Genomic DNA, 230,686 nt, shown 5'->3' with positions numbered 1-230,686 from the left:
AGAATCTAAAGACGTGTAAGTAATTAGATTTTTAAAATAAAAAAAGAGGAAGCACTTTAAAGGCTTCCTCTTTTTTTATACCCTATACTATTGGTAATCACTAAAATTTATGTTTGATTAAACGTTCCACAAAATGGTATAATTGAATAGCAATGATCAACTTAAACGATATTTACGCTTTTCGTCTATTATTTTTCAAAATAAAACCACTTCCAAGTACTTTCGTTCACGAGACACACCATACAAAAAATTGACAATGAAAGTTGGACGCACTAAAAACAAAGTCATAGTCCGAGAATACCAAATAGAAACAGGGCGTATTCAAGTATATGATAATTATATAGTAGCAATTTTTGAAAAAGATGCTACACTAACACTAGAAAAAGCATATCAAATTATTGGAATAGCAGAGATTCATTTCAAAGATAAAAGTTTTGGATATATTAGTTACCGCCAAAACTCATATGCTGTAGATCCAACAGTATATGATTATTTCAGGCAAATGGATAATTTAAAAGCATTAGCTATCGTATCCAAAAAAGAAATAGATATGCATAATTTTAAAATAGAAAAGTTATTTTATAAAAAACCGATGAAGTTTTTTATAGCGTATGATAATGCTTTAGCATGGGTTAAAAAAAGAGTTAAAACAGCAAAATGAAACTCCTAACTAACAACAAACCGCTAAGAGGACTACCTTAAAAAGTAGTCCTCTTTTTTTTATCTTATCTTATGCATCTGATTATTGTTGTTCTTGTTGTTGTTCTTGTTGTTGGACTTGTTCTGGCACTTTAAACAAATCTAAAAAAGCAGTCCCAATCCCTTCTATAATTGCAGAAGCTGTTAAAGATTGATATCCATAGGTTTCCAATTGTAAATCTCCTGCTCTACCATGTATATAAACCCCAAACAATGCCGCATGTAAAGGTTTATAATTCTGCGCAATTAAACTTGTTAGGACTCCTGTTAATACATCACCACTACCAGCTGTAGCCATACCAGGATTACCCGTAGTATTCACGTATCCTTTTCCGCCATAAACCGTAATAGTATGTGCACCTTTAATGATTAAAATACAATCATATTTTTTAGAAAATGCTTTTGCCTTTTCAAGTTTATCAAAATCATCTTTCCAAGCACCTATTAAGCGTTCTAACTCTTTAACATGTGGTGTTAAAATTGTTTGCTCAGGTAATTTACTTAAAAGCTTTTTGTCTTCAGATAAGATATTTAAACCATCAGCATCAATAACTAACGGTAATTTATTTTTAGTTAAAAAATCAGCAAATGCTTTTTGGGTGACTTTTGCAGTTCCCATCCCTATACCAATTCCAATAACATTAGGTGTAATTTCATAAGTAATGGATTTAATTTCTTTTTCTTCGTCATCAGTAATAACCATTACCTCTGGTAATGCCGTTTGTATGGGAATATAACCACATTTAGGCACATAAGAAGTAACCAAACCGCTACCCGTTTGCAAGCAACTATCAGATGCTAAATGTACCGCACCAATTTTACCATAACTACCACCAATGATCAATGCATGTCCATAATTGCCTTTATGCGCATATTTTTCTCTGGGTATATATAAAGGTAATACTTCATTTTTACCAATAAGCTCATAAGTAGTTTCTGTGGTCATCATAAATTCTGCATCCAAACCAATATCTAATATTTCCCATTGGTCAACATAAATACCTGTTTCTGGTAAAAAAAAGACCAGTTTAGCTGTCTGAAAACTCAATACATGATTAGCATTTATCACAGCTTCTTTAAGCTCTGGCACACGATCTGTAAACAATCCAGAAGGAATATCAACTGATAAAACAAATGCTTCAGAACTATTAATATGTTGTATTAGTTTTATAACCCAAGGAGATGGATTTCTATTTAAACCTATTCCAAAAATAGCATCAATAAGAATATCTTCTTTTCCTATTTCTGGAAATTCACAATCATCATTTAAAAAATCAGGCCATAATTTACGGTCCTTTAAGCGATCTAAATTCAATAAGAAATCTGGAGAACGTTTTTCACTATAATTCACTACATAAACCCCAATATCATAACCATGCTCTTGTAAGTGCCTTGCTAAAGCAATACCATCACCACCATTATTCCCTATTCCACAAAAAATATGAATTTTAACAGGAGCTCCTTGCAAACGCATATGTAACCAGTTAAAAATCTGAGTTGCCGAGCGTTCCATTAAAGAATCTGTAGTAATTTGTTGTTTTGCTATTGTAAATTCATCAGCTTGATAGACTTGTTCTGCACTAAAAATCTTCATTCAATAATTTTATTTAAGATATATTGCTAATTTGGCAAAAATTTTGGAAATCATTTGATAAGGGAGACAAAAATACTACATTTGGCATGATCTAAAAAGGATATAAAAGCTCTAAAATGGATTCTATTCACATTTTTTCTACATTAAATAGTTGCAACACAACTATTACATTTACTACAATTACCCCTTTGGGGTAAACTACTTATATATTCGTCCGTTTCAATATTTCTTTAGACTCCTATTTCAACATAATTAACTCATAAATGAAAGTTTTAAAATTTGGTGGTACTTCGGTTGCAAACGCTGAAAATATAGCCTTAGTAAAAAATATAATTGCCAACTCCAGTGCAGAAAAAACTATTGTAGTGGTATCTGCCTTAGGTGGTGTTACAGATCTTCTTCTACAAGCTGCTCATTTAGCATCTTCCCAAGATGTATCTTATAAAAACGGTGTAAAAGAAATTGAAAAAAGACATCTAGAAACCATAAAAGAACTTATTCCCGTAAGCAACCAAAGTACCGTATTGAGCAGTGTTAAAAGCGAATTAAATGCCTTAGAAACACTATTAGAAGGGGCTTTTTTAATTGGAGAAATCACAACAAAATTATCAGATAAAATTGTGAGCTATGGAGAGGTACTCTCATCATATATCATTAGTGAATATTTTAGTTTTCAAAAATTAGATGTAACTCATAGCGATAGTAGAAAAATTATTAAAACCAATGCAAATTATGGAAAAGCAGTGGTTGACTTTAAAATAACAGAAAAAAATTGCAACTCTTTAATTTCAACTAAAGAAAGTATTATTGTAATGGGCGGGTTCATTGCTTCTTCTATTAGTGGTGATGCTACTACTTTAGGAAGAGGAGGGTCTGATTATACTGCGGCAATTATTGCTGCGGCAATTAACGCTAAAGCATTAGAGATCTGGACAGATGTTAGTGGTATGTACACTGCCAACCCTAAAATAGTAAAGCAAGCTAAAGCCATTCCTCATATTTCATATGAAGAGGCTATGGAGCTTTCACATTTTGGGGCAAAAGTATTATACCCACCTACCATACAACCTGTACTTTCTAAAGGTATTGCGATACATATTAAAAATACGTTTGAACCCGAAAGCGAGGGCACTCTAATTACATTAAATAAAAAATCGGAAGGAGAAACCGTACGTGGTATTAGCCATGTAGGTGATATTGCATTAATATCTTTAGAAGGGCCTGGTATGGTTGGTGTCCCTGGAGTTTCTAAACGTTTTTTTGAGTCATTATCCTTAGCAGAAATAAGCGTAGTATTAATAACACAGGCATCTTCAGAACATTCAATTTGCATTGGTATAGCTCAGGAAGATGCAGATAAAGCAGAACATATTATTAATACTGCGTTTGAATACGAGATTGCTCAAGGTAAAATAAACCCAACAATAGTAGAAAAAGATTTGGCAATACTCGCTTTAGTGGGTGATAACATGAAAAATCATCAAGGCTTAAGTGGTAAAATGTTCAGCACGTTAGGAAAGAATAATGTAAACATTAGAGCCATAGCGCAAGGTGCATCAGAGCGTAATATTTCTACTGTAATCGGTAATGATGATGTAAAAAAAGCATTAAATACATTACATGAAGTCTTTTTTGAAGAAAACATTAAACAACTCAATCTATTTGTTATGGGGGTTGGTAATGTGGGTAACAAATTTTTAAACCAAATTCTGCAACAGAAAAAATACTTAAAAGAGAACTTAAAACTTAATATTAGAGTTATTGGAATTTCTAACTCTAGAACTATGTTTTTTGATGATAGCGGAATTTCACTTAAAAATTGGGAAACTTTACTAAAGCAAGGAGAAAAGGCAAACAAAGAAAAGTTCTTTGAAACTGTCCAAAAACTAAATTATAGAAATAGCATATTTGTTGACAATACAGCAAGCCAAGAAGTATCAGAAACCTATGCTTCTTATTTAAGAAATAGTATTTCTGTAGTTACCTGTAATAAAATTGCATGTTCTTCTGCATATGAAAACTATAATGAGCTTAAAAATTTAGCCCGTAAATACAATGCTCCTTTCTTATTTGAAACCAATGTTGGTGCAGGTTTACCAATATTAGATACTTTAAAACACCTCATTGCTTCTGGAGATAAAGTTTTAAAAATACAAGCTGTTTTATCTGGCAGTTTAAACTTTGTTTTTAATAATTTTAATGATACTAATACTTTTCATGATGTGGTAAAACAGGCTCAAGAAGAAGGCTATACAGAACCAGATCCAAAAATAGATTTAAGCGGTATCGATGTAATGCGTAAAATATTAATTTTGGCTCGTGAAAGTGGTCATAAAATTGCAATAGAAGAAATTGAAAATAGTTCTTTTTTACCACAAGAAAGCTTAGACACCACCAATAATGATGATTTCTTTGCATCCTTAATAAAGCATGAAACCTCTTTTCAAGAAATGTATAAAAAAGCAGCAGATAAAGATGCTAAACTTAAATATGTTGCGCAATTTGAAAATGGTAGTGCTAGTGTTGGCTTACAAGAAATACCGAAAGGGCACGACTTTTATAATTTAGAAGGGAGTGATAATATTGTACTATTCTATACAGAAAGATATCCAAATCAGCCCATGATTATTAAGGGTGCTGGTGCTGGTGCAGATGTTACTGCCTCTGGTATTTTTGCAGATATTATACGAATTGGTAACTTTTAGTCCCACCCCTATTTCTCTTCTAAAGAAGAGGGGAATTTAAAAAGCTAGAAAATGAATAATAATGAAATAAAAATATTTTGTCCTGCAACCATTGCAAACGTATCTTGTGGGTTTGATGTTTTAGGTTTAGCATTAGATAGTGTTGGGGATGAAATGCTTATTAGGAAGACTACCGAGAAAGGGATAAAAATCACGAAACTAACAGGGCAAAATTTACCAACCGAAACCTTAAAAAATGTTGCTGGTGTTGCTGGTTTAGCATTTTTAGCAGCATGCGAAAATTATGATGGTGGTTTTGAAATAGAAATCTATAAAAAAATAAAAGCCGGGAGCGGTATAGGAAGTAGTGCGGCAAGTTCTACAGGAGCTGTTTGGGCTATGAATGAACTTTTAGGAAAACCTTTTTCTACCTTAGAATTAGTAAAATATGCCATGGAAGGTGAGCGTTTAGCAAGTGGCGTAGCGCATGCAGATAATGTAGCCCCTGCCCTATTTGGTGGTTTTACCTTAGTACGAAGTTATCAACCATTAGATATTATAGAAATACCAACACCTAGTGCATTATACGCTACGGTAATCCATCCGCAAATAGAAGTAAAAACAGCAGACTCCAGACGCATTTTAAAAACAACAATTTCATTAGAAGACGGTATTAAACAATGGGGCAATGTTGGCGGACTTATCGCTGGTCTTTTTAAAGAAGATTATGACCTCATTGGCCGTTCTTTAGAAGATCATATTGTAGAACCTATACGCGCTATATTAATTCCTGGCTTTGATCAAATTAAAGAAAAAGCAATAGAAGCAGGGGCTTTAGGCTGCGGAATTTCTGGTTCGGGTCCATCCATTTTTGCTTTAAGTAAAGGGGAAGAAACAGCACATAAAACAGCATTAGTGATGGCAGACATCTATAAAAAAATAGGCATTGATTATGATGTGCATGTGTCCAAAATAAATTCAAAAGGGATAAAAAAATATAAAAATGAATAAAAAGACACTTCCATTTTTCGTGCTTTTATTTTGCCTGATTTCTAATGCACAAGACATTAAAAAGGAAAGTGTATTTGAAGGAACTTTTAATAATGAAGTCATTCAGATATACATTCAAAGTTTTCAACAAGAATGTACTGGAGATATCTATTATAAAAGTATGGTACGCTATCTAGACCATAAAAGAGATGAAACCATATGGCGAAAGTTCCAAATTTTTGCGAATAACAATAATGGTTATATTTTAATTGATGATGCTTTTCACTCTGGGAGGTACAGTAATTATATATTTATAAATCAGAATAAAGGCAATTTAAAAGGTTTTATAAAAAATGAAACGCTTGGAGAAAAAGCAATCAACCTAGACAGAGTTGCAAAAATTAAGGACTTTTCTATATATCGAAAAGCGATGGATGAGTTAAATGAGATAGATGATTGTTAATCTAAATCAAAAAAAAGCTATTTAAATAGTTTTAAAAATTAAATTTTTTAGTAAAATGAACTTTTACAGTCTAAATAAAAAAGCAGCAAACGTAAGTTTTAAAGATGCAGTAATTAAAGGAATAGCCCCTGATCGAGGTTTATATTTCCCAGAGAGTATAACACCACTACCAAAAGATTTTTTTGATACGATTGAAGATTTTTCAAACCAAGAAGTTGCATTTAAAGCCATTCGACAATTTGTTACTGCTGAAATTCCTGATGCTAAATTAAAAGAAATTTTAGCTGAAGTTCTAGATTTTGATTTTCCAATTACAGAAATCTCCGAAAATATAGCAACTTTAGAGCTGTTCCATGGTCCAACCATGGCTTTTAAAGATGTGGGCGCTCGCTTTATGGCACTTTGTTTGGGGTATTTTTCGGAAGGTGACACTACAGAAGTTACCGTACTTGTTGCTACTTCGGGTGATACTGGCGGTGCTGTTGCCAATGGTTTTTTAGGTGTTAAAGGCGTTAAAGTTGTTATTTTATATCCGAGTGGAAAAGTAAGTGATATTCAAGAAAGGCAATTAACTACCTTAGGGCAAAATATTACTGCTTTAGAAGTAGATGGTACTTTTGATGATTGCCAAACCATGGTAAAAACAGCTTTTTTAGATGAAGAGCTAACCAATGCAATGCAATTAACATCCGCAAATTCTATTAATGTTGCTCGTTGGTTACCGCAATTATTTTATTTCTTATTTGCATACAAGCATGCAAAAAGCAAGCATAAAGAACTCGTTTTTTCTATTCCTAGTGGAAATTTTGGAAATATTTGCGCAGGAATGATTGCACAACAACTAGGAATGCCTGTAAAACATTTTATTGCTGCTACTAATGTAAACGATACGGTACCAAAGTTTATGGAAACCGAAAATTACAACCCAAAACCCTCTATAGCTACCATTTCTAACGCTATGGATGTTGGAGACCCGAGTAATTTTATCAGAATTAGGCATATTTTTAATGATGATTTTAAGTTGTTACACCAAAATTTATCGTCTTATTCTTTTACTGATGAAGAAACTAGAGCTGCTATGTTAGCCATTTATAAAAAATATAATTATGTTGCAGATCCTCATGGTGCTGTAGGATATTTGGGGGTGAAGAAATACCAAGAAAAAAAACCAAATACCTACGGCATTTTCCTTGAAACAGCACACCCAGTTAAATTTTTAGATGTCGTTGAAGAGACAATTGATAAAAAAATTAAAATTCCTGAGCAAATTGTTAAGCTTATGGATTTAGAAAAAAAATCGATTTGTATTAGTTCTTATGAACAGCTGAAAGAATATTTACTTAAAGAATAACTATTTTAAAAACTTAAAAAAACCTGTTAAAAAAACTATTAACAGGTTTTTAATCTCATTAAACTATTGTACTAACTCCTATAGTATTAATGCGTAATTCTTAAGCTTTGTATCGCTACGATACCATTAGAACCCGTATAACTAGCTCCTTTTACAGATTGCAAATAATTCCCTGCTTTAAAATAATTACCTTCAGTAGTAGTATCCATTTTTTGAGAAAATATTTCTGTATTACCATCAAAAAGTTTTACGATACCATTATTATAGGTTATTTTAAAAGTATAAGCCGTATCTAATTTATAAGTGCGATCTAAAGTTACACTACCATTTAATACATCTTCAGTAATATAGCCACTAATTTTAAGCTTTACATTTCCGGTAGATTGATCTGGTTTCCCTATAAACTGTACTCTTATAACATCATCAACCGTTTTTCCAGGCCCATGTATTTGTCCAAAACACAATACACCATTTTTTCCATTTTTACTTCTAGGTAATTGATCAACCCTTACCCGCATGGTCATCGTATTATTACCTCTAGAACCATCCCAATTGGCAAGTTTACCATTATCTAATTCTCTTAACTCTACTCTAGGATTGCTAGAATTAGAAGATCCTCCTAAACCTCTGTAACATTTAAAAAATGTCCATTTACCATCGGTATAAAAATAATTATCGTCAGAATAGGTCTCAAAAGATACTCCTGAATCTAAAATATCATCAAAATATTCTGGTGAAGCACTTGGATTACCTTTAAAACTATTTATTTTCCATGTTTTAGCATTAATACCTAACACAGAAGTTGGAGAACCATTACCGTTATTACCAGTATCTCCTCCATTATCATTATTTAATGTTTTACCCCAAACTTCAAATGCTGTATAGCTATTCCAATTATTACTTGTATTTCCATTACCAACTATTCTAATATAACGCGCTGTAGAATTAGATAAATCAAATATTTCTAATTGGGTACTTCTACCTGAACTCTTTTTAGCATTAATTTTTCTTAAGTTTTGAGTAGAGTTACCTACCAAAACATCAAAAGAAGCGCTACGCTGATCTCCTTTAAAAATAGCCAGTTTAATATAGTCTATGGCAGCTGCATTACCTAAATCATATGTAATAGATGCTCCCTTACCAAATGCAGACCATCTTGTATTAAGCTTATTATCTAATGTATTTGATGCAACATTAGATCCCTGTTGACTACTAGCTGATACACTATTTATCGCTATTTTTTTGGATTTTGAAGACAAGTTAGCTACTATAAACTCTTCATCGTTTACTGACACTTCTTCTTTAGAACAACTAGAAGTAAAGATGCATACACTTGCTAAAATTGAAACAACTTTAGTGATACGAAAAATAAGAGATGTACTCTTATTTGTAATTCCATTTTTTCTCATAATAAATTGGGGTTTTTGTTTATTTTATAATTGGTTATCCAAACTGGTAAACCAATTTTAAACAATAATACAATTATTTTTTACATATATCCTAATTAAATGATCGAAAAATTATATTTTCTTATATTATTAGTTAAATTTTTAATTAATGTGAAAATAATCAGTGCAGGTTATTATTAAAATAATTTAAAAAACATTCAAGTTATATTTTAATAATGCATAATTTATTCTATAAATTTGCTGTCAAATTAAAGAGATATGAAGAATACTGCGTTAACAGAGTTACACCAAAAATTAGGTGCTAAAATGGTTCCATTTGCTGGTTATAACATGCCCGTTTCTTATGAAGGTGTTACTATTGAACATGAAACGGTTCGGAAAGCTGTTGGTGTTTTTGATGTTTCTCATATGGGCGAATTCTTAATTAGCGGTCCTAAAGCATTAGATTTAATACAAGGTGTAACTTCTAATGACGCTAGTAAATTAAGCATTGGTAAAGCACAATATAGCTGCTTACCTAATGAAACAGGTGGTATTGTGGACGATCTAATTGTATATCAAATTAAAGAAGAGCAATATTTATTGGTCGTTAATGCTTCTAATATAGATAAAGATTGGGCGCATATTTCTAAATACAATGCTACTTTTAATGCCGATATGCGTAATATTTCTGAAGGCTATTCGCTTTTAGCCATCCAAGGGCCTAAAGCTATTGAGGCGATGCAATCTTTAACTTCTGTAGATTTAGCCACTATTAAGTTTTATACATTTGAGATTGCAGATTTTGCAGGGATCGAAAATGTTATTATATCCGCTACTGGCTATACAGGTTCTGGTGGTTTTGAAATTTATTGTAAAAACGAAGAAGTAGCGCAGGTTTGGCATAAAGTTTTTGAAGCTGGTGCCTCTTTTGGTATTAAACCAATAGGACTTGCAGCTAGAGACACCCTGCGTTTAGAAATGGGTTATTGCCTTTATGGAAATGATATTAATGATAATACCTCACCTCTAGAGGCTGGCTTAGGTTGGATTACAAAATTTACAAAAGAATTTACGAATAGTGAAAACCTGAAACTAGAAAAAGAAAATGGTATCACTAAAAAATTAATAGGCTTTGAGTTAAATGATAGAGGTATTCCTAGACATGATTATACCATTGTAAATACTTCTGGAGACCCAATAGGAATTGTAACCTCTGGCACCATGTCTCCAAGTCTAGAAAAAGGGATAGGCATGGGTTATGTCCCTGTAGCACTAGCAAAACCAGGAACAGAAATTCTTATTCAAATTCGTAAAAAAACAGTTGCAGCTACGGTGGTTAAACTCCCTTTTTATAAAAACTAAAAACGGTTTTTTTAGCTTAAAGAATAGCATTGATTAATGAGTTAAGTATTGGAAAAGAAAAAGATTCTTATTTTAGGTGCTAGTGGTTTTATTGGAAATTCGCTATACAAAGAACTTTGCAACTATTTTAACACCTACGGTACATACAACAATGCAAGAAGATCTTTTGAAAAAAACCAGCAGTTTTTTAAATATAACATAGAAGAAGATGACGTTTATGAGGTTTTAGAAAAAGTAAGACCAGATTTTATAATTTCAGCACTGAGAGGAGATTTTTCAGCACAGATTACAGCGCATGAGCATATGGTTGGCTATATTCTAAAAAATAATTGCAAACTCTATTTTATATCTTCCGCTAATGTTTTTGATGCTTACAGCAAATATCCATCTTATGAGTATGACAAAACATTATCGCATAGTGTGTATGGAAGGTTAAAAATTAAGATTGAAAATATGCTGCTACGAATTCCGAAGAAAAAGATGGCCATTTTAAGAGTCCCTATGGTTTTTGGAAATACCTCTCCTAGAGTAAAAAAAATGAAAGAAGCAATTCTAAACAATGAGCCTATAGAAGTTTTTCCTAATTTAGTCATAAATGTTACTCATGAAAGTAAGTTAACGCAACAAGTGCATTACCTTATCAATAAAAACAAAACAGGTATTTATCATTTAGGGAGTAAGGACTTGGTGCATCACGAAGATTTCATCCAAGAAATACTAAAACGAGTGGGCCATTTTAATCCCCTATTTAAAAGAGTATACACCACAAATAAAGAACGTTATTTAGCAGTGCTCCCAAAAGAAAACAAACTTCCTAAAAATTACAATACAACGTATCAAGAAATTATTGAAGATCATATAACAATTTAAAAATATAGAAAATGAAAAAAATGACCCAAACACAAATAGAAGAAAAATTGAATGAACTAGAAGGATGGGAATATGTAGATGGTGCCATTGAAACTTCTTTTGAATTTGCAAACTTTAAAGAGGCATTTTCTGTAATGACTAGAATTGCTTTTGAATGTGAATTACAAGGGCATCATCCAGATTGGAGTAATGTATACAACTCCTTACATATTAGACTAAATACACACGATGCAGATGGTGTTACGGAGAAAGATTTTGTACTCGCTAAAAGTATTGAGGATATTATTGAAGTTAGCGCATAATTTATAGTTTGATTATAGTATAAAAGCAAAGTTTATCTTATGCAAAAAGATAAACTTGTTTGGGGATCAAAAATTATTAAATTTGTTTTTTAATTAAAATAGTATTTTAGAAATGGGAAGAGCTTTTGAATTTAGAAAGGCACGAAAAATGAAAAGGTGGTCTGCAATGTCTAAAGCGTTTACACGTATTGGAAAAGACATTGTAATAGCTGTGAAAGAAGGTGGTCCTGATCCAAACTCAAACTCTAGATTAAGAGCCGTAATACAGAATGCTAAGGCGGTAAATATGCCTAAGGATAATGTAGAACGTGCCATAAAAAAAGCTTCTGACAAAAGTTTAGGTGATTTTAAAGAAGTTCTTTTTGAAGGCTATGCGCCCCATGGTATTGCTATTTTAGTAGAAACGGCTACAGACAACAATACCCGTACCGTTGCTAATGTACGTAGCTATTTTAATAAATGTAATGGAAGTTTAGGTACTTCAGGTTCTGTTGTTTTTATGTTTGACCATACCTGTAATTTTAGAATAAATGCTGAAGGTATAGATCCTGAAGAATTGGAATTAGAAATGATCGATTTTGGTGCTGAGGAGGTTTTTACAGACGATGATGGCATCTTAATTTATGCCCCTTTTGAAAATTTTGGCGCTATCCAAAAAGAATTAGAAAGTAGAGAACTAGAAATTTTATCTTCTGGTTTTGAACGTATTCCGCAAGTAACTAAAACCTTAAATGAAGCACAAGTAGCTGATGTAGAAAAACTATTAGAAAAGCTAGAAGAAGATGATGATGTACAAAATGTGTATCATACTATGCAAGAATAAACCCAAAAAATATACAATAACACAACAATAAGCTCCTATTTATATAGGGGCTTATTCTTTATAATTGTTTCTATTTGATAGAATTTCATGCCAATATTAAACTCATGAACTTCAAGTAATTTTCTCATTTGTCAAAAAAAGGGAACGCAGCTGATAGAGTTAAAATTAGAGACTTCTCAAAATGATATTCAACATATTGATTCTAGTATATCTGTAAATAAAAAACAATAGGAAGACAAAAAAGTACCCTTAAAGAATTATTGAATAATGATCTAATATCGCTTCAATTTTTAGTTAAAAAAAGTACTCCTACTTCAAAACATCTTCTAGCCCTTTTTCATTCAGCAGTTCCAAAGCAAAGTTATCTCGATATACATCGGGACATATACCACGCAGAACATATGATACATTTTGCGTGTAATCATTATCTAAAACTGCTTTTAAACCTTAAAAATTATTGCTTTATTGTATTGGAGTGTGGCTGTAGGCTATAAATTGTTTTCATAATCCATACTTTGATTTAGTACACGAACAATTAAAATACCAATATCTGTAGCCAAATAAAAAATAGTGTGAGATTTATATGGAAATCTTTTTAATGAAAAAGTAAATTCAGAAGCATCACGTCCAAGATTAATGTTATCTGATAAAGCTTGAAAGATATCGTGTATTCCAAATAAATAAGTTTGTGCTTGTTTTAATCCAAAACTTTCAATTCCATATTCGTACATTTTGGTAAGGTCACTTTCGGCTTTTCCAGATACCTTATAAACGCCCATCTGCTCGCATACGTTCTTCTACTTCCTTCATAATATCTGGAACAGATTTGTCACTAACACCACTTTCCATTCCTTCAGTTATTGCAGCTTTAAGCACGGAGAATTTTGCATTTTTTTCTTGGTCACGCCTTACCAGATCACGAAGATATTCACTATCATTTGTATATTCTCCAATTGTAATTCGTGATTTTATCCACTTATCTTGTTTTTCTGTAAATGTTATTGTTTTTCTAATTGTAGACATACTTTTTTGTTTAAATAATCATACTATTGATGCAAATTAATCATTTAGACTGAATATTACAAACTTATATATCATGTTGTGAGCTACAAAAGCGAAATACAAACTATTTCAATACATTAAATATTGTAAAAAGAAATAGAATTATGATTAACTTACCCTTTAAAAATTGACCTGAAACAAATAATTTGAAAACACCCCTATTAGTCTTTAATGACAAAGGTATTTATTGCGAAGCCGCAGATGTGTATCTAGACCCATGGAAGCCTGTTCCTAAAGCTATTATTACGCACGGACATGCAGATCATAGCCGTTGGGGACATCAAGAATACATTACCCACCACACCAATGTATCTATCATAAAACACCGCCTTGGAGATATTCAAGTTTCCGGAAAAGAGTATGGGGAAACTTTTACAATTAATAATGTAAAATTCTCTTTACATCCTGCAGGGCATATTATAGGGAGTTCACAAGTAAGAGTAGAACATAAAGGGGAAGTTTGGGTATTTACGGGAGATTATAAAACAGAAAATGATGGCATTTCAACCCCTTATGAACCCATAAAATGCCATACATTCATCACAGAATGTACTTTTGGTTTACCTGCTTTTAAATGGGTACCACAAAAAAAGACCATTAACGCCATCAATCAATGGTGGACAGAAAACCAAGCTGAAGCAAAAACATCGATATTATTTGGGTATTCTTTGGGAAAAGCACAGCGTTTACTAAAATACTTAGATCCTTCAGTAGGTAAAATCTACACACATGCTGCTATAGAAAATATGACAAATGTAGTGAGGCCTTTTGTAGATTTTCCACAAACAACTTTAATTACTAAAGAAACAAAAAAACAGGATCTTTTAGGGAATATGGTTCTAGCACCGCCTAGTACACATGGAAGTCCTTGGATTAGGAAAATGGTTCCTTATGTTACGGCTTCTGCTAGTGGATGGATGGCATTTAGAGGCGCAAGAAGACGAAGAGCTGTAGATAAAGGTTTTGTGATTTCAGATCATTGCGATTGGGAAGGGCTGTTAGCATCAGTGGCGGCCACTGGAGCAGAAAAAGTAATTACAACACATGGCTATACCAATATTTTTTCTAAATATTTACGAGAAAAAGGATATGATGCACGTACCGAAAGTACACAATTTGAAGGAGAAAATATAGATGGAAATTCAGCTGAAACTTTAATCAGTTCAACAGAAAAAGAAGAACTCTTGTGAAATTATTTGCAGCATTAATAGAAACACTAGATAACACCAATAAGACTACTGTAAAGGTTAATGAATTGGCAAACTATTTTAAAGATGCTTCGGATAGTGATAAAGTATGGACCATTGCATTATTATCACATCGTAGACCTTCTAGGCCCGTAAATACTACGTTGCTCAGAACATGGGCTTCTGAATTGGCAAAAATTCCTTTATGGTTGTTTGAAGAGTCTTATCATATTGTTGGAGATTTAGCAGAAACAATTGCCTTAGTTGTTCCAAATTCAGAGCAATCAACTGAAAAATCACTAACTCAGTTTCTTGAGGAAATGATTGCGTTGAAACCAAAAACTGAAGAAGAAAAAAAAGAGTATGTTTTAGAAAATTGGAAAGCCTTAAACTATTATGAGCGGTTTGTGTTTACTAAAATTATTACAGGTGGTTTTAGAATAGGAATTAGTCAAAAATTAATGACCAGAGCACTCTCTAAAGCTACCCAAATTGATGAAGCGTTATTAGCTCATAAATTAATGGGAAACTGGAATCCATCTACTATAAGTTTTCAAGAATTGATTCTTGAAGAAAAAGCTTCCGATTATTTATCCAAGCCCTACCCTTTTTATCTGGCTTACGGCGTAGAAGGCGCTGTAGCAGAACTCGGTAATGTAAATGATTGGAGTATTGAGCATAAATGGGATGGTATTAGAGCGCAAATTATTGTAAGAGATAACGAAGTTTTTGTTTGGAGCCGAGGAGAGGAATTGGTAACCGATAAATTCCCTGAATTTTATGCTTTTACGGAGATAGTTCCTAACGGCACAGTGATTGATGGAGAATTGTTGATTTATAATGAAAATGGAATAGGTACTTTTAATACTTTACAGACTAGAATCGGGAGAAAAAATGTGAGCAAAAAAATGCTAGCTGATGCACCTGTTATTGTAAAAGCGTATGACTTATTAGAATGGGAAGGTCTTGATATCCGCCAAAAACCTTTTTTAGAGAGAAGAGCTTTATTAGAAAAATTAGTATCCTCGCTTTCTAACGCCTCCTTACCCTTACAACTTTCCCAATCATTATCTTTTTCTAGTTGGGAGGCAGTACAACAAGAGCGTAATACTGCGAGAATTAAGCGTAGTGAAGGTTTAATGCTTAAAAAAAAGGATGCATCCTATCAAGTAGGGCGTAAAAAAGGAGATTGGTGGAAATGGAAAGTAGATCCCTTAACCATAGATGCAGTACTTACTTATGCGATGCGAGGGCATGGAAGGCGCACCAATTTATTTACAGATTATACTTTTGCTTTATGGAACGAAAATAATGAGTTGGTCACCTTTGCCAAAGCCTATTCTGGCTTAACAGATGCTGAATTTAAACAAGTAGATGCTTGGATTAAAAAAAACACTTTAGAACGTTTTGGCCCTGTACGTAGTGTTACTCCCGAACTGGTTTTTGAAATTGCTTTTGAAGGCATTGCATTATCAAAGCGTCATAAAAGTGGAGTGGCTACTCGTTTTCCAAGAATACTCCGCTGGCGAAAGGACAAAAAAATGAAAGAGGCTAATACCCTACAAGACTTAAAATCGCTAATTCCTTCTTTAGAAAATGAATAGAAACGAATTAGAAAAAATTGCTGCTGATTGGTTTTCAAGCAGAAACTGGAAACCCTTTCCTTTTCAAAAACAAACTTGGAAAGCTTTTCTACAAGGTAAAAATGGCTTACTCAATGCGCCAACAGGAAGTGGTAAAACCTATGCTTTATGGGTTCCTATAGTTTTGCAATACATCAAAAACAATCCTAACTATCTGCAAAAGCATGAAAAAGGATTAAAAGCAATTTGGATTACGCCCTTACGCGCGTTGTCTATAGAAATTAAACAGGCAACGGAGCGTTTTGCCTCAGAAATAGGAGTTCCTCTAACTGTTGGCATCAGAACTGGAGATACAAGCACTAAAGAGCGGGCAGCTCAAAAACGAAAGATGCCCGATTTGCTGATCACTACTCCAGAAAGTTTACAACTATTATTAGCATCAAAAGACTATGAAAAGACCTTTAAAACGCTAACTGCAGTAGTGATAGATGAATGGCATGAGCTATTAGGTAGTAAACGTGGGGTACAAATGGAGTTAGCTTTATCACGTTTAAAAAGCATATCACCTCAACTCCGTATTTGGGGAATTTCGGCTACTATAGGCAATTTAGAACAGGCAAGAAAAGTACTTTTAGGACCAAATTCAGCCGTATTTCAAAATTCGGTTTTAATAAAAGCTAAACTTCAGAAAAAGATTAAAGTCACATCAATTCTTCCTAAAACTATGGAAACTTTTCCATGGCGAGGGCATTTAGGCTTACATCTTCTTGAAGAAGTTATCCCTATCATTAAAAAGAGTAAAACAACATTACTATTTACCAATACCAGAGCGCAATGCGAAATTTGGTTTCAGAAAATTTTAGAAACGCATCCTGAATTTGCGGGTGAGATAGCAATGCATCATGGAAGTATTGCTAAAGAAACGCGACTTTGGGTAGAGCAAGCCATTAGTAATGAAAGTTTAAAAGCTGTCATCTGTACCTCTAGCTTAGATTTAGGAGTAGATTTTGCTCCAGTAGAAACTATTATTCAAATTGGAGGGCCAAAAGGGGTAACACGGTTTTTACAACGCGCAGGACGTAGTGGCCATGCTCCTGGAAAAGAAAGTGTTATTCACTTTTTACCAACACATGCTATGGAATTGGTAGAAGCCTCAGCATTAAAGCATGCCGTTAAAGACATGATCGTGGAAGACCGGATTCCCTACCTTAATAGCTTTGATGTATTGGTGCAATACTTAACCACTTTAGCAGTTTCTAATGGTTTTTATCCAGAAGAAATTTTTAAAGAAGTGAGTGACACTTTTTGTTTTCAAACCTTAACCAAAGAGCAATTTCAATGGGTATTGAATTTTATCACTTTAGGCAGTCAAAGTCTAAGTGCTTATGACGAATATAAACGGGTGGTCATAGAAGAGGATGGAAAATATGTGATCTGCAGCAAAGGTATTGCTATGCGACACCGGCTACAAATAGGAACTATTGTAAGCGATGCCTTATTAACTGTTAAATATTTAAAAGGTGGGTTTATTGGAACAATTGAAGAGTGGTTTATTTCAAAATTAAAGCCTGGAGATGTCTTTACTTTTGCTGGTAGAAACCTAGAGCTTTTTAGGATTAAGAATATGCAAGTATTGGTAAGAAAGTCAAAACAAAAAACAGCCAAAGTACCTAGTTGGATGGGTGGACGTATGAGTTTTTCTTCAGAAATGAGTGCATTACTTAGAGAAGAACTCTATGCTTTAAATGACCCTGTTATAGGTAAAAAGTCAGCAGAAGGCAAAGCCTTGTCCCATATTTTTCAGCGTCAGAAGTTAGAGAGTATTGTTCCTAATTCAAATCAGTTTTTAATAGAAAGCTTTAAAACTAGAGATGGTTATCATATGCTATGTTACCCGTTTGAGGGTCGTTTTGTACATGAGGCTTTAAGTAGTTTATTAGCCTACCGCATCAGCTTACTTAACCCTATAACATTCTCTATTGCCTTTAATGACTATGGTTTTGAACTATTATCTGATCAAGAGATAGACATTCAGCAAATACTGGATAATGATTTATTCAGTACTGCTTATTTAAAAAGCGATTTACAGAAGAGTTTAAATGCTACTGAAATGGCAAGAAGAAAATTTAGAGATATTGCTGTAATTTCTGGACTGGTCTTTACAGGGTATCCAGATAAAATGTTGAAGAGCAAACACCTGCAATCTAGTTCGCAATTATTATTTGATGTTTTTAGAGAATACGAACCAGATAATTTATTGTTTCAGCAAGCGTTTACAGAAACATTTGAACACCAACTAGAAGAAGGTCGTTTGCAAATAGCATTAGAAAGAATAAATAGGCAAGAGATTATTTGGAAGTCTTGTAAAAAACCAACTCCTTTTTCATTTCCTATTATTACAGATCGATTAAGAGAAAAGCTATCCTCAGAAAAATTAGCGGATCGTATCCGAAGAATGATCAAACAACTAGAAAAATAGTCCTTGCATGAAAACAGTGACTACCAGTATTAAAAAAAATCATTTTACCATGCACCCCAGCGGTGCTATGTATTGGGTAGAACAAAAAGCTTTACTTATTGCTGATGTTCACTTGGGTAAAATTACACACTTTAGAAAACATGGAAGTGCTGTTCCTGAACAAGCCATTGAAAATAATTTTACTAAATTAAATGATGTTATCACTTACTTTAAGCCAGAAGTACTCTATTTTTTAGGAGATTTATTCCATAGCTATTTAAATATAGAATGGGAGTATTTTAAAAATTGGGTAGTACAATGCAATTTTGAAATAATATTAATTGAAGGAAATCATGATATTATTTCCGAGTCGCATTATAAAGCTTTAGGCATTGAAGTATTGAATAAGAAAGAGATAGACGGTTTTCTGTTAACACATCATCCTCAAGAAAATCCTACCTCTAATTTTATTTTTTGTGGACACATTCATCCAAGTGTTACACTTAAAGGAGTAGGAAAACAAAAACTTAAATTACCATGCTTTTTTAAAAGTCATCACCAATTAATTCTTCCTGCTTTTGGAGATTTTACGGGTACTTTTGAATTAAAACATCAGGAAGAAGATCATGAAGTTTATATTATAGCGGATAATGAAGTCGTACTAATTTAACTGTATTTGATAGCTGATCATTTTATAAGTACACAATTTATACCAACAAAAAAGAGACCTAAATTGTGGTCTCTTTCTACTTATATAAATAATAAACAACCCTTAATATAACTATGCTAACTTTGTTTTTCTTGATTTTGTATAAAATGATAATTCTTTCTTAACTCTAGAATTCTTGTACATGTATAAACGTGCTACTTCAGTTTTTGTAGTCGTTTTTAAAACAACTGAGGTCTTTACTGTATCTACTTTCTTTACTTCTTTTTTAGCTTGTGCTTGCGCTGATACAGAAATAAAAAGGATAAAGATAAATGTGATAATTGTTTTCATGACTTCTTCTTTGTTACACTACAAAGGTACTAGCAACAACAAGCTTAAATAGATAAAAGTCGCCCAAAACACCCTGTTTTTCGGTATCTGTGCAATTCTCAGATAAAGCGTTTAGTTTAATCGACAAGGGTAGTTCATCGATCTTTCGCTCACCGAAACTATGTGCATTTTATCTGGATTTTGTGAAATTGATAAGGTTATATTAAATTAAAACGAGTCTTATTTCAGCTACTCTTTGATATAACACAGATTGTTTTCTGAGTGTTTTCCATCCAATTGAGAAATTTTTTTTTACTGATACTGAAAAAATAAATAAACCTCAATAGAAAGCTTATATTTGGCATTAATGAAAATTACTTTGTGTAAGTAGTTTTTTATCAATACTGTTGGACCAAAGCATCATTTTCAATATTCATTGATTTACAATATATATTGATAATCCATTTTGAGTGCTTTGCATATTCTATTTCAATTTCATTACCTATTTGAATTTTATTAAATATATAATCTTTAACATCATAACTTTTAGAATTTTCAAAGAATAGTCTATATTTAGTCTCGTCATGGTTACTACTATCTCCTGAAGATCTCATAACAACTGTTTTTTTGTCTATTATTTTGGTCTTAACTATAATTTTCATTTTTTCGCTTTGGTCTTTTTTCTTTTTTTGACTAAAAAAATATTCCCAAAAACCTAAAAAACCTAAAAAACCAATAATTCCGCATAGAATTTTCACAAATATAATATCTCGTCCCCATAAATAGTATAATAGAAAAAATCCAATGACCATTGATATAATAGACATTCTCAAAGATGATGTATTATTATATTGCAGTTTTTTTAGATCATTATCATTCATTTTCCTTTCTACTTCTCGCATATATTTTGTGCTTTCTAAGAGTATTTATAACATCCGAATTTTCTTTTCCACCTATGTTAATATTTACCTGAACAGCTATATCAACATACGGTCCAAAGGAAAACCTCCACCATTAGTATGAATGAACTCAATATCCGCAACTTCATCAATTAATAATTTTAGGCAATCCAGATTTTATTTTTCAAATATTGAATGAAATGGAGTCAAAAATTCATTTTTTTGTTAAGTCCAAATTTTATTTTTTAAGAGTAACTTCAGCTTATCTAAATTTCCTCCAAAAGCTACTTTACAAATTTTTCCAAGTTATTTTTTATGATCAGAATTACCTATAACAAATTGGATATACTTATTAACAATATTTGCTTGTTAAGAACTAAGATAATAAATTTAAAAAGTCTAAAGAATAATCCTGGTAAAGTAAATAATATCTCTTAGAACATTTACATTTAAAATAGCCCGTAAAAAAAGACCTCATATAGAGGCCTTTCATGCAAGTGTAACATGCATTTTAATCAAGCAAATTTAGATTTATTCTTTTTTAAACCAAATAATAACTCTTTCCAAATCCTACATTTCTTATTTCGATATAAGCGGGTTACGCTATGTATGCTATCAATTGATGTACTCTTTATAACTACCGTTTTTTGAATGGGCTTTACTTTACTTTCTACTTTTTTATTTTGTGCTTGTATGGATACAGAAATAAATAGAATAATACTAAATGTGATTATTGTTTTCATAATTAATTTGCTTGTTACACTCCAAAGGTAGAACTACATCCTAACTTTTTTGAACATCAATCGGTGAATGCAAATTATCTTTCGGTGAAGCTACTTAGCACCTAGATAAAGCATTTTTTTATAAGATAGGACTAAAGCATAGCATTTTATGAAATGAAATTATACTAAAGAAGTTAAAATAAAAAAGACCTCATAAAGAGGTCTTTTAATGGTTGTAAAATCAACTATATATTAGGCTAGTTTAGATTTTCTCTTTTTTGTATAAAATGATAATTCTTTTTTAACTCTAGAATTCTTGTACATGTATAAACGTGCTACTTCAGTTTTAGTAGTCGTTTTTAAAACAACTGAAGTCTTTACCGTAGCTACTTTTACTGCTTCTTTCTTATCTTGTGCTTGCGCAGATAGAGAAATAAAAAGGATAAAGATAAATGTGATAATTGTTTTCATGACTTCTTCTTTGTTACACTACAAAGGTACTAGTTTGTTACACTACAAAGGTACTAGTAACAACAAGCTTAAATAGATAAAAGTCGCCCAAAACACCTCGTTTTTCGGTATCTGCGCAATTCTCAGATAAAGCGTTTGGTTTAATCGGTAACGGTAGTTCATCGATGTTTCGCTTACCGAAACTATGTGCATTTCATCTGAAACCACTATAATAAATAGAAGCAACGTATTTTTATCACCTACTATAATAAATGTATAAACATAGCGAAACAAACATTAATGTCTCATTATTTTGATATGCTCAATAGAATAGAATATCTTTAATGTAATCTAAAAGATAATCTCCCGACTTAATAATAAACCGTTCTACATTATGAAGTATTTAATTATTTTTTCTGTGTTTTTTCTTAGTATTACGAATAGTAATGCACAAGAAATGGATGCAACCAAATTATCAGAATTGATCTACCAAGTTGCAGACACCTTACAAACTACAGGAAATGGCATACAATTTCAGTATAAAAATCATTTATTAATATGTATTCATGATGAAAATGCAAACCGAATGCGTATTATTTCTCCAATTGTAGAAAGAGAAAAAATAGGAGAAGAAGAACTTTTAAATGCTTTGGTTGCAAATTTCCATTCTGCTTTAGATGTAAAATATGCCCTAAGTGACGAAATTATATGGTCTGTTTTTGCGCACCCATTACAAGAGCTAACAGAAAACCAAGTTTTAGATGCTATAAATCAGGTTTATTTGGCAGCAGCAACATTTGGTTCAAGCTATTCTAGCACCAATCTGATTTTTCCAGGAAATACTAAAAAGGAAGAAAAGAAAAAACCAGAAACTATTTTAAGGAAAACCTAATGATTTAAATTAAATACACTAACCTTCAAAACTGTATTCCGGTACCTTACCAATTACTCCTTTAAAAAACGCTTTATACATTTTAAAGTCTGCTTCTATATCATCTGTTGGATATATAGCATCAGAAACTTTAATTTGTTTGTGTCCATAATCAAAAGCAACCATAATTACTGGAATATTTGCTTTTTTTGCTATATAATAAAACCCCGTTTTTAATTTGCTTACTTTTTTCCTGGTTCCTTCTGGAGAAAGCGCTAGACGAAAAACGTCTCGTGATTTAAAAATATTTGCGATTGCAGTGACTGAGTCCTTTTTTTTATTCCTTTCAATTGGCGCGCCACCAACTTTTCTTATAAACCAACCTACACCTGGTGTAAACAAACTTTTCTTAGCAATAAAACCGACTTTTATATTCCAAACACTCCGTATTAACATTCCTAAAAATAGGTCTAACCAACTTGTATGCGAAATTACAATGATAATACACTTATCTACTTTAGGGAAGTTCCCAATAAGCTTCCACTTCATGATTTTAAAGTAAATAAAGGTTGCCAATTTTTGTCTCATGCTATCGCTTGTAAAATCTTTTATATTTTTTTGTAGATCGCCTTTAATTTTTTTGGAGTAATACTATTTTTCCAGTTTTCACCAATAGCATTCTCCCATAATGGTTCTAAACTCAAAGCCACCTTAATCATAAGGTCAAATTTTGTATCAGATAAGTCTTTGCAAATATTTTTTGGAAGTACAATCTGATGCCTTTTTTTCATTTTATTAAATATGGCAACACCTTCTGGATAAAACTCTTCTAAATGTTGAAATACCAAGCAATTTCCTATTCCATGTTTTACACCTAATACAAAAGATAAACCGTAACTTAATGCGTGCGCTACTCCTACTTGACTATATGCTATGCTCATGCCGCCATGCCAAGAAGCCATCATTAATTTAGCTCTAGATGCTGCCTCAGAAATATCATTTAAATATACTTCTTTACATAATTCTAAAGCTTTTTCACCATAACTCTGACTAAAGGCATTTAAATACGTTCCATTTAAAGATTCTATACAATGTATATAACAGTCCATCCCCGTATAAAACCATTGCTCTTTAGGAACTCCTTGTGTAATACTAGGATCTAAAATAACCTGATCAAAAGGGGTATAATCTGAGTTAATTCCTAACTTTTTCTCTGATCCCATTAATACTGTTGTTCTAGAAACTTCTGCTCCAGTACCACTTATCGTTGGTATTCCCACATGATATATTGCCGGTTTTTTTACTAAATCCCAACCTTGATACGCTTCAGTTTTACCAGGGTTTGTTATCATTATGGCAACTGCTTTTGCAAAATCTAAAACAGTACCTCCACCAATACCTATAATACCAGAAGGTACTTCAGAAAAGGTAGTCTTTATCATTTCTACTATAGCATCAACTTGTGTTGTTTTAGGTTCTTCTACAGTAGGAATAAATATTACTTGATCTTTAAATAATAAAGGGAGTTCATTACTTAATTCTTTATTTTCAAAAACGTCGTCTACCAAAAATATAAAAGGGGCTTCTGAATTTTTGCGCTTAGGCAAAAGAATTTCTCCCAACTGCTGAAAACTACCATCACCAAAAACTACTCTTGGTACCATTGGGAAATTCTTAAACTTCATTCTAAATTATTTATATTCATTTAAACTCTGCTGAAATTTTTCAAAAAAAAGTCCAACATGAAAACCGTCTACCAATGCATGGTTAACACTAACGGAGACATTCATTTCTAATCTATTATTATTTTTTAGTGCCTTACCAAATGCTACTTTAGGAACAGACTCTTTATGGCTACTCACTGGCTCTTTATGATTGTTAAAAGCTATCCACGGTAAAGCAGAACAATAAATACAATCGTCAGAATTTGTAGGCGGGAAAAGTTCATTAGAATTATATATCCGTTCTTTTTCTTTTTTCATATTTTCTTCAAAAATAACAATGCTTTCATCAAACGCAATAAAAGAAAAACCAAAAGTTTTATCAGGTCTTAATATGGTAGCTGATGCATGAATGATATCATGAATTATTACACTGTTGTCTTGTATTCTGTATTTAAAGTTTTCTATCGTATTCATTGCCTTTAAACAAGCATGTAGGTATACCGCAAAAAAACTAACACTTTCTTTCTTTGAAAATGCAAATGCATGAGTAACATCTAAAAATGAACTTACAGCAAAATAAGGGTCTGCAAAGGTGTTGAAAAAATTAAAATGCTGCCTCCTATTCCATGTATTTACATCTAGATATTTCATTTACAGTATTTTTAAAATATCTTCTATTTTTTCTAGAGTATCAAACGCTTTCCCATTCGTTTCATTTTTAGAAACTTTCTCGTGCTCCCATGTGGTATGAAATGGGATGTGTATTGCTTTAGCTCCTATATGCACTAAGGGTAAAATATCTGATTTTAAAGAATTACCAACCATTAAAAATTCTTTTACATCTATTTCTAAATGATCAAGTAAATGCCTGTAATTCGATTCTTTTTTATCGCTTAAAACTTCTACATGATGAAAATATCGTGATAAATTAGAACGTTCTATTTTACGTTCCTGATCTAGCAAATCTCCTTTCGTTAAAACTATTAAACGGTATTTTGGGGCTAATTTTTTTAAGGTCTCTTCTACTCCATTTAATAATTCTACCGGACGCCTTATCATATCTTTACCTAACTCTAATATATGTGTAAGCACTTCTGTAGATACATTAGCATTAGATAAGTCTATTGCAGATTCTATCATAGACAACATAAAACCTTTTATTCCATAACCATAAAGCTCAAGGTTTTTCATTTCCATTTTAAAAAGCTCTTGGTCTATCTTGTTTTTAGTTTCGTATTGCTCCAGTAAGCTAGCAAATGCTTCTTCCGTATCTCTAAAATAAGTTTCGTTCACCCAAAGCGTGTCATCAGCATCAAAACCAATAACTTTTACGGTGCTGTAGTCTATTTCCATGCCTTTTTTGCTCTTTCTAAATCTTCAGGAGTATCTATTTCTATCCCAGTTACTGTAGTTTCTACCATTTTTAATTTCTTACCATATTCCAAATAGCGAATAGCTTCTATTTTTTCTGTTGCTTCTAATTGCAACATTGGTAAACGTGGAAAATCTAATAATGCACTTTTTCGAAAAGCATAAATACCCTTGTGTTTATAATAAATGCTTCCTACATTTTTAGCTCTAGGAAATGGAATTGGTGAACGCGAAAAATACAATGCAAAGTTGTTGTGATCTACAATTACTTTTACCGTATTCGGGTTATTTATCTCATCCCAATCCGTAATTTTCACCATTAAAGATGCTAAATCTATTTCTTTTTTTGTGTCTTTTTGAAACACCTCTAAAACACTTGCTAAGCTTTCTTTATCTGTAAAGGGTTCATCTCCTTGAACATTTACAATAATATCTACATCCATATCTGCAACAGCTTCCGCAATTCTATCACTGCCACAGTCGTGTTCTTTTTTACTCATTATTGCATTGCCGCCAGCATTTACAATTGTATTAAAAATTACATTACTATCCGTTACTACATAAACTTCATCAAAAAGTGTTGTAGCTAAAGCAGCTTCGTAGGTTCTCAATATAACAGGTTTGCCTGCCAAGTCTTGCATTAATTTTGCAGGAAAACGAGATGCTGCATAACGTGCGGGAATCATTGCAATTTTTTTCATCTGATAAAAATAAATGTATGATGTACAAACAGTTTGCTAAGTTCGGTTCTTTTTAGGTCTTAACTTTCTATAAATTCTAAAAATTATCACTAAAATGATACAAACTAATATAGCTGCTACAAAAGGAGCAAATATAGAGGCCGTAGTTACTACAACTGCAGTACCTGTTTCTACTGTTGATACTATTGGATTTGCCAAGCCGCCAGTTGTAGCAGTGGAAGCTAATCTGCTTGTTGCTGAGGCTCCTTTTATTACGGTTGCTGTTCCACCACCTGCTATGATGGCTAAAGACCAAGTAAGTAATGGATCTAAATTTGCTACTGTAGATACTACTACCGCAGTACCTGCTATTGCTGCAAGTGGAACTGCAACACTATCAAGGGCATTATCTACCCAAGGGATAAAATAGGCAAATGTTTCTACTAACATTGCTACTCCTAGTGTTATTAATGCTGCTAAGCTTCCTATCCATTGCCAGCTTTCGTTAAGTTCAAATTTACCAAAATAAGCTACTAAGCTTAGTGCAAACAGAGGCAAAAAAACCCTAAACCCTACTGAAGCTGCAAGTCCTATTCCTAAAAAAATACTGATGATGGTTTCTTGTGTCATTTAAAAAAGTTTGTTTATCTAAGTATTCCAAAAACTATTCCAAAATATTTTATAGATTTTCAGTTTTAATCTTATCCATTCTCAAACGAATTTAACTCATTCCTCAACAACAAAAAAATCGTTCTTAAACCCAATTAAATACAACTTATTTTTTGCACGAGTAACTGCTGTATACAACCAACGCAAATACTCCTTATCAATGCCGTTGGGCATATAAGGTTGTTCTACAAAAACAGTATTCCATTGTCCTCCCTGAGATTTATGACAGGTAATTGCATACGAGAATTTTACCTGTAGCGCATTAAAAAACTTATTATTCTTTACCGCTAAAAACTTCTTGTATTTAGAAGTTTCATTTTCATAATCTTTCATCACTTCTTGGTACAATCTATTGCCATCTTCATAGGGCAAAGATGGAGTTTCTGCTTTTATCGTATCAAGCAACAAAACAGTTTCAAAAGGCTCTTGATTTGGATAATCTACCATTTTAACTTTCACTTCTGCAAACTTAAAAGTGTAAAGTTCTTTAATAGCAAATATTTCTAATACTTCAACAATATCTCCATTTGCAATAAAACCTGCTTCAGAATTTGGTTTTAGCCAGAAATAGTTATTCTTTACCACCATCATAAAATCGCCTACAGCAATTTCATTTTCTAAATATAAAATACGTTGTCTTATATTTTCGTTATACAAGTTTGCTCTTTTATTAGATCTAACAATAAAAGCAGTTTCTTCTTTTCCATGTACTGCATAAGAATCTTCTATAGCTTCTAAAATTTCATTGCCTTCTATAAGTCTACTAATATCAGTAAAAGGAGCTACATCAAATTTAAAATCTTCATAAAACTCAGATTGCAATTGCTCTCTTAAATTAGTGGCATTGTATAATATTCCTGAATCTTCTGCTTGCCGTACTACTTCATCTAGTTCTAAAAGGGTAACTTCTTTATTATAATTTAAGGATAATGTATTTGGATTTAATGCCGGACTTAAGTCTAATTTTACGGGTGGCAACTGTGCTGTATCTCCTATTAAAATAAGTTTGCAATTATGCCCACCATATACAAACATGATAAGATCATCTAAAAGAGATCCGTTTTCAAAAAGCTTTGAATCTGCCGGAGTATCTGGTATCATAGAAGCCTCATCTACGATAAAAATAGTATTCCTATGTTTATTTGGTGCCATTACAAATTGTACACCACCTCCGCTTTGCTTTTTTGGAAAATAAATTTTTCTATGAATGGTAAATGCTTTTGTTTTAGAATAATTAGACATTACTTTAGCAGCTCTACCCGTTGGAGCCATAAGAACTGTTTTCATAGTAGTCTGCCACAAATTAGAAACTATGGTACCTATTATGGTTGTTTTTCCTGTTCCTGCAAAGCCTTTTAAAAGAAAAACAGTCTCCTTATCAGCAGATAAAATAAATGCGGCGAGCTCACTTAATGCTGTATTTTGCTTGCTGGTTGGTTGATGCGGAAATTTATCTTGTAAAATGGTAGAAAAAGTAGCAGCTGTTATGGCTTTCATATTCCATCAAAGATAATAATGATTTTTAAGTAGAAATACTTTTGTGATTAAAAAAAAATTGTAGATTTGTGTCAAAGGGTTAATAAAATAACACATTTAAAAATAATGAAGACTGTTTTACAAATTGTACTTTGGATTGCATGCATTGGTTTAGGATATTTAATCTATGATTCTGTTAATGCTCCCATAGAGTTTGACAATACTAAAAAAGAGCGCTACGCAGCTGTAATTAGCAAACTTAAAGATATTAAAAATGCCCAGGAAGCGCATAAAAAAACAAAAGGGGTTTATGCTGGAAACTTTAAGAATCTCATAAATTTTATTGAAACTGGTAATTACGTTATTACACAACAAAGAGATACTTCTTATACACGGTTTAATAAAGATTTTGGTATAGACGAAGTAGTAGAAGAAAGACTTATAGATACATTAGGTTTTGTTCCTGTAAAAGACTCCTTATTTAAAGGAGATAATAGATTTAAAACTTTAATGAATATTCCATTCACTGAAAATAAACAATTTTCTATCAGTGCTGGTACTATTGAAAAAAGTAACTTTAAGGCATCCGTTTTTGAAGTAAAAGCGAGTAAAGATGAAATTCTCTTTGATCAGCCAAAAGACTTATTAAAGAGAGAAAAGTTATTAGAAAGTGTAGATGAAGTAAATGGAGAATTCATTACTTTAGGTTCTATGGAAGAAGTAAGTACCAATGGTAACTGGCCTGCAATTTATGACAGAAGAGGAGATAACTAATACTAAAGAAGATTCTACTTTAGCACATAAAAAATTGTCCATTCAAATTAGTTTGAATGGACTTTCTTTTTGTATCCTAGATACTATTGGAAACAAAATATTAAAATCTAAAAGTATTATTTTTCAAGAAGAGCTTATTCCTTTTAAAGTGCTGAAAAAATTAAAAGAGCTTTTAGAAGAAGAAGGGATACCTAAAATGTCTTTTTCTGATGTTACCGTAATTCACAGAAACATCCTTTTTAGTATCATCCCTAAAGCATTATTTGACGAAAAAGAATTGGTAAACTACCTAAAATTTAATACCAAAATTTTAGCCAATGATCATATCACATATGATGAAATAAATAGTTATGATATTATAAACGCTTACGTACCTTTTGTAAATATTAATAACTACATTTATGAATTATTTGGTGAATTTGAGTTTAAACACAATGGTACTGTTTTAATAGAAACCTTATTAAATAATTTTAATAAAGGAAAAGAGACGGTATGTTATGTACATGTTCTAGAACAGCAACTTGATGTGACGATCATTTCTAATAAAAAACTATTGTTATACAATAGCTATAGCTTTTCTTCTAAAGAAGATTTTATCTATTATATTTTATTTGCATTAGAGCAATTAGAGTTGGATACTGAGACGGTGAAACTACGCTTGTTTGGTGCTATTGAAGAGGGAGACGAACTCTATGAAATATGTTATACTTATATAAAAAATATAGATGTTTATATTCCAAAAAATCTAAATCATTTCTCTAATGATGAAATAGAAAATACTATAGACTTTACTACTTTAAGCGCTCTATAAATGAGAATAATATCTGGAAAACATAAAGGGAAAAGGCTCTCTGCTCCTAAAAAACTTCCCGTAAGACCTACTACAGATATGGCAAAAGAAGGTTTGTTTAATATTTTAAACAATAGTTATTATTTTGCTGATATCAATGTTTTAGATTTATTTTCGGGCACAGGAAATATTGCATATGAGTTTTCTTCTCGTGGTTGCAAACATATCCTTTGTATTGATGCAAATGCAGGTTGCATAAAATTTATCAATCAGACAGCAGAAAGCTTAGAGATGCATATTGATGCTATAAAAACGGATGTATTCAGCTATTTAGAAAAACCAAATCATAAAGCCCATATTGTTTTCGCAGATCCTCCATATGACCTTTCTTTAGATGACTTTACCAAAATAGCAGCATTAACTTTTAAAAATAACTTTTTGCTAGAAGATGGACTGCTTATTATAGAACACTCTAAACATACCGATTTATCTGAAGTACCCCGTTTTGTAAAACAGAGAAGGTATGGCGGTAGTGTTTTTAGTTTTTTTGAATAACATTTTTTTACTAAACCTGTAACAATAGCATAAATCAAAAACACAAGAACATGCAAGATTTAAAATTTCCGATTCGATTTGTATTCAATATTTCATCTTTAGCAAACGACTTTACCGCAACTGATGCATCCGGAAAAACGGTAGCCTACGTGAAGCAAAAAATGTTTAAGCTAAAAGAAGATATTTCTATTTTTTCTGATGAAACTAAAACAAAAGTAAACTTTAAAATTAAAGCGGATCGCTGGATTGATTTCTCCGCTGCGTATAGTATAACGGATAGCGAAGGAGTAGAACTAGGAAAAGTAGCTCGCAAAGGTTGGACCTCTATTTGGAAAGCACATTATGAGTTAATAGACCAACACCAAAAATTACAATTTCACATTAGAGAAGAAAATGCTTGGGTAAAAGTATTAGATGCACTTTTAGGACAAATCCCTATATTAAGCATGTTTACAGGTTATTTATTTAACCCTAGTTATATCGTGACCAATCTAGAAAACAAACCAATGGTTAGGCTTAAAAAAGAAGCTTCTTTCTTTGGAAGAAAATTTGAAGTAAGCAAGCTAGCAGAAATTGATAATGATGATGACCAAAGAGTAATTCTTGGTTTAATGATGATGATTTTATTAGAAAGAAGAAGAGGTTAATTTTATTTTTTAATATTTTACTATTCTATAACCAACCAAACCAATTATGAAATTTAAAATTTATCATTTTTTATTAAGCCTAATCCTAACAATACCCACCTTTTCTTCTGCCCAAGTAAATGTTGAAAAAATCAGCAAAAGAAATTTAGACCGTTTCTACAATAAAGCAACAAAATTTATTCTGCCAGCTACATATACCAAAGAAGAGTACAATAATATTTTAAAAGGTGTCTGGACTGTTACCCCATATGAAATTATACATACTAAAGATTTTGATAAAAATAATGTAAACGTTAATGATGTTATAGTTGAATTTAATTCTACGACCGTAGTACCCGAACAGAGCATTGGTTTAACACTTCTAATTTTTGCATTAGATATAAATATAGTAGACAAATTAAATACCAAGAAAAAAGAAAATGAATTAGATTGGTATTCATCCACAGTAGCTACGGTATATTTTAATCCAAATACAGAGTTGATAACCAAAACTATTTCTAATGCTTTTTCAAAAGCAAAAACATTCAATGTTGAATCAAAAAATAATTATAAGACAATGAGTGCTAGCTTAAATGGTGATTTAGTAAACTTTAGATTAGGATATCTAAAAAATTTCTTACAGCTCATTAATAATTCTATCAAGAATGAAAAAACATATGATTTAAATAAAAAATTTATATCTAAAGAAATTAAAAAATTAAAAAATACAACACTCTATATTGATCGTAATATAGCTAGTAATACTAATTATGCTTTTGGTAAAAAAAATTTGGCAAAACCTAGTGAAGAAAAAGTTTTGGATTTTAAAGAACTAATGAATTTATATTCTTTTGATTACAAAATAGTTGACTATGAGGAAATAGAAGAAAAAATTTTAGATGAAAATTCATCAGATTTTTATTACTTCATGTATTCTCAAATAAATAATAAAAAACTTATTACTTTAATTAATGGAAAAACAGGGAATATAGCGTATCAAACTCATTCAGAAGGTTTATCTACTCGTAAACTTAAAGAAAATGACATCAAGGAACTTAATAAAGTAGTAAAAAAGTCTAAATAAGAATTTTGATTCCAAGAATAGAAATACTTCCTGAAAAAAAATTAATTGGGCAAGCAATACAGATGTCTGTAGCTGAAAACAAAACATTTGAATTGTTTAGCACATTTATGCCGCGTAAAAAAGAGATTCTGAATACGGTTAGCAATGCTGTTTTTGATCTTAGAGTATTTCCAGAAAATTATTACGATAATTTTAATCCGCAGTTAGTATTTACAAAATGGGCATTAGCAGAAGTAACTAATTTTGAAAGTATTCCTGATGGTATGAGTCCGTTTACTTTAAAAAGTGGCAAATATGCTGTTTTTACGCATAAAGGTTTGAGTAATAATCTTCCTTTTGAATATATCTTTAGGGAATGGCTCCCTAAATCTAATTATATATTAGATCATAGACCTCATTTTGAAATTTTAGGAGACAAATACAAACCAAATGATGTTAATTCGGAAGAAGAAATCTGGATACCCGTTCAATGAAAACCATTCTATATCTTATTATTGGACTGATACCCATAGCGCCGCTTTTCTTTTACCTTGTTGATGGCTATTATGAGAAAAATAGTAAATAAAGGAGTACTATATGTCCTCATGTTTTTTATAACTGTAGTTATAATAGGATTCTTATTACAAATTTTTGGCTGGGTATTGATAATGCTTATTCCCTTTTTAATAATTTTTATAATTGCAATTTCTCCTAAAGGATAATAAAACATACTTTGGTTTTACATATATCATATTTTTTCCATCCTATTTTTACACAAATATAAATTGACTCAGCCTAAAATATTATGTAACTTTAGTGCATTAAAACAATTAATAAAACCTAAACATGAGAAAGACTATAATAGCAAGTTTAATTTTAGTAGCCTTCTTTAGCTGTAAAGAAGCCAAAAAAGAAGCAGAAGATACTAAAGAAGAAATGAAAAAAGAGGCAACAGAAATGAAAAAAGAAATGACCGAAGAAGTTATTAAATTTTCATTAGAGCCAAAAAGTGAGAGTAATGTAAAAGGAGATGTTACTTTTACACAAAAAAATGATATGGTTATGATGACAGCTAAACTATCTGGTTTAACAGAAGGTGAGCATGCCATCCACATTCACCAAACTGCAGATTGTAGTTCAACTGATGGAAAATCTGCTGGTGGACATTGGAATCCAACTTTTAAATCTCATGGTAAATGGGGTGCTGCAGAAGGGTATCATAAAGGTGATATTGGTAATTTTAAGGCTGATGCTGACGGAAATGCTACTGTAGAGTTCAGCACTGACGAATGGTGTATAGGTTGTGAAGATGAAACAAAGAATATTTTAGGAAAAGGTGTTATTGTACACCAAGGCTCTGATGATTTCACCTCTCAGCCAAGTGGTGCAGCTGGCAAAAGAGTTAGTTGTGCAGGAATTATCCAATAGCCTTCCCATATATAGAACAAATAAAAGCGCTTACTGTTTGCACAGTAAGCGCTTTTATTTTTAGTTAAAACACCTTTACCATTTTTATTTTTCTACTTCAAATATTCCATAATATTGAAGAATCAAAAAAATTAGCAGGTCAATAAGCCGGATTCTGTTCACTTTAAACACGTTAAAGCGCCTTATCATTTATCTAGACTTTTAGTTACCCAAAAGCTCAAACCGCCTACCCTCCAACACGAGCGTGCTACTCTTAACGCTGGTATACATGGCGTTGCACCGTATAGAGTTTACCTGGTTTCACTACAGCATTACCTGTACATTCTTTCTGTTGCACTAGTCCTACCCTACACAAAGGTCTGGTGACGGGCGTTACCCGCTATACTGCACTATGGTGTCCGGACTTTCCTCATTATAAGCATAAATGCAATACAATGCGATAAGGTGACCTGCTAAGCCGCAAAAGTAAATGAATTTGTTGATAAGTAAAGTGGTTAATTCATTAAAAGACTACATAAAATACCTTTCAATTTTTATATTTGTAATTCCCAGTTTTGGGAATATTTGCTAATTATAAAGCCTCGTATTTGGAACCATTTGTAGTATCGGCAAGGAAATATAGACCTCAAACTTTTAAGGATGTTGTGGGGCAACAAGCTATTACAAATACCTTATTAAATGCCATTGAAAATAATCACCTAGCGCAAGCACTTTTATTTTGTGGTCCTCGTGGCGTTGGGAAAACCAGTTGTGCCCGTATTTTGGCAAAAAAAATAAACGAAGAAAGTTCTCAAAACACCAATGAGGATTATGCTTTTAATATTTTTGAATTAGATGCCGCTTCTAATAACTCTGTAGATGATATTCGGAATTTAACTGACCAAGTTAGGATTCCACCTCAAGTAGGAAAATATAAAGTCTATATTATAGATGAGGTACATATGTTATCGCAATCTGCTTTTAATGCCTTTCTAAAAACTTTAGAAGAGCCTCCAAATCATGCTATTTTTATATTAGCAACTACTGAAAAACATAAAATTATACCAACGATTCTATCACGTTGTCAGATTTTTGATTTCAAAAGAATTACAGTAAAAGACGCTGCCAATTATTTAAAATACATTGCAGAAAATCAAGGAATTGAAGCAGAGGAGGATGCCTTGCATATAATTGCACAAAAGGCAGATGGTGCTATGCGAGATGCCCTTTCTATATTTGATAGAGTCGTAAGTTTTTCTGGTAAAAACCTCACGAGAAAAGCGGTTACTGAAAATTTAAATGTTTTAGATTACGATACTTATTTTAGTGCTACAGATTTAATCCTAGAACATAATATCCCAGGCTTGTTAGTTTTGTTTAACAATACTTTATCTAAAGGTTTTGATGGGCATCACTTTATTACTGGGCTTGCTTCTCATTTTAGAGATTTAATGGTGTGCCAACATCAGTCTACTATTAACCTTCTAGAGGTTGGAGAAGAAACCAAAAAAACCTATGTAGCGCAATCGCAAAAAACAAGCAATCTATTTCTTTTAAAAGCCATAGATATTGCAAATGATTGTGATATTAAATACAAAACCAGTAAAAATCAGCGCTTACTGGTAGAATTATCGCTTATGAAACTAGCCTCTATCAATTTTGATGGAGAAAAAAAAAACCTTGATTCCGTAGCTGAAAATTTTATTGCTCCATCAGATTTTTATCAAAAAAACACTTTTAAAAAACCTGAATTTAAACAAGAAGCAATTGTTGAAACAGTTAATACACAAGATAGTAATGAGGCTCCAAAACCAGAGTTAACTGCCGCTACTGTAGAAAACAGCAAAGAAATAGTTCCTCCAAATAACGAAACGATTGTAGCTACGCCTAGCCTTTTAGATGAAACAATAGCAGTTAATTCTAATGAATTGGTATTCAACAACAGTACACAGGAAACTCCTTTACTAGTAGAAGAACCCATACCAAATTATCATACCAATGCCGAAAAAGAGAAAGAGGGAGCGTTACTTGAAAACACTCTAAATACAGACGATAATAGCATTTCTCCTGAGAAAGATGAAAAGCCTGTAACGAGTACCAAGCCTACAGCAGAAAAACCAGACATATCCGAACAAACAAATGTCAATGCAGAATTAAACGCTACTCCACCGCCAATAAAAATTAATATCAATACCGATCAAAAACGAGTTTCAGGGCTTTCTTTATCTAGTTTAAAGCTTAAAAAAGAACACGAACTTAATAAGAAAGACGATATTATTGATGAGAGTAAACTTCCTAATGCTCCTTTTACAGAAGCAGAAATGCAAAAACATTGGGCAGATTTTGTAGCTATTATTGATAAAGAGGGGCGTAAGATATTAGCTTCTAACTTAAATACTGATATTCCTAAACTAAGGAACGAAACTACTATTTGGATAGAATTACCAAATGGCACTATGAAGAAAGAAATAGAAAGAGATCAGTATGATTTAATGGAATATTTACGTTCAAAACTAAACAATCATTTCATTAAAATACAAATTACCATTAATGAGACGGTAGCCAAAAAGTTTGCTTTTACCCCTGAAGAAAAATATGAAAAACTAAGAGAAAAGAACCCCGCTATAGATCTTCTTAGAAAAGAGTTTGACCTAGATCTTTAATCCCTTATTTACATACTTAATCCTAAAAGCAAATACCAATAAAACAATAGAAATAATGAGCAAGCCAAAAGCTTCTCTACCCTCTTCTATATTTTTAATATCTCCAGTTCCTATTTCAAAACCTTCAAATGTAGTTGGATAGCAATAAATAAACCCTACAAAAGCTAAAATACCCAAAGATAACAGCGCTTTAAATGATATTTTTTGAAAAGAAAAAGCTAAACACACTAATGCGGACCCCCCCCAAATAAGCATCCAAAGAAAAGGATCTGGGTCATTATACTGAAGCCCGGCAGAAATGAAGAATAAAATTGCAAATAGTAGCCCTAAAATTTTAAATAATAAATTCATATCAGTAAACAAGTTTATGGATAGCCCTTAAAATTTTGAGTTGAAAAACAACTTAGATAACAAGGCAAACCTCTAAATATTTAAATCTTGATTATCGAGTAAAATTAATTATAATAATCCAATTTTGTTTGCTCTTCTATAACTTGTATTTTTGATTAGAAAATAAAAAGATGCTAGGATTAAAATTACCTACAGACCCCAGATGGGTGAATATTGTTGAAAAAGATATAGACGAAATTCTTATAGACCATGCGTACTGTGAGCAAAAAGCGGCGTCTACAGCGATATCGCTAATTGTCTCTTTCCCTGAATATACAGAACTGGTTGAAGAAATGATTGCTTTAGTCCGTGAAGAAATGGGTCATTTTAAAATGGTTCATGATCGTATTATTGCACGTGGACAAATTCTGGGTAGAGATCGTAAAGATGAGTATGTCATAGCATTATTAAAGTTTTTCCCTAAAGGTGGTAGCAGAACAACGCAATTGGTACACAGACTACTTTATGCTGGACTTATTGAAGCTAGGAGTTGTGAACGTTTTAGATTACTATCTGAGGAATTAGAAGATAAAGAACTGGCCGAATTCTACCGTAAATTAATGATTAGTGAAGCCGGACATTATACCATGTTTTTAAAGTTTGCAAGGCTTTATGGAGACCGAGAAGAAGTGGATCAAAAATGGGAAGAATTATTGGTTTATGAAGCTAGTATTATGAAAGACTTGAGTGTAGGTGGTAGTGTGCATGGATAAACTAAATTATCATTTTTATTAATCATTAATGACTACTCTTTTTATTCCTCCGAATAATACAAGGTTTTAATAATCCCATCAGAAAGCCCAATTTTTGGAACATGAATTTTTGTAGCTCCAACCCATTTTGCGGCCGATAAAAATATTTTTGTCGCTGGAATGATAACATCTGCCCTATCTGGGTTTAAGCCTAATTCAGAAATACGCTCATCATAACTAAGGCTATCTAAAAATTGATACTGGGCCCTCAGCCAGATATACGATATGGCTTGCCCTTCTTTTCTACCCGAAAGCTTGTGCAATTTATTAATATTTCCACCAGAGCCAATAATAATCACGTCTGACAATTCTTTTTTATAGGTTTTAATCCAATTTTCTAAAACGGACCAAGTATTTTCAGCAACCGTATCATTAAGTAAACGTACCGTACCTAGTTTAAAAGATTTAGATTTTTGCATTTTTCCATTTACAAAAAAAGTAAATTCAGTACTTCCTCCCCCTACATCTATATACAAATACGATTTTTCTTTTTGGATCACATCTTTTAAATCGGTTGATGCAATAATAGCGGCTTCTCGTTTGCCATCTATTAATTCTATCTGCACACCAGATTCTTTTGCTACAAGGGTAATTACTTCTTTGCCATTACTAGCTTCTCTCATAGCGGAGGTAGCACAGGCCATATATTTTTCTACTCCAGACACTTCCATTAATAACTTAAAAGCTTTCATAGATTTTACAATCCTCTGGATATTTCTATCAGAGATTTTGCCCTCAGTAAATGCATCTTCACCCAAACGTACTGGAACACGGACTAAAGCACTTTTTTTAAACTTAGCTTTTTCTCCTTTCTCTTCAATAATATTATGGGTTAAAAGTCTAATGGCATTAGACCCTATATCTATAGCCGCAAATTTTCTTACTTTCAATAGGTACTGTGTTTACGAATTTAACTTTGCCTTATAATAGTCATACAACTCAAATTGTGAGCGCAGTTCTGGTCCCTCAATTTTTTTATAAGCATTATCTTGTTCTGCAGAAAAAACCCTTGCTTTTAAATTATCTTTCCAAGAAATTTCAAAAGTTTCTAAAAGTTCTTTTTTTATATCTTCATCATAAATAGGGCATCCTACCTCTACTCTATAATCTAAATTCCGAGTCATCCAATCCGCAGAAGAAATGTATATTTTAGGATTACCATTATTACCAAATACAAATAATCTTGGATGCTCTAAAAATTTATCTACAACACTTATTGCTTCAATATTTTCGCTCATCCCAGCAACACCAGGAATAAGGCAACAAATTCCTCTAACAATTAATTGAATTTTTACACCTGCATTACTCGCTTCGTATAATTTATCTACCATTTTATAAGACGTAAAACTATTCATCTTAATTTTTATATAGGCTTCTTTACCTGCTTTTGCATTCTCAATCTCTTCATCTATAAGAGCTCTAAATACATTTTTGGTATAGTGTGGAGAAACAATTAAATGTTTGTATTTATTTATCTTATAGGTCGTTTCAAAAAAGTCAAATACTTTATTTAATTCTTTTAAAATAGCATCATTAGCGGTAAAAAGAGTGTAATCTGTATAAATACGTGCAGTAGCTTCATTAAAATTTCCTGTACTTACAAAACCGTATCTTTTAATTCCTTGCTCTTCTTCTCTTTCTATTAAACATATTTTACTGTGTACTTTTAGGCCTGGTACACCAAAAATAAGCTTTACGCCTTCTGCTTGTAATTGTTCTGCATATTCTATATTGGCTTGCTCATCAAAACGCGCTTGTAATTCTATTTGTACTGTTACTTGTTTTCCATTTTTTACTGCGTTTATTAAGGATGAAGCTACTTGAGAATTATTTGCCAAACGATAAACCGTAATTTTTATATTCCGCACTTTTGGGTCTATAGCTGCTTCTCGTAAAAACTTAATAATATAGGAAAACGTATGATATGGGGTGTATTGCAAGTAATCTTTCTTCGCAATTTCTTCAAACAAACTACCATCCATTGGTAATCCTTTTACAGGTAATTCTTGTATTTTTTTATACAATAAATCTTTTCTGCCCAAACTTGGGAATTTCATATAATCCCTTCTATTATGGTAGCGACCACCCGGAATAATACTATCTGTACTATCAATTCCCATTTTAAGCCTTAAAAAACGTAAGGTATCTGCCGCTATATTTTTGTCATATACAAAACGAACCGGATCGCTTACTTTACGGTGTTCTACACTACTCGATATTTTTTCAATAAAACTTTTACTTAAATCATTGTCCATATCTAATTCTGCATCACGTGTAATTTTAATCATGTGTGCCGAAATAGATTCATACTCAAACATATTAAATATAGAACCTAAGTTATATCGTATTAAATCATCTAAGAGAATAATATAACTCTTTCCATTTTCATCAGGGAGTACCACAAAACGTTCAATTCCTTTTGGAATTTCTATAAGAGAGTACCTGTTTTCTGCATATTCTTGCCCATCTTCTTTTTTTAAGAGCATTTTTACAGCCAAATAAGCTGCAGTATCTTTTAAAGTTGGAAACTTTCTTAGATCATTTAAAATAATGGTCATTAAAAGTGGACTTACTTTTCGGTCAAAATAATCTTTTATAAAATTAGCTTGTGTTTCACTAACTTCTGTTTCATTTATAATAAAAATATTTTCAGATTCTAGCTCTTCTTCAATCTGATGGAGTATTCCTAAACTTTCTGTTTGTTGCTTAATGACTACATCTGTAATTTCAGCTAATAGTTCTTTAGCAATTTCTCCACCTAATGCACTTTTACCAGATTTTCCTGCTTCTACAATTCTTTTAACTGTGGCATAGCGCACTTTAAAAAACTCATCTAGGTTGTTTGAGAAAATCCCTAAAAAACGCAAACGTTCTATTAAGGGTACTTTTTTATCTGCACTTTCTTGAAGTACGCGTTCATTAAATTGCAACCAACTAATTTCTCTATTTATATATTGATTTTTATTTTTTATCATTTTCGAAATTGTTTTGGAAACACTGTGTTCTTAGTAATTCCTTTGCTTATATTTTGCCATTTTTCTTCATCAAAAGCTATATGAACTAAACCAGCAGTGGGTAGATTCCCTATAGGTTTATCTCCTAAACTATTTACCAAAGAGGTAAAAGCATTGTTGTGTCCAAATATAAGTACTGTTTGTATATTATCTGTTAATTCTTTTATAAACTGAAAAACCATTTCTCCAGAAAAATCATACAACTGTTCTGTTACTTGTAATTTAGAAAGTGGGATATGTAATGTATTCATAGCAATAATAGCAGTGTGTAAAGCTCTGTTGGCAGAACTAGAAAACACTTGTTCGATTGCTATTTTTTCTTTTTTAAAATATGCCGCTACTGCCTCAGCATCAATAATTCCTCTTTGCATTAAAGACCTATCATGGTCAGAAACGGGTAAGTCCCAAGAAGATTTTCCATGCCGCATTAAGATTAATGTTTTCATATTTTATCTTTTTATTTTCCCTTCGACTCCGCTCAGAGCTAGGGTTTTTACCTTCGGCTACACGCTTAGTACTAGGGCTTTCCCTTCGACTCCGCTCAGGGCGAGAACTTCTGTTTTTCCCCTCGACTATGCCTATGAGGATTGTAATTCTTTTGAGCAAACTACAAACGTGTCAGTCATAAACTAATACACATTTAAACTCATCAACTCATTCAACTAAATTTCTATACCCCTAAAGTCCCCTCAAGGGGACAATACTTATAAACGAATGCGTAATAACATAAACTTTTTAAACTTATAAACTAGCGCGTAGCGCATAAACTCATAAACTTTTTATGGTGCTAAGCGTTCTATTTTCCAATCCGCGCCTTCTAAACTATACCGAATCCTGTCATGCAGACGATTAGGCCTACCTTGCCAAAACTCCATGGAAATTGGTTTTACCAAATAACCACCCCAATGTTCCGGCCTTTTTATTTCTTTTGTTTGATATTCTTTTTCTAGTGTTTTTAGTTCTTCTTCTAAACCTTCTCTTGAAGCAATAACACTGCTCTGCTTAGATACTATAGCACCTAATTTACTACCATCTGGTCTAGACTTAAAATACGCATCAGAAAGGTTTGCTTTTATTTTTTCTGCCCTACCTTTTATAATGATTTGACGCTCCATATTAGGCCAAAAAAACGAAATACATACATTAGGATTATTAGAAATGGCTTTCCCCTTCTCACTATCATAATTGGTATAAAAAATAAAACCTTCTTCGGTATATTTCTTTAATAAGACCACTCTACTCTTAGGAAAACCATCTGTGCCAATAGTAGCTACGGTCATAGCATTTGGCTCTTCTACTCCATCTGATGCCTCTGTTTCTAAAAACCATTTTTGAAAAAGTTTCATCGGCTTATCAGAAATTGCACTTTCTACTAAGGCGCTTTTTTCATAAGATTTTCTATAATTTGCTAAGTCTTTTTGCATAATTTTTTAATATATACAAAGTTCCGAAAAAGACAAGAATAATAGGGTATTATTCCTTAAAATTCAAACACTTTTCCGTCTTCAGCTAAAAGTACATTTGAAAATATCTCATTTGCTTCTTCTTTAAAAAGTGCAATAGACTTATAACGTGTAGAGTAATGCCCTAAAATTAACTGACCTACATTTGCTTCTTTTGCTATAGATGCAGCTTCTTTTGCTGTAGAGTGTTTTGTTTTTGGAGCTAATGCTGCTTGAGACTCTAAAAAAGTGGACTCATGATATAGAGCATCTACATTTTTTATTTGTGGTATGATATCAGGTTTGTATGCCGTATCACTGCAAAACGCATAACTTTTGGGAGCTGGCGGATCAAAAGTTAATGTTGAGTTTGGTATAAGATCACCATTCTCTAAAGTAATATCCTTTCCGTTTTTTATATTCTGATAATAACAAGTTTCTATGTTATATGCTTTGGCCGCTGCTACATTTAAAGTACGTAATGCAGGTTTTTCCTTAAAAAGAAAGCCATTTGTATATACCCTATGTTTTAAAGGTATGGTCTGTACACTAACTTTATCATCCTCAAATATAACTTCAGCTTTTTTTGAGCTAAGCTCATGAAAATACAGCTCGTAGTTTGTATACGAATCTCCAAGTTTTAAAAACAATAAAATAGCTTCTTTAATCCCCTTAGGCCCATAAATATGCATTGCAGATTTTCTCCCTAATAGTCTAAATGTAGATACTAGACCGGGTAAACCAAAAAAATGATCTCCATGCAAATGCGAAATAAAAATATGATTGATTTTAGAAAAGCGAATCTTATGCTTTCTGAGTTGTACTTGGGTGCCTTCTCCACAATCTATTAAAAACATATGATTCTTTATCTCCAATACTTGAGACGTAGGATTCGTCATTGTTCTTGGAGTAGCGGCATAACAACCTAGTATTTGTAGTTTCATGTTAGAAATTTGAACCTTTAAAGTCGGTTATAATTTAAAAGCCTAAATCTCGCTCTATCTCTTCCATTTCTATAACGTCTTTTGCTTCTTGTATGGTAGGTACCACTATTAATTCTTCTGGAACATCATCATAAGAAACAACAGCGGTAACAATTACAAAAGATTTTTTTGTATTCCGATGTTTATTTGATACTTCTAAAAACTCTAAAATATCATTAGGGGTTAATTTAGAAAAAGAAAATAGGTTTACTATTAAATTATCATGTTCTATTTTGGAGTAGTTGGCATTTAAATTCTTAATAAATACCGTTAAATCTGTAGTTTCTTGAGAAATAATGGTGGTTGTTCCAAGGATATCAAAAATCATAGGTTATTTTTTAATTTTAGAAGCTAATAAATAAATAATAGCCATACGGATGGCTACTCCATTTTCTACCTGGTTTAAAATAATAGATTGTTTGGAGTCTGCCACATCACTTGTAATTTCCACGCCTCTATTAATAGGGCCTGGATGCATTATTACAATTTCTTTATCCAAACTATTCAATAATTTTTTATTTACGCCATATTGTTGGGTGTATTCTCTAGTTGTGGGGAAATAGCTAATATCTAATCTTTCGTTTTGTATTCTAAGCATATTTGCTACATCACACCAATTCAATGCTTTTTTTAAATTCGTTTCTACTGTTACGCCTAAAGATTCTATATGTTTGGGTAGTAGTGTTTTAGGACCACATACCTTTACATTTGCCCCCTGCATTTTTAAAGCAAAAATATTAGACAATGCAACTCTAGAATGCAAAATATCTCCTACAATAACTACATTTTTACCAGTTACATCTCCTAATTTCTCGCGTATGGAATACGAATCTAGTAGCGCTTGTGTTGGATGCTCGTGTGCCCCATCTCCAGCATTTATAATGGCTGCATCTACATGTTTTGCTAAAAAAATACTTGCACCAGGATTAGGATGCCGCATTACAACCATATCTACTTTCATAGATAAAATATTGTTTACCGTATCTATCAGCGTTTCTCCTTTTTTTACTGATGACTGCCCAGCAGAAAAATTAATGACATCTGCCGAAAGTCTTTTTTCTGCTAATTCAAAAGACAATTTTGTACGGGTACTATTTTCAAAGAAAACATTGGCAATAGTAATGTCTCGTAAAGAAGGTACTTTCTTAATAGGACGATTAATTACTTCTTTAAAATGATCTGCAGTTTCAAAAATGAGTTGAATATCTTTTTCTTTAAGATATTTTATTCCTAGCAAGTGATTGACACTTAATTCGCTCATCTTTACTTTATTTTTTAGTCTCTGTTAATAAGGTATATAACATCTTCTCCATCATTTTCTTGCCACATTACTTTTACTTTCTCATTATTTATAGCATCTACTTGTCTGCCTCTGTAATTAGGTTGAATTGGTAAATGTCTGCTAAATCTTCTGTCTATTAAAGTCAGTAATTCTATTTCTAAAGGTCTGCCAAAAGACTGTAAAGCGGTAAGCGCAGCTCTTATGCTTCTTCCTGTATACAAAACATCATCTATCAACACTACTTTTTTATCTTCCACCAAAAAATTAATGGCCGTTTTATTTGCTTCTAAGGTTTTATCTCCTCTTCTAAAATCATCTCTATAAAAAGTGATATCTAAAAAACCTAGATCTATGTGTTTTACACCATAGTCTGATTTTAAAATATGGGTTAAACGCTCAGCAAGATATATACCCCTAGGTTGAATGCCTATGAGTACCGTATTTTTAAAATCTAAATGGTTTTCTAATAATTGACAAGCCAAACGATGTAAGATGATATTTATCTCTTTGGATGAAAGCAATACTTTTTGGCTCATGTTAAAAAATTCTAAAAGCAAAAATATCAAAATATCTTATAAAGACAATATTTAATACTACAAGCCCTTAAATTAAATCTATTATTTTTTAGATGATACAAAACAAAGAGACCGTTTAAAATAGTTTTAAACGGTCTCTTTGTTTTAATAGTTAGTAAAATGCATAATTAAAATCTAAAACTATTTTTTAGATTTCATGAGCTTTTGTAGCGATTGGTAGGCCTTAACAACTTTTACAGTCAAAAAAATCATTACAACAAGCCATAATAAAACAAGTAAAAATTCTATCATAAACTTTAATTTAAATTAATCTTATTAAAGACTAGCAAAAACTAAATCTTTAAATTCGGGGGGCATTATTTAAACTTATAGAATTCAAAAATGCAATTGGACTAAAAAAGTAATCATTTTATCGGAATTATTTTACAAAAAAATAAAAAATTCGATGAATTGCTTGCATAAAAACGGATCAAATATTAAGACTCCTAAGCATTTACCTTATTTTTGAAACTAAAATGGTAATAAATGAACCCATCTTCCAATGGTTGGATAACTAAATTTGGATTTTTAGTTAAAGATTATAATGATTTGTATGAAAATTACGACGAGTTATACTTGCATCTAAAAAAAATTGGGTTTATTTATGGGATTAATCTTTATATACCCGAATTTATACCAACTAAGCATTCATTATCCGAAGATGAAAACGCAAAAATAAATCTAATCACAGCTTTATATTTCACTTGTAAACTCCAAAAGTCTAACGTTTCTTTTGACACTTTTTTAGATCTTATATTTGACTTCTATCAAATATTAGGAATGAATAATATTTCATTTCTAAATAAAATCCTTACTGGTAATAATAAAACACAACAATTAGAACATATTTTAGACTCTCGGGTGTATATTGATGATAATGTAATCAGTAAAACTTTTAATAGCTCTATTACAAACTCTCTATTATATATAGATGTTTTAACTTTTAAAGCATATCTAAACAAAAAACAGCATATAAAAAAGCATGCCGAAAATTTAGAATATATTACCATAAACATAGCATTTGATGCTTTAAATTCTAAAGAAAAAAATAAAAAAGATGAAAATTTGGTAAAGCTTTTTGCTTCCTCATTAACTTTTACAGACAATGAAAAAGAAGATTTTGATGGATCTTACAAAGAGAAATTAATACAGCAGTTTTCAGTGTTTGAGAGCAAATACTTTATAGATCTTGCCTGCTTAACAGTATGGGAAGATCAATCTTTAGGAGTTAAAGAATCTGAATTTATTTTTAGCATTTGTAAAGATTTAAAACTACCAAAAACTACAATTACTATTGCTTTAAAAAATGTTAAAGATTTTTTTGAAATTAATGCTGAAAAAATACCTTATTTAAAAGATAAAAATTTAGCCGTACAGTTTTATGATAGCATGGCTAAAATAGTAGATAAGCTTATTTTAAGAAATAGTAAAAGGTTACAAAAAGAACTTTCTGAAAGCAAAGAATTGGTTTCTTTATTATCTAAATCTACTGTAAAAGAGTTAAGTGCTGAAGAGCGCAAAAAAGTACAAAACCAATTATTAGATATTTTTAAAAGCATTCCTTCATTAGCTATTTTTATGCTTCCTGGTGGTGCAGTTCTACTACCAATATTTATAAAATTAATTCCTAAACTACTGCCTTCTGCTTTTGATGACAATAGATTGGATTAGTGCTCTAATTTTTAAATTTAGAATAATCTCTTTTAAAAGGTCTTATGATTAATCTAGCTTCTCTATCAAAACGAATATAATTATATACCCAATTTACAAATACAATCATTCGGTTTCTAAAACCTATTAAAAAGAATAGGTGTACAAACATCCAAACAAACCAAGCAAAAATTCCTTGGAACTTGAAACGCTTCATATCAACCACTGCCTTATTTCTACCAACAGTTGCCATGCTTCCTTTATCTCTATACACAAAAGCTTTTAAAGGTTTTCCTTCTAATAATTGCATAAGATTATGCCCTAAATTTCTCCCTTGTTGAATAGCGGGTTGCGCCATCATAGGGTGCCCGCATGGAAATTTTTCTGTTTCCATACCAGCTACATCTCCTATTGCAAAAATAGTATCATGCCCAATAACCTGATGGTATTCATTAACCTGTATACGGTTTCCTCGCATAAGCAAATCTTTGGCATCTAAGCCTGAAATTGTAGCACCTTTAACACCAGCAGCCCAAACTAAAGTAGCAGACTTAAATGATAAGTCTGTTTCTGTGGTTACTAGCTTACCATCATAGCTTTTTACTCGTGTATTTTTCCAAACTTGTACTCCTAAGCTCTCTAAAAAATCTTCTGCTTTTTTAGAAGCTTTTTCACTCATTTCTTTTAAAATACGATTGCCGGATTGCACTAAATTTATCTGAGCTCTTCTTGTATCTAAATCTGGATAATCCTTTGGAAGAATTCCTTTTTTTATTTCAGCTAATGCTCCTGCTAATTCTACGCCTGTAGGCCCACCACCTACAATAACAAAATTCATTAAAGCATCTCGTTCATGTAAATCATCCGTTAATAAGGCTTGCTCAAAATTTTCGAGAATAAGGCTTCTTAAATTTAAAGATTCTGGGACGGATTTCATCGTCATTCCATGTGTCTCAATAGCTTTATTACCAAAAAAATTGGTTTCTGAACCCGTTGCCAAAACCAAATAATCATAGGTTATAGCTCCTATATTAGTTTCTAAAGTATTTGTATCTGAACTAATTTTTTTAACCTCAGCTAGTCTAAAGAAAAAATTAGGGTAATCTTTTAATATTTTACGAATAGGATAGGCTATTGAGTCGGGCTCTAATCCTCCAGTAGATACTTGATATAATAATGGTTGAAAGGTATGGTAATTATGCTTATCTAAAAGTACCACTTGGACTTCTTTTTTACTCAATTCCTTTGCTAAAGAAATACCTGCAAAACCACCGCCAATTATTACAATTCTTTTAAAACTTGTTCTTGGAATATTCATTGCACTCATTAATATCAAAATTAAGCAATCAAAAACACCTTACATAAAGAAGCATCTATTTTCTTCTATATTTAGACGTTTTTAAATATTTTTTATTTTTTTAGCGTAAAAACTGTAACAACTTGTTATTTTTTTATACTTATAGGCAAACAACCAAACAAAAACGTGAGTAAAGACCTGGAACACAACTTTGTGACATTATTGGAGAGCAATCAAAATATTGTTCATAAAGTGTGTACCTTATATACTAATAATAGAGAAGCGCATAATGATTTGTTTCAGGAAATTACCATACAGTTATGGAAAGCGTATCCTAAATTTAGAGGAGATTCTAAATTTAGTACCTGGATGTATCGCGTAGCTTTAAATACGGCTATTACTTTATACAGAAAGTCTAAGAGAACTATAAAAACGCAAGATTATGATGCAGTTCTGTTTAAAATAAAAGCTGATGAGTATGATGAAACACAGGAACAACAATTAAAATTAATGTATAAGGCCGTAAAGCAGCTTAACGACATAGATAAAGCGCTTGTTTTCTTATACTTAGAAGATAAAAATTACACTCAAATCTCTGAAACCTTAGGTATTTCTGAAGTAAATGCTAGGGTAAAGATGAATCGAGTGAAAACAAAATTAAGAACAATATTAAATCCATAAGCGTATTATGATGGATGAATTAGAATTATTAAAAAAAGATTGGCAAAAAAAAGAGGAGAATCATCCAAAAGTATCTTATAATGATATTAATAATATGCTATGGAAAAAATCATCTTCTTTAGTAAAATGGATTTTTATTATTAGTATTATTGAATTTACACTGCCACACCTATTATACCTCTTGCCTTCTACATGGGAAGGTTTTAAAATGTACCGCACATTAAATATTGGTAATATAATACTTAGTTTAAACATTATACAATATAGTGTTATTATCTATTTTATATACCAATTTTATACCCGTTATAAAGAAATTTCTGTTTTAGAAAATGCTAAAAATTTAATGGCTAAAATTTTAAAAACAAGGAAAACGGTAAAACATTATGTGCTCTTTTCTTTATCCTCAATAATTATAAACTTTACTGTTTTTGCTTTTGGAATTTACTTTAGTTCAGACTTCACTGGCTTTTTAGAGGTAATAGGAGCAGATACTGAGATAGCCACTGAAAACATTAATAAAACTAAACTTATCTTTTCAGCTATTATTATTATTGTTGGCATTTCAATTACTTCTTTAATGGGGCTTGTGTATTTCTTACTTTATGGTATTTTACTCAAAAAACTAAAAAGGAATTACAATGAATTGCAAAAAATAGAAGTTTAGTCTGCACTCCATCGGCGTGATTCGTTTTCTTCTTCTATCTCTTGGATTTGTTGCTTGGTCAATACTTTTAAAAAAGAAGGGTGTTGCTCTATAGCATATTCTAATTTTTCTATAATCTCTTCAAAAGACTCTTCTTCATAATTAATATCTAACGGTTCTTTTATAACCATAGACTGTAAGATTCCTTTTTTCTTAACACGCAATCCTTTTTTATCAAAAGAGCGTCTAAAACCATCTATTACAACTGGTACAACTAGTGGTTTGTATTTTTTGATGATATGTGCCGTTCCTTTTCGAAGCGGTTTCCACGGTGTAGTTGTTCCCTGTGGAAAAGTGATGACCCAACCGTCTTCTAAAGCTTTTCCTATATTAGAAATATCGCTCATTTTTACTTGACGATTTACATCTTTACCTTCGGATCTCCAAGTACGTTCTACACTAACAGAACCTGCATATGCCATTATTTTTGCAAGCAAGCTTTGTTTCATTGTTTCCGCAGCTGCAACATAATACATATTTAATTTAGGCTTCCAGATATAACCAATATTTTTTATGGTATTGTCTCTACCACTTAAACTAGCATTAAAAACATGAAACATGGCCACTACATCTGCGAAATAGGTTTGATGATTACTTACAAAAAGTACATTTTCCTCTGGTAGATTTCTAATAATTTCTGCTCCTTCTATCTCTAAAGTATTAAATCCTTTATAACGTTTATGGGAAATTACAGCCAATATTCTAATTACCCATTTTTTGAGAAATAAAATATGACCGAATGGATTTTCTTTAAATAATTTCATTCATGCTAATTTAACTTGCCAAAAATACAAAAATTATGAGGCTATAGTACTTGTTTTAATAGTTCTTTTACTTCGCTCAACATCATTGCGGTAGCGCCCCAAACTGTATAACCATTTAATTTAAAGATAGGTACTTCCATATTTGTAGCGTAAGAGGTTGTAATTTTTTCATGCAAAACAAATGCATCATTCATAAAATCCAAGATAGAGACTTCAATGATTTCGGCTACTTCATCTTCTTGTTTTTTAAATGGCAAAGGATCAGGATATAAACCAATATATGGTCTTACTTGAAAATTACTTGGAGGAATATAAATATCTGTTAGTGTTTTTACAATTTGTATGGCATCAGATTTAACACCAACTTCTTCATAGGTTTCTCGTAATGCAGTTTCTAATAAATTAGCATCTTGTTTTTCTGGTTTTCCTCCAGGAAATGCCACTTGGTTAGAGTGTACACCTTTGTATGTCTTACGTAAAATAAGAAGTAAATTGGTCTGCCCTGTTTCACTAGGATAAAAGAGTGATAAAACAGCAGCTTTTTTGGGTTTTTTAGTACTAAAATCTATTCCTCTTAACTCTTCTTTTCTAGATAACGGAGCCATTTTATAATGAGAAGCTTCTCCAGGTAGCGGTAGATTTTCTATTTTTGAAATTCGTTTAGTAAAAACATCAAAATTCATGAATACTTTTAAATTATTTTTTGTTGGGATTTTTATTTGTATCCTAAGTACTAGCGCATGTAAAGATACTCCAAGAAAAGAAATTATAGAAACTAGTGATGCTCCTAATATAGAAAACAAAGTAGTTATAGATCCTGTAGAAATTAAAAAAAAAGAAGAACCTTTTAGATTAACAGAAGATAATGCTATTGAATTTTTCTTTGAATATGAAAAAACCCTTACCGAAAACACTGTTAAAATTACAACTAACCACGGAAGCTTTGTTATTAAACTTTTTGATAATGTGCCTTATCATAGAGCAAACTTTATCTACCTTACTAAAAAAGGATATTTTAATGGTACCATGTTTCATAGAGTAGTAAAGAATTTTATTATTCAAGGGGGTAACTCAGATACTCGAGAAACTGGCAAAAAACGAAGAGAAATAGGCAGATATTTATTACCGCCTGATACTAGAAAGGGGCATAAACATCATAGAGGCGTAATTTCTATGCCGAGTGGCGAAATAGACAACCCGCATAAACTTGCATCTCCCTATGAGTTTTTTATTGTAGTGACTAAACCTGGCTCCTATCATTTAGATGGAGATTATACGCCTTTTGGAAAAGTAATTAGGGGTATGGATGTTGTTGATAAGATTAATAATGTTCCTGTAGATCAAGGTGATTGGCCTAAAAGCAATGTTTTTATTCTAAAAGCAGAAGTTATTCGTTAACCCTATAAATATTAGGCAATGCAATTTTAAAATGGACTACTAAAAGCCTAATTGCAATGATGGTAATAATACCACCACTATATGCATATGTATTATCAATAGGTAGTTTTTCTAATAAAAAATAACCTACACTTCCTATTATACAGGCTATAGCATAAATTTCTTTTCTAAAAATTACTGGGATTTCATTACATAATATATCTCTAATTACTCCTCCAAAACTTGCTGTTATAGTTCCAATAAGAATACACATTATTGGACTTAAATCAAGCGCTAATGCCTTTTGCAAACCAACCATGGTATATAAACCTAAACCTATACTATCAAAAAGAAATAAAGACTTGCGTAAATATTTTAGTTTGGCTCTAAAAATAATTGCAAATACTACTGTACAAAATATAGTAACGAAATAGATCGTTTCATTTAACCAAAAAACGGGTGTATTCCCTAATAAAAGATCTCTTAAAGTTCCACCACCAATTGCAGTTACAGATCCTATGATAAAAACACCAAAGAAATCTAATTTTTTATCCATAGCCACCAATACTCCAGATATGGCAAAAGCTATTGTTCCTAAAATATCAATGATAAGATAAAACATAAAGCTTACTGTTGTGTATAATAGCTGTAGTCTTTTAAAACGGTATCTATATATTGTTTGTCATAAAACTCAGATTTCGTCTCTAAAACACTTTCAATTTTATTCCTTAGCACTTTCAACGTTTTAAAATCATTACTTTTTATTGCAATTTCATAAGTATCTTTTATCAAACGAGCATCTTTATCACTAAGTAAAGTGACATTAGTAAATATAGGGCTATAATTTTCTTGCACATCTTCTAATATTGTATGAGAAACTTTAGTTTTATTTTTAGTACTAATAACTACTGTTCCTGCAGCTGAATCGCCTACACGTTGTTTTCTCTCAGAGAATAAGATCGACAATATTCCTATTGATCCTACAAAAATCCATATGTCAACTAATCTAAGCATCCATCTAACCAAGTAATTAGACCAATGTACTGGTGAACCATCAACTCTAACAACACGCATTTTAAGCAACATTTTACCCACAGTACGTCCATTAAATAGGCTTTGAGTCCATAAACTATAGAACATACCAGGGAGAAAAACTAGACCAACTAAACCTCTTTGTGTCCAACGATCCTCGTACACATAACCTATAGCATCTCCAATTAAGTCTACTAATAAAGAATAAATGTATATAATAAATAAGTCTATTAAAAAAGCGAGAATTCTTTCTCCAATACTAACAATAGTATAGTCTAAATTTACATTTTGTGTGGTATTGATTTGAAGGTTGTACATTTTAATCTTATTTTTATGTCTTTATATTTATAATTTTATGCGCGAAGCTGCTTTTGTGAAGCAAAATAAGGAAAAATGGATTGCTTTTGAAAAAGCAATAACTTTTAATTCTAATCTTACTCCAGATGAATTAGCTGATGGCTATATACAATTAACTAATGATTTAGCTTATGCACAAACTTATTACGCAGAAAGTAAAACTTTATTGTATTTAAATTCATTAGCATCGCAAGCGCATCAAAAAATATATAAAAATAAAAAAGAGAATAGTAATAGAGTTATTAATTTTTGGAAAATAGAATTCCCTCTTTTTTTTGTCCAATATCATAAAACATTAGGAATTGCCTTCTTAATTTTTATTGTAGCTACTATTATAGGTTCTTTATCTGCTCTTAATGATTCTTCATTTGTTCGATTAATTCTTGGAGATGCATATGTAAACGAAACTTTAAATAATATTGCAAATGGAGATCCTACTGCTATTTATAAAGGAGGAAGTGAAATAGGTTCCTTTTTAGGAATAACAATAAATAATATTAGAGTAGCATTTATAGCTTTTGCATTTGGAGTTATTGCAAGTATTGGAACAGCTTATGTTTTATTTAGCAATGGTATTATGTTAGGAGCATTTATAACTTTTTTTTACACTAAAGGAGTTTTTTTTGAAGCTAACAAACAAATATGGCTGCATGGCACAATAGAAATATCTGTTATTATTATAGCAGGATGTGCGGGGCTTATTATGGGAAATAGTATTTTATTTCCAAAAACATTTTCAAGAAAAACATCTTTTATGAAAGGAGCAAAAGATGGCCTAAAAGTAGTAGTAAGTACTATTCCATTTTTTATTATCGCAGGTTTTATAGAAGGGTTTATTACTCGCTACTCTAATATGCCAAATTGGTTAGCTTTTTTTATAATCGGTTCTTCTTTACTGTTAATTATATTCTATTACCTATTTTATCCAATTTTATTAAATAAACTAAATGCAACCAAACCAAACTAAAAATTACTTAGAACTTAAAATAAATAGAGATTTCGGTGAAATTATTAGTATTTATTTTGACTTTTTAAAACAAAATATTAAAAAATTTACGAATATATTTTTAAGTTATAACGGTATTTTTCTGATTGGATTACTTATTGTAAGTTATTTATTAGTATCTGGTTTTATAGGTTTAATTACTTATCAAAATAGTCCTATAGGTGATAGGCCTGATGATGATTATATCTATTATTTTATTGGTGGAGGAATATTATTTTTTATCATTTTTATAATTGTTAGTATCTTAAATTATAGTTTAGCAGCCTCCTATTTAATAAAATATGAAGAAGTTAAAGGATCTAATTTTGATAAAAAAGAAGTTTGGAATCTTTGCAAACAAAACTTAGGGAAAATTTTCCTTTTTATACTTTTACTTTTCTTAATTTATTTTGGTTTTGGAATTGTAAGTATCATATTTGCTATAATTCCAATATTAGGCTCAATTGCCCAATACATATTACAGTTTTCTATAAACGCATGGAGTGGCGTTTCTTTTATTTATTTAATACATAAAAAAGCTACTGTGACTGATGCTTTAGGTGAAGGTTGGAATTTAGTTACAAAAAACTATTGGAAATCTGTTGGTGTAAATTTTATTTTAGGGCTATTAAATGGTATTTTATTTATTGTAGTATTAATTATCCCCTCAGTATTAGTTGGTATTTACTCTTATCATGTAGTAGAAAATAGTGTTGATGTTACAACATCTATTATACCAACGATTATCTATACATTAGGCACCTGCATAGTACTTATATTAATGGTATTTATGCAATCATTATCACAATTTGTTAATGGAATTTTATATTATTCACTTTATGAAAAGGAATACAATATAAATACTAGAAGTAAAATAGAAGAAATCGGAAAAAAAGACTAGTGACTAAAATTCAACTTTTGACCATATTCATTTTTGTTTTTTGTATTGGGTTTTCTCAACAAAAAGCAGATTCCTTAGTATTAAAAGAAGATAAAACTACAGTACTTGAAAAACGTTCTTTTAAAGATGATTTTAAAAAGAAGTATACTGGAAATGAATATAACTATGACATTAAAGATGGGGAAGCGCAAAACTTATTAGCTCGCTTTCTAAATTGGATATCTAAAGGTTTAAAAAATACGTTTGGGTGGAGTATAAATCCGGCATTATTAACCATTTTTGAGTATTTTATATATATACTTATGGGTGGTTTAGTGATATATCTTTTAATAAGATTTATCATAAACGAAAATGTATCCTCTATATTCACAAAAAAATCTGCCAATATTATAGATTTTAATTTATCAGAAAATCATATAAAAAATATAGATTTAGATGCATTGATTAATAAAGCATTAGAGGAAAAAGATTTTCGTTTAGCCATTCGGTATCAATATATGAGAGTTTTAAAATCTTTATCTCAAAAAGAAGTTATAGAATGGAATTATGAAAAAACAAATTCTGACTATGAAAGAGAAATTACAATCCCCACCATCAAAAAATTGTTTTCAGAAGTCTCTTATTTATATGATTATATATGGTATGGAGAACAAAATATTAATGAACAAAATTATAAAAGCGTAGAACTAAAATTCATAAATCTCAAAAATAATTTACACTAAGCCTTGGATAAACGTTCTAAAATAATTATCGCCATCTTTTCTATTGTACTAATAGGCATCATTGTTACTGAAATTGTACGCCCTAAGCCCATAAACTGGAAAAACTCTTATACCAATACAGATAAAATACCTTTTGGGTGTTTTATATTATTTAATGAATTACCGACACTATTTTCTGAAAGTAAAATTACTCCAATTAATGAAACACCTTATGAAGCATTAGCTTACAGAGAACAAGATGAAAAATCTAATTATATTTTTATAAATGATGGGGTTTATTTTGATGAACAAGAAACTACAGAACTATTAGATTATGTAAGTGATGGCAATGACACATTTATTGCCTCAAGGCACATTAGCAACTTATTAGCGGATACACTAAACATAGAAACAAAAACAAACTATAATGTAATAGAAGATTCTCTTAGTTTATCATTAACTAACAAAAATTTTCAAAATGATAAATTTTTGTATCAGAAAGGTATTTACAGAAGTTATTTTACAAGTGTAGATACTGCAAATACAGTTATATTAGGACATTTAAAATATACTACAAAAAATAACCTCCTTGAAAACGAAGAAGATGAAGGTACTTTTTCTAAACCTAACTTTATTAAGGTTACATTTGGAAAAGGTACTTTTTACATCAACACAACCCCTGAAGCATTTAGCAATTATTATATTATAAAAAACAATCAAAACTATGTTTCAAATACATTGTCTTATTTAGAAAAAACGCCCTTAATTCATTGGGATAATTATAAAAAATCAGGCCGTATTGTTATAAAATCACCATTGCGATATGCATTAAACCAAATCTCATTAAAATGGGCATATTATCTGTGTATTATTGGTGTATTACTATTCTTTATTTTTAAAGCCAAAAGAGAACAACGTATCATACCTGTAGTAAAACCACTGGAAAACTCATCTATTGAATTTGCTAAAACTGTTGGTAGTTTATACTATCAACACAAGGATTATACAGATATTATTACAAAAAAAATAAATTACTTATTAGCTTTTGTAAGAACGCATTATTATTTAGATACTAGTACTATAAATGAAAAAACAGCTAAAGATTTAGCTGCTAAATCAGGAAAAACATATCAAGAAACAAAAACTTTAGTAGATACTATCATTCAACTGAAAAATAAAAATTATCATACAGAAATTGATGTTATCGAATTAAATAAAAAAATAAACTTATTTAAGCAATAAAATTATATGGAAGAAGAACATAAAGATCAGGAGCATGTCCAAAATCAAGAGCAAAATAATTTAGAATTTAAAAACAGAATAGATTTATCTAAATTACAAGAATCTATCTTGCAAATTAAATCTGAATTGAGTAAAGTTATTATTGGTCAGCATGACATGATAGAACTTCTTATTATATCAATTCTGGCTGATGGACATTCTTTAATAGAAGGTGTTCCTGGTGTTGCAAAAACAGTTACAGCAAAATTATTAGCTAAAACCATAAAAGTAGATTTCAGTAGAATTCAATTCACCCCAGATTTGATGCCAAGTGATATCCTAGGCACTTCTATATTTAATGTAAAAACTTCTGAATTTGAATTTAAAAAAGGACCTATATTTTCTAATGTTATTTTAATTGACGAGATAAACCGAGCTCCAGCAAAAACGCAAGCCGCTTTGTTTGAAGCTATGGCTGAAAAACAAATTACAATAGATGGTGTTGAATATCCTATGAAACCTCCGTTTCTAGTATTTGCTACACAAAATCCGGTAGAGCAAGAAGGAACTTATAGTTTGCCAGAAGCACAATTAGATCGTTTTTTATTCAAAATAAATGTAGATTACCCTACATTAGAAGAAGAAATTCTAATTCTAGAAAATAAACACCGACAAAAAACCAAGAATGTTGAATCTCTTATAACATCTATTTTATCTTCTGAACAGATTGAAGAATACCAAAGTATCATTAAAGATATTATTGTAGAGGATAATCTTATTAAATACATAGCTGCTATAGTAAATAATACAAGAACAAATGCAAATCTTTATTTAGGAGCTTCACCTAGAGCATCTATAGCTATTATGGAAGCATCCAAAGCTTTAGCTGCTATCAATGGACGAGATTTTGTAACTCCAGATGATATAAAAAAGGTTTGTTTTCCAATTTTAGTGCATAGAATTATACTAACACCTGAAAGGGAAATGGAAGGCTTAACAGCTAAAAAGATAGTGACGCAAATTGTAGAAACCATTGAAGTTCCAAGATAAAAATCATATACAAATATTAGAATATGAAAAAACTATTAAAAAATAGTTATCTAGAAAAGCGATTTTTCATCATCTTAACAGGACTAATCATAGCTTTTATATTTTCTTATGTGTATCAAAATCTTTTTGGCGCTATAAAAATCTTATTTTATTTATTTTGCTTATTTGTTCTAGTCGATTTAATACTCATCCATGCCTCAAAAAATAACATCAAGGCTCAACGTATTCTTCCAAAAAAATTATCTAATGGTGATCCAAATAAAATACAAATAATAATACAGAACAATTATTTTTTTACTGCTTCTATAAAAGTTTTAGATGAAATTCCTCATCAATTCCAAAAACGAAATTTTAAAATTGAAACAAAAATTACTAAGGGTAAAGAAAAACAGTTTACATACGATTTACGTCCCGTAGAACGAGGGTTATATTCATTTGGCAACCTAAATATATTTTCTAAATCTCCTTTAGGTTTACTTTCAAAAAAGTATACTTTTAATAACAATATAGAAATCCCTGTATATCCATCATTTTTACAACTTCAAAAATATGATCTCATCGCATTTACAAATAAACTTTTTGAAACTGGTTTAAAAAAAATACGTCGTATTGGAAATACAATGGAATTTGAGCAAATAAAAGATTATATCCAAGGTGATGACATCAGAAATATTAACTGGAAAGCCACTGCCAAAAAAAGTCAACTCATGGTAAACCAGTTCCAAGATGAAAAATCGCAACCCATTTATTCTGTAATTGACAAAGGTAGAGTTATGAAAATGCCTTTTAAGGAATTAAGCCTTTTAGATTATGCCATAAATGCAACTTTAGTAATTAGTAATATCGCTTTAAAAAAACATGATAAAGCTGGTATGTTTGCTTTTAGTAATGCAATAGAAAATAGAATTGTTGCTCAAAGAAGAAGTGCTCAAATGAATCTAATATTAGAAACTCTTTATAACTTAAAAACAGATTTTATAGAAAGTGATTATAGTAGATTATACATAGATATTAAGAGAAATTTAAACCAACGCAGTCTTTTATTATTATATACCAATTTTGAAACTTTAGATGCCTTGCATAGACAGCTCCCTTATTTACAATCTATAGCCAAAAAACACCTTTTAGTTGTTATATTTTTTGAAAATACGGAATTAGAAAAATTCATTAAAAATAAAGCAAAAACTACTTATCAAATTTTTGAACAAACCATAGCAGAAAAATTTATCTATGAGAAAAAACTTATAGTAAACGAACTCCGAAAATACGGCATACAAACCATACTTACAAAACCTGAGGATTTAACCATAAACACCATCAATAAATATTTAGAAATTAAAGCAAGAGGTTTAATTTAATTTGTGAAAAACTAGTAGCATTATTGTAGATAACTTTTAATGAAAATATACAATATTAAAATAAAACTATAGTTTTATGTATGGATTATTACATTTAAAATTATACGTTAGACTCATAAAAATTTCCCCAAAATAATGACTACTTATATTGCTGAATACAAAACAACCCACCGTGTTATACAAATACAAGAATATTCTTGTTTTACCTGGCAACAAGAAGGTGGTGATATCGATTTAGAAATGCTCACCGGAAAAATTAAGCGAGAAAGAGCCATGCATTTTTTTAATCTTATTAGTGGGATTAATTTTAATGCTGCTATTGATGATATTTCTGTAGAAGTTATAAAAACAGAAGTTTTTAAAGGCTAAGCATATTTTTTTTAAAATTAATAGTCTTTATTACCTTATTTTCCTTCCATCCAATAAGTTAATAATTCTTGAACCATAGGCAGCATTTTTTTCGGAATGCGTGACTTGAATAATAGTAACTCCTTCACTATTTAATTTTTGAAAAAGTTCCATAATTTCTTCACTTTGCGCAGAATTTAAATTACCTGTAGGTTCATCGGCTAATATTAGCTTAGGATTGGCAATTAATGCTCTCGCTACTCCTACTAATTGCTGTTGACCACCACTAAGTTGCGCAGGAAAAAGGTCTTTTTTACCTACAATATTAAACCTGTCTAGCATATCAGCTACCATTGCTTTACGTTCTGCACTTTTATATTTTTTATACAACAAAGGCATTTCCAGATTTTCTTGTACTGTAAGTTCATCTAATAAATGATACGACTGAAAAACAAACCCAATATATTCTTTATACAAATTGGCTCTGTGTTTTTCTTTTAAAGTATGTACAGATTCATCCAGAAAATGATACTCTCCTTCATCAAAGGCATCTAACATACCAATAACGTTAAGTAAAGTTGATTTCCCGGAACCGGAAGGTCCCATTATAGAAATAAACTCGCCTTCTTCTACTTCTAGATTAATATCTTTTAATAAGAAGACCCGTTGCCCTCCAGAATTAACCCATTTAAAAATATTTTTTAATTCTAATAACATTGTTAATTATTTTATATGTTAGAGCATGTCTAACATCGATTATATAAATTTTAGTATACTTTTAACCTTGAATACTGTTCCAGATATCCAGATAAATTTTCCAATCAGAACCTACTTTTCGCCAAATGATCACATACTTACCCTTCCAAGGCACTTCTTTACCATCTGCTGTAACCGTAATACCTTCATAATAACCATAATCATAGGCTTCATTTCCAATAATTTTAATTTCTTGTGGCATAACTTTATGATGTGATATACGAACACCTTTTGGAACTACCCAATACGCAGTAACGTCCTTACGCCCTTCTATAATATCTCTTCTATTAGGAAATATTTTACCATCTTTTGTGTAACAGTTTCCTATTGCTTCATAATTTGAGTCCATCACATACGAAGAGAATTTCTTTGTATTAGATAAAATAACTTCAATACCTTTTTCATTGCCAATATAATTTTGAGCTAACCCAATTTGGGTTATAAAACACAGTAATACAAACGCTATAAAATTTCTCATTTCTTATATCTCTTAGTTATTATTCTTCTTTTAGTACATGTATTGGATTTGCCATTGAAACCTTCAATGATTGGAAGCTACTGATACAAAAAGCAATTAAAAATGTAATGAGGCCGCCAAGCAAAATCATCCAAAAAGACAACTCAATTCTATATGTAAAACTCTCTAACCATCTATTTACAAAATAATACCCTGTAGGTGCAGAAATCATAAAAGCTAATACCACCAGTATTGTAAACTCTTTTATAAAAACAGTTAAGTTTTGTATGGACGAAGCACCTAATACTTTCCGAATTCCAATTTCTTTTCTTTTTTTTGTTATTACAAACGACATTAGTCCAAATAAACCCAGACAACTTATACCAATAGCCAATATTGAAAAAATGCGAAATGCTAGAAATACAAAATTCTCTACAAGATATTCTTTTTCAATAGCCTTATCTAAAAAACTATAGTCGTATAGAGAATTGGTAAAAGTATCTTTCCAAACAGTTTCAATAAGCTCTAAATTCTTATAATTATTATCCTTAGATAATTTTATAAAAGCATTATTTTTATAATAATTCCAATTTAAAATAACACAAGGTGTAATCTTGTATTGTAGCGAATTATTATGAAAGTCTTTCACCACACCAACAATAGTAGCTTTTCCTTCATTTATTTGCACTTTTTTACCAATAGCCAATTCTGGTGTCCATCCAAAAGATTTTAAAAAAGTTTCGTTCACTATAAATTCGTCAAAGCTGTCTTTATTAGTATAGAAATTTCGCCCTGCCAAAAGCTTAAGATCATAAAAATTTAAATAATTAGGATCTCCAATTTTCATTTTGGCCTCATAAGCTTCTTTTTTAGATTGTTCTGGCAACCAATAATTGGTACCTAATTGAAAATCATTTACGGCCATTGGAGGACCAGAACCAAAAGTAACTTTAGAGACACCGCTATCCGCTAATAATCTTTCTTTAAAAACTTTAGATTTATCAGTCTGTGGCACATCAACCATTATTATTGCTTCTTTAGAAAACCCTAAATCACCTCGCTTAAAATAATTCATTTGTACATACATTACAATAGCAGCAATTAAGAATAATTGTACAATTACAAATTGAAATGTAACCAAAGGTTTTCTTAGACTAAACCCTTTCTTTGGTGGTGAATACATTTTATTTTTTAGTGCTTGAACTGGTTTAAAGGCCGAAACAACAAATGCAGGATAAACCGCTGCAATAAGTACTGTACATAATCCGATAATAACTGTAATACCATAATGAATCCATTCAAATTTGAGTTTTAGAGAAATCATAGTGAGCGAATTGTTCAAAATATCTAAACTATATTTAATTGCAAAAACAGAAACTATTAAAGCGATTAAAATGATTAAGCTGTTCTCAAAAATAAATTGAAATACCAAATTAATACGACTACTCCCCATTACCTTACGCATCCCTACTTCTTTTGACCTAGCATTAGATTCTGCAGTTAAAAGATTAATAAAATTAACCATAGCCAACAAAAGAATAAAAATTGCAACGGCAATAGAAGTATTCAATATTTTTTTAGGCATCATATAACCTCCAGGACTAGAACCGTATAAAGTACTAGTATGCATTTCTTTTAAAGGTTGTAACTTATAAGAGATACGTTTGTCATCCTCTTTATTCAAGTATTTTTTCTTCCATGAATCAATTTTAGATTCCAAAATATGCTGTTCAGAATTTTTATTTAAAGTCACAAAAGTGGAACCTTGATAGTTTCCTGACCAATTTGCCGTAAAATATGGGTTATTAATTTTAAAGAATTCATACGGAATTAGCATATTATATTGGTGATCCGAATTCCCTAGTGGACGCTCTACCACTCCTGTAACCAACAAAGGATCTTTACTTTGTAAGTATATAGTTTTGCCTAATACACTTTGATAATCACTATGTTTATTAAAAAACTTTTGCACCAATTGTTCTGTTAATACAACAGAATTAGTTTCTTTAAGTGCTGTATTTGCATCTCCTGCCAGCCATTTTACATTAAAGGTCTGTGTATAAAAAGGGTCTACAAATAATACTTTAGGTTCCTCAAAAAGTTTCGTATTTTTTAGATGGTCTTCAACTTTAAAAGTTCGACTTACTGGACCAGAAATTTGAGTTACGTTTTCTATTTCTGGAAAATCATTTCGCAAGGCTTCTGCTAAAGGATATGCTGTAGTATTCCAATATAAAGTTTCATTGGATAAAGATGTATGCTGAACTATTCTATAACTCTGATCAGCGTTATCATGATAACTATCAAAAGAAGATTCGTACTGAACAAATATAAAAATCACCATACTGGCTATTATGCCTAAAGACAAACCAATACTATTAATTATAGAACTTACTTTATTTTTATATAAGCTTCTTATTGCTATTTTTAAGTAGTTTTTATACATAAACTATAATTTTAGATTAATTATTCATCTCTTAATGCTTCTACCGGATTAGTATTTGCTGCTTTTATGGCATGACTAGAAACGGTAAAAATTGCCACCAGAATTGCCAAAATACCTGCCCCAACAAAATTCCAAAACTGTAAAGGAACGTGGTACGCAAAACCAGACAACCAATCATTAGATATTAGATAAGCAAGTGGTAAAGCTATTAGGATTGCCACTAAAACTAACTTTATAAATTCGCCCGAAAGCATCATGGTAACTTGTAAGGCATTTTGCCCTAAAACTTTTCGTATTCCTATTTCTTTTTTTCTTCGCTCTGCGGTAAAGATTGTTAATCCAAAAAGACCTAAGCACGAAATGATGATAGCTAAAACTGCAAAGTATTTTGATAGCGTGACAGCCTGTAATTCGGATTGGTATTGTGCTTGATAATCTGTATCTAAAAACTGGTAATTAAATGTATATCCTTGATTAAACTTTTCATAGACTGCATTAATTTCAGTTAAAGTCTCTCTTTCTTTACCTTTTTGAATACGAACTGCAAATTGTAAATACCTATTTTTTGGGGCAAGTCTAAAAAACATTGGGGTTACAGCTTCTCGCAAAGATTTAAAATGAAAATCTTTTAATACTCCTATAATGTGATATTGCGTAGCACCATAACGAACAGTTTTACCTATTGGGTTTTCTATATTCATTACTTTAATGGCAGTTTCATTAAAAACAATTGCAGTACTATCTGTGGCAAAGGCTTTTGAAAATGCTCTACCCCCCTTCACTTCCATTTGCATGGTTTCAATAAAATCATGACCTATTCGCAATTCATTAAAACGGCTTTTACGATTATCATCATTAGCACTCCATACCAAGCCTCCTGTTGTATTGATATCAGTCCCAATAATATTTTGCGTAGTGGTAGCTGCATTTACTACTCCAGAAATAGTTTTAATTTCTTCTAAAAAAGCTTCAGAATTTTGTTTTAAATTCCCTTCCTGATTAAAATAAATAATATTATCCTTATCCAAGCCTAGGCTTTTGGTTTGCACAAAAGTTATTTGTTGATAGACTACTAAAACAGAAACTATTAAAAGAACACTTAATGCAAATTGAAAAATAACTAAACCTTTACGTATCCATACTTCGCTTAGAGAACCTTTTATATTTCCTCTTAACACTTTTAATGCATTAAAACGAGAAAGGTGTAATGCAGGGTAACTGCCCGCTAAAATACCTGTTCCCAAAACTACTACAATCAAAATTCCAAGGCTAGAAATAGTTATAGCAACATTTTTACCAGTAATTTCATTAAACTTTGGTAAGCATAAACTAACTAATGCTACAGCGATACCAAATGATATAAAAGCCGTTAGGATAGACTCTCCAAAATATTGACTAATCAATGATTTTCTTTTAGAACCCATTACTTTTTTTATACCAATTTCTTTTAATCTTCTGGTTGCATTAGCAGTAGAAAGATTCATAAAATTAATACAGGCAATTACTAAAATAAACAAGGCAATTAAAGAAAAAAGATATACATAATTCATTCTTCCTCTAGCTTGTTTTCCATTTATAAAATTTCCATATAAATAGTTAGAAGAGTATTGCGTCATGATTAAGTCTGCATTTACCTCTTTATCTTGTTGCTTAGAAAAGTCTTTTATTTTCGATGCAAAAGCCTTTGCATCAGTACCATTTTCTAATACCACATAAGTTGCTGGGTTATTCGTAACCCAATCTATTTGACCTCCTGCGTTTAGTATCGCATTTTCCCAATTTTTAAAGGGTAGAATAAAATCAAATTTTGTGGTTCCATTAGCTGGCACATCTTTAAAAACGCCACTTACTTGATGACTTCTTTTGGTATTTAAAATATCCCATTCTACAACCTTACCCATACTATTTTTTGTAGAACCAAAAAGTTGTTTTGCTAAAGACTCGGATATTACAATACTATTTAGGCCAGTCAAAACTTGTTCTTTACTTCCTTCTAATAATATATAGGTGAATATTTTAAAATAATCTTTTTCGGCAAAAATTCCTGAGGCTTTATAGATTTTTTCGTCAACTTTTAGTGGTGTCTCTTTAAACCATTCTGGTAAAGTCTGTGCTGTAGCATATTTTACTTCTGGCAATTGCTCTTGCATTGTTTTTGCTAGCATAGGAGGAGTCCAACTTAATACTCTAATTCCTTCTGGCGTAGTAAAACCATTCCAAACTTGGTATAATTGTGCATCATTCTCATGAAAAGTGTCTACTTTAAGCTCATCAATCACCCAAAGTGTAATTAAAATTACACAGGTTAAACCCGTTGATAATCCTATCAAATTGATTAAAAACGTGCTTTTATACCTTTTAATATTCCTAAAAAACAATTTTAAGTTGTGTTTAAGCATTCATTTATTTTTTTTGATTAATTGATTTTACTCTTCTTTTAAAGCTTCAACGGGGTTTATAGTGGCTGCTCTATAACTTAACCAACTCACAGAAGAAATAGCAATTACTAATGCTATAAAACCTGCTAATGCATATATCCACCAACTTATACTGGTTTTGTAAGCAAAACTTTCTAGCCACTCGTTTAAAGCATACCATGCTATGGGGCAAGCAATAATGTAAGCAATAACTACCCATTTTATAAAATCGCTATTAAGAGTAACAAGTATTTGATTTATTTGAGCGCCGTTTACTTTTCGAATTCCAATTTCTTTCTTCCTTTTCTTTGTATTAAACAATGCTACCCCTAAAAGGCCTAAGCATGATATTAGTAAGGCTAAAAGGGTTGAATAACTTAGTATTTGGCTGAATTTTTGATCCTGTAGATACTGTGCTTCAAATGCTGCATTGGAAAAATTAAAAATAAACTCTTCCTTAGGATATAATTGATTCCATATTGCTGCAATTTGTGACGCTGTATTTGATATATCATTAGTATTTACTTGAAACGAATAATAACCCACAGAGTGATCCCATATAATATTTTGTTGATAAATGGTTGGTCTAACTGGCGTATGCAATGATATGTGATGATAATCTTCTACCACTCCTTTTATTTCATAATTCCGCTCTCCTATTGTAATAGATTTGCCAATAGCGTTATTGGCATTAATCATATTCATTTTTGAAAGTGCGCTTTTATTAATCAGGATTTCATTTGATTTCCAGTCTTCTTGATTTCTCAAATTTTCACCTGCTACCAAAGGAATTGCATAAACATCTACATACCCATCATCAATACTTACCAGGTTAAAAGTAGCAGGGAATGGAATTTCTTCGTCTAAAGCTTTCACTTTATCATTAAGGCGATGGATTGGTTTTCCTGGAATAGAAGAACTTGTAGTGAACGAAGTAACACTTCCTAAAGCAGCTACTTCATTTCTAAAGGTAGTTAGTTTACTAGAAAGTTCTGGATGTTGGTTCATAGTCATAGGTGTATAACTAAATATGGTTTCACGACCATTAAAACCTAAATCCCTGTCCATCATAAACCTCATTTGTTTGTAGATCCCAATTGTAGAGATAATCAGTATAATAGTGATCGAAAATTGTAAAGTCACCATTATTTTTTGGCTAGTCCATTTTTGATGTAATTTTTGACCTCCAGATCTTATCGTAGAAAAAGCCTTATGCTTTACTATAGATAGAAATGGGAGACCACTTGCCATAAAAGAAACAACAACTCCAATACTAGCTACTATTAGCATACTATAGGTTGATATTTTGTGTAGCAAGAGCTGTGATTCTATTAAATAATATGCTAAAAATGTAGCAACGCCTATAGCCACAAGATTAAAGAACAAACTTTCTGTAAACATTAGTCTAAATACTTCTCTATACCGAGCACCATTCAGCACTCTAATAGCATGATTTTTAGCATTTTCTATCGTAGAAATAGTATTTAGATTGATAAAATTGATGATACATACCAGTAATACAACAATAATTATAATAAAAAGAAATACAACCTGTGTAAGATTACCATTCGTAAATGCTTCATGATCTAATTTAGATTTTAAATGGATATCAGTTACAGGCTGAAATATAAAATCCATATCGGCATCTTTAAGCTTTTGCGGTAACGCCACCTTTTCAAGTAAAGTAGGCAGCTGTTTTTGAATACTAGCAATTGATGCTCTTTTTGCTAATTTTATATAACAATAAGAGCGGTACTCTACAGGAGATTGCCATCTGTTAACAGCATATGGTGTAGGTTTCTGATAGGTATAATTAGGATTATCTATTAATAACTGCGTTTTATTATCAAAATTTTGCAAATAGTAGAAGAGGGTTTTGTACGTTCCTACCATATCAATCTTTAAATGGCTATTGTCTGGAATATCCTCAAAAACTGTGTCCACTACATATTTCCACCCTTCATTAACGCTTAATTCTTTTCCTAAAGGATTTTCATTTCCATATAATTTTTTTGCAAAAGATTCTGAAATAGCAACTCCATGTATATTTTCAAGCAAGGAAGTACTTTTTGAGGCTAAAATTTTTCTGTTAAATACTTCAAAAAATGTAGGATCACTCCAAACAAAATTCACGTCTTGTATTTTCTGCTGTGGCCCATTAAAAACCGTAACTACATCTTTTCCAATATTACAATGAGAAATAATACTCTCTAATTCTTCATCTAATAACTCTGACGATCCTCCAAAGTTTTTTGCAGATTTCACTTCTTCGCCATTCTCATAAGTAACATCTAAAGCAACTCTATAGATAGCTCCAGAATTATCCCAAAACTTGTCGTAATTCGTTTCATACTGTATTTTTTCAATCAGGAAAATAAAAACAGTAAAGCCTACTATTAAGCCTAAAATTTTGGTGAAGCTCAAGAATTTCTTTCTACCAATATTTCTAAAAATCACCTTAAACAGTTGTACTATCATAATTTATATATTATTCATCTCTTAACGAATCAACTGGGTTAGCAATTGCTGCTTGAAAACTTTGCCAGCTTACCGTTAACAATGCAATGAAAAGTGCTGAAATACCCGCTAGTGCAAAAATCCACCAACTCAATGTTGTTTTGTATGCAAAACCTTCTAACCATTTATGCATAGCGTACCAAGAAATAGGGGTAGCAATAAGAAATGCCAAACCTATCCATTTTACAAAATCTATATTCAGAAGACCAAGCACTTGTGGTATCGTTGCTCCATTAACCTTTCTTATTCCTATCTCTTTTTTACGTTGTATCACGGTATACGATGTAAGTCCAAACAGTCCTAAAGAAGCAATGAATATTGCCAAAAGCGTAAAAATCTGGAAAGCAGTTCCAAAAGCTTTATCATCTTTGTATTGTGCTTCAAACTTCTGGTCTAAAAAAGTATAGTTAAAGGTACTTCTTGGAAAAACCTTAGTCCATTCAGATTTAATTTGTTGTATAGAAGATTCAAAACCTGTTAGTGATGTTGCTGAAGCATCTAATTTTACCAAAAGATTACTTACATCACTGCGTTCATATCTAATCATCATAGGTAACATAGAACTTTTCAATCCAAAATGATAATAATCTTTAATAATTCCTGTTACTTTCCACTCATTATTACCCCAAAAACGTAATGTTTTATTTAGAATGTCTTCATGAGATGAAATCCCCATATTTTTAAGGAACGTTTCATTAACTACAACCTGTCTTCCTCCTAAATCTGATGACGGCAGAAAGGTACCTCCAGACAAAAATTCGATATCTACTAAATCAAAATAGTCTGGTTGCGCATGATAGGTATAAAATATTTTATCGGTTTCTTGAGTGCCATTAGGCAAAAAGATTCCACGAGTAGAGGAGAGATTATCAAAACTATCGCCAGGGTAGGTCTGTGTTATCGCTACTTGTTGAACAAAAGGTAATTTCTTTAATTCTTCTTGTAAAACTTTGTAATCTCTAGTCAAAAGAGAATCTACTTTAGTACTAACTACTTCTCCTTTTAATGCAACAACTTGATTAATATTAGCCCCTATGGGCTGACTTTCTAAAAAATGAATCTGCTTGGTTACTACAATAGTGCCTATTAATAAAATAATAGTGGCTAAAAATTGAGTAACAATAAGTCCTTTTCTAATTACCAAACCTTGGGTAGAAGCCTGTATTTTACCTTTTAAGGCTTTTACAGGAGAATAGTTACTCAATAGTAATGCTGGGTATAGCCCAGCGAGAATCATACCCAATAATATAAAGAGATAATAAGGTAAAAAAGTAGTGATATTAGTTAAGCCTATACTAAGTGCTTTACCCGTAATGTTATTATAAATAGGTAATAGAATTACAACAAAAACTAAAGAAATTGAAATAGCGATAAAATTTAATAAAATAGATTCTATGAGAGATTGAATAATTAATTGTGATTTTTGCGCTCCGGAAACTTTACGAATACCCGTTTCTTTTGCCCGCTCCATAGACTTTGTTGCTGATAGGTTTATATAGTTTAGCCAAGAAAGTATTAGAATAATAAAAGCAATAGCCATTAAAAATTTAATACGTGTAACACTCCCATTTGCCGAAACTTCATAGGGCTTATTGGAATATAAATGAATGTCTTCAAGAGCTTCAATACCATGTTGTTCTTCTGTATCTTCTTCTATATCACTATCTATTATTTTCTGACGCAATGCTGCAACATTAGCATTTTTATCTAGTTTTAAATAGGTATAATAATTATTCATATTCCAATTGAGTTCATGAATCCTTGGACCATAATCTGTCCATGTTTTTTCGGTTTCATAAGAAATTAAAAACGAATTTCTATAGTGAGCGGTTTTAGGAACATCGGCCATGATACCTGTTACTGTAAGAACTGCTTTTTCACCATCCCTAAATGCAGAAATTGTTTTTTGTATTGGATTTTCATCTCCAAACAATTTTTGCGCAAATGATTCAGAAAGCACAATAGAATAAGGTTGAGAAAGCACCGTTTCTTTTTCTCCTTTTAACAGTGGATAGTTAAAGATGGTAAAGTACGAAGGGTCTGCCAATGAGCCCAAAGGTTGTTCTAATATACGTTCCCCTAATTGAAAGGTTAGTTTTTCAAAAAAATAAAACCGAACATAATCTAGTACTTCGGGGAATTCCTTTTTTAAAGCAGGCCCAGTTAAATTATAGGTTTGTGCATCCCCAGGTACAAAGGCATCTCCTTCCATGTATTCCATGTAAGCTCTATATACCTGCTCTGAGCCTTCAAATTTATCATAGCTACGTTCATAGTTTACATACAGCATAATCAGTACAAAGGAAGCCACGCCAATTGCCATACCAAAAATATTGATAAAAGAATAGAGCTTATTTTTAAGCAAATACCTTGTTGCAATTTTAAAAAATAGTTTATACATGTTGTATTTTTTATTCCGTTCGTAAACTTTTTACTGGGTTTGCTGTAGCAGATTTTAGTGATTTAAAAGCAACAGTTAAAAAAGTGATCATTAAAGCAAAGCCACCTGATAGTGCAAAAACCCACCACTGGATGTCGATATGATAGGTAAAACCTTCTAACCAGCCTTGTAAAAAGTAATAGGCTATTGGTGATGCTATAACTAATGAAACAAGTACTAGCTTTATAAAATCTTGTGTGAGCAATTGTACTACTGAACGTACACTTGCTCCTAATACTTTTCGGATTCCTATTTCTTTTTTCTTTTGCTCTGCTACATAAGAAACCAATCCAAAAAGTCCCAAACAACTAATAAGAATCGCTAAAATTGTAAAAACCATAGAAAGTTGCCCTAAGCGTTTTTCATCATCGTATAGTCGTTCCACTTCACTATCTACAAACCTGTAATCAAAAGGAACATTTTTAACTGTTATTTTCCATTGTTTTTCTAATTTTTCCAAGAGTTGTGCATAGTCTGTAGTATTGGTTTTTAGAAATAACCAATTTGGATCGCTTTCTTTATGTAAAAACAATGGTGCAATTTCGTGCTTTAGAGAAGCATAATGATAATCTTTTACCACACCAATAACCTGCATTTCATAAGTTTCATCCCCAAAACTTTGAATCAGTCTAGAACTTAGAGCTTCTTCTTCTTTAATGTTAAAGGCTTTTAATGTTGCCTGATTCACGATGATCTGATCAAGCGTATCTGCGGGAGTAAAATCTCTTCCTATAATCAAAGGGATGTTCATGGTTTCAAAGTAACCATCACTTACGCCTTGTCTTTTAACTATTGTGGTATTTTCTCTGTTCCCACCAGGAAGATATAAACCGTTATCACTAAGTATCACTTCCGAAGGAGCATAATTACCGCTAGATACACTAAGTACCCCTGGAATGCTCGTAAATGAAGATTTAAGCGATTCAAATTTACTTGATGCTTCATCAGTACCAATTCGTAAAGCTAATAGGTTATTCTTATTGTATCCCAAGTCTTTTTCTTGTGTAAACCGAAACTGTTGTGCTACTATTATTACTGTAGCAACCAAACCAATAGACACCACAAACTGAAAAATGACCAAAGCTTTTCTAAAATTTCCATTACCAGATTGCAATATCGTAGCGCTTTTAAGTGCTTTAATAGGTTTAATAGCTGATAATATGAGTGCAGGATATATCCCAGAGGCTAAACCTGTAAATATTCCTAAGGCAAATAACAATGATCCTATTTCCCAATGCAATAGATCCTGATATACTAGACTTGCTCCAGTAAGTTGATTAACCAAAGGAAGTGCTAAAATTGTTAGTGGAATACTTATAAGCATTGCAAATAAAGACAATAATAAAGATTCTCCTAAAAATTGACGCATTAGCATATTTTTATCAGCACCAACAACTTTACGAACCCCAATTTCTTTAGCCCTTTTACTGGCTCTTGCAGTACTTAGGTTGATAAAGTTAATGCAGGCTACTAACTGAATAAAAAATGCTAATAGTAATAAAAAATAGAGGAATTTAATATTAGAAACCTCATGAATTTGATTGTCTCGTCCTGCTGAATACAAATGAATATCAGGGACTTTCTTTAATAATAGCTTTTTATTGGTCATCCCTGCATCTGATAAGTCTTTTGCCCCTCTCTCTTGGATAAAATTGGGAAGCTTATTTTGTAAACTACTCACATTAGCATTAGGTAACATTTTTACATAACTATACACAAAATTATTGGTAGCAAAACTTTCAAAATTTTGTACAAAAGTTCCCATCCCTGGTGTACTCATACTCACAATATAATTAGGGTTTAAGTGCGATTTTCCATAGGTTTCATCAAATACACCTTTAACGGTTAAGGTTTGTGCATCTACACCACTACCCCATGTTACCGCTTTTCCTAATGCCTTTTTAGTCCCAAACATTTTATGTGCTAAATACGAAGAAAGCACTAATGCATTAGGTTCATCTAAAGCTGTTTCTGGTCTTCCTTCTATAAATTTGTAACTAAACACTTTAAAAAAAGTAGAATCTGCCATATAAACTCTAGGCTCATAATACGCATCATTACTATCAGCAGCAGCAATTAAATTACTATAAAACACATCGGTTAAAACAACACGAGTAGCTTCTTTTACTTCTGGAAAATCTTCTTTTAGCGCAAAAGCAATTGGAGGCGAGGCTGCTGCCGTATTAAAAGTTTCTGCTTCATCTCTTTCTATAATGGTTTCTACTCTGTAAATGGATGCGGCATCTTTATGATGTTCATCATAGCCAATTTGGGCAAACACAAATAGTAAAATGGAAAGGCAACTAACGGTACCTATGGTAAGCCCCATTAAATTAATAATAGTTTGCTGTTTATTTTTTAAAAGATTACGCCAAGCAATTTTAATATATTGTTTTAACATGATTGATGCTTTTTTTAATGCTTCGACTACGCTCAGCACAAATTGATGAATTATTCTGTTTGTAAACTTTTTACCGGTTTAGTAACTGCTGCTTTAATAGATTGAAAACTGATGGTAATAAATGTAGTGACCAATGATCCTAAAATAGCTATTGCAAAAATCCACCAGCTTAATTCTGCTCTATAATTAAATTCTTGAATCCAATTGTTCATATAATAATAACCAATAGGTATTGCTATGATACAAGAGATGATCACTAATAAAAGGAAATCTTTAGAAAGCATTTTCCATATGCTATACACTGATGCTCCTAATACTTTTCGGATGCCAATTTCTTTAAAACGTTGTTCTGCCATAAATGCAGAAAGACCAAAGATTCCAATACAACTGATTAGAATTGCTAATAAGGCAAAGAAGCTTATTAATTTCCCCATGCGCTTTTCTTCAGAAAAATATTGCTGGTACTCATCATCTAAAAATGTATATGAAAAAGGTTGTTCTGGATCGTATTTTTTAAAAACACTTTCCATATGTGCCAAGGCTTCTTTTGGGCTTCTGTTTGGCTTGATTTTAATATTAATATAGTTCAAGAAATTTCCATAATGTAAGGTAAAAATAGTAGGTTTCACAGCCGTAAAAGGAGATCTAGTCACCATATCTTTAACAACACCTACAATCTTAAATTTACCATTATCTCCCCATTTTACATATTCGCCTACTGGATTTTCTAGCCCCATATAACGTACTGCAGTTTCATTTATAACAAAAGCTAAAGAATCGCTTTTAAAATCTCTAGAAAAGCCTCTACCCTCTTTTAACTCCCAATTTATCATTTCACCAAAATCATGTGTAGCCCTCAGCGTATTAAATTCTTCTGCAAAACTTGGATCCTTCCCTTTCCAATCAAAACCACTATTTGTAGTGAACGTACCGGTTACCAACACATCAGAGGCGGCAACATTTTCAATATCTTGTGACTCAAGAATTTCTTTTTGTACCGTTTCAAAACGATTTAGAATATCTTTTTTAGTAATAGGCACATATACAATTCCTTCTCTCTCGTATCCTAAAGGTCTGTTTTCTACATACTTCATTTGCCTATATATAGTAACAGTGCCTATTATTAATGCCGTAGAGATAACAAACTGAAAAACCACTAAAACTTTACGTAAGGGTACGGCGCCATCTTTTCGATTAAAAGTTCCTTTTAAAACTTTTATAGGTTTAAAAGAGGACAAATAAAAAGACGGATAACTACCCGAGATAAGGCTAGTAAGTGCTATAAAACAAATTGAGATAGCCCAAAACTCATATGAATTCCAAGGGATACTTAAAGATTTACGCGTTACCTCATTAAAAGTAGATTGTGCTAAGAGCACTAATATTAATGAAAATACAAAGGCAATGCATACTACTAAAAAAGATTCTATTAGAAATTGAAATATTAATTGATAGCGTATAGACCCTATAGTCTTACGAATCCCTACTTCTTTAGACCTTTTAACAGATTGAGCAGTAGTAAGATTCATAAAATTAATACATGCCAACAATAAAATAATAATTCCAATAATACCAAATAACCAAACGCTATCTATAGCGCCTCCAGTATTAATACCATTTTCGAAACGAGAATATAAATGCCATTTTGATAAGGGGTGTAAATGAATTACTGGTTTAAAATTTGCACTAGAAGCATCTTCTTTACTTAAATTATCAAGTTTAGAATTTTTAATAACAGTAGATGCCACATCTACAGCTACTCCGTCCTTTAATTGTACAAAAGTCTGAAACCAATTATTTCCCCATCCAACACGCTCTTCATAACCTTGCGCTTTTTTTAAAAATTCCCAAGATGCAATAAACTTAAGATTCGAAAAACTATTATTTTTTGGAAGATCTTCATAAACACCAGCAACTAAAAGGGTGGTAGAAGATCCTATCTGCACATTTTTACCAACAATATCAGTAGTACCAAAAAGTGCTAAAGCTGCTGTTTTTGATACTATTACTGATGAAGGATCTTCTAAGGCCCCTCTTGTACCTGTAAGCATTTTTAAGGATAACATTTCTGTGATAGCTGGTTCTGTAAAAGAACCAGAATAAGAGATTTTATTTTCGCCAACCGTAAATAAAACATCAAAAGGAAAAGTACTTGTAATGACATGTTCAAAATAATCGCCATAATCTGTACGGAGTACAGGTGCTAATTGCATAGGCTGATTGGAATCTGTCTTAATTTCTCCACTAAAGGTTTGTGTTTGCATTACTTGAGCAATACGATCGTAGTTTTCAAAACCTTTGTTATACGATAGTTCATCAAACACCCAAACGCCTATTAAGATTGTAGTTGCCATTCCAATAGAAAGCCCTCCGATATTTAACAAAGCATGTCCTTTTTTCTTCTGTAAATTCCGAAACGCTATTTTGATATAATTTTTTAACATAATTGATTGATTTTTTTGATTGATGCTTCGACTACGCGCTGCACAAGTTGATGAATTATTCTGTTCGTAAACTTTTTACAGGGTTAACTATGGCTGCTTTAATTGCTTGGTAACCTACTGTTAATAATGCTATGGTTAATGCCATAATTCCAGCAAGTGCAAAAATCCACCAAGAAATAGTTATTCTGTATGCAAAATCTTCTAACCATTTGTTCATAAAATACCAAGAAACTGGTACAGCAATTACAATAGCTATTAGAACTAATTTTAAAAAGTCTTTAGACAATAATGTTGTTATACTTTTAACTGATGCTCCCAAAACTTTTCGAATCCCAATTTCTTTAATCCGATTTTCTGCCATGTAACTCGCCAAACCAAATAGACCTAGACAAGAAATGAAAATTGTGATAAGGGTAAACAAGCTAACCAATTGATTTGTTCTTTTTTCATCATTGAATTTCTTAGCATATGCCTGATCTACAAACTCATAATTGAAAGGGTACTCTGGGTTATACTTACGGAAAACAGCTTCTACATTAGCTAGACTTTCTGATGTTTTCACTTCTTTATTAAGCTTGATATGGATGACACTGAACCAAGCTTTGGCTCCCTCTATTACAATAGGCTCAACTTTTTGAAATGGAGAATTCATAACAAAATCTTTTACCACCCCTACAATATGCCAATCTCTATTATTGTCTTTAATTATTTGCCCTATAGGCTCTTCAAAATTCATTAGTTTTACCGATGATTCGTTTATAATCGCAGCTGTAGAATCAGTTGGATATTTTTTCAAATCAAAATCGCGACCTGCAATAAGTTCAATACCCATAGTTTTTACAACAGCATCATCAGCAATAAACCTATGCACTAATGTTTTATTATCCTCACTTTTACCCTTCCACTCAAAACCCCATGTATTACTCTGAGTTTCTGTTATTGGAGAATTGGTTTTAGTTACAGATTCTGCTATTCCTTTAGATAAAAGCTCTGTTTTAATCAAAGTATAATTCTTTTCTATATCTCCTTCCATCGTTGAATAAGTTAAATTATTCTTAGCATAACCCGCTTGCCGATCTTGAACTTTTTTCATTTGCTTTGTTACGATGAGACTCGCAGTAATAAGAATAATGGCTGCAGAGAATTGAAGTACCACCAAGACTTTTCTAGGTGTAATTGGAGCGCTTATTTTTTTAAAAGTTCCTTTTAATACTGCAGAAGGTTTAAACCCAGAAAGGTATAAGGCAGGATAGCTACCTGATAATATTCCTGTAAAAAGTATAACACCAAAAACAGTTAACCAGAACCATACATTAGTCAAGTCTAATACCAATGGTCTTTCTACCAATTCACTAAAGGATGGTAAAAACAGCAGCACAAATACTAATGCAAGTACTGAGGCTAGTATTGAAATTAATATAGATTCTCCTAAAAACTGACCAATCAACGCAGTTTTTCTTGCTCCCACAACTTTCCGAATTCCCACTTCCTTTGCTCGTTTTTCGCTACGGGCAGTACTTAAATTCATGAAGTTGATACAAGCAATAATTAAAATAATAGCAGCAATAATTCCAAACATGCGAATAAGATCAATTCTACCTCCAATTTCCTTTCCATTCTCAAATTCTGAATACAACCAATACCTTGACCAAGGATATAAAAAGGTGATCATATCAGGAGATTCTTTGTCGTACCTTTTGCGGAGTGTTTTAATTTTCTCTGAAAAGGTATCATAGTCTACTCCATCCTTCAACAGCACATAAGTGGCAATTGAATTGTTTCCCCAATGTTCATCGGTCCAACCTTTTTGATGAATGTAGGCCCAAGGCATTAAAAACTCAAAATTAAACCCTGTATTATTAGGATGATCTTTCAGTATCCCCGTTATTTTAAAACTATCAGCATTATCTACTTTTACTATTTTACCAACCGCTGGTTCGCTGCCAAACATTTTTTTTGCAAATGTTTCCGTAATAACGATGGAATTGACATCTTCTAAAACTGTTTCGATATTTCCTTCCAATAGCGGAAAACTGAAAATATTTAAAAAATCAGGATCAACAACAGTACCAACAGATTTTATCCTCTTGTCCTCTTTTGAAAATAAGAATTCTGTATTATAGAAGTATCTAGAAACACTTTTCACTTCAGGATAATCATTTTTTATTGTAGGTGCCATGATTTTTGGAGTGGAATTCCAAGTCCATATTTCACCATCTACAGGTGCTTGATTATATACTTGATAAATCCGGTCTTTCTTTTCATGAAATTGATCAACGTTCATTTCAAAATTAACCCATATTAAAATAAGGGCTGTTACCGCAAGACCAATGGAAAGACCCATAATATTTAACAAAGAAAAACTCTTGTTTTTAAGTAAATTCCTCCAAGCTATTTTTAAATAGTTTTTTAACATCTTTACGATTTTTTAATTGATGCTTCAACTGCGCTCAGCACAAGTTGATGAATTATTCTGTTCGTAAGCTTTTAATAGGATTAGCTTTTGCTGCTTTAATCCCTAAAAAACTAATGGTTAGTATTGCAATTGCAAGTGCCAAAAGACCTGCTAATGCAAACACCCACCAATTTACGTCTACACTATAGGCATATGCATTAAGCCATTTGCGCATTACATACCATGAAAAAGGAGTGGCAATAAGAATGGCAATACATACTAGCTTAATAAAGTCTTTAGATAATAGTTTTACAATACTAGCAACCTCAGCTCCCAATACTTTTCTAACCCCTATTTCTTTAGTCCGCTGAATAGCGCTATAGGTTGCCAAACCAAGTAAACCAAGACAGGCTATTAAAATGGCAAGAAATGAAAATATGGTAAATAGCTTCTTAAATTTAAAATCTGCTTCATATTGCGTATTAAAAGATTCATCTAAAAAACTATATAAAAACGGACGATGAGGTGCTAAAACTGCCCACTTATTACCAATATCTTTAATAACTTTTTGTAAATCCTTTGATTTTAGCTGTAAGGATAAATACCTACTACTGTAAGGCTCTAAACGTAAGGTTAAAGGAGCAACTTGTTGGTGTAGTGATAAATAATTAAAATCTTGGACCACTCCAACTATAGTTCCTTCTTTTCCCCATTGTGCAAAACGCTTTCCTATAATATCTGATGGATTTGCATATCCAAAGCTTTTAGCTGCAGCTACATTTACTACCATTGAAGAAATAGTATCTGTAGGAAAGTCTCTGGAATAGGCTCTCCCAGCAACAACTTCTATATCATAATGTGGTATAAAATCAACATCTACTTCATAAAGAAATGGTTCAAAATTTTCCATTTTACCCTCATAGGTTTCGATATTAGTACCAGCAGCAGGAAAATGTCCACCAGGGACTGTTCTAGAAGCAGAAACAGATGTAATATCAGGATGGCTTAAAAACTCGCTTTTAATAGTTTCCAAACTATTGAGCACTTCATTATCCCAATTAAAATCAATAACCAATTGTTGTTCTCTATCAAAACCTAAATTTTTATTTAGCATATAGGCTAACTGTGTATACACAATGATAGTACTTGCAATTAAAGCGATGGAAAGGCTGAATTGGAATATCACTAGTCCTTTTCTAAGGTTTACCCCATTTTTAGAGGTCCTAAAAACTCCTTTTAATACTTTAGAGGGTTTAAAATCAGATAACACAAAAGCGGGGTAACTTCCTGCTAGTAAACCTGTAACTAAGGCAGTTCCAAAATATAGGGTAAGTGTAAAACCACTAAAAATTTCTTTAACTAAAAACTGCTTCCCCGTTATTGTACTCATCCATGGTAGGCATATCACAACTAAAACCAAACCAATTAGTGCTGAAACTAAAACCATGATTAATGATTCTCCTAAAAACTGATAGATCAATCCTTTTTTATCCGCTCCTATTACTTTTCGTATCCCAACTTCTTTAGCCCTTTCTAAAGAACGCGCAGTAGCTAAGTTCATAAAATTGATAGATGCAATTACTAGAATAAAAAGTCCGATAATGGAAAAAATATAAATATTAGACAAACTACCCGTAATACCAGGCTGGCGAGCAGCTTTAGAATTTAAATAGGCATCTTTTAAAGGCTCAAAAGAAAGGTTGTAGTAATATTCAGCATCTTCAGGAGGTCTATTTCTTTTTAGAAATTCTGGCATTTTAGCCTGAAATGCGGTTTGATCAAAATGATCTGTTACCAAAAAATAAGTGTAAAAATCTACATAACCCCAAGCATCAAAAATACCTGGCCTAGTTTGGTAAAAAGAACTCATGGACATCAAAACATCAAAAGAAAAATGCGAATTTTCGGGGATATCTTTCATGACCCCAGTTACGGTATAGATACCATCATTAGCTCTACCACCAACGCCATCTAAAGTTTTACCCATAGGATCTTCATTACCAAAGTATTTTTTGGCGGTGCTTTCGGTCAATACTATAGTGTAAGGAGCTTCTAGCGCAGTCTTAGGATTACCAGAAAGTAATGGCCAACTAAATACCTCAAATACTGTTGGATCTACATAAAAGCAATTTCCCTCCTGAAAAGAAATATCTTGGTATTTAAATAAATTATCTGATCTCCCTGAAAATTGAACTTTTTCAATAACTTCAGAGAAATCTTTTTTTAACGCCGCTCCAACGGGTGCATTCCCCCAAATCCATTGATCTTCTAAATTATCTTCACTACCATGATGTACTACTCTATAAATATTACTTCCCTTTTCATGATAACTATCATACGAAAGTTCGTTACTTACAAATAACGAAATCAATAAAAAACAAGTCATACCGATAGCAAGACCTCCAATATTTATAGTAGAATACCCCTTATTTTTAATAAGATTACGTAAAGCGATTTTTAAATAGTTTCTAAACATAACTGTTTATTTTTATTTTATGTTTTGAGCCATACTCAGCACCAATTGATGAATTATTCTGTTCGCAAACTTTTTACAGGATTGACAATAGCAGCTTTTACCGCATGAAAACTAACCGTTAAAAGTGCAATAAGTAATGCAGATACGCCAGCAAGGAAGAACATCCACCATTGTATAGCTATTCTATATGCAAAATCTTCTAACCAATAGTGCATAAAAAACCAAGCTATGGGTGTTGCGATCAAAAAAGCAATACCTACTAGCTTTAGAAACTCAACAGATAAAAGGTGCACAACTCCTGAAATTGATGAACCCAGTACTTTACGAATACCTATTTCGCGTCTGCGTTGAAGGGTGCTATAAGCGGCAAGACCTAATAATCCTAAACAAGAAATTAGAATAGCAAGCCCAGCAAAATTTAGAAAAAGATTCCCAAAACGTTCCTCTGTCTGGTATTGCCTATTAAATACCTCATCTAAAAAATAATAATCAAAAGGGGCATCTGGTATTATAGCCTTCCAAGTTGCCTCAATAGCTGCTACAGTCTGTTGAATGTTTTTAGAACTTATCTTTACAGCAATTAAATCCGTATTACTTTCTTCAAGTCTCATAGTCAGTGGTGCAATTTCTCGTTGCAGTGAGGTAAAATGAAAATCTTTGATCACTCCAATAACTTTACCTTCCCTACCCCATTGTCTAAAATTTGCCCCTATAGCTTCTTCAGCAGAACTATAGCCTAATAATTTTACCGCTCTTTCATTAACAACCATAGCTTGGGTAGAATCTGTTGCAAAATCTCTTGAAAAAGCGCGTCCTGCTACTATTTTTAAATCAAATTGAGAAATATAATCTTCATCTACAAAATAGAGATCTAGGTTTGCTACTTGCATCTCACCATTCTGGTTCTGAATTTCTGAGTATGCCGCACTGTTTCCAAAACCAGGAGCACTAGATCCCAAACTAGTCGACTCAATCCCTACCAGATCATCAATAGTATCTTTTAGTTCCTGTTGCTGCGGTGAAACTCCCGTTGGCAAAATCAAAGTCTGTTCTTTATTAAAACCTAAGTCTTGATTGCGCATAAAACTCATTTGGTTGTAAATAATAATAGTACCAATGATAAGCGCTATAGAAATTGTAAACTGAGTTATAACCAATCCTTTTCGTAGAAGTGTGCCCCTGATACCTGTTGAAAAATTACCTTTTAAAATGCTTACAGGTTTAAAGGATGATAATACCATAGCAGGATAAATACCGGACAACACACCAATACCTAGGGAAATTAGGAACAAGATTAAAATATGCACTGGCGTAGCAAAAATCCCTGTACTTACTGTTTTGCCCGCCAACTCATTGAAATAAGGAATACTTAACGCTATTAATACTATGGTGATTAAGAACGCGAAAAAGGAAATAATAATAGATTCTCCAATAAATTGCAACTTTAAATGGCGTTTTTCTGCTCCTATTACTTTACGCACACCAACTTCTTTTGCTCGCTCTACGGAGCGCGCTGTAGTTAGATTTATAAAATTGATACATGCTATTAACAAAATAAAAATCGCAACTATAGAAAAAATGTAAATATTATTAATATTCCCATCGCCAGATCCTCCTCTTGTTGAACGTAAATAAACATCTTTGAATGGCTCTAGAAACAATGTGACAAACATTTGAGAAGATTTCATTTCCTCACCATTGTTCTGTTCTAAAAAATTAGGGAATTTTGACTGTAATTGATCACGGTTTGTATTTTTATTCACCAAAATGTAATTGGTACTTCCATAATTACCCCATTGCGTATCTAAATTGGGGTTTAAAACCTGTGTATAGGTAGACAAGGACAGCACCATATCTGCATTGATATGTGAATTTTCGGGAATATCTTCCATGATACCAGTAATGGTAGCAATATGACCATCTTCCATTATTTCAAGCGTTTTTCCCATAGGGTTTTCCTCGCCAAAATATTTCTGTGCAGTAGTAGTAGATAACACCAGTGAATAAGGGCTTTTCAAAACAGTTTTCAAATCACCACGTATGAGCTTAAAATCAAATATCTCAAAGAAAGTAGAATCCGCTGCAATAGCATTAGACTCCTCAAATATGATTTCATCTTTACGAACCAACATATCAGAATCGGTTATACGAACAGATGCTTTTATTTCTGGAAACTCTTTTGTTAAATTTGGAAGCACAGCCCATGCAACTGAACTTGCCTCAATATTTTCTGATGGTGTTTTAATATCCGCAACTACTCTGTAAATTCGATTTGCTTTGGTATGAAATGAATCATAACTCAACTCAAAGTTAACATAGAGTAAAATAAGAAAGCCAGCAGTCATACCAATAGCTAAACCAGAAATATTTAACAAAGAGAAGCCTCTATACTTCCAAAGGTTTCTAAATGCAATTTTAAAATAATTTTTTAGCATGATGTTCTTTTTTAAAGACCTGCCAGCTGTACAAAACCTGACAGGTTATTGTTTTAATTGATTGACCCTTCGACTGCGCTCAGGGTTGATGAATAAACTCTTAATTATACATTAGCTCCTATAGCTCTATTCTGATTTTCGGTTACAATTTGCCCATCAAATAAATTAATAACTCTATGCGCATAATGCGAATCTCTATCTGAGTGCGTTACCATTACAATGGTAGTCCCTTCCTGGTTTAGTTCCGTAAGCAAATTCATTACTTCTATACCATTTTTGGAATCTAAATTTCCTGTAGGCTCATCGGCAAGGATTAGTTTTGGATTGGTAACTACTGCTCTTGCGATGGCTACACGCTGTTGCTGCCCTCCAGATAACTGGTTGGGAAAATGTTTTTCTCTGTGTGCAATTTTCATACGCTCTAGTACAGCTCTTACTTTTTGTTTGCGTTCGCTTTTATTCATTTTTAAATAAATAAGAGGTAACTCTACATTTTCAAAAACGGTTAACTCGTCTATGAGGTTAAAGCTTTGAAAAACAAAACCTAAGTTTCCTTTTCGTAATTGAGTCCGTTGACTTTCTTTAAGGCCACCAACTTCATGACCTGCAAACTGATAACTCCCTTCTGTAGGGTTATCTAACATCCCTATGATGTTCAATAAGGTAGATTTACCGCAACCAGATGGCCCCATAATTGCAGCAAATTCTCCTTCTACTACGGTAAGGTTAACACTATTTAGCGCTAAAGTTTCTACCTCTTCCGTTTTAAAACTTTTTTTTAATTCTTTGATTTGTATCATCTTAAGATTTATTTATTGCTTTAGTCTATTGATAAAGACATTCTATTTTTATTTTTGTAACAGTCTATCTGTCTATTTTAATACAATTTTTTCTGCTTCTCCAAAACTGTCATAATTAGAGGTGATCACTTTTTCATTAGCTTGTAATCCCTCTAAAACTTCATAATATTTAGAATTTTGTTTCCCTACTCTTATATTGCGTTTTAGTGCTTCTCCACCATCAGGATTTACTACAAAAATCCACTGTCCGCCTGTACTTTGAAAAAAGCTTCCTTTGGGTACTAAAAGCGCATCAGATGAGGCCCCTAACTGTAATTTTATATTATAACTCTGACCAGTTCGAATCGTTTCTGGTTTTTCTGCTGTAAAAACTAAATCTACTCTAAATCTACCGCTACGTACTTCTGGATATACTTTTCTAACTCTTAGTGTGTATGCATTACCATTACGCTCTAAAACAGCTATTAAATCTCTTTTTACGCGATCTATATAATGCTCATCTATGGCCGCTTCAATTTTATAATCGGTTAGTACATTGATCTGTCCTATACGTTGCCCCTGACTTATATTTTGACCAATTTCTGCATCTAAAAAACCCAACTGACCATCAGCTGGAGCACGAACATTTAAATGGTCTAAGCGTTGGTATGCCATCCCTAAAGTTTTACGCATTCTAGTTAAGTCTGTATCTAAGCCTGCTAAAGAAGTTTTACGCAAAGCATCATCTTGCTCTGTTTGTAATTTTACAATTTCATATTGTTTTTGAGAAAGTTCATAATTTTCTTTAGAAAGTTGGTATACTTCTTTAGAAATTAATTCCTCATCAAAAAGGGCTTGGTTTTGTTCAAAATTTCGTTTTAAACGTTGCAAATCGGTACTGGCTGTAGCTAAAGAACGTCTGCCTTCAACTTGTCTGGAATCAAAATTTAATCGTGTAGAACGCAAATCATTTTGTTTTAAAGCCAGGTTACTCTCACTATTTAAAATTTGCTCATAAAGATTTATATTTTCTAATTTTAGAATAATATCTCCTTTTTTTACCGTTGCACCTTCTTCTATTAATTTTTCGGTTACACGCCCTCCTTCATAAGCATCCATGTAAATAGTAGAAATTGGAGCTACATTACCGTTTATAGTAATATAATCATCAAACTTACCTTGGGTTACTTCTGCTATTGTAAGTTTATCTTTTTCTGTTCTAAAAGTTGAAACTGATGTTGAGACAAACATTTTCCAACCTACAAAGGCTACTAACAAAGCAATTCCTATATAAGCATAATGCTTTGGTCTTAGTCCTTTTTTCTTTTCTAATTGTATATCCATTCTTGTTGTATTCTTTTACTCGATAATCGAGATTTAAAATGCTCCGACGCTTGCGTCAAAATCAATGTGAATTCTTTCTTTTAATATCTCGTGGACACGCCCCGAGGTTATTTACTTATTTTTTGGCCTTTAATTAATATTAAATACAGGCAAACCATTATAAAAATCTAATGTACTTGTATTAATTTCTGAACGTAATCTCACTTGTAGGTTTTCATTTTGTGCGCTTGCAAATAAATTTTTAGCAGCAAACAAATCCAAAGCATTGATTAATCCTTTTTCATAACGTTTTTGAGCAATAGTAAAACTTAGATTTTGTGCTTTTACTTTTTGGTTACTTTGTTCTAATTCTACCAACAAAGAATTATGTTCTTGCACTAATTGCGCTATAGTTTGTTGTAATTGTTGTTTTTGTACATCTAGATTATTTTGTGCTCTAGAATAGGCTATTTTTTGTTGTTTAATACGCGACCTTCTAGACCAAGCATTGCTAATAGGAACATTTAAAGAAACCCCAACAAACTGGAATGTGTTGTCTTTAAATTGATTCCTAAAAGGAATAGTAGCTCCTAATGTATCTCTTGTAGTCTCAAAAAAACCGGTACCGTAACCCCCAAACAGAGATAATGATGGGTATAAACTACCCCTTGCTATTGCCAATTGTTTTTTAGCCGCTTTTTTTCGTAATTCCTGCGCTTTAATAAGGGGAGCAAAAGTTTTTGCTTTACTATAAATACTATCTGTATCTAATACATTTAACTCATTTTTCTGTATTGTTTTTAGTGTTTTGGTAATCTCTATATCCGTAATATCACCTTCTAAGTTCATGGCTTGTATAAGCCTAAGTTTAGCATTTGCTAATTGGTTGGTACTTTGGGTAACATTTAATTTATCTGTTAACAATAAAGATTCTGCCTCATATAAATCAGCTCCTGCCATTAAGCCCAATTCTATTTGCTTTTTAACCAGATCATAATTTTTTTGCGAAATTTCTTGTTGCTCTTTAGATATGGTTAATAAACCTTCAAAAAACTGAATATCATAAAAAGCTTGCATTACACTAAACGCTATTAGATATTTTTGATGAGTGGTTTCTTCTTTTACTGCATTATGTAAAAATTTAGATGCTTTTATTGTATTTAATTTTTGAAAACCTTGAAACAAATCAATGGAAGCATCTAAGCTATAACTATTAGAAAAGAAATCATTTGTAACCACATCATTGGTAAATGGATCTGTACTCCTACCAAAATTAATGATATAGTTAGTTGATGCATTTATATTAGGCAGTACATTTCTAATAGACTGTTTATAGGTTTCTTTATTAGAAGCTATGGCATATTTAGCATCTTTTAATTGTAAATTATGCGTTAATGCATATTGTACGCAATCTTCTAGAGTCCATTTTTCTTGTGCAACGATAATACTGCTGATTAAAAGAAAACAAAAAGTAATTATTTTATTTTTTTGATGCATGATTTAAATAATATGTGAACTTTTATTTCCAATGTCATGCCAAAATTTTAAGTAATTGAAAATCAATTATTTAAAATTAAAAACAAAAACTACCTCATACTATAGTGTAAAATAAATTTACAGATATTGTCCATTTTTTTGACACTTTACATTTAATAATGATTAGATTGTTTAGTTTTAATCTAAATATTTAATGCTGTAACTATGGTAGAGGCAAAAATTTTAGTGATAGATGATAATAAAAGTGTTTTAAGTGCTTTAGAAATTTTATTGCAATTTGAATATAGTGATGTGGCTACTTTATCTAATCCAAATCAGATTTCTTCTTTTCCAGATCTAAACCAAGTAGATATTATTTTATTAGACATGAATTTTTCTGCTGGTATTAATACGGGCAATGAAGGCTTGTTTTGGTTAAAGGAAATTAAAAAGAAATCTCCTTATACGTCTGTAATTATGATGACGGCCTATGGTGCTGTGGAACTCGCTGTTAATGCTTTAAAAGAAGGCGCCTCAGATTTTATTCTAAAACCTTGGAATAATGATAAACTATTAGCAACTGTAAAAGCGGCGTATTCACTCAGAAAATCGCAAAAAGAAGTTACTCAGTTAAAAGAAAAAGAGCAGCAATTAAAACAGGTTATCAACCAGAATAAAAATTATATTATTGGTAATTCTAAAGCATTAAATAAGGTTTTAAATTTAGTGACTAAAGTGGCAAAAACAGATGTAAATGTTCTAATCACTGGAGAAAATGGTTCAGGAAAAGAACTTATAGCAAGAGAATTACACAAATTATCTACACGTAAAAAAGAAGTTTTTATTAGCGTTGATATGGGTTCTATCTCAGAAAGTTTATTTGAGAGTGAACTTTTTGGGCATTTAAAAGGAGCTTATACTGATGCTAAAGAAAATAGAGTGGGTAAATTTGAAGCAGCACATAAAGGAACACTTTTTTTAGATGAAATTGGGAATCTTTCTTTACAAGCACAAGCCAAATTACTTTCTGCAATTCAGAATAAAATTATTGTACGAGTAGGCTCTAACACGCCTATTGCAGTAGACATTCGTTTAGTTTGCGCCACAAATTGTAATTTAGAGCGTATGGTTGCTGATGGGCTTTTTAGAGAAGATTTATTGTATCGTATCAATACTATTAGTATAGAAGTGCCTGCACTCCGTGATAGGGAAAACGATATTTTAGTAATCGCAGATTTCTACCTTAATAAATTTGCTGCTAAATATGGAAAATTAGGATTAAAAATAAACCAAACTGCACAAGAAAAATTATTGGCTTACAATTGGCCTGGTAATATTAGAGAGTTATTGCATACTATGGAACGTGCCGTAATTTTATCTGAAGGCAATGTATTAAAACCTAATGATTTTTTGTTACACCAAAAAACAACAGTTTCTACTGTACAAGGACCAGAAACTTTAGAAGAAATGGAGCTTTTAATGATTACCAATGCCTTAGAACAAAACAATGGTAATTATAGCGCCGCCGCAGAAAAATTAGGAATTTCTAGGCAAACGCTCTATAATAAAATTAAGAAAACAGGAAAACTATGATTAGTAAAAACATATACATACAGCTCATCTTTAGAGTAGTTTTCTTAACATGTACCGCTGTAGGAATGGCTTTTCTCTATTTTAAAGATTCTTATGTTAGTGCTGCCATCCTATTGGTTTTTTTAAGTATTCAAACCTATTACCTTATCTATTATATCAATCAAACCAATCGAAAAATTGCTTATTTTTTTGATGCCATTAAAAATGAAGACTTTACTTTGCGTTTCCCAGAAAAATTGAGCGTAAAATCTTTAGAAGAATTAAATCATAGCTTAAATATGCTGAATGAAATGATTCAGGATATTCATTTAAAAAAGCAAGCACAAGAACAGTACTATCAAGAAATTATTAAACAAGCAAATATTGGTATTATGACCTATAATAAAAAAGGTCATATTCTGTATGCCAATCCAAAAATTGAAGAATTATTTTCCCACACCCCATTAAACCATATCAAACAACTTAATCAAATAAACCCAGAACTATATAACATATTTGCAGCATTAATTCCTTTTGAACGAAAACTACTTCAACTTACCAATGAAAGGGAGAAAAAACAAATAGCTATAAAATCTACAGCAACTGTTTTAAATGGTATTGATATGTTGCTCATCGTAGCACAAGATATTCACCAAGAATTAGATGAAAAAGAAACAGATTCTTGGATGCGATTGATACGTGTACTGACGCACGAAATAATGAATACAATAACACCAATAACTTCTATCTCAGAATCTATTCTAAAATATTACAAAAGCGGTGCTGAACTTATTACCATTAAAGATGTTAATGATGGTTTAATAAAAAATACCGTTAAAGGGCTGGAAGTAATTAAAGAGCAAGGCGGAGATTTAATGGAGTTTGTACAATCGTATCGTAGTTTTTTAAGTCTTCCAAAACCCGATAAAACTTTAGTTTCTGCTAAAAAATTCCTTTCAAAAATCAGTGTTTTAATGACCGATCCAAAAAATAATAATGTTAGTCTAGAAACTGTTATAAAACCCTCAGAATTAGAACTTTTTATTGATGAAAAGCAAATTTCTCAAATCTTAATTAATCTTTGTAAAAACGCTTATCAATCTATACAAAATCAAGAAGATGGTTTCATAAAAATAATTGCTAGCAAAACAAAGAATGGAAATACCTATGTTGAGGTTTATGACAATGGGGCTGGAATACCTGAAAACCTCATCGATGAGATTTTTGTGCCTTTTTTCACCACTAAAACAACAGGAACAGGAATTGGGTTAAGTTTGTCTAAACAAATTATGCATTTGCATGGTGGTACTATAAAAGTGCATTCTATACCAAACCAAGAAACTATTTTTAGGCTAAGTTTCCCTTAATTTTAATATGATAATCGAGATTTAAAATCCTTTTATAGAAATACATTTTAGGCCTGCACTTAAAATTTATATCGCATGAGGATTCTAGCATAAGAATGCTGCGCTTTTTTTAAAGTTTTGCCCCTTGTAAAATAATGCTCATAACCCATTGAAAATCTATGATAAGCAAAATAGATACTATGTGTTATGGTAGAATGAAAGGTATTTAAATTAGCAACAGCAAATTCAAAATCGTTATTAAAAATATTTCCTTGAGCGGTAGCATCAAAACCATTTGCAGTTCCACTAAGTGTTGATTGAATAAATAATTCAAAATCATTATCCTGGGCTAGAATAGTATTATCAAAACCTATAGATTCTGATATTTTCTTAAATTTTCCTATCCGAAAACCAAGCGTTGGTGTGGCATTTATATTTAAATTTCCCAATTGTGCTTCTACCGCTCCATACATATCAAACCAACCTTGATTGGGTAAAAAATCATATGCATATTCTGCATTAATATTATATAACAACTGATTTGGAACTTGAAATTCCCATTCTTCTTTAAAAACCACATCATTGGTAATATTTCTATGAAACCATGACTGTATGTCTCCTGCTTGAGAAATGTCTCCCATGAGTCCAAGAAGAATACCCGTTTTAAAATTAGACCGCTCAAAAGCGTAAGTCATATTAAAAGTTCCATACGTAATTCCCGCAAAAGGGCGATCAAAAGAAATGGTGTTTGTTTCAATTTCAAAATCAGAAACTTCTTTATCTGTTGGTGTATACCCTTCTATCCGAAAACCAACTTCATAAAAATAGGCATTCTTGTTAGGAAAGTATTTTTCTAAACCTAATATTTTCTTGTCTTTAAATTTTAGATGTGCGCCAAAACCAAAGCTATAAAAGCGGTCTAAATCATCACCTAATATTAAAAATGCATCATTTGCAGAAGAAATAGAAAACTCTTTTGTGTACTCTTTTATATCTTGTGCATTATGCTTTGATGTGTATAAAAACATCAATATCATATACAAGGTATAGCATAGTTTTCTTCTCAAAGTAATGAATGGTTTTATTTTTAGTCTGTTTTAATTGCAAATATTTACAAAGAAACCATTCTTCTGATACATATTCTAAAAATTGAGGAACAACTTTATAGGTACTTTTATGATAAAAACTAAGCTATTGTGCACTTAGGATTTTTAATAGTCCTAAAATGTGAGTTAGAGTGATTTTGTGGTACGAAAAAGTGTATTGAGAATAGTTTGGGAACTAAAATTCTATGTTATCTTAAGCGTATTCGAAAGACTCGATACATTTTTTTTAATCCGATTCATTAAAATAAGACATCAAAATACCTCCTTTAGAAGTAACTGCTAATGTAATTTCTTTGAATTTATCTAAGTTTACAGCTACAATTTCTGCAACAGCATCTAAGGTTTCAAAAAGGTACTCTCTTTCTCCTGTTTCAATAAGGCCTTCAATACTCAGTTCAATTTCATTCAGTTGCAGTAAACAATCTTTAAAATAATCTAATTTTTCTGCTTCTTTAGCATCTTTATAGCTTTCAAGTGTATCAATTAGCTTATAAATTATGGTATCAACTAATGCACAATTCTTTTTGGTGTGGGGCTCTGAATAATCCTCATATTGGTGAAAATGAAACTCTCTTTTAATAAATTGTAATTTAGAAAGCCCAAAAAATTCTTGATATATTTTTTGTCCTTCTTCATCAAGATGTGGATAAATGTCTTCCCATTGTATAATCTGTTTCAGAGTACCTAAAGCTACTAGCTTTTGTGTTAGTGGTAGATACGACTTATCTCTAGGGGAAACACTCCAAGGTTCTAGATACACCTTTTTTAAGTTTTTTAAATTTAAAAGAAAAGACAAGGAATCAATGCTATTTATAGCTCTCATAGAAAGTTCTTTAAGCAGAAGTAAGTTTCCAATACTACTAGAATCAGCTATACTTTCAAACGAGCTTAAAATTAGTTTTTCTAATTTAGTTAAACGGCTTAACACACTAATATCACTTACTTTTTTAGCCGATAACTCTAATGTTTTTAAATTTTCAAAAGATGCAATTTCTGATATAGATTGTAGATGAGCAGCTCCTACTATAGTCAATTTAGTAAGGCTATTACATTTTTCAATACCCTTTAAAGTAGTACAACTAGGGTTTGTGAGTTCCAATTCGCGCAGCTTAGTCATCTTTTCAAAAGCGCATAAATCGATTTCTTTATACTCAGTAATAGTAAGCTTTGTTAATTTTATCAATTGCTCAAGACCAATAATTGGATTGGGGATAGCGCAATATAGATTGGTTAATTTTTTTAAGCCAGCTAAATTAATTGACGGTACAGTAGTGTTATCAAAATCGTATGCAGATGATGTTAGGGTTAATTGCTTTAAATTTTTAAGTCCTTGTATTGGAGTATAATCTAAAGTTTCTAAATGTACATATAGTACCGTGGTTTCTTCAAAAACAGGATCAGAAAGATATTCAATCGTCTTTGTAGTGGTGTATATAGTTGTAATTCCTAACTTTTTTATAGCAGCCTTACATTTAGAGACCTTCCCCTCTTCTATAAAGATTACCGGGTTTTTCGATTTAATTTTTTCGATTCTTATAAATTCAAAATCTTTTCCAAGAAGTTCTACTATAGGGTTAGGCATTTAAAAGTTTTTTAATGTATGATTAATTTTTAAAAGAATAATAGTAAATCGATTCTTAATTTAATCTTATTTAAGCATAACAAATTCTTTTATAAAATATTGTTTTTTGATAGTTGAATAATAAATAGACACTATTACAACATCATTTTAATATAAAGAAGTAAAGTTACGCTAACTTCAAAAAATACACTACCCTATATTCCGTGAAATATATCACTATCAATTTGATAAATTTGTACCTTTATAAGACATATCATCTATTATTTTTGGGAAAAATTAAATAAAAATTACATCTTTGCATCACAAATGATACCGAAAAAGTTACATATCATCCAACAAGTAAGGCTTTGCCTTATAGATTTTCGTTCAGAATATAGTGAACGAAACGGACGCAATGTGACTTTATATGAGAGTTAATTTTATGAACTGATACCCATATAACAATATAAAAAAGCGTCCAACTCACATTGGGCGCTTTTTTTATGAAAAAATTTTAAATAATTACATGAGAAATAAAAAAATATAAAACGAGATAATTGAAACGCGAAACAATTGGTAGACAGACGATTGTATTAAATGTTCAAAATCCGCAGTATGACGGACAGGGATTCTATTGTCTAATTTTATTCATAACTAATTGATTATCAAATAATTAAATTAATTTTTTCTTGTATAATTCAAAAATCGTTTTCATCTTTGCAGTGTCAAAATATATAAAGCATATGAAACATTTACACATACATATAGAACAATCAGAACCTTGTGTTCAATCGCCGAGAAATAGTGAACGGTTATATAGTGATGCACTGGATAGGGGTATAAAAAGGAGAAATATTGTTGTAATATGTTGATATAAAAATCAATATACCATACTACAAAGCATCTCCTAAAAGAGATGCTTTTTTTATGGGTTGTATTTATAAAAAAGGAAGAGCAAGCCAAAAGGCGGTGGCCACACTCTTGGTCCGAGCCGGACTGGCGAATAAATGAAAATCATTCTAAAATAAAAAATATGAATAAGAGTGTTAATAAATAATGGATCATACAGATTCTATTTGAGTCTAGCAAATTGAGACTCCCACGGCTGAAGCAACTGGAGAGTAGGCAAATATTGGTTCGTTGCGCTCGCCTGCTAAGCGAGTCTACCAAAAGGTAGTGAAGGTTCAATTCCTTTACTCTCCGCTAAATGACAAGGTAGCTGAATGGTTAAAGCAATAGTTTGCAAAACTATTTTTTATGAGTTCAAATCTCATCCTTGTCTCAAAAATTAAGGAAGCATTGAGCAATTGGCTGGCTCGCCTGACTGTAAATCAGGTTCAGAAATGGCATGTAGGTTCGAGTCCTACTGCTTCCACTTTAGTACCGTAGTTCAAAGGCTAGAGCGCCCGACTGTCTATCGGGAAGGTACGGGTTCGAGTCCCGTCGGTACTGCAAAACTGGGAAGATAACGGTGGTTGTTTACCCGCCTTGGACGCGGGAGGTCGCAAGTTCGAATCTTGCTTCTCAGACAAAATCAATCAAATCAAGTTTTCTTGAATTTGATTAATAAGGAGTAGTTGCAAGAAAGACAAAGTCAATCTTGCAACTCAGACATTTGCGCTGTTCGTATAATGGTTAGTACACCTGACTTTCTATCAGGAAATAGGAGTTCGATTCTCCTACAGCGTACAAAATGAGGTATAACTCAAATGGGAGCGTACCGTGCTTTTAACGTGGGAGTTTTAGGTTCTCTCGAAAGCTATCGGAACAAATACCTCAACAAGATACAGGGATGGCGAAACGGTAAACGCAACTGGTTTAGAACCAGTACACTGAGAGTTCGAATCTCTCTCCCTGTACAAAGTATAGAAGCAGTTAAAATAAATTAATGTGGGTTGATATTTTGTGAAAATATATCGATGAGAAGTTTATCCCGAGCGCAGTCGAGGGGAATCTCTCTCTCTGTACAAGTATAGAAACAGTCAAAATAAATTAATATAAGTTGATATTTTGTGAAAATATATAGATGAGAAGTTTATCCCGAGCGTAGTCGAGGGGAATCTCTATCTACTAATGCTCCACTAGCCCAACTGGCAGAGGCTAAGGACTTAAAATCCTTAAAGTCCAAGTTCTCCCGATAGTTATCGGGATTGGGTGGAGTACACATAGACCCGTGATGTAACGGTAAGCATACAAGGTTTTGATCCTTGTTGTAAAGGTTCAAATCCTTTCGGGTCTTCAAATGGTGTCTCTAGCTTATCTGGTAAAGCGCCCCACTGTGAATGGGAAGAACAGGGTTCGAGTCCCGGAGTACACCCAATAGGAATAGTAGTATAATGGTTAATATATCGGGTTTTATCCCGATAGCTATCGGGAGAAGATACAGGTTCAAATCCTGTAAATTCCACAAATTTAGGAGTATAGTTCAATTGGATAGAACGCTAGGCTACGAACCTAGAAATGCAAGTTCAAGTCTTGCTACTCTTACTAAAAATAAAAGAAAATTTAAGTACGCAAAATAAATGCGTAGTAGGATTTGAATTTTGTTTCGTAATTCAGAAAATGATGAAAAACAGACGGTTTGAAAAAAGAATACAGCTAGATGCCCATATTGGAGGTACCAGAAGGTTTTGGAACATATTGGCAACCAATTGTTGTATTGATTGTTGTGGTCTAGATGCTTTGGAGCTATCAATAGCAGGTATTTTGCGGGCAGGAGAAAAAGTTAATGTACAACAATTCTTGGGTAAATTAGAAAATGTAATCCATTTTATGGAAAACCATCATTTAGAAATGGTCCAAAGTCAAGATATTCTTTGTCATGAGGGAACAAAGAAAAAGTTTATTGGGATATTTAGGGATATACAATATACACTGTTGGGTGTTTATTTACAAAATCTGGATTATCGAGTAAAATGAAAAAACATTCCCGTTGGAGTTGATGCTAATCCTAGCCAAAGCATTTGCTAAGCGTAATCGAAGCTTTTGCTGAACGTAGCCGAAGCATGGGAACAAGATATCAAGCTGGTCTTGTTGGGTGTTTCTGTATAGCACTATTGTATGAAGCTTTGCTGAAAGGCATTATGATTTCATATTCAACCTGACTTGAAGGTTTTGATTGTTAACCAAAAAACAATCGCAATTCTATAGGTCGTGGGTTCGATTCCCACCTTCCCCGCAAATTATAAGAAAAATGGGGAGGTAGCTCAGTTGGTTAGAGCAATAGAAGGATGCGCAGGTTCAACTCCTGCCAGCGGCCACTTTTTTTTAGGCCCTGTAGCTCAGTTGGCTAGAGCACTACACTCATAATGTAGGTTATGGACTAAAAATCCATTTTCAACAAGAAGGTCACTTGTAAAAAGACCTCCGGACGGTCACTCCGTAAAATTGACAAAAACCGTAGGTATCGTTCGGTTGGTTTTCTTATGATGAACCAGCAGTCTGGAAACTACTTTGAAATACTGATTTTTTAATGTGAAAGGCAATTTCTTTTTAAATATCCTTCCTCTGAAAAAACCAATAAAAACTATTGGCAACACACGGAACGAAGCATACCAGAAAACAAACGGCTAAAAGCTTTAAAAAATAATATTTCCGTATCGGATAGATGAGCTATAGTTACGGTTTTTACATAAAGAGAATAACAAATAGTAATACATGAAAATAGTTTAACACGTTCGTCCGTAAATAGACTGGCGGACACAAATTTTAAGTAATGAAAAGAGTAAGAATTAATGCAGGAAAAGTAGGTTTAGTCTTCAAAAAAGGAGATTATCAAAAAGTAATTACCCAAGGTACGTACTGGTTAGGTATCAACCAAAGTATTATGGTATATGACCTTACCAAAGCATTTGTAGCACCTATAGCATTAGAAGTCTTGCTAAAGGATCAGGAATTAGCTGCTATGCTACATGTAATTGAGGTAAAAGATGCCGAGTTAGCTTTGGTTTCCGAAAATGGAAAATTAAAACAAGTTCTAGGAGCAGGTACCTATACCTTTTGGAAAGAATTGATTAACTATGAATTTGTTATGGCAGATTTAAGTAAAATCTATATTACAGAAGCAATCAATAAGGCGATGCTGAATCACCTTCAGTTGCGAACTCATATTCGTTCTTTTGAAGTTGCTGCATATGAAAAAGCGATCCTTTTGGTAGATGATGTATATGTGAAAACACTAGAAAGTGGTACCTACCATTTCTGGAGAAATCATATTTCTATTAAAATAGCTAAAGTAGATATGCGTCAGTTGCAATTAGAGGTTTCTGGTCAAGAATTGTTAACCAAAGACAAAGCAGCCATTCGTATTAACTTCTATACACAGTATAAAGTTATTGCTATTGAAAAAGCCTTGCTTGGTAGCAAAGACTATGAGAAGCAGCTATATGTAGCCATGCAGTTAGTGTTACGTGCTTATATTGGCACCTATACCTTAGATGAGCTTTTGGAACAAAAAGAGCGCATTGCTGAAGTGGTATTTGCAGATATCAAAACAACAGCTATGCAATTGGGTGTAAAAGTTTTGAGCTGCGGTATCCGTGATGTCATCCTAACTGGTGATATGAAGGAGATTATGAATCAAGTTTTGGTTGCACAAAAAAGAGCGCAAGCAAATATCATTACCCGACGTGAAGAAACGGCGTCTACCAGAAGTTTGCTGAATACTGCAAAATTAATGGAAGATAACCAAATGCTCTTCAAATTAAAGGAAATGGAATATGTTGAGAAAATTGCTGAAAAAATTGGCAAGATTACAGTCTCTGGAAACGGGGGTATGGTAAAACAGTTAAAGGAGATTTTCTCCGTCAATAAGTAGGCAATTATGGTGCGTCAGTGAAAGCTGGCGCATTTTTATGTATAAAAAATCGTGTATTAATGCCCCAGCTATACAAAGTGTATAATGCATTTTCAACTTGGCACGGTATAGTAACAAAGGTTTTGAGTGTCTCCATTTCTATTTTAAATTGATGAATAAGTTGTATATGCATCACATCACCATATGAGAAATATATAATGTAGCCACTCTAGGAATAAAAAAGAAAAAGGGTATTTGAATTTTGTTAATGCTGAGGGTACTATTGGGAGACAGCAACCCAGAAACCTTAAATAACTTGGTTATTCTTCCTGAAAAACGTTTATTACATCGAAAAAAATCAAAACCATACTTTTTCTACGGTAAATCTTACAAGTAATTTACAAAAAAAGCATTATTATTGACAACTATTGTAAAACTTTATCTGTAGGGTTTTATGCACTTTCTTCTGTGCCTTATTTTTAAGAGAATAAAAAATCTTAAAAATTAAGTATTATGAAAGCAAACAGATTATTTTTAATTGGGCTGTTATTATTTGTGACAAGCATTAGTTTTTCGTGTAGCGAAAATAGCAACAGAACTGAAAAGGAAGCTCTTTATGAAGAAATTAAAACTATCGATCTCAATGCAATCGATAAAGATGAAGTTGAAGACCCTGGTACAAGGGGCCAAGATTAGAAGCATTTTAATAGTAATTGGTGCTGTTCTTGCTTGTTCAGCACCATTTGTTCATATGTTAATGCAAAATAAATCTAAAGAAATGATTTCTTTATCAGATCAATATAATAAAAAGAAAATAAGTAAAGACTATTTTGATATTCAATATGCCATTCTTAAAGAAAAAAACAAGTTTTTTGGTTTTAGTAGTCCACGTAGGTTTTGGTATTCTATCGGTATGCCAATAACGGTTTTATTTTTTTCATTACTCTTTTTATATGTTTCCAATCAAATTTTAGCAAAAGATTTAAGATATGCATCACAATTTGCAAGTTTAATTTCCTTATTTATTTCCTTGTATTTTATTATCTATGTTCTTTGGGCAGATAGTGATTTAGACGAAAAGTGGTATTATTCAGCTATTGTGGTTTTTTCGATTTTAGGAGCAACAATGAGTTATTTTCTGATAATACACAGATTAAATAGTGTACGTAAAATTAGGAGGTTGGTTCGATTTATCACCATTGAAGCATATATAAAATATATCAAAAAAGAAGATAAAGCAGAATATGTTAACGAATCTTTTAAGATGTATGAAAAAGAAATTAATAGATAATATGAATAAAGAAAGACTCTCAAATATCTTAAAAAAACTTAAAGCAAATGCCTATTTAAGTGATGAAGATTTTGAACGGATTGAAAGAGAAATTATTTTTGAATTGAAAGAAGAAGAACTAAGAGAATTAAAAGATGAGTATGAAACATTAAAAAAACAGAAATTTAAAACGAAAGAAGACTTTAGTAAATTTAGAGATAATTCTATTATCTACCTTACAAATCAGCTTGCTCTTTTATCATCTTAATGGCTAACTCATAAGCCTTCCTTTCCACGACATTAAAAAAAATCTTATCAGTAAACATTTCCTCCTCAAAATAAGCAATAAAATTTGCTATTTTACTTTTTAGTTCTGTTTTCTGATCTTCAGAAAGTGACTTCCAATCCTCTTTAGTAGGTAGATTAATTAATAATTTATATCCCTCACCTGTATCTGACCAATTTTTATCTATTCCATAATGTTCTTGAAGATAATCAGCTAACAATTCAATAGTAGAGTTATGCGGGTTAGTACTATCTCCATTAATTATTTTATTAACCCCAGCTTCACTCATTGTAGTCTTGGCTGCAATATCATATCCAGTAATATTTAACTCTTTGATATTACTCAAAATACGGTTCAATTTCTCTTTTTTATTCATTACTTTAATAAAACTTTAACATATTAGTTTAGTAATTTGTTTGAACTATAATGGTTTATTATTTAAATTAGCGTAAGAGAAATCTTTAGCTATAAAAAATAGAAATAATTGGTTTTTATTTTAGCGCTAAATATAGGGAATTGGCATTAATCCGTAAATTCTGAAGCTAAGATTTTTGTAAATACAGCTAAAAGGCTCCTAAAAATAAAAGATCAAACAACTTTTATGCTTAGTATTTCTAATCAGTTTTCTTTTACTAATCTTAAATTTTATTAAATGATTAAAAAAGCAGCACCTTTTTTTATTTACATACTTTATGCTTCACCACGAATCATAAGAAATTTTAAGAGTTTTAAAGAATCTTTATTACAAGAAGACCCTTATGATTTTTGTTTAAAGAAATACAATTCAGAAACGAATGTAATTCATGCAGTTAAAGATGCTATTCTTTATCAATCATTCATTCTAATAACAGATAAAGATTACTGGAAGTTTCATCAATATCAAAATGGAGCATTAGATTTAATTTTTACCCAAAGATTATTAGACCTAAATAAAAAGATCAACAATTAAAATAACCTACAATTTATGATAAACATTAGAATACTAATAATAGACGACCATCCAATGATTGCAACAGCGGTAGAGGGCTTTTTAAGAGATTTTGAAAAAGAAGTAAACGATTATGAATTTGAAATTCACAAAGCCAATAACTGTAAAGAAGGATATGAAACAATAATGGATGAAAAAGCTATTGATTATCATGTAATTATTTTAGATATTATAATGCCAGCCTATAAAGAAAAAGAAATTTATTCAGGAGAGGATTTGGGTAAAATTATTAATAAAAAAAAGCCAAATTCTAAACTCATCATAATGACCAGTATTACCGATAACTATCGTTTGTATACCATATTCAAACAATTAAATCCAGATGGCATTTTATTGAAGAAAGATACCAGCCAAGATTCCTTAGTGCTATCCGTATTAACCGTATTGAAAAACAGATCCTATTATAGCTCTACATTTACTACGCTGTTAAGGTTACAAAATTCCAATAAGTTTAATATAGACGATATAGATCGAAAATTATTACACTTCATTTCGGTAGGTTATAAGACTGTAGAATTGCCTGAAATGATTCATTTGTCATTAGCGGGTATAGAAAAAAGGAAAAAGAATCTAAAAAAATTATTCAATATTAAAGGTTCAAATGATATGGATTTAGTCATGGAAGCCCAAAAAAGAGGTTTTATATAATATGGGCTAAAATTTCAATAAAACCCTACTTTTTTTACGGTTTTTATTAGACTTTACTACCAATATTTTTTTTACCTTAGACTTATAATGTAAGTTATTACATATCATTTTATTTTTAATTTGGTTTTATTGTAAAGTATTACCCTACTTCATTATTTCCTAAAATCTGTACATTTTTAGGGAATAAGTATAATGCTAATAACATAATAGTTAATTCAATTTTAAGGATTAATAAAGAAAATTAATTTGAAACATGGCTATAGCCATATGTCTAATCTTTTAAAAACCTATTTTTATATGAATTAAAACTACTCTACTACCAAGGAAATTGAGCAAGGCTCATATCCTTAGCCCATATACAACCGGGCCACAAACAACTCAATAAATTACAATACAAAAAATATCCAGATGAAAAAATATAAAATTTTAGCAGTAATGCTATCACTATATTGTTTTGTTGGCTATTCACAGCAGCCAGCAAACAGTACTGAAGAAAATAAATGGGCAAATATTGAAGCCTATATAAATAGTGGAGAACACACTCGAAAAAAATCAAAATCAATATTTAAGGAAACTAAAGCCCTCGCAGAGGAAGAAGAAAATACAGAAGCGGCTTTTATATTAGGGCTCTTATATAAAGATGGTATAGGATGTAAATTAAACTTCAATAAAGCCAGAAAGTGGTTTAATATCGCTTATGAAGGAGGCAGTGAGAAAGCAGCATATAGCCTTGGTTATCTGTATCTAAAGGGCTTAGGTAATATTAATCAAGACTATAAAAAAGCCATCGAATGGTTTGAAAAGAGTTATTATCCAATGGCTACGCATTGGTTAGCAAAATGCTATTACTACGGTTATGGCGATACACCTGTAGATAAAGAAGATGCTATGAATTTGCTAAAAGTAAATCCTATTTCTAATAGTAGAGTATTATTAGCGCAATGGCTCTATGAGCAAGAACACCCAGAAGAAACCGAAGAAAACTATGACTTGATGATTAAAGATAGCTTACCCACAATAGATGTTACTGAAAATAGAGAGGGCATATTAGGGTCCTGGTTAGGTGAATGGCAATTGATGGATTGGTCTGGTAAAAAAATAGACAGAACCATTCCTATTTTTATGCAAATCACAGAAAACGGGACTGGGTTTTTAGATACCAAAATAGTGATAGATGGTAAGGAATATCTTGGAAGCGTATTAAAAAGTGATACTGAATTGGTATTCCCAGAAATGGAAGTGAGTCTAAGAAAACGTTATACGGATTATGTAGATGAGCAAACGTTAGCCTATCAATTACTATCCTTGCAATACGAGTTCCATAAAAATGAAACAGAAGAGGAATTTTTAACTGGAATTCTAGAAAGTAGTATTACGAACTGGAAAGAACCTGCCCCTATTTCTAAATTACTATTGCATAGAGAAGGTACAATACTAAGCGAAGAAGTTAAAGCTGCTTTAGCAGCCCAAAAAGAACACTTTATAAAAATATATCCGAACCCTTTTGAGGACAATTTACTCTTGTATTACACCTTAGAAGAAGATGCTGAAATCATCTTTAACCTGTACGATTACAATAGACCAGGAGTAGTTCTAAAAACAAAGCATAAATCTCAAAAACAAGGAGAGCGAAAATTTGTATTTAACAATTTAAGCAGCCTTACAAAAGGGCTTTACATTGTACAAATGAATGTGAATGGAGTAGTACATTCCAGAATTGTAATTAAGAACTAAAAAACCAAAAAAGATGAAACAAATACAATACATACTTGTAGTAATGCTATTTTTTGGTTTTTTAGGAAGCCAAAACATACAGGCACAATTTAAGTTAGTGCCCTTATCTGAAGAATTAAGTAACGACCCTGCTTCCCCTACAGATGTAAATTTAAGAGGGTTTTTAGGAAGCCCCATTTTTGATGATGGAGAAGGAAATGGTGGTGGCAATGGTTGTTGTACAGAACTGAGTCCATTTGATTTTGAATTTGATTATAATGATACAAGAACTTTATTAGATTTTGAAAATGCCAGAAGGAGAGCCTTTCAAAGCGAAGTAAATAGGTGGTTGAGAAACCAAGAAGAAATGTTTAGAAAGGACATAAACAGCATTTTAAGAACAAACTATCCAACGTTCAGAGAAGCTCAAAAAGAGTTTTATAAAAAATTTGTAAATCAAAGACAACAACTATCAAATAGCGCAAATAGACTTAGAAGTAGTGAATTCAGTAAAGCTAAAAATTTTGACACAAAACAGAAACAACATACTAAGGAGTTATTTATCGTAAATCAACTTACAGGAGATTGTACCAATTGTTTAGCTCCTAGTTTATTTGATGATGTCCTTGTTTCTGGGAGAAGGTTTGGTGATTTTAGACATTTAGTTCAAAATAATCCTGAGCAATTAAGACTTCTTAAAAATGTTATTCGTTTTGATTTTAGTAAAAATGAATTTTCATCGGCACAACATAGATCATTAGGATATGGTATTGACAAGATCATCAGGAATGGTGTATTAGAAAATAGTATTGTAAATAAACATGTTAACTATTATTCTTCTTTAAATCTTTTAACGAGACTAAGAACATTAGCATATTACCTTACTACATATGTAAATCCCCCAAGAACTGTTATCGAAGTACCTAGACAAGGTACACCTGTTATCCCTAATTATAATGGAGATATGTATGGCCTAATGAATAGTAATGCTAAACCTCTTAATATTGAAGCTTTAGTTTTTAAAAAAGATTTTATACAACAAAGAACTCAAGAATGTTTTAATACGCTTCAGTTAAGACCTTATCCCTCGCCTCAAATATGTTTAAGAGAACAAGCTTCTTTACAAAATATGAAAAATAGAATTATTCAAAGGCATTTGGATGAGTTTACGAGTAAAGTGTCTTTAATCAATAGTGTAGGATTGAATTCAACAGTATTAAATACTGTATTAAATAATCAAAATATTTTAAATAGTGTCACAAGTTTTCTCGAAAACAACAATAATGTTGAAGCGAAAGTTTTTGTTAAAGAATTAATACAGGGAGATATTAACAAAGCTCTTGATTTAGTGCTAGAAGGTGCTACATTTCAATTATGCCCACCAGATTGTCATGATTCACCTGGGGAGTTAACTGCAAAAATAATGATCAATGCTTTTGATGCTTCAGTCAATTTAGTGTTGGCAGCAACAAGTCCTTTGCGCACTGAGGAAAAGAATGGAGAAGTTATAAGAGGTTTATTAAATGAATCAGGAGCCAATATTCCTAATGACGTCAACTTAAGGCTTTTAAGTGAATTATTTGAGCTTAGAGTAATAAATAGGCAACTTAATGTCGTCCCAAATAATGGAATACTTGGTTCTCTGAAAAATATTGGATTAGACACATTAGATTTACTAGCCGTAATTTCACCAAGCTCTGGTAGTGGAGCTCTTTTATTCATAGAAGCAGGTGGAAAATCTATTACTATCGCTAGTTTAAATAATTATCTAAAACTTCTAAGCAAAGGAAAATGGAAAACTGTAAATGAAAGTATGAGTGATGCTGCAAAATCTTACCAAGAATTTATAACAGGGAGAAAATGGAATGAAAGTTTTGTCTTAAATAATGTAAAATTTGATGGGCTGAAAAATATAGTTTTAAGTGATGCTAAATCAAGTATGCTTAATTTTGTTAATAGCAATGGAACATTTAAACCTTTTTTTACTGGAACAACAAAAATTATTGATCAAGCTAGAAGACAAAGGCAAGCTGCTGGAAACTTACCTATTGAATGGCATTTTGAACATAAGTTAGTTAGAGATGCTTTTGAAAATCTTTTGAAGCGTGAAGGTTTGAATATTAAATTTATACATACACCTAGATAGGTCTAATAAATGGAACAAACAATTACTGAGATACGAGTTATATGGAAAGGAAGAAGGCAGACTTTAAAAGAGTGTACTGAAACTTTTCTAATATTTTTAGAACGTTTAAAACGAGTTGATCCGCGCTTTTCTATTTGGTATGAACAAGGGTCTAGCCGAAAACAAGCATTAAAAAATCAAATATGCTATGATTATGATTATATAAAAAATAAATTTTGTTCTAATTGTAAAGAATCTGATTACCCTGAATTTAACTTTGATCTCGCATTTTGGAATGGAGGAAAAACAGATTCTTTATCTTATGGAATACGAATAGCAATAGGGGGTAACGGAGAAATTGGTAATAGCATTTGTAATCTTTCTTTTCCCACTGAAGGCGAAATTTATGAACATTATAAAATTAGAGAAAATTGGGAGCATTTACTTGATTTATTTATTGATCATTGGAATCCAGATCAGTATGAAGATTTTCAAGAGAATTTAATTGTAATTTAAGATTTATATAGATCAAGTATTAACAAATAATCGAAAACTGAACATTTTAAAACGGTTGTACCAATAAATAGTAATGCTATAGCTATTAAAGGGTATTTAAAATGTAATAGAAACCAATTTTTTGACTATTAGTAGATAGATCCTACAATAAAGAGAAAAAATAAGTTAACAACTTAATTTAAAAAACAGCCAGTTGTTACAAATTGGCTGTTTAATTTACAAATATGAAAAATTTAACATCTGTACTATTTATTTTATCATTTTCTATTACAATTGCTCAAAAAGCCAGTTTTATACCCCAAAGAGGGAAGATTGTTTTTAAGGAAGAACGTATCATTGCTAGTGCACAACAATTGGATAGCTCGTTATTACTTAAAAAGCCAATTCTTTACAATATGATTAAAGATTTAAGTATAGAACAATATATACAAGCTAAATTACCAGTTGATACCATTGCTATTCTCGAAAATTTTAAAACTACAATACAACCTGCTTTAGATTTAGCTCTTGACCCACGAAATTTATTCTTAGTTTCCAAGGAGCATATCTATACATTTCATGATTCTATCATACAAACAGAGTATAAAGAATCTCCTTTGGACAGTAATAATGAAATAATAATTATTGATAGAAGTAGTGGTAAACTTTCTCATTTTAAATTAGTTGATTCTATTTTAAAACCTAATCAAAAAGTTGTTGTCGGAGTATCTATAAAAGATAGTAATACTGATATTAAAATAAAAGAATATAGAGATATCAGAAAAAATATTGGGGGTTATGATTGCTTTAAAATTGTGGTCACTACAACAGAGAATATACTAAATGCCTATAATATTTATGAAGTAGAAGTATCTCCTGAGTACAAAAAGAGATATAAAGAAAATTTGGAGCCCATTACCGAGCGTACACTTTATGTTACTGAACAAATAAATTGTAAATACCATCCAGCAATTTCTTTATCTGAAGTTTTAGAGAATTACTATCCATTGGAGGTAATTGTGAAAGATTCTTTTTTAGAGGGGGTTGAAAAGAGATATACTTTAGAAGAAATTACTATTGAATGATTATTAAATTAATTAACCAATGCGTTTTAATTCTAAAACGTATTGGTTTTCATACCATATACATGAAAAAAATACTCATAGTTACCGCAGCTTTTTTGCTTTTTGGACAATTTACCTATAGCCAAGATGTAAAACCTCAATATATTGAATTTAACTTTGGACTCAGTAGACATGGTACAGGAGATTTACCAGGTTATCAATTCGGGTTTCATTATGGAAAAAATATTTCTGAAAAGTTCTATTGGCAACTTGGGTTTGAAGGTACATTAAATGATATAGAGGGTATACCGCTCTTTGTTGATGATGGTTTAGGAAATACAATTAATAGTACACTTCACGATGTAATTGCTGGCTTTCAAGTCACTGCAGGTATAAAGTATAATTTTGTTGAAACTGAACAAAATGAGTTTGGATTCTCTTTAGTTCCAATTTTTAGATATCAAGCTTCTTCCTTAAGCGACCAAATTGAAACGCTATTCCCCCCAATAACAGGCTTACCTTTTCCAGTAAGATTAATTACTAGACTTGAGCCAGCAAGAACATTAGCTATTGGTGGATCACTTAGAATTAATTACCAGTATAATTTTAGTAAAAATCTTTATTTAGGGGTGTTTGGTGCTTTTCAAGCAGATTCAAATGGTGATAGTTTACCTTCTGTTTCTTTGAGGTTTGGAAAAAAGTTTTGATGATGAGAACATAAATAGTAATTGTTATAGATTTTTTAGGATGATTTATAAAACTCCTAGATAAATTCTTGGAGTTTTTAAAGTATTTAGTTAGCACAACATATAACTACTAAAAATTATAACTGATGGTCTATGGACCTAGCCTTATAAAGAATGATATGCCCTTAATCCAACAAAGACAATGCTACTTGTATCGCATTTGATAATTCTTTTTGATCAGGCTGAATTTTAGAAACAACCCGAATACCATTATAAACCGTAAAAATAAAGGCCGCAATAGATTTTAAATCTTGCTTGGTGTTTAATTGCCCAGCTTGTTGGCCTTTTAAAAGGTAGTCGTAAAATATTTTTTCGAACTCTTCCTTATTATTTTGCAATACCTTTAAAAGACTGCTGTCATTAGGGATAAGCTCTGTAGTAGTATTTACAACAAAACAGCCTTTATGATCTGTATCAAGAACAGCTTCTCGTATTGCAATGTCAAATAATTCTGAAAAACCTTCTTTTACATTTGGCCTGCTTTGTAAAAATTGAACTAAACCATCTCTGTTAGACTTCCTATATAATTCAAAAGATTTTTTAAAAAGTTGTTCCTTATCTCCAAACGTATCATATAAGCTAGCTCTATTAATTCCCAAATGACTCACTAAATCTTGAACAGAGGTAGCAGAATAGCCTTGTTTCCAAAACAAATGCATTGCTTTGGTTAAAACTTCTTTCTCGTCAAATGTTTTTACTCTAGGCATATCAAAAAATGTGGAAGCGTAGTACGCTTCCACAAAAATAATTTATTGGAACGATTGTTCAAAATAAACTTATATAAATTAGCTTAAAAGCGGATTAACATTAATACCACCATCTATGTTATATTCGCTTCCAGTGATAAAAGAAGCATCATCTGAGGCTAAAAATGATACTAATTTTGCAATATCATCAGGTTGTCCAAATCGTTTTAATGGAATACGATTTTGCATTGCTTGTGCAAAGCCATTTAATTGCTCTTCTGGCATTCCTGTTTTTCCAAAAATTGGCGTTTCTACTGGACCTGGATTTACAGCATTGATTCTAATTTTTCTTGGTGCTAATTCTGTTGCAGCTGTACGTGTATACGAATTTAAGGCAGCTTTAGAAGCAGCATAAACAGCTGTATTAGGCATTCCTGTATAGGCATTTACAGAAGATAAATTAATAATAGAGGCACCATCATTTAAGATGGGTAAAAACTTTTCAGTTGTAAAAACAGCACCTTTAAAATTAATTCCAATTTGTTGGTCAAACATTTCTTCGCTGATTTGCCCTACTGGTGCTGGCTGAAAAACACCTGCATTTACAAATAAAACATCTACTTTACCGTAATCATTTTTAACCTGATCTACCAAACTATCTATGGCAGAAACGCTCTCAACATCAGCCACAATCCCTTTTACTCCAAGCTCTCTAGCAGCTGATGCTACTTTATCAGAATTTCTTCCCGTAATCACCACATGTGCCCCTTGACTTTTAAATTCTTTTGCAGATGCATAACCAATTCCACTATTACCTCCTGTAACTACAGCTACTTTACCATTTAATTTACTCATTTCTTTTACTTTTTATTGTTTCTATTTTATATCGGAACGATCGTTCCACTATACAAACATACAAATAACAGAACGTTCGTTCCAAATTAAAATCAAACTTTTTTAAAAAAAATAATAATATCGTTTTTCAAAAATTCCCTTAACAATCCTTTAAGATTTCGGCACTAGCATTCTTGGTATCTTTAGCCGACTAATTCATTTAAAGCGAAACAGGGCTTTTACAGACATTTTCGGTATCGCTTTAAAACTAAAAACACTACAATTGAAAAAATTATTCTTTTCAACAGCAACACTATTCCTTTCTCTTACACTACTAGCACAGGAAACTAAAAAAGATGATAAAAAATGGGATGTTGCTAATCCTGGAACAGACTTCAACTATAAAAATCATCAGTTTTCTACTGATGAAGGTACCTGGATGAACTTAGATGTGAGCCCTGATGGAAAAACCATTGTTTTTGATTTATTAGGAGATATCTATAGCATCCCCAGTACTGGCGGTAAAGCTAAAGTACTACGCAGTGGGATTCCTTTTGAAGTACAACCACGTTTTAGCCCTGACGGTAAAAAAATTGCTTTTACAAGTGATGCGGGTGGTGGTGATAATATTTGGGTAATGAATGCAGATGGTACCAATGCAAAAGCAGTTACCAAAGAAACATTTAGACTATTAAACAACCCCTACTGGATGCCAGATGGTACTTATATTGTGGCAAGGAAACATTTTACTTCGCAACGCTCTTTAGGTGCAGGTGAAATGTGGCAATACCATCATACTGGAGGTTCTGGAGTGCAGTTAACCAAACGTAAAAACGATCAGCAAGATGTAAACGAACCCTGTATCTCTCCTGATGGTAAATACTTATACTATAGTGAAGATGTTTATCCGGGTGGAAATTTTCAGTATAATAAAGATCCTAACAAACAGATATATGTAATTAAACGTTATGATTTTGAAACTGGAAAAACAAATACGATTACTGGCGGACCTGGAGGTGCGGCAAGACCGCAAGTGTCTAGGGATGGTAAAAAACTAGCTTTTGTAAAACGAATCCGTACCAAAACTGTATTATACCTACACGATTTAGAAACAGGAGAAGAATGGCCTTTAGTAGACAATCTAAATAAAGATCAACAAGAAGCTTGGGCTATTTTTGGCGTATACCCAAATTACAATTGGATGCCGGGAGACCAAGAAATTGTTTTTTGGAACAAAGGAAAAATTCATAAAATTAATATCGCTACACAAAAAGTAACGAATATTCCTTTTAGTGTAGATGCCACAATTAAAATTGCAGAAACGGTACATTTTAATAACCCAGTAGATGTAGACGCCTTTGATGCAAAAGTAATTCGCCATGCCGTAACATCTCCAGATGGAAAAACATTAGTATTTAATGCTTTAGGGCATCTATGGAGCAAGAAATTACCGAATGGTAAGCCCAAACGTTTAACCAATGGAACTGACCTAGAATCCGAACCTTCTTTTTCACCTAATGGTAAAGAGATTGTTTTTGTTACCTGGAATGATAATCAATTAGGAGCCATACATAAAATGCCTGTTTCCGGTGGAAAATCAACACAATTAACTACTACAAAAGGAATTTACCGTACCCCTGCTTATAGCCCAGATGGTAAAATGATTGTATATCGTAAAGAAAGTGGTAATACCGATCAAGGAAGAAGTTTTAGTAAAAAAACAGGATTGTATACCATGTCAGCTTCAGGAGCAAATCCGAAATGGGTGACCAATGAAGGCGAATACCCTATGTTTACTAGAGATGGAAAACGGATTTTTTATCAAATAGGAGGTACTTATTTTGGGAGCTTAACCAAAACATTAAAATCGGTTGATCTAAACGGTAAAGACACTAAAACGCATATCAAATCTAAATATGCCAACCGTTTGGTGCCCAGTCCAGACAATAATTGGATTGCCTTTACCAATTTACACAAAGCTTATATTGCTCCTTTAATATTAAACGGAAAAGAAATTGATTTAGACAACAAATCTAAAATAGTACCCGTATCACAGATTGCAAAAGATGCTGGTATCAATTTGCACTGGTCTCCAGATAGCAAACATATCCGTTGGACTTTAGGAGATCAGTATTTTTCGAACGCTATTAAAAACAGGTATGATTTTCTTCCTGGTTCTCCTAAAAAAGTAGCTAAAATAGATTCTGTAGGCATTAAAGTAGGTTTAAAAGTAAAACAGGACAAGCCTAAAGGCCGTATTGCATTTACCAATGCTACCATCATTACTATGGAAGGGGATGAAGTGATTACAAATGGTACTATTATCATCAATGAAAATAAAATTGAACGTATTGGCAAAACGTCAGAAATAGCCATTCCTTCTAAAACCAAAATATATGATCTTAAGGGTAAAACCATCATGCCCGGTATTGTAGATGCGCATGCCCATATTGGTGGTTTTCGTTACGGGCTTACTACTCAGAAGCACTGGCAATTATTCGCCAATTTAGCTTTTGGTATAACTACATCACATGATCCATCTGCCAATACCGAATCTATTTTTGCGATGTCTGAAATGATTAAAAGTGGAGAGATGATTGGCCCTAGAGTATATTCCACAGGAATTATTTTATATGGTGCAGACGGTGATTTTAAAGCGACTATAAATAATATAGAAGATGCTCGTTCATCCATCAGAAGAACCAAAGCTTTTGGCGCGCAATCTGTAAAAAGTTACAATCAGCCTCGTAGAGAACAACGTCAGCAAGTAATGCAAGCCGCTCGTGAATTAGGCATTAATGTAGTTCCTGAAGGCGGTTCTACTTTTTACACCAATATGTCTATGATTATGGATGGCCATACCGGCATAGAGCATAATATTCCTGTAGCACCTGTTTACAAAGATGTTATTGAGCTATGGAAAACCAGCAAATCTGGCTATACTCCTACCCTAATTGTCAATTATGGTGGTTTAAATGGAGAATACTATTTCTATCAAAAAGATAAGGTTTGGGAAAACGAAAAATTATTAAAATATACCCCTAGAGCTTTTGTTGATGCCAGATCGCGTCATAGAACCATGGCACCAGATGAAGAGTATGAAAATGGACATATTTTAGTTTCTAAGGAAGCCAAAAAATTAACGGACCATGGTGTAAAAGTAAATTTAGGCGCACATGGACAATTGCAAGGTCTTGGTGCACATTGGGAACTTTGGTTATTACACCAAGGCGGAATGAGCAATTTAGAAGCTTTGCAAGCTGCTACCATAAACGGCGCAAATTATATTGGTGCTGGCAAAGAAATAGGATCGCTTAAAGAAGGAAAACTAGCTGATTTAATTGTTTTAGAAAAAAACCCTCTAGACGATATTAGAAACACAGAAACCGTTCAATACACCATGGTTAATGGCAGATTATATGATACTGCAACTATGAACGAAATTGGAAATATTGACATCGAAAGAAGTCAATTTTGGTGGGAAAACAATAAATACAACACTGCTTTTCCGTGGCACGAAAAAGCGCAAAGTTTTACAAGACCTGGCTGCGGCTGCCATATAGGACACAACTAAATATTAAATAACAACAACTACAAACACTATATAATGAAAAAACTACTTCCAATACTAGCATTATTTACCTCAGTTTTCACCTTTGCACAAAGTTTAGATATGAAACTGATGCAAGATTTAAAACCAAGAAACATAGGCCCTGGTGGCATGAGTGGTAGAGTTACTACCATTGATGCCGTGCATAGCAACCCTGATGTTATGTATGTTGGTACGGCATCTGGTGGAATTTGGAAATCTACTTCTGGGGGTATCAAATGGGAGCCCATTTTTGAAAAAGAAGTAACAGCCTCTATAGGTGCTATTGCCATACAGCAGTCTAACCCCTCTGTAATATGGGCCGGTACCGGAGAAGGAAACCCTAGAAATAGTCTAAATGGTGGATACGGTGTCTATAAATCTTTAGATGGTGGCAAAAACTGGAAAAGTATGGGCTTAGAAAAAACAAGACATATTCACAGAATTGTTATAAATCCTACAGATCCTAATACTGTTTATGTAGGCGCTATTGGTTCTCCTTGGGGAGAACATCCAGAACGTGGTGTTTTTAAAACTACAGATGGGGGAATCACTTGGAAAAAAATATTATTTACCAACAACAAATCTGGTGTTGCAGACTTGGTTATGGATCCAAGCAATCCTAATAAATTAATTGCAGCAATGTGGGAACATAAACGTGACCCTTGGTTTTTTAAATCAGGTGGAAGAGGTAGCGGTTTATATATAACCCATGATGGGGGAGAAAATTGGAAAAAACTTTCTTCAGAAGATGGTTTACCAAAGGGAGAATTAGGAAGAATAGGAGTAGCTATTGCCCCAGGAAAACCAGATGTGGTCTATGCTTTAATTGAAGCCAAAAAAAATGCCTTATACAAATCTGAAGATGGTGGTTTTAAATGGAAAAAAATTAATGATAAAACAGATATCGGGAACAGACCTTTTTATTATTCTGAAATATATGTGGACCCACAAAATGAAAACAGAGTCTATTCTATTTACACCTACGTAAATGTATCTGAGGATGGTGGCAAAAATTTTACACAGCTTATGCCGGCATACAGAGCTAATAATGGAGTACATCCAGATCATCACGCTTGGTGGATTCATCCCAAAAACGGACAGTTTATGATGGATGGTAATGATGGTGGATTAAATATTACCAAAGATGGTGGTGACTCTTGGCGTTTTATAGGGAATCTGCCTGTGGCACAATTTTATCATATTAATGTAGATAATGAGTTTCCGTATAATGTGTATGGCGGAATGCAAGATAATGGTTCTTGGAGAGGTCCTGCCTATGTATGGCGTGCGCAAGGCATTAGAAATAGCTACTGGCAAGAAATTGCATTTGGCGATGGTTTTGATGTAGTGCCAGATAAAGACGATTCGCAATACGGTTATGCCATGAGTCAACAAGGTTTTGTATCACGCTATGATTGGAAAACAGGTAATAATTATATTGTTCGCCCTACTCCACCAGATGCCGAAACCAAACTACGTTTTAATTGGAATGCAGGTATTGGCCAAGATCCGTTTGATAATAGTACCGTTTATTTTGGGAGTCAGTTTGTGCATAAAAGCACCGATAAAGGTTTAACATGGGAAATTATTTCTCCAGATTTAACTACTAATGATCCCGAAAAGCAAAAACAAAGTGAAAGTGGCGGCCTTACTATGGATGCTACAGGAGCAGAAAACCACTGTACTATTTTAGTGATAGAACCATCACCATTAGAAAAAAATATGATGTGGGTAAGCACCGATGATGGTAGAGTACATTACACTCAAAATGGAGGTGCAAGTTGGACAGAAGTTACCAAAAACATAAAAGGATTACCCAAAGGAAGCTGGATTCCTCAAATAAAAGCATCTAATAAAAATAAAGGAGAAGCTTTATTAATTGCTAATGATTACAGACGTTTTAACTACACACCTTATGCCTATAGAACTACAAATTATGGAAAAACATGGCAACGTATTGTAGATGCTACCGATACCGCTAGTTACACGCTTTCTATTGTTGAAGACCCAAAGAATAAAAATTTATTGTTTTTAGGTACAGATGATGGTTTATATCTCTCATTAAACGCTGGAGCTAATTGGCAAAAATGGACAGAAGGTTTCCCAACCGTTTCTGTAAAAGATTTGGTAATACAAGAACGTGAAGATGATTTAGTTATCGGTACTTTTGGAAGAGCAGCTTGGGTTTTAGATGATATTAAACCTTTACGAGCTTTAGCAACAAATACCGCTATTTTACAAAGTGATGCAAAATTATTTTCACCTCCAATTGCGTATCAAGCCGCATACCAACAACCCACTGGAAGTAGATTTGGTGCAGATGCTTTATACAATGCTGAAAATAAAAAAGCAGGAGCCATGATTAGCTATTTTTTAAAAGAAGGCAAAAAGAAGAAAGCGGAGCTAAAAACGGATAAAGATGCTGCTGAAGATAAGAGTGAGACTACCGAGGAAATGAGCGAAAAGAAATTAACTGGAGTTCAAAAAAAGGATTCCATACAGTTTCAGTTTTTTAATGGTAACGAATTAATTAGAACCTTAAAATATAAAACGCCTGAAAAAGCTGGTTTCCACAGAATTTATTGGAATATGGACGAAAAAGGACCAGACAGACCCTCTAGAACAATTAGCAAAAATAAAAGAGAATCTAGTGGAGTATCTGTAAAACCAGGAACATATACCGTAAAAATGACTTATGGTGCTATTACAGATGAGGCCATGATTGAAGTGAAATCTGATCCTAGGCTTACCGTTTCTGCAGCAGCAATACAAGAAGTATATACAAATGCTAAAAAAGTAGAAAAATATACCCAAACAGCAGCTGATGCAGTAAAGCAGCTAGTAGAAAGTAAAAATATTGCTAAAAAATATCAGAAAGAATTAAAAACATTGGATAAAGAAAAGTATAAAGAAGAACTTAAAAAGTCTGCTGATATCATCAAAGAAATTGACAAGGTAATTGCTTTATATATTGGAAAAGAAGATAAAAGACAGGGGATTACAAGAAATCCTGAGATAAGTATTATGCAACGTATCGGCAATGCTGATTTTTATGTTAACACCAGAAAAACGGGTATGACTAGTACTGAAAGAAATTTACAAAAATTTGCAGCAACAGCACTTGAAAATGGCTTAGAAAAGACCAATACATTTTTTAATACCGAATGGAAAGCCTATCAAGAAATGATTCAAAAATTACAAGTTTCTCCTTTTAAGGAAATAAAAACATTTAAATTAAATTAAAGTGTTTAATGCAATTGAAAACTATACCACATAGGCTATATTTTCAATTGCGTTTACCCTAGGTTACACATAAAATTACTAACAATCATCTACAAATAACTTACTTAAAAACAATCCTTATGAAACAACTTACAGTAGTATTTGCAATATTCTTCTTATGGAATTGTAAAGAAGATAAAAAAGAAAACCCTCCTAGTATTGCTGACACCCTAAAAGCATACAGTATTGAACAAATGATGGATAATGAAGCGATTGGTGGTGGGAGTTTTTCACCAGATAAATCTAAATTACTTATTTCTAGTAATCGTTCGGGTATCTATAATATGTATACTGTACCAACTTCGGGAGGTGAAATTAAACCTATAACAGCATCGGATAGCTCCTCTGTTTATGGCATTTCTTATTTCCCTAATGACGAGCGTATTCTTTTTAGAATGGATGGCAATGGAGATGAATTATTCCATATTTATGTACGAGAAGAAGATGGGAGTCATAAAGAGTTAACACCAGAAAAAGGATCTAGAACATCGTTTTATGGTTGGGCAAAAGATAAAAAAAGCTTCTTTTTCACCTCTAATAAAAGAGATGCTAAATACATGGATTTATATGAAATGGATACTGAAAAATTTAATCCAACATTAATCTATAAAAATGATGAAGGATACAGTTTAGGTGGGCTTTCTAAGAATAAAAAATACCTCCCATTAAGTAAATCGATCACCACTAATGACAGTGATTTGTTTTTATACAGTTTAGAAGACCAATCGATCACTAAAATAAACAAAAACAGAAGCGCTAACAGCAGTCAGGATTTTTCTCCGGATGACAACTCTTTGTATTATACCACAGACGATGGAGTAGAATTTGCGCAATTAATGAAATACGATATTGCAGCTAAAACGAGTACCAAAGTAATGAGTCGTGATTGGGATATTGTAGGAAGTTATTTTACAGATAATGGCACCTACCAAGTTACTTATATCAACGAAGATGCAAAAAATAGTATTGAAATTTTAGATGTAGCCACTGGTAAAAATATAAATTTACCATCTTTGGATGGTATGGATATCACAAATGTTGGTTTTTCTCGTGACGAAAAATCAATGCGTTTCTATGCTGGTGGTTCGCACACCCCCTCTAACTTATATGTTTATAATTTAGACACAAAAGAACAGGTAAAATTAACAGATGTTTTAAATGATGAAATCCAAGCACAAGACTTGGTGAATGCAGAAGTAATTCGTTTTAAATCTTTTGACGGTCTCGAGATTCCTGCCATCTATTATAAACCACATCAAGCATCTGCAGAAGCTAAAGTCCCTGCATTAGTATGGGTTCATGGTGGTCCGGGTGGACAATCTAGACAAGGCTTTAGTGCTTTTATTCAATATATGGTAAATCATGGATATGCAGTATTGGCTGTAAATAATAGAGGAAGCAGTGGCTATGGAAAATCATTTTATAAAATGGATGACTTAAACCATGGCGATAAGGATTTAAAAGATTGTGTAGCTGGCAAAAAGTGGTTAGCAGAACAAAATGAGATTGATGGTGAGAAAATAGGAATTATTGGTGGTTCTTATGGTGGGTATATGACTATGGCTGCTTTAACCTATACGCCAGAAGAGTTTGCTGTAGGGGTTAACTTATTTGGTGTAACTAACTGGATTAGAACGTTAAGAAGCATTCCGCCTTGGTGGGAATCTTTTAGAGAAGCTTTATACCTAGAATTGGGAGATCCGAATAGTGTAGATTCTGTTCGTTTAAAAAAGATATCACCATTGTTTCATACCGATAAAGTAACAAAGCCATTAATTGTATTACAAGGCGCAAAAGATCCTAGAGTTTTACAAGTAGAATCTGATGAGATTGTTGCTGGAGTACGAAAAAATGGTGTTCCTGTAGAATATGTTTTATTTGATGATGAAGGGCATGGCTTTGTAAAAAAAGAAAATCAAATTGAAGCCTACAGTAAGGTATTAGAATTTTTAGATACCCATTTAAAAAAAGAAGCCATTACTCCTATTAAAAATAACGACAAATAACAAAACAATATCCCCTCTTTATGCAAGCCATAAAGTGGGGATTATGATATTAATTATTATACTAGCATTCTTTATAAAATGAAAAAAGCGCTCTTAATTATAACCATACTATTCACTTTTAATACTACAATAGCACAAGAAACAGGAGAAGATGAAACTGGTTCTTGGTTGATGTATTTTGGTACCAATAAAATTTCTAACAAACTCAGTATTCACTCAGAAGTACAGGCCAGGTATTATGAAAGCACAAGCAACTTTAACCAATTGTTATTGCGGACTGGACTTAACTATCATATCAATCCTAATGCTATTGCAACTTTGGGCTATGGTTATATTAAAACAGATGGTACTTTTTCAGAATTACTGGGTGAAATAGATGCTACAGAAAATAGAATTTTTCAACAATTTATTCTAAAAAATAAAGTAGGGCAATTTCATTTTGAGCATCGGTATCGCTTAGAACAACGCTTTTTAGAAAGTGGCGGTTTATTAGCTACCGGAGTAAAAAGCACAGAACACCGCGCTCGATATAGAATTCAAGTGACTTTACCACTAACTGACATTTTCTTTTTAAACTTTTACGACGAAGTATTCATCAACCTACAAAACGATGCTTTTGGTCAGAATAGATTGTATGCTGCATTAGGTATCAATGTTACTGAAAATTTAAGTATCCAAACAGGTTATCTAAAAAACCATTTTGCGACAACAAATTTTGATCGGTTACAATTTGGAGTATTTTACAATCCAGATTTAAGGAAGAAGAAATAAGTAGTCAGTAGTCAGTAGTCAGTAGTCAGTAGTCAGTAGTCAGTAGTCAAAATTAATTTTTTATTTTTAAAAGCGATATTTATTTGCATTCTAACGCTATATCAATCTGTACTAACTTAAGTATTCTATTTGTGAAAGCTAAAGATAAAAGTATAGGTTGGGTCTGGACTTATTTTAGAAAAAATAATCGTAAGCAAGAAAATATATTTCAGACTAATTCAAGGGAACATAAATCTTTGATTAAAGAAACCAGTTGTGTATTTTATGATAATTATTAAAGAAAAGCGTCAGTTCGAGTGAATTTTCGGAATGAAATGGAGAATATTTGTATCGAGAATAACTTTTTTGATCCAAAATCCTATTCTCGATATACTTCTTTCCTTTGGTGGAAGCACTCGAATTGACGGTTTTTGAATAAAAAACCATAATTCGCAACAGATTAAAGTAAAATATTATGGCATTACAAAAAGTAACATTTCAGAATAAACAAGGACAAACTTTAGTAGGTAGAATAGAGCTACCTAGCAATCAACTACCGCATAATTTTGCAATTTTTGCACACTGTTTTACTTGTAATAAAAACTTATCTGCTATAAAAAATATCGGAAAATCATTAACTAATGCTGGTTTTGGTGTCCTCCGTTTTGATTTTGCTGGTTTAGGCGAAAGCGAAGGTGATTTTGAAGATACCAACTTCTCCGGAAATGTTGAAGATTTAATTGCTGCTGCTACCTATTTAGAAAAAAACTATACAGCTCCTACCCTACTTATTGGGCATTCTTTAGGAGGCGCGGCTACTATTTTTGCTGCAGAACAAATTGCTTCTGTAAAAGCGTTGGCGACTATAGGCGCCCCATCAGACCCAGCCCACGTACAAGCTTTATTGCGACAAGGGATAGACGAAATAGAACATCAGGGAAAGGCACTCGTAAATATTGGAGGGCGAGATTTTACGATAAAGAAACAATTTTTGGAAGATTTAAAAACAAAATCTTTAGTTGAAACAGTACGCAAAATGCGGAAACCAATTTTAGTATTACACTCTCCTAAAGACCTTACTGTAGGGATAAAAAATGCTGAGGAAATCTATGTAGCGGCGCATCACCCAAAAAGTTTTGTTTCTTTAGATGATGCCGATCATTTATTAATGAATAAAAAAGATTCGCTTTATGTAGGTAAGGTTATTGCAGGTTGGGCGCAACGTTATGTTGAGCTACCTGAGCAAACAACTTTAAAAAGCAATTTCCAAGCAGTTGCTAGTCTAGATGCAACTGATATGTTTACTACAGCTATGAAAGTTGGTAACCATTATATGACTGCAGACGAACCTACTTCTTTTGGCGGAAACGACTTTGGACCTTCTCCTTACGAGCTTGTTTCTGCTGGCTTATCTGCCTGTACTGCTATGACAGTACAAATGTATGTGAGAAGAAAAGGTTGGACATTAGAAAATATAGAAGTACATACGTCTCACGGAAAATCGCATGCAAAAGATTGTGAAGATTGTGAATCTGCAACAACTAAGATTGATACGTTTACGAGAGAAATAAAGTTAATAGGTAATCTTGATGAAAAGCAAGTAAAGCGAATTCTAGAAATTGCTGACAAATGCCCTGTTCACAAAACCTTGCATGCAGAAACACAAGTGATTACAAAATTAGTGGAATAATCTAATTCAAAATATCTACCGTCTCATTTTCCAAATGGGTAAAAAGCAAAAAAGACTGCCTTTACGGGCAGTCTTTTTACTATTTATGATAAATGAAAAGTTTATTTCTTCCCTTCCATTTTATCTTTTAACGCTTGTAATGCTTCATTAGCATCCCCTAAAGTAGGCTTAGCTTCTTCGGCAGCAGCAGCTTGTCTTTTCACAGCAGCTTTTACATTACGTTTTTCTTCTTCTTTAAATAAAGCGGTGTGACTTGCTACAACTCTTTTAAATTCTTTATTGAACTCAATAATTTTGAATTCTGCAGAATCACCTTTCTTTAATGAAGAACCATCTTCTTTCTCTAAATGACGTGTTGGCACAAATGCTGTAATGTCATCATTGAAATCTATAGTTGCTCCTTTATCTACCACTTCAGCAATAGTTGCTGTATGGGTAGTATCTAAAGCAAACTCAGTTTCGTACTTATCCCAAGGATTTTCAGTTGTTTGTTTGTGACCTAAACTTAATTTACGCCCTTCAACATCTAACTCTAATACCTCAACATCTAACTTATCACCTACAGTAACAAATTCTGATGGGTGCTTAATTTTCTTCGTCCAAGATAAATCAGAGATATAAATTAATCCGTCAATACCTTCTTCTAATTCTACGAATACACCAAAGTTTGTGAAGTTTCTTACGATACCATTATGCTTAGAAGCAACTGGGTATTTAGAAGTAATATCTGTCCATGGGTCTGGAGTCATTTGCTTGATACCAAGAGACATCTTACGATCATCTCTATCCATAGTTAATACTACTGCTTCTACTTCGTCACCAACTTTTACGAAATCTTGTGCAGAACGTAAATGTGTAGACCAAGACATTTCAGAAACGTGAATTAATCCTTCAACACCTTCAGCAACTTCAATAAATGCACCGTAATCTGCAATAACAACTACTTTACCTTTTACTTTATCACCAATTTTAATGTCTTCTGATAATGCTTCCCAAGGATGCTTCTCTAACTGCTTAAGACCTAATTGTATTCTTGATTTGTTATCATCAAAATCTAAGATTACAACATTTAATTTCTGATCTAATTCTACCACCTCATTTGGATGATTAATTCTAGACCAAGAAAGATCCGTAATATGAACTAAACCATCAACACCACCAAGATCAATAAATACACCGTAAGAGGTAATGTTTTTAACAACACCTTCTAATACTTGTCCTTTTTCTAATTGACCAATGATTTCTTTTTTCTGTTCTTCAATATCAGCCTCAATAAGTGCTTTATGAGAAACCACTACGTTTTTGAATTCGTGGTTAATTTTAACCACTTTAAATTCCATTGTTTTACCAACATACTGATCGTAATCTCTAATTGGCTTAACATCTATCTGAGAACCTGGTAAGAATGCTTCTATTCCAAAAACATCTACAATCATACCACCTTTAGTTCTGCATTTTACAAAACCATTAACGATTTCTTCTTTATCATGTGCAGCATTTACTCTGTCCCAAGCCATAATAGTTCTGGCTTTTCTATGAGATAATACTAATTGCCCACTTTTGTCTTCACGGATATCAATTAAAACTTCAACTTTATCGCCAACCTTTAAATCCGGATTGTAACGAAATTCGTTTAAAGAAATAACCCCTTCAGATTTTGCATTGATATCAATAATAGCTTCACGATCTGTAATATATACTACCGTTCCTTCTACTACTTCTTCGTCTGCAGTATCTACAAAGTTTTCTGCTACTAACTTTTCAAATTCCTCTAATTTAGAATCTTCAACACGCTCAATTCCTTGTTCGTATTTTGTCCAATTAAAGTTTTCTAAAAATTCTTGTGGATCTTGTACAGGAGTCTGTACTTTTACTTCTTCTTGTGTTGCTTCAGCAGTTTCTACTACTTCTGCAGGTTTTTTGTCTTCAGCCATTTGCTGATTCATAATTTGTATTTTGTAACACTCCAAGAGTTAAATAATTGCTACAAAAGTTGTTATACTTATTTTTTTTGTTTTTACCCTTTTTCTCTTGAATTTCTATTTAAAAGGAGTGCAAAAGTACAACTATTTTTAAATTCTAACAATCATTATTTTACTGATTTTTAATGCTTTGATAGAAAAGCGATCGTCATTATGCTAATAAAGCCAAAAAAGCCGAAAAACTTTTAAAATAATTCCTATATTGTAAACACAAAATATTAACCGTTAAACAAAAAATTATGAGCGTTAAAGCTAAATACCAAGGTGTTTTAAACCTAGGTGAAGAATTAGGAATTAAAGATGGTAACGTAACCGAAGATGGAGGCGTTTTAAAAATAAAAGGTGTTGCAAATACACCCTATGAAAAAAACTTATTGTGGGATAAAATTAAAGAATTAGGAGGCGAAAACGCTTCTGATGTAGTTGCTAATATTTCTGTTGCTGATGATTCTGTTTACCACAGACATACAGTTAAAGGTGGAGAATCTCTAAGCAAAATTGCAAAACACTATTATGGTGATGCTATGAAATACAAAGCTATTTTTGAGGCTAATACAAGTATTTTAAAAAACCCAGATGTTATTCATCCAGATCAAGAATTGGTGATTCCAAATTTATAGACGTTAGACGTTAGACGTTAGACGTTAGACGTTAGACGTTAGACGTTAGACGTTAGACGTTAGATAAAATTAAAAATGCCACTATAAATAGTGGCATTTTTTGTGTATTATTGTCAAGATTTAAAGTAGTTTTTTATTGCTTTTCTATAACCCTAAGAGCGTAATTATAAATCCGCTCAAATTGTTCTTTTAAACCCATATCACTATTATCAAATTCTATAGCACCTTCAGCTATTTTTAAAGGAGATGCTTCTCTATGCGAGTCTAAATAGTCTCTATGTTCTACATTTTCTAAAACTTCTTCGTAAGTCACCTCATCACCTTTATCTAACAATTCTTTGTAGCGTCTGTAAGCCCTTTTTTGTGCTGATGCAGTCATAAACAATTTTAGTTCTGCCTCAGGAAAAACAACGGTACCAATATCTCTACCATCCATTACAATTCCTTTTTCTTTTCCCATTTCTTGTTGCATTTCCACCAATTTAGAACGAACTTCTTCAATAGCTGCAATTTTACTCACATTCTGAGAAACTTGTAAAGTTCTAATTTCTCGTTCTACATTTTTATCATTTAAATACATTTCTGCAAAACCTAAGTCTTGGTTATACACAAATCGTAAGTTTATTTGGGGTAAGTGTTTAATGAGTTCAGTAGCCTTATTTCCATCCTCAGAAATCATACCTTGTTGCATAGCAAAAAGCGTAACTGCCCTATACATAGCACCTGTATCTACATAAATATAACCTAACGCTTTTGCTAATTGCTTAGCTATGGTACTTTTACCTGTAGATGAAAACCCGTCTATAGCTATGGTAATTTTTTGCATGTGTTAAAATTAAGGAGAAATAAATCTTAAAAAAAATCAAAATACGATTTTAGTAATTGATATTAATCTGCATTATTTTTGATACGCCAAGGTGGATTTAATCTATTATCTCCACCATAAAATAAAATTAATTGATTCCCATCTAGGTCTTTTAACCTTGCTTCTCGCCATAACCAACTCTGATCTGTTGGTTCTTGCTCAAACTCAATTCCTTTTTGCTTTAGTTCAATGCAGTATTCATCCAGATTTTCACACTCAAAATACACATAAATTCCATTTCCAATTGGTAGTTTTTCTGTTTGATGAATTGAAAAAGTTGCATTCCCATCTGGGCATTGAAACCTTGCATAATGCGGTAAGGCTTCTACAATCAACTCTAATCCCATTTTTTTATAGAAAGGAACTGATTTAGTTAAGTCTAAAGAAGGAACCGTTATTTGATTTAAATTCAAACTATTATTTTATGATTAAAGGGATCACTACAACTTCTTAGCATTTTTAACTTTCTGTTTTGTAATCGCCAAAGCCACTACTTCGTGCATTTCATTTACATAATGAAAAGTAAGTCCTTTTAAATAATCTGCTTTTATTTCAAGAATATCTCTTCTGTTTTCCTCACAAAGAATAATTTCTTTAATTTTTGCACGTTTCGCTGCTAGTATTTTTTCCTTAATACCCCCAACTGGCAATACTTTACCTCTTAGGGTAATTTCACCAGTCATTGCTAAGCTTTTTTTAATTTTTTTCTGAGTGAATAATGAAACCAAAGATGTTAGCATAGTAATCCCCGCACTAGGACCGTCTTTTGGTGTGGCACCTTCTGGGACATGAATATGTACGTTATATTTTGTGAATACCTCTGAATCTATATCAAAAAACTCATTATTTGCTTTAATATATTCTAGAGCAATAGTAGCCGATTCTTTCATGACCTTCCCTAGGTTACCTGTAATGGATAATGTTCCTTTACCTTTAGATAAAATAGATTCTATAAATAAGATATCACCACCTACACTTGTCCAAGCCAAACCTGTAACAACACCTGCAACATCATTATTCTCGTATTTATCACGTTCCATACGTGCCGGACCTAGAATTTCGGTAATATCATTTGCTGTTAATTTCTCGTTATGATCTAATTCCATAGCGATATTCTTAGCGGTATTACGCACTACTTTGGCCACTTGTTTTTCTAAACCACGCACACCAGATTCTCTAGTATATCCTTCAACAATTTTTTCTAACTGCGGCTTTGCTACTTTTAAATGCTTATCCGTTAAACCGTGTTCTTTTAATTGTTTTGGTAATAAATGTCTTTTTGCAATTTCCACTTTTTCTTCTATCGTATACCCACTTACAGGAATCATTTCCATACGATCTCTAAGTGCTGGCTGAATGTTTCCTACATTATTAGCTGTGGCGATGAACATTATTCTAGAAAGGTCATAGCCCATTTCTAAGAAATTATCATAAAAATCGTTGTTTTGTTCTGGGTCTAAAACCTCTAACATTGCTGATGAGGGATCTCCCTGATGGCTGCTTGATAATTTATCGATCTCATCTAATATAAATACAGGATTAGAGGTACCCGCTTTTTTTAAACTCTGCACAATTCTACCTGGCATTGCCCCTATGTAGGTTTTTCTGTGCCCTCTAATTTCTGCCTCATCACGTAAACCACCTAAAGACATTCGGATGTATTCTCTCCCTAACGATTCTGCGATGGACTTTCCTAATGATGTTTTTCCTGTTCCCGGTGGGCCATAAAAACATAAAATAGGCGATTTCATATCATTGCGAAGTTTTAGAACCGCTAAATATTCTATAATTCTCTTTTTTACATCTTCTAAACCATAATGATCTCTATCTAAAACTTTTTGCGCTCGTTTTAAATCAAATTTATCTTTAGAAAATTCATTCCAAGGCAATTCTAAAAATAATTCTAAATAGTTTCTTTGGATCGAATATTCAGCAACTTGAGGATTCATCCGTTGCATTTTAGATAATTCTTTCGCAAAATGTTCCCCAACTTTTTTAGTCCATTTCTTTTTCTTGGCTTTGGTTCGCATTTCTTCTATCTCTTCTTCAGAACCTCCACCCCCTAGTTCTTCTTGAATCGTTTTCATTTGCTGATGCAAAAAATATTCTCGTTGTTGTTGGTCTAAATCTGTACGTACTTTAGACTGGATATCATTCTTTAATTCTAATTTTTGCAATTCTACATTCATATACTTTAGCATAGCTAAAGCACGTTCTTGCATATTAGGAATTTCTAATAAATCTTGTTTTTCTTGTACATCAACACTAAGATTAGAAGATACAAAATTGATCAAGAAAGAGTTACTCTGTATATTTTTTATCGCAAAAGTAGCATCGGAAGGAATGTTAGGATTGTCCTTGATAATTTTTAAAGCCAACTCTTTAATAGAATCGACAATAGCTAAAAATTCTTCATTATCTTCTTCTGGCCGTTCTTCTTTAGCTTCTCTAACGGTTGCCGTCATATATGGTTTTTCGGTAAGTACTTCTGCCACCTCAAAACGTTTTTTACCTTGAATAATTACTGTAGTATTGCCATCAGGCATTTGCAATACTCTTAAAATACGTGCTACCGTTCCTAAAGTATTAATATCTGCAATACTTGGATTTTCTACTGCAGCATCTTTTTGAGATACTACGCCTATTACTTTACTGCCAGCATTTGCTTCTTTTATTAATTGTATAGAGGAATCTCTGCCTGCAGTTATAGGCACTACAACACCTGGAAACAATACGGTGTTTCTTAATGGTAAGATTGCTAAGGTTTCAGGCAAATCTTCTTTATTCATTTCCTCTTCATCTTCAGCTGTTAAAAGTGGTATTAGCTCTGACTCCTCATCTATTGCTTGAAACGACATATTGTCAAAATTTGAAAACTTTGAATTTCCCATAAGTATATTTCGGTCATTCTGTCACCGCAGTGCAGAAATCTTTTAAGTATTATTATTTGTATTCTTGTAGTGAATCACTAGCATATAGCATATTAGTCTAACAAATTCACTTTTATTTACGCTTTAAAAAGCAATTCTTATGCCAACAGTAAAAAAAATATTTAAAAAGTGTAACAATACTGAAAAAGCATTATCTCTATAACAAAACAACAACTTTTTGAGCCACAAAAAAGAACATATTGATGCTTTAGTGCAATTGTGTTTAGAAGGAAAACAGAGTGCACAGCTAGAAATTTACAACCGCTACTACAAAGCCATGTATAACACGGCAGTACGAATTGTAAAAGATAGTGCCGCAGCTGAAGATGTAATGCAAGAATCGTTTTTAAGCGCTTTTACGAAACTGCATACATTTAAAAGGGAAGTTGCCTTTGGAGCCTGGTTAAAACGCATAGTTGTAAACAACAGCATCTATCATTACAGAAAACAACAGAAAAAAAATGAAGTTGTTCTGGATGATGTAATCCATAAGGTCGAGGATAATGATGGAATTGCTTCGGATCATGTGTTTACGAAACTGATGGCTCAGAAAGTAGTGGAAACCATGAAAAGTTTAAAAGACAGTTACAGAGTTTCTTTGACCTTATATTTAATTGAAGGATATGATTATGAAGAAATAAGTACTATTATGGACATAAGCTATGCAAATTGTAGAACTACAATTTCTAGAGCAAAAGAAAGTTTAAGAAAAAAATTGATATCAGCATAAAGATGAAAAAAGATAATATAGAGCAACTATTTGATGAACTTGAAGGCACTTTTGACTTTGAGGTCCCAGAGAATGGGCATCAAAATAGGTTTTTAGAAAAGTTAAATGCAGCAAAAGGAGTACAGACTTTAGCTAAGAAAAAGAAAAACTGGTTTAAACCACTTGCTATAGCAGCATCACTGCTATTCATATGCGGTTTAGGGATTGTTGGTATTTCTAATTCAGCCCCGACAACAGATGATCAGATTGGACAGATATCTCCTGAGATATCAAAAACGGAGCATTATTTTGCAAATGTAATAGACCTAGAAATTCAAAAATTACAAAAAGAAAGTACTCCTGAAACAAAAAAAATCATAGCAGATACTATGATTCAAATAAAAAAGCTAGAAGAAAATTACACCAAAATTGAAAACGATTTAATTAATGGTGGAAACAGTAAATTAATTTTAAGTGCGATGATTAATAATTTTCAAACAAGAATAGATTTATTGGAAGAAGTTTTAATACAAATTGAAACGATTAAAGAATTAAAAAATCAAAATGATGAAAAAGCAATTATATAAATTAATGATCATCACTTTCGTATTAGCTCCTATAGGCCTTATAGCAAATAGTGGCAAAATGAAAGGGAAGTACACTAAAGAAAAAACTGTTAAAAAAGAGTATACTGTAAATGCAGATGCATTGCTTAGAATACATAATAAGTATGGTAACCTAAATGTAAGCTCTTGGGACGAAAATAGGGTTGTTATTGAAGTAACGATAAAAGTAAATGGAAATAACGAGGAAAAAGTAATTCAAAAATTAAATAACATTACCATAGATTTTGATGACAGTTCTAATATGGTCTCAGCAGAAACGATATTTAAAAGTAGTAAAAGTGGCTGGAACTGGGGTTGGGGAAATAAAAGTAATGTAAATATGCAAATAGATTACAATATTAAAGTTCCTATTAAAAACAGTATTCATCTAAATAACGATTACGGAAACATTATTTTAGATCGTATTGATGGGCATGCAAAAATATCTTGTGACTATGGTAGGTTAGAAATTGGAGCATTACGTGGTAGAAATAATAAATTATCATTTAATTATACTAAAAATTCAACTTTTGGATATATAGAAAGTGCTTATATTAATGCAGATTATTCTGGTTACACCATAGAAAAAGCAGGAAATTTAGAGATTAATGCTGATTATACAAATTCTACTGTTCTTGAGATGGACAACTTGTCTTATGTTAGTGATTATGGAAAGTTAATTGTTGAAAAAGTAAATAATGTACAAGGCAATGGAGATTATACGAATATTAAATTAGGTGTAGTACATGGTAATCTTGATGTCTCTGCCAGTTATGGTTCATTAAAAATTAATGAAATGGCTGAAGATGCTGGTAATGTTGAAATTAGAACAGACTATACAGGTGTAAAAATAGGGTATCATCCGTCTTACTTTTTCAATTTTGAAATACAAGCGGAATATTCTGGGGTTGGTGGTAAAGAAAATTTTAATATCAACATCAGTAGAGAAAAATCTAGCCAACGTTATTACAAAGGTTTTTATGGAAAAGAGAACAGTGGAAATAACGTAAGTATTAATAGTGAATATGGTGGTATAGCCTTTCATAAAATCGATTCATAAGGATAACATAAACACATAAAAAACAGCAATCATGAAAAAAATTATTGTATTAGGATTATTATTATCCTTAAGTTCAGCTTGTAATGCACAATGGAATAGCAAAAAAATAAAAGGAAATGGTAACCTACAAACTATAGAAAGATCTATTGGAGATTACGATCGTATCAATGCTTCTGGTGCTTTTAATATCGATTTAGTGAATGGACAAGAGGGAGAATTAGAAATTAATGGAGATGAAAATCTTTTAGAATATGTAGTAACTGAAGTTGAAAACGGTACCTTAATCATTAAAACTCAGAAAGGAATTAACTTAAAACCATCTAAACATAGAAGTATAAAAATAAACGTTCCTGTACAAGAAATAAATGGTATTAAACTTTCTGGTGCTACTGATATTATTGGAAAAACCACTTTAAAAGCAGATACTTTTAAAACAAATATCTCTGGTGCTGGTGATATGGATATTGATGTAGATACGAATGAGTTAAGCATTTCTATGTCTGGCGCGGGAGATTTAAAAATTAGCGGAAATACAGATGAGTTAAAAATTAAAATTTCTGGAGCTGGTGATATTAGCGGTTATAATTTAGATGCTAATGATGTTTATGTAGAATCATCAGGAGCATCAGATGTAAATATTACAGCACTTAAAAGTTTAGATGCCAGAGCATCTGGAGCGTCTGATATAAGCTATAAAGGCAATCCCGATAGAGTAAAGACAAAATCTAGTGGTGCTTCTGATATTTCTAAGCGATAAACTATTCTACAAACACATAAAAATCAGAACATATTATCAATCAAAAAATGAACAATTATGAAAAAAATTAGCATCTTATGCATTGCTTTATGTACTATCGCTATTAGTTCTGCACAATGGGGCGAAAAAGTTAGAGGAAACGGAAATGTAATTACCGAAAAACGTACCACAACAGATTATGACGAAATTACCATCGGCGGTTTTTTTGATGTAATGCTTGTTAATAATACCGAAGGACAATTAGAAATTACTGGTGAGGAGAATATCTTAGCCTACATTATTACAGAAGTAAAAGACAATAAGCTTATTATTAAAACTAAAAAAGGAGTTAATTTAAGAACCAATAAAAAAGTTTCTTTAAAAGTACCAGTACAAGATATTAGTAAGCTTAAAGCATCTGGTTCCGGTAATGTTATTGGTGATAATTTCACCTTAAAAACAACTACGCTAAGCACTTATAACTCTGGATCTGGCAATTTGAGTTTAGCTGTAGAAGTAGATCAATTAAGCTCCTCCATATCTGGCTCAGGCAGATCTACATTAAGTGGAACAGCTGAGGACATTGATATCAGAGTTTCTGGTTCTGGTAACCTAAATGCTTTTGAGTTAAAAAGTAAAAATGCAGAAGTACAAATTTCTGGTTCTGCTAATGTAAAAATAGATGTGTCAGATCGTTTAGATGTCAAAATTTCTGGTTCAGGCAATGTACGTTATAAAGGGAATCCTAAGAGAGAATATACCAAAGTTTCTGGCTCAGGAAATGTTTCTAAGGCTTAAAATAATATACTAATACTAACTTTTCTCAACCTCCTTAAATTTTATAGTTAAAATTAAGGAGGCTTTTTATTTTCTGAATAAATTATCAGATTCACTAATATGGTAAATAAAAAAAATCACTTTTTTTTGTAAGTGGGTAAATTAGTATACGACTGTTCGAATATTAAAATGAAAAAAGAGAATATACATAGAGCTTTGGAAACCGGGATAAAGATCCTGAGCCAGAAAGGGTATCATAATCTTGGTCTTAGAGAGTTTTTGGAAAATGCCGAAATACCCAGTGGTTCTTTCTACTATTATTTTAAGAGTAAGGAAGACTTTGCTGCAAAGGTATTGGAACACTATGGTAATAAGGTTGGAGCTTACTACACTTCAAGATTACTAGAAAGTGATACACCATATAAGACCAGGTTAGAAACCATTTTCAATGAAGAATTAAAACGATTGGGTGCTTCGGAATATAAAGAAGGTTGTATGGTTGGAAGTCTTTCTAGTGAAATTGCTGGACAGAGTGAGGTGATTCAGAAAGTTGCCAACAGCAATTATAAAAAATGGCTAACCATATTTAGTCAGTTTTTTACAGAAGGGCAAGAAAATGGTGATTTTTCAAAAGATTTTGAAGCTTCAGAAATGGCAGTGTTCTTTCTTACCAGTAGACAGGGTGTTATGACACATATGAAGGCTACAGGAAATGATGAATCGTATCAATTATTCAAGTCTTTTATAATGAAAATAATAAGGCATTAATTTTTTTAATCTCTATATATACGAACGTTCTAATATTAGTAATGCAAAATTTAAATAAGAAACAAAATAACGTGGTAAAACATCTATTAATTTTTTTTAACAAATATATTATGTGCAAAAATATTTTATCAGTAATTATTATATACTTTCTTACGAGTAGTTTAATAGCTCAAAAAAAAGATATACAGACTCCTTTGACAGAAAGTATTGATGTTACAAAGCTTTATGAATTTAAAGAAAGTAAAAATAAAAAAGTCCCAAAAGAAGTGTTCTTTGGATTAATCTTTGCCCCTTTTGCAGTTACAACTTTTAAAGGAGATCCGCCGTTTTCAACAGACACTTCACTATTTTTAACAGCAGCAGTGGTAAAAGGTGATTGGTCTGTTGCTCCTTATTATAACTTTGGTACCAATAGTGCAGGAGCTTTTTTAACCTATACTATTATAGACGAGTTAGGAACCTATGTTTCATCCGATAAGGCACTCGTAGGAAATACAGGAACATATGCACTGGGATTCACTACACCAATACTAGAAGATTATATTCAAGGTTATATTGAAATCGGAGGCACCTATGGAGATGATACTACAGCTTTTTTTGGTATTGGTCTTTACTTTAATATTCTTAAATCAGTTACCTCTTGGAGATAGTAAATTTTTTTAATACATAATATACGAACGTTCTAATATTAACATAATTATAAATAAAAATGAAAGCAATTACAGAATTAACACAAGAAACAAAAGCAGATGAAGTTCAGAACTTCAATGAGTACAAAGAAGTGGAAAAAGCGCTACAAGTTTATATAGATAGTGCAAAAACAGGAGATGGAAAATTAAGCCGTACGGCATTCTATGACCATGCCCATATTGTCGGATCAATAGGAGGAACTCTTTATAACCATTCCGCTGATGAATTTGGAGAAGTGGTCAGCGAAGGAGGACCATCTCCAGAAGTACAAAGCCGCATAGCATGGATAGATATTTCTGGTCCTGCTGCAGCGGCAAAAGTAGAGTTCATTGATTGGTTAGGACTCAGGTTCACAGATTTCTTTGTACTCTACAGAGAGAACGGCATATGGAAACTCAGTGGCAAGGTGTATGATTCTCATTCACACAATTAATAAATCATAATCTTTTAAAAAATAAAATAATTTATCATGAAAAAAATAATTTTCAAAACCCTAACATTAATACTAATTACATTTGTAACTACAGCACAGGCACAAGAAGCAAAAAAATTGATTAATAAAGTGGTAGAAGCTAATGGTGGCAAGAAAGCCTTTTATAAATTAAAAGATGTATCCTATGATTATATATTTAAAGTTAAGGATAACAATTTAGCCGATGTTTCTGTAGAGCGGTATATTTTTAATGGCGAAGTATCCTTTGCTAAATATACCAAAAGACAAGTTTATGTTTTACCACAAATGCCTGGTAAAAAATATACACAGTTCTTTGATGGTAACAATTCAGTTTCTAAAATAGATGATAAAGTTATTACAGAGAAACAACCAGCATTTCTTGGTCATATCTTTAGAAAAACAAACTATTATTGGTTTACCATGATGTTTAAGTTATCGGATCCAGGTGTAAATCACAAAATGTTACCTTCTAGAAATGTAGATGGGACAAATTATAAGGTAGTTGAGATGAGCTTTGGGGATAATGTAGGTGAATCAAGTAAGGACAGGTATATTTTATACATCAATCCAAAAACGTATAGAGTAGATCAATTTCTATATAATGCTACTGGATTTGGTCTTACTGAACCAAATATAGTAAAAGTTAAATATGACAAAGTAGATGGAATTTATTTACCTACATATCGTAAATATGCACCTGCTGATTGGGAAGGAAATGTAATAGAAGAGTCTTGGACAGAACAATTTTCAAAGAATGTGAAATTTAATAATGGGTACAATTTAGAAAATATACAGATTTAATATAGTTCATTCAATGATATCATGACTTATTAATAAATTATAAGTCTTACTCAAGCTTAGCTTAGGATGAGTCAATTTATAACCTCTGCCAATTGGGAGATTTTAAATAGAGCATTTTACAATTAAAGCAAAATATATCCTTAGTTGAGTTTGAGTAAAAACTTATAATTATATGAAACTGTAAAATCAACACAAAATAGATCAATACTAAGAAATTATAATTTTAATGTAAACTAGCAATAACACTAAATATGCAAATTATAGGCAATAGAAGATAAAAAAGGAAATAATTATATTGAATACAAAAACCCCAGAAATTCTTTTTCTTTTATGTACAATACATAAGTTTATACTCATTCCCAATAGAAAAAGCAATATCATAATTGTAATAAATAAGTTATTTGTGATAAATAAATTAAGCCAAGTTGTATCAAAAAAATAGAGAAATAGGAAAAAAGGCAAGGTTGATAAAATTGTTACAAATATTGCCTTAGCTTTATTTTTCTTTTCCCTGTCTTTCATAATAAATCACTTCGTCCCAGACTGCAAATCTGTTTTCCACTTATTCCAATCATCCAAAAAGTAATTTAAAATAATAGGGCTATCCAAAGTATTTTTTTTGGTATCTGCTATGGTAATATCTTTTGGAAATTGAAAAGCCATTGCAAATTGCTGTTCCGTTAAAAATTTTAAATCTAATGGCAAACTCCTAGTAACAGCAGAATAATCAATTTTATTTTTACTCGCTAATATAAAACCCCAGTCTCCAAAAGAAGGAATATATGCATGGTATGGCTTACTATTTTCATATACATCGGAAATAGTGTTATTTATACAACTAAACACGGTATTAGAAAAATAAATCTCTCCAGACTGTGTTACAAACAATCCATTTTTTTTGAGCTTACTTTTTGTCAATAAAAAAAATTGTTTGCTATACAATCTTGCTATCGCTTCGTTAACAGGGTCTGGTAAATCTGCGATAATAATATCATACCTATTTGCGGTATTATGCAAAAATGTAAAGGCATCGTCTGCAATTAAATTTACCTTTTTATGAGTCGCTGCTCCTTCATTTATTGCTTTAAAGTACCTGTTATTTTTTGCTAAATGAAACATCGTACTATCAATATCTACAACATCTATACGTTCTACTGAAGTATGTTTTAACACCTCTCTACTGGCTAAATTTTCTCCACCACCCAATATTAAAACTGTTTTAGGGTTTTGATGTAATGTTAGTGGAACATGTACTAATGGCTCATGATATCGGTATTCATCAGCAGAAGAAAACTGAATAACTCTATTTAGGTATAAGCGTACATCTTCTCGTTTTTTTGTGACTACTATTTTCTGATATGGTGTCTGTGTATTAAGAACAATAGGGCTTTTATAAATAGCATCATCCCATGCTTTCAACAAATTTCCACCAGCAATAACAATTCCTATTAAAACAGTCATTGCTAAGATTCCTAAAATTAATGTCTTTTTAGATTTTTCTAAAAAGAAATGATTCAGGACTAAACCCAATATAATATTTAGTATTCCAAAAACAAGTGAGGAATAGAATAGTCCAACAAATGGTAATAATATAAACGGAAATAATAAAGTAGCTAATAAGCCTCCAATATAATCTAGTGATAATACATTAGAAAGGTTGTTTTTAAAATCTACTTCATTTGATGCAAAAGTTAGTAAAGGCACCTCCATACCAGTAAGTAAACCAATTATAAAAATAATCCCTAAACACAATAGTTGGAGTGCCATTGGGCTTACATTTACAAAGAGAAAAAATAATAATGGTACAGAAATACCACCAATTAGTCCTAAAAGGTATTCTATATGTACAAAAAAACGAAGTGGCTTATTCGTTAGGTATTTAGATAAAAAAGCACCGATACCCATAGAAAAAAGATAAATCCCAATAATAATAGAGAATTGACGCACGCCATCACCTAAAAAATATGTTGCTGTAGTACTAATTAAAAGTTCGTAAATAATAGAACATAGGCCAGCTATAAAAACGGCAAAAGATAAAAGAATTTTCTTTCTCATATAATTTATTTATGTTTGATATAGATTAGAACCAAAATAATGCACCAAAGATGAATAAAAAAACAATGACTGGCTTCGCTTTTTCCAGAAAATTGATGTTAGCTGCTACGGTTTCTGGAGCGATATTAACTTCTAGCTGTGGTGGAGATGGCAGTCCCAGAATTAAAGATGCTCAAGATAAAACAATCTATGAAGCAACTAAAGGTACTATTACTGAAGTAGAAGAAATAGAACCAGGTGATGAATATAAGATTATTGATGAGCGGATTATTGATGAGAAAGAGAATTCTATTGCAATAGTACACAACTTAGAGGGTACGATAGATACGCTTTCTTTAGCCAAAATAGATAAAGGTTCTCAAGAAGACGGCTACAGAAATAGATCTGGTTTACGTTCTATACTATATTATTCATTAGCAGCATCTTATTTTAATAGAAACTTAGGGAATGTTTCTCCAAATTCTAGTTCTTATAAAAATGCAGCTGCATATAACAAGTCTACTGGTCTTAAAAACGATTTAAAAAGTTCTGCTACTTCAAGAAGAGTAAAAGTACCAGGAGCATCATCTAAAGGTTATGGGTCGGGAAAATCGTTTAGATCGTTTGGAGGATAGTCGTTTTAAGGAAATTAAACGATTAAAAAAGAAAGACGTTCCACACCAATTACATTGGTATTTAAAACAAGATTATTTTTCAGAAGAACTTCTGGGTGTTCATCGGTTTGAAAATGAAAGTTTTCAACGCATTTGTAAAGAAGCTTTTTCTATTGTAGAAAAGGCCACACAGAAAATTTTAGACGAAAATAAATTAGGAGAATTTGGTATTCCAAAATTCTTTGAAGAATGTATCTATCACAGTTGGGCTACTAAAACAAAACACCCTTTCTTATATGGTAGGTTTGATATTAATGGAGGCTTAAAAACCAACAATCCCAAAATTATTGAGTTTAATGCAGATACTTGCAGTACACTCCCAGAAACACTGCTATGGCAATCGCTACAACATAAAGAGTTAAAATCTGGAACAACCGATTTTAATACCTTATCTGTAGACATTGGTAATACACTATCACAACTAAAAAGTACTATAAATCATTCAGATCCTTTTATTTTAGGTTCTTCTTTTGGTTATAAAGAAGATGTGCTAAATGTAAATTGTGTTTTAGATATTGCGTATGAAAAAGGTTATAAGGCCTTTTACACCCATTTAGAAGATGTTATTTTTTCTCATGAAAATGGTATTATGTATGAGATAAATGGCGAATACCAAATAGCAGATATTTGGTTTAAAATGATTCCTTGGGATTGGATGTTTACAGAAGAGACGGAACTTGCCAAAGATCTTAGCATAATTATTACTAAAGATTTATGTACTGTTTTAAACCCTGCTTATACAGCTTTGTGGCAGAACAAGAAATTTATGGCATACATCACGAGCAATTTTAGTAATTCTGTTTTTGCAGAAACCTCATTAGAAAAACCAAGATTTCCAGAATATGTTATAAAACCCTGTTATGGAAGGTTAGGAGAAAACATTACTATTAAAAGCGCAAAAACTAGTTCTTCTAAAGGAGATTATGCCAATCAAGATGTAGTGTATCAAAAATATTACAAATTGCCTCAAGATCTAGAAAATTACTACTATCAAGTAGGCATGTTCTACACACAAAAACCTTCGGCATTAAATTTAAGAGCTCAGAAAAGTACTATTATTACTGATGATTGTGAGTTTATGTCGCACTTTATTATTTAGGTAATAAAGCATCTTTGGCCATTTTTAAACTTCCTCGTTCTAATACATTTGCTTTTATATTGTCGGAGGATAACATCTTCTTTAAAATATTTGTAACGATGGTAACATCAAAAGGTTTACAAGAAAATACATCTACGGCAGCATATTGGTGTTCGGGCCATGTATGCACACTTATATGGCTTTCTGCTAACAAAATAAAACCCGTAACACCTACAGGATCAAACTGTTTAAAAGCTTCGTTAAGTTCTTCTAAATTTAAGGTTTTGGTAACCTCATGAAGCGTTTTTTTGATGTGCGGAATATAAGAAAGTGCATCAGCATCAGCATTATAAACATCCCAAGTAGCGTGCATTCCTATATACAAAATATACTAATTTTAAAGATATAATTATTATTCTTGATTATAGCTTTCACTAACCATATCTATAAATTCTTGAGGACTGAGTAGTTTTTTAAGAATGGTATAACTAGAATATGAATCTACTTCTACAGACTGCGGTAATACTTCTCTAGGGCCATAATCCCAAGTAATTGGGTTTATAACATCTTTAACAACCGCATAATTTCCTGGAAAACGAAAGCCCATATAATCTACCGAGTCTTTTTTATTATTTACTAATTGACTAAGGCTATACGAAGATTCACTTCCATAATATTCTTCCATCTCTAAATACTCACTTAAAGTTGGGTTAACCATGTACACAGGTTGTGTAAAGTTAAATTTTATCACACTGTCATTCTCCAAAGTAACCTGGTGTTCTCCTTTTCCCATTTCTACCCAAACTACTTCTCTGCCAGGTATTTCTACTTCTAAGGTATCTATTTTTACGGTTACAGGAAATTCAGTTGGATTGTCTATAGCTAAATCAACACCACTACTGCATGATACTATTAATAGTACTACAGCGAAAAAAGAAACTATTCTGATCATTGGATTTTTAGTTTGATAAGTAACAAATAAAAAGAAAAAATATGAAATTCTCTGCTTTTATTCGCTTAAAAATGCAAAAAAGTAATTTTAGTGGCTGTTTTTTCACTTCCTTCTATTGTAATGATCTTTGTATTTATATAAGCATTGATAGAATCTCTATATGTTTTTCCTTCCACCATAAAATCATAATACAATTTCATTTTTTGAATAGCATCTGAAATGGTATCCGTTTTTGCTATTCTAATATTTTCTATTGCATCGTATTCAATTACTCTGTCTATTGCGCTCTTATCTTTTAGTATTGATTTTAACTGATTCGTGATATCCTGTTTAAACTCTGGATGTGCTTTTTTTAATTGTGTTAACTCAAAGTACTCTTTTAGTTTTTGAGAAACGAATTGTTCTTTGGAGAAAACTACTGCTTTCTCTGGTAAGGCCTCAATTTCCATTACATTAGATTCTGATTCTACCTTGTATTTTTCTGAATTAGCACAAGAAAACAATAGTAAAACCAGCAATACTGTTATTATTTTTTTCATCGTAAAGCAAATTTTAGTTTTACAATCTTTCCATCTTCAAATTCTTTATCTAAAATTTTAATTCGTTTTAAGCTACTTGTCGGGATCGTTAGCATTCTAACAAAATCTTCTTTAGAAAATAATTCTATTCCAATATTTCCATCATATAACTGATAAATTATAGCGTCATCTGCAATAAGTTTTTTTAGGTTTTTTTTATGTTTTTCCCAATCTTTCACATTTCCACTAGTATAATAATGTAGCATTAATGCATAATCATCAGCATCTAATTTTACAATACTATTACCATTATACGCAATATTCCTTACTATAGTGTCCGTTTTATAATATGGCGATTGGACTATTAAAGTTATTCGTTTTTCAATAGTTTTAAAGGAAAAACAACCTAAACTATCTGTTTTAAAATATAAAGGAGATTCGGTATCATGAACTACTTTTATATCTAATTCAGAATTTACAATTGAACTACCATCTATTGCATTCTTAAAACAAAAATGAAAGTCGTTTTTTGTATTTAAAATAAAATATAGCGCACTAATAATAAGGACTCCTACTATACTTAAAAGTAAAAGTATTTTAGGCTTTTTCTTGTTTGGTTTTTCTGCCGCTATTGGGTGGTTTGTTTTAAAGGCATTCCAATTTTTATATCCAATATACTTACTTAACATATTAAGCATATCAATTCTAGGTAATTTAGAACTATTGTTCTTAAAATAGGTATAAAACCATTTTTCACTAACTTTTGCTTTTACTTTCTGAAATAAATCTTCTTGAAACAAACTAATATCCTCTCCTTTCCAATCTTCTATTGGTATCGTAATACTCTTTTCTTTTAAAAAAGTAGCTTGTATCTCTTTTTTTAAGAGTTTAAAATGATATTTATTTTCCGAAGTCAACTAATTTAATGTTCTGATTTTTAATGATTTAATTTTTAAAAAACAATTTACAATTGATTTACAAGCATTTTACAACTAGATTTTAGCTCAGCATTTTATGTTTGATTCTTAATCATTAAAAATAAAACATTATGAAAGTAAAATCAGTAAAAAATACATTTAAAATAATAGCATTAAACATAATGCTATTTTATTTTATTTCTTGTAATCAATCTTCTCCATATAAAGATAATGTAGTTATGGAATCTGTTGCTATTAGCGAAGTATATGAAGCAGTGGAAGAGCGGCCTAGTACAAGTAGTACAATACCTCAAAATTTAAAAATAATAAAATCAGCTAATGTTAAATACAAAGTAAAAAGTGTAAAAATAGCTACAAATCAAATTAAAAAAATTGCTCATCAAAATAAAGCATATATCTCAGATTTACGTTTTCAAAATAACTTATATCAAATACAAAATAGATTTACTGTTAAAGTTCCTCAAAAAGCATTTGATATGATGTTAGATTCTCTTGGAAACGTTGCAGAATTTATAGAATACGAAAATATAACTACGGAAGATATTTCTGAAGAATACATAGACTTAAATACAAGATTAAAAACAAAAGAAGCAGTAAAAAAACGTTACGAAGCTATTCTACGTAAAAACGCAAAAACTGTAGAGGAGATTCTTGCCACAGAAGATAAATTACGAATTATCCAAGAAGAGATAGAGCGCGCTAAAGGTAGACTTAATTATCTCACTAATAAAGTTGCCTACAGCACTATTCAAATAGATTTATATGAAGAGGTAAGGTATAAAGAAGAACCTAAAGCATATCATAAAGCCTTTTGGGAAAAGGCTAAAGATGGATTTTCTTTTAGTTGGAAATTTCTGGAAAGCATTGTTCTTAGTATATTCTATATTTGGCCTATACTCATCATTGCCTTAGTTATATTCTTTTATATTAGAAAGCAATTAAAGAAGAAGAAAGCTTAGCATTAACTAAGAAAAGCAATCTGTTCTTTTATTTCAGATTGCTTTTTTAAATTATTTAATATTTTAGTACTAAAACTATTTTAAACTCAAAAAGTTTAGAATAGTTTTACAGTGCTACTACTAGCTGTAAGTATCACGTACACGTATCATAAGGAAATTTTAACTAATCTACATCCGGATCTAAATAATCTGGTATTCCATCATTATTAGCATCTGGATACGGTAACATGATATTCCCTTCTGCATCAGATATTTCATCTCGTGTAGGCGTACCATCTCCATCATCATCAGGATCTGCAAAGTTTGGGAAAATGGTAGGCAGATTACTTAGTAGTTGCTGCTCCTCCTCTTCTTCTGAATTGGTATTATCATTAGTAACTATTCCATCTTCATTTAAATCTTCCAAAATAGAAGGGATACCATCGTTATCAAAATCGGTATTTTCAACGAATAAAGCAGCATCAATTTTAAATACTAAAGGACTATATAAAGGAATACCAGTTCTAGACTGGTTGTAAAAACCTAATCCAGAAGGCATAATAATTAAGCCTATGGCAGTATTATCAATCGATACCGTTCCATCTGGATTTGGATCTATATCTCCATTAATATTAAAACTGGCAACACCTTCGTAAAACCCTCTAATATTATCTGGCAAATGATTCCAGTTGTACTGGGTTTGTGGTTGAAATATATCTCCGTTTAATAGTACACCTTGAAAGCGAACAAAAACAGAATCAGCAACAGTAGGTTGCTTTTCCCCTATACTTTCTTTTGCAACCAAATAATACAATTTATGAGAAACTACACCTTCTTCTTCTGTACCAAACTGTTCCATAGATACATCTAGCGTTTTCATTTGGACTTGATCTGCCAAAGGTGTTTTATCAGCGTTTTCACCAGTTATACTGTCAATTACAATTCTAAAGTCAAAATCTACTGGAGGATTTTGGAATTCTTCATAATTATAAAAATGGGTATTCAAATACGCCTCAAGTTCAGCTTCATTTTCTACCAATACTTCAGCTAATTCTCTAGGAGGAGGAATTGTAAAGTCATCATCATCATTATTACAAGACCAAAAACTTATTACCACTAGTAACAGAATATATATTCTTTTCATTTTATTGCTTTAATTTTAGCAACGCAAGATACAATTTTCCACTATTTTTGCAGAAGAGATTAAGAAAGAATTACAATAGTTTATGCGCATAGACAAATACCTTTGGTGTACTCGTTATTTTAAAACTCGAAATATGGGGACAGAAGCCTGTAAAAAAGGGCATGTTAAATTAAATGATGCCGTAGCAAAACCAGCCAGAGATGTTTTACCTATGGATAAAATTATGGTCCGAAAAAACCAAATAAACTATGAACTCACAGTATTAGATATTCCTAAAAGCAGGGTTGGTGCTAAACTTGTAGACATTTACAGAAAAGATACTACACCAAAAACAGCTTTTGAAACTAATGAAATGCTTCAATACTCTAAAGATTATTATAGAAAAAAAGGAATGGGAAGACCCACTAAAAAAGATAGAAGAGATATTGATGGTTATATAGACGATTCTTTTGAGTTTATTGATGAAAATGAAATTTGACTTTTTAAATAATCACATTTCAGATCTCCATTAAACGGTTTTTTTATCTTTGTTCTTACAAATAAGTAACTTATGCAAAATAAAATACTGACCCATCAACAAATTCAGCATAAAATAAGTCGTATTGCTTATCAAATTTATGAGGCTAACGTTGATGAAAAAGAAATTATAATTGCTGGTATAGAAGGCGGCGGTTTAAATTTTGCAAAAAAAATTCAAAAAGTACTTCAAAAAATTACTACAGCAGAAATAGTACTATGCAAAGTTAGTATCGATAAAAAAAATCCTTTATCTAGTGTCATTAAAACCTCGCTCTCAAAAGACAGTTACACCAACAAATCCGTAGTTTTAGTTGATGATGTTTTAAATTCTGGAACAACCTTAATTTATGGTGTTTATCATTTTTTACAGGTTCCCTTAAAGCAATTAAAAACCGCCGTTCTTGTGAATAGAAATCACAAAAAATACCCTGTTAAAGCTGATTATAAAGGTATTTCACTTTCTACCTCTTTACAAGAAAAAGTTGAAGTTACTCTAAAAACAAATGGAGATGCCGTTTACCTAGTCTAGTAAACGGATGATTTCTTTGCTGATAGTATCTGGAGTTTTTGCATCGCAAGAGATGATATGATTAGCTTGTAAATAAAAATTATTTCGTTCAAAAATATGTTTCCCTATAAACTCAGGTAAATCTTCATTAGCTATACTTTTTAAAAGGGGTCTTTGTGCTTTCTCTTTAGAAAGTCGTTCCACCAAGCCCATAATAGATACTTTTAAATAAAACACATGTGGTGTTTCTCTGAGCATGGTATCCATATTTCCACTATAACACGGTGTACCTCCTCCTGTTGAGAGTACAAAAGATTCTTCTTTAGACAAAAGTTCCTGTAAATACTGATATTCCTTTTTTCTAAAAAAAATTTCTCCTTTTTTTTCAAAAACAGCAGGTATGGTCATGTCCAATTGTTTTTCTATATAGTCATCTAAATCTATAAGCGTACTATTTAATTCTGCTGCTATTAATTTACCAATGGTACTTTTACCACTCCCCATATACCCTACCAACACTACTTTCATATTAAATATTTTGTGCAAAATTGAAGTAAATTAAATTGATTTCAAAAAAAATAAAAAAAAATAAAAAAAGCCCTTGTTAAATAAATTATTGCCATTATATTTGCACCCGCTAAGAAGGAAGTTATTTAGCAAAAATTGTATATAAATGACCTGGTAGCTCAGTTGGTAGAGCATCTCCCTTTTAAGGAGAGGGTCCTGGGTTCGAGCCCCAGCCCGGTCACAAAAAGTTAAGTCTTGTACTTAACTTTTTTTATTTAAAATAGTCTTTTAAATACTATAATAAAATTATGCCCACGTGGCGGAATTGGTAGACGCGCTACCTTGAGGGGGTAGTATTCTTATGGATGTGCTGGTTCGACTCCAGTCGTGGGCACAAAGCTTCAACACTTGTTGAAGCTTTTTTATTTTATAAATCCTTGAAAGTTAATACGTAACCCCTTTTTTTTATAAAATTTAATGTTAAACTTTGAGGCTTAAACAAATTTAATGTTTAAATTTGTTTAACTTTTTTATAAAAAACATGAACAACGTAAAAAAATCTTTTAGCATTCGTGATTTAGAAAATTTATCTGGCATCAAGGCTCATACCATAAGAATATGGGAAAAAAGATATGATTTACTATCACCAGAACGTACTAATACAAATATTAGAACATATAGTTTAAGTAGTCTTCAAAAACTATTAAACATAACTTTGTTATACAATAATGGTTATAAAATATCAAAAATATCAAAAATACCTGAGTCTGATATTCCACTTATTGTAAAAGAAATCGTTGCCAAAAACAGTGTTAAAAATCATGTTATTAATGCTTTTAAGTTGGCCATGATTAATTTTGATCAGACGCTATTTTTTAATACGTACAATTCTCTTTTTGTAGATAAATCTTTTAGAGAGATTTTTAATGAAGTTTTTATACCGTTACTTAATGAATTAGGACTTTTATGGCAGACGAATACCATAAGTCCTTCTCATGAGCATTTTATTACAAATCTGATCAAACAAAAAATAATAATTAATACCGAAAAACTTCAAAGTGCTGAACCCACAAGAAAAGATAAAGTATTCGTATTATTCTTGCCAGAAAACGAAATTCATGAAATTGGATTATTATATCTGAACTACGAAATTATCTTAAGAGGTTACAAAACTATTTACCTAGGGCAAACAACTCCTTTAGAAGGTTTAAAAGATTTAACGAAGTATTACGATAATCTATATTTCTTATCTAATCTTACCATACAACCCACAAAAGATAAAATCGAAAAATACATTTCTGATTTTAATTCTAAACTTGGTGAAAGTGGACAATATAAGTTATGGATGGTAGGACACCAGACTAAATACATTTCTAATAATATTCCTTACAATATGAAAATATTTAATTCTATGGAAAGACTAATTATGGAATTGAATTAAATAAGATTATTGTAGGCTTGTATGAGTAAAAAAATTATAGTTATTGGGTCTGGCTTCTCTTCGCTTTCTGCAGCCTGCCACCTTGCAAAAAGTGGGCATACTGTTACAGTTTTTGAGAAAAATAGTACTATTGGGGGAAGAGCTAGGCAATTACAAAAAGATGGATTTACATTTGATATCGGCCCAAGTTGGTACTGGATGCCAGATATTTTTGATAAATTCTTTTCTGAATTTGGAAAAAAAACTTCAGATTACTATCAATTAGATAAACTAAGTCCTGCTTACAAAATTTTTTTTTCGGATGATATCATCACTATTGGTGATTCTATGGACAAAATCTGCAAAGAGTTTGAACGTATTGAAAAAGGAAGTGCTGTACACTTAAGGAAATTTATAAAAAAAGCACAAGACAATTATAATATTGCCATAAACAAAGTGGTTTTAAGGCCTGGATTATCCCCCTTAGAATTAGTAACCCCTGAGACTGCTGTTAGGGTTGGTCAATTTTTTTCTACTATAAGCACACAGGTCCGAAAGAAATTTAAGAATCCAAAATTAATTTCTACGCTAGAATTTCCTGTTCTTTTTTTAGGTGCAAAACCGAATAAAACACCCTCTTTCTACAATTTTATGAATTTTGCTGATTTTGGTTTAGGCACCTGGCATCCTAAAGGTGGTATGTATCAAATAATAAAGGCAATGCAAAGTCTGGCAGAGGAATTAGGTGTAAGAATACATACAGACAGTCCTGTAGAAAAAATTAGAGTAGCAAATAAAAAAGCCGTAGGCATATTATGTAAAGGCAAAGAATTTAATGCAGATATTATTTTAAGTGGTGCAGATTACCACCATTCAGAAACCTTATTAGATAGTGAATACAGACAGTATTCTGAAAACTATTGGGATGGTAAAACTTTTGCCCCTTCCTCACTATTATTCTATGTAGGCTTAAATAAAAAATTAGAAAATTTAGAACATCATAATTTGTTTTTTGATACTGATTTTGAATTACATGCTAAAGAAATATATGATACTCCTAAATGGCCTAAAAATCCATTATTTTATTTAAACGTACCCTCAAAAACGGATCCTAGTATGGCTCCAGAAAATAATGAGGCATGCTTTTTCTTAGTTCCCATAGCTCCAAATTTAGAAGATACAGAAGAATTAAGAGAACATTATTTTAAGCTGATTGTTAAAAGATTAGAGGAACGTACTGGAGAAGATGTTAAAAATAATATTATATTTAAGGAATCCTTTTGTGTAAAGGATTTTAAAGAACAATATAACTCATACAAAGGAAATGCCTATGGCTTGGCTAATACTTTAAGTCAGACTGCATTTCTAAGGCCTAATTTAAAAAGTAAAAAAGTAAAAAATCTTTTTTTTACAGGTCAGCTTACTGTTCCTGGTCCTGGAGTTCCTCCTGCTATAATTTCAGGAAAACTTGTATCAGAATTAATTATGAAAAACTAAAACACGAAAAGATGAAAAGTATTTTTGACAAAGTTTCGTTTTCCTGTAGTAAAATAGTTACTGAATCCTACAGTACCTCATTTGCGCTTGCAACAAAAATGTTAGATGCTTCTATAAGAAGTGATATTTATAACATTTACGGTTTTGTTCGTTTTGCAGATGAAATTGTAGATACATTTCATGAGTACGAAAAAGAATATCTTTTTAATAAATTTGAGGATGATCTTAAAGATGCTCTTGAGCATAAAATAAGTTTAAATCCTATCCTAAATGCTTTTCAAAAAACATATCATTTATACAAAATACCTTATGACTTGGTAGATTCTTTTATGAAAAGCATGCGAATGGATTTACATAAAAATATATACCATACAGATGCAGAGTATAAAGAATATATTTATGGTTCTGCCGATGTAGTGGGTTTAATGTGTTTAAAAGTTTTTGTAAAAGGAGATACTGAGCAATATGAAAGTTTAAAGAAATCTGCAATGGCATTAGGCTCTGCTTTTCAGAAAGTGAACTTCTTAAGAGATTTAAAAGCTGATTTTGAAGTTTTAGAGCGAACTTATTTTCCCGGAACAAATTTAAGAGAACTAGATGCCGCCTCTAAAAAAAGAATAGTAGATGAGATAAAAGCAGATTTTGCTTTAGGATATTCTGGTATTGAAAAATTACCGAACGAAGCTAAATTTGGTGTTTATACTGCTTATAAATACTATTATAAGTTATTGAGTAAATTACAAAACACTCCTCCATTAGAAATTAAAAACACAAGAATTAGAGTTCCTAATTATCAAAAATTTGGTCTGCTCGCAAAATCGTATGTAAATTATAAATTGCATTTAGTTTAAAATGAACGTTTTTATTTGGATTGCTATATTCTTAAGCACATTTGTATTTATGGAATTTATGGCTTGGTTTAGTCACAAATATATTATGCATGGTTTTCTGTGGAGTTTACATAAAGATCATCACCATAAAGATCACGATTCTTGGTTTGAACGAAACGATGCTTTTTTTATTATCTATGCCATTGTAAGTATGGGTTTAATTATGATCGGCGCCAATACTGATTTTTGGTATGGCTGGCCTTTAGGTTTTGGTATTATGGCCTATGGAGCTGCTTACTTTTTAGTACACGATATTTTTATTCACCAACGGTTTAAACTCTTCAGAAATGCAAACAATTGGTATGCAAAAGGAGTAAGAAGAGCCCACAAAATGCACCATAAACATTTAGGTAAAGAACACGGAGAATGTTTTGGGATGTTATTTGTCCCTTTTAAATATTTTAAAAAATAACATGGCAAAAGCCATTGTTATCGGCGCAGGTATTGGTGGAATAGCAAGCGCATTACGTCTTCAAAAAAAAGGATATCAAGTAACGGTATTAGAAGCTAATTCATATGCTGGTGGAAAAATGCATGCTATTAACTTAAATGGTTATCGGTTTGATTTAGGCCCCTCTTTATTTACGATGCCACACTTGGTAGAAGAACTATTTCAGCTTTATAAAATAAACCCAAAAGAACACTTTAATTTCTATAGAAAAGATAACATTTGTAATTATTTCTGGGAAGATGGCACCACTTTTTCTGCAAAACAGAATTCAGAAGACTTTATTAAAAATGCAGCTGAAACTTTTAAAGAAGACAAAAATACCATTTCTGATTACCTCAAAAGAAATCAAGAAAAATATGAGCTTACTGCTGAATTATTTTTAGAAAATTCTTTACATAAAGCAAACACATACTTTTCAAAAAATACTACAAAAGCAATTCTACAAATAGCAAAATTAGACACAAATACTAGTTTAGATGAGCTACATCAAAAGATATTTAAAAACCCTAAATTAATACAGCTTTTTAATAGGTATGCCACGTATAATGGTTCATCACCTTATAAAACTCCTGGTATTATGTCTATGATCCCACATTTAGAAATGCATTATGGCACATTTTACCCTAAAGGAGGAATGCATCAGATTAGCCAGAGTTTATATCAATTAGCTGTACAACAAGGCGTTATTTTTAAATTTAATGAACATGTAAAAGAAATTTGTGTTAAGCACAAAAGGGCAACAGGTGTAATTTCAACAGAAAAAAGTTACCAAGCTGACCTTATCGTATCTAATATGGATGTTTATCCTACCTACAAAATGCTCTTAAAAGACCAAATACATCCCAATAAAACATTGGCTCAAGAACGCTCAAGTTCCGCTTTAATTTTCTATTGGGGTATTTCTAAAGACTTCCCAGAATTAGACTTACATAATATTCTTTTTACTGCCTCTTATACTGATGAATTTAAAGCAATTTTTGAAGATAAAACCCTATATAATGATCCTACCATTTATATAAATATCACTAGCAAAGAAGATAAAAATGATGCACCCAAAGGGCATGAAAACTGGTTTGTAATGATAAATGCCCCAGGTAATTATGGACAAGATTGGGAAAAATTAAAACACGAAGTTCGTCTACATATCATAAAAAAAATTAATCAGGTTCTAAATGTAGACATCGAAAAGCACATCACAACAGAATATATTCTTGACCCTGTAGGCATTGAAAATAATACTAGCTCGTACAGAGGAGCATTGTATGGTGCTGCGAGTAACACTAAATTTGCTGCTTTTTTAAGACATCCTAATTTTAGTCGTAAAATTAAAAACTTATATTTTTGCGGAGGCTCCGTACATCCTGGTGGTGGAATCCCTTTGTGTTTATTATCTGCAAAAATAGTAGCTGATCTTGTCCCAAAAGTGAAATAAATGATGAAGGCACTCAAAAATATTTCTAAAGCCAATATTTCTATCATTATTGTATGGCTATTCCATGTTTCTGCTATTATAGGTGTTACTATTGGCTATCAAGATTGGTTTATTACCAAAACGCCTTTAAATCTATCATTAAGTTTACTTTTATTCCTTTGGGCTTTCCCTATAAATTCTATCAAGAAATATACTGCTTTTAGTATTTTTTTTATAGGTGGTATGTTTGCAGAATGGCTTGGTGTAAACTACGGCATACTGTTTGGCTCCTATAGATATGGCGCAAATTTTGGGCTAAAATTAGATGGTGTTCCCTTTTTAATTGGCGCCTATTGGGCTTTACTTACTTTTATTACAGCAACAATTGTAGGCCATTTTTTTACCAAAGCTTGGACCAAAATAGTTATTAGTGCTTTTTTAATGCTTTTCTTAGACTTTTTTATGGAGCACAGTGCTCCTATTTTCGATTTTTGGACTTTTATTGGAAACATAGCTCCATTGGAAAATTATATTACTTGGTTTGTTATTGCACTTCTATTTCAAACCATATTACATTTCTTTAAAATAAAAGGGGATAAAGTGTTCTCATTCCACTATTACTGCGCACAATTGGTATTTTTTATATATTTCTACTTTACGCTGCACTGATCATATGATAAACTAAAGAGTATCATTAGTTTTTAACTGTAAAAAATCTTTCCCTTTCCATTTCCCTATTGTTTTATAAGGTTGAAATCTAGAAAAAAGCTCTTCTTTATACCAATCTAATTTTCGGGTTTTAACAATAGCATGCTGGTGTTGATGACTTTTATAAGCATAATCCATTAAAGACTCTTCATTTTTCCAAATACTAAAAGTTGCCATTTGCATTAAGGGTACTTCCCCAACTCCCTTAGCAAACAATAAACCATCATTGTTTTGTAAAGATTCTTGTGAAGTAGGAACATATTTCCAAAACTTGCGTAACATGCTCAATTTAATAGTTGCTCTTGTTATAACAGCTATAAAAGGAATATCATTATCTAAATGATTACTCATTTTAAAAGGATTTTGACCAGACCACACCCCTTTTGCCTTTATGCTTTTCATGTATACAACATACTGGTCCGTACTATATAATTTGTATTTTTTGTATAAAGAGGATTCTTTAAAAAATGTGTTTGCAAATTTCTCCTGATCCCAAACTTGCAATAATGCATATACAGACCAATCCGGTGCTGGATTAAAACCCTCTTTTCCACTACCCATTAATTTATAAAATTGAAGCCCTGGTATTTTTAAAAGTGATTTATGAGCAAATTGCATCATCATAAAAGCCCATAATTTACTTTTAAAAGAAGTATACCTAAAAAAAGTAAGTGTGGTGACTTGAGGCATTTTATTCTGCTAATAAAGTATCTAAAAGGGCTCTTGTTGAATCACTATTCCAATTGGCTGCTCCAGTCTTATTTACTACAATTTGTCCTTTTTTATCAATGATATAGGTGGTAGGTATACTTTTAGAGTTCAATGCTTTGGGCGTTTTAGTATTTTCATAATATACTGGAAAAGTATAGTTGTGTTTTTTAAGAAAGGCACTTACTTTTTCCTTATCATCATGTGCTACAAATAAAATAGTAAGCTTATCGCCATAATCTTTATATAATTCCTGTAGACTTGGCATTTCAGCAACACAAGGCGGACACCATGTAGCCCAAAAGTTAATCAATACAACTTCTCCTTTCTGAGTTTCAAAATTTAAAACTTCTTGATTAGAATCTATCAATTTCCAATGATAATCTAATAGTACTTCTCTATCTTCTTTGTCTATTTCTGAAGGGCTAAAAACAGCTAAAGCTTTATTTAACAATACACTTACATGAAATTGTAAAGGTGTAAAAAGAAAAAGTCCAATAACGATAATAAAAATTAAATTACTTATTCTCCCTCTTGTTAATTTCATTTTTCTAAAATTAGCTTATCTAGCAATTTATAGATTTTCTGATTGTCCCAATCTGCTATACCTGTTCTTTTTATAACGATATTGCCTTGTGCATCAATTAAATAAGAAGTGGGCGCTTTTATATCTGTTAGTGGCATTTTCTCCCCTATAAATAAATAAGTTACAGGAAATGTATACCCATTCTTTTCCATAAATGTGATAACAGGTTCTCGCTCTTCATTAGTAATAATATAAAAATCTATTTTTCCTTTATATAAGTCGTATAAATTTTGAATACTTTGCAACTCTGCTTCACATGGTAACACCCAAGAAGCCCAAAAATTGATAAAGACGACATTACCTTCTGATTTTTCGAAATTAAAAATATTCCAATTTTCATCTTTTAATTTCCAATCATAATCAAGAATTTTATTCCGATTTGCTTCATCGGTAACAGACGGGCTGAAAGAAAATATTTTGTTTAATAAAACTTTACTATAATCACCTAAAGGGGTCACAAAAAAAGAAATGATAAACGCAAAAAGTAATAGGTTTAAAATAGTTTTCTTATTAATTTTCATTCGATAACGAGGTTTTCTCAAAACTAAAAAACTCCTGATAATAATCAGGAGTTTTTGCTATAAATTAATTTTTAAATGCCAAAAAAAAGACTTTTGTAAGTTTTAAGCTGCATTTTCCTTTTTAATTACATTTAAAGCAGAACCTTCTCTATACCATTCTATTTGTGATTGGTTATAGGTATGGTTTACTTTAATGGTATCTTTACTTCCATCTGCATGAACAATTTCTACTGTTAACGGTTTTCCTGGAGTAAAATCTGCGATATCTACAAAGTTAAATGTATCATCTTCTTGTATTAAATCATAATCAGATTCATTAGCAAAAGTTAAGCCCAGCATTCCTTGCTTTTTTAGGTTTGTTTCGTGTATACGCGCAAACGATTTTACAATTACGGCAGCAACCCCTAAATGACGTGGCTCCATAGCGGCATGCTCGCGAGAAGATCCTTCACCATAGTTATGATCACCTACCACAATGGTTCTAATACCAGCAGCTTTATATTGACGCTGTGTATCTGGCACTCCACCATATTCATTTGTTAATTGATTTTTAACAAAATTTGTTTTTTTATTATATGCATTTACTGCACCTATTAAACAGTTATTAGAAATATTATCTAAATGTCCTCTATACCTCAGCCAAGGCCCAGCCATAGAAATATGATCTGTGGTACATTTACCAAAGGCTTTAATTAGCAATTTAGCACCTTTTAATTCTTCGTCTTTAATAGGAACAAAAGGTTCTAATAACTCTAAACGTTCAGATGTTGGACTTACCTTTATTTGTACACCTGATCCGTCTTCATCTGGAGCTAAGAAACCAGCATCTTCTACTTCAAAACCTTTAGGTGGCAATTCCCAACCAGTTGGCTCATCAAATTTAACCTCTTCCCCATTATCATTAAGTAAGGTATCTGTAATAGGATTAAAATCTAATCTACCTGATATTGCTATAGCTGCTGTAATTTCAGGAGAAGCTACAAAAGCGTGTGTATTTGGGTTACCATCTGCTCTTTTAGCAAAGTTTCTATTAAAAGAATGTACTATACTATTTTTTGGTGCATTTTTAGGATCAGAATATCTAGCCCATTGCCCGATGCAAGGTCCACATGCATTGGTAAATATTTTAGCATCTAAGTTTTCAAAAACTTGTAGTATACCATCTCTTTCTGCTGTAAAACGCACTTGTTCAGAACCTGGATTAATTCCTAATTCTGCTTTCATTTTTATTCCTTTATCTACTGCTTGCTGTGCTATTGAAGCTGCGCGAGATAAATCTTCATAAGAAGAGTTTGTACAAGATCCTATTAGGCCCCACTCTACTACAGTTGGCCAATCATTAGCTTTAGCTTTTGCAGTCATATCTGTACCTACAGCTGTAGATAAGTCTGGAGTAAAAGGTCCGTTTAATAGTGGTGTTAATTCAGACAAGTTAATTTCAATCACTTGATCAAAATATTGCTCTGGATTTGCATATACTTCTGGATCTGCTGTTAAATATTCTTTTACTTTATTAGCAGCATCAGCAACATCAGCTCTATCTGTAGCTCTTAAATAACGCTCCATAGCTTCGTCATAACCGAATGTAGAAGTAGTAGCTCCTATTTCTGCTCCCATATTACAGATGGTTCCTTTTCCTGTACACGATAAGGAAGTAGCACCATCTCCAAAATATTCAACAATAGCTCCAGTTCCTCCTTTTGCAGTTAAAATTTCTGCAACACGCAGAATAACATCTTTTGGTGCAGTCCAACCAGAAATTGTTCCTGTTAATTTTACACCTATAAGTTTTGGAAATTTAAGTTCCCAAGCCATTCCTGCCATTACATCTACAGCATCTGCCCCACCTACTCCAATAGCAACCATTCCTAATCCACCCGCATTTACGGTATGTGAATCTGTTCCTATCATCATTCCGCCAGGAAATGCATAATTTTCTAAAACAACTTGGTGAATAATACCAGCTCCCGGTTTCCAAAAACCAATACCGTATTTATTAGATACTGATTCTAAAAAATCAAATACCTCAGCACTTGTAGCACTTGCAGATTTTAAATCTACAGCTGCTCCACTTTTAGCTTGGATTAAATGGTCACAATGCACTGTTGTTGGCACTGCTACTTTTGGCTTACCAGCTTGCATAAATTGTAATAATGCCATTTGTGCCGTTGCATCTTGACAAGCAATACGATCTGGTGCAAAATCTACATAATCTTTACCTCTATTAAATGCCTTACTAGGGTTACCTTCCCAAAGGTGAGAATACAAAATTTTCTCTGATAGTGTAAGTGGTTTTCCAACAATCTTACGTGCTGTATCTACACGTTCGGACATATTGGCGTACACCTTATGAATCATATCTATATCAAATGCCATTATATTGAATGTTTAAGTTAATGCAATCCTGTAAAATTAGTAAAATCTATAGTGTTACTAAAATTTTTTGTTTAATGATTTATGATTTTTAATGCTTAGTTCTCTTCTTTGTATCTACTTTGCAGACATATTAGAAAAATACTGTTAAAAACGCTTCATAAAAGTCGAAACTTTTAGTTTAAACTAACTAAAAAATTGGAATACTGTGTAGAGAAGTTCCTTATATTAAAGTAATTCTTGAATAATACGGTCTTCTGAAATACCTTCTGCTTCTGCTTTGTAATTCTTTATAATACGATGTCTTAAGATTCCTAGGGCTACTGCTTTAACGTCTTCTATATCTGGAGAGAATTTTCCATGTATAGCAGCGTGTGCTTTAGCACCTAAAATAAGGTTCTGTGATGCTCTAGGTCCTGCTCCCCAATCAATGTATTGTTTTACATAAGCTGTAGCTGTTTCTAGATTTGGTCTTGTACTATTTACCAAATTAACAGCATAGGATATCACATTATCAGGAACTGGTATTCTACGAATTAAATGTTGTACAGCAATAATATCTTCTGCATTAAACAATGCATTTAGATTAGGGTTATGATCTGATGTAGTTGCTTTTACCACAGCTATTTCCTCATCTACCGAAGGATATTTTAATTCAATAGCAAACATAAACCTGTCTAATTGCGCTTCGGGTAAAGGGTAAGTACCTTCTTGCTCTATTGGATTTTGCGTTGCTAACACAAAATAGGGTGCAGGCAATTTATAATTTGTACCAGAAACCGTTACCGTACGTTCTTGCATCGCCTCTAATAAAGCTGCTTGTGTTTTTGGTGGGGTACGGTTAATTTCATCTGCCAGAACTATATTAGAAAAAATAGGGCCTTTAATAAATTTAAAAGTTCTGCTTTGATCTAATATTTCACTTCCAAGAATATCACTTGGCATTAAATCTGGTGTAAATTGTATTCTTTTAAAATCTAAACCTAAGGTTTTAGCTATGGTATTTACCATTAAAGTTTTAGCTAAACCTGGTACACCTATTAATAAGGAATGACCTCCTGTGTAAATAGATAGTAAAATCTGATCTATAACAGCATCTTGACCAATAATAACTTTTGCAATTTCTTTTTTTAGAGAATGATGTTTTTCAACAAGATTTTCAATAGCAGTAACGTCTGACATATAATTTTTTTATTTTACCCAATTGTTAGTAAAATCACAGTTTTTATTAGACTCGTTTACACTGATATAGGTATCTTCTATATGATCTGTTAACCACTTTCGTATGGCATTAGTTCTTTTTTCTGTTAAGGCCAATTGTTGAATTTTAAGGTAATCTTGCGCAAAATCTGCTGTATGCTCATCATACCTATTTGTTACTTTTATAATTTTATAGCTAGTACCATCTCTAGGATCTTCTTCAAGAAGCGGATACGAAATTTCATTCCCTTTTAAATTTCGCACTTGGTTGTATAATTTAGGATCCATGTTGGTCAGTTCAAATCTGGAACCAAAATCTATAGGGTTACGAAGTTGTCCTCCATCATTTTTTGTCTCTTTCTGATCAGAGAAATTTAAGGCTGCTTCTGCAAAAGTAAATTCGTTATTGATAATTTTTGCACGAATACTATCCAATTCCTTTTTAGCCTCTTCCATAGCACTATCAGAAATTTTTGGTATCATTAAAATATGTCTAATCTCTCTTTCTTGCCCTAGTATTTTTTCAACCAAAATAATATGATATCCAAAAGTAGTTTCAAAAGGTTCAGATATTTCTCCTTCTCCTAAGCTAAACGCTACATCTTTAAATTCCTTTACAAAACCGGTTTCTTTGTTAATTTTATAAAAACCTCCACCTGATTTAGAGCCCGGATCTTCTGTATATAATATTGCTTTTACACTAAAACTAGACCCATTATTTAAAACGTCTTCTCTTATTTTGTTGAGTTTATCGATAACTTTTTGCTTTTCTTCTTGTGATGCTTTAGGTTTTTTAACAATCTGAGCAATTTCTAATTCTGCACCAAATACTGGACGCTCATCTTTCGGTATTTTATTAAAAAATTGTCTTACTTCATCTGGAGTAATTTCAATTTCGGAAACTATACTTTGTTGCATTCTTTCTGAAAGCATGCGTAACTTGTTTATTTTATATAGTTCTTGTCTAAAACTGGCTTCATCTTGTTTTCTGTAGAATGCCAATACCTTTTTAATATCACCTACTTGTGCAACTAATTGCTGTATTTGCCGATCACTATTTGCATTAATTTCATCATCGGATACTAAAATACTATCTTGTACTGCTTGGTGCGCATAAAGCCTATCTTCCATTAATTTACCTAATAATCCACAACGGGTTATATCCTCTTCAGAAGCGCCTTGTGTTCGTAAATCTATTAAGGTTTTTTCGATATCAGACTCCAAAATTAGATATTCTCCAACAACAGCGGCAACACCGTCTATTTTAATTTTTTTAAATGTTGCTGTAGAATCAGCTATCATACTAACATCTTCTTTATCCATCATTTCTTCCTTTTCTTCTTGTGCAAAAGAAAGGGTAGTAGAGATAAATAATAAAATAAGAACAAATACGGTTGTGCTACTTTTTTTCATAAACTTCAAATTCTTTGTCTTTAATTGCATCATCAATTATTTCGGTTTCCATTTTTCGGATCAACTCCAAACGCCTTCTATTTAATAAAACTTGCTTTATAGATGGTTTTATATAAGATAGTGGAGCAATATCGTTAGGTTCTAATATATCGGTAATCTTTACCAAATATACCCCTAATGAATCCTGTAATTCAAAAAATTGTGATTTTTTTAAGTACTTATCTTCGTTTTCTGGGTTTAAAACGGGTATTTCTTCTTCAACTCTAGCCAAAGAAACCCAAATAGAATCATTAAAATTGAGTTTTTTAAATTGTACGCCAACAGAATCTAAATATTTAATATCTGATGAATTAAACCTTTTCAATTTTTGTTTCACTATATTTTTTTCTAAAAAAGCCAGTGGAAGTTCTACAAACCGAAGTTGTACCAATTTTTCTTTAAGCTTATAATTCTCTTTCTCTTTATTATAAAAAGCAGTTAACTGATCTGTGCTTACCAAAGTATCTTTAACCGTGCTTAATAGCGCTTCTCTGTACGCTCTAGTATATAAATCTATTTTATAATTCTCTATGAGTTGATCGTATTCTTTTAATTTATTTTCTGGTAAATTTATTTTAGCTTTAGAAAGTAGCAGTTGCTTTTTTGCCCAATTGTTTATGTAATTATGCACAAACGAAATACTGTCTTCGGGAGCCAATGTTTCATTAAGCACAGCACTAATAGCATCTTTATACAAATAAGTATCGCCTACTCTGGCAAGAACCTCTTTTTCTTCTTCTTTTGGATTGCATGAAAAACAAAAAAAACAGTATCCTAGAATTAGAAACTTAATAAGTATTCTATTGTTATTTTGATGTAAAAGCATCTTACAAAAATAATAAATAAGCAATGCTGTGCAAGTGTTCTTATTTAACAAAAATCACCTATTTTTAACTTGTACTTCAAAAATTCCCTTTATTCAGGGAGTATTAAAAAATATTGAAGCATTAATTTTACCTATAATGAGTATCAGAAAAATAAAAATGATTTGGGATTTTAGAGGTCCTGCGGCTAGCAAAACAGCAGAACATCATGAAATACATTTAAAAGAATATAGCAATGCAGAGCAACTGACACTAGATATTACTGGGTGTAAGCATATAAATGATATGCATAGCATTGCCTATTTAGTGGTTACTGATGCCGAAATGAAACCAGTAAGAGATGCTTTAAAACCGCATAGAGGCGAACTTTATGAAGAATAACTTAGTACAAAACCATGCAACCTAAACAATTAGCTTCTTTTTTAAGTTTACTCATTTTTATAAGTTACTCTTGTGAAACAAAAACCAATACCCAAGATCCTCTAGAAAAAGTTTTACAGTCTAACCTTCAGAATATTAAAAGCGTAACGGAACAACTAGAGCGCCATGAGATACAAATACAATACACACAGATCAGCAGAAAAAAAGGGCAGCCATTTTTTACTGATTATACTTTTCAAGTAGATTCTAGCAACTATTTTTATCCCGCCAGCACTATAAAATTACCAGTTGCCATTTTAGCTTTAGAAAAACTAAATAGTATTGATTATTTTGATCAGAATACATTGTTTTATATTGAGGGAGATACCCTAGAAACAACCATAACAAATGAAATTACTAAGATATTTGCTTATAGTGATAATGCTGCTTACAATCGGTTATTTGAATTTTTAGGTACAGACTACATCAATAAACAACTTAAAAAAAAAGGGATTAACAACACCCGTATCTCACATCGGCTTTCTGTTAAAGATGCTGATAATCTTACTACAAAACCTTTAGTGATTTACTTAAATGATAGCACAACTACCTTATCATCTAAGATTATTAATACACCTATTGAACCATTGGAGCTACATAAAATAAAAAAAGGGAAATATTTTTATGAAAATGAACAGTTAGTATCAGAAGCATTTGATTTTAGTTATAAAAATTATTATGCTATTGATGCGCAACATGAGGTATTAAAACGAATTATTTTCCCCAATGCATTTTCTAAAGACAAAAGATTTCATTTAACAGAACAACAACATCTATTTCTTTTAAAAACAATGGGAGCTACTCCTAAAGAACTAGGTTATGAATCATTAGATTATTATGATAGTTATATAAAGTTCTTTATGTATGGAGATACTAAAACTAGCATTCCAAAAAATATTAAAATATATAATAAAGTTGGCTATGCCTATGGTACGCTAACAGATTGCGCTTATATAAAAGATAGCACCAATGCTATAGAATTTCTTGTTACTGCTACGATATTAGTAAACAACAATGAAACTTTTAATGATAATACTTATGAATATGGTACTATTGGAATACCGTTTCTAGCAGAACTAGGCAGAAAATTATATGCTAATGAATTAAAACGTTTACCATAAAAATACGTTATAACATAAAGTAACAGTGTGGTTACTTAAAAAAGCAGCAATATATGAGTACGAACCAAGACCAAATAAACTTCCTCAAAAAAAAGTTAGCCATCTTGCTGAATAGGCAAGAAGACTTTGCAAAAGAGTTAGTTAAACTACATAAGGAGATTAAACAATTAGAAAATACTCCTCAAACAAAACTTCTTGAAGCTACTGAACCTAAAGTACCCATAATAGAACAGATAAAAGAAGAGTTGCCTATTAAAAAAATTACACCCGTAGCAGAAAAAGTTGTTACGCCTGTTGCTATAGAAACTCCTAAACCAGCAACAACGCACAAACCAATAACCCCTCCAAAGCCAAAGAAAAAATCTGATTTAGAAAGGTTTATTGGTGAAAATTTAATTAATAAAATTGGAATTTTAATAACCGTAATTGGTGTTATTATTGGCGCTAAATATTCTATAGAAAATAACTTAATAAGCCCATTAACACGTATTGTTCTAGGGTATATTACGGGTATAGGCTTACTTGCTTTTGGTTTAAAATTAAAAGCTAAATACACCAACTATAGTGCTGTTTTAGTTAGTGGTGCCATTGCCATCATGTATTTTATAACCTTTGCCGCTTATGACTTATATGGCTTGCTACCGCAAACAATGGCCTTTGTATTAATGCTCGTTTTTACTGTTTTTGCTATAGTAGCTGCAATACATTACAACAAACAAATTATTGCTCATATTGGCTTAGTAGGGGCTTACGGAATTCCTTTTTTATTAAGTAATAATTCTGGAAATGTACTATTTCTATTTAGTTATATGGCCATTATCAATATTGGTATTTTAGTCATTAGTTTTAAGAAATATTGGAAAGCATTATACTATGTAGCTTTTGCCTTTACATGGCTAATTTTTATAAGTTGGTTTGCTTTTTCATACAACCAAACTGAGCATTTTACAATAGCACTTGGATTTTTACTTCTGTTTTTTATTATTTTTTACTTCACATTTATTAGTTATAAGCTACTTAAAAAAGAACCTTACGCGGGAGGCGATGTTGTATTTTTGTTCATAAACTCTATTTTCTTCTTTTTTATTGGCTATGGCATACTAGCAGATCATGAAACAGGGAAGGAATATCTAGGACTATTTACCTTAGGTAATGCTATTATACATTTTATTTTTACAGTAATCGTTTACAAGCAAAAACTAGCTGATAAAAAATTATTTTACCTTATTTCTACTTTAGTATTGGTATTTTTAACCATAACCATACCCGTACAATTAGATGGGTATAAAGTAACAATTTTATGGGCTTTAGAAGCAGCCTTATTATTCTGGATAGGAAGAACAAAACAGATAGCTGTTTACGAAAAACTCTCTTATCCTCTCATATTTTTAGCATTCTTTAGTTTAGTTCAAGATTGGGATTCTGATTACTTTAGATATAGCAAATCAAATCCTGAAGCGTACATCACTCCCATTTTTAATATTAATTTTTTAAGCAGTATACTAGTTGCTTTATCTTTTGGGTTTATTAGTTGGATAAGTTTTAAGAAAAATCTAGCCTTAGCTGAAAAAACGAGCTTGCAAAAGTTCATCTCTACTGGGATTGTTATACTGTTTCTCATTACCTTATATTTTTCTTTCGCGCTAGAAATAGGCACCTATTGGGAACAACTTTATATAGATTCTGAGTTAAAAATAGCGGAAAGATATCATCAAAATTATAGTATTAGAGATTTTGAAGGCATCTGGATTATCAACTATACCATATTATTTTTTAGTATACTTTCTCTAGTTAATATTAAAAAAATAAAAAGCAGAACTTTTGGTATTACAAATTTACTATTAAACGCACTCAGCATATTCATTTTTCTAACGGGTGGTTTATTTATCATTAGCGAATTAAGGGAGTATTATATTGACCAAAGCTTAGCTGAATTCTATGATATTGGCATCTCTTATCTTTGGATCCGATATATCTCTTTTATTTTCTTAGGACTTATTCTCTATAGTTCGTACACTTACAGTAAACAGTTATTCATGAAACTACAAATACAAATAGGTCTTGAAATCAGTTTACATACCGTTCTCATTTGGATTTTAAGTAGCGAGTTATTGCACTGGATGAGTATTTACGGATATTCTGAGTCATATAAAATGAATCTGAGTATTCTATGGGGCGTTTATGCATTATTCCTTATTATTTTAGGGATTTGGAAACGAAAAAAACATATTAGAGTTGGTGGCATTGCATTATTTGGAGCAACCTTAGTAAAATTATTCTTCTATGATATTGCCGATCTAGACACCATTTCTAAAACAATTGTATTTGTTTCTTTAGGAATATTATTATTAATAGTTTCATTCCTTTACAATAAATACACAAAACAAATAGCTGATGAACCAAAAGACAATTAAACTAATCGTATTATTATTATGTATTGGTGCTAACGTATCTGCACAACTCAAAGAATACAACTATAAGCGGAGTGTACAAGAAAGCACAGCGCAATGGCATAGTATTTCCATTCCTGATGAAGTATACCAAAATACAAAAGCAAATCTTGCAGATATTCGGATTTATGGAATAACTCCAACAGATACCATTGAAGCACCCTATGTTTTAAACATCAAAAAAGAGGAGAAAACTTCTGAAGCCGTTAATTTTACTCTATTAAATAAAAGCCATACCAACAGTGCTTATTTTTACACCTATAAGATTACTGGAAATAAAACTATAAATGAAATTGAATTGCTTTTTGCTGCTGAAAATTTTGATAAAAGAATCACTTTAGAGGGTAGTCAAAACCAGAAACAATGGTACACACTTACAGATAATTATAGAATTCTGTCCATTAAAAATACAAATACCAATTATAAGTTTACTACCGTTAATTTTCCTAATGCGAATTACACCTATTACAGATTAAAAATTAAAAGTAATACAGATCCTAAACTTTCTACTGCTAAAATTAGACAACATAAAACTATAGCGCCCATATATAAAAATTATACAAATAAGACTTTTAGTGTTAACCTAAATAAAGATACCAAACAAACCATTTTAAATATTGAATTAAAAAATGCTGCTCCTATAAGTTATTTAAAAGTAAATGTTAATGACACGTTTGACTATTACCGCCCAACAACAATAAGTTATGCAACAGATAGTGTAAACACTGAGAAAGGATGGAAATATAGTTATCGTACCCTTAGTTCAGGAACCTTAACTTCTTTACAAAAAAATGAATTTACTTTTAGAAGCACCATTGCTAAAAAAATACGCGTAACGATTTCTCATCACGACAATCAGCCTATTGCAATTACTGGTTTAGAATGTAAAGGTTATGCGCATGAGCTCATCGCTCGCTTTACGCAAGATGCAGCATATTATTTTACCTATGGAAATCCAAATGCTTATGCTCCAAGTTATGATATTAGCTTATTACCCGACGCTATTCCTAAAACAAATACAAATTTAGCTTTGGGCGAAGAAGTAGCTATCGAAAAAATAAGCATACCACCAACCAAACCCTTATTTGAAGATAAAAATTGGCTTTGGGGAATTATGCTTGTAATGATTGCTTTATTAGGCTGGTTTACCTTTAAAATGATGAAGAAGAGTTAAAAAGCAGTTTATGAGTTTATCAACTTTGCTATTTTATAAGTTTATTCTGCTTAATATTTTGTAATTATCAAGTATTTAAACAGGCTCCCCATACAAATCAAAATCCGCTGCTTCTGTGATTTTAATGTTGGTAAACTCACCTTGTTTTAAGTAATATTTAGTAGCATCTATCAATACTTCATTATCTACATCTGGAGAATCAAATTCCGTTCTTCCAATAAAATGATTCCCTTCTTTACGGTCTATAATGCAACGCAAGGTTTGCCCCACTTTTTCCTGATTGAGTTCCCATGAAATTTGAGATTGAATTTCCATAATCTCAGCAGCACGCTGTTGTTTCACCTCTTCTGGCACATTGTCTTCTAAAGAATAAGCATGTGTATTTTCTTCATGGCTATAGGTAAAACAACCCAACCGCTCAAAACGCATTTCGGTTACCCAATTTTTTAGGATCTGGAAGTCTTCTTCCGTTTCGCCCGGATAGCCAACTATTAATGTGGTTCTAATGGTCATTTCTGGAACAGCAGCTCTAAACTCATGAATAAGCTTTGTGGTTTTAGCATGTGTGGTTCCTCTGCGCATGCTTTTTAGAATAGCATCAGAAATATGTTGCAAGGGGATATCTAAATAGTTACACACTTTAGGTTCCTTATTCATCACATCTAACACATCCATAGGAAAGCCTGTAGGGAATGCATAGTGCATACGAATCCATTCTATTCCGTCTACTTTAACCAGTTCTTTTAGCAATTCTGCTAAATTTCTTTTTTGGTATAAGTCTAAACCGTAATAGGTTAAATCTTGTGCAATTAAGATCAGTTCTTTTACGCCTTTCGCTGCTAATTTTTCTGCTTCAGTCACCAAATGCTCAATAGGCTTACTTTTATGCTTCCCTCGCATTAAGGGTATTGCACAAAACGAACAGGGTCTATCACAGCCTTCAGCAATTTTTAAATAAGCATAATTTTTAGGTGTAGTCGTTAAGCGTTCTCCAATAAGTTCGTGCTTATAATCTGCTCCTAAAGCTTTTAATAAATTGGGCAATTCGCTTGTCCCAAAATACTCATCTACATTAGGAATTTCTTTTTGTAAATCTGGTTTATAGCGCTCGCTTAAACAACCCGTAACAAAAACTTTATCTACAACACCTTCTTCCTTTTTTTGTACATACTCTAAAATAGTATTGACACTCTCTTCCTTTGCATTAGCAATAAAACCACAGGTATTGATCACTACTACATTACCTTCTTCTTCATGAACTACCACTTTGTTATTGGCTTTTAACTGCCCCATAAGTACTTCAGAATCATATACATTCTTAGAGCAACCTAGAGTAACTACATTAATTTTATTCTTCTTAAGTGTTTTTGTACGCATAGTATTGTAATGGAATGCAAAAATACGATAAGCTACTTGAACCGCATTACTTTAACAAGATTTCTTATTATTCCAAATTAGAACATCTTTAGCTTATGAATTGTTTAAACACAAATTAATTTTTAACATGAAATCGTAATGTATTTATTCTTTATGTGTAGTTCTTTCCAAAATGTTGTTCCAAATAATACCATAATCCAAATCAAGTATTTCCATATTAGAAATGACAAAATTTTTATACTTATTTTTTTCTTCATTTTCATTTACTAAATGCAATCCGTAAAATAAATACATTGATGCCCATAATGTATTGCTATTAGGAAAATTAAAATCAACAAGAGGTTTTAACATATCAATGCCTTGTTTTATTTTACCTAATTCTATAAGTGAAGCACCTCTTGTTCCTTTAAAATTAGGATGGTTAGGGTTTATAGAATAAGCAGTTTTGGAAGTGTATTCCGACTTATCATACTCTTCTGCAATTAAATAAAAGCAAGCCAAATTATTATTTAAAAATGAATTATAATATTTTTGCTTTTTATCTTTAACTAATTCCAAACAAGATTCTGAGACCCTAATCGCATCTTTTATTTTACCTATTTTAGAGTACGCAATAGCTAAATTAATTTTACAAAATATTTCTGCACTTTCTATTTTTAGATATTTTTCATAAATAGGAATCACTTTGTTATATTCTTTTTGTTCTAGATATTCATATGCTTCAAACAAATCATCTCTGTTAAAGTCGTTCACTAGAGTATTATCTTTTCGAAAAAGTATTTGTAAAAGACTTAATCCATCCGACGCAATTTTGATCCCATTATAATCTACATAAAAAGGTAATAAGCTTATTAATGCTAAATATCCATTAGCAATAATGACACAAGTGAATAAATCAATTCCAAAGTCACCAGTATATGACTCTTTATTAAATCCAAATAACATGAAAATTGAATATGCTAAAAAGATATTAGTTATTGGACCACCTAAAACAAAAATGAATAATCTAAATTTTAGAAAATTTAAATTATTAAAATTAGCCATTGCTAATCCACCATTAAATTTATTATTCAAGATGATTTTTATTGTAAATAACTCAACCCTAAAGACTTCATGTCCTCGTCCTAAAATTATTCTCCTTGGTTTACCACCAACTAATTTAGCAAAAATTATATGACCTATTTCATGAAGCACAATCCCTACTTTAACAAAAAATAAGGTTAGAATAATATTTAATAAAAAGTTTGATAAAATATTTAATTCATTAAAAAATCTAGTTAGGATACCTATTACAAAAACGACCCAATAAAACTTTGAGAATATTGATAATAAGATTTTTTTAGCTATCATAATAATTCAGGGTTCTATCTAAAGCTTACTCCAGAAAACCCTTAGGCAACTGCCTCACTTTTGTTCCTTTCTCAAAAGCACTTCCTAATTTTAATAATTTTAATTCTTGTAATTGTTTTGCTATAAAGGTTAAACTAATAGGTTCTCCAGTAGTTTTATAGCCCATTGGAACTGTTAATGCTGGGTATTTAGCCACCGCAGCATAACCAGCATGATAATTATTAATAGATAGTATAGCATCTAGATGATGTTCGTCTAAAACCGTATCAAAATAGGCACGACTTGTTTTTTCTAAATCTGCTATAATCTTTTCTAAGCCTTTGGCACTTGTAGTATCTGCCATTATCCCTTCAAACAAAGTTTGTCCGTATGGAATACGTGTTAATGAATCTTGGTTATTAAAATCCATGATATCCTGAATATTTTTAACAGTAACAGCTTCTGTATCTTTTACATTTGCTTTGATATATGCAGGTAGATCATTTTTCATATCTATATTAAGGATACTTAAAAATCCGGGAAGCGGGGTTTGTCCTGGTGTAAATTCTACTACTGTTGCCCCCATAGCTTCTATTTTTGTTAGCGTAGCCGCATAAATAGAATCGTTTTCTACTAAACCTTTAAAAACGCCAAAGCGCTTGCCCTCTAATGTTTCATTAAAACTTGCGCCAGAAAAGTAACTCGTACCATATTTTGTGTTGATAGATTTACTGTCTCCTGAATCAAAACCAAACATGGCATCTAATAAAATTGCATTATCAATAACATTCTTTGTCATAGGCCCAGGGGTATCTAAAGTACTCGAAATAGGTACAATTCCACCTCTACTTAACAAACCTATGGTGGGTTTTAAACCTACTACAGAATTCTGACTAGATGGTGACAGAATAGACCCTGATGTTTCTGTACCTACTGCTGCTACAGCATAGTTAGCTGCTACTGCTGTTCCACTACCCGCACTTGAGCCACCAGTTTCAAAAACCTTTCTACCATAAGGGTTTAACGTTTGTCCGCCCACAGCACTATAGCCAACTGGGCAACCACTGCATAAAAAATAAGCCCATTCACTCAAGTTAACTTTTCCTAAAATCAGTGCTCCATTGCGTTTTAATTCTTTTACAATAAAAGCATCATCTGTTTTATTTTCCATAAATGCAATTGCACCAGCCGTAGTAAGCATCCCTTCCGTATCAATATTATCCTTTAATAAGATAGGCATTCCATATATTGGATGATGGTTTTCATCTGGAGCATCTTTCATTTTTGCATCCAAAGCCCTAGCTTCTTCTACTACATTTTTATTTAAAGCTAAAATGGTGTTCAGCGTAGTTTCATTATCCAATTCGTATTTATAAATGCGATACAAATAAAATAAGACTAGTTTTTCATAAGAAAGTGTACCTTTTTTTATGTGCGTTTGTATGGTAGGAATATTTTGTTCTAAAATTAATGATTTCCAAGACTCGTAATCAGCTTCTTTTATTTGAGAGACTTCATGATATAAGGGAAGAAAAACATCATTTTTATTCAATACTTTAGACTGCACTAACTTGTACTGCATTCTCCCGATTTCATGATCTGCATTTTCGGCAACCTCAGTAGAATCGTTATACGGTTTCCAAAGTTCTACAACTTCTTTCTCTACAGGAGTAGCAACTTTACAAGAAAAGCAAAGTGAAATCGCAAATAATACTAAAATAAATCTCATATCTATAAATTAACTATTAAAGAAAATACTAAAATTACGCCTTAGGAGCTTATGATTTGTTACTAAAGAAAGAGTCTACAAACTCATATTTATTAAAAACTTGTAAGTCATCTATACCCTCACCTACTCCAATGTATTTTACAGGAATTTTAAACTGATCCGAAATACCAATAACAACCCCTCCTTTTGCAGTACCATCTAGTTTAGTCACTGCCAAACAAGTAACATTAGTTGCTTTTGTAAACTGTTTTGCCTGTTCAAAAGCATTTTGTCCTGTAGAACCATCTAAAACTAAAAGCACATCATGTGGGGTTTCTGGAACTACTTTTTGCATTACTCTGCTTACTTTAGAAAGCTCGTTCATTAAATTAATTTTATTATGAAGTCTTCCTGCTGTATCTATAATCACCACATCGGCATCTTGTTTTACGGCAGAGCTCAGCGTATCAAAAGCTACCGAAGCTGGGTCACTGCCCATATTTTGCTTTACAATTGGTATCCCTACCCTATCAGCCCAAATTTGTAATTGGTCTATTGCTGCTGCCCTAAAAGTATCACCAGCCCCTAATACCACTTTTAAGCCTTTTTTATGAAACTGATTAGCGAGTTTCCCTATTGTAGTTGTTTTACCAACACCGTTAACACCAACTACCATAATTACATATGGTTTTTTATCTGCTGGAATACTAAAATCTGTAGCTTCTCCTACATTTGTTTCTGATAACAAACCAGCTATCTCTTCTCTAAGGATATCATTTAATTCATCTACACCTACATACTTATCTTTAACAACCCTGGCTTCAATTCTTTCTATAATCTTAAGCGTTGTATCTACACCCACATCAGAACGCACTAAAACCTCTTCTAAATTATCAAGAACAGCATCATCTACCTTAGATTTACCTACTACAGCCTTGCTTAGTTTATCAAAAAAACTACTTTTTGTTTTCTCTAAGCCTTTATCTAAAGTTTCTTTTTTTTGTGGAGAAAATATTTTTTTAAATAAACCCATATCGTATTAAAATCTTTTATCAAATATATGAAATGAAGCCGTAATCTTAGCGAGTTACCTGATTAGATTTTAAAACTCCTTACATCTAAAATATACAGCAAAAAGTATTGTTTTTTTTAAAAACTTTATGTGTAAAACAGAAAAGCTACTTTCGTATGAAAGTAGCTTTATGTCAAAATAAATTTGAATGTTTTTATTATTTCTTTAACCAGTCATTAACAGCTTCTGGAGGCATTACAGATTCAACAAATGTATATGCTCCTGATTTTGGTGACTTTACCATTTTAATGGCTTTTGTTAATCTTTTTGAACTAGTTTGTAAACTTGCTACCGTTTTCTTTGCCATGGCTTATCTTATTTTATTTCTTTATGAACTGTCATTCTCTTTAAGATAGGATTGAATTTTTTTATTTCTATCCTGTCTGGAGTGTTCTTTTTATTTTTTGTTGTAATGTACCTTGAAGTTCCAGGCTGCCCTGACTCTTTATGCTCTGTACATTCTAATATTACTTGGATACGATTACCTTTCTTAGCCATCTTAACTTTATTTTTATAGGATTACTTAATGAATCCGTTTCCTTTAGCTTCTTTCAAAACCGCAGCAATACCTTTTTTATTAATAGTTTTTAAAGCTCTTGCAGATACTTTTAAAGTGATCCAACGGTCTTCTTCAGGAATATAGAAACGTTTTTTAGATAGATTTACATCAAATCTTCTTCTCGTTTTGTTTATGGAAAACGATACGTTATTCCCAAACATAGCTCTCTTTCCAGTAATTTCACAAACTTTTGACATATCGCTAGGATTTGTATTATTTTAAACAGGCTGCAAATTTATGTCTTTTTTACAGAATGCACAAAATTCTTTTTTAGAATTTTACAATTTCTTTTTGCAATAGCTCAAGTGCTTTATTTACAGACTTTTGCACAACACGCTCTCGTTGTTTTCCCATCATAAATTGTGCTGAAGATACTCCTTTAGGAGAGGCTATAGCAATAAAAACTGTACCCACTTCTTCGTCTGATTCTCCTTTAGATGGTCCTGCATTTCCTGTAGTGGCTATTGCAAAATCTGTTTTTAAGAGTTTTTGAACATTTACTGCCATATTTTCTGCTACTGCAGCACTCACCACAGAGTGCTCTTTGATGATAGCTTCTGGAACATTTAAAACATTAATTTTAGTTTCTGTAGCATAACTCACCACACTGCCTTTAAAATAGGCAGATGCACCAGGAAAAGCAGTAAGTTGTTTTGCAATAGTACCACCTGTACAACTTTCTGCTGTTGCTAAGGTATATTTTTTCTGAATCAATTGCTTTGCAATAACCTCTTCTATGGTCTCGTTATTTTCTTCTCCATAGATAAGCTCAGGGATTAGCGCATATAATTTTTTTACCTCATTAGTAACAAGACTTTCTAATGCTTTTTCTGCTATCCCTTTTCCTGTTAGCCTTAATCTTACACTTCCTAAACTTGGTAAATACGCTAAACTTAATTGTTCTGGTAAGTTATTCTCCCAATCTTCTATACGAGCTGCTATAGTACTCTCTCCTTCTCCATAGGTAACCATTGTTCTATGGATAATAAAAGGTCTTTTAAAAGAACTTGAAATTTTTGGAATTACATAATTTTTAAACAAAGCCTTCATTTCAAAAGGAACACCAGGTAAAGAAACAAATACAGCATCATTGCCCTTTATCCACATCCCTGGGGCTGTACCATTTTCATTTGGTAATACTTCGGATTTAGAAGGCACTAAGGCTTGTCCCTTATGCACCTCAGAAATTGGCTTATTAAGATGTTTCTTAAATAAGGCTTTGACGTGCTTTAGTACTGCTTCATTAAAAATTAAGGTATCATTAAAATATTCGCAAAGGGTGTGTTTTGTAATATCGTCTTTTGTAGGGCCTAATCCTCCTGTAATAATAACAATATCTACTCTGGATTCTGCTTCTTTTAAAGCATTTAAAATATGTGTTTTATCGTCTTGCACAGAAGTAATCTGATAGACAGATACTCCAATTTGGTTAAGTTCTTTGGCTATAAATGCAGAATTTGTATCTACTATCTGACCTATGAGAATCTCATCGCCAATCGTAATAATTTCCGCAAACATTTATATACTGAAGTCCTTTTTAAGCTCCATAATAACCTGAGTAACATCTTTCTCTAAAAGCGGAAATAGTTTTTCTATTTCTCCACTATCGTTTGAATTTTTACCCAGAGTTTCAATTTCTAAGGCAGCAACTCTAGCTTGTTCCATCCCTAATAAATCTACATTTGGTTTTATTTTATGGGCTAATTGATATACATTTTCGTAATCTTTGTTGGCTACTGCTACTCCTAGTTTTTCTAAATCACCTGGTACCTCATCTAAAAAAACGGCTACTACTGAGCTTACAAAATCTTGGTCTCCTTCAGCAAGTTCATTGATTTTATCAAGACTATAAATCATTCTATTTAATCTTTACGTTAAAGAGTTCTATTTCTTCTAACTTACCAGAAAGGTAGTCATTAGTTTTTACTTTGCCAACTCCTGCTGGAGTACCTGTAAATATAATATCGCCTTTTTTTAATGTAAAAAATGTACTTACGTAGGCAATTAATTCATCTACTTTCCAGAGCATCAAGCTTGTATTTCCTTTCTGAACGATTTCATTATTCTTAGAAAGCGTAAAATTTAGGTCATTAATATTTTCAAAATTTTTCTTTGGCAACCAATTTCCAATCACTGCTGCGCCATCAAAACCTTTCGCTTTTTCCCAAGGAAGCCCTTTTTCTTTCATTTTTTGTTGGATATCTCGTGCTGTAAAATCGATACCCAAGCCTACTTCATCATAATAATTAGCCGCAAATTTAGTAGCAATATGCTTCCCTACTTTTTTTATTTTAACTAATACCTCTACTTCATAATGGATATCATTAGAAAATTCAGGGATATAAAAATCTTGTTCTTTAGGTAATACAGAAGAATCTGGTTTAATAAAAACCACAGGATCTTCTGGACGTTCGTTAGCTAACTCCTCTATATGAGCGGTATAATTTCTTCCTATGCAAATTATTTTCATATTACTAAATTTTTAAAACTCATTTTTCTCCAATTTTTAGGCTAATTGCTGGGATATATGCTTTTGTTTTGTCTTTAGACATCACTTTAAAAACCTCCCAATTGCCCATACCATATATCATTGCTTTTAAATTCTGATTTTTACTGTAGACACCTCCAAAAGTGGGGGCAAATCTATCTTCTACTTTTAATTGATTTGTAATTGTATTCCTTTCTTTTGTTTTATACCAATTACTAGGTATAAATAGCCATTCTAAACCAATATAGACTCCTCCTTTAGGAATTTCGATATGCAAAGCAGCTAAATCTATAGACACAAAATCTTCAGGTTCTCTTGCTTCTAAAACAATACTTTTTCTAAGGAGATCGTTTTTAGGTTTCTTTGTTTTTTCATCCACATCATAGACCCGTAATCTAAATTTAGAAGACACTCCTTTAAATCCAGAATTTTTCCGCATAAAAACAGTTACTTTATCAATGTATTTTTTAGACGCTCCTATATTAGGAAAATACAATGCAAGAATCCATGGCGTAGAGGATGAAGAAAAACCGCTAGTGAGACTATAACTCGCAATAGGGTTTAAAACTGCACTACCTTCTAACTTTTTAGAAATCACTACCTCTTCTAAAGCAAAAGATTCTTCACGCATTTCAAAACGTTTAGCATCATACAATAGCTTGGCTGCTACAATAGTATCTTTATAACCTAACGATGAAATATGAACATTTTTTTCTAGGAAAGTTTGAGGAATGTCTACAAAAAAATGACCTTTTTCATCTGTTGATGTACCTTTTAAAGTGTTCAAAAAACTAAGGTTTACAAAGGGGATTGGAACTTTTGTGATATGGTCGTATACATAACCCTCAAAATTTATATCTTGAGCATTTACAAGATTTAGAGGTAAAAGAAATAGAGCGCAAAAAATGAACCGCATCAACTTAGCTTGTTATTTAATTTACTTAGCTTAATTTGAGTCAAAATTTTCTTGGTATACAGGGGAAAGTCAGAATTTAAGATCCAACTAAAATATCCAGGTTCTTTTTCTAAAACATCCAATACTTTTTTCCCTTTATGTTTTCCAAAAGAAAAAGCAGCATCTTCATCTTTATCTACGATAATAAAGCCAGCAAAATCTACCGTTTTTTTATGCGAAGAAAATTCTGCAAGTTTTTTTACATTGTTTTCTAAATCTGGATAGCGTTCTAACTGCGATAATAATACCTCATAGGTTGCATTGGTATCTGCTGCGGCACTATGTGCATCTGTTAATTCTTTATTACAGTAAAACTTGTAGGCAGCACTTAAAGTTCGTTTTTCCATTTTATGAAAAATAGTTTGTACATCTACAGATACCGTATTTTTCATATCAAAATCTACTTCAGCTCTTAACATTTCTTCAGCCAATAATGGAATATCAAAACGGTCTGAATTGAAACCTCCTAAATCGCAATCTTTGATAAGGGCATAAATTTCTTTAGACAATTCTTTAAAAGTAGGCTCATTAGCAACTTTTTCGTTGCTTATGCCATGCACAGCAACAACTTCATCGGGAATATGCATCTCTGGATTTACCAACCACGTTTTACTTTCTTTATTTCCGTTAGGAAATATTTTTAAGACAGCTATTTCTACAATTCGATCTTTGGCAACATTGATACCCGTTGTTTCTAAATCGAAAAAGCAAATAGGCCTTGTAAGTTGTAACTCCATTATTATTTTAGTTTATGTATAGCGTATTGAATTAGGTTGCTATAAAATTATTATTAAGCCACCAAAATTAAGAAATACCTCGCTAAGATACTTGTATGGTATTTAAAATTAACTTTCTAATTTAAGAATAGCAGTGGTAGTAGCTCTTGTACTTTTACATAAGGCAGCATCAGTAATTAAAGATTGTCCATAACTAGGGATCATTTCTTGTAATTTATGAATCCAAAGATCAGATTTCATTTTCTCAGGAAAACATTCTTGCAAAAGATTAATCATTATAGAAACCGCAGTAGATGCTCCCGGGGAAGCCCCTAATAATGCTGCTAACGTTTTGCTCTTATTAGAAACAATTTCGGTCCCAAATTTTAAAACACCGCCTTCTTCTTTATCTTTTTTGATAATTTGAACACGTTGTCCTGCAGTAATCAATTCCCAATCTTCAAATTTTGCATTTGGATAATATTTTTGTAGTGCTTCAAATTGCTCTTCTGGAGATTGAAATACTTGTTCTATGAGGTATTTTGTTAATGAGATATTATGTAAACCCGCAGAGATCATTGGAAATATATTATGTGCATCAATAGAAAGTGGTAAATCTAAATAGGAACCGTTTTTTAAAAATTTTGTAGAAAACCCGGCATATGGACCAAATAACAAAGAACGTTTTCCATCTAGCATTCTAGTGTCTAAATGGGGTACTGACATTGGCGGCGATCCCTCTTCTGCCATTCCATATACTTTTGCTTCATGTTGTAGAATAACTTCAGGATTAGTACACTTTAAAAAATGACCACTCACAGGAAAACCTCCATACCCCTTGCCTTCTTGGATATCAGATTTTTCTAAAAGCTTTAGAGCCCCTCCACCCGCACCAATAAAAACAAAATTACTTTCAATTGTTTTTTCTGTATTGTTTTTTAGATCTGTAATTTCAATTTCCCATTTCCCATCTTTGTGCAATTCTAAATCCTCTACTTGATGTCCTAAAAAAATATCTACACCATCACAGCTTTCTAAATACCTAATCATGCCTCTAGTAATAGCCCCAAAATTAACATCAGTGCCAATTGCCATTCGGGTAGCTGCATTTTTTTGCTTTTTATCCCTATTATCCATAATCAATGGAATCCATTCTAGCATTTCAGCATAGTCTTCTGAATATAACATATCTTCAAAAATGCTATATTTTGATAATGCTTGATATCTATTTTTTAAAAAAGAAGTGTTTTTTTCGCCCCAAACAAAACTCATATGATCAATATCATTGATAAATGGTATTTGAGTTTGCACTAAATTAGTACGCACTAAATAGGCCCATAATTGTTTAGAAATTTCAAAAGATTCACTAATTCGCAATGCCTTAGAAATATCTATATTACCCGTTTCATCTTGTGGGGTATAGTTTAATTCGCAAAAAGCAGCATGACCAGTTCCTGCATTATTCCATGCATTAGAACTTTCTGCTCCTACTTGATCCAAACGTTCATAAATAGTAATCTTAGCATCTGGCTGTAGCTGTTTTAAAAGAACAGCAAGCGTAGCACTCATTATTCCGGCACCAATTAAGGTATAATCTTGTTTAGATGGCATTTACTTTTGCATTAGTGCTACAAGATAAAAAGAATTCTAACAAAGAATTAAATTTTAAAATTAATAAAAAAGCGAGTACGAATAGCTTTACAGATTCTAAAAAATATCGTATTTTGCACAGGTTTTTTTCTTTAAAATATAACTTAACCAACCAGCCGCTAAAATGAAAAAATTACTCTCACTACTGCTTTTAATATCCCTAACAAATTGTGAATTCGCAAAAGAAAAAGCTGATTTAATTATTGTAAATGCTAATGTATATACCGTAGACTCTACTTTCTCTAAAGCCGAATCTTTTGCCATAAAAGAAGGGAAATTTATTGCTATTGGAAAAACTGATGAAATTCTTAAAACCTATACTTCTGACTATACTATTGATGCAGATAATAGAACCATAACACCTGGTTTAATAGATGGACACTGTCATTTTTATCGTTTAGGACTTACCCAGCAAGTTGTAGATTTGGTTGGCACTACAAGTTTTGATGAAGTTATAGCACGGGTACAAGATTTTCACCAAAAAAACCCTGAAAACTTTATTAGAGGAAGAGGTTGGGATCAGAACGATTGGGAAATTAAAGAATTTCCAACAAAAGAACAATTAGACATCTTGTATCCGGATATTCCAGTGGCTTTAGAACGTGTAGACGGACATGCCTATTTAGTAAATCAGAAAGCATTAGATTTAGCAGGTATTAAATGGAATACTAAAGTAAGTGGTGGCGAAATTGTAAAAAACAGAAATGGTAACACTGGTATTCTTATTGATAGCCCTATGGATTTGGTTGATGCTGTAATGCCAAAACCAAACAAATCAAGTCAGATTAAAGCTTTACATGAAGCGGAGCGTATTTGTTTTAATAACGGACTTACCACTGTTAATGACGCAGGTTTAGATAGAAGCACTATAGAACTGATAGATAGTTTACAACAAGCAGGTGATTTAAATATTAGAGTGTATGCCATGATTAGTAATACTCCAGAAAATTTAGATTATTATTTAAACAAAGGAATTTTAAAAACAGACAAACTAAATGTACGCGCTGTAAAAGTTTACGGAGACGGTGCTTTAGGCTCTAGAGGAGCTACGCTTAAAGATGAGTACTCAGATAAAGAAAACCATTTTGGAGCCATGTTAACTACTCCAGAAGAAATGGAAACCTTAACGGAACGTATTGCCGCGTCTGATTATCAAATGAATACCCATGCCATTGGTGATTCTGCTAATATTGTGGTGTTAAGAGCTTATAAAAAAGTATTAGAAGGTAAAAAAGACAGGCGTTGGAAGGTAGAACATGCACAAGTAATTACTGGTGAAGATTTTGATTATTTTTCAGATAATATTCTTCCCTCTGTTCAACCCACACATGCTACTAGCGATATGTATTGGGCAGAAGACAGATTAGGAACAGAACGTATAGAAGGTGCTTATGCCTACAAAAAACTACTACAGAAAAGCGGCAAAATTGTTTTGGGAACAGATTTCCCTGTAGAACAAGTAAGTCCTTTTTTAACTTTCTACGCTGCAGTAGCCCGTAAAGATTTAAAAAATTATCCAGAGGGAGGTTTCCAAGCGCAAGATGCTTTATCTAGAGAAGAAACTTTAAAAGGAATGACTATCTGGCCTGCCTACAGTAATTTTGAAGAAAAAGAAAAAGGAAGTATTGAAATAGGAAAACTAGCCGATTTTGTGATTCTAAGCGATGATATTATGACCGTTGCCCCTGAAAAAATTCCTGGTATTAAAGCTGAACAAGTTTATATTTCTGGTAAAGTTGCGGAGTAATATAATAGGATTTACTTTTCAAATCCACTCTAATTTATAATATTCCTTTTTGAAAATAACATACTTCTCCGTCTTTATAATGATCTGGAAGTCCATCTGTATTTTCTAGTTCTTTTGTACCTAAAAATTGGAATCCTAGCTTTTTATAATGACTGATCAAACCTTGATTGAATCCAACAGTATCCATTCTAATATATTCCAAGTTCTTCTTCTTCCCATATTCATTAGCCCATCTCATCAAATTTTTAACTAGGTTTTGACCTCTAAAATTAGGGTTTGTGGCTATGCGATGTATATAAAGTGAAGGTTCATTGTTTGTATCACCCCAAATTAGTTCATCATTTAATGTTGTGGCCCATATACATGCAATTTGTTCGTCAATCACTAATTTCCATTGTCTATTTTCCGCTATTTCATTTAATATTAATTCTTTCGGGAATTCTGGCCAATAAACTTGGTTTTTAGATTTCATGTAAGCTGTTGCAATCTTATATAATTCAAATATTTTTGGTAAATCACCTGGCAGACTATTCCTTATTTCCATAATATTTGATTTTTAATTACTCCTAAATAAATTATATTAAATATAAAACTATAATTTTTATTTATTGTGTATGAATTTAGGAAATCAATACTTTCAAAATATACCTTAAAAGGATATACAGAAGTGGGGATTGTATAACAAAATCTTACTTCAAAATAATATGATCTTTAAATCTTTGGTAGGATCATAATGGTTTTCAAAAATACTGATCTTGATTAGGAATGTATTACTGAGTTTTATTATAATTCGTCTAGTAATTCCCTAGCTTTATCCAATTGTAAAGAGATAAGATAATAAAAGACCTGATCTAATTTTTTATACTCTAGCGTTTTTCCTTTATGCTCTTTTCTCTTTTTGTATAGTAGCACAGATAATTCTAAATCACCAACATTTTGATCTATTTGAAGAAATTCTTGAATAATAGAAAGTGACTGATATTGGTACTCTACAGAAGGTTCTATTGCCGTTCCTTCACCCCAATCATTCCATGTAATGAGTTGAATAAAATCTGTAGAAGCATCCTTTGATCTGTTCAAAGTTTCTCTAAGTAAGTCCCCATTTCTATTTGGAATAATATCTAATGGCGATGTTCCCCAACCGCCCTCTACATAAAAATCTTTAAACTCAAACATAGCTCCACCTCCAGTATACTCAAATTGACTGGCATAGTTATACAAGTTATTATTTTCCACTTCTCCAGCCCAAGCATATACACCATTTGTAGCTGAAGTTAAATTGTAAGTTGATGGATGATATGCTAATGGAAAAAACTTGATTTCTGTATCGATAGAAGAAAAAACATTTAACCAATCGGTATCAGATTTTAAAGTAATTGGTCCAAAATTCAGTAGAACTGGGAAATTATCTAGCCTAAAATAATTATCAGTATTAAAATAATTATCATTCATATATTTCAAGTCTGCTTTAGCTAAATCCAATTTATCACCTGTATACCCTTGGTTAAGAATACTCTCTATAGTTCTATCTTCATACACTATTCCATATTTTAGTCCAACTTTAGTACACATTTCTATTACAGCATTAGAAGCTTCTAAGAGTTGCGCATAGTCGTTATAATTCCAAGTTCCATAAAAGTCAATTAGGATACCATCAATGCCAGTCAATTTCATACAAATTAATGCATATTCTAAATAGTCAGGATCAGTACTGTCATAGGGTTCTACAAGTGGGTAATAATGAGAGGCAATGTCTCTTTGTCCATTGCTTAAAAAGGTATCAGGATTTCTGTTAGCCATAGTCCAATGTGCTCCCCAATACCCAGTTACGTCTGGTGTTTGGAACCAAGGCATATAATGTGCTAAAATAGGGGTGTTATAATTTTTTGATATTGGGGCTGGGGCGTATTCAACAACTGTAAAAGTTTCATTTTCAAATTCAAAACTTAGATTATATGTTTTTACACTTTTATCTTCAGCCGTTACTAAAATTTGATAATTAGTACTTAAAGCATTTATTGTTTCACCAATAGTTACGTTGGCAACAGCATTATCGGATAGGGAAATTGATTTGATATTTACCGATTGTGTCCCGAATGGTAATTGCTTTTTTAGTGTAATATTTATTCCAGAAATATTGGTTTCATATTCTAAAGCATTGTTTTCTAAAACTAAATTCAGAATTTCTTTTTCATTAGAAGCACTAGTTAATTCATTATCAGAAGGTTCTTCTCCGCTATCGCAGGATAAAAACATAACTATAAAACAAATAAAAAAAACGAGGTTTTTCATACCTTAAACGGGTTTTAATTTGGGCTTAAGATTCTAAAACGGTTTTTTAGCCTAATTTATTGTAAACTTAAATGGGGCTATAAAATATCATCAGTATATAAATAACTATACACAAAATATAATTCTTATAGATAAAGTTACTCTTCCTTGCGTTCCTCCAAAAGTTTTTTTAAGGCTTTCCCATATTTAGAAGCAGCTATCTCGGGAGTTAGCAGACCATTGAGGGAATCTAAGTATTTAATATTTGCATCTGCCACTTCGTATACGGCAATATACGGAGCAACATAAGAATCTTTATTGTTTATGGCAAAGTTTAATGCATAGGCATAACTTCTATAGGTGTTTTTATTGTTCAATTGTAAAATAGAATCTAAGGCAAGACTATCCTTACTGATTTCAGGATCATAACTACTTTGTATGTATTCTAGGTTTTTCGTATTGTATCGGTTCATCCCCTTTTTAAACTCCTCAAATTTTTTATTACTTGTAGAACCGGTTACAGTAGCATTTTTCTCAAAAGTATCCCATTGCGTATTTATAGTAATTATGCCTGGTTCTCCAAAAAAAGTGATCCTATCATTAATATCATTATGATCATTATTATTTAGATATAAGTAGAACATTTCTGGGCTTTCTATTTCTGTTTTAAAGCTAAATGCACCATTTCCATTAATTTCTAAAGAATCTAAAGTAACCAATGTACTATCGATGTGTTGTAAATATAAAACTCCTTTTTTTAGTCCTTTAATATTTCCGTTTACAGTCATTGTATTTTCAGTATCTCCTCCGCAGGAAACTATAAAAAGGGCTAGTGTAATTAAAAAGAGTACTTTTTTCATGATTCAAATTTTAGTGTGGCAAATATCAATAAAAAAATAGTTTTGTAATAAAGATTTGGTCATAGTATTAGCATAACTTTTAAACAAGGCTACAATTTAGACACCACTTCCATTAAATACGCACAAAGTAATGCGCCCCCTGTACCCACTACATAACCAAAAACGGCTAGTAAAACTCCTACAGAAGTTAATGATGGGTGAAATTCGGCTGCTACTACAGGTGCAGAAGCTGCCCCACCTACGTTAGCTTGACTACCTACCGCTAAAAAGAAGAAAGGTGCTTTAATAATTTTGGCAACTACGATTAAAAGTATAGCATGTATGCTTATCCAAATAAGACCAATAGCGATGAGTCCAGGCTTTTCTAAAATTCGGCCTAAGTCCATTTTCATCCCTATGGTAGCTACTAAGATGTAAATAAAAACACCTCCTATTTTACTAGCACCAGCTCCTTCATAATTTTTCGCTTTTGTAAAAGACAAACAAACTCCTACAATGGTAGCAATAACTACCATCCAAAAGAATTTACCTCCTAAAAAAGATAAAAAGTTTTTTTGATCGCCAACAGCTGTAATATTGGCACTTAAATAAGCACTCAAATAATCTCCAAAAAAGTGTGCTATTCCTACTGCTGCAAAAGCAAAACTAAGCAACATGATATAATCTTTAAGCGTGGGTACACGGGTAATTTTTTCTGTAAATGCCGTTACAGTTACTTTTAATTTCTCAATAGCTGAAGTATCTGCTTTTAACCACTTATCTATCGCTTTAGTTTTTCCGACACCTAAAAGTAAAATAGCCATCCAAATATTTGCAACAACAATATCTACCAATACCATACCGCCATACTTTTCAGGATTATACTGAAAAATTTCATACATAGCAGTCTGGTTTGCACCACCACCTATCCAACTCCCGGCAATAGTTGCTAAGCCTCTCCAAATTTCATCAAATCCATGACCATCTAGTGTTTCAGGAGAAAAAATAGAAACAATTAGCATGGCTATAGGACCACCAATAATAATCCCAATAGAGCCTGTTAAAAACATAATTAAGGCTTTAGAGCCTAAGCTAACAATTGCCTTTAAATCTATACTCAAAGTCATTAAAACTAGCGCTGCAGGAAGTAAATACCTACTTGCAACATAGTATAAGGAAGATTTATGATGTGTGCTATTCCCCAGTTCATCAAGAGTATGCCACTCTTCTGCTGCTATTCCTAGAGAAACTAATATGGCTGGAAGCAAATAACACAATAATACCGCTGGAACTATGCCATAGAACTTTTTCCAAAAACCAGTTTTTATAGAAGAGGTATAAAAGATACCCCCTAGGCAAAGTGCTAACAACCCAAAAACTACGGCATCATTGGTAATTAGTGGTTCTGGTAATAATTTGGTGATTTCTTCTACTATCATAGTTATGTGCTTATCTTTTCAAATATAACTAATCTAAAAGATGTTTTTTAATAAATGCCGCTACACCATGTTCTGTATTTTTTAGCGTAACATAATCTGCAATAGCTTTTACCGCTGCCCTACCATTGGCTACTGCAACACCACAACCTACATTTTTTAACATCTCCAGATCATTATAATTATCGCCAAAAGCAATCACATCGTTTAGGGTGTCTGTATTTTTTAATAGTAATTGAATTGCAGAGAGTTTTGAAACCTCTTTTGGAGCTATTTCTATGAGCGTATCATTAGAACGGTAAATATTAATATCTTTTGATAGTATGTTTTCTAATTCTGGATATAGGAGATCACTTGTTTCTTTGGTGCCCATAAGCATAATTTTATGCACTCCAGGAATTGCTTTTGCTTTCCAGTCTGCCAATGTTTTACTTGTAGGCTGATATATTGGGTTTGTTTTGGTGTATTTAATTTCTTTTTCTACCCGTTCTGATGTTTCTGCTACATGCCACTCATTTTGATAATACAAGCCTAATTTAACATCGTATTTTTCAGCCATCGCATAAATTTGTTCAACTAGTGCTAAAGAAATTGTTTTAGAGTCTAATATGGTTTCTCCATCTAAAACTAAAGCTCCGTTATAACATATGATAGGTTGCTTTTCTATACCCAAATCTTTTTGAATATAATGCATGGATTTTGGCATCCTTGCCGATACTAAAATTATTCTAGTATTATTTTTAATTCTAGAAATTTCGGCAATAGAAAATGCTGAAACATCACTTTTAGTAGAAAGTAAGGTACCATCAAGGTCAGAGCAAAGTATTTTGTATTTCAATTTGAAAGTTTAGCAATTAAGTTTTCAAATTTAATGCGTTTCTGCCTAACTAAAAACGTTTTAGATATTTAACCAATACGTTAATTTTAAATTGATAGATCTATTTCTAGGTTCAAAATTATTTACAGCATAATTATCATTATACACAATAAAAAGGTCTGACAAGGGAGCAAAACGCCATTGTAATCTAGAATTAAAACCTAAATTATCTCTTTGATTGCTGTATTGTACCAAAGTAGACCAAAATATACTTTTACTAAAGGTAAAGTTAAAACTAGGGCTAATTAACCAAAACTCGGCACTAGAATGTGGATCGGGTAAGCTTATTTTATCGTAATTAAATGCTAATCGAATTCTTGCTTTAGGTTGTATGCGTAAGGTAATATCTGCTTCTGCACCATATTGTTTGCCATTAAAAAATTCGCCCCCACCTTGGCCCACAAAATAAGAAAAGTTTTTTCTCCTATCCGAACGGTAGCCTACAAAGAAATTAGTGTAGTTAAAACCTTCATTCCCAGGCAATGGTACAGCACCATCTTTCCCAGTAGGATCAAAACCATCTAATAGAAAAGTAAAGTTATTGGTTACTCTAGCAAATATCCTTGTTTGATTGGTGAAATCTATATTCCATGAGGTATTAATTCTATGATCTGTTTTTTTAAGGTTAAGACTGGGGCTTAAGGTAAAACTTGGAAAAAACTCAACTGAATGCCTGTTTATTTTTCCTTTTTTAGGCCAAAAAATACGTTCTCCACCAGTTACGAATTTAAAAATATCCCTTCTACGGATAAAACCTAAATCGGATCTAAAATCTTCACCGATATAAACCCAATCTGTAAAAAAGTTATAATTTCTACTATTAAAACCTAAATTAACACCTAAAGACAAATCTTTATTACCGCTGTTATTTGCAAAAGATTTATGAGCGTAGTACTTACCTCTCCATTTATTATCTTTTGAGGCTAAATTGTAATCTATTCCTAAAACCCTATTGTAACGGTCTTCTGGTGTTACAAAATCTAAGTCTTTAAAAGTTTCTCTATTGATAAAAAAGATTCCAATATTAGACCTAGCAAAAACCTTTTTTTGCAAGGCTAACATGGTATTATTGTTCCCTGCAATTTCATTTTCTATATCATCTTCTGTCTGTATGTTTAAAACACCTATCCGCCAATCTTCAGATAATTTACCACTAAGTCTTGCCCCTGCCACAATTCTATTCTCAACCGAATTTCCATCTTTATCTGTAGCAATACCGATCCTTCTAGAAAAGAAAGGGTTTGCATCTCTCCTGCCCCCAAAGCTTGAAAATAAATCACTATTATCTATAAAAAACTGTCTGCGTTCTGGTAAGGAGATTTCAAAACGCGTTAAATTGGTAAAAATATTATCTACTTCTACATTAGAAAAATCTGGATTAATAGTTACATCTAAATTAAGTCCGTTTCCTATGGCTATTTTAGCATCGCCACCTACTTTTATATTTGAGGCACTTTCATCAGTTTCAAAGTCTTTTTGGGCTATTGTATTTACATATGGAATTAAAGCAATAAGTTTTTTTGGTTTACCCAAAGGCTTTTCAAAAATCATATTTCCCATAAATGCCACGCTAAAAATAGATTGGTTTTGAGGTATTCTAGCCCATGTACTTGTTTCATTTGACTGCGTATCAAACTTATAACTATTAAAACGCCATTGAGTACTCCCCTCCTTAAATTTAAAAGAACTTAGAGGAATTGCCATTTCGGCAGTATAATAATCATCATAAATTTTAGCATCTCCTTTCCATTTCACATCCCAAGACACTATAAAATTACCGTTATCACCACCACCATTTGCAATTAAAGCTTCTCGCCGAACACCATACGGGTTAATACCAAATAAAAAGGCATTGGTACCGTCATTAAAAGTATCAAAAAGTAAACTTATATTATCATTACCACCAGCTCTAAAATCTCGTTGGAGAGAATTAATTACAAATTTCTTACCACTGGTCTTTATTTTTATCCCAATAAATAAATGCGTTCCATTAGTCAGCATTTTTATAGTAGTAGGTTGTTTTGCCAAAATAGAATCTGATGGAAAATACTGCTGAAAATTATCTGCTCCATCTGCCATTTGCCATATCTCCTCATCTAAAACACCATCAGGGGTAATAGTTTCGGAAATATATTTTACTACAAAATTTTTATCCCCATTTTGAGAAAATACAGTCAAAGAAAATAATATGCATACGCAGGTGTAAAATGCTTTTAACATGGAACTTTTTTATTTTGCGACGCAAATTTAAGTGTTTATAGCGTTAAAAAAATCCCAAAAAATACAGCTTTATAAATTAGTTTTACTCTTAATTATTGTTTTACAAATTCAGATATCGTATGTATTAATAGTTTAGAAAGTGGAAACTCTTTTTTAGCATAAGATTGTTGATTTTCTTCCAATGAATTTACGGTTTTTAATACATGGTTCATTTTAGGAATAATGACCAGTTTAGCTTCAGGTTTAGCGGCTTTTAATTTTTCTGCGTCAGCAACCATAACCTGTAAATCTGCATCTCCGTTTATAATAAGGGTAGGAATAGTGATTTTTTGAATTTCTTTTTGAGGATCTATCGTGATCCAATTTTTGAGAAACTTCTGATTTTGAGGCGCAAAAAGAGATAGTAACATAGGATTTACAGTTTTAATGGTATCAGTTTGCATCAATTCAGAAATATGCGCTTCTGCTATTTTACCTAAAGGTGGGCTTTGCGATGTTATTTGTGCTATAATTGTTTTATCAATAGATTGCCCTGCTCCTGCTAAAGAGGTATAACTTTTTATCAATCCTGTAATACTAAGCATCGCTACTAAAGAACCTTGGCTATGCCCTACTAGGTGAATACCGCTAAAACGTTTATCATTTTTAAAATGGTTTACCGCTATATGTAGATCATCTACAAAATCTTTAATAGTTATATTTTTTAGGAATTTACGATTATCTGGTGTAGCGCTTCTTTTATCGTATCTGTAAAAAGCAATTCCTTTTGTATTTAGACTATCGGCTAGTATTTTTATATAATTAGCATTGACAGTAGTACCAGCTTGGTTACCATTTCGATCAACATTTCCAGAACCATGTACAAAAATGACTAGTGGTGATTTTTGTTTGCTTTTTAGATAGCTAAGTATTCCTGGAAGCTGTACTTCTTTGTTTTTTAAATTGAGTTCTTCCGAAATAATTTCTTGAGAAAAAATAAACGTAGAGAATAATAATAGAATGCTGAGACTGATGTTTTTCATTAGTAGTTGCTATTTAAAATTATAATTTTTGAAATTATTTCAGCAATAAGTATTGCTGAAATAAATAGTATTACTGGTTTTATTCCTTTTGCATTAGAAGCAATTTTATAACCATTCCAAAGTAATACAATAGCCCAAATAAGTAATGCAAAAGTGAGTAAGCCTAAAACACTAACAATAATTAAAGAGTTCATTGGCATGGTATTAAGTTCCGGTATCTTATCTGGTGATATGGTATTTAAAATCTTTGTACTAGCATTAGAAAAAATATTATTTATATTAAATAGTGTAGCCAAGTAATAAGGAATTCTAGCCACTAATACGGCGCTTAAAACATCTATATACCTCGTTTTTTTATTATAGTATTTGGCAGCTATAAGCAGTACTATTGAAAGACAAAAAATGTTTATAACATTATCTAAAAAAGGTTGTAAGAAGTTTATATTTATAACAAAATGCAAATCTAAAACCCCATCATACCTTGCATAAAAGATATATGCTAATAGAGAACCAATTAAAGCAAAAAAAGTTCCAGAAATCAGTAGTTTTTTTTCTTGGTATTTTTTAAAAGGATTAAATAATATCATTTTCTTTATTTTAATTTTTCGGTGGTATTTAATTTTTCAATAATATCATCCAACTTATTCCTAACGGTTGGGTAACTATTATTCATTTTATCAGCCATTTTTTTTAAACTACCACTTGTTAATACAAATTGTAATATAAATTCTTGCTCATCTACAGGAAGTTTTAATAATAATGGTAAAGGATAATTTCCAGAAATTACTGTTTCACAGGTATCACAAGACAGCTCACTAACACATAATTTTTCTTCACAACTAGGGCAAACTATAGGTAGTTTTCTCATTTTATTTAAATAAAAATAAATTATATTTAAATAAATATAAATAAAATTAATTAAATAATTAATAAAGTTAAATTTTAAGTAATAAAACTATTTAAACTAAAACTATACAATCTTTAACAATAGCTTAAACTTTCTTTATTTATTTTTGAAGAAAATATTTAGAATGAGAAAGCGTATTGTTGTATTGATATTATTTATAAGTCAATTATCATTTTCTAATGATTTTTTTTGGTCAAAAACGGGGCATAGAACAACTGGTGAAGTTGCACAAAAAAACTTAAGTCGTAAAGCTAAAAAAGCAATTAAAAAATTGCTAGACGGAGAAAGTTTAGCTTCTGCTTCTACTTTTGGAGATGATATTAAAGCAGACCGTACTTATAAAGAGTTTAGTGCTTGGCATTATGTGAATTTTCCTGCTGATAAAAAATATGGAGACGTACCTCCTAGTGAACGTGGTGATTTAATTACTGGGATTCAGAAATGTATAGAAACTGTAAAAGATAAAAACAGTTCAAAGGCAGATAAAGCCTTTTATTTAAAACTTCTCATACATTTAGTAGGCGATTTGCATCAGCCCATGCATGTTGGGCGTTTAGAAGATAAAGGTGGTAATGATATACAGGTACAATGGTTTAACGAAGGTACTAATTTACATAGGGTATGGGATAGCAATATGATTAACTCGTATGGGATGAGTTATACCGAACTTGCTTCTAATTTACCCGTAATTACGAAAGCAGATAAGAAAGCCATACAAAAAGGGACTATTTTAGATTGGGTAGAAGAATCTCAAGATTTAGCCAATAAAATATATGATTCTGTTGAAGTGGGCGAGAAATTACGATACCAATATAGTTATACGTATTGGTCCGTGTTAGAAAACCAGTTGCAAAAAGGTGGCTTACGATTGGCTAAAGTTTTAAATGATATTTTTAAATAACCGTACTATTTCAATATTCTAAAAGTTAAATTGAGGCGCTCTTTTATGGGTTTTGTAGTTTTTGGTATTTGATGCAACCATTTGTGTTGTGTAGCACCCCGCATAAGTAAAAGGCTACCATGTTCTAATAAAATTTTATGTTTTAAGGTTTTTTCTGTTCTGTGTTTTAAATGAAAGAAACGTTCTTCCCCTAAACTTATAGAGGCGATTACAGGGTTTACGCCCAATTCTTTTTCATTATCTGCATGCCAACCATTACTGTCTTTACCATTTCTATATAGGTTTAGTAAACAAGTGGTAAATACCGCATCTGTTTTGGTTTCTATTTTTCTTTTTAGCCTTATTAATTCTTCTGAAAAAGGATGTGGTTGCATCGTAATATTAGCATATGAATAAGGTTTGTTATCTTCTCCGTATAATGCTGTTAATCTTGGTTGAGGGTATGTTTTTCCGAAAACAGTAATATCATCTTGTTGCCATGGAACATTAAGCTTAAAAAACTTAAGGTAGGCATCTGCTTCTTCAGTAGATAAAAAAGCAGGGTAATAAATGATGTCGCTATCGGGTAAATTTAGATGAATCTCATCTTGAAAAAGACCTGCCATTAGTGCAAAATTGTTTTTAATTCGTTTCGGTATTCTGATGGGTTTTGCCCTGTAAAGCTTTTAAAAGATTTATTGAAATGAGAAAAATTATTGAAACCACTTTCAAAACAAACCTCTGTAATACTTAAAGGCTGTTCTGCTAAAAGCTTAGATGCATGCACTAAGCGATATTCATTAACAAATTGCACAAATGTTTTTTTAGTTGTTTTTTTAAAATACCTGCAAAAAGAAGGAACCGTCATACTCACAAGGTCGGCTATTTTTTCTAAAGGGATTTCTTCTTTAAAGTTTGTTTTTACATAATTAAAGATAATATTAATTCTATCATTATCTTTTAATTCCGTTTCCATAGCAAAACCATCTGCATTTAATATTTTAAAGTCTTTAGCATTTGCTAATTCATTCAGGATATTTAGAATAGAGAGTAAACGCTGAAAATCTGTTTGATATTCTAAGATTTCAATTTTTTCTCCTATTTTACTTTTTACAGCACCAGAAAAAGCAATCCCACCTGTGGCCATACTAAATAACTTCTGAATTTTTTTCATTTCAGGAATATTAAAAAAATCATTACCCAGAAAATCTACTTTCATTAAAACAACCGTTTCTTTTTTATTACCCGTAAGTTCATCTGTAAATCCGCAGTGGGGTAAATTAGATCCTATAAGAATTAAATCTCCGTTGGTGTAATGAGATACATGACTTCCTATTTGCCTTTTTCCAGAACCTCCATTTACGTAAACCAATTCTATTTCTGGATGATAATGCCAGTTATTAGTTACATTAAGGTTATGCTCATCAAATACTAAATAAGTAAAAGAATGCCCAAAATCTGGTTCTATAGCTTCAAAAACAGGTTTAATTTGTTTCATTTAGTATGCTTTAGAAATTCTCTAGTTTTTCAAAATTACAACTAAATATGTTTATAATTACCTATTTAGATTTCATTATTATACCTAAAGGGTAATATAGCATAGATATTGGTTAAGTCTGTAGTAGTAACCCTACCTGTTCGGATATACATTTGCCATGTAATTAATTAATAATGTTTTAAAAAACAGAAATTATGAAAAAAGTATCAAAATTAGTAGCAGTAATTGCGTTTATGTTTGTTACAGTAATAAGCATTGCAAGTGAAGGTAAGATCATTGTTAATGGATCTCAGAAGAATTTATCTTTTGAATATGATACAAAAAATCAGGAAACATTTGTTCAATTTTTAGATGTAGAAGGAACAGTTATTTTTTCTGAAAATTTAAAGAATCAAGGTATTTATACAAAAAGATTTAACCTTAATGCTTTAGATAAAGGAGAGTATATTTTAAAAGTAGAAAATGATATGGAGTTAGTTTCATACACTATTGAAGTATCAGAAGGTGCTATTGAGATAGTAGATGAAAAAGAAAAGATTAAACCATTTTTTAGAAAAAAAGACAAAATGCTTTACCTTAATTTTTTAAACCTTGATAAAAGTAAAGTTTCTATTGCTATATATGATAGTTATAATAGAATGGTTTTTTCTGAAGATTTTGAAAACGCATTTGTAATAGAAAAAGCGTTTAATTTTAAAAAAGCATTAGAGGATGACTATAGAATAGTGATTAATGATAGTAGTTCTTACTACTATAAAAATGTAGTTATTAAATAAAGATTTTAAGTTAGATTAGAGTTGATTCAGTTAGTAAAAAGCCTTGAAACAAATATGTTTCAAGGCTTTTGTATGTAATTTATTTATTTTTTAAAATCCAATCATCAATCTTTTTTTCTAAAAGCGCTAAAGGCACGCAGCCCGTTTCTAAAACCTCATTATGAAATTCTTTAATATTAAAAGCGTTTCCTAAAGCTTTTTCAGCTTTACTTCTTAAGTCCATAATTTTTAATTGTCCAATTTTATATGATAAGGCCTGCCCAGGGTTAGCCATATAACGTTCTATTTCTGATATAATACTAGCTTCAGATTCTGCTTCATTATCCAAAGAATAGGCAATTGCTTGTTCCCTAGTCCAACCTTTTGCATGTAAACCCGTATCGACTACTAAACGAACTGCTCGATGCATTTCTGCACCCAACATCCCAAAATATTGATATGGATCTGTATAAAGCCCTAATTCTTTTCCCAAAGACTCTGTATATAAAGCCCAACCTTCTCCGTAAGCACTATACCAAAGTGTTTTTCTAAATTTTGGCAAATTTTCATTTTCTTGAGTAAGGCTTATTTGAAAATGATGTCCTGGGATAGCTTCATGTAAAAATAAATCTTCATCAGAATACATATTATACTTCGCTACATTAGGGATAGGCGTGTAAAAAATACCAGGTCTGGTACCATCTATAGAACCAGGGTTATATTCAGCACTTGCTGATGCTTCTCTAAAAGCTTCTGTTCTCCTTACTTCAAAAGCAGTTTTAGGTTGTTTATCAAATAATTTATTCACAAATGGCTTCATTTTTTGATGAATCGCATTAAAATTGGCAATAACTTGTTGCGGTTCTGTAAATGGCATCAATTCTTTTTTAGTACGCACATGATTAAAAAATGACTTTAAATCGCCTTTATAACCTACTTGGTCTTTTATTTTTAGCATTTCAGAAGAAATACGGGCAACTTCACTTAAACCAATATCATGAATTTCATCTGCAGTCATATCTGTTGTGGTATATAACTTTATTGCATGCGCATAGTAATCATCTCCATTTGGAATTCCTTGTATTCCACTAGTCAACCTCCCTGCTTCCATATATTCTGTGCTCATAAAATCATATAATTTTTGGTAAGAAGGGATAACTTTGTCAGTTAACATTATAGTGTAATCTTCTGTGAGCCTTTTTTTATCTGCTTCAGAAAAATTTTCTGGAAGATTTTTAATCGGTTTATAAAATAAATGTTCTTCTAAATTTTTATCCATTAATGTTGCTAATTGCGGAGTAACTTTTTTAATTAATGATTTTGGTAAAACATAACCACTAAAAATACCTTCTTGCATTCTTTTTTTGGCGCTATCAAGCCATTTGGTATAAGCATCTAACCTTTTTAACCAATTATCATAATCTTCTACTGTTTTAAACGGCTGCGCACCAGTACCTCCAGCCAACTGACCAAAACTAAGTTGCATGGTCCACATTTGGTCTAAAGGAAAAAGTTCTTTTCTAAAAGAAAGTATTTCCATATTACGATCACATTCCCAATTAAGAATTGCTTTACTTAACTTTTGGTTATTTGTTAAAGTACTATCTGCTATAGCATTTATTTTTTCTTTGTAAGAAGCATAAAAAACTTTTGATTTTTCTTTGTAGCCATTTGTTAAATTATTTGGCAACAAATCATTATACCTATTATCTCCAGCCATAGTAGCATTTAAAGGATTCATCTTTAAACCTTCTTGATAATAATCTTCCAATAGCGTATCAAATGCTACATTTACTACTTTTTCAGAATCATTTACTATTTCTTTTACTTCTTCTTTACAATTTTGTAGCATTAAAAAGCAAAAAGCAATTAGGACATAATTTTTCATGAAAATATTTTTAGATGATAATTGAATTAATTTTTCTTGTGTCAAAAAATACAATTTACACATTCAATTCTTTAAAATGATATCTTATTTATATTTTTTCACTGATTTTTGAAACCCTTAATTTTTTTATTCGTTTTTAAAAGAAAGCCTAAAAGTATTCAATGCAAAAAAATATTACCAATATAATTGAAGAATGTAAGAAGGGTAATAGAAGTTCTCAAATTAAACTTTATGATACATATTGTGAGGCAATGTATACCGTTACTTGCAGGTATATTGAAAATAAAGAAGATGCTAAAGATGTGATGCAAGAAAGTTTTTTAAAAGCATTTTTAAAGATTAATTCTTATACACCTAATTATACTATTGGTGCTTGGCTTAAAAAAATTGTGATAAACACCAGTATTGATTTTCTTAAAAAAAAGAAAATTAATTATACTTCAATAGAAGATCTTACATATGATATAAAAGAAATAAACGAAGATAGTTGGGAGTTCGATATAACAATAACAAATACTACTATTTTAAATGAAATAAAATGTTTACCCAAAAGGTATGAACATGTGGTAATGCTTTATTTAATTGAAGGTTATGATCATGAAGAGATTTCTGAAATTTTAGATATTCCCATAAAAACATCAAGAACACAGCTAAGGCGTGGTAGATTATTAATCCAAGAATCATTAAAGAAATATTACAATGAAACGAGAACTTAGAAATAGTTTTACAAGTTCTGATTTTCCTCAGGAAGAATTACCTGATAACCATAGGTTAGAATTTTTAGAAAAGCTAAATAAAGTAAACAAGCCTCTTTATACAGCAGTAAATCGTAATTGGTATATGCAGATAGCAGCACTTTTTCTTTTTTTTATTTCTATAGGATATGCATTATTTAATTATATACAATCTGATGATGATTTTGATAAACAAAATGCAATAGCACATGAAAAATTTTCAACAATAGAAGAAGAATATTTAGCTATTATAGACCTTGAGTGGAAAAAGTTTTTATCCTTAACTAAGGATCAAAAATTAATAGCGAAATATAAAGAAAAATTAAAGCAACTAGATGAAGATTATACTACAATTTCTAAAGCATATCATAGCGACACAGAAAATATTACCATTTTAGAAGACCTAATTCATAACCTACAAACTAGGTTAAGCTTATTAAAAGATATACAAGCACACATTAATTTATTAAATCAAAATAGCGAAAAGCATGAAAAATCAATTTAAAATACTCTTTTTACTACTTGTAATAAGTATATATAGTTTTGGACAGCAAAAAGTAATTATAGATGAAAGTTTTGATGTAAATAAAACATCTATTTTATCTGTGAATTTAAAAGGGTCTAAAGTTGTTTTTGAACCTTCTTTAGATGATAAGATATATGTAAATTATTATATTGAATTTAATAAATTTTCTAAAAATAAAATAGAAAAACATTTAAAAAGAATTAAAATTAACACTAAAAATATTAATAATACTATTACAATAGCAGGTACAGATGCAGGTAATTTTAATGATCAATTTTTTAAAATATTTGTTACACCAAATAAATTAACAAGCAGATTAGATAGTATAAATGTTAAGAAATCTAGAGATTCTATTATTTCTGAGATAAGTGTAGATTATAAATTTTATGCTAATAGAGTTATGGATAAACCTTTAAAAGATAGACCAAAAAAAGTTCAAAGTTTTTTTACGATTAAAATACCCAACTATGTGATTTTAAAAATTAAAGGTGAAGGAGCTGGATATACATTTAGAGGGATAGAGAATACTATTGATTTAAATATTAAAAGAGGTGGTCTTATAGCTGACTTATTAAAAAATCCAAGCAATAAAATGCATTTAAAAGATGCCTCTTTTAAAGTAAATGAAATTAAAGCTGGTGCTTATTTTTTTAACGATGTTTATCTTGGCTTAATCGGTAGTATTTCTGATGCTACTATAAAATCAGATTTTTCAAAAATAGAAATTGGAGAAATTATAAAAAAAGTAACAATAACCGATTTTAACAGTAAATATTGGTTCTATAATTTCTCTGAAAATTTTAAGGATATTAACTTAATAGCAGAATATTCTAAGTTTAATTTCTACCAGACCGAATTACATCAATTTTCAGAAAAACTGAAAAGAGAACATATCTTAGATTTTGAAGAAACAATATTAATTAATCAAAAACCTATCTACTTTAAAGCTTTAAATAGCATTATAAATGGTTATTGATATCTAACAAATAAAAAGTTGGATAGATGTTCTTTGATATTATGAGCAAATAAATTGACGAATATAATTTTAATGAAGTAATTTTCTTAATCTTTCTCTTTTATAGTCTGGTATTGCAGGGTTATTAATTGCTAGATGTATTAATGTAGTTTCTGTAGTTTTATTGAGAACTAACTTGTAAAATTGTTGAACTGTAAGCGAGTTTTCAGATTGCTTTACAAGTTGCAAAGTATCACCTACTTTTACATCGCCTTCTTCTAAAATACGTACATAGGTACCTGGAGCTTCTCTTTCTACAAATTGTTTTATAATTTTAGAATCATTAAATCGGATCCCTAGTTTATAACAAGGCTCTCGAGGTTGAGATACTTCAACTAAGGCTGTCCCTATTTTATATATATCCCCTATTCTAATGGCAGCATCGTCTAAATCTTCTACAGTTAAATTTTCACCAAACATCCCCCAGTTCCATTCTAGCCTGGGGTATAATTTTTGCCAATAGGGGTACTGATCTGCTGAAAACAAATAGCACGCTTTATGTATCCCTGCATGATGTTTTCGGTCTATAACAGTGTCATGTAAAACATCAGTTTTACCAAGGTGAATTGGGCTATCTGTAGGATATTTATATATTCCCGTTTGCTCTTTTTTACCATTCCAAAAAATTGTAGTAGATTTTGCAATATTAGTAGCAATAACTTTCATTTTTTAAAGATATAAAAATGCTTTAATTTAAAGGATATAAAAGGCATTTAATGAAAGTGTTTAAAAAAATAGGTAGTGGTAACTTATTATGATGTATCATAAAATTACGGGGGGATGTATTTTTATGATCATTAAAGACCACTACCTTAATTTTGATAGGTTAAGAACTGGTATATTTTAATACTGCTTTATTTTTTTATCACTAACATTAGTTAAATATTCTATGATATTAAGAGAGATAATACTTACTCCAATATTTTCTATATCAAAAACATAATTTGTATTTCTTAACTTATAATGTTTAGAATCGCCTTTTTTTATTTTTATTAATTTTATGGAGCCATCAGATGATCTTGATAGTAGTAAGCCTTCTGTCTGGGTCGAAAAAAAACAATCATTATTTACACTCCTAAAAGGAAGCCTTTCGTAGGGTAATAACTTTACTTGCCAAATACGTATATCATCATCTTCGTGTAATACTAATTGTCCTATTTTTTTACTTATTTTATCTGTCTTTAATTCTTTCAAATTTTTTGGATCCCAAGTATCAAAATTTCCTTTTTTTACTAATTCTACAGTTTTCATTTATAGTAACTTTAGGGAGATAGTTAAATATTAAAATCGTTTCAGAATGCGAAGTTCTATATAAAAATGAGTGTGATATCATAAATTGCTTACAAAGCTGTAGTCAATTCAGAATACAGAACTAATTTTGAATCAAGGACGAGTTTTACTCCCTATTTCAGGAATCAGAACTATCGTTTTTCAGGAATTAGGATACGTACCACAACATTTTCTGAGGTAGTATCATGATTTGTTTAAGCAATATTAATTTGTTATGAAACAGTTTTTTTTAGATAAGCGGTTGGTGTAGCTCCCGTTTCTTTTTTAAAGGCTGCATAAAAAGCACTTTTACTTTGAAAACCAACTTGATTCCCTATACCCTCTATGCTTAGCTTATTATCATCTGAGTTTTTTAAAAAAAATGTGGCTTTTTTTATTCTAAAACTATTAATATAATTATTAAAATTTTGTTTTTTAACGTTGTTGATTGTAGTAGAAATTTTACGAGGGTGTATTTCTAAATTTGCAGCTAAATCAAAAACACTTAAATCTTTTTTTAAATAGCATTCTGTATTGGTAATATAATTATCAATTTTTTGCATTAAATGGACAGTATCTTTGTCTATATCATTAGTATTTTTACTAACATCCATATCACTATTTACTACATCATAAAAATTTGAGGTTTTAGATTTTATTGAAAGGATATTCCGTTGTATAAGGCTATGATAGGATAACCAATATATTATAATTAAATCAAAACAAACAAAATAAATTTTTACTGATGGGTTTTTAATAGGCGCAAAATAAAATATGGCATATAGTGCTGAACCAAAAATAGATACGTAAATAAATTTTTTTACCCATTGTAATTCTACAGTTTCTATCTCAGAAAAGTAGTTTTTTATGGCATTGAGGTGCGTTTTTAATAGTTTCAAATTAAAAAATGCTATCATATATCCTAATGCTAAACCAACTATATAAAATACTTTAAGCCAAATGGATTCCTCAATAATTAACTTTTTTTCATAGGGTTGAAAAAAGATATATAATTGAACTAAGTATGATATGATTCCTGGATATAAAATCCAAATTTTTTGTTTTTCATTTTTAAAGATCGTCAGTTTTTCAGTGTACAATAAAAAAACTGGATAAAGAATCCACAGTGAGTTTAAAGGTAGCGCATATAGTTCTGGATAAAAATCAAAAAAATTAATTTCCCTAAGAATTCTTGGAATTTTTTGTAGAGAGTATAGTACTAGAAAAATGCCTAAGAATAGCGTTGTTTTAATTTTTCTTTTGTGAAAAAATATTAAAATAAAGCCAAATACAAGGCCTTGAAAAGAACCTATCATATCTAATAAAGATAGTATGGAATATTTTAGACTTATTTCATTAAGCATTTAAATTAACTTTTGTAAAACTTAATTTAGAATTGTTTTAATGTATTTAGAAGGGCTTGTACCATAGGTTTTTTTAAAAGCATTATAAAAAGCACTCTTACTATGAAAACCAACTAAACTTCCTATACCCTCTATACTTAAATTAGCGTTTTCTTTTTTGTTTAATAACACCTCAGCTTTATTGATTCTTAATCTATTTATATAGGTATTAAAATTTTGTTTTTTTACTTCATTTATTGTTTTTGATAATTTCCTTGAATGTATTCCTAATCCCTTCTCTAAATCAATAATTGTTAATTCGCTATTGGTAAAACATTCAGAGTTTAACATATAATCATCTATCTTTTTCATGAGTGTTTTTAGTGCTATTTTTTCATCAACAGGTTTTTCTTTACTTATCTTTTTAATACTTTTTTTAGGCTTTTTATGCTTTGGGAAAATTAAATTTATATTGCGTTGTACAATACCATGATAAGAAGCCCAATAAATAGCTAAAAAATTTAATGAGACATAAGCAATTTTAGCAATAAAATTATTTTGTAAACTATAAAATAAAATATACGAAATAATACCACCTACTATGGCGAAAATTATATAAATTCTAGCCCACAAAAGTGTTTTGTATTCTAATTGCGAAAAATAGTTTTTTATTTTTAGGTTATGCGTTTTTAATAATTTTAAATTATAAATACCTACTGCATAACCATACACCATACCAATACCAAAAAATAACTTTGCCCAATTACTTTCTATAATTGCAAATTTAGTTTTATAAGGTAAAAAAAATATAATTGTTTGCAATGTAAAGGAAATGATACCTGGATAAAGTAACCAGTATTTAATTTTAGATTTTGAGATAGAATATATTTGCTGCGTGTAGATATAAAATGCAGAAAAAATAATCCAGTTTATGTTTAGAGGTAATCCATAAAGTTCTGGTGGTACCTCAAAAAAATCTAATCGATAAAAAATAATGCGTAAAACCCCTAATGCGTAAATAAGTAGAAATATTCCTAAAAAGAAAGTGTTCTTATTTTTTTCCTTATCATTTAATAAAAAAACAATACCTAGAACCATGCCTTGTAAAAACGTGGCAGATGATAATAATGAGAAAAAATTTATGTTTATGTCCAAAACATATTTGTTTGATCTATAATCTAATCATTTTTAATGATAAAAATAATTAATTATTAAATCATAATTAAAAAACTCCATTTCTATTGATTAGAAATGGAGTTTTAAAAATAAGTACAATTAAGATATATAAGTGCATTTACTTAACCATCTCATAACTTCTTTTGATAAAGTTAGTTAACTCTTCTCCTTTTAATAAACCTTTAGATAAACGTGCTAAATCTAATGACTGATTAATTAATCGTTCTTTTTTCTTAGCTGTTTTTGTATTTAGAATTTCAGTTACTAATTCATGATTTGTATTCACAATTAGGTTGTACATTTCTGGCATATTACCCATTCCAAACATACCACCACCTCCGCCAGTCTGTTGCATTTCTTTCATACGGCGCATAAATTCTGGCTCCGTAATCATAAAAGGAGATGCAGCACTATCCATAGCTTCTAATTGTACGGTATAAGCACTTTTTTCTCCAAATACCTTTTCTAGATCACCTTTAAGTTTTTCTTTTTCTTCGTCAGATAGTTTAGAAATCTGTGTATCTTCTTTTTTAATAAGATTATCTAAGTGATCTGCATCTACACGAGCAAAAGAAATATTCTCTTTAGAAGTTTCTAATTTTTGCATTAGATGACCAATAATTGGAGAATCCATCAATAAAACCTCATAACCTTTAGCTTTTGCAGCCTCTATATAACTATGTTGTGCTTCTTTATCAGAGGCATACAACACTACTAATTTGTTGTCTTTGTCTGTTTGATTTGCTTTAAGTTTTTCTTGAAGCTCCTCAAAAGTATAATAGGCGCCATCTACAGTTGGGTATAGTGCAAATTTATCAGCCTTATCAAAGAATTTATCTTCTGAAAGCATTCCATACTCAATCACTATTTTAATATCATTCCATTTTGCTTCAAATTCTTCTCTATTTCCTTTAAATAATGAAGCTAACTTATCTGCAACTTTTCTTGTAATGTAAGATGATATTTTTTTAACAGCCCCATCGGCTTGTAAATAAGAACGAGATACATTTAATGGAATATCAGGAGAATCTACAACACCTCTAAGCATCATTAAAAACTCAGGAACAATGCCTTCTACATTATCTGTTACAAAAACCTGATTTTGGTATAACTGTATTCTGTCTTTTTGAATATTTAAATCGTTCGTTAACTTAGGGAAGTATAAAATACCAGTTAAGTTAAACGGGTAGTCTACATTTAAATGGATATTAAATAAAGGTTCTTCAAATTGCATTGGATACAATTCCCTATAAAAACCTTTATAATCTTCTTCTTTTAACTCAGCAGGTTGTTTTGTCCAAGCAGGAGAAGGGTTATTAATAAAATTATCTACTTCTTTGGTAGGGGCAGGATCTTCTTCTTTAGCACCTTCAGGTTTAGGAAGCGTTTCTGTTTTAGTACCAAACTTAATTGGTACTGGCATAAACTTATTGTATTTAGTAAGTAACTCACTTATCTTACTATCTTCTAAAAATTCGGTAGAATCTTCAGCAACATGAAGAATTATTTCAGTACCTCTTTCTTTTTTATCAGATTCTTCTAGAGAAAAATTTGGAGAACCATCACAAGTCCAATGCACAGCTGCATCTTCTTTGTGACTTTTTGTAATAATTTCTACTTTTTCTGCTACCATAAATGCAGAATAGAAACCGAGACCAAAATGACCAATAATTCCAGAATCTTTGGCAGAGTCCTTATATTTATCTAAAAACTCTTCAGCACCAGAAAAAGCAACTTCATTAATGTATTTCTTTACTTCATCTTCAGTCATTCCAAGACCTTGATCAATAATGTGAATTTTTTTTCCTTCCTTATCAACTTTTACCTCAATAATAGGATTACCATACTCAGAACTAGATTCTCCAATAGATGTAAGATGCTTTAACTTAAGCGTGGCATCTGTAGCATTAGAAATTAATTCTCTTAAAAATATTTCATGATCACTGTAAAGAAATTTCTTTATCAATGGAAATATATTATCAACGGACACATTAATTTTACCTGTTGCCATAATAAATTTTTAATTTTTATTTCCTTATTTAGGATTTTTAGAAATGTTTGTTATTGTTAAAGTTACAATTAGTCAAAAAAAATACCATTATAATAATACGTGACAAACTGACATCTATATTACAATTACTACACATTTTAATTTCTATAGGTGACATTTTTTAAACTGAATATTAAATTTATGAATAGTTAACTGCCTATTTTTTAAAGTAAATAATTATTTAACAAAAATTTATTGTTTAATATATTAGTATTTTAGTTAAACATTATTTATATTTGCGTATGGATTGTTCTGGATAATTGCTGTGAAAGTTTTTTCTCAATCCATGTATATATATTTATTAGGTTGTATATAAAACGTGTTTCTAGGTATAGTAACACGTTTTTTATGAATTAAATTCAATAAATATCATACTACATCGCTAAAAATTATTTGAAGTTATACAAACAATTTCTGTCTTAAGAAATAACTGTATTACTATAACACAAATACTATATTATAAGTAGCGCTTAAAAACAACGATATGGCAGTAAAAAAACAAATTAAAAAGACTACGGAAGAAGCTATCATTTCTATGTACATGGATCATGTTCTTGAGCATGAAATTGTTCCAAAATCTATTTATAAATTTTGTAAACAAAACAAAATTAAAGAAGAAGAATTTTATAGTTATTTTGGCTCTATTGAGAATTTACAAAAAGCTATTTGGGAAAAATTCTATAGCAATACTATTGGAGTCATTAATAAAAATAAAGAGTTTACATCTTTCTCTAATAAAGATAAAATGCTAACTTTTTTCTTTACCATGTTCGAGCTTTTAACGATGAATAGAAGTTACGTACTTTTTGCAATGCACCAAGATGCTGATTTGTTTAAAAACATGAAGCAATTAAAAGGACTTAGAAAACACATTAAAACATTCGCTAGCGAATTGGTAGATGTAGCTAATACTGATAAAAACTTTAAAATAACTCAAAAAAATCCAAAAATATATGCTGAAGGTGCATGGATTCAATTTTTATTTTTATTAAAATTTTGGGCTGCTGACGATTCTGCTAATTTTGAAAAAACAGATGTAGCAATAGAAAAATCAGTTCATACTATTTTTGATGTATTTGATAACACTCCACTAGAAAGTGTTATAGATTTTGGCAAATTTCTATTTAAAGAAAAATTTGCCTAAAGATTTTCACTAGTATCATAATCCTTTTATTTTTTAATGAAAACGATAGACAAAATACCAACCGGTAAAATAGAAAGAGCAAGCAAACTTGTAAAAACAGGTGTTAAAATAGGAGGCAATTATATAAAATACTATAGTAAAAAGCTTGTAAACCCTGAGCTCAGCAAAGAAGAACTTAATGAAGACAATGCTGGTGATATTTATGATGGCTTAAAAAGTTTAAAAGGTAGTGCTTTAAAAGTAGCACAAATGCTAAGCATGGAAAAAAACCTTTTACCCAGTGCCTATGTAGAAAAATTCTCTTTATCACAATTTTCTGTTCCTCCACTTTCAGCTCCTTTAGTCCGTAAAACATTTAAAAAGTATTTAGATAAATATCCTGAAGAAATTTTTGACACCTTTACAAAAGATTCTATTAATGCCGCTAGTATTGGGCAAGTACATAAAGCTACAAAAGATGGTAAGCAACTTGCAGTAAAAATTCAGTATCCAGGAGTTGCAGAGAGTATAAAGAGCGATTTGGCAATTGTGAAACCAATAGCCATTAGAATGTTTAATTTACAGGGAAAAGATTCTGACAAATATTTTAAAGAAGTAGAACATAAACTGGTAGAAGAAACCAATTATTCTTTGGAAATAAAGCAAAGTCAAGAAATAACAGAAGCTTGTGCAATTATTCCAAATATGGAATTCCCAAAATATTATCCAGAATTATCTAGTGAGCGCATTATAACAATGGATTGGATGACTGGGCAGCATCTAAGTGAATTTGCTAAAACAACATTTACAACAAAAACAGGAAATAAATTGGGCCAAGCGCTATGGGATTTTTATATGTTTCAAATACATGGTTTAAGAAAAGTACATGCCGATCCGCATCCTGGAAATTTTTTAATCAGCGACAGACAAACTTTAATTGCCATAGATTTTGGTTGTATTAAAGTAGTTCCAGACGAATTTTATAATCCGTATTTTGAATTAGCTAAAAAAGAAGTAATTGAAAATAATGATTTGTTTACAGCTAAATTATACGAATTAGAAATTATAACGCCAACAGATTCAACTGAAGAATTGGTGTTCTTTAAAGCATTATTTAAAGAGATGCTTACCTTATTTACTTCGCCATTTAATGAAGAGTATTTTGATTTTGGAGATGCTATATTTTGGGCAAAAATCGCAGATTTAAGCCAACGTTACGCTCAAGACAATCAGATAAAAAAAATGAATGGAAATAGAGGCTCTAAACATTTTTTATATATGAATAGAACATTTTTTGGACTCTTTAACCTTCTACATGATTTAAAAGCTGTTGTAGAAGTAAATAGCTTTAGATCTTATCTAAAACAATCATAAAAGTTAAACTATTCTAAGCTTGTATAATTTTGTTTATCTTAGTTTTTTACAAGCCTACTTTAGTAAAAGTTAATACATATTCTTAATTAGCAAAATAAAACGATGTACAATTCAAAAATAATAGGATTAGGGTATTATGTACCCGAAAATGTGGTAACCAATGACGACTTATCTAAAGTAATGGATACTAATGATAGTTGGATACAAGAACGTACTGGTATAAAAGAAAGAAGACATGTAATTAATGGTGATGGTGATACTACAACTTCTATGGGGGTTAAAGCAGCAAAAGTTGCTATTGAACGTGCGGGGATAAGTAAAGACGACATCGACTTCATAGTTTTTGCAACATTAAGTCCAGATTATTATTTTCCTGGACCAGGCGTTTTAGTACAAAGAGATTTAGGAATAAAAACCGTTGGTGCCTTGGATGTAAGAAACCAATGTTCTGGATTTGTTTATGGTATTTCTGTTGCAGATCAATATATTAAAAGTGGAATGTATAAAAATGTTTTAGTTATTGGATCTGAATTACATTCTAGAGGTTTAGACATGACGACTAGAGGAAGAGGTGTTTCTGTAATTTTTGGAGATGGTGCTGGTGCTGCCATATTAAGCAGAGAAGAAGACACTACAAAAGGTATTTTATCTACACATTTACACTCAGAAGGGCAGCATGCAGAAGAATTATCTTTAATAGCTCCTGGAATGGGAAAACGCTGGGTAACAGATATTATAGAAGAAGCAGACGAAAATGACGAATCTTACTACCCATACATGAACGGACAGTTTGTATTTAAAAATGCAGTAGTTCGTTTTAGTGAAGTTATTATGGAAGGTTTAGGGGCAAATAACCTACAACCAACAGATATTGATATGTTAGTACCTCATCAAGCCAACTTAAGAATTTCGCAGTTCATTCAGAAAAAATTTAAGCTTTCGGATGATCAAGTATTTAATAATATTATGAAATACGGTAATACAACTGCCGCATCTATCCCAATAGCATTAACAGAAGCATGGGAACAAGGTAAAGTTAAAGATGGAGACTTATTGGTTTTAGCAGCTTTTGGTAGTGGATTTACCTGGGGTAGTGCAATTATAAAATGGTAGTAACTCATAACAAAAAAACAAAGCTCCAATTTACATTGGAGCTTTTATCATTGATAATGTGTACTAAACACTAACCATTAACTATAAAAATACAGCACTAACAATGACTTATATTTTTAAAATGTGAATTGCACTTTTAATCTTAAATAAAGTGAGTTTATTATAAGACGTAATATTAATCATATCGTTACACATCTAAATACATTTTAACAAAATTTACTGATAAAAATAATTATAATGTTAGAGCATTCCGTATAAAAAATCAGATAAAATTAATAAATATAAATTAGTATCATTTTTCTTATTTGTTTATTACGAAAAAACATTATAATTAGAGGTAATTTCTTTTAATTATGCTATAAAATTTAAATCTACGCTAATCATAATTAAAGATTGTACAAACAGTTTTTTTATAGAGTTGCCTTTCTTGTTAGCAATGCTCTTATTTATTTAAATGAAAATCAAGTAATCTCTATCCAAGGAATTTTTAAAAATTATAGGCTTTAAAACCAAAAAAGACATTTGCAATTTTAAAAAAGATACACTTCTAAGCACAAAAAACAACTATTTTCTTTTTCTAATAAAGAATAAGCCTATAAAAGTAATGAACCCATTAATTGGTAATAATTCATAACTAAAGTTATAATAGTTTTTTGCAGCATACTCTTGCGCACATGTCCATAAATTCTCAGAATTAGTACAATCGTATAAGCTTAAGCCATAGTTATAAGCAAATAGAGCTGGAGCATTAGCTATTAAAACGGTGCTAAGTATGCCAAATAACGCTACAGCCCAAGCATATTTATCGATAATTTTATATTTTGTTAAGATACCAAAAGCAAATAAACCTAATAATGGCCCATAGGTGTATGAAGCTACGGTTAAGAGTCCATCAATTACACTTTTATCTAGCACATATTTAAAGATAATTATAACGATAATGAGCAATACACTCATTCCAACATGAGTTATTTTACGAATACTTTTTTGCGCTGTTACAGATTTCTTTTCTATGCTTAAAAAATCTACACAAAAGCTAGTAGTTAAAGAGGTTAAGGCACTATCTGCACTACTATAAGCCGCTGCAATAAGCCCTAGCATAAAAGTTATTGCAACTGTTATTCCAAGCCCCGTATTTAAGGCTATCTCAGGAAAAAGAAGATCAGATTTAGGTGTGCCATCCATTAGTGGAATAGCAATACCAAATTTATCGGCATAAATAAACAATAATGCCCCTAAAAGAAGAAAGATAAAATTAACAATAACGATAATTATTCCAAAAGAGACTACGTTTTTTTGAGCATCCTTTAAACTTTTACAGGTAAGGTTTTTTTGCATCATATCTTGGTCTAAACCAGTCATACAAATAGTTATAAAAATACCTCCTACGAAATATTTAAAAAAATGATTTTTCGCAAAGAAATCGTCAGTAAAAATAGTTTTACTATAGTTTGCTAATTCAGTAGAACTTAAAAACTCGGAAAAACTCCAATCCAATTTATCATTAATAAAATAAATAGAAAGCCCTACGGAGATTAGCATAAATAAGGTTTGTAAGGTATCTGTCCAAACAATTGTTTTAATGCCCCCTTTAAAAGTATATATCCAAATTAACAGAATAGAAATGATAACAGTAGCTTCAAAAGGAATACCCATTTCATCAAAAACAAATTGTTGCAAAACAATTGCAACCAAAAACAATCGGAATGAGGCACCTAAAACTCTAGATATAAAAAAAAAGAAAGCTCCTGTTTTATAACTTACCCTCCCAAAACGTTCTTTTAAATACTCATAAATAGAGGTTACATTTAATTTGTAGTAAATAGGGAGTAATATATAAGCAATAATAAAATAGCCAAAAATATACCCAAAAACAACCTGCATATAACCAAACTTGGCAGCATTTACTGCTCCTGGAACAGAGATAAATGTAACACCAGATAAAGAGGCACCTATCATTCCAAAAGCAACAACGTACCAAGGTGACGATTTTCCTGCTTTAAAAAAATCTTCATTAGAATCATTTTTACCTGTGAAATATGAGATTAATAGGAGAACAGCAAAATAAATTGCGATCAATAGGAGGATAGAAGTAGCCGTCATAAAAAAAAATTACAGATGCAAAGTACAAAAACTAAGAACTAGTTAAATATACTTTATTTTTTGTGTGAATAAAACTTTAAAAGAGATCTGTTTTTAAAAGAAATAATAGTGAATGTTCTGCATTTGGAAGTTTTAATAGTTCAAAAATGTCAGTTCGAGTGCTTTTGAAGTATGAAAAAGTGTATCGAGAACTGTTTTAGGACTAAAATTCTGATTCTCGATACAATTTTTCTTCATTCCATTCTTAAAAATCACTCGAATTGACAAAATTTTGTTCTAAATGCACAACAGGTTAATAGTATAAAATTGTAATTTTACAACTATGGAATTTTCTTCTAAACTTTTAGAAAACGCTGTTTATGAAATATCACAATTACCTGGTATAGGTAAGCGTACAGCACTGCGTTTAGCATTACACCTTTTAAAGCAACCAGAAGAGCAAACCAACAGATTATCTAAATCTTTAGATAGTTTACGAGGGCAAATTAAATTTTGTACCAACTGCCATAATATTTCTGATGTAGCTTTATGTGAAATATGTTCAAATTCTAAAAGAGATAAATCTTTGGTATGCGTAGTAGAAGATATAAGAGATGTAATGGCTATAGAAAATACTGGGCAGTACCGTGGTTTGTATCATGTATTAGGAGGTAAAATATCTCCAATGGAATGTATTGGTCCTCAAGACTTAACGATAGCTCCTTTAGTAACTAAAGTAAAAGACGGAGACATCAAAGAACTCATTTTTGCATTGAGTTCTACTATGGAAGGAGATACTACTAATTTTTATATTTTTAAGCAAATAGAAGGCTATGAAATAAAAACATCTACTATAGCCAGAGGAATTGCCGTTGGTGATGAGTTAGAATATGCAGATGAGGTTACCTTAGGCAGGAGTATTTTAAATAGAATTCCATTTGAGAATTCAATTAAAGCTTCTTAGAAAATATTTAAAGTAAACCTAACTAAACGATGTTTTTTTTATTATTTTCGCAAAAAAGTATTCTAATAAAGCAAGTTGATTGATAATATGTCAAAATTTGAATTGAAATTACCACAGATGGGAGAAAGTGTTGCAGAAGCAACATTAACTACATGGTTAAAAGAGGTTGGAGATACCATAGAAATGGATGAGGCTGTTTTTGAAATTGCAACAGACAAAGTAGATTCTGAAGTTCCTAGTGAGGTAGATGGTGTTTTAATTGAAAAGTTTTTTAAAGTAGACGATATTATTGCTGTAGGTCAGGTCGTTGCTATTATTGAAACTAATAGTGATAGTATTGGCATTACAGAAGAAGCAGTAGCACCGATACCTACTGAAGCTGCTGAAGTAATTGAAAAAGAAATAGCTGTAGTACAAGAAAAGGTTACAGCACCCAAAGCTACAGCTACACAAGATTATGGTAACACTAGCAAGTTTTATTCGCCCTTAGTAAAAAATATCGCAAAAAAAGAAGGCATTTCAGTTGCTCAATTAGATACTATTGTGGGTACAGGTAAAGATGGTAGAGTTACAAAAAATGATATTTTAGATTTTGTAAAGAACGGACAAGCTACAACCAATGAAACTGCAACTCAAGAAATTATAAAAGAAGAAGCAGCTATTGAAGTTAAAGCTCCAATGCCAACTACTCCAAAAGCAGCTGATCCTAAAAAAGAAACTCCAAAAGTAGTTATTGCAGATGGTGATGAGGCTATGCCAATGAGTAGAATGGGTAAGCTTATAGCACAGCATATGGTAAATAGTGTTTCTACATCGGCTCACGTACAGAGTTTTATTGAAGTAGATGTAACTAATATTGTAAATTGGAGAAATAAGCATAAAGTGAATTTTGAAAAAAGAGAAGGTGAAAAATTAACCTTTACCCCTATCTTTATGGAAGCAGTAGCAAAAGCATTAAAAAAATTCCCGCTTATAAATATTTCTGTAGAAGGTGATGCCATTATTAAAAAGAAAAATATAAATATTGGTATGGCTGCTGCTTTACCTGATGGCAATTTAATAGTTCCTGTTATAAAAAACGCAGATCAATTAAATTTGGTAGGTATGGCTAAGGCCGTTAATGATTTAGCAAGCAGATCTAGAAACAATCAATTAAAACCAGATGAAATAAAAGGTGGCACGTATACCGTAACCAATGTAGGAACATTTGGTAGTGTTTTTGGCACCCCAATCATCAATCAGCCGCAAGTAGGTATTTTAGCCTTAGGTGCTATCCGTAAACTACCTTCTGTAATAGAAACTGCTGAGGGGGATTTTATTGGTATTCGAAGCAAGATGTTCTTATCGCACAGTTATGACCACAGAGTTGTTAATGGTGCTTTAGGTGGTATGTTTGTAAAAGCTGTAGCAGATTATCTAGAAGCTTGGGATGTACATAGAGAAATTTAGTGATACAACACATCAAAAAATTAAAAATGTCTCAAAAGTATTGAGACATTTTTTATATAAACAAAAGGGTTTTTATATAACTGAACCCTAATTTATTATCATCTTACGACTAAAATTACTGAGAGCAGGCTCCGTTCATAATATCTTCAACTGTTGGGTTATATAAGCAGTTACCAAATAAAACAAGTCCTCCTACCCCATTATTTAAAAATAAATCTTGTATGGCACACCAATTAGAAAGCATACCGTTATTATAAATTTCGATATCACCACCAATACTATTTATACCATTTAGCCCTTCTAAGTTTGTAATTGGGTTTTCGGCTAGTACCAAATCTCCCGCTACAGAAGTAATATTATGCAAACCATTTAAAGTAGTTAACTTGGCATTTCCTTGAATAGTTAATCTAGATACAATAGCGGTTAAATTATTTAAAGCCCCCAAATCATTTAATTCAGAATTAGCAACAATAGCTATATTACCAGCAACTATAGTTAAATTATGCAAGCCAAATAAATTAGTAAGCCTGTCATTATTTTCAATTTTTAATAATCCAGGCAGTGATGTAATACTATCTAGACCATCTAAATTGGTTAGCATATCATTATCCGAAATAAGGATATCATCATTGATGGTAATTAGATTGCGTAGAGCCGTTAGATTGATTAAAGCATCATTATTAGAGATTCTTAAATCATCTACACGAGTAATGTTATGCAAACCTTCTAAAGATGTTAATGAAGGAACTTCAACGATCCTTAGACCTTTCCCTATGGATCTTAACGTTGCTATTTCATTAAAATTTGTAATAGATGGTATTCTAAAAAAAGTAATACTTCCTGAAACCCTTCCATACTGTTCTGCCACAAAAACATCATATTCTTCTTTTGTTCTGATGGTAAGGCTAGCATCATAGGTTTTATCTAACAATTCTATAAGTAAAGGTGATGTACTATTATACGATTCTATAGCTTCTTTAGAAAACGTTTGTGTGTATGTTTCTACTGCAACTTTAGCTACTGTAATAGTATACGAATCGTATTGTGGTGATAATGGTATGGTATTAATCCCTGTAGAAATATTTTGATTAACAATTTCTGTTCCATCAGCAGTAATTATAATGGTTGCATCAGTGTTTTCCCATGTATCAGTATCATAGTTGTATAATGTTGTAGATAAATTTAATGATATGTCTGGTAAAATAGGGGTTTCCATTGCTTTTTCGCATGAAAAGAAAATAGTACACAAAAAAAGCAATAAGACTGTAGGTTGTCTCATAAGATTGAGTTTAGTTGAGTTTTTGCTCAAATTAAGTTTATAGTAAATTATAGAAAGTGGCTATAATTTAAAGATTTAGGTGTTACTATAACGTAATTATTGTGTAATTAGTATGTATTTAGAATTCAGAGGTCTTCTCCTATAAAGAATGTTATATTGTATTAGGCAATTTATAAGGGCTTGTTATAATCTTATTGAGAAAAAGTTTTTTTAAAAAATATAATGATAATTGCATTTATAATCTTAACGAATATGATTATTAGCAGCAAAAATTAATCCTGATCTACAAAATCGGTAAGTACAAATTCTACTCTTCTATTTTTTTTGTGAGCGGCTTCATCGGCTTTTTTAACTTGGGGTTTTGTTTCTCCATGCCCACTTGTTTTTATTCTATGATTAGGCAAGCCAAGTTTTACCAAATAATCTGCAATAGCTTTTGCTCTTTTATCCGATAAGGATTGGTTGTATAAACTATCACCTTTGCTATCCGTATGCCCTTGAATTGAAATCTGAACGTTTTCTTTGTCTTTTAAATATTCATAAACTTCAGAAAGTTCTTTAGTGCTATTGGTTTTAGGGCGGTATTCATCAAAATCAAAAAAAACTTTTTTGAAGACATAAGTTTCATTTTTTCTAAAATTTTTCCCTTTTTCCACCAAACTAATCATATCTATATAATAGTATGAGCCTCTTGATTTTACCTTAGGATTATGATGCATTTTAGTTCTTCTTGTTTTTGCATTATCAATAAAATTACCCAGCATTATGTAATTTTCATATCCATTTGCTATGATCTCCGTAGTAACCTCCATCCATTTTGTGGTATCAGAATAAAAGTTATCACTTTCTATATTTTCTACATGAAATTGATAGCCTTTCAATTTAGACATTTGATATTTGGTAAAAGCAGTTTTTAATTTTGTTTCTACTCGTTTATCTGAAAATACTACACCAAAGTCTTTAACTGCAATATCTGCGTTTTCTGCAAGACTTACATAAAAAGTTAAGGTGTAAATTTTATCTTTTTCTAAAGTTTGTTTTAAATTTACTTGTAAATATTCTCTATAATTCCCTGGAGCATACATGTAAAAACCTGCATAGGATTGCCCAAACTTTACAGACTGTATGCCATTAAAATTTTCTGGAATCCCCATAGCTTCGCTACATAGGCTAAAGTAATCTGTACTACCTGCTGTTGGTTTAGTCCAATCTGCAACATCCTCAGAAAAACTACCTAAATGCTGAGGGCATTTTTTATATGCTTCAAAACTGGGATTTTCAATTAAATTTTGCCCCATAAAAGCCTGCGTGAAAAAAAGACACGCAAGAAAAGAAAAAAATGTTATTGTATTAGAGCCCCACATCCTACAAATATAACTACTTAAATTATAATACTTTACAATACTAACCCGATTGCTAAATTATATAAAAATCGACGAAATGCATATTTTTGATGTAAAAATATAAGGAAATGTAGTGAAAATGTAAAATGTAGTGGTTATAAATAGTGAAGCCTTAAAAATTAGCATTAGATATTCTCATATTATCAACATACATTACAGTTTCTTGTTGACATGCAGAGATACCTACTTCCAATTTATTTAGAATAGTATTTGATGTCGGTAAATTTTTCCCGGAAATTTGAATTAATTTTCGGTCGTTTTGCCATAGTTCAATTAATCCATCATCGTCATTACTATACTTAAGATGTACTTTTAACCTAAACCATTCATTTACAGGAACAGTAGTATCTGTTGTAGTGGTATAAAACAATTTAGAGCCAAACTTATTTTCTATTGCTAACTGGTTGTTTTTTATAACAACTCTTGGTCCAGGAGAGCCTTCAAAATAAGAGCTTTCAAAATCTACAATACTAAATGGCATCCCATTTTCGATATAATAATCAGCTTCAAACCAAATATCATCCCCTTTTTTAAAATAATTTAAGGTAGACGATAAACTTGCTTTAGAAGTTACCATGTCTTCTGTTGGTGAAACAGCTTCCATTCTTAGTACTTTATTAGTAGTATCAGTAGGGTCTGCAACTACTTCTATGCGATTATCTAAAAAATCGCATGTTTCTTGAAATATACACTCATTTAAGGCAGTGTATGCGGCTACTGTTTTAGCTTGCGGACTGAGTAACGTAATAGTACTCCAAAACAGATTTGGATCATTAGTATCTGTTATAAATAAGTTTAGTAATGTTGCTTTTTCAAAATCTTCATTAAAATTATTCTTTACCGGTATTAAATCCGAATCATTTTTAAAAAAAACCATTGCACCATCTATTTGATAATTCTGTGTTTCAAAGTCTGGATCAAAATACTGAAGTGCAAAATCACAACCACTATTGGTTTGATTAAAAACGGTTCCATCTTCATATATAAAAAGCGTATTACCTTCCGGATCTGTAAAAGTTTCAAGCAGGTTTTCTGTAGAACACGCTACAATTTCCACCTCTGCTTCAGGAACTGCATCTGTACTACAATTCATTAAAAATAATCCTAGAACAGAAAAGAAGAAATGTCTTTTGGCTATAGTTTTCATATAAATAAGTATTAATGATATGATACTTATAACGATAAAAACGAATACTTATTGAGTTTTGAAAATCCTATAGAACTAAAAATCAAACTTATACGTAGCACCCAATAATGCTTGAAAGCCTTGTACGGGGAAATTTGCCCAACGTTGATAGTTATTATTAGTGATATTATTTGCCTTTGCAAAAATAGATAACTGTTCATTAAAACGGTATCCTAGGTGTGCATTTGCATCAAAATAACTTTCTAAAGTTATTGCCGTTGCTGAAAAGTTTTCTGGAGCAATTCCTTGGGCCGCTACTGTAGCCAAATCTTCTCTTTCACCCACAAAAAATAAATTAGCACCAGCAAACCATTTCTTATCTATTTGATAATCCATAAATAATGATCCTGTGATATTAGGCAAATTCCAAGCTGGGTTATCTGTTTCTGTATTGTAGGTATATGCTTCTGCATTAATACCCAAGGTAAAATTACGCTTAATATCTATGTTTAATTCTCCAAAAATACCTAAGGTTTTTACATCATCATAAAACACATTAAAAGAATTTCCATAGTAGTATCCTTTTTCATCGTTTCTAAATAAATTTTGCGGGTTTAATATAAAAAGTGGTTTTCTATTTTCTGCGGTGTATGATGCTTTTACATTATAACTTAAGTTTGGCAACAATTGCCCTCTTATCCCCGCATAAGCATTATATTGTTTGTCCGTAGGCGTAATGTTTAATGTGGGAGACACATATGGATTGTCTTCTACAAAACTATAAAACGAATTTTGTTGCAACTCCCCTTCTATACCTCCGTAAGCAATAACTGTTTCGTCTACTAAACGATAACTAGCCGTTATGGCTGGGTAGATAAAAAAGTTACTATTACTATTTTCTGAATCTAAACCATAGACTAGGTTAGCGCCTAAATTAATACTTAAATCATCTCTAAGAATAGTAATGCTTGGAGCGATACCAAATTGCAATTGACTGTAATCTATACCAGGCTGATTGTCCAATAAATTTAAGTTAGCATTTGCAAACGAACCTCCTAAATAATCTAATTTTGTTTTTACAGTAAAGTTTTCATCTGCAATAGGAAGTTCAAAATCTGCTTTCAAAACTGCTCTATTTTCGGCAGATTCTGTTGCATCCCAAAAACGACGGACTAATACTTCAGATCTTTTAAAAAAAGAATCTTCTACATTAATATACCCCCCTAAAGTGGCATTAAAATAATTTTGCTGCGGATCTATGGTAGCAATAACGGCATCTGTAAAAGTACCATCTGCAACACCATACCAATTGTATAGTTGATGTTGTGCTTTTACATTAGCACCCCAATCTAAATCTTTATCTCGTTTAGAATAGGCCAACTCTAATTTACTATTATAAAACGTATTTGGAAGTGCTATACCCGCTATTTCGCCTCTAGCCGAATGATGCGTTAAACCAATGTCTAAGCGTTCCTCTTTATTAATTTTTCTACTGGTATAAAAATCAGCTAAAGCATTATCAAAAGTTCCAAAACCTAAAGAGGCATATGAGTTAAACAGCTTAGGTGGTGGTATTTTCTCTACTGTTGCAGCCTTTCCTTTTGCAGGCGTAAAAGTAGATGCCACTGGTACTGAAAAAATACTATATTTAATTTTCTTTTTTTGTAATACTATAGAATCATTAAAACTAGGAACTACTTTTGTTTTAAAAGCATCCGAAATAGTTGGCGTATACGCCTTAACTACCGTTACTGTTCCTGTTTTAATACTATCTTTTGCTTTTTTTTGAGCAGTAATCACTTGGAAAAAACCAAAGCATACTACTGTCATTACTTTTATGTGTTTATACATATAGTGTTTCTTTTCCTGATTGATGATTAGTTCTCGGTTGGATTTACAGATGCATTGCTTTTTGCTGCTGCTGATTTAATACGGAATGCTTCTTGTTTTGCTTCAGCAACTATTTCTGGATACTGCTCAAAATTTGCAATGACGTTGTCTAAGATATAAGTAGCTTGAAAACCATCGCCTAGCGCATCAAAATTTTTAGCCATAATTACCAAGCCTTTGCCTCCCCATTCTTTATACGTAGCATAATCTTTCGCCAACTTTTGCACAGAAATATTAGAAGATTCGTATTTTAAATCTTTATGTTTAAAATAGGCATCATAATATAATGCCTCAGCAGCTACTGCACCAGATGCTATAGGTAAAACTTTAGCGTAGGCGGCTTTTGCTCTGTCTTCGTTATCTGTTTTTATAGCTGAACGTGCTATCATAATTTGCGCGTCACTTTTAATTCTATTATCAATTTTCTTGGTAGCTAAAACAGTTTCTGCATAAGCAATTGTTTTATCATAATCACGCTGCTCATAATAGCCTTTCATTAAATTAGATTGTGCAAAGGTTCTATTTTGCTTAATATTTGCAGTACGTTCTAATTTTTCTAAAAATGGTATTGCTGTCGTATAATCTTTTTTCCCAGTGTATATTTCACAGACTCTGGTTAAAGCCTGTTCGCTATACTCACTAGCGCCATTATCTACAACATAAGTATAATTTACAAGCGCATCATCTTTATCGCCTTGCGAAAATTTAAGCTGTGCTAAATTAAAGTTCGCTTTTAAGGTATGTACACCATTAGGAAATTCCGTAATATAATTTTGTAATGCCTTTATCGCTTGTGTAGTGTTACCATCTATAAATTGCTTATCTGCAGACTCATAAGTAGCGTTATCCAATTCTGAATCGCTAACCTCAACAAAATCTAAGTTTTTTACCCATGCAGCATACTCATTAACTCTTCCCAAATCAATATAAATCAGTTTAGCTGTACTAACTGCTTGTACTGCTTCTTGACTTTTTGGATAGTCTTTAACTACCTTTTTAAATTTTGTTAGTGCTTCTTCATTCTTATTGCCATTATAATATGCCAATCCTTGACGCATTAATGCTGGCGGCACAAAAGAGCTTCCTCTATACTCATTAATTAGTCTATCATAAGTTTCTAAACCCTGTGTTTCCTTACCTGTTGCAATCAGCGAATTTCCTAACTCATACAAAGCATCATCTTTTAAAGTAGATCTTGGATACTTAGCAATAAAAGCTGAAAGGTTTTTTATTTTAGATCCACCTTTATTTACAAAACCATAACTTATTGCTTTTTGGAATGCGGCATAGTCTTTTTCAGGGCCATTAAGTGCTAATGCCTTATTATAGGTTTCTATAGCTGGCCAATATTTACTGGTTACAAAATAACTATCTCCTAAGCGCAAATAAGCATCACTTAACTCCTCAGCATCTGACTTTTTAGTATATGACTTGAAATACCTAATTGCATTTGGATAGTCTTTTAACTTAAAATACGTGTACGCCAGATTATAATCTAGATTTTTATAGGTGGCTACTGTACTTGCATTCGGGTTTTTCTGAAATGCTATAAAATCGTCTAGAGCAGCGGCATACTTATTTAAATTATATTCAGCCTCAGCTTTCCAATAATTAGCCTTTGCCTTAAACAAACCATCTTCTGCACTACCCAAAGATTTTCCAAATGCTTCGGCTGCACCAGCATAATCAGTATCTAAAAACAATTCTATTCCTCTGTAATAGGCTACTTTTTGATAGGTAGTTTTACTAGCATAATTTTTATTCTTTTCTAAAAGCACCATAGCACCTTTAAAATTTTTAGACGTAATATAAGAATCTACTAATAGTTCTTGTATTTCTTCTTGATGCTCGTCTTTTGGATATTTCTCTAAGTATGCAATTAATACTTCTGAGACATTTTCGTAACCATTACCCACTTCATAGCTTAAACGCCCGTAATTTAAATAAGCATCTTTTTCAATTTCAGGAGAAAAATCCATTTGTGATGCCTGCCTAAAAGCATTCAAAGCTTCTGGCTTCTTATCTTGTTTTAAATAGCATTCTGCTAAGTGGTAATAGGCATTTTGAGATACACTATTGGTGCCATCTATAATTTTATTGAACTGTTGTATAGCATTTGTATAATCTCCTTGTTTATAATAACTATAGCCTAAAAGGTAAAAATCGGTATTATTCCATTTACCCCTTCTCCCCCTATATTCTAGCAAATATGGGATGGCATCTTCATACTGCTGTAAATTAAAATAGCTCTCCCCTATAATTTTATTTAATTGAGATGTTTCGTTCCTATCAGATTTTGCCATTTGCTTTTTTGCTAAAGCAATAGCATTTTCAAACTTTCCCAATTTAAAATTAAGATCTGCTTGGTAATACGATAGTTTTTCTTCTAAAACGGTAGGATCTGTAATTTTATCAAAACGTTCGCTAGCACTTTCATAATCATCTTGTTGGTAGGCAATATATCCAAGGTAATACTTTGCTTGCGAGCCATAAACAGGAGAAGTTGTTACTTTGTTTAAATAGCGCTCTGCATCTTTCGTTTTTTTAGAAGAAAATAAGGCATACCCATAATTAAAATTAAATGCATCTTTTTCTGCATTAGAAAGCGATTTTTGATCTACTTTTTTATACCATTTTAAGGCTTTTGAATACTTTCCGGTTTCAAAATAATACGCCGCTACATCCGAAAATGCAGAATTGCGTTTTGTAGAGGTAGGGTATTTTTCTACAAAATCTTCCATCAATCGATCTGCCCCTTTTTGGTTTAACCGCACGGCAGCATTAGCTACATAGTAAGAACTATTTGCTTTAGTTTCTAAATCTGTAGTGTTGTGTTTTACCTGTTCAAAAAGTGTCTGAGCTGCCTGAAACTGTTCATTATTATACAAACGCAATGCATCTTGATACGCTTTTTTTTCGTGTGTATAAATCTTTGATTCTTGTGCATTTGTAAAATAAAACGCACACAATATACCTAGTAGTAATAGGTTTTTTTTCTTTAGCATAATGTTCTCCAACTGATTAAGAAATACCTTTTAATATCCTTATAACGAAAAATATTGTCGTGAAGTATATCTATAAGCATTAAACCTTAAAATTTATATTTTTAAAACTGCCTTTACTCATTCTAGATTTTAAAAATAAAGATTTATAGAAAAGCTTCGTTTAATTTCCGCAAGAACTTATTACTTTTATAACGACAATAAAAATCATGAAAGAAAGTATTTTAAAATTAACAGATGTTGCCATTTTCCAAAAAGAGAATCTTATTTTAAATGATATTAATCTTGAAATTAACAAAGGTGAATTTATTTATTTAATAGGAAAAACAGGAAGTGGCAAAAGTAGTTTTATGAAAACACTTTATGCTGATTTACCTCTAAAACAAGGTACTGGAAATATTGTTGATTTTGACTTGAAAACCTTAAAAGAAAAAGATATTCCTTTTTTAAGACGAAAACTTGGTATTGTTTTTCAAGATTTTAAATTACTCCCAGATAGAACAATACATAATAATCTTGCTTTTGTATTAAAAGCGACAGGTTGGAAAGACAAAGAGAAAATGCAATCTAAAATTGACGAAGTTTTAGATAAAGTAGGGATGAAAACCAAAGGCTTTAAATTTCCACATGAATTATCTGGTGGAGAACAACAACGTATTGCTATTGCCAGAGCTTTATTAAATGATCCTGAATTGATTATAGCAGACGAACCTACAGGAAACTTAGACCCGCAAACAAGTGTAGAGGTTATGAAAGTTTTACAAGAAATTAATAAAGCAGGGCGTACCATTCTCATGGCTACGCATGATTATGCTTTAATTTTAAAATACCCTTCTAAAACACTAAAATGTGATGGTAGTAAAGTATTTGAGGTAGTACAACGGGCTGTATAAATGTTAAGTCAAAAGTTTTAAGTGTTGAATTTAGAAATTATTATTTCAGATTCAGAAATATAAATTAGATATAATAATTATCAATGAAAGTAAAATTTGATTTAGTTAGAGTTGGGAGGGCTCGAAAAAAATATATTTCTGAAACTATTCATTTAAAACTTATCACTTAAAATTCAAAATTAGGATAAGATGATTCTAAAAAAACAAAACACTACTACCGATCAAAAAGTAAATCCGTTTATTGGTATCCTCTTATTTTTAATTTCTATTGTTTTACTAGTTGTTACTGGACCTTTAGGTTTTATTTATGGTATATTTTATACTCTTTTTACGAAAGGGATAAAAGGTATTGGTGCGTACTGTCTTAAAATTGCTATTTCTATAGATCAGTTAGGAAATGTAATAATGCAACATCTTTTAAATTTACTATGGATTAAAAAAGGAGGGTATAAGTTTGGCAATAGAGATGAAACGATTTCTAGTGCTATTGGAAGAAACAAACAATTAAATACCTTGACCCATTTTGGAAAAGCCATTGATACATTATTAGATTTTATAGATCCTAACCACTCCTTAAACTCCATTGATTATTATATAGAACCTAATGAACAAATTATTGATAAGATTGCTTGGGTTTATATTGAAAATAAAAAAATATTAAGCACACGCAGCAAAGGGAAAACTAAATATTATATTCCTGGAGGCAAAAGAGAACTTGGAGAAACAGATAAGCAAACCTTAAAAAGAGAAATACAAGAGGAATTAAGTGTTGCGATACTTGAAGATACTGTAGCACTTTTAGGAATTTTTGAAGCTCAGGCTGATGCTCATAAAAGAGGAATTCTTGTTCGGATGACATGCTATACCGCAAATTATAATGGTACGCTACAACCAGATGCCGAAATTGAAGAAATGGCATGGTTAACCTATAAAGACTATGATAAAGTATCTGAGGTAGACCAACTGATTTTTGATTATTTATTCGAAAAAAAATTATTAGAATAATAAAATCAAAAACAGTTATAAACCATTTTGTTTTTATCTTCGTTTTTAAATTTTATTGTATGATTGTTTTAGGAATTGATATTGGTGGTTCAGGAATGAAAGGAGCATTAGTAGACACCACTACAGGAAAAATGTTAACCAAGCGCCACAGAATACCAACGCCAGAATCTCGTAAGCCAGAGGCTATGGCCGAAGTGGTTCAAAAAATAGCGAAGCATTTTGATCATCAAGGTCCAATAGGTGTTGGTTTTCCTACTATTATTAAAAATGGCGTTTGCAAAGCAACTGGCAATCTGCATAAAAAATGGTTAGGCGTAAATGCAGAGAAGCTTTTTAAAAAACATACAAACCTACCCGTTACCGTTATTAATGATGCGGATGCAGCTGGCTTTGCCGTAATGAATTTTGGGGTTGGAAAAGGCAAAAAAGGACTTGTAATGATGATTACTATAGGCACTGGTTTAGGCAGTGGTGCTTTTTTTAATGGAGAACTATTACCAAATTTTGAATTAGGACAGATACCCTATAAAAAATATGATAAAATTGAGCTTTGGGCGGCTGGATCAGCAAAAGACCGTGAAAAACTTTCTTATAAAAAATGGGGAAAACGCTTTAATACCTTCTTAGAATATGTGGATCTTATTACCTCGCCAGATTTAATTATTTTAGGTGGTGGGGCATCAAAAGATTTTGATGAATATAAAAAGTGTATTACTATAAATACCCCTGTAATCCCCGCTGGCTTGCAAAACCATGCTGGTATTATTGGTGCTGCAATGGCTGCAACAGCTAAAATTTAAAAATAGGAATGACCAAGGTTTTTAATGCTGTCTATAAATTTTTAAAATGGATGGAATCATTTTTTGGAATAAGCTATGAAGAGGCTAATATTATTATATACTACATTGTTATCCCTATACTACTCTTAAGTTTACTAGATCGTATTTTAAAAACAAATACATATAAAATAGTGTATATACTTATCATTAGTATTACACTAATTATTGTGCCAGATTTTAAAGTTTTTTCAATTTATATATTTAAAAAATCTGTTGCTTTTTTAAACTGGTTCCAATTTATTGGTCTTGATTATATACAAGCATCTGTAGTAATTTGTGTATTTCTACCAGTATTTATTCTCGGTACACTTTTCTTTTTAAATAAGAAAAAACAAACCCATTAGCTATTGTTTAGTTCATCTAAACCTATAATTTTCTTTCAGACTCGTCTATAGGCAAATCATTTATACTCGCATATCGCTTTTGCATTAATCCATTTTCATCAAATTCCCAATTCTCATTCCCATAGGCTCTAAACCAATTTCCAGATGTATTTTTATACTCATATTCAAACCGCACTGCTATTCTATTCTCTGTAAAACTCCAAAGATCTTTTTTAAGTTTGTAATGGAGCTCAGTATCCCATTTATTTTTTAAAAAAGACTGTACTTCTGCTCTCCCTTTCAAAAATACATTTCTGTTTCTCCATTCGGTATCAATAGTATAGGCCATAGACACTTTTTCTGGATTCTTAGAATTCCAAGCATCTTCTGCTGCTTGTACTTTCTGCTTTGCCGTTTCTAATGTAAATGGTGGTAACGGATATTTTTTTTCCATTATAATGAGGTTTCTTATTTTACTGTCTATAACTAGTCGTAATAATGTTCATGAACTTATGTAAGAAATTATTAAAAAAACGTCTAAGATGGAAACAAAATCTAAAACAATACATGAAAACAACAAACGTAATAACAAAAGTAGTTTTAACAGCAGCAGTTATATTTTTAAGTGCTTGTGGTGAGAAAACAAAAAAAACGGAAACAGCAGAAGATACCGCTAAAGAAGAAATGATGGATAAGGCTCCAATGTATGATGCAAGTAAGCCAGAAAGCGTCTTAGCTGCTATAGAGTATGCACAAGGTGGTTGGGGTGATTTATGGGCTAAAAAAGATGTAGAATACACTTATAATTATGCATCTGGTGGAAAAGTAGATGAATCTACAGAACGTTATGTATTTGCTACTGAAGCATCTTATGGGCACTATAAGCAACACGAAATAAATGCAATGCCAGGTGCAGAAGGTAATGTAATGCAATATTTTGATGGAAAAGAAACAAAAGTGATGCTTGCAGATAAAATGGTAGAGGATCCACAAGCAAATGCTGTTGGGGATTTTTTAAGAAGAGCAAACTATTTTTGGTTTGTAATGCCTTATAAATTAAATGATAAAGGAACTATTGCAAAATCTTTGGGTAAAGAAGATTATAATGGAACTTCTTATGATAAAATAGAAATTTCTTATGATCCAACAATCACAGGAAAAGAACAAAATGACGTCTACATTCTTTATGTAAATCCAACAACAAAATTAATAGATCGTTTCTTTTTTTCTTTACCTTTTCTTGGAGTTAATGCTCCTGTAATAGCAGCAAACTACACCTATGAAGATATTGAAGGGCAAAAAATAGCTACGAAACGTAATTACTTTATGCCGGATGCGGTAGGTGCTTATGGAGAAGAACCAAGCATCATTCAGACACTTACAAATGTAAAATTCAATAATGGTTTTACTGCAGAAAGTATTATGAAATAGCATTAATCAACTACAAATAATATCAAAGGGGAATCATAATAGGTTCCCTTTTTTAGTGTATATAATGCAACAAAACTTTATTCAATTGCATAAGAAAGCAAACAACCTCTGAGCGGTTCATTATTAGGCTTTAAATTGAAAAACAACTTAAATGAAAAGGCAAGGCTTTGGATATTTAAATCTCGATTATAAAATAAAATACTAAAAACCCGGGAACAACCCCGGGTTTTAACGCACTAATACTACTAAGATGTTAGGTTTAACGTAAACGATCTACAGATTTTACAAGGTTTTCATCCTTCCTTATTGCCTTATTTGCTAAGACTAAAAAAACGATAGAAAAGATAGGAATAAAAACCCCAATACCTTTCTCAGAAATGTTACTTTCTCCAGATAAAGTTAGTACTCGGTAAACGAAAAATCCTAGTAAAAAAAGATTTAATATTAAGTTTAATCTGTTTACTACAAACTGATTTTTTCTGTTTTTAAATAAAAATATAGCAATAAAAGCCATTGTAGCAATAGCTATTAAAGCTATTGTAATAAACAACAATTCATTTTCTAAAAAAAAAGAACTACCATCTACAACAGGCCAAACATCAATTACAAACGGTAAAACTGCTGTTAAAAGTATTACAATTAGTAAATAAATAGATTGAATTCTTTGAATCATTGATTTAAGTATAATTTTCAGCTTGCAAAATAAGTGTCTTTTTCAGAATAATCAATAGAAATATTGAAAAATAATTTGTAATATTGCGCTATTATTAAATAACACTTACCAATACGGGCACTCAAGCTCATATAAAGTATTTATCTAAATAAAATTCACTTCCATTTTAAAGAAAGTATAACTTATTCAACATTCAATGTTTGAGATTTCAGATTTAAAATTAAAAAAACTTCCTGAATTACAGGAAATAGCAAAAGGTTTAAAAGTTCCTAAATTCAAAACTTTAAAAAAATTAGACCTTGTATATCAAATTTTAGATGTACAAGCAGCTGATCCTAACAAAATAAAAGAAGTAACTGCTGCTCCTCAAGAACAAAAGGCGCCAACTGCTCCAAAAGCAAAAACACCTAGACCTAAAAAACCTAGAATTGCAGCAAAAAAAGAAGCACCTGCAAAAGATTCTAAAGAAACTGTTACTGCAACTCCCGCAATAGAGAAGAAGCCTCATAAGCCTAATCCCAGACCTGTAGCTAGAGAAGAAAAACCGAAAGCTCCGGAAGCTAAAGAGGAAAACAAAAAACCTCAGCATCAAAAAAGTAATAATAATCCTAATACCAAAAAGGATTTTCAAAAAAATGGGCCTGTTCATAAGAATCAGAACAACAAGCCTAATCCTAGACAAAAACAGGAAAAGAATAATAACTTTGATAAGGACCTAAAAAATAGATACAAAGAACCAGAATACGAATTTGATAGTATCATAGCCAGTGAGGGTGTTTTAGATATCATGCAAGACGGTTATGGTTTTTTACGTTCTTCAGATTATAATTATTTATCATCCCCAGATGATATTTATGTATCGCAATCTCAAATTAGACTCTTCGGCTTAAAAACTGGAGATACCGTTCTTGGTAATGTACGACCTCCAAAAGAAGGCGAAAAATATTTCCCTTTAATTAAGGTAAATAAAATTAATGGTATAGACCCTCAAGTAGTAAGAGACAGAGTTTCTTTTGAGCACCTAACACCATTATTTCCGCAAGAAAAATTTAATCTATCTAATCGTCAGAGTAGTATTTCTACTAGAATTATAGATTTGTTTTCTCCTATAGGAAAAGGACAAAGGGGTATGATTGTTGCGCAACCCAAAACGGGTAAAACAATGCTTTTGAAAGATATTGCAAACGGTATTGCGGCAAATCACCCAGAAGTATATCAAATTATTTTATTAATAGATGAAAGACCTGAAGAGGTTACAGATATGCAACGTAATGTGCGTGGAGAGGTAGTGGCTTCTACTTTTGATAAAGAAGCAACTGAACATGTACGTGTAGCAAATATTGTACTTGAAAAAGCAAAAAGGTTAGTAGAATGTGGTCATGATGTAGTGATCTTATTAGATTCTATAACCAGGCTTGCTAGAGCATATAACACCGTACAACCAGCTTCTGGTAAAGTATTAAGTGGTGGGGTTGATGCAAACGCATTACATAAACCAAAACGTTTCTTTGGAGCGGCACGTAATATAGAAGGTGGTGGTTCACTATCTATTATTGCCACCGCATTAACAGAAACTGGTTCTAAAATGGACGAAGTTATCTTTGAAGAATTTAAAGGTACTGGTAATATGGAATTACAATTAGACAGAAAAATATCGAATCGTAGAATATTCCCTGCTATAGACCTTACTTCTTCTAGTACCCGTAGAGATGATCTCTTATTAGATGAAGCAACCATACAACGCATGTGGATTATGCGCAAATACTTAGCAGATATGAACCCTGTAGAAGCTATGGAGTTTATTGAGCAACGTATTAAACAAACAAAAAATAATGATGAGTTTTTAATGACCATGAGTCAGTAAAAAATTTAATTTAAAATTTAAAATCCCAATATTTTAATACATATTGGGATTTTTTATTTAGCACAATTCTTAATACTCTTATAATTAATTCTCAGCAATTAAGTAAGATTCTGACAATAATTTTTATATTTACGATAGAATTAATGTGTAAAATTCCCTCCCATTCTAGTTTTATAAATTATCAACAACCCTAAAAAAACAAAACCATGAAAAACTTCGCACAAAAAGTATTCTTCATTTGTTTAACAAGCATCTTAGTAACGAGCTGTAATACTGGAGAAAAAAAAGGAGGAAAAGAAGAAAAAGAAGAAAAGCCCATAATGGTAGAGGCACCAAAACAAATTATTCCTATTGAAAACGCAAAACAAATGTTTGATAATTACTCTAAAAGAAGAGTCAGCCTTATAGAAGATTTTGAAAACTCTTTAATTAAGGATGGTGACCCAAAATTTGAAGCATCTCGGTTTGGAGATTATGACTTAGAAACCATTAAACAATATATAGCCTATGTAGAACAGGAAGCCAAAGAGGCCAATGTAGAGATTTCTACTTTGCGTTTTTATTTTTCTAATTACCCAAATAAAAAAGAGTTTCCTAATAAAAAGAAGGTGAAACATCCAAAGCAAAATTCTTTTTTTATTACCCCTACATTAAAAAAAGGGAAAGATAATTTTGGTTTTTATATAAGTGTAGATGCTAAAGGCAACAAAACAGCTAAACTTATTAAAAATAAATATGATGATGCTCAATCATCTCCTAATCAACAGATTAAATCTGAAGCCTCTTTATTGCCCTCCCTTAATTTATTTAAACCAAAACCAGTATTTCAAAGCGAAGAAAGCCTAATATTGAATGAAGGTAATATGGGACCACCACCATACACTATAGATTTTGGAAATTAAAAAATTTCAAAAACAAATACAATGAATGTATTTGACGACTCACTAAGAAATGCAATACTAATTGTCTATTTTCTGACAGTTAGTATTGCATTATTTAGATATTCAAAATACTTTGATACTGTATTAAAACTATATCCTGTATTATTAATGTATACTTTTTTAAACGAATTATTAGGGTATATAATTTTACAATTAGAATATAAAAATCTTTTTCTAACAGGTTTTTATTCAAATTTTAACCATATCATTTACAATGTATATAATATTATATTTTTTTTGTATTTGTATTATATATATTGGACATTAAGTAAAAAAAGTAATCAAAAAAAAATAATCCGATATGGAGCATCTTTTTTTTTAGTAGTGGCTTTAATTAATCCTTTCTTTCAAAACCCCTTTATTACACAACAGATAGGAACATATCTTATAGGCACTATTATATTGCTCACAAGTATACTCTTTTCATATAAAAATGACCTAGTGAAATTAAAAACTATTGGTTTTAAAAACGATTTTATGTTTTGGTTCAATACAGGTTTACTCATTTTTTATATAGGATATTTTCCCATAAAAATATGGTATAACTTTATTACTAGAGACGAGATGTGGCTCTTTTACATCTTAAAAAGAGTTCAACTCATATTAATCATTTTAATGTACACCTCTATTATTATTGGGTTTATACGGATGAAAAGAAAACTTAAAATATAATTTAAAAAACAAAAAAACGCTCATTTTATAAAAAAATGAGCGTTTTAGTATATAGTAGAAGTAGTACTACTTAAAGTGCTGCTACTTGTTTTGCTAATTTACTTTTTAAGTTAGCCGCTTTGTTAGCGTGTATAATATTGCGTTTTGCTAACTTATCAATCATACTAACAACAGTAGGAAATAGAGTTTCAGCAGCTTTCTTATCTTGTTCTCCACGTAATTTTCTTAAAGCATTACGCATAGTTTTGTGCTGATACTTATTACGTAAACGCACTGCTTCATTTCTTCTAATTCTCTTTAATGCTGACTTGTGATTTGCCATTTTTAATTTTTGTTTTTAATGAGGAGTTTCCTCCAAAATTCTTTTTTTTGTAGTCCGTAGGGGAATCGAACCCCTGTTACCAGGATGAAAACCTGGCGTCCTAACCCCTAGACGAACGGACCATTGTTAGCTTAGAGTTACAGATTAATAATTAATCTTAAAACTTTGTAGTCCGTAGGGGAATCGAACCCCTGTTACCAGGATGAAAACCTGGCGTCCTAACCCCTAGACGAACGGACCATATTGTTTGCACAATTTGCGGATGCAAAAATACAATTATTTTTTACTATTACAACAGTTACATATTATTTTTTACAACTTTTAATATGCCTTGGCAAATAAAACTCTTTTAGAAGATGGTTTCCCTGTTAAAACACATACTCCTTCTTCTTCTGGAGCATCAATAGGAATACAACGTATGGTTGCTTTTGTAAGCCCTTTAATACGCTCTTCTGTTGCTGCTGTTCCATCCCAATGTGCAGAAATAAAGCCTCCTTTAGAATTTAAAACCTCTTTAAATTCATCAAAATTACGCACTTCAGTAATATGCTCTTTTCTATAATCTAATGCCTTTTTGTAAATAGTTGCTTGAATATCTTCTAATAGAAATTCAATTTTAGCAATAATTGCATCAGCAGCTATCGTTTCCTTTTCCAATGTATCACGCCTAGCCACTTCATAGGTGCCATTAGCCAAATCTCTTTTCCCAATAGCCAATCTAATAGGCACCCCTTTTAATTCGTACTCCGCAAACTTAAATCCAGGTTTGTGTGTATCTCTATGATCAAATTTCACAGAAATACCTTTAGCTTTTAATTCTTTCACTAAAGGTGTTACTTTTTCAGAAATAAGATCTAACTCTTCTAAACCTCTGTATATTGGTACAATAACAACTTGTATTGGAGCTAGTTTTGGAGGTAATACCAAACCATTATCATCACTATGCGTCATTATTAAAGCACCCATTAATCGGGTAGAAACACCCCAAGAAGTTGCCCAAACATGCTCTTGTTTTCCTTCCTTAGTAGCAAATTTTACATCAAAAGCTTTAGCAAAGTTTTGCCCTAAAAAATGAGAAGTTCCAGCTTGCAAAGCTTTACCATCTTGCATTAAGGCTTCTATACAATAGGTTTCTATAGCACCAGCAAAACGCTCTGTTTCTGTTTTTAATCCTTTAATAACAGGCACGGCCATGTAAGTTTCAACAAAATCGGCATACACATTCATCATTTGTTCAGCTTCAGCTATAGCTTCATTTTCTGTAGCATGTGCGGTATGCCCTTCTTGCCATAAAAACTCTGCTGTTCTTAAAAATAAGCGAGTTCGCATTTCCCAGCGTACAACATTTGCCCATTGGTTAACTAATATGGGTAAATCTCTATAAGATTGAATCCATTTTCTGTAGGTATCCCAAATTATAGTTTCTGATGTAGGCCTAACAATTAACTCTTCTTCTAACTTGGCATCTGGATCTACAATAATACCACTACCATCTTCAGCATTTTTTAATCTATAGTGGGTAACAACAGCACATTCTTTAGCAAAGCCTTCTACATGACTTGCTTCCTTACTCAAATAAGATTTAGGGATAAATAATGGAAAATAAGCATTCTCATGTCCTGTTTCTTTAAACATTCTATCTAATTCTGCTTGCATTTTTTCCCAAATTGCATATCCATATGGTTTTATCACCATACAACCTCTAACCCCAGAATTCTCAGCTAAATCTGCTTTTACAACAAGTTCATTATACCATTTAGAATAATCTTCACTTCTTTTCGTTATATTTTTACTCATTATCTGTAGTTTGGCACAAAACTTGTGACCTTAATATTAATGTAAATAGTTGGGCAAAACTAACTATTTTTACAATGTTCAACAATTAAATTTAAAATGATGATACATTCTCTACCCCGCAAAAATATCAGAACAGTATTATTTTTTACTGTTACAATTTTATTAATGGTTTCATGTGGTTCTTACCAACAATCTTCGTATTACGATAATGATGGTATTTATTCCAATGGAACACAACAAGCAGCTGTACAAAAACAAGAGCCTAAAGTTGGCAATAAATATGGCGATTATTTTGGCAATAAAGCTGATGAATTGGACAATGTATTAGAGAATGAAATTTTCACTGATGTAGATAGTTATTACAGCCAACCAAATGACTCTACCGCTATAAATTATCAAACAGACTATGTAAATGACAATAATGACTATAATGGTTATGGTGGATGGGGAGACAACCCATCTAATGTAACCGTAAATTATATTGAAACTGGCTGGAACAATTGGGGTGGTTTTGGCTTTGGTAATTTTGGCTACGGTGGTTTTGGTTATGGCGGTTTCGGATACGGAGGTTTTTACGACCCTTGGTATGGCGGCTTTGGTTTTGGAAGACCATTTGGTTTTAGAAACAGATTTGGTTTTGGATTCGGTGGCTTTGGCTATGGTGGTTTCGGATATGGAGGTTTTTACAATCCTTGGTATGGTGGCTACGGTTACGGATTTAGAGGGAATCGTTTCTTTAACAATAGAAGAAATTATGCTTATAATTCAGGGAGAAGAGGCTTTTATGGTAGAAACAATAACTTTAGAGGTGTAAATTCTAGATCAACAGCTAGCTATAGATCTAATAGAAATGTTGGCAGAAGAAATGCAGGCACTACATCTAGATACAGAAATAATAATAGCAGTTACAGATCCTATAGATCTGGAAGGTCTGGAGTGAGCAGAAGCAATAGCCAAGCAGGTATTGCACGAAATAGAGCTTATAGAAGTAGTTCTAGTACTAGAACCGCTCCTAACAGGTATAGCAGCTCTAGAAATAGCAATTCTGGCTACAGATCTGGAACATCTAATGGGACATACAGAAGTGGCCGTTCAACAAGCAGTAGATCTTCTTCTAGATCTTATACGCCAAGAAGCAGCTCCTCATCAAGGTCGTACACACCTAGAAGTTCAAGTAGCAGCAGATCATCAAGCGGTTCTTATAGAGGCTCTGGAAGTAGTAGAAGTTCTAGTAGTGGTTCGTACAGAAGTTCTGGAAGTAGTAGAAGCTCTGGAGGCTCATACAGAAGTTCAGGTCGTAGCAGCAGCAGTAGAAGTTCTGGTGGCTCACGTTCTTCAAGTAGAAGTGGCGGAAGAAGAAATTAAAATCAATTTACAGTTTTATTTTAAATAGAAAAAAAATGAAAAAATCTCTTGTTTTCATCATGTCATTGGTATGTAGCATTGTGAGTGCTCAAAGTATAAATGATGTATTGAGATACAATACAGAAAATACGCAGGGTACAGCACGTTACCAAGCGTTAAGTGGTGCTTTTGGAGCATTAGGAGGCGATCTATCTTCAATAAATAGTAATCCTGCGGGTTCCGCTGTTTTTAACAATAGTCAATTTGCCATTTCTGCAACAAATTATACTTTAGAAAACGATACTAACATTCCTTCTAGACGTAATGATTTAGAATTTAACCAACTTGGCGGTGTTTTTGTTTTTAAAAGCACTGATCCTGATGCAGATTGGAAAAAGTTTAGCTTAGGATTTAATTATGATAAAGCACAAAATTTTACAGAAGCCATAAATGCTTCTAGCACTACCACAACTGGTATTGATCAATATTTCTTAAGTTTTGCGCAAGGTGTTCCTTTAGGAGATATTTTATTAGGAGATGGCGAATTTATAGAAGATGCCTATTTGGATATTGGTAGTAATCTTGGTTTTGGAGCTCAACAAGCATTTTTAGGGCTTTTTGGTGGTGCAATAGATGCTACTGATCCTAATGACAATGCTAATACTGTATATGTACCAACGGGAGAATATACTAATGTGAGGCAAGAGTACTCAAGACGATCTTTTGGCTACAATAATAAGTATACTTTTAATATTGCTTCTCAATTTCAAGAAAATATTTATTTAGGGGCCTCTATTAATATACATTCCATTTTTTCTGAAACCGTAACAGAATTAACAGAAACTGGTTTTAATCAGGACTCAAATGTTCAATTTATAGAATTTGATAATTTACTAATAACAAGAGGTAATGCTTTTTCGTATAATTTAGGAGCCATTGCAAAACTCAACAAAAGTGTACGAATTGGTGCTAGTTACCAATCTCCAACATGGTATCGTTTAGAAGACGAATTATCACAACGAATCAACTCTACCATAGCAGACAATAATATTGAATTTATAAACTTTAATCTGGTAAATTTATTTCCTAGATATACCATAAAAACACCTGCTAAACTTACAGGAAGTTTAGCGCTTATTTTTGGTAAGCAAGGTTTGTTAAGTTTTGATTATGGTTACCAAGACATGACCCAAGCTGAACTAAGACCAACGGGGGACTTTACAGCTGTAAATACAGCTATATCAGATCAATTACAAGCGGTATCTACATTTAGAGTTGGTGGGGAGTATAAAATAGACAGGCTTAGCTTAAGAGCTGGGTATAGATTTGAACAAACACCTTATGCGAGTACAACAGATGCACAAATTCTTGGCGATTTAGATGGCTATTCTGGTGGACTAGGGTATAATTTTGGTGGTTCTAAACTAGATCTAGCGGTAAGTACTTATTCTAGATTTGTTAGTGAAGAATTTTTAAATACCGCAGATGCTGCTAGAACTAATGGTCTTAGAAATAATACCAACGTTACTTTAACCTATACGATAAACTTTTAATTGCTCGAAAAATAAAAAAGTTTATCTAAAACGTTTATAGTATTTAACGTTTCAATGTAAAATGTGTTTCAGTAAGTTTAGCCACAGTAACACCACTTTCTATGGCATCATATTCAAATCGAAACCAATAATCACTAGCTGGCATTCGATTCCCAATATAGGTGCCATCCCACTCATCGTTTTCACCTAGTTGCTTTAACAGTTTCCCATATCGATCAAAAATAAAAACTCTTGGGTTTACTATATCATTATTGCCTTCAATACCTTTTATATTCCATGTATCATTAACAAGATCGCCATTAGGCGTAAAAAACTTAGGAAAACCTATGACTAAACGCTCTTCAGTTGTTTCTCCACAACCATTAGTATCTCTTATAGTAAATAGGTTATTACCTGGCGGTACATCATTAAAAACAGGACTTTCTTGAAACTCACCTCCGTTTATAGCATATTTATAATCGCTAGTCCCATCTACAACAACTTCTACATTATTTCTATCTGGATTTAATGAAAGGTTAGAATTTAAAAGTACTACATCTTCTAATACTGGTGCTGCATGGATACTGACCAGAATACCACCTATATCTTCTACAGGCGAAGGTCCTGTAGATGTTGTAATGCTAACAAAATACCGTCCTGAATAAACAACTTCTGTTGGAATAATTAATTCTGCGCCAAATGGACCAGACCCCATTAAAGTTCCTGATCTTCCATCTAAATATTCTACAGTCCAAACCACATTTGTAATGTCTGTACCAGCGGGTGACCGAAAAGCATTTAGTATAATTTCGGGAGCACCTACACAAGCATCAATATCTAAACCTAAAAATTCATCTCTAAGGGTGCAATCTAAGGCTGTAGTATTATCCATGTCTACAGCGCTTCCTGTAAATGTTAAATCAAAGAAACGAGGCATATTATCAGAGTTTGTACTAAAATCATTAATAAGGATATAATATAGTTCACCTTCAGTAACCTCTAACCATTCATCATAACTATTCAAATTCTGAGGTAAACTTGGCGCACCTTCTTGTCCATTTCCAGGATTTACACCTACACCTGTATAATTATCTACATTAATTTCGAAATTACAACGAATGGGTGCTGCTGTTCCACTACTAATATCTGCACAATCTACATCAGGACCAAAAACAGCAAAATCAAATTCGGCAGAAGATGGCATTGTAACTCTTGGATCATTATCTTCTGGCTGTATTGTTTTTATATCAAAACCTAATCGTCCTGATCTTTCTACTCTAAAAACAAACCACGAGGTATTATTTTCTATTCCAATATCGGGATTAAAACTTCCCCTTTCTATACATCCAACTTGTGTAATTACATCGGGATCAAAATCTTCAACATCTCCCCTTCCATTTGCGGAACCTCCGTAAGTTACATCAGCACAAACGGGTATTGCCGACCTACAATCTGGAGAATTGTTTTGGGCATTTAGCGTTAAAAAAAAGAAGAATAATAAGCAACTAATTGTAATTTTCATTAAAAAGCGCATATAAAGTCTAGTTATTTTAACTTTATATACGCAACTTTAGTATCACTTAGTCGTATTTACATGCATTTAATCGATGAAATGCATAATTTGTATACCTTATCGCTTAAGTGTAAAATGACTTGAGTTACCTTTAGACACCACTCGTTCTCCATTTTCATTTAAATACGAAAGTTGAAACCAATAATCTGATGCAGGCATCGGCACACCATTATAATAACCATCCCATCTGGTATTTATTTGTGTTAATTGGTGTAGTAGCTTTCCATATCGGTCAAAAATATTGATTTGAGGGCTATCTAAGTTTAGCATTCCTATTACTTCCCAGTCATCATTTACACCATCACCATTAGGGGTAAAAAATGGCAAAAAACCCATAACAGTAACATTACTTTCATCAAAACCACATTCATTTTCCACTCTTAAGATATAACTTCCTGGTGCAACATTCTCAAATACATTACTATCTTGGAATATGCCATCATTCCCTAATCTATACCTATAATTCCCTTCTTCTCCCATGCGTACTGTTACTGTATTAGTAGTAGTTATGGTATTGGTCTCAGCAAAATCTTTTACCTCAACGTTCACAATTTGTGGAGTTGCAGAAGCAGAGACTCTAATTTCAAAAGGTGCTGTGGCTTGAGTACAGGTTTGTCCGTTAACATTGATTGTCAGAAAATATGAACCTGGTTGGGTCACTTGAATAGATGATGTGGTTTCCCCATTATTCCACTGATAGCTAAAATTTGGTTCTGGAGTTGGGTCTCCAATCATAACACTAGCATTATCGCATAAAAAAACTTCATCATCAAAATCTTGAGTAATTTCTTGAGGCACTACTATGCTAAAATCTTGAAAAGCATCATAGCAATTAGGATTACCAATAGCAGCAATACGCACAAAGATAGCTACGTCTGTACCAATTGGTGTTGGGTACATATTAGGTAATGGATTTCTAGCATTAACCGCATCCATCATAGTTGTATGGTAACTGATTAAAAAGTCATCCGGATTTTGAGTTCCTAAAACTTCAGTATTCTTAGAAGATAAATCAAAAAAAGCTTCTCCAGAACAAATGACTTCATCTATAACATTGGCAGCAGTTGGAGTAGTTGAAAAAACTACCTGAACATCACTTATTATTGGCATTGAGTTTCCAACCATAAATATTCTAACTCTATAGACTGCTGATTCTGTAACACTCAATACTGCATTACTTTCTCCTGCTATTGTAGTAAAACCATTTCCTGTATCCATAAACCATTCATAACTCAACGCATTTAAAACTGAAGATGCATCTAAGTTTACTGACCCTTCTGTATCGCAAACGGCTTTTGGGGCACCTAAAAGATCACTAATAATACCACAATCTAACGCTGTATTAGGATTATCTGTAAAAATTTGCCCAGAAAACTGAATGGAAAAGCCAGATCTTGTATCAGAAAAATTATTAATCAACAAATAATATTCTTCTCCAGGAGCTACCTGCAACCAGTCTTCATAATTCTGATTTTGCGTATTACCCGATGGGTCCTCTCCTACTCCAATAAATCTTATATTTTCTCTATCCTTTAGAAAGTTACACCGTACTGGGTCTCCTAAATTATTACAATCGTTTGTTTGGTATAAGGCAAAATCCCAATCTTCATTTCCATCTACCAAAATATTAAAACCTAATTGTCCTGAGGCACCTGTTCTAAATCGGTACCAAGCAGAACTAGATTCTATAAAAC

208 protein-coding genes, 14 tRNA genes and 1 other RNA gene (2 of these 223 running past the window's edge) are annotated in these 230,686 nt (G+C 31.6%); 112 read left to right on the top strand and 111 right to left on the bottom strand.

Translation table 11 applies throughout. From position 1 onward, the window contains the following. Positions 1–19, top strand: the end of a protein-coding gene (locus ACZ451_RS12550) for an ATP-dependent Clp protease ATP-binding subunit (protein WP_464212914.1). Its footprint begins 2,534 nt before the window's first position; only the last 19 of its 2,553 coding nucleotides appear in the window; its start codon lies off the left edge, out of view; its stop codon occupies positions 17–19. Between the two features lie 237 nt (positions 20–256). Continuing rightward, positions 257–661: an STAS/SEC14 domain-containing protein gene (locus tag ACZ451_RS12545; RefSeq protein ID WP_464212912.1), complete on the top strand. Its 405-nt coding sequence runs from the start codon at positions 257–259 to the stop codon at positions 659–661. Between the two features lie 81 nt (positions 662–742). Here the strand turns inward: ACZ451_RS12545 and ACZ451_RS12540 are convergent, their stop codons facing one another. After that, entirely contained in the window at positions 743–2,293 is a 1,551-nt protein-coding gene (locus tag ACZ451_RS12540) for an NAD(P)H-hydrate dehydratase (RefSeq protein ID WP_464212910.1), read from the bottom strand. A 263-nt stretch (positions 2,294–2,556) separates the two neighbouring features. On the opposite strand from ACZ451_RS12540, the gene thrA reads away from it, so the two are divergent. Genes thrA through thrC form a run of 4 tightly spaced genes read left to right on the top strand, consistent with a single transcriptional unit; the run spans position 2,557 to position 7,781 of the window. After that, positions 2,557–4,998 carry a bifunctional aspartate kinase/homoserine dehydrogenase I gene (gene thrA / locus ACZ451_RS12535; protein WP_464212908.1) on the top strand — a complete coding sequence of 814 codons (2,442 nt, stop codon included), beginning with the start codon at positions 2,557–2,559 and terminating at the stop codon, positions 4,996–4,998. 51 nt (positions 4,999–5,049) lie between these two features. Then, positions 5,050–5,988, top strand: coding sequence for a homoserine kinase (locus tag ACZ451_RS12530; protein ID WP_464212906.1), 939 nt, complete (start codon positions 5,050–5,052; stop codon positions 5,986–5,988). Then, positions 5,981–6,430, top strand: a complete 450-nt coding sequence (locus ACZ451_RS12525) for a hypothetical protein (RefSeq protein ID WP_464212904.1) — start codon at positions 5,981–5,983, stop codon at positions 6,428–6,430. Before ACZ451_RS12530 ends, ACZ451_RS12525 begins: the two co-directional genes overlap by 8 nt. Before the next feature lie 55 nt (positions 6,431–6,485). Continuing rightward, a complete protein-coding gene (gene thrC, locus ACZ451_RS12520; RefSeq protein WP_464212902.1) occupies positions 6,486–7,781 on the top strand; it encodes a threonine synthase in 1,296 nt (431 codons plus the stop codon). A gap of 86 nt (positions 7,782–7,867) precedes the next feature. Here thrC and ACZ451_RS12515 read toward each other — a convergent pair whose 3' ends face one another. Further along, positions 7,868–9,190 (bottom strand): polysaccharide lyase family 7 protein, encoded by a 1,323-nt coding sequence (locus tag ACZ451_RS12515; protein ID WP_464212900.1) that lies wholly within the window; start codon positions 9,188–9,190, stop codon positions 7,868–7,870. A 258-nt stretch (positions 9,191–9,448) separates the two neighbouring features. Here ACZ451_RS12515 and gcvT point away from each other — a divergent pair, with 258 nt between their 5' ends. The 4 genes from gcvT (at position 9,449) to ACZ451_RS12495 (ending at position 12,529) form a co-directional block, all read left to right on the top strand. Further along, positions 9,449–10,534, top strand: a complete 1,086-nt coding sequence (gene gcvT / locus ACZ451_RS12510; protein WP_464212898.1) for a glycine cleavage system aminomethyltransferase GcvT — start codon at positions 9,449–9,451, stop codon at positions 10,532–10,534. 48 nt (positions 10,535–10,582) lie between these two features. Beyond that, positions 10,583–11,404 carry a sugar nucleotide-binding protein gene (locus tag ACZ451_RS12505; RefSeq protein ID WP_464212896.1) on the top strand — a complete coding sequence of 274 codons (822 nt, stop codon included), beginning with the start codon at positions 10,583–10,585 and terminating at the stop codon, positions 11,402–11,404. Between the two features lie 11 nt (positions 11,405–11,415). Then, a complete protein-coding gene (locus ACZ451_RS12500; RefSeq protein WP_464212894.1) occupies positions 11,416–11,706 on the top strand; it encodes a 4a-hydroxytetrahydrobiopterin dehydratase in 291 nt (96 codons plus the stop codon). 112 nt (positions 11,707–11,818) lie between these two features. Continuing rightward, a complete protein-coding gene (locus ACZ451_RS12495; RefSeq protein WP_464212892.1) occupies positions 11,819–12,529 on the top strand; it encodes a YebC/PmpR family DNA-binding transcriptional regulator in 711 nt (236 codons plus the stop codon). 488 nt (positions 12,530–13,017) lie between these two features. On the opposite strand, the gene ACZ451_RS12490 is transcribed toward ACZ451_RS12495, so the two are convergent. Both ACZ451_RS12490 and ACZ451_RS12485 read right to left on the bottom strand, forming a co-directional pair. Continuing rightward, complete coding sequence (locus ACZ451_RS12490; RefSeq protein ID WP_464212890.1) at positions 13,018–13,308, bottom strand: type II toxin-antitoxin system RelE/ParE family toxin; 291 nt, start codon at positions 13,306–13,308, stop codon at positions 13,018–13,020. Continuing rightward, positions 13,295–13,552 (bottom strand): type II toxin-antitoxin system ParD family antitoxin, encoded by a 258-nt coding sequence (locus ACZ451_RS12485; RefSeq protein ID WP_464212888.1) that lies wholly within the window; start codon positions 13,550–13,552, stop codon positions 13,295–13,297. The genes ACZ451_RS12490 and ACZ451_RS12485 overlap by 14 nt, the downstream gene beginning before the upstream one ends. 185 nt (positions 13,553–13,737) lie before the next feature. On the opposite strand from ACZ451_RS12485, the gene ACZ451_RS12480 reads away from it, so the two are divergent. Genes ACZ451_RS12480 through pdeM form a run of 4 tightly spaced genes read left to right on the top strand, consistent with a single transcriptional unit; the run spans position 13,738 to position 19,489 of the window. Next, positions 13,738–14,781: a ligase-associated DNA damage response exonuclease gene (locus ACZ451_RS12480; RefSeq protein ID WP_464212886.1), complete on the top strand. Its 1,044-nt coding sequence runs from the start codon at positions 13,738–13,740 to the stop codon at positions 14,779–14,781. After that, positions 14,778–16,382, top strand: a complete 1,605-nt coding sequence (locus ACZ451_RS12475; RefSeq protein WP_464212884.1) for an ATP-dependent DNA ligase — start codon at positions 14,778–14,780, stop codon at positions 16,380–16,382. Before ACZ451_RS12480 ends, ACZ451_RS12475 begins: the two co-directional genes overlap by 4 nt. Further along, positions 16,375–18,840, top strand: a complete 2,466-nt coding sequence (locus ACZ451_RS12470; protein WP_464212882.1) for a ligase-associated DNA damage response DEXH box helicase — start codon at positions 16,375–16,377, stop codon at positions 18,838–18,840. Before ACZ451_RS12475 ends, ACZ451_RS12470 begins: the two co-directional genes overlap by 8 nt. 7 nt (positions 18,841–18,847) lie before the next feature. Then, positions 18,848–19,489 (top strand): ligase-associated DNA damage response endonuclease PdeM, encoded by a 642-nt coding sequence (gene pdeM, locus ACZ451_RS12465; RefSeq protein ID WP_464212880.1) that lies wholly within the window; start codon positions 18,848–18,850, stop codon positions 19,487–19,489. A 111-nt stretch (positions 19,490–19,600) separates the two neighbouring features. Here the strand turns inward: pdeM and ACZ451_RS12460 are convergent, their stop codons facing one another. The 4 genes from ACZ451_RS12460 to ACZ451_RS12445 form a co-directional block, all read right to left on the bottom strand. Next, positions 19,601–19,819 (bottom strand): hypothetical protein, encoded by a 219-nt coding sequence (locus ACZ451_RS12460; RefSeq protein WP_464212878.1) that lies wholly within the window; start codon positions 19,817–19,819, stop codon positions 19,601–19,603. Positions 19,820–20,196: 377 nt separating this feature from the next. Continuing rightward, on the bottom strand, positions 20,197–20,700 hold the full coding sequence (locus tag ACZ451_RS12455; protein WP_464212876.1) for a hypothetical protein: 504 nt from the start codon (positions 20,698–20,700) through the stop codon (positions 20,197–20,199). Between the two features lie 512 nt (positions 20,701–21,212). Continuing rightward, on the bottom strand, positions 21,213–21,440 hold the full coding sequence (locus ACZ451_RS12450; RefSeq protein WP_464212874.1) for a hypothetical protein: 228 nt from the start codon (positions 21,438–21,440) through the stop codon (positions 21,213–21,215). Positions 21,441–21,671: 231 nt separating this feature from the next. Then, positions 21,672–21,890, bottom strand: coding sequence for a hypothetical protein (locus tag ACZ451_RS12445; protein WP_464212872.1), 219 nt, complete (start codon positions 21,888–21,890; stop codon positions 21,672–21,674). 373 nt (positions 21,891–22,263) lie between these two features. On the opposite strand from ACZ451_RS12445, the gene ACZ451_RS12440 reads away from it, so the two are divergent. Then, on the top strand, positions 22,264–22,761 hold the full coding sequence (locus ACZ451_RS12440) for a hypothetical protein (RefSeq protein WP_464212870.1): 498 nt from the start codon (positions 22,264–22,266) through the stop codon (positions 22,759–22,761). Positions 22,762–22,779: 18 nt separating this feature from the next. Here the strand turns inward: ACZ451_RS12440 and ACZ451_RS12435 are convergent, their stop codons facing one another. The 7 genes from ACZ451_RS12435 to ACZ451_RS12405 all read right to left on the bottom strand — a co-directional run bounded on the left by ACZ451_RS12435 (position 22,780) and on the right by ACZ451_RS12405 (position 28,621). Continuing rightward, positions 22,780–23,289 (bottom strand): 1-acyl-sn-glycerol-3-phosphate acyltransferase, encoded by a 510-nt coding sequence (locus tag ACZ451_RS12435; RefSeq protein ID WP_464212868.1) that lies wholly within the window; start codon positions 23,287–23,289, stop codon positions 22,780–22,782. A gap of 59 nt (positions 23,290–23,348) precedes the next feature. Next, entirely contained in the window at positions 23,349–24,425 is a 1,077-nt protein-coding gene (locus ACZ451_RS12430; protein WP_464212866.1) for an iron-containing alcohol dehydrogenase family protein, read from the bottom strand. A 6-nt stretch (positions 24,426–24,431) separates the two neighbouring features. Further along, positions 24,432–25,055, bottom strand: a complete 624-nt coding sequence (locus tag ACZ451_RS12425) for a CatA-like O-acetyltransferase (protein WP_464212864.1) — start codon at positions 25,053–25,055, stop codon at positions 24,432–24,434. Further along, positions 25,056–25,757 (bottom strand): HAD family hydrolase, encoded by a 702-nt coding sequence (locus ACZ451_RS12420; RefSeq protein WP_464212862.1) that lies wholly within the window; start codon positions 25,755–25,757, stop codon positions 25,056–25,058. Further along, a complete protein-coding gene (gene kdsB, locus ACZ451_RS12415) occupies positions 25,748–26,461 on the bottom strand; it encodes a 3-deoxy-manno-octulosonate cytidylyltransferase (protein ID WP_464216925.1) in 714 nt (237 codons plus the stop codon). Before kdsB ends, ACZ451_RS12420 begins: the two co-directional genes overlap by 10 nt. Before the next feature lie 51 nt (positions 26,462–26,512). Then, positions 26,513–27,085 carry a DUF4126 domain-containing protein gene (locus tag ACZ451_RS12410; protein WP_464212860.1) on the bottom strand — a complete coding sequence of 191 codons (573 nt, stop codon included), beginning with the start codon at positions 27,083–27,085 and terminating at the stop codon, positions 26,513–26,515. A 96-nt stretch (positions 27,086–27,181) separates the two neighbouring features. Further along, a complete protein-coding gene (locus tag ACZ451_RS12405) occupies positions 27,182–28,621 on the bottom strand; it encodes an ATP-dependent DNA helicase (RefSeq protein WP_464212858.1) in 1,440 nt (479 codons plus the stop codon). Between the two features lie 105 nt (positions 28,622–28,726). On the opposite strand from ACZ451_RS12405, the gene ACZ451_RS12400 reads away from it, so the two are divergent. From ACZ451_RS12400 to ACZ451_RS12370, 7 genes are all read left to right on the top strand, one after another. Beyond that, positions 28,727–29,374, top strand: coding sequence for a hypothetical protein (locus tag ACZ451_RS12400; protein WP_464212856.1), 648 nt, complete (start codon positions 28,727–28,729; stop codon positions 29,372–29,374). Beyond that, on the top strand, positions 29,331–30,185 hold the full coding sequence (locus ACZ451_RS12395) for a DUF3822 family protein (RefSeq protein ID WP_464212854.1): 855 nt from the start codon (positions 29,331–29,333) through the stop codon (positions 30,183–30,185). Before ACZ451_RS12400 ends, ACZ451_RS12395 begins: the two co-directional genes overlap by 44 nt. Then, the gene (locus ACZ451_RS12390; protein WP_464212853.1) at positions 30,186–30,719 is read left to right on the top strand and encodes an RsmD family RNA methyltransferase; all 534 of its coding nucleotides are present in this window, start codon (positions 30,186–30,188) and stop codon (positions 30,717–30,719) included. A 50-nt stretch (positions 30,720–30,769) separates the two neighbouring features. Next, positions 30,770–31,366: an LURP-one-related family protein gene (locus tag ACZ451_RS12385; RefSeq protein ID WP_464212851.1), complete on the top strand. Its 597-nt coding sequence runs from the start codon at positions 30,770–30,772 to the stop codon at positions 31,364–31,366. A 46-nt stretch (positions 31,367–31,412) separates the two neighbouring features. Further along, positions 31,413–32,429: a hypothetical protein gene (locus ACZ451_RS12380; RefSeq protein ID WP_464212849.1), complete on the top strand. Its 1,017-nt coding sequence runs from the start codon at positions 31,413–31,415 to the stop codon at positions 32,427–32,429. A gap of 5 nt (positions 32,430–32,434) precedes the next feature. Next, complete coding sequence (locus ACZ451_RS12375) at positions 32,435–32,902, top strand: GyrI-like domain-containing protein (protein ID WP_464212847.1); 468 nt, start codon at positions 32,435–32,437, stop codon at positions 32,900–32,902. A gap of 352 nt (positions 32,903–33,254) precedes the next feature. After that, complete coding sequence (locus ACZ451_RS12370) at positions 33,255–33,836, top strand: superoxide dismutase family protein (protein WP_464212845.1); 582 nt, start codon at positions 33,255–33,257, stop codon at positions 33,834–33,836. A gap of 127 nt (positions 33,837–33,963) precedes the next feature. Here ACZ451_RS12370 and rnpB read toward each other — a convergent pair. Further along, an RNA gene (rnpB, locus tag ACZ451_RS12365) (RNase P RNA component class A) lies at positions 33,964–34,292 on the bottom strand. A 131-nt stretch (positions 34,293–34,423) separates the two neighbouring features. Between rnpB and dnaX the strand changes: the two genes are divergently transcribed. Further along, entirely contained in the window at positions 34,424–36,478 is a 2,055-nt protein-coding gene (gene dnaX / locus ACZ451_RS12360) for a DNA polymerase III subunit gamma/tau (RefSeq protein ID WP_464212843.1), read from the top strand. On the opposite strand, the gene ACZ451_RS12355 is transcribed toward dnaX, so the two are convergent. Beyond that, positions 36,467–36,829 (bottom strand): transmembrane 220 family protein, encoded by a 363-nt coding sequence (locus ACZ451_RS12355; RefSeq protein ID WP_464212841.1) that lies wholly within the window; start codon positions 36,827–36,829, stop codon positions 36,467–36,469. The two genes, dnaX and ACZ451_RS12355, sit on opposite strands and share 12 nt — an antisense overlap. A 170-nt stretch (positions 36,830–36,999) precedes the next feature. Here ACZ451_RS12355 and ACZ451_RS12350 point away from each other — a divergent pair, with 170 nt between their 5' ends. Then, on the top strand, positions 37,000–37,581 hold the full coding sequence (locus ACZ451_RS12350; protein WP_464212839.1) for a MiaE family protein: 582 nt from the start codon (positions 37,000–37,002) through the stop codon (positions 37,579–37,581). A 41-nt stretch (positions 37,582–37,622) separates the two neighbouring features. Here the strand turns inward: ACZ451_RS12350 and ACZ451_RS12345 are convergent, their stop codons facing one another. From ACZ451_RS12345 to pyrR, 8 genes are all read right to left on the bottom strand, one after another. Beyond that, positions 37,623–38,510, bottom strand: coding sequence for a Ppx/GppA phosphatase family protein (locus ACZ451_RS12345; protein ID WP_464212837.1), 888 nt, complete (start codon positions 38,508–38,510; stop codon positions 37,623–37,625). A 12-nt stretch (positions 38,511–38,522) separates the two neighbouring features. Continuing rightward, positions 38,523–40,595: a polyphosphate kinase 1 gene (gene ppk1 / locus ACZ451_RS12340; RefSeq protein WP_464212835.1), complete on the bottom strand. Its 2,073-nt coding sequence runs from the start codon at positions 40,593–40,595 to the stop codon at positions 38,523–38,525. Next, positions 40,592–41,080: a SixA phosphatase family protein gene (locus tag ACZ451_RS12335; RefSeq protein WP_464212833.1), complete on the bottom strand. Its 489-nt coding sequence runs from the start codon at positions 41,078–41,080 to the stop codon at positions 40,592–40,594. Before ACZ451_RS12335 ends, ppk1 begins: the two co-directional genes overlap by 4 nt. Positions 41,081–41,413: 333 nt before the next feature. Then, entirely contained in the window at positions 41,414–42,058 is a 645-nt protein-coding gene (gene pdxH / locus ACZ451_RS12330; protein WP_464212831.1) for a pyridoxamine 5'-phosphate oxidase, read from the bottom strand. Positions 42,059–42,114: 56 nt separating this feature from the next. After that, a complete protein-coding gene (locus ACZ451_RS12325; protein ID WP_464212829.1) occupies positions 42,115–43,020 on the bottom strand; it encodes a ribonuclease Z in 906 nt (301 codons plus the stop codon). A gap of 34 nt (positions 43,021–43,054) precedes the next feature. Beyond that, positions 43,055–43,387 (bottom strand): ribonuclease Z, encoded by a 333-nt coding sequence (locus ACZ451_RS12320; RefSeq protein ID WP_464212827.1) that lies wholly within the window; start codon positions 43,385–43,387, stop codon positions 43,055–43,057. 3 nt (positions 43,388–43,390) lie between these two features. Further along, positions 43,391–44,320: an aspartate carbamoyltransferase catalytic subunit gene (locus ACZ451_RS12315; RefSeq protein WP_464212825.1), complete on the bottom strand. Its 930-nt coding sequence runs from the start codon at positions 44,318–44,320 to the stop codon at positions 43,391–43,393. A gap of 14 nt (positions 44,321–44,334) precedes the next feature. Beyond that, a complete protein-coding gene (pyrR, locus tag ACZ451_RS12310) occupies positions 44,335–44,877 on the bottom strand; it encodes a bifunctional pyr operon transcriptional regulator/uracil phosphoribosyltransferase PyrR (protein ID WP_464212823.1) in 543 nt (180 codons plus the stop codon). A 525-nt stretch (positions 44,878–45,402) separates the two neighbouring features. On the opposite strand from pyrR, the gene ACZ451_RS12305 reads away from it, so the two are divergent. After that, positions 45,403–46,587, top strand: coding sequence for an LETM1-related biofilm-associated protein (locus ACZ451_RS12305; protein WP_464212821.1), 1,185 nt, complete (start codon positions 45,403–45,405; stop codon positions 46,585–46,587). Positions 46,588–46,591: 4 nt separating this feature from the next. On the opposite strand, the gene ACZ451_RS12300 is transcribed toward ACZ451_RS12305, so the two are convergent. After that, positions 46,592–47,884, bottom strand: a complete 1,293-nt coding sequence (locus ACZ451_RS12300; protein WP_464216924.1) for an NAD(P)/FAD-dependent oxidoreductase — start codon at positions 47,882–47,884, stop codon at positions 46,592–46,594. A 165-nt stretch (positions 47,885–48,049) separates the two neighbouring features. Here ACZ451_RS12300 and ACZ451_RS12295 point away from each other — a divergent pair, with 165 nt between their 5' ends. After that, positions 48,050–48,544, top strand: coding sequence for an RNA polymerase sigma factor (locus ACZ451_RS12295; RefSeq protein WP_464212819.1), 495 nt, complete (start codon positions 48,050–48,052; stop codon positions 48,542–48,544). Between the two features lie 10 nt (positions 48,545–48,554). After that, positions 48,555–49,208, top strand: coding sequence for a hypothetical protein (locus ACZ451_RS12290; protein WP_464212817.1), 654 nt, complete (start codon positions 48,555–48,557; stop codon positions 49,206–49,208). On the opposite strand, the gene ACZ451_RS12285 is transcribed toward ACZ451_RS12290, so the two are convergent. Both ACZ451_RS12285 and ACZ451_RS12280 read right to left on the bottom strand, forming a co-directional pair. After that, positions 49,205–50,011 carry a lysophospholipid acyltransferase family protein gene (locus ACZ451_RS12285; RefSeq protein ID WP_464212816.1) on the bottom strand — a complete coding sequence of 269 codons (807 nt, stop codon included), beginning with the start codon at positions 50,009–50,011 and terminating at the stop codon, positions 49,205–49,207. The two genes, ACZ451_RS12290 and ACZ451_RS12285, sit on opposite strands and share 4 nt — an antisense overlap. A gap of 41 nt (positions 50,012–50,052) precedes the next feature. Beyond that, the gene (locus tag ACZ451_RS12280; RefSeq protein ID WP_464212814.1) at positions 50,053–50,694 is read right to left on the bottom strand and encodes an NUDIX hydrolase; all 642 of its coding nucleotides are present in this window, start codon (positions 50,692–50,694) and stop codon (positions 50,053–50,055) included. On the opposite strand from ACZ451_RS12280, the gene ACZ451_RS12275 reads away from it, so the two are divergent. After that, on the top strand, positions 50,693–51,409 hold the full coding sequence (locus tag ACZ451_RS12275) for a peptidylprolyl isomerase (protein WP_464212812.1): 717 nt from the start codon (positions 50,693–50,695) through the stop codon (positions 51,407–51,409). The two genes, ACZ451_RS12280 and ACZ451_RS12275, sit on opposite strands and share 2 nt — an antisense overlap. Here the strand turns inward: ACZ451_RS12275 and ACZ451_RS12270 are convergent. Both ACZ451_RS12270 and ACZ451_RS12265 read right to left on the bottom strand, forming a co-directional pair. Then, positions 51,399–52,010, bottom strand: coding sequence for a trimeric intracellular cation channel family protein (locus ACZ451_RS12270; RefSeq protein ID WP_464212810.1), 612 nt, complete (start codon positions 52,008–52,010; stop codon positions 51,399–51,401). The two genes, ACZ451_RS12275 and ACZ451_RS12270, sit on opposite strands and share 11 nt — an antisense overlap. A gap of 5 nt (positions 52,011–52,015) precedes the next feature. Continuing rightward, positions 52,016–52,738 carry an RDD family protein gene (locus ACZ451_RS12265; RefSeq protein WP_464212808.1) on the bottom strand — a complete coding sequence of 241 codons (723 nt, stop codon included), beginning with the start codon at positions 52,736–52,738 and terminating at the stop codon, positions 52,016–52,018. 37 nt (positions 52,739–52,775) lie between these two features. Here ACZ451_RS12265 and ACZ451_RS12260 point away from each other — a divergent pair, with 37 nt between their 5' ends. The 7 genes from ACZ451_RS12260 to ACZ451_RS12230 all read left to right on the top strand — a co-directional run bounded on the left by ACZ451_RS12260 (position 52,776) and on the right by ACZ451_RS12230 (position 59,362). Beyond that, positions 52,776–53,744: a stage II sporulation protein M gene (locus ACZ451_RS12260; RefSeq protein WP_464212806.1), complete on the top strand. Its 969-nt coding sequence runs from the start codon at positions 52,776–52,778 to the stop codon at positions 53,742–53,744. Then, on the top strand, positions 53,725–54,663 hold the full coding sequence (locus tag ACZ451_RS12255) for a hypothetical protein (protein ID WP_464212804.1): 939 nt from the start codon (positions 53,725–53,727) through the stop codon (positions 54,661–54,663). The genes ACZ451_RS12260 and ACZ451_RS12255 overlap by 20 nt, the downstream gene beginning before the upstream one ends. A gap of 17 nt (positions 54,664–54,680) precedes the next feature. Further along, positions 54,681–55,385, top strand: a complete 705-nt coding sequence (locus ACZ451_RS12250) for a hypothetical protein (RefSeq protein WP_464212802.1) — start codon at positions 54,681–54,683, stop codon at positions 55,383–55,385. A gap of 3 nt (positions 55,386–55,388) precedes the next feature. Further along, on the top strand, positions 55,389–56,606 hold the full coding sequence (locus tag ACZ451_RS12245) for a DUF4350 domain-containing protein (protein WP_464212800.1): 1,218 nt from the start codon (positions 55,389–55,391) through the stop codon (positions 56,604–56,606). Positions 56,607–56,612: 6 nt separating this feature from the next. Further along, a complete protein-coding gene (locus ACZ451_RS12240; protein WP_464212798.1) occupies positions 56,613–57,635 on the top strand; it encodes an AAA family ATPase in 1,023 nt (340 codons plus the stop codon). Positions 57,636–57,658: 23 nt separating this feature from the next. Continuing rightward, positions 57,659–58,993, top strand: coding sequence for a DUF58 domain-containing protein (locus ACZ451_RS12235; protein ID WP_464212796.1), 1,335 nt, complete (start codon positions 57,659–57,661; stop codon positions 58,991–58,993). Positions 58,994–59,128: 135 nt separating this feature from the next. Next, on the top strand, positions 59,129–59,362 hold the full coding sequence (locus ACZ451_RS12230) for a GTP-binding protein LepA (RefSeq protein ID WP_464212794.1): 234 nt from the start codon (positions 59,129–59,131) through the stop codon (positions 59,360–59,362). A 30-nt stretch (positions 59,363–59,392) separates the two neighbouring features. Here ACZ451_RS12230 and ACZ451_RS12225 read toward each other — a convergent pair whose 3' ends face one another. From ACZ451_RS12225 to ACZ451_RS12160, 14 genes are all read right to left on the bottom strand, one after another. After that, a complete protein-coding gene (locus ACZ451_RS12225) occupies positions 59,393–60,058 on the bottom strand; it encodes an ABC transporter ATP-binding protein (protein ID WP_464212792.1) in 666 nt (221 codons plus the stop codon). Positions 60,059–60,119: 61 nt separating this feature from the next. After that, the gene (locus ACZ451_RS12220; RefSeq protein ID WP_464212790.1) at positions 60,120–60,575 is read right to left on the bottom strand and encodes a YybH family protein; all 456 of its coding nucleotides are present in this window, start codon (positions 60,573–60,575) and stop codon (positions 60,120–60,122) included. Between the two features lie 19 nt (positions 60,576–60,594). Next, complete coding sequence (locus ACZ451_RS12215; protein ID WP_464212788.1) at positions 60,595–63,000, bottom strand: ABC transporter permease; 2,406 nt, start codon at positions 62,998–63,000, stop codon at positions 60,595–60,597. 20 nt (positions 63,001–63,020) lie between these two features. Further along, entirely contained in the window at positions 63,021–65,330 is a 2,310-nt protein-coding gene (locus tag ACZ451_RS12210; RefSeq protein ID WP_464212786.1) for an ABC transporter permease, read from the bottom strand. Positions 65,331–65,426: 96 nt separating this feature from the next. Continuing rightward, a complete protein-coding gene (locus tag ACZ451_RS12205; protein WP_464212784.1) occupies positions 65,427–67,895 on the bottom strand; it encodes an ABC transporter permease in 2,469 nt (822 codons plus the stop codon). Between the two features lie 10 nt (positions 67,896–67,905). Continuing rightward, positions 67,906–70,335 (bottom strand): ABC transporter permease, encoded by a 2,430-nt coding sequence (locus ACZ451_RS12200; protein WP_464212782.1) that lies wholly within the window; start codon positions 70,333–70,335, stop codon positions 67,906–67,908. A gap of 10 nt (positions 70,336–70,345) precedes the next feature. Further along, positions 70,346–72,775, bottom strand: a complete 2,430-nt coding sequence (locus ACZ451_RS12195; RefSeq protein WP_464212780.1) for an ABC transporter permease — start codon at positions 72,773–72,775, stop codon at positions 70,346–70,348. Between the two features lie 50 nt (positions 72,776–72,825). Then, positions 72,826–75,219 (bottom strand): ABC transporter permease, encoded by a 2,394-nt coding sequence (locus ACZ451_RS12190; RefSeq protein ID WP_464212778.1) that lies wholly within the window; start codon positions 75,217–75,219, stop codon positions 72,826–72,828. Between the two features lie 55 nt (positions 75,220–75,274). Next, positions 75,275–77,635, bottom strand: coding sequence for an ABC transporter permease (locus ACZ451_RS12185; RefSeq protein ID WP_464212776.1), 2,361 nt, complete (start codon positions 77,633–77,635; stop codon positions 75,275–75,277). Positions 77,636–77,687: 52 nt separating this feature from the next. Then, on the bottom strand, positions 77,688–80,090 hold the full coding sequence (locus tag ACZ451_RS12180; protein ID WP_464212774.1) for an ABC transporter permease: 2,403 nt from the start codon (positions 80,088–80,090) through the stop codon (positions 77,688–77,690). Positions 80,091–80,143: 53 nt separating this feature from the next. Then, complete coding sequence (locus ACZ451_RS12175) at positions 80,144–82,525, bottom strand: ABC transporter permease (RefSeq protein WP_464212772.1); 2,382 nt, start codon at positions 82,523–82,525, stop codon at positions 80,144–80,146. Between the two features lie 104 nt (positions 82,526–82,629). Beyond that, complete coding sequence (locus ACZ451_RS12170) at positions 82,630–83,325, bottom strand: ABC transporter ATP-binding protein (protein WP_464212770.1); 696 nt, start codon at positions 83,323–83,325, stop codon at positions 82,630–82,632. 72 nt (positions 83,326–83,397) lie between these two features. After that, positions 83,398–84,648: an efflux RND transporter periplasmic adaptor subunit gene (locus tag ACZ451_RS12165; RefSeq protein WP_464212768.1), complete on the bottom strand. Its 1,251-nt coding sequence runs from the start codon at positions 84,646–84,648 to the stop codon at positions 83,398–83,400. A 129-nt stretch (positions 84,649–84,777) separates the two neighbouring features. Next, positions 84,778–86,124 carry a TolC family protein gene (locus tag ACZ451_RS12160; protein WP_464212766.1) on the bottom strand — a complete coding sequence of 449 codons (1,347 nt, stop codon included), beginning with the start codon at positions 86,122–86,124 and terminating at the stop codon, positions 84,778–84,780. 204 nt (positions 86,125–86,328) lie between these two features. Here ACZ451_RS12160 and ACZ451_RS12155 point away from each other — a divergent pair, with 204 nt between their 5' ends. Beyond that, complete coding sequence (locus ACZ451_RS12155; RefSeq protein WP_464212764.1) at positions 86,329–87,696, top strand: sigma-54-dependent transcriptional regulator; 1,368 nt, start codon at positions 86,329–86,331, stop codon at positions 87,694–87,696. Beyond that, entirely contained in the window at positions 87,693–89,042 is a 1,350-nt protein-coding gene (locus tag ACZ451_RS12150; RefSeq protein WP_464212762.1) for a sensor histidine kinase, read from the top strand. Before ACZ451_RS12155 ends, ACZ451_RS12150 begins: the two co-directional genes overlap by 4 nt. Positions 89,043–89,101: 59 nt before the next feature. Here the strand turns inward: ACZ451_RS12150 and ACZ451_RS12145 are convergent, their stop codons facing one another. Together ACZ451_RS12145 and ACZ451_RS12140 are read right to left on the bottom strand one after the other, a co-directional pair. Then, positions 89,102–90,088, bottom strand: a complete 987-nt coding sequence (locus tag ACZ451_RS12145) for a lipid A-modifier LpxR family protein (RefSeq protein ID WP_464212760.1) — start codon at positions 90,086–90,088, stop codon at positions 89,102–89,104. Between the two features lie 265 nt (positions 90,089–90,353). After that, positions 90,354–91,709: a leucine-rich repeat domain-containing protein gene (locus ACZ451_RS12140; protein WP_464212758.1), complete on the bottom strand. Its 1,356-nt coding sequence runs from the start codon at positions 91,707–91,709 to the stop codon at positions 90,354–90,356. 1,095 nt (positions 91,710–92,804) lie between these two features. Between ACZ451_RS12140 and ACZ451_RS12135 the strand changes: the two genes are divergently transcribed. The 15 genes from ACZ451_RS12135 (at position 92,805) to ACZ451_RS12065 (ending at position 98,021) form a co-directional block, all read left to right on the top strand. Then, positions 92,805–92,891 (top strand) — tRNA-Ser (locus ACZ451_RS12135). Positions 92,892–92,897: 6 nt separating this feature from the next. Next, positions 92,898–92,970 (top strand) — tRNA-Cys (locus ACZ451_RS12130). A 10-nt stretch (positions 92,971–92,980) separates the two neighbouring features. Further along, a tRNA-Tyr gene (locus tag ACZ451_RS12125) sits at positions 92,981–93,063 on the top strand. A 4-nt stretch (positions 93,064–93,067) separates the two neighbouring features. Continuing rightward, positions 93,068–93,140: transfer RNA gene (locus ACZ451_RS12120), tRNA-Asp, on the top strand. 5 nt (positions 93,141–93,145) lie between these two features. After that, a tRNA-Pro gene (locus ACZ451_RS12115) sits at positions 93,146–93,217 on the top strand. A gap of 88 nt (positions 93,218–93,305) precedes the next feature. Then, positions 93,306–93,377: transfer RNA gene (locus tag ACZ451_RS12110), tRNA-Glu, on the top strand. Positions 93,378–93,474: 97 nt separating this feature from the next. Further along, positions 93,475–93,547 (top strand) — tRNA-Leu (locus ACZ451_RS12105). 308 nt (positions 93,548–93,855) lie between these two features. After that, positions 93,856–93,927, top strand: a tRNA-Gln gene (locus tag ACZ451_RS12100). 5 nt (positions 93,928–93,932) lie between these two features. After that, a tRNA-His gene (locus tag ACZ451_RS12095) sits at positions 93,933–94,006 on the top strand. 96 nt (positions 94,007–94,102) lie between these two features. Next, positions 94,103–94,175: transfer RNA gene (locus ACZ451_RS12090), tRNA-Arg, on the top strand. A gap of 75 nt (positions 94,176–94,250) precedes the next feature. Then, complete coding sequence (locus ACZ451_RS12085) at positions 94,251–94,607, top strand: DUF6331 family protein (protein ID WP_464212756.1); 357 nt, start codon at positions 94,251–94,253, stop codon at positions 94,605–94,607. Positions 94,608–95,403: 796 nt separating this feature from the next. After that, entirely contained in the window at positions 95,404–96,504 is a 1,101-nt protein-coding gene (locus ACZ451_RS12080) for a slipin family protein (RefSeq protein ID WP_464212754.1), read from the top strand. Positions 96,505–96,996: 492 nt separating this feature from the next. Further along, positions 96,997–97,179 carry a hypothetical protein gene (locus ACZ451_RS12075; protein WP_464212752.1) on the top strand — a complete coding sequence of 61 codons (183 nt, stop codon included), beginning with the start codon at positions 96,997–96,999 and terminating at the stop codon, positions 97,177–97,179. Next, positions 97,127–97,774: a hypothetical protein gene (locus ACZ451_RS12070; RefSeq protein WP_464212750.1), complete on the top strand. Its 648-nt coding sequence runs from the start codon at positions 97,127–97,129 to the stop codon at positions 97,772–97,774. The genes ACZ451_RS12075 and ACZ451_RS12070 overlap by 53 nt, the downstream gene beginning before the upstream one ends. Continuing rightward, complete coding sequence (locus tag ACZ451_RS12065; RefSeq protein ID WP_464212748.1) at positions 97,752–98,021, top strand: hypothetical protein; 270 nt, start codon at positions 97,752–97,754, stop codon at positions 98,019–98,021. The genes ACZ451_RS12070 and ACZ451_RS12065 overlap by 23 nt, the downstream gene beginning before the upstream one ends. Here ACZ451_RS12065 and ACZ451_RS12060 read toward each other — a convergent pair. Next, on the bottom strand, positions 97,990–98,415 hold the full coding sequence (locus tag ACZ451_RS12060) for a helix-turn-helix domain-containing protein (RefSeq protein ID WP_464212746.1): 426 nt from the start codon (positions 98,413–98,415) through the stop codon (positions 97,990–97,992). The genes ACZ451_RS12065 and ACZ451_RS12060 overlap by 32 nt on opposite strands. A gap of 276 nt (positions 98,416–98,691) precedes the next feature. Here ACZ451_RS12060 and ACZ451_RS12055 point away from each other — a divergent pair, with 276 nt between their 5' ends. From ACZ451_RS12055 to ACZ451_RS12025, 7 genes are all read left to right on the top strand, one after another. Then, the gene (locus ACZ451_RS12055; protein WP_464212744.1) at positions 98,692–98,988 is read left to right on the top strand and encodes a hypothetical protein; all 297 of its coding nucleotides are present in this window, start codon (positions 98,692–98,694) and stop codon (positions 98,986–98,988) included. A 15-nt stretch (positions 98,989–99,003) separates the two neighbouring features. After that, positions 99,004–99,675, top strand: coding sequence for a response regulator (locus ACZ451_RS12050; protein WP_464212742.1), 672 nt, complete (start codon positions 99,004–99,006; stop codon positions 99,673–99,675). A gap of 408 nt (positions 99,676–100,083) precedes the next feature. Then, a complete protein-coding gene (locus tag ACZ451_RS12045) occupies positions 100,084–101,409 on the top strand; it encodes a T9SS type A sorting domain-containing protein (RefSeq protein WP_464212740.1) in 1,326 nt (441 codons plus the stop codon). A gap of 13 nt (positions 101,410–101,422) precedes the next feature. Continuing rightward, positions 101,423–103,534 carry a Tox-REase-5 domain-containing protein gene (locus tag ACZ451_RS12040; RefSeq protein ID WP_464212738.1) on the top strand — a complete coding sequence of 704 codons (2,112 nt, stop codon included), beginning with the start codon at positions 101,423–101,425 and terminating at the stop codon, positions 103,532–103,534. 9 nt (positions 103,535–103,543) lie between these two features. Beyond that, positions 103,544–104,029, top strand: coding sequence for an Imm52 family immunity protein (locus ACZ451_RS12035; protein WP_464212736.1), 486 nt, complete (start codon positions 103,544–103,546; stop codon positions 104,027–104,029). 224 nt (positions 104,030–104,253) lie between these two features. After that, positions 104,254–105,093 carry a hypothetical protein gene (locus ACZ451_RS12030; protein WP_464212734.1) on the top strand — a complete coding sequence of 280 codons (840 nt, stop codon included), beginning with the start codon at positions 104,254–104,256 and terminating at the stop codon, positions 105,091–105,093. Between the two features lie 62 nt (positions 105,094–105,155). Then, positions 105,156–105,779 (top strand): hypothetical protein, encoded by a 624-nt coding sequence (locus tag ACZ451_RS12025; RefSeq protein ID WP_464212732.1) that lies wholly within the window; start codon positions 105,156–105,158, stop codon positions 105,777–105,779. Positions 105,780–105,943: 164 nt separating this feature from the next. On the opposite strand, the gene ACZ451_RS12020 is transcribed toward ACZ451_RS12025, so the two are convergent. After that, on the bottom strand, positions 105,944–106,525 hold the full coding sequence (locus ACZ451_RS12020) for a TetR/AcrR family transcriptional regulator (protein ID WP_464212730.1): 582 nt from the start codon (positions 106,523–106,525) through the stop codon (positions 105,944–105,946). 78 nt (positions 106,526–106,603) lie between these two features. Next, complete coding sequence (locus ACZ451_RS12015) at positions 106,604–107,359, bottom strand: SDR family oxidoreductase (RefSeq protein WP_464212728.1); 756 nt, start codon at positions 107,357–107,359, stop codon at positions 106,604–106,606. 262 nt (positions 107,360–107,621) lie between these two features. Between ACZ451_RS12015 and ACZ451_RS12010 the strand changes: the two genes are divergently transcribed. From ACZ451_RS12010 to ACZ451_RS11990, 5 genes are all read left to right on the top strand, one after another. Continuing rightward, positions 107,622–110,912, top strand: a complete 3,291-nt coding sequence (locus ACZ451_RS12010; protein WP_464212726.1) for an amidohydrolase family protein — start codon at positions 107,622–107,624, stop codon at positions 110,910–110,912. A 33-nt stretch (positions 110,913–110,945) separates the two neighbouring features. Next, on the top strand, positions 110,946–114,173 hold the full coding sequence (locus ACZ451_RS12005) for a WD40/YVTN/BNR-like repeat-containing protein (RefSeq protein WP_464212724.1): 3,228 nt from the start codon (positions 110,946–110,948) through the stop codon (positions 114,171–114,173). A 119-nt stretch (positions 114,174–114,292) separates the two neighbouring features. Beyond that, positions 114,293–116,218 (top strand): S9 family peptidase, encoded by a 1,926-nt coding sequence (locus ACZ451_RS12000; RefSeq protein ID WP_464212722.1) that lies wholly within the window; start codon positions 114,293–114,295, stop codon positions 116,216–116,218. A 78-nt stretch (positions 116,219–116,296) separates the two neighbouring features. Next, positions 116,297–116,989, top strand: a complete 693-nt coding sequence (locus ACZ451_RS11995; protein ID WP_464212720.1) for a DUF2490 domain-containing protein — start codon at positions 116,297–116,299, stop codon at positions 116,987–116,989. Between the two features lie 454 nt (positions 116,990–117,443). Beyond that, positions 117,444–118,658, top strand: coding sequence for a bifunctional alpha/beta hydrolase/OsmC family protein (locus tag ACZ451_RS11990; RefSeq protein ID WP_464212718.1), 1,215 nt, complete (start codon positions 117,444–117,446; stop codon positions 118,656–118,658). Positions 118,659–118,759: 101 nt separating this feature from the next. Here the strand turns inward: ACZ451_RS11990 and rpsA are convergent, their stop codons facing one another. Continuing rightward, entirely contained in the window at positions 118,760–120,592 is a 1,833-nt protein-coding gene (gene rpsA, locus ACZ451_RS11985; protein WP_464216923.1) for a 30S ribosomal protein S1, read from the bottom strand. Between the two features lie 287 nt (positions 120,593–120,879). Here rpsA and ACZ451_RS11980 point away from each other — a divergent pair, with 287 nt between their 5' ends. Further along, positions 120,880–121,260, top strand: a complete 381-nt coding sequence (locus ACZ451_RS11980; RefSeq protein ID WP_464212716.1) for a LysM peptidoglycan-binding domain-containing protein — start codon at positions 120,880–120,882, stop codon at positions 121,258–121,260. A gap of 133 nt (positions 121,261–121,393) precedes the next feature. Here the strand turns inward: ACZ451_RS11980 and cmk are convergent, their stop codons facing one another. The 3 genes from cmk to lon all read right to left on the bottom strand — a co-directional run bounded on the left by cmk (position 121,394) and on the right by lon (position 125,016). After that, positions 121,394–122,086 (bottom strand): (d)CMP kinase, encoded by a 693-nt coding sequence (gene cmk, locus ACZ451_RS11975; protein ID WP_464212714.1) that lies wholly within the window; start codon positions 122,084–122,086, stop codon positions 121,394–121,396. A 62-nt stretch (positions 122,087–122,148) separates the two neighbouring features. Further along, on the bottom strand, positions 122,149–122,538 hold the full coding sequence (locus tag ACZ451_RS11970) for a VOC family protein (protein WP_464212712.1): 390 nt from the start codon (positions 122,536–122,538) through the stop codon (positions 122,149–122,151). A 27-nt stretch (positions 122,539–122,565) separates the two neighbouring features. Continuing rightward, a complete protein-coding gene (gene lon, locus ACZ451_RS11965; protein WP_464212710.1) occupies positions 122,566–125,016 on the bottom strand; it encodes an endopeptidase La in 2,451 nt (816 codons plus the stop codon). 217 nt (positions 125,017–125,233) lie between these two features. Between lon and ACZ451_RS11960 the strand changes: the two genes are divergently transcribed. The 9 genes from ACZ451_RS11960 to ACZ451_RS11920 all read left to right on the top strand — a co-directional run bounded on the left by ACZ451_RS11960 (position 125,234) and on the right by ACZ451_RS11920 (position 131,655). Next, positions 125,234–125,785, top strand: a complete 552-nt coding sequence (locus ACZ451_RS11960; RefSeq protein WP_464212708.1) for an RNA polymerase sigma factor — start codon at positions 125,234–125,236, stop codon at positions 125,783–125,785. A gap of 2 nt (positions 125,786–125,787) precedes the next feature. After that, on the top strand, positions 125,788–126,351 hold the full coding sequence (locus ACZ451_RS11955; protein ID WP_464212706.1) for a hypothetical protein: 564 nt from the start codon (positions 125,788–125,790) through the stop codon (positions 126,349–126,351). Next, positions 126,332–127,429, top strand: a complete 1,098-nt coding sequence (locus ACZ451_RS11950) for a hypothetical protein (RefSeq protein ID WP_464212705.1) — start codon at positions 126,332–126,334, stop codon at positions 127,427–127,429. Before ACZ451_RS11955 ends, ACZ451_RS11950 begins: the two co-directional genes overlap by 20 nt. A gap of 31 nt (positions 127,430–127,460) precedes the next feature. Continuing rightward, positions 127,461–128,186, top strand: coding sequence for a head GIN domain-containing protein (locus ACZ451_RS11945; protein WP_464212703.1), 726 nt, complete (start codon positions 127,461–127,463; stop codon positions 128,184–128,186). 57 nt (positions 128,187–128,243) lie between these two features. Further along, on the top strand, positions 128,244–128,963 hold the full coding sequence (locus ACZ451_RS11940; protein WP_464212701.1) for a head GIN domain-containing protein: 720 nt from the start codon (positions 128,244–128,246) through the stop codon (positions 128,961–128,963). 168 nt (positions 128,964–129,131) lie between these two features. Next, positions 129,132–129,710 carry a TetR/AcrR family transcriptional regulator gene (locus ACZ451_RS11935; RefSeq protein WP_464212699.1) on the top strand — a complete coding sequence of 193 codons (579 nt, stop codon included), beginning with the start codon at positions 129,132–129,134 and terminating at the stop codon, positions 129,708–129,710. A 110-nt stretch (positions 129,711–129,820) separates the two neighbouring features. Then, the gene (locus ACZ451_RS11930) at positions 129,821–130,360 is read left to right on the top strand and encodes a hypothetical protein (protein ID WP_464212697.1); all 540 of its coding nucleotides are present in this window, start codon (positions 129,821–129,823) and stop codon (positions 130,358–130,360) included. 59 nt (positions 130,361–130,419) lie between these two features. After that, positions 130,420–130,833 (top strand): nuclear transport factor 2 family protein, encoded by a 414-nt coding sequence (locus ACZ451_RS11925; RefSeq protein WP_464212695.1) that lies wholly within the window; start codon positions 130,420–130,422, stop codon positions 130,831–130,833. A 36-nt stretch (positions 130,834–130,869) separates the two neighbouring features. Further along, entirely contained in the window at positions 130,870–131,655 is a 786-nt protein-coding gene (locus ACZ451_RS11920; protein WP_464212693.1) for a hypothetical protein, read from the top strand. A 528-nt stretch (positions 131,656–132,183) separates the two neighbouring features. Here ACZ451_RS11920 and ACZ451_RS11915 read toward each other — a convergent pair. Further along, entirely contained in the window at positions 132,184–133,710 is a 1,527-nt protein-coding gene (locus ACZ451_RS11915) for a polyamine aminopropyltransferase (RefSeq protein WP_464212691.1), read from the bottom strand. A gap of 50 nt (positions 133,711–133,760) precedes the next feature. Here ACZ451_RS11915 and ACZ451_RS11910 point away from each other — a divergent pair, with 50 nt between their 5' ends. Together ACZ451_RS11910 and ACZ451_RS11905 are read left to right on the top strand one after the other, a co-directional pair. Continuing rightward, a complete protein-coding gene (locus tag ACZ451_RS11910) occupies positions 133,761–134,324 on the top strand; it encodes a hypothetical protein (RefSeq protein ID WP_464212689.1) in 564 nt (187 codons plus the stop codon). Next, positions 134,287–135,462: a glutathionylspermidine synthase family protein gene (locus ACZ451_RS11905; protein ID WP_464212687.1), complete on the top strand. Its 1,176-nt coding sequence runs from the start codon at positions 134,287–134,289 to the stop codon at positions 135,460–135,462. Before ACZ451_RS11910 ends, ACZ451_RS11905 begins: the two co-directional genes overlap by 38 nt. Here ACZ451_RS11905 and speD read toward each other — a convergent pair. The 4 genes from speD to ACZ451_RS11885 form a co-directional block, all read right to left on the bottom strand. Beyond that, positions 135,455–135,826 carry an adenosylmethionine decarboxylase gene (gene speD, locus ACZ451_RS11900; RefSeq protein WP_464212685.1) on the bottom strand — a complete coding sequence of 124 codons (372 nt, stop codon included), beginning with the start codon at positions 135,824–135,826 and terminating at the stop codon, positions 135,455–135,457. The two genes, ACZ451_RS11905 and speD, sit on opposite strands and share 8 nt — an antisense overlap. 27 nt (positions 135,827–135,853) lie before the next feature. Continuing rightward, positions 135,854–136,393, bottom strand: coding sequence for a hypothetical protein (locus ACZ451_RS11895; RefSeq protein ID WP_464212683.1), 540 nt, complete (start codon positions 136,391–136,393; stop codon positions 135,854–135,856). 65 nt (positions 136,394–136,458) lie between these two features. Further along, complete coding sequence (locus tag ACZ451_RS11890; RefSeq protein ID WP_464212681.1) at positions 136,459–136,932, bottom strand: hypothetical protein; 474 nt, start codon at positions 136,930–136,932, stop codon at positions 136,459–136,461. Continuing rightward, complete coding sequence (locus ACZ451_RS11885) at positions 136,929–137,828, bottom strand: hypothetical protein (RefSeq protein WP_464212679.1); 900 nt, start codon at positions 137,826–137,828, stop codon at positions 136,929–136,931. Before ACZ451_RS11885 ends, ACZ451_RS11890 begins: the two co-directional genes overlap by 4 nt. Positions 137,829–137,959: 131 nt before the next feature. On the opposite strand from ACZ451_RS11885, the gene ACZ451_RS11880 reads away from it, so the two are divergent. Continuing rightward, a complete protein-coding gene (locus tag ACZ451_RS11880; protein WP_464212677.1) occupies positions 137,960–138,808 on the top strand; it encodes a DUF4349 domain-containing protein in 849 nt (282 codons plus the stop codon). Between the two features lie 163 nt (positions 138,809–138,971). Here ACZ451_RS11880 and ACZ451_RS11875 read toward each other — a convergent pair whose 3' ends face one another. Next, a complete protein-coding gene (locus ACZ451_RS11875) occupies positions 138,972–139,931 on the bottom strand; it encodes an FKBP-type peptidyl-prolyl cis-trans isomerase (protein WP_464212675.1) in 960 nt (319 codons plus the stop codon). An 82-nt stretch (positions 139,932–140,013) separates the two neighbouring features. Here ACZ451_RS11875 and ACZ451_RS11870 point away from each other — a divergent pair, with 82 nt between their 5' ends. Beyond that, positions 140,014–140,409: an RNA-binding S4 domain-containing protein gene (locus tag ACZ451_RS11870; RefSeq protein ID WP_464212673.1), complete on the top strand. Its 396-nt coding sequence runs from the start codon at positions 140,014–140,016 to the stop codon at positions 140,407–140,409. 72 nt (positions 140,410–140,481) lie between these two features. Then, on the top strand, positions 140,482–140,979 hold the full coding sequence (locus ACZ451_RS11865) for a phosphoribosyltransferase family protein (protein ID WP_464212671.1): 498 nt from the start codon (positions 140,482–140,484) through the stop codon (positions 140,977–140,979). Here the strand turns inward: ACZ451_RS11865 and ACZ451_RS11860 are convergent. Beyond that, positions 140,971–141,486 carry a shikimate kinase gene (locus ACZ451_RS11860; RefSeq protein WP_464212669.1) on the bottom strand — a complete coding sequence of 172 codons (516 nt, stop codon included), beginning with the start codon at positions 141,484–141,486 and terminating at the stop codon, positions 140,971–140,973. The genes ACZ451_RS11865 and ACZ451_RS11860 overlap by 9 nt on opposite strands. Before the next feature lie 147 nt (positions 141,487–141,633). Here ACZ451_RS11860 and ACZ451_RS11855 point away from each other — a divergent pair. The 8 genes from ACZ451_RS11855 (at position 141,634) to ACZ451_RS11820 (ending at position 147,803) form a co-directional block, all read left to right on the top strand. Continuing rightward, positions 141,634–141,706 (top strand) — tRNA-Lys (locus ACZ451_RS11855). A gap of 69 nt (positions 141,707–141,775) precedes the next feature. Beyond that, positions 141,776–141,859, top strand: a tRNA-Leu gene (locus tag ACZ451_RS11850). 147 nt (positions 141,860–142,006) lie between these two features. Then, positions 142,007–142,906, top strand: coding sequence for a MerR family transcriptional regulator (locus ACZ451_RS11845; RefSeq protein WP_464212667.1), 900 nt, complete (start codon positions 142,007–142,009; stop codon positions 142,904–142,906). Between the two features lie 21 nt (positions 142,907–142,927). After that, positions 142,928–144,382 carry a phytoene desaturase family protein gene (locus ACZ451_RS11840; RefSeq protein ID WP_464212665.1) on the top strand — a complete coding sequence of 485 codons (1,455 nt, stop codon included), beginning with the start codon at positions 142,928–142,930 and terminating at the stop codon, positions 144,380–144,382. 11 nt (positions 144,383–144,393) lie between these two features. Further along, the gene (locus tag ACZ451_RS11835; RefSeq protein WP_464212663.1) at positions 144,394–145,233 is read left to right on the top strand and encodes a phytoene/squalene synthase family protein; all 840 of its coding nucleotides are present in this window, start codon (positions 144,394–144,396) and stop codon (positions 145,231–145,233) included. A 1-nt stretch (position 145,234) separates the two neighbouring features. Then, positions 145,235–145,684 carry a sterol desaturase family protein gene (locus ACZ451_RS11830; RefSeq protein ID WP_464212661.1) on the top strand — a complete coding sequence of 150 codons (450 nt, stop codon included), beginning with the start codon at positions 145,235–145,237 and terminating at the stop codon, positions 145,682–145,684. A gap of 1 nt (position 145,685) precedes the next feature. Next, a complete protein-coding gene (gene crtD / locus ACZ451_RS11825) occupies positions 145,686–147,155 on the top strand; it encodes a 1-hydroxycarotenoid 3,4-desaturase CrtD (RefSeq protein ID WP_464212659.1) in 1,470 nt (489 codons plus the stop codon). Further along, positions 147,156–147,803 (top strand): carotenoid biosynthesis protein, encoded by a 648-nt coding sequence (locus tag ACZ451_RS11820; RefSeq protein WP_464212657.1) that lies wholly within the window; start codon positions 147,156–147,158, stop codon positions 147,801–147,803. It begins immediately after the preceding gene. A gap of 12 nt (positions 147,804–147,815) precedes the next feature. Here ACZ451_RS11820 and ACZ451_RS11815 read toward each other — a convergent pair whose 3' ends face one another. The 7 genes from ACZ451_RS11815 to ACZ451_RS11785 all read right to left on the bottom strand — a co-directional run bounded on the left by ACZ451_RS11815 (position 147,816) and on the right by ACZ451_RS11785 (position 155,508). Next, entirely contained in the window at positions 147,816–148,532 is a 717-nt protein-coding gene (locus ACZ451_RS11815) for a DUF3291 domain-containing protein (protein ID WP_464212655.1), read from the bottom strand. 1 nt (position 148,533) lies between these two features. Beyond that, on the bottom strand, positions 148,534–149,097 hold the full coding sequence (locus tag ACZ451_RS11810) for a TlpA family protein disulfide reductase (protein ID WP_464212653.1): 564 nt from the start codon (positions 149,095–149,097) through the stop codon (positions 148,534–148,536). After that, positions 149,094–149,657: a TlpA family protein disulfide reductase gene (locus ACZ451_RS11805; protein WP_464212651.1), complete on the bottom strand. Its 564-nt coding sequence runs from the start codon at positions 149,655–149,657 to the stop codon at positions 149,094–149,096. The genes ACZ451_RS11810 and ACZ451_RS11805 overlap by 4 nt, the downstream gene beginning before the upstream one ends. Positions 149,658–149,759: 102 nt before the next feature. After that, entirely contained in the window at positions 149,760–152,033 is a 2,274-nt protein-coding gene (locus ACZ451_RS11800) for an aconitate hydratase (RefSeq protein WP_464212649.1), read from the bottom strand. 225 nt (positions 152,034–152,258) lie between these two features. Beyond that, on the bottom strand, positions 152,259–153,212 hold the full coding sequence (locus ACZ451_RS11795; protein WP_464212647.1) for an AAA family ATPase: 954 nt from the start codon (positions 153,210–153,212) through the stop codon (positions 152,259–152,261). 9 nt (positions 153,213–153,221) lie between these two features. Continuing rightward, positions 153,222–154,643, bottom strand: a complete 1,422-nt coding sequence (locus ACZ451_RS11790; RefSeq protein WP_464212646.1) for a peptidylprolyl isomerase — start codon at positions 154,641–154,643, stop codon at positions 153,222–153,224. Next, positions 154,630–155,508 carry a peptidyl-prolyl cis-trans isomerase gene (locus tag ACZ451_RS11785; protein WP_464212644.1) on the bottom strand — a complete coding sequence of 293 codons (879 nt, stop codon included), beginning with the start codon at positions 155,506–155,508 and terminating at the stop codon, positions 154,630–154,632. The genes ACZ451_RS11790 and ACZ451_RS11785 overlap by 14 nt, the downstream gene beginning before the upstream one ends. Before the next feature lie 136 nt (positions 155,509–155,644). Between ACZ451_RS11785 and ACZ451_RS11780 the strand changes: the two genes are divergently transcribed. Genes ACZ451_RS11780 through ACZ451_RS11765 form a run of 4 tightly spaced genes read left to right on the top strand, consistent with a single transcriptional unit; the run spans position 155,645 to position 160,671 of the window. Then, positions 155,645–155,887: a hypothetical protein gene (locus tag ACZ451_RS11780; RefSeq protein ID WP_464212642.1), complete on the top strand. Its 243-nt coding sequence runs from the start codon at positions 155,645–155,647 to the stop codon at positions 155,885–155,887. A 14-nt stretch (positions 155,888–155,901) separates the two neighbouring features. After that, on the top strand, positions 155,902–157,047 hold the full coding sequence (locus ACZ451_RS11775) for a serine hydrolase (RefSeq protein ID WP_464212640.1): 1,146 nt from the start codon (positions 155,902–155,904) through the stop codon (positions 157,045–157,047). A 53-nt stretch (positions 157,048–157,100) separates the two neighbouring features. After that, on the top strand, positions 157,101–159,461 hold the full coding sequence (locus ACZ451_RS11770) for a DUF2339 domain-containing protein (protein ID WP_464212638.1): 2,361 nt from the start codon (positions 157,101–157,103) through the stop codon (positions 159,459–159,461). Next, the gene (locus tag ACZ451_RS11765) at positions 159,442–160,671 is read left to right on the top strand and encodes a DUF3999 family protein (protein ID WP_464212636.1); all 1,230 of its coding nucleotides are present in this window, start codon (positions 159,442–159,444) and stop codon (positions 160,669–160,671) included. Before ACZ451_RS11770 ends, ACZ451_RS11765 begins: the two co-directional genes overlap by 20 nt. Before the next feature lie 75 nt (positions 160,672–160,746). On the opposite strand, the gene rimO is transcribed toward ACZ451_RS11765, so the two are convergent. The 13 genes from rimO to mqo all read right to left on the bottom strand — a co-directional run bounded on the left by rimO (position 160,747) and on the right by mqo (position 172,486). Further along, complete coding sequence (gene rimO, locus ACZ451_RS11760) at positions 160,747–162,048, bottom strand: 30S ribosomal protein S12 methylthiotransferase RimO (protein ID WP_464212634.1); 1,302 nt, start codon at positions 162,046–162,048, stop codon at positions 160,747–160,749. 144 nt (positions 162,049–162,192) lie between these two features. Then, positions 162,193–163,398 carry a tetratricopeptide repeat protein gene (locus ACZ451_RS11755; protein ID WP_464212632.1) on the bottom strand — a complete coding sequence of 402 codons (1,206 nt, stop codon included), beginning with the start codon at positions 163,396–163,398 and terminating at the stop codon, positions 162,193–162,195. 25 nt (positions 163,399–163,423) lie between these two features. Further along, entirely contained in the window at positions 163,424–165,106 is a 1,683-nt protein-coding gene (locus ACZ451_RS11750) for an amidase family protein (RefSeq protein WP_464212630.1), read from the bottom strand. Positions 165,107–165,155: 49 nt separating this feature from the next. Further along, complete coding sequence (ftsY, locus tag ACZ451_RS11745; RefSeq protein ID WP_464212628.1) at positions 165,156–166,118, bottom strand: signal recognition particle-docking protein FtsY; 963 nt, start codon at positions 166,116–166,118, stop codon at positions 165,156–165,158. 196 nt (positions 166,119–166,314) lie between these two features. Next, complete coding sequence (locus ACZ451_RS11740) at positions 166,315–166,464, bottom strand: DUF4295 domain-containing protein (RefSeq protein ID WP_464212626.1); 150 nt, start codon at positions 166,462–166,464, stop codon at positions 166,315–166,317. Positions 166,465–166,472: 8 nt separating this feature from the next. Continuing rightward, entirely contained in the window at positions 166,473–166,655 is a 183-nt protein-coding gene (gene rpmG / locus ACZ451_RS11735; protein ID WP_084062296.1) for a 50S ribosomal protein L33, read from the bottom strand. Between the two features lie 21 nt (positions 166,656–166,676). Beyond that, positions 166,677–166,913 carry a 50S ribosomal protein L28 gene (gene rpmB, locus ACZ451_RS11730; RefSeq protein ID WP_464212622.1) on the bottom strand — a complete coding sequence of 79 codons (237 nt, stop codon included), beginning with the start codon at positions 166,911–166,913 and terminating at the stop codon, positions 166,677–166,679. A 73-nt stretch (positions 166,914–166,986) separates the two neighbouring features. Next, positions 166,987–168,234 carry a competence/damage-inducible protein A gene (locus ACZ451_RS11725; protein WP_464212620.1) on the bottom strand — a complete coding sequence of 416 codons (1,248 nt, stop codon included), beginning with the start codon at positions 168,232–168,234 and terminating at the stop codon, positions 166,987–166,989. Continuing rightward, on the bottom strand, positions 168,235–168,573 hold the full coding sequence (locus ACZ451_RS11720; protein WP_464212618.1) for an Hpt domain-containing protein: 339 nt from the start codon (positions 168,571–168,573) through the stop codon (positions 168,235–168,237). 1 nt (position 168,574) lies between these two features. After that, positions 168,575–169,186 carry a fumarylacetoacetate hydrolase family protein gene (locus ACZ451_RS11715; protein WP_464212616.1) on the bottom strand — a complete coding sequence of 204 codons (612 nt, stop codon included), beginning with the start codon at positions 169,184–169,186 and terminating at the stop codon, positions 168,575–168,577. A gap of 19 nt (positions 169,187–169,205) precedes the next feature. Further along, complete coding sequence (locus ACZ451_RS11710) at positions 169,206–170,120, bottom strand: carboxypeptidase-like regulatory domain-containing protein (protein WP_464212614.1); 915 nt, start codon at positions 170,118–170,120, stop codon at positions 169,206–169,208. Beyond that, complete coding sequence (locus ACZ451_RS11705; protein WP_464212612.1) at positions 170,120–170,896, bottom strand: 3'-5' exonuclease; 777 nt, start codon at positions 170,894–170,896, stop codon at positions 170,120–170,122. The genes ACZ451_RS11710 and ACZ451_RS11705 overlap by 1 nt, the downstream gene beginning before the upstream one ends. Positions 170,897–171,004: 108 nt before the next feature. Then, entirely contained in the window at positions 171,005–172,486 is a 1,482-nt protein-coding gene (gene mqo / locus ACZ451_RS11700) for a malate dehydrogenase (quinone) (RefSeq protein WP_464212610.1), read from the bottom strand. Positions 172,487–172,649: 163 nt separating this feature from the next. Here mqo and ACZ451_RS11695 point away from each other — a divergent pair, with 163 nt between their 5' ends. Further along, positions 172,650–174,272: an amidohydrolase gene (locus tag ACZ451_RS11695; protein WP_464212608.1), complete on the top strand. Its 1,623-nt coding sequence runs from the start codon at positions 172,650–172,652 to the stop codon at positions 174,270–174,272. 34 nt (positions 174,273–174,306) lie between these two features. Here the strand turns inward: ACZ451_RS11695 and ACZ451_RS11690 are convergent, their stop codons facing one another. The 9 genes from ACZ451_RS11690 to ACZ451_RS11650 form a co-directional block, all read right to left on the bottom strand. Beyond that, positions 174,307–174,816 carry a GNAT family N-acetyltransferase gene (locus ACZ451_RS11690; protein ID WP_464212606.1) on the bottom strand — a complete coding sequence of 170 codons (510 nt, stop codon included), beginning with the start codon at positions 174,814–174,816 and terminating at the stop codon, positions 174,307–174,309. A gap of 239 nt (positions 174,817–175,055) precedes the next feature. Next, the gene (locus ACZ451_RS11685; protein WP_464212604.1) at positions 175,056–176,564 is read right to left on the bottom strand and encodes a glycoside hydrolase family 99 protein; all 1,509 of its coding nucleotides are present in this window, start codon (positions 176,562–176,564) and stop codon (positions 175,056–175,058) included. A gap of 137 nt (positions 176,565–176,701) precedes the next feature. After that, positions 176,702–177,403 carry a DUF4369 domain-containing protein gene (locus tag ACZ451_RS11680; protein WP_464212602.1) on the bottom strand — a complete coding sequence of 234 codons (702 nt, stop codon included), beginning with the start codon at positions 177,401–177,403 and terminating at the stop codon, positions 176,702–176,704. An 89-nt stretch (positions 177,404–177,492) separates the two neighbouring features. After that, on the bottom strand, positions 177,493–178,821 hold the full coding sequence (locus ACZ451_RS11675) for a DUF819 family protein (protein ID WP_464212600.1): 1,329 nt from the start codon (positions 178,819–178,821) through the stop codon (positions 177,493–177,495). Between the two features lie 28 nt (positions 178,822–178,849). Beyond that, a complete protein-coding gene (locus ACZ451_RS11670; protein ID WP_464212598.1) occupies positions 178,850–179,656 on the bottom strand; it encodes a Cof-type HAD-IIB family hydrolase in 807 nt (268 codons plus the stop codon). Between the two features lie 60 nt (positions 179,657–179,716). After that, a complete protein-coding gene (locus ACZ451_RS11665) occupies positions 179,717–181,915 on the bottom strand; it encodes a DUF5916 domain-containing protein (RefSeq protein ID WP_464212596.1) in 2,199 nt (732 codons plus the stop codon). Positions 181,916–182,007: 92 nt separating this feature from the next. Further along, complete coding sequence (locus tag ACZ451_RS11660) at positions 182,008–182,937, bottom strand: alpha/beta hydrolase (protein ID WP_464212594.1); 930 nt, start codon at positions 182,935–182,937, stop codon at positions 182,008–182,010. After that, positions 182,937–183,524: a hypothetical protein gene (locus ACZ451_RS11655; RefSeq protein WP_464212592.1), complete on the bottom strand. Its 588-nt coding sequence runs from the start codon at positions 183,522–183,524 to the stop codon at positions 182,937–182,939. Before ACZ451_RS11655 ends, ACZ451_RS11660 begins: the two co-directional genes overlap by 1 nt. Positions 183,525–183,529: 5 nt before the next feature. After that, positions 183,530–183,805, bottom strand: a complete 276-nt coding sequence (locus ACZ451_RS11650; RefSeq protein ID WP_464212590.1) for a DUF2089 family protein — start codon at positions 183,803–183,805, stop codon at positions 183,530–183,532. Positions 183,806–183,968: 163 nt separating this feature from the next. On the opposite strand from ACZ451_RS11650, the gene ACZ451_RS11645 reads away from it, so the two are divergent. Continuing rightward, positions 183,969–184,745, top strand: a complete 777-nt coding sequence (locus ACZ451_RS11645; protein WP_464212588.1) for a S1/P1 nuclease — start codon at positions 183,969–183,971, stop codon at positions 184,743–184,745. Between the two features lie 5 nt (positions 184,746–184,750). On the opposite strand, the gene ACZ451_RS11640 is transcribed toward ACZ451_RS11645, so the two are convergent. Next, positions 184,751–185,350, bottom strand: coding sequence for an alpha-ketoglutarate-dependent dioxygenase AlkB family protein (locus tag ACZ451_RS11640; RefSeq protein WP_464212586.1), 600 nt, complete (start codon positions 185,348–185,350; stop codon positions 184,751–184,753). Continuing rightward, a complete protein-coding gene (locus ACZ451_RS11635; RefSeq protein WP_464212585.1) occupies positions 185,350–186,222 on the bottom strand; it encodes an AraC family transcriptional regulator in 873 nt (290 codons plus the stop codon). The genes ACZ451_RS11640 and ACZ451_RS11635 overlap by 1 nt, the downstream gene beginning before the upstream one ends. A 194-nt stretch (positions 186,223–186,416) precedes the next feature. Here ACZ451_RS11635 and ACZ451_RS11630 point away from each other — a divergent pair, with 194 nt between their 5' ends. Further along, entirely contained in the window at positions 186,417–186,998 is a 582-nt protein-coding gene (locus ACZ451_RS11630) for a hypothetical protein (protein WP_464212583.1), read from the top strand. Positions 186,999–187,077: 79 nt separating this feature from the next. Here the strand turns inward: ACZ451_RS11630 and ACZ451_RS11625 are convergent, their stop codons facing one another. Then, positions 187,078–188,865 carry a DUF885 domain-containing protein gene (locus ACZ451_RS11625; protein ID WP_464212581.1) on the bottom strand — a complete coding sequence of 596 codons (1,788 nt, stop codon included), beginning with the start codon at positions 188,863–188,865 and terminating at the stop codon, positions 187,078–187,080. A 161-nt stretch (positions 188,866–189,026) separates the two neighbouring features. Here ACZ451_RS11625 and ACZ451_RS11620 point away from each other — a divergent pair, with 161 nt between their 5' ends. From ACZ451_RS11620 to ACZ451_RS11610, 3 genes are read left to right on the top strand one after another with little or no spacing between them, the layout of a single operon-like run. After that, on the top strand, positions 189,027–189,581 hold the full coding sequence (locus tag ACZ451_RS11620) for an RNA polymerase sigma factor (protein WP_464212579.1): 555 nt from the start codon (positions 189,027–189,029) through the stop codon (positions 189,579–189,581). Beyond that, positions 189,565–190,104, top strand: coding sequence for a hypothetical protein (locus ACZ451_RS11615; protein WP_464212577.1), 540 nt, complete (start codon positions 189,565–189,567; stop codon positions 190,102–190,104). The genes ACZ451_RS11620 and ACZ451_RS11615 overlap by 17 nt, the downstream gene beginning before the upstream one ends. Beyond that, positions 190,088–191,101, top strand: a complete 1,014-nt coding sequence (locus tag ACZ451_RS11610; protein WP_464212575.1) for a hypothetical protein — start codon at positions 190,088–190,090, stop codon at positions 191,099–191,101. The genes ACZ451_RS11615 and ACZ451_RS11610 overlap by 17 nt, the downstream gene beginning before the upstream one ends. A gap of 69 nt (positions 191,102–191,170) precedes the next feature. Here the strand turns inward: ACZ451_RS11610 and ACZ451_RS11605 are convergent, their stop codons facing one another. From ACZ451_RS11605 to htpG, 5 genes are all read right to left on the bottom strand, one after another. Next, on the bottom strand, positions 191,171–191,806 hold the full coding sequence (locus tag ACZ451_RS11605; RefSeq protein WP_464212573.1) for an MOSC domain-containing protein: 636 nt from the start codon (positions 191,804–191,806) through the stop codon (positions 191,171–191,173). 177 nt (positions 191,807–191,983) lie between these two features. Continuing rightward, positions 191,984–192,391: a hypothetical protein gene (locus ACZ451_RS11600; RefSeq protein ID WP_464212571.1), complete on the bottom strand. Its 408-nt coding sequence runs from the start codon at positions 192,389–192,391 to the stop codon at positions 191,984–191,986. 251 nt (positions 192,392–192,642) lie between these two features. Further along, entirely contained in the window at positions 192,643–193,773 is a 1,131-nt protein-coding gene (locus tag ACZ451_RS11595) for a helix-turn-helix domain-containing protein (protein WP_464212569.1), read from the bottom strand. A gap of 21 nt (positions 193,774–193,794) precedes the next feature. Further along, positions 193,795–194,907, bottom strand: coding sequence for a helix-turn-helix domain-containing protein (locus ACZ451_RS11590; protein ID WP_464212567.1), 1,113 nt, complete (start codon positions 194,905–194,907; stop codon positions 193,795–193,797). A gap of 139 nt (positions 194,908–195,046) precedes the next feature. Next, positions 195,047–196,939, bottom strand: coding sequence for a molecular chaperone HtpG (htpG, locus tag ACZ451_RS11585; RefSeq protein ID WP_464212565.1), 1,893 nt, complete (start codon positions 196,937–196,939; stop codon positions 195,047–195,049). A gap of 523 nt (positions 196,940–197,462) precedes the next feature. Here htpG and ACZ451_RS11580 point away from each other — a divergent pair. The 3 genes from ACZ451_RS11580 (at position 197,463) to ACZ451_RS11570 (ending at position 200,588) form a co-directional block, all read left to right on the top strand. Next, a complete protein-coding gene (locus ACZ451_RS11580) occupies positions 197,463–198,122 on the top strand; it encodes a TetR family transcriptional regulator C-terminal domain-containing protein (RefSeq protein WP_464212563.1) in 660 nt (219 codons plus the stop codon). Between the two features lie 36 nt (positions 198,123–198,158). Continuing rightward, positions 198,159–199,475 (top strand): ABC1 kinase family protein, encoded by a 1,317-nt coding sequence (locus ACZ451_RS11575; RefSeq protein ID WP_464212561.1) that lies wholly within the window; start codon positions 198,159–198,161, stop codon positions 199,473–199,475. 102 nt (positions 199,476–199,577) lie between these two features. Further along, positions 199,578–200,588, top strand: coding sequence for a 3-oxoacyl-ACP synthase III family protein (locus tag ACZ451_RS11570; RefSeq protein WP_464212559.1), 1,011 nt, complete (start codon positions 199,578–199,580; stop codon positions 200,586–200,588). A 564-nt stretch (positions 200,589–201,152) separates the two neighbouring features. Here the strand turns inward: ACZ451_RS11570 and ACZ451_RS11565 are convergent. Next, positions 201,153–202,691, bottom strand: a complete 1,539-nt coding sequence (locus ACZ451_RS11565) for a sodium:solute symporter (protein WP_464212557.1) — start codon at positions 202,689–202,691, stop codon at positions 201,153–201,155. A 322-nt stretch (positions 202,692–203,013) separates the two neighbouring features. Between ACZ451_RS11565 and recR the strand changes: the two genes are divergently transcribed. Next, positions 203,014–203,634: a recombination mediator RecR gene (gene recR, locus ACZ451_RS11560; RefSeq protein ID WP_464212555.1), complete on the top strand. Its 621-nt coding sequence runs from the start codon at positions 203,014–203,016 to the stop codon at positions 203,632–203,634. Positions 203,635–203,721: 87 nt separating this feature from the next. After that, positions 203,722–205,083, top strand: a complete 1,362-nt coding sequence (locus tag ACZ451_RS11555) for a dihydrolipoamide acetyltransferase family protein (protein ID WP_464212553.1) — start codon at positions 203,722–203,724, stop codon at positions 205,081–205,083. 115 nt (positions 205,084–205,198) lie between these two features. On the opposite strand, the gene ACZ451_RS11550 is transcribed toward ACZ451_RS11555, so the two are convergent. The 5 genes from ACZ451_RS11550 to ACZ451_RS11530 all read right to left on the bottom strand — a co-directional run bounded on the left by ACZ451_RS11550 (position 205,199) and on the right by ACZ451_RS11530 (position 213,786). Next, the gene (locus ACZ451_RS11550; protein WP_464212551.1) at positions 205,199–206,362 is read right to left on the bottom strand and encodes a hypothetical protein; all 1,164 of its coding nucleotides are present in this window, start codon (positions 206,360–206,362) and stop codon (positions 205,199–205,201) included. A 272-nt stretch (positions 206,363–206,634) separates the two neighbouring features. Continuing rightward, positions 206,635–207,660 carry an OmpA family protein gene (locus tag ACZ451_RS11545; protein ID WP_464212549.1) on the bottom strand — a complete coding sequence of 342 codons (1,026 nt, stop codon included), beginning with the start codon at positions 207,658–207,660 and terminating at the stop codon, positions 206,635–206,637. 217 nt (positions 207,661–207,877) lie between these two features. Next, entirely contained in the window at positions 207,878–208,912 is a 1,035-nt protein-coding gene (locus tag ACZ451_RS11540) for a heparin lyase I family protein (RefSeq protein WP_464212547.1), read from the bottom strand. Positions 208,913–208,987: 75 nt separating this feature from the next. Then, the gene (locus tag ACZ451_RS11535) at positions 208,988–210,721 is read right to left on the bottom strand and encodes a TonB-dependent receptor domain-containing protein (RefSeq protein ID WP_464212545.1); all 1,734 of its coding nucleotides are present in this window, start codon (positions 210,719–210,721) and stop codon (positions 208,988–208,990) included. A 47-nt stretch (positions 210,722–210,768) separates the two neighbouring features. Continuing rightward, entirely contained in the window at positions 210,769–213,786 is a 3,018-nt protein-coding gene (locus ACZ451_RS11530) for a tetratricopeptide repeat protein (RefSeq protein WP_464212543.1), read from the bottom strand. Between the two features lie 206 nt (positions 213,787–213,992). On the opposite strand from ACZ451_RS11530, the gene ACZ451_RS11525 reads away from it, so the two are divergent. From ACZ451_RS11525 to ACZ451_RS11510, 4 genes are all read left to right on the top strand, one after another. Then, the gene (locus tag ACZ451_RS11525; RefSeq protein WP_464212541.1) at positions 213,993–214,676 is read left to right on the top strand and encodes a cell division ATP-binding protein FtsE; all 684 of its coding nucleotides are present in this window, start codon (positions 213,993–213,995) and stop codon (positions 214,674–214,676) included. A gap of 189 nt (positions 214,677–214,865) precedes the next feature. Further along, positions 214,866–215,681 carry an NUDIX hydrolase gene (locus ACZ451_RS11520; RefSeq protein ID WP_464212539.1) on the top strand — a complete coding sequence of 272 codons (816 nt, stop codon included), beginning with the start codon at positions 214,866–214,868 and terminating at the stop codon, positions 215,679–215,681. A 59-nt stretch (positions 215,682–215,740) separates the two neighbouring features. After that, complete coding sequence (gene ppgK, locus ACZ451_RS11515; protein WP_464212537.1) at positions 215,741–216,481, top strand: polyphosphate--glucose phosphotransferase; 741 nt, start codon at positions 215,741–215,743, stop codon at positions 216,479–216,481. A gap of 8 nt (positions 216,482–216,489) precedes the next feature. Continuing rightward, positions 216,490–216,864 carry a hypothetical protein gene (locus tag ACZ451_RS11510; protein WP_464212535.1) on the top strand — a complete coding sequence of 125 codons (375 nt, stop codon included), beginning with the start codon at positions 216,490–216,492 and terminating at the stop codon, positions 216,862–216,864. A gap of 22 nt (positions 216,865–216,886) precedes the next feature. On the opposite strand, the gene ACZ451_RS11505 is transcribed toward ACZ451_RS11510, so the two are convergent. Then, positions 216,887–217,297 (bottom strand): DUF1348 family protein, encoded by a 411-nt coding sequence (locus tag ACZ451_RS11505; RefSeq protein ID WP_464212532.1) that lies wholly within the window; start codon positions 217,295–217,297, stop codon positions 216,887–216,889. A gap of 113 nt (positions 217,298–217,410) precedes the next feature. Between ACZ451_RS11505 and ACZ451_RS11500 the strand changes: the two genes are divergently transcribed. Beyond that, positions 217,411–218,274, top strand: coding sequence for a DUF6503 family protein (locus tag ACZ451_RS11500; protein ID WP_464212531.1), 864 nt, complete (start codon positions 217,411–217,413; stop codon positions 218,272–218,274). Positions 218,275–218,533: 259 nt separating this feature from the next. On the opposite strand, the gene ACZ451_RS11495 is transcribed toward ACZ451_RS11500, so the two are convergent. Further along, positions 218,534–218,947 carry a DUF4293 domain-containing protein gene (locus tag ACZ451_RS11495; protein WP_464212529.1) on the bottom strand — a complete coding sequence of 138 codons (414 nt, stop codon included), beginning with the start codon at positions 218,945–218,947 and terminating at the stop codon, positions 218,534–218,536. A gap of 196 nt (positions 218,948–219,143) precedes the next feature. Here ACZ451_RS11495 and rho point away from each other — a divergent pair, with 196 nt between their 5' ends. The 3 genes from rho to ACZ451_RS11480 all read left to right on the top strand — a co-directional run bounded on the left by rho (position 219,144) and on the right by ACZ451_RS11480 (position 222,424). Further along, on the top strand, positions 219,144–220,811 hold the full coding sequence (gene rho / locus ACZ451_RS11490) for a transcription termination factor Rho (protein ID WP_464212527.1): 1,668 nt from the start codon (positions 219,144–219,146) through the stop codon (positions 220,809–220,811). A gap of 206 nt (positions 220,812–221,017) precedes the next feature. Then, the gene (locus tag ACZ451_RS11485; RefSeq protein ID WP_464212525.1) at positions 221,018–221,713 is read left to right on the top strand and encodes a hypothetical protein; all 696 of its coding nucleotides are present in this window, start codon (positions 221,018–221,020) and stop codon (positions 221,711–221,713) included. A 21-nt stretch (positions 221,714–221,734) separates the two neighbouring features. Then, positions 221,735–222,424, top strand: a complete 690-nt coding sequence (locus ACZ451_RS11480) for a hypothetical protein (protein WP_464212523.1) — start codon at positions 221,735–221,737, stop codon at positions 222,422–222,424. A 70-nt stretch (positions 222,425–222,494) separates the two neighbouring features. Here ACZ451_RS11480 and rpsT read toward each other — a convergent pair whose 3' ends face one another. The 4 genes from rpsT to proS all read right to left on the bottom strand — a co-directional run bounded on the left by rpsT (position 222,495) and on the right by proS (position 224,543). Then, positions 222,495–222,746 (bottom strand): 30S ribosomal protein S20, encoded by a 252-nt coding sequence (gene rpsT, locus ACZ451_RS11475; protein WP_464212521.1) that lies wholly within the window; start codon positions 222,744–222,746, stop codon positions 222,495–222,497. A 50-nt stretch (positions 222,747–222,796) separates the two neighbouring features. Then, positions 222,797–222,868: transfer RNA gene (locus ACZ451_RS11470), tRNA-Glu, on the bottom strand. A gap of 46 nt (positions 222,869–222,914) precedes the next feature. Beyond that, a tRNA-Glu gene (locus ACZ451_RS11465) sits at positions 222,915–222,986 on the bottom strand. 81 nt (positions 222,987–223,067) lie between these two features. Then, on the bottom strand, positions 223,068–224,543 hold the full coding sequence (gene proS / locus ACZ451_RS11460) for a proline--tRNA ligase (protein WP_464212519.1): 1,476 nt from the start codon (positions 224,541–224,543) through the stop codon (positions 223,068–223,070). A 96-nt stretch (positions 224,544–224,639) separates the two neighbouring features. Here proS and ACZ451_RS11455 point away from each other — a divergent pair, with 96 nt between their 5' ends. Together ACZ451_RS11455 and ACZ451_RS11450 are read left to right on the top strand one after the other, a co-directional pair. Beyond that, complete coding sequence (locus tag ACZ451_RS11455; RefSeq protein WP_464212517.1) at positions 224,640–225,908, top strand: hypothetical protein; 1,269 nt, start codon at positions 224,640–224,642, stop codon at positions 225,906–225,908. Between the two features lie 35 nt (positions 225,909–225,943). Then, complete coding sequence (locus ACZ451_RS11450) at positions 225,944–227,440, top strand: OmpP1/FadL family transporter (RefSeq protein ID WP_464212515.1); 1,497 nt, start codon at positions 225,944–225,946, stop codon at positions 227,438–227,440. 43 nt (positions 227,441–227,483) lie between these two features. Here the strand turns inward: ACZ451_RS11450 and ACZ451_RS11445 are convergent, their stop codons facing one another. Both ACZ451_RS11445 and ACZ451_RS11440 read right to left on the bottom strand, forming a co-directional pair. After that, positions 227,484–228,941, bottom strand: coding sequence for a T9SS type B sorting domain-containing protein (locus ACZ451_RS11445; RefSeq protein ID WP_464212513.1), 1,458 nt, complete (start codon positions 228,939–228,941; stop codon positions 227,484–227,486). 108 nt (positions 228,942–229,049) lie between these two features. Further along, positions 229,050–230,686, bottom strand: partial view of a T9SS type B sorting domain-containing protein gene (locus ACZ451_RS11440; protein WP_464212511.1) — the 3' portion only. It continues 154 nt past the right edge of the window; the window shows 1,637 of its 1,791 coding nt (coding positions 155–1,791); the start codon falls outside the window, past its right edge — the gene reads right to left on this strand; its stop codon occupies positions 229,050–229,052.

Source organism: Allocellulophaga tsushimaensis (genome assembly GCF_055383085.1).
This window is presented reverse-complemented; position numbering and strand designations above follow the sequence as displayed.

What these genes read in the sequence shown, in the direction of transcription:
- ACZ451_RS12545 (WP_464212912.1), top strand. Translation starts at nt 257, where the DNA reads ATGAAAGTTGGACGCACTAAAAACAAAGTCATAGTCCGAGAATACCAA.
- ACZ451_RS12540 (WP_464212910.1), bottom strand. Translation starts at nt 2,293, where the DNA reads ATGAAGATTTTTAGTGCAGAACAAGTCTATCAAGCTGATGAATTTACA.
- thrA (WP_464212908.1), top strand. Translation starts at nt 2,557, where the DNA reads ATGAAAGTTTTAAAATTTGGTGGTACTTCGGTTGCAAACGCTGAAAAT.
- ACZ451_RS12530 (WP_464212906.1), top strand. Translation starts at nt 5,050, where the DNA reads ATGAATAATAATGAAATAAAAATATTTTGTCCTGCAACCATTGCAAAC.
- ACZ451_RS12525 (WP_464212904.1), top strand. Translation starts at nt 5,981, where the DNA reads ATGAATAAAAAGACACTTCCATTTTTCGTGCTTTTATTTTGCCTGATT.
- thrC (WP_464212902.1), top strand. Translation starts at nt 6,486, where the DNA reads ATGAACTTTTACAGTCTAAATAAAAAAGCAGCAAACGTAAGTTTTAAA.
- ACZ451_RS12515 (WP_464212900.1), bottom strand. Translation starts at nt 9,190, where the DNA reads ATGAGAAAAAATGGAATTACAAATAAGAGTACATCTCTTATTTTTCGT.
- gcvT (WP_464212898.1), top strand. Translation starts at nt 9,449, where the DNA reads ATGAAGAATACTGCGTTAACAGAGTTACACCAAAAATTAGGTGCTAAA.
- ACZ451_RS12500 (WP_464212894.1), top strand. Translation starts at nt 11,416, where the DNA reads ATGAAAAAAATGACCCAAACACAAATAGAAGAAAAATTGAATGAACTA.
- ACZ451_RS12495 (WP_464212892.1), top strand. Translation starts at nt 11,819, where the DNA reads ATGGGAAGAGCTTTTGAATTTAGAAAGGCACGAAAAATGAAAAGGTGG.
- ACZ451_RS12490 (WP_464212890.1), bottom strand. Translation starts at nt 13,308, where the DNA reads ATGGGCGTTTATAAGGTATCTGGAAAAGCCGAAAGTGACCTTACCAAA.
- ACZ451_RS12485 (WP_464212888.1), bottom strand. Translation starts at nt 13,552, where the DNA reads ATGTCTACAATTAGAAAAACAATAACATTTACAGAAAAACAAGATAAG.
- ACZ451_RS12470 (WP_464212882.1), top strand. Translation starts at nt 16,375, where the DNA reads ATGAATAGAAACGAATTAGAAAAAATTGCTGCTGATTGGTTTTCAAGC.
- pdeM (WP_464212880.1), top strand. Translation starts at nt 18,848, where the DNA reads ATGAAAACAGTGACTACCAGTATTAAAAAAAATCATTTTACCATGCAC.
- ACZ451_RS12460 (WP_464212878.1), bottom strand. Translation starts at nt 19,819, where the DNA reads ATGAAAACAATTATCACATTTATCTTTATCCTTTTTATTTCTGTATCA.
- ACZ451_RS12455 (WP_464212876.1), bottom strand. Translation starts at nt 20,700, where the DNA reads ATGCGAGAAGTAGAAAGGAAAATGAATGATAATGATCTAAAAAAACTG.
- ACZ451_RS12450 (WP_464212874.1), bottom strand. Translation starts at nt 21,440, where the DNA reads ATGAAAACAATAATCACATTTAGTATTATTCTATTTATTTCTGTATCC.
- ACZ451_RS12445 (WP_464212872.1), bottom strand. Translation starts at nt 21,890, where the DNA reads ATGAAAACAATTATCACATTTATCTTTATCCTTTTTATTTCTCTATCT.
- ACZ451_RS12440 (WP_464212870.1), top strand. Translation starts at nt 22,264, where the DNA reads ATGAAGTATTTAATTATTTTTTCTGTGTTTTTTCTTAGTATTACGAAT.
- ACZ451_RS12435 (WP_464212868.1), bottom strand. Translation starts at nt 23,289, where the DNA reads ATGAAGTGGAAGCTTATTGGGAACTTCCCTAAAGTAGATAAGTGTATT.
- ACZ451_RS12430 (WP_464212866.1), bottom strand. Translation starts at nt 24,425, where the DNA reads ATGAAGTTTAAGAATTTCCCAATGGTACCAAGAGTAGTTTTTGGTGAT.
- ACZ451_RS12425 (WP_464212864.1), bottom strand. Translation starts at nt 25,055, where the DNA reads ATGAAATATCTAGATGTAAATACATGGAATAGGAGGCAGCATTTTAAT.
- ACZ451_RS12420 (WP_464212862.1), bottom strand. Translation starts at nt 25,757, where the DNA reads ATGGAAATAGACTACAGCACCGTAAAAGTTATTGGTTTTGATGCTGAT.
- kdsB (WP_464216925.1), bottom strand. Translation starts at nt 26,461, where the DNA reads ATGATTCCCGCACGTTATGCAGCATCTCGTTTTCCTGCAAAATTAATG.
- ACZ451_RS12410 (WP_464212860.1), bottom strand. Translation starts at nt 27,085, where the DNA reads ATGACACAAGAAACCATCATCAGTATTTTTTTAGGAATAGGACTTGCA.
- ACZ451_RS12405 (WP_464212858.1), bottom strand. Translation starts at nt 28,621, where the DNA reads ATGAAAGCCATAACAGCTGCTACTTTTTCTACCATTTTACAAGATAAA.
- ACZ451_RS12400 (WP_464212856.1), top strand. Translation starts at nt 28,727, where the DNA reads ATGAAGACTGTTTTACAAATTGTACTTTGGATTGCATGCATTGGTTTA.
- ACZ451_RS12395 (WP_464212854.1), top strand. Translation starts at nt 29,331, where the DNA reads ATGGTAACTGGCCTGCAATTTATGACAGAAGAGGAGATAACTAATACT.
- ACZ451_RS12390 (WP_464212853.1), top strand. Translation starts at nt 30,186, where the DNA reads ATGAGAATAATATCTGGAAAACATAAAGGGAAAAGGCTCTCTGCTCCT.
- ACZ451_RS12385 (WP_464212851.1), top strand. Translation starts at nt 30,770, where the DNA reads ATGCAAGATTTAAAATTTCCGATTCGATTTGTATTCAATATTTCATCT.
- ACZ451_RS12380 (WP_464212849.1), top strand. Translation starts at nt 31,413, where the DNA reads ATGAAATTTAAAATTTATCATTTTTTATTAAGCCTAATCCTAACAATA.
- ACZ451_RS12370 (WP_464212845.1), top strand. Translation starts at nt 33,255, where the DNA reads ATGAGAAAGACTATAATAGCAAGTTTAATTTTAGTAGCCTTCTTTAGC.
- ACZ451_RS12355 (WP_464212841.1), bottom strand. Translation starts at nt 36,829, where the DNA reads ATGAATTTATTATTTAAAATTTTAGGGCTACTATTTGCAATTTTATTC.
- ACZ451_RS12350 (WP_464212839.1), top strand. Translation starts at nt 37,000, where the DNA reads ATGCTAGGATTAAAATTACCTACAGACCCCAGATGGGTGAATATTGTT.
- ppk1 (WP_464212835.1), bottom strand. Translation starts at nt 40,595, where the DNA reads ATGATAAAAAATAAAAATCAATATATAAATAGAGAAATTAGTTGGTTG.
- ACZ451_RS12335 (WP_464212833.1), bottom strand. Translation starts at nt 41,080, where the DNA reads ATGAAAACATTAATCTTAATGCGGCATGGAAAATCTTCTTGGGACTTA.
- pdxH (WP_464212831.1), bottom strand. Translation starts at nt 42,058, where the DNA reads ATGCAAAAAGACTTAGCAAATTATAGAAAATCTTATGAAAAAAGCGCC.
- ACZ451_RS12325 (WP_464212829.1), bottom strand. Translation starts at nt 43,020, where the DNA reads ATGAAACTACAAATACTAGGTTGTTATGCCGCTACTCCAAGAACAATG.
- ACZ451_RS12320 (WP_464212827.1), bottom strand. Translation starts at nt 43,387, where the DNA reads ATGATTTTTGATATCCTTGGAACAACCACCATTATTTCTCAAGAAACT.
- ACZ451_RS12315 (WP_464212825.1), bottom strand. Translation starts at nt 44,320, where the DNA reads ATGAGCGAATTAAGTGTCAATCACTTGCTAGGAATAAAATATCTTAAA.
- pyrR (WP_464212823.1), bottom strand. Translation starts at nt 44,877, where the DNA reads ATGAGCCAAAAAGTATTGCTTTCATCCAAAGAGATAAATATCATCTTA.
- ACZ451_RS12305 (WP_464212821.1), top strand. Translation starts at nt 45,403, where the DNA reads ATGAACCCATCTTCCAATGGTTGGATAACTAAATTTGGATTTTTAGTT.
- ACZ451_RS12300 (WP_464216924.1), bottom strand. Translation starts at nt 47,884, where the DNA reads ATGAATATTCCAAGAACAAGTTTTAAAAGAATTGTAATAATTGGCGGT.
- ACZ451_RS12290 (WP_464212817.1), top strand. Translation starts at nt 48,555, where the DNA reads ATGGATGAATTAGAATTATTAAAAAAAGATTGGCAAAAAAAAGAGGAG.
- ACZ451_RS12285 (WP_464212816.1), bottom strand. Translation starts at nt 50,011, where the DNA reads ATGAAATTATTTAAAGAAAATCCATTCGGTCATATTTTATTTCTCAAA.
- ACZ451_RS12275 (WP_464212812.1), top strand. Translation starts at nt 50,693, where the DNA reads ATGAATACTTTTAAATTATTTTTTGTTGGGATTTTTATTTGTATCCTA.
- ACZ451_RS12280 (WP_464212814.1), bottom strand. Translation starts at nt 50,694, where the DNA reads ATGAATTTTGATGTTTTTACTAAACGAATTTCAAAAATAGAAAATCTA.
- ACZ451_RS12270 (WP_464212810.1), bottom strand. Translation starts at nt 52,010, where the DNA reads ATGTTTTATCTTATCATTGATATTTTAGGAACAATAGCTTTTGCCATA.
- ACZ451_RS12265 (WP_464212808.1), bottom strand. Translation starts at nt 52,738, where the DNA reads ATGTACAACCTTCAAATCAATACCACACAAAATGTAAATTTAGACTAT.
- ACZ451_RS12260 (WP_464212806.1), top strand. Translation starts at nt 52,776, where the DNA reads ATGCGCGAAGCTGCTTTTGTGAAGCAAAATAAGGAAAAATGGATTGCT.
- ACZ451_RS12255 (WP_464212804.1), top strand. Translation starts at nt 53,725, where the DNA reads ATGCAACCAAACCAAACTAAAAATTACTTAGAACTTAAAATAAATAGA.
- ACZ451_RS12240 (WP_464212798.1), top strand. Translation starts at nt 56,613, where the DNA reads ATGGAAGAAGAACATAAAGATCAGGAGCATGTCCAAAATCAAGAGCAA.
- ACZ451_RS12235 (WP_464212796.1), top strand. Translation starts at nt 57,659, where the DNA reads ATGAAAAAACTATTAAAAAATAGTTATCTAGAAAAGCGATTTTTCATC.
- ACZ451_RS12230 (WP_464212794.1), top strand. Translation starts at nt 59,129, where the DNA reads ATGACTACTTATATTGCTGAATACAAAACAACCCACCGTGTTATACAA.
- ACZ451_RS12225 (WP_464212792.1), bottom strand. Translation starts at nt 60,058, where the DNA reads ATGTTATTAGAATTAAAAAATATTTTTAAATGGGTTAATTCTGGAGGG.
- ACZ451_RS12220 (WP_464212790.1), bottom strand. Translation starts at nt 60,575, where the DNA reads ATGAGAAATTTTATAGCGTTTGTATTACTGTGTTTTATAACCCAAATT.
- ACZ451_RS12215 (WP_464212788.1), bottom strand. Translation starts at nt 63,000, where the DNA reads ATGTATAAAAACTACTTAAAAATAGCAATAAGAAGCTTATATAAAAAT.
- ACZ451_RS12205 (WP_464212784.1), bottom strand. Translation starts at nt 67,895, where the DNA reads ATGATAGTACAACTGTTTAAGGTGATTTTTAGAAATATTGGTAGAAAG.
- ACZ451_RS12200 (WP_464212782.1), bottom strand. Translation starts at nt 70,335, where the DNA reads ATGTATAAACTATTTTTTAAAATTGCAACAAGGTATTTGCTTAAAAAT.
- ACZ451_RS12195 (WP_464212780.1), bottom strand. Translation starts at nt 72,775, where the DNA reads ATGTTAAAACAATATATTAAAATTGCTTGGCGTAATCTTTTAAAAAAT.
- ACZ451_RS12190 (WP_464212778.1), bottom strand. Translation starts at nt 75,219, where the DNA reads ATGTTAAAAAATTATATCAAAATAGCGTTTCGGAATTTACAGAAGAAA.
- ACZ451_RS12185 (WP_464212776.1), bottom strand. Translation starts at nt 77,635, where the DNA reads ATGTTAAAAAACTATTTAAAAATAGCTTGGAGGAATTTACTTAAAAAC.
- ACZ451_RS12180 (WP_464212774.1), bottom strand. Translation starts at nt 80,090, where the DNA reads ATGTTTAGAAACTATTTAAAAATCGCTTTACGTAATCTTATTAAAAAT.
- ACZ451_RS12175 (WP_464212772.1), bottom strand. Translation starts at nt 82,525, where the DNA reads ATGCTAAAAAATTATTTTAAAATTGCATTTAGAAACCTTTGGAAGTAT.
- ACZ451_RS12170 (WP_464212770.1), bottom strand. Translation starts at nt 83,325, where the DNA reads ATGATACAAATCAAAGAATTAAAAAAAAGTTTTAAAACGGAAGAGGTA.
- ACZ451_RS12165 (WP_464212768.1), bottom strand. Translation starts at nt 84,648, where the DNA reads ATGGATATACAATTAGAAAAGAAAAAAGGACTAAGACCAAAGCATTAT.
- ACZ451_RS12160 (WP_464212766.1), bottom strand. Translation starts at nt 86,124, where the DNA reads ATGCATCAAAAAAATAAAATAATTACTTTTTGTTTTCTTTTAATCAGC.
- ACZ451_RS12155 (WP_464212764.1), top strand. Translation starts at nt 86,329, where the DNA reads ATGGTAGAGGCAAAAATTTTAGTGATAGATGATAATAAAAGTGTTTTA.
- ACZ451_RS12150 (WP_464212762.1), top strand. Translation starts at nt 87,693, where the DNA reads ATGATTAGTAAAAACATATACATACAGCTCATCTTTAGAGTAGTTTTC.
- ACZ451_RS12140 (WP_464212758.1), bottom strand. Translation starts at nt 91,709, where the DNA reads ATGCCTAACCCTATAGTAGAACTTCTTGGAAAAGATTTTGAATTTATA.
- ACZ451_RS12085 (WP_464212756.1), top strand. Translation starts at nt 94,251, where the DNA reads ATGATGAAAAACAGACGGTTTGAAAAAAGAATACAGCTAGATGCCCAT.
- ACZ451_RS12080 (WP_464212754.1), top strand. Translation starts at nt 95,404, where the DNA reads ATGAAAAGAGTAAGAATTAATGCAGGAAAAGTAGGTTTAGTCTTCAAA.
- ACZ451_RS12075 (WP_464212752.1), top strand. Translation starts at nt 96,997, where the DNA reads ATGAAAGCAAACAGATTATTTTTAATTGGGCTGTTATTATTTGTGACA.
- ACZ451_RS12070 (WP_464212750.1), top strand. Translation starts at nt 97,127, where the DNA reads ATGCAATCGATAAAGATGAAGTTGAAGACCCTGGTACAAGGGGCCAAG.
- ACZ451_RS12065 (WP_464212748.1), top strand. Translation starts at nt 97,752, where the DNA reads ATGAAAAAGAAATTAATAGATAATATGAATAAAGAAAGACTCTCAAAT.
- ACZ451_RS12060 (WP_464212746.1), bottom strand. Translation starts at nt 98,415, where the DNA reads ATGAATAAAAAAGAGAAATTGAACCGTATTTTGAGTAATATCAAAGAG.
- ACZ451_RS12055 (WP_464212744.1), top strand. Translation starts at nt 98,692, where the DNA reads ATGATTAAAAAAGCAGCACCTTTTTTTATTTACATACTTTATGCTTCA.
- ACZ451_RS12050 (WP_464212742.1), top strand. Translation starts at nt 99,004, where the DNA reads ATGATAAACATTAGAATACTAATAATAGACGACCATCCAATGATTGCA.
- ACZ451_RS12045 (WP_464212740.1), top strand. Translation starts at nt 100,084, where the DNA reads ATGAAAAAATATAAAATTTTAGCAGTAATGCTATCACTATATTGTTTT.
- ACZ451_RS12040 (WP_464212738.1), top strand. Translation starts at nt 101,423, where the DNA reads ATGAAACAAATACAATACATACTTGTAGTAATGCTATTTTTTGGTTTT.
- ACZ451_RS12035 (WP_464212736.1), top strand. Translation starts at nt 103,544, where the DNA reads ATGGAACAAACAATTACTGAGATACGAGTTATATGGAAAGGAAGAAGG.
- ACZ451_RS12030 (WP_464212734.1), top strand. Translation starts at nt 104,254, where the DNA reads ATGAAAAATTTAACATCTGTACTATTTATTTTATCATTTTCTATTACA.
- ACZ451_RS12025 (WP_464212732.1), top strand. Translation starts at nt 105,156, where the DNA reads ATGAAAAAAATACTCATAGTTACCGCAGCTTTTTTGCTTTTTGGACAA.
- ACZ451_RS12020 (WP_464212730.1), bottom strand. Translation starts at nt 106,525, where the DNA reads ATGCCTAGAGTAAAAACATTTGACGAGAAAGAAGTTTTAACCAAAGCA.
- ACZ451_RS12015 (WP_464212728.1), bottom strand. Translation starts at nt 107,359, where the DNA reads ATGAGTAAATTAAATGGTAAAGTAGCTGTAGTTACAGGAGGTAATAGT.
- ACZ451_RS12005 (WP_464212724.1), top strand. Translation starts at nt 110,946, where the DNA reads ATGAAAAAACTACTTCCAATACTAGCATTATTTACCTCAGTTTTCACC.
- ACZ451_RS12000 (WP_464212722.1), top strand. Translation starts at nt 114,293, where the DNA reads ATGAAACAACTTACAGTAGTATTTGCAATATTCTTCTTATGGAATTGT.
- ACZ451_RS11995 (WP_464212720.1), top strand. Translation starts at nt 116,297, where the DNA reads ATGAAAAAAGCGCTCTTAATTATAACCATACTATTCACTTTTAATACT.
- ACZ451_RS11990 (WP_464212718.1), top strand. Translation starts at nt 117,444, where the DNA reads ATGGCATTACAAAAAGTAACATTTCAGAATAAACAAGGACAAACTTTA.
- rpsA (WP_464216923.1), bottom strand. Translation starts at nt 120,592, where the DNA reads ATGGCTGAAGACAAAAAACCTGCAGAAGTAGTAGAAACTGCTGAAGCA.
- ACZ451_RS11980 (WP_464212716.1), top strand. Translation starts at nt 120,880, where the DNA reads ATGAGCGTTAAAGCTAAATACCAAGGTGTTTTAAACCTAGGTGAAGAA.
- cmk (WP_464212714.1), bottom strand. Translation starts at nt 122,086, where the DNA reads ATGCAAAAAATTACCATAGCTATAGACGGGTTTTCATCTACAGGTAAA.
- lon (WP_464212710.1), bottom strand. Translation starts at nt 125,016, where the DNA reads ATGGGAAATTCAAAGTTTTCAAATTTTGACAATATGTCGTTTCAAGCA.
- ACZ451_RS11955 (WP_464212706.1), top strand. Translation starts at nt 125,788, where the DNA reads ATGAAAAAAGATAATATAGAGCAACTATTTGATGAACTTGAAGGCACT.
- ACZ451_RS11950 (WP_464212705.1), top strand. Translation starts at nt 126,332, where the DNA reads ATGAAAAAGCAATTATATAAATTAATGATCATCACTTTCGTATTAGCT.
- ACZ451_RS11945 (WP_464212703.1), top strand. Translation starts at nt 127,461, where the DNA reads ATGAAAAAAATTATTGTATTAGGATTATTATTATCCTTAAGTTCAGCT.
- ACZ451_RS11940 (WP_464212701.1), top strand. Translation starts at nt 128,244, where the DNA reads ATGAAAAAAATTAGCATCTTATGCATTGCTTTATGTACTATCGCTATT.
- ACZ451_RS11935 (WP_464212699.1), top strand. Translation starts at nt 129,132, where the DNA reads ATGAAAAAAGAGAATATACATAGAGCTTTGGAAACCGGGATAAAGATC.
- ACZ451_RS11930 (WP_464212697.1), top strand. Translation starts at nt 129,821, where the DNA reads ATGTGCAAAAATATTTTATCAGTAATTATTATATACTTTCTTACGAGT.
- ACZ451_RS11925 (WP_464212695.1), top strand. Translation starts at nt 130,420, where the DNA reads ATGAAAGCAATTACAGAATTAACACAAGAAACAAAAGCAGATGAAGTT.
- ACZ451_RS11920 (WP_464212693.1), top strand. Translation starts at nt 130,870, where the DNA reads ATGAAAAAAATAATTTTCAAAACCCTAACATTAATACTAATTACATTT.
- ACZ451_RS11915 (WP_464212691.1), bottom strand. Translation starts at nt 133,710, where the DNA reads ATGAGAAAGAAAATTCTTTTATCTTTTGCCGTTTTTATAGCTGGCCTA.
- ACZ451_RS11910 (WP_464212689.1), top strand. Translation starts at nt 133,761, where the DNA reads ATGAATAAAAAAACAATGACTGGCTTCGCTTTTTCCAGAAAATTGATG.
- ACZ451_RS11905 (WP_464212687.1), top strand. Translation starts at nt 134,287, where the DNA reads ATGGGTCGGGAAAATCGTTTAGATCGTTTGGAGGATAGTCGTTTTAAG.
- ACZ451_RS11895 (WP_464212683.1), bottom strand. Translation starts at nt 136,393, where the DNA reads ATGATCAGAATAGTTTCTTTTTTCGCTGTAGTACTATTAATAGTATCA.
- ACZ451_RS11890 (WP_464212681.1), bottom strand. Translation starts at nt 136,932, where the DNA reads ATGAAAAAAATAATAACAGTATTGCTGGTTTTACTATTGTTTTCTTGT.
- ACZ451_RS11880 (WP_464212677.1), top strand. Translation starts at nt 137,960, where the DNA reads ATGAAAGTAAAATCAGTAAAAAATACATTTAAAATAATAGCATTAAAC.
- ACZ451_RS11875 (WP_464212675.1), bottom strand. Translation starts at nt 139,931, where the DNA reads ATGAAAAGAATATATATTCTGTTACTAGTGGTAATAAGTTTTTGGTCT.
- ACZ451_RS11870 (WP_464212673.1), top strand. Translation starts at nt 140,014, where the DNA reads ATGCGCATAGACAAATACCTTTGGTGTACTCGTTATTTTAAAACTCGA.
- ACZ451_RS11865 (WP_464212671.1), top strand. Translation starts at nt 140,482, where the DNA reads ATGCAAAATAAAATACTGACCCATCAACAAATTCAGCATAAAATAAGT.
- ACZ451_RS11860 (WP_464212669.1), bottom strand. Translation starts at nt 141,486, where the DNA reads ATGAAAGTAGTGTTGGTAGGGTATATGGGGAGTGGTAAAAGTACCATT.
- ACZ451_RS11845 (WP_464212667.1), top strand. Translation starts at nt 142,007, where the DNA reads ATGAACAACGTAAAAAAATCTTTTAGCATTCGTGATTTAGAAAATTTA.
- ACZ451_RS11840 (WP_464212665.1), top strand. Translation starts at nt 142,928, where the DNA reads ATGAGTAAAAAAATTATAGTTATTGGGTCTGGCTTCTCTTCGCTTTCT.
- ACZ451_RS11835 (WP_464212663.1), top strand. Translation starts at nt 144,394, where the DNA reads ATGAAAAGTATTTTTGACAAAGTTTCGTTTTCCTGTAGTAAAATAGTT.
- ACZ451_RS11830 (WP_464212661.1), top strand. Translation starts at nt 145,235, where the DNA reads ATGAACGTTTTTATTTGGATTGCTATATTCTTAAGCACATTTGTATTT.
- crtD (WP_464212659.1), top strand. Translation starts at nt 145,686, where the DNA reads ATGGCAAAAGCCATTGTTATCGGCGCAGGTATTGGTGGAATAGCAAGC.
- ACZ451_RS11820 (WP_464212657.1), top strand. Translation starts at nt 147,156, where the DNA reads ATGATGAAGGCACTCAAAAATATTTCTAAAGCCAATATTTCTATCATT.
- ACZ451_RS11815 (WP_464212655.1), bottom strand. Translation starts at nt 148,532, where the DNA reads ATGCCTCAAGTCACCACACTTACTTTTTTTAGGTATACTTCTTTTAAA.
- ACZ451_RS11810 (WP_464212653.1), bottom strand. Translation starts at nt 149,097, where the DNA reads ATGAAATTAACAAGAGGGAGAATAAGTAATTTAATTTTTATTATCGTT.
- ACZ451_RS11805 (WP_464212651.1), bottom strand. Translation starts at nt 149,657, where the DNA reads ATGAAAATTAATAAGAAAACTATTTTAAACCTATTACTTTTTGCGTTT.
- ACZ451_RS11800 (WP_464212649.1), bottom strand. Translation starts at nt 152,033, where the DNA reads ATGGCATTTGATATAGATATGATTCATAAGGTGTACGCCAATATGTCC.
- ACZ451_RS11795 (WP_464212647.1), bottom strand. Translation starts at nt 153,212, where the DNA reads ATGTCAGACGTTACTGCTATTGAAAATCTTGTTGAAAAACATCATTCT.
- ACZ451_RS11790 (WP_464212646.1), bottom strand. Translation starts at nt 154,643, where the DNA reads ATGAAAAAAAGTAGCACAACCGTATTTGTTCTTATTTTATTATTTATC.
- ACZ451_RS11785 (WP_464212644.1), bottom strand. Translation starts at nt 155,508, where the DNA reads ATGCTTTTACATCAAAATAACAATAGAATACTTATTAAGTTTCTAATT.
- ACZ451_RS11780 (WP_464212642.1), top strand. Translation starts at nt 155,645, where the DNA reads ATGAGTATCAGAAAAATAAAAATGATTTGGGATTTTAGAGGTCCTGCG.
- ACZ451_RS11775 (WP_464212640.1), top strand. Translation starts at nt 155,902, where the DNA reads ATGCAACCTAAACAATTAGCTTCTTTTTTAAGTTTACTCATTTTTATA.
- ACZ451_RS11770 (WP_464212638.1), top strand. Translation starts at nt 157,101, where the DNA reads ATGAGTACGAACCAAGACCAAATAAACTTCCTCAAAAAAAAGTTAGCC.
- ACZ451_RS11765 (WP_464212636.1), top strand. Translation starts at nt 159,442, where the DNA reads ATGAACCAAAAGACAATTAAACTAATCGTATTATTATTATGTATTGGT.
- rimO (WP_464212634.1), bottom strand. Translation starts at nt 162,048, where the DNA reads ATGCGTACAAAAACACTTAAGAAGAATAAAATTAATGTAGTTACTCTA.
- ACZ451_RS11755 (WP_464212632.1), bottom strand. Translation starts at nt 163,398, where the DNA reads ATGATAGCTAAAAAAATCTTATTATCAATATTCTCAAAGTTTTATTGG.
- ACZ451_RS11750 (WP_464212630.1), bottom strand. Translation starts at nt 165,106, where the DNA reads ATGAGATTTATTTTAGTATTATTTGCGATTTCACTTTGCTTTTCTTGT.
- ftsY (WP_464212628.1), bottom strand. Translation starts at nt 166,118, where the DNA reads ATGGGTTTATTTAAAAAAATATTTTCTCCACAAAAAAAAGAAACTTTA.
- ACZ451_RS11740 (WP_464212626.1), bottom strand. Translation starts at nt 166,464, where the DNA reads ATGGCAAAGAAAACGGTAGCAAGTTTACAAACTAGTTCAAAAAGATTA.
- rpmG (WP_084062296.1), bottom strand. Translation starts at nt 166,655, where the DNA reads ATGGCTAAGAAAGGTAATCGTATCCAAGTAATATTAGAATGTACAGAG.
- rpmB (WP_464212622.1), bottom strand. Translation starts at nt 166,913, where the DNA reads ATGTCAAAAGTTTGTGAAATTACTGGAAAGAGAGCTATGTTTGGGAAT.
- ACZ451_RS11725 (WP_464212620.1), bottom strand. Translation starts at nt 168,234, where the DNA reads ATGTTTGCGGAAATTATTACGATTGGCGATGAGATTCTCATAGGTCAG.
- ACZ451_RS11720 (WP_464212618.1), bottom strand. Translation starts at nt 168,573, where the DNA reads ATGATTTATAGTCTTGATAAAATCAATGAACTTGCTGAAGGAGACCAA.
- ACZ451_RS11715 (WP_464212616.1), bottom strand. Translation starts at nt 169,186, where the DNA reads ATGAAAATAATTTGCATAGGAAGAAATTATACCGCTCATATAGAGGAG.
- ACZ451_RS11710 (WP_464212614.1), bottom strand. Translation starts at nt 170,120, where the DNA reads ATGCGGTTCATTTTTTGCGCTCTATTTCTTTTACCTCTAAATCTTGTA.
- ACZ451_RS11705 (WP_464212612.1), bottom strand. Translation starts at nt 170,896, where the DNA reads ATGGAGTTACAACTTACAAGGCCTATTTGCTTTTTCGATTTAGAAACA.
- mqo (WP_464212610.1), bottom strand. Translation starts at nt 172,486, where the DNA reads ATGCCATCTAAACAAGATTATACCTTAATTGGTGCCGGAATAATGAGT.
- ACZ451_RS11695 (WP_464212608.1), top strand. Translation starts at nt 172,650, where the DNA reads ATGAAAAAATTACTCTCACTACTGCTTTTAATATCCCTAACAAATTGT.
- ACZ451_RS11690 (WP_464212606.1), bottom strand. Translation starts at nt 174,816, where the DNA reads ATGGAAATAAGGAATAGTCTGCCAGGTGATTTACCAAAAATATTTGAA.
- ACZ451_RS11685 (WP_464212604.1), bottom strand. Translation starts at nt 176,564, where the DNA reads ATGAAAAACCTCGTTTTTTTTATTTGTTTTATAGTTATGTTTTTATCC.
- ACZ451_RS11680 (WP_464212602.1), bottom strand. Translation starts at nt 177,403, where the DNA reads ATGAAAAAAGTACTCTTTTTAATTACACTAGCCCTTTTTATAGTTTCC.
- ACZ451_RS11675 (WP_464212600.1), bottom strand. Translation starts at nt 178,821, where the DNA reads ATGATAGTAGAAGAAATCACCAAATTATTACCAGAACCACTAATTACC.
- ACZ451_RS11665 (WP_464212596.1), bottom strand. Translation starts at nt 181,915, where the DNA reads ATGTTAAAAGCATTTTACACCTGCGTATGCATATTATTTTCTTTGACT.
- ACZ451_RS11660 (WP_464212594.1), bottom strand. Translation starts at nt 182,937, where the DNA reads ATGAAAAACATCAGTCTCAGCATTCTATTATTATTCTCTACGTTTATT.
- ACZ451_RS11655 (WP_464212592.1), bottom strand. Translation starts at nt 183,524, where the DNA reads ATGATATTATTTAATCCTTTTAAAAAATACCAAGAAAAAAAACTACTG.
- ACZ451_RS11650 (WP_464212590.1), bottom strand. Translation starts at nt 183,805, where the DNA reads ATGAGAAAACTACCTATAGTTTGCCCTAGTTGTGAAGAAAAATTATGT.
- ACZ451_RS11645 (WP_464212588.1), top strand. Translation starts at nt 183,969, where the DNA reads ATGAGAAAGCGTATTGTTGTATTGATATTATTTATAAGTCAATTATCA.
- ACZ451_RS11640 (WP_464212586.1), bottom strand. Translation starts at nt 185,350, where the DNA reads ATGGCAGGTCTTTTTCAAGATGAGATTCATCTAAATTTACCCGATAGC.
- ACZ451_RS11635 (WP_464212585.1), bottom strand. Translation starts at nt 186,222, where the DNA reads ATGAAACAAATTAAACCTGTTTTTGAAGCTATAGAACCAGATTTTGGG.
- ACZ451_RS11630 (WP_464212583.1), top strand. Translation starts at nt 186,417, where the DNA reads ATGAAAAAAGTATCAAAATTAGTAGCAGTAATTGCGTTTATGTTTGTT.
- ACZ451_RS11625 (WP_464212581.1), bottom strand. Translation starts at nt 188,865, where the DNA reads ATGAAAAATTATGTCCTAATTGCTTTTTGCTTTTTAATGCTACAAAAT.
- ACZ451_RS11620 (WP_464212579.1), top strand. Translation starts at nt 189,027, where the DNA reads ATGCAAAAAAATATTACCAATATAATTGAAGAATGTAAGAAGGGTAAT.
- ACZ451_RS11615 (WP_464212577.1), top strand. Translation starts at nt 189,565, where the DNA reads ATGAAACGAGAACTTAGAAATAGTTTTACAAGTTCTGATTTTCCTCAG.
- ACZ451_RS11610 (WP_464212575.1), top strand. Translation starts at nt 190,088, where the DNA reads ATGAAAAATCAATTTAAAATACTCTTTTTACTACTTGTAATAAGTATA.
- ACZ451_RS11605 (WP_464212573.1), bottom strand. Translation starts at nt 191,806, where the DNA reads ATGAAAGTTATTGCTACTAATATTGCAAAATCTACTACAATTTTTTGG.
- ACZ451_RS11600 (WP_464212571.1), bottom strand. Translation starts at nt 192,391, where the DNA reads ATGAAAACTGTAGAATTAGTAAAAAAAGGAAATTTTGATACTTGGGAT.
- ACZ451_RS11595 (WP_464212569.1), bottom strand. Translation starts at nt 193,773, where the DNA reads ATGCTTAATGAAATAAGTCTAAAATATTCCATACTATCTTTATTAGAT.
- htpG (WP_464212565.1), bottom strand. Translation starts at nt 196,939, where the DNA reads ATGGCAACAGGTAAAATTAATGTGTCCGTTGATAATATATTTCCATTG.
- ACZ451_RS11580 (WP_464212563.1), top strand. Translation starts at nt 197,463, where the DNA reads ATGGCAGTAAAAAAACAAATTAAAAAGACTACGGAAGAAGCTATCATT.
- ACZ451_RS11575 (WP_464212561.1), top strand. Translation starts at nt 198,159, where the DNA reads ATGAAAACGATAGACAAAATACCAACCGGTAAAATAGAAAGAGCAAGC.
- ACZ451_RS11570 (WP_464212559.1), top strand. Translation starts at nt 199,578, where the DNA reads ATGTACAATTCAAAAATAATAGGATTAGGGTATTATGTACCCGAAAAT.
- ACZ451_RS11565 (WP_464212557.1), bottom strand. Translation starts at nt 202,691, where the DNA reads ATGACGGCTACTTCTATCCTCCTATTGATCGCAATTTATTTTGCTGTT.
- recR (WP_464212555.1), top strand. Translation starts at nt 203,014, where the DNA reads ATGGAATTTTCTTCTAAACTTTTAGAAAACGCTGTTTATGAAATATCA.
- ACZ451_RS11555 (WP_464212553.1), top strand. Translation starts at nt 203,722, where the DNA reads ATGTCAAAATTTGAATTGAAATTACCACAGATGGGAGAAAGTGTTGCA.
- ACZ451_RS11550 (WP_464212551.1), bottom strand. Translation starts at nt 206,362, where the DNA reads ATGAGACAACCTACAGTCTTATTGCTTTTTTTGTGTACTATTTTCTTT.
- ACZ451_RS11545 (WP_464212549.1), bottom strand. Translation starts at nt 207,660, where the DNA reads ATGGGGCAAAATTTAATTGAAAATCCCAGTTTTGAAGCATATAAAAAA.
- ACZ451_RS11540 (WP_464212547.1), bottom strand. Translation starts at nt 208,912, where the DNA reads ATGAAAACTATAGCCAAAAGACATTTCTTCTTTTCTGTTCTAGGATTA.
- ACZ451_RS11535 (WP_464212545.1), bottom strand. Translation starts at nt 210,721, where the DNA reads ATGACAGTAGTATGCTTTGGTTTTTTCCAAGTGATTACTGCTCAAAAA.
- ACZ451_RS11530 (WP_464212543.1), bottom strand. Translation starts at nt 213,786, where the DNA reads ATGCTAAAGAAAAAAAACCTATTACTACTAGGTATATTGTGTGCGTTT.
- ACZ451_RS11525 (WP_464212541.1), top strand. Translation starts at nt 213,993, where the DNA reads ATGAAAGAAAGTATTTTAAAATTAACAGATGTTGCCATTTTCCAAAAA.
- ACZ451_RS11520 (WP_464212539.1), top strand. Translation starts at nt 214,866, where the DNA reads ATGATTCTAAAAAAACAAAACACTACTACCGATCAAAAAGTAAATCCG.
- ppgK (WP_464212537.1), top strand. Translation starts at nt 215,741, where the DNA reads ATGATTGTTTTAGGAATTGATATTGGTGGTTCAGGAATGAAAGGAGCA.
- ACZ451_RS11510 (WP_464212535.1), top strand. Translation starts at nt 216,490, where the DNA reads ATGACCAAGGTTTTTAATGCTGTCTATAAATTTTTAAAATGGATGGAA.
- ACZ451_RS11505 (WP_464212532.1), bottom strand. Translation starts at nt 217,297, where the DNA reads ATGGAAAAAAAATATCCGTTACCACCATTTACATTAGAAACGGCAAAG.
- ACZ451_RS11500 (WP_464212531.1), top strand. Translation starts at nt 217,411, where the DNA reads ATGAAAACAACAAACGTAATAACAAAAGTAGTTTTAACAGCAGCAGTT.
- ACZ451_RS11495 (WP_464212529.1), bottom strand. Translation starts at nt 218,947, where the DNA reads ATGATTCAAAGAATTCAATCTATTTATTTACTAATTGTAATACTTTTA.
- rho (WP_464212527.1), top strand. Translation starts at nt 219,144, where the DNA reads ATGTTTGAGATTTCAGATTTAAAATTAAAAAAACTTCCTGAATTACAG.
- ACZ451_RS11485 (WP_464212525.1), top strand. Translation starts at nt 221,018, where the DNA reads ATGAAAAACTTCGCACAAAAAGTATTCTTCATTTGTTTAACAAGCATC.
- ACZ451_RS11480 (WP_464212523.1), top strand. Translation starts at nt 221,735, where the DNA reads ATGAATGTATTTGACGACTCACTAAGAAATGCAATACTAATTGTCTAT.
- rpsT (WP_464212521.1), bottom strand. Translation starts at nt 222,746, where the DNA reads ATGGCAAATCACAAGTCAGCATTAAAGAGAATTAGAAGAAATGAAGCA.
- proS (WP_464212519.1), bottom strand. Translation starts at nt 224,543, where the DNA reads ATGAGTAAAAATATAACGAAAAGAAGTGAAGATTATTCTAAATGGTAT.
- ACZ451_RS11455 (WP_464212517.1), top strand. Translation starts at nt 224,640, where the DNA reads ATGATGATACATTCTCTACCCCGCAAAAATATCAGAACAGTATTATTT.
- ACZ451_RS11450 (WP_464212515.1), top strand. Translation starts at nt 225,944, where the DNA reads ATGAAAAAATCTCTTGTTTTCATCATGTCATTGGTATGTAGCATTGTG.
- ACZ451_RS11445 (WP_464212513.1), bottom strand. Translation starts at nt 228,941, where the DNA reads ATGAAAATTACAATTAGTTGCTTATTATTCTTCTTTTTTTTAACGCTA.